The organism is Xanthobacteraceae bacterium (assembly GCA_019454205.1).
Classification (GTDB): domain Bacteria; phylum Pseudomonadota; class Alphaproteobacteria; order Rhizobiales; family Xanthobacteraceae.
Genome location: CP075369.1, coordinates 1,535,186 through 1,756,879, shown reverse-complemented (window position 1 = coordinate 1,756,879; position 221,694 = coordinate 1,535,186). Strand labels below are relative to the sequence as shown.

Annotated in this window: 237 protein-coding genes and 3 tRNA genes (2 of these 240 only partly in view); 144 read left to right on the top strand and 96 right to left on the bottom strand. The window is 61.8% G+C overall.

The window, feature by feature from the left end; genetic code table 11:
* The 8 genes from rpsK to KF794_08695 all read left to right on the top strand — a co-directional run.
* Window positions 1-68 carry the end of a 30S ribosomal protein S11 gene (gene rpsK / locus KF794_08730; GenBank protein QYK43891.1) on the top strand. The gene continues 322 nt to the left of window position 1, outside the view, so only the last 68 of its 390 coding nucleotides appear in the window; the start codon falls outside the window, past its left edge; it ends in the stop codon at window positions 66-68.
* A gap of 97 nt (window positions 69-165) precedes the next feature.
* Complete coding sequence (locus KF794_08725; GenBank protein ID QYK43890.1) at window positions 166-1,191, top strand: DNA-directed RNA polymerase subunit alpha; 1,026 nt, start codon at window positions 166-168, stop codon at window positions 1,189-1,191.
* Window positions 1,192-1,221: 30 nt separating this feature from the next.
* On the top strand, window positions 1,222-1,668 hold the full coding sequence (rplQ, locus tag KF794_08720) for a 50S ribosomal protein L17 (protein ID QYK43889.1): 447 nt from the start codon (window positions 1,222-1,224) through the stop codon (window positions 1,666-1,668).
* A gap of 146 nt (window positions 1,669-1,814) precedes the next feature.
* Window positions 1,815-2,279 (top strand): YidB family protein, encoded by a 465-nt coding sequence (locus KF794_08715; GenBank protein ID QYK43888.1) that lies wholly within the window; start codon window positions 1,815-1,817, stop codon window positions 2,277-2,279.
* Window positions 2,279-2,536 carry a GlsB/YeaQ/YmgE family stress response membrane protein gene (locus KF794_08710; protein QYK43887.1) on the top strand — a complete coding sequence of 86 codons (258 nt, stop codon included), beginning with the start codon at window positions 2,279-2,281 and terminating at the stop codon, window positions 2,534-2,536. Before KF794_08715 ends, KF794_08710 begins: the two co-directional genes overlap by 1 nt.
* Before the next feature lie 138 nt (window positions 2,537-2,674).
* Complete coding sequence (locus tag KF794_08705) at window positions 2,675-3,121, top strand: hypothetical protein (protein ID QYK43886.1); 447 nt, start codon at window positions 2,675-2,677, stop codon at window positions 3,119-3,121.
* Window positions 3,122-3,232: 111 nt separating this feature from the next.
* Entirely contained in the window at window positions 3,233-4,624 is a 1,392-nt protein-coding gene (locus tag KF794_08700; protein ID QYK43885.1) for a Do family serine endopeptidase, read from the top strand.
* A 42-nt stretch (window positions 4,625-4,666) separates the two neighbouring features.
* Window positions 4,667-5,992, top strand: a complete 1,326-nt coding sequence (locus KF794_08695) for a replication-associated recombination protein A (protein QYK43884.1) — start codon at window positions 4,667-4,669, stop codon at window positions 5,990-5,992.
* On the opposite strand, the gene KF794_08690 is transcribed toward KF794_08695, so the two are convergent.
* Together KF794_08690 and KF794_08685 are read right to left on the bottom strand one after the other, a co-directional pair.
* The gene (locus KF794_08690; protein ID QYK43883.1) at window positions 5,993-6,235 is read right to left on the bottom strand and encodes a hypothetical protein; all 243 of its coding nucleotides are present in this window, start codon (window positions 6,233-6,235) and stop codon (window positions 5,993-5,995) included.
* 78 nt (window positions 6,236-6,313) lie between these two features.
* The gene (locus KF794_08685) at window positions 6,314-6,679 is read right to left on the bottom strand and encodes a DUF1236 domain-containing protein (GenBank protein ID QYK43882.1); all 366 of its coding nucleotides are present in this window, start codon (window positions 6,677-6,679) and stop codon (window positions 6,314-6,316) included.
* A gap of 96 nt (window positions 6,680-6,775) precedes the next feature.
* Between KF794_08685 and crcB the strand changes: the two genes are divergently transcribed.
* The 3 genes from crcB to KF794_08670 are packed head-to-tail and all read left to right on the top strand — an operon-like array spanning window position 6,776 to window position 8,962.
* A complete protein-coding gene (gene crcB, locus KF794_08680) occupies window positions 6,776-7,159 on the top strand; it encodes a fluoride efflux transporter CrcB (protein QYK43881.1) in 384 nt (127 codons plus the stop codon).
* A gap of 4 nt (window positions 7,160-7,163) precedes the next feature.
* A complete protein-coding gene (locus KF794_08675) occupies window positions 7,164-8,210 on the top strand; it encodes an RluA family pseudouridine synthase (GenBank protein ID QYK43880.1) in 1,047 nt (348 codons plus the stop codon).
* Window positions 8,207-8,962, top strand: a complete 756-nt coding sequence (locus KF794_08670) for an ATPase (protein QYK43879.1) — start codon at window positions 8,207-8,209, stop codon at window positions 8,960-8,962. Before KF794_08675 ends, KF794_08670 begins: the two co-directional genes overlap by 4 nt.
* A 27-nt stretch (window positions 8,963-8,989) precedes the next feature.
* Here KF794_08670 and KF794_08665 read toward each other — a convergent pair whose 3' ends face one another.
* On the bottom strand, window positions 8,990-9,379 hold the full coding sequence (locus tag KF794_08665; protein QYK43878.1) for a DUF4260 domain-containing protein: 390 nt from the start codon (window positions 9,377-9,379) through the stop codon (window positions 8,990-8,992).
* A gap of 97 nt (window positions 9,380-9,476) precedes the next feature.
* Between KF794_08665 and KF794_08660 the strand changes: the two genes are divergently transcribed.
* Window positions 9,477-10,430, top strand: coding sequence for a hypothetical protein (locus KF794_08660; GenBank protein ID QYK43877.1), 954 nt, complete (start codon window positions 9,477-9,479; stop codon window positions 10,428-10,430).
* A 46-nt stretch (window positions 10,431-10,476) separates the two neighbouring features.
* On the top strand, window positions 10,477-11,283 hold the full coding sequence (blaOXA, locus tag KF794_08655; protein QYK43876.1) for a class D beta-lactamase: 807 nt from the start codon (window positions 10,477-10,479) through the stop codon (window positions 11,281-11,283).
* Between the two features lie 191 nt (window positions 11,284-11,474).
* On the opposite strand, the gene KF794_08650 is transcribed toward blaOXA, so the two are convergent.
* Window positions 11,475-12,134, bottom strand: coding sequence for a YitT family protein (locus tag KF794_08650; GenBank protein ID QYK46650.1), 660 nt, complete (start codon window positions 12,132-12,134; stop codon window positions 11,475-11,477).
* A 175-nt stretch (window positions 12,135-12,309) separates the two neighbouring features.
* Between KF794_08650 and KF794_08645 the strand changes: the two genes are divergently transcribed.
* Both KF794_08645 and KF794_08640 read left to right on the top strand, forming a co-directional pair.
* Entirely contained in the window at window positions 12,310-13,839 is a 1,530-nt protein-coding gene (locus KF794_08645) for an acyl-CoA carboxylase subunit beta (GenBank protein ID QYK43875.1), read from the top strand.
* 28 nt (window positions 13,840-13,867) lie between these two features.
* Window positions 13,868-14,356, top strand: a complete 489-nt coding sequence (locus KF794_08640) for a hypothetical protein (protein QYK43874.1) — start codon at window positions 13,868-13,870, stop codon at window positions 14,354-14,356.
* A gap of 47 nt (window positions 14,357-14,403) precedes the next feature.
* Here KF794_08640 and KF794_08635 read toward each other — a convergent pair whose 3' ends face one another.
* Window positions 14,404-15,309, bottom strand: a complete 906-nt coding sequence (locus KF794_08635; protein ID QYK43873.1) for a pentapeptide repeat-containing protein — start codon at window positions 15,307-15,309, stop codon at window positions 14,404-14,406.
* Between the two features lie 279 nt (window positions 15,310-15,588).
* Between KF794_08635 and KF794_08630 the strand changes: the two genes are divergently transcribed.
* On the top strand, window positions 15,589-16,053 hold the full coding sequence (locus KF794_08630; GenBank protein ID QYK46649.1) for a phosphate-starvation-inducible PsiE family protein: 465 nt from the start codon (window positions 15,589-15,591) through the stop codon (window positions 16,051-16,053).
* Between the two features lie 205 nt (window positions 16,054-16,258).
* Here KF794_08630 and KF794_08625 read toward each other — a convergent pair whose 3' ends face one another.
* A complete protein-coding gene (locus tag KF794_08625) occupies window positions 16,259-17,095 on the bottom strand; it encodes a cyclase family protein (GenBank protein QYK43872.1) in 837 nt (278 codons plus the stop codon).
* Window positions 17,096-17,149: 54 nt separating this feature from the next.
* Between KF794_08625 and KF794_08620 the strand changes: the two genes are divergently transcribed.
* Genes KF794_08620 through KF794_08610 form a run of 3 tightly spaced genes read left to right on the top strand, consistent with a single transcriptional unit; the run spans window position 17,150 to window position 18,273 of the window.
* On the top strand, window positions 17,150-17,533 hold the full coding sequence (locus tag KF794_08620; GenBank protein ID QYK43871.1) for an MAPEG family protein: 384 nt from the start codon (window positions 17,150-17,152) through the stop codon (window positions 17,531-17,533).
* Between the two features lie 47 nt (window positions 17,534-17,580).
* Entirely contained in the window at window positions 17,581-18,027 is a 447-nt protein-coding gene (locus KF794_08615; protein ID QYK43870.1) for a DUF2214 family protein, read from the top strand.
* Window positions 18,028-18,066: 39 nt separating this feature from the next.
* Window positions 18,067-18,273 (top strand): hypothetical protein, encoded by a 207-nt coding sequence (locus KF794_08610; GenBank protein QYK43869.1) that lies wholly within the window; start codon window positions 18,067-18,069, stop codon window positions 18,271-18,273.
* A 4-nt stretch (window positions 18,274-18,277) separates the two neighbouring features.
* Here the strand turns inward: KF794_08610 and KF794_08605 are convergent, their stop codons facing one another.
* Window positions 18,278-18,580: a hypothetical protein gene (locus tag KF794_08605; protein QYK43868.1), complete on the bottom strand. Its 303-nt coding sequence runs from the start codon at window positions 18,578-18,580 to the stop codon at window positions 18,278-18,280.
* A complete protein-coding gene (locus tag KF794_08600; protein ID QYK43867.1) occupies window positions 18,577-19,209 on the bottom strand; it encodes a glutathione S-transferase N-terminal domain-containing protein in 633 nt (210 codons plus the stop codon). The genes KF794_08605 and KF794_08600 overlap by 4 nt, the downstream gene beginning before the upstream one ends.
* Before the next feature lie 82 nt (window positions 19,210-19,291).
* Here KF794_08600 and KF794_08595 point away from each other — a divergent pair, with 82 nt between their 5' ends.
* Entirely contained in the window at window positions 19,292-19,558 is a 267-nt protein-coding gene (locus KF794_08595; GenBank protein QYK43866.1) for a hypothetical protein, read from the top strand.
* Between the two features lie 29 nt (window positions 19,559-19,587).
* Here KF794_08595 and KF794_08590 read toward each other — a convergent pair whose 3' ends face one another.
* Window positions 19,588-19,983, bottom strand: a complete 396-nt coding sequence (locus tag KF794_08590; protein ID QYK43865.1) for a PilZ domain-containing protein — start codon at window positions 19,981-19,983, stop codon at window positions 19,588-19,590.
* Between the two features lie 156 nt (window positions 19,984-20,139).
* Here KF794_08590 and KF794_08585 point away from each other — a divergent pair, with 156 nt between their 5' ends.
* The 3 genes from KF794_08585 (at window position 20,140) to KF794_08575 (ending at window position 22,912) form a co-directional block, all read left to right on the top strand.
* Window positions 20,140-20,484 carry a hypothetical protein gene (locus tag KF794_08585; GenBank protein QYK43864.1) on the top strand — a complete coding sequence of 115 codons (345 nt, stop codon included), beginning with the start codon at window positions 20,140-20,142 and terminating at the stop codon, window positions 20,482-20,484.
* On the top strand, window positions 20,481-21,941 hold the full coding sequence (locus KF794_08580; protein QYK43863.1) for a hypothetical protein: 1,461 nt from the start codon (window positions 20,481-20,483) through the stop codon (window positions 21,939-21,941). The genes KF794_08585 and KF794_08580 overlap by 4 nt, the downstream gene beginning before the upstream one ends.
* A 74-nt stretch (window positions 21,942-22,015) precedes the next feature.
* Entirely contained in the window at window positions 22,016-22,912 is an 897-nt protein-coding gene (locus KF794_08575; GenBank protein ID QYK43862.1) for a DMT family transporter, read from the top strand.
* 18 nt (window positions 22,913-22,930) lie between these two features.
* On the opposite strand, the gene KF794_08570 is transcribed toward KF794_08575, so the two are convergent.
* Window positions 22,931-24,058 carry an S-(hydroxymethyl)glutathione dehydrogenase/class III alcohol dehydrogenase gene (locus tag KF794_08570; GenBank protein QYK43861.1) on the bottom strand — a complete coding sequence of 376 codons (1,128 nt, stop codon included), beginning with the start codon at window positions 24,056-24,058 and terminating at the stop codon, window positions 22,931-22,933.
* A gap of 360 nt (window positions 24,059-24,418) precedes the next feature.
* Between KF794_08570 and KF794_08565 the strand changes: the two genes are divergently transcribed.
* Window positions 24,419-25,609, top strand: a complete 1,191-nt coding sequence (locus KF794_08565) for a GNAT family N-acetyltransferase (protein ID QYK43860.1) — start codon at window positions 24,419-24,421, stop codon at window positions 25,607-25,609.
* Window positions 25,606-26,562 carry a cupin-like domain-containing protein gene (locus KF794_08560; protein QYK43859.1) on the top strand — a complete coding sequence of 319 codons (957 nt, stop codon included), beginning with the start codon at window positions 25,606-25,608 and terminating at the stop codon, window positions 26,560-26,562. The genes KF794_08565 and KF794_08560 overlap by 4 nt, the downstream gene beginning before the upstream one ends.
* A gap of 75 nt (window positions 26,563-26,637) precedes the next feature.
* Here the strand turns inward: KF794_08560 and KF794_08555 are convergent, their stop codons facing one another.
* On the bottom strand, window positions 26,638-27,297 hold the full coding sequence (locus KF794_08555; GenBank protein ID QYK43858.1) for a peroxiredoxin: 660 nt from the start codon (window positions 27,295-27,297) through the stop codon (window positions 26,638-26,640).
* Between the two features lie 204 nt (window positions 27,298-27,501).
* On the opposite strand from KF794_08555, the gene KF794_08550 reads away from it, so the two are divergent.
* The 3 genes from KF794_08550 to KF794_08540 all read left to right on the top strand — a co-directional run bounded on the left by KF794_08550 (window position 27,502) and on the right by KF794_08540 (window position 29,854).
* Window positions 27,502-27,954 carry an Rrf2 family transcriptional regulator gene (locus KF794_08550; GenBank protein QYK43857.1) on the top strand — a complete coding sequence of 151 codons (453 nt, stop codon included), beginning with the start codon at window positions 27,502-27,504 and terminating at the stop codon, window positions 27,952-27,954.
* Window positions 27,908-28,648, top strand: coding sequence for a class I SAM-dependent methyltransferase (locus KF794_08545; protein ID QYK43856.1), 741 nt, complete (start codon window positions 27,908-27,910; stop codon window positions 28,646-28,648). The genes KF794_08550 and KF794_08545 overlap by 47 nt, the downstream gene beginning before the upstream one ends.
* A gap of 123 nt (window positions 28,649-28,771) precedes the next feature.
* Window positions 28,772-29,854 carry an ionic transporter y4hA gene (locus KF794_08540; GenBank protein QYK43855.1) on the top strand — a complete coding sequence of 361 codons (1,083 nt, stop codon included), beginning with the start codon at window positions 28,772-28,774 and terminating at the stop codon, window positions 29,852-29,854.
* Between the two features lie 34 nt (window positions 29,855-29,888).
* Here KF794_08540 and KF794_08535 read toward each other — a convergent pair whose 3' ends face one another.
* Complete coding sequence (locus KF794_08535; protein ID QYK43854.1) at window positions 29,889-30,788, bottom strand: AraC family transcriptional regulator; 900 nt, start codon at window positions 30,786-30,788, stop codon at window positions 29,889-29,891.
* A gap of 100 nt (window positions 30,789-30,888) precedes the next feature.
* Between KF794_08535 and KF794_08530 the strand changes: the two genes are divergently transcribed.
* Window positions 30,889-31,641, top strand: a complete 753-nt coding sequence (locus KF794_08530; protein ID QYK43853.1) for an SDR family oxidoreductase — start codon at window positions 30,889-30,891, stop codon at window positions 31,639-31,641.
* A 45-nt stretch (window positions 31,642-31,686) separates the two neighbouring features.
* On the opposite strand, the gene KF794_08525 is transcribed toward KF794_08530, so the two are convergent.
* Window positions 31,687-32,628 (bottom strand): ring-cleaving dioxygenase, encoded by a 942-nt coding sequence (locus KF794_08525; GenBank protein QYK43852.1) that lies wholly within the window; start codon window positions 32,626-32,628, stop codon window positions 31,687-31,689.
* A gap of 228 nt (window positions 32,629-32,856) precedes the next feature.
* Between KF794_08525 and KF794_08520 the strand changes: the two genes are divergently transcribed.
* The 6 genes from KF794_08520 (at window position 32,857) to KF794_08495 (ending at window position 37,430) form a co-directional block, all read left to right on the top strand.
* Window positions 32,857-33,690, top strand: coding sequence for a hypothetical protein (locus tag KF794_08520; protein ID QYK43851.1), 834 nt, complete (start codon window positions 32,857-32,859; stop codon window positions 33,688-33,690).
* A 168-nt stretch (window positions 33,691-33,858) separates the two neighbouring features.
* Window positions 33,859-35,871, top strand: coding sequence for an acetyl/propionyl/methylcrotonyl-CoA carboxylase subunit alpha (locus KF794_08515; GenBank protein ID QYK43850.1), 2,013 nt, complete (start codon window positions 33,859-33,861; stop codon window positions 35,869-35,871).
* Window positions 35,872-35,875: 4 nt separating this feature from the next.
* On the top strand, window positions 35,876-36,433 hold the full coding sequence (locus KF794_08510; GenBank protein ID QYK43849.1) for a hypothetical protein: 558 nt from the start codon (window positions 35,876-35,878) through the stop codon (window positions 36,431-36,433).
* Between the two features lies 1 nt (window position 36,434).
* Window positions 36,435-36,875: a gamma-glutamylcyclotransferase gene (locus KF794_08505; GenBank protein QYK43848.1), complete on the top strand. Its 441-nt coding sequence runs from the start codon at window positions 36,435-36,437 to the stop codon at window positions 36,873-36,875.
* Window positions 36,872-37,165: an acylphosphatase gene (locus KF794_08500; protein QYK43847.1), complete on the top strand. Its 294-nt coding sequence runs from the start codon at window positions 36,872-36,874 to the stop codon at window positions 37,163-37,165. The genes KF794_08505 and KF794_08500 overlap by 4 nt, the downstream gene beginning before the upstream one ends.
* A gap of 19 nt (window positions 37,166-37,184) precedes the next feature.
* Window positions 37,185-37,430, top strand: a complete 246-nt coding sequence (locus tag KF794_08495) for a hypothetical protein (GenBank protein QYK43846.1) — start codon at window positions 37,185-37,187, stop codon at window positions 37,428-37,430.
* Here the strand turns inward: KF794_08495 and lipB are convergent.
* Window positions 37,427-38,110: a lipoyl(octanoyl) transferase LipB gene (gene lipB, locus KF794_08490; GenBank protein QYK43845.1), complete on the bottom strand. Its 684-nt coding sequence runs from the start codon at window positions 38,108-38,110 to the stop codon at window positions 37,427-37,429. The genes KF794_08495 and lipB overlap by 4 nt on opposite strands.
* Window positions 38,111-38,165: 55 nt before the next feature.
* On the opposite strand from lipB, the gene fliN reads away from it, so the two are divergent.
* The 4 genes from fliN to KF794_08470 all read left to right on the top strand — a co-directional run bounded on the left by fliN (window position 38,166) and on the right by KF794_08470 (window position 42,418).
* Window positions 38,166-38,408 (top strand): flagellar motor switch protein FliN, encoded by a 243-nt coding sequence (gene fliN / locus KF794_08485; GenBank protein QYK43844.1) that lies wholly within the window; start codon window positions 38,166-38,168, stop codon window positions 38,406-38,408.
* Between the two features lie 72 nt (window positions 38,409-38,480).
* Window positions 38,481-38,565 (top strand) — tRNA-Leu (locus tag KF794_08480).
* Window positions 38,566-38,689: 124 nt separating this feature from the next.
* The gene (gene mgtE / locus KF794_08475; protein ID QYK43843.1) at window positions 38,690-40,105 is read left to right on the top strand and encodes a magnesium transporter; all 1,416 of its coding nucleotides are present in this window, start codon (window positions 38,690-38,692) and stop codon (window positions 40,103-40,105) included.
* Window positions 40,106-40,201: 96 nt separating this feature from the next.
* On the top strand, window positions 40,202-42,418 hold the full coding sequence (locus KF794_08470) for an EAL domain-containing protein (protein ID QYK43842.1): 2,217 nt from the start codon (window positions 40,202-40,204) through the stop codon (window positions 42,416-42,418).
* On the opposite strand, the gene KF794_08465 is transcribed toward KF794_08470, so the two are convergent.
* Window positions 42,415-42,972, bottom strand: coding sequence for a TetR/AcrR family transcriptional regulator (locus KF794_08465; GenBank protein ID QYK43841.1), 558 nt, complete (start codon window positions 42,970-42,972; stop codon window positions 42,415-42,417). The two genes, KF794_08470 and KF794_08465, sit on opposite strands and share 4 nt — an antisense overlap.
* Before the next feature lie 95 nt (window positions 42,973-43,067).
* On the opposite strand from KF794_08465, the gene KF794_08460 reads away from it, so the two are divergent.
* The 10 genes from KF794_08460 to KF794_08415 all read left to right on the top strand — a co-directional run bounded on the left by KF794_08460 (window position 43,068) and on the right by KF794_08415 (window position 50,622).
* A complete protein-coding gene (locus KF794_08460) occupies window positions 43,068-43,559 on the top strand; it encodes a PaaI family thioesterase (GenBank protein QYK43840.1) in 492 nt (163 codons plus the stop codon).
* A complete protein-coding gene (locus KF794_08455; protein ID QYK43839.1) occupies window positions 43,556-43,984 on the top strand; it encodes an acyl-CoA thioesterase in 429 nt (142 codons plus the stop codon). The genes KF794_08460 and KF794_08455 overlap by 4 nt, the downstream gene beginning before the upstream one ends.
* Before the next feature lie 2 nt (window positions 43,985-43,986).
* Window positions 43,987-45,159: an isovaleryl-CoA dehydrogenase gene (locus KF794_08450; protein QYK43838.1), complete on the top strand. Its 1,173-nt coding sequence runs from the start codon at window positions 43,987-43,989 to the stop codon at window positions 45,157-45,159.
* Between the two features lie 60 nt (window positions 45,160-45,219).
* The gene (gene queC / locus KF794_08445; protein ID QYK43837.1) at window positions 45,220-45,939 is read left to right on the top strand and encodes a 7-cyano-7-deazaguanine synthase QueC; all 720 of its coding nucleotides are present in this window, start codon (window positions 45,220-45,222) and stop codon (window positions 45,937-45,939) included.
* Window positions 45,936-46,406, top strand: a complete 471-nt coding sequence (locus KF794_08440; GenBank protein ID QYK43836.1) for a DUF1311 domain-containing protein — start codon at window positions 45,936-45,938, stop codon at window positions 46,404-46,406. Before queC ends, KF794_08440 begins: the two co-directional genes overlap by 4 nt.
* 9 nt (window positions 46,407-46,415) lie before the next feature.
* Window positions 46,416-46,877: a DUF1311 domain-containing protein gene (locus KF794_08435; GenBank protein QYK43835.1), complete on the top strand. Its 462-nt coding sequence runs from the start codon at window positions 46,416-46,418 to the stop codon at window positions 46,875-46,877.
* Between the two features lie 11 nt (window positions 46,878-46,888).
* The gene (locus tag KF794_08430) at window positions 46,889-47,590 is read left to right on the top strand and encodes a ribonuclease activity regulator RraA (protein QYK43834.1); all 702 of its coding nucleotides are present in this window, start codon (window positions 46,889-46,891) and stop codon (window positions 47,588-47,590) included.
* A gap of 8 nt (window positions 47,591-47,598) precedes the next feature.
* Window positions 47,599-48,429 (top strand): aldo/keto reductase, encoded by an 831-nt coding sequence (locus KF794_08425; protein QYK43833.1) that lies wholly within the window; start codon window positions 47,599-47,601, stop codon window positions 48,427-48,429.
* Window positions 48,430-49,036: 607 nt separating this feature from the next.
* The gene (locus tag KF794_08420; protein QYK43832.1) at window positions 49,037-49,717 is read left to right on the top strand and encodes a TetR/AcrR family transcriptional regulator; all 681 of its coding nucleotides are present in this window, start codon (window positions 49,037-49,039) and stop codon (window positions 49,715-49,717) included.
* A 2-nt stretch (window positions 49,718-49,719) separates the two neighbouring features.
* Window positions 49,720-50,622, top strand: a complete 903-nt coding sequence (locus tag KF794_08415; protein ID QYK43831.1) for an alpha/beta fold hydrolase — start codon at window positions 49,720-49,722, stop codon at window positions 50,620-50,622.
* A gap of 3 nt (window positions 50,623-50,625) precedes the next feature.
* Here KF794_08415 and KF794_08410 read toward each other — a convergent pair whose 3' ends face one another.
* Window positions 50,626-51,309, bottom strand: coding sequence for a DUF599 family protein (locus KF794_08410; protein QYK46648.1), 684 nt, complete (start codon window positions 51,307-51,309; stop codon window positions 50,626-50,628).
* Between the two features lie 104 nt (window positions 51,310-51,413).
* On the opposite strand from KF794_08410, the gene KF794_08405 reads away from it, so the two are divergent.
* The 6 genes from KF794_08405 to KF794_08380 all read left to right on the top strand — a co-directional run bounded on the left by KF794_08405 (window position 51,414) and on the right by KF794_08380 (window position 56,838).
* Window positions 51,414-51,827: a rhodanese-like domain-containing protein gene (locus KF794_08405; protein QYK43830.1), complete on the top strand. Its 414-nt coding sequence runs from the start codon at window positions 51,414-51,416 to the stop codon at window positions 51,825-51,827.
* 245 nt (window positions 51,828-52,072) lie between these two features.
* Window positions 52,073-52,474, top strand: coding sequence for a DoxX family protein (locus KF794_08400; protein QYK43829.1), 402 nt, complete (start codon window positions 52,073-52,075; stop codon window positions 52,472-52,474).
* A 68-nt stretch (window positions 52,475-52,542) separates the two neighbouring features.
* Window positions 52,543-53,202 carry a glutathione S-transferase family protein gene (locus tag KF794_08395; GenBank protein ID QYK46647.1) on the top strand — a complete coding sequence of 220 codons (660 nt, stop codon included), beginning with the start codon at window positions 52,543-52,545 and terminating at the stop codon, window positions 53,200-53,202.
* A gap of 127 nt (window positions 53,203-53,329) precedes the next feature.
* Window positions 53,330-54,874, top strand: coding sequence for a methylcrotonoyl-CoA carboxylase (locus KF794_08390; GenBank protein ID QYK46646.1), 1,545 nt, complete (start codon window positions 53,330-53,332; stop codon window positions 54,872-54,874).
* A 2-nt stretch (window positions 54,875-54,876) separates the two neighbouring features.
* Window positions 54,877-56,043 carry an acyl-CoA dehydrogenase family protein gene (locus KF794_08385; GenBank protein ID QYK43828.1) on the top strand — a complete coding sequence of 389 codons (1,167 nt, stop codon included), beginning with the start codon at window positions 54,877-54,879 and terminating at the stop codon, window positions 56,041-56,043.
* 33 nt (window positions 56,044-56,076) lie between these two features.
* Complete coding sequence (locus tag KF794_08380; protein QYK43827.1) at window positions 56,077-56,838, top strand: alpha/beta hydrolase; 762 nt, start codon at window positions 56,077-56,079, stop codon at window positions 56,836-56,838.
* Here KF794_08380 and KF794_08375 read toward each other — a convergent pair.
* Together KF794_08375 and KF794_08370 are read right to left on the bottom strand one after the other, a co-directional pair.
* Window positions 56,835-57,398, bottom strand: a complete 564-nt coding sequence (locus tag KF794_08375) for a hypothetical protein (GenBank protein ID QYK43826.1) — start codon at window positions 57,396-57,398, stop codon at window positions 56,835-56,837. The two genes, KF794_08380 and KF794_08375, sit on opposite strands and share 4 nt — an antisense overlap.
* Window positions 57,395-58,009 carry a hypothetical protein gene (locus tag KF794_08370; protein QYK43825.1) on the bottom strand — a complete coding sequence of 205 codons (615 nt, stop codon included), beginning with the start codon at window positions 58,007-58,009 and terminating at the stop codon, window positions 57,395-57,397. Before KF794_08370 ends, KF794_08375 begins: the two co-directional genes overlap by 4 nt.
* Before the next feature lie 188 nt (window positions 58,010-58,197).
* On the opposite strand from KF794_08370, the gene KF794_08365 reads away from it, so the two are divergent.
* Window positions 58,198-58,617 (top strand): cupin domain-containing protein, encoded by a 420-nt coding sequence (locus KF794_08365; GenBank protein QYK43824.1) that lies wholly within the window; start codon window positions 58,198-58,200, stop codon window positions 58,615-58,617.
* 1 nt (window position 58,618) lies between these two features.
* Here KF794_08365 and KF794_08360 read toward each other — a convergent pair whose 3' ends face one another.
* Window positions 58,619-58,840 (bottom strand): hypothetical protein, encoded by a 222-nt coding sequence (locus KF794_08360; protein QYK43823.1) that lies wholly within the window; start codon window positions 58,838-58,840, stop codon window positions 58,619-58,621.
* On the opposite strand from KF794_08360, the gene KF794_08355 reads away from it, so the two are divergent.
* Window positions 58,840-58,986, top strand: a complete 147-nt coding sequence (locus tag KF794_08355) for a hypothetical protein (GenBank protein ID QYK43822.1) — start codon at window positions 58,840-58,842, stop codon at window positions 58,984-58,986. The two genes, KF794_08360 and KF794_08355, sit on opposite strands and share 1 nt — an antisense overlap.
* 191 nt (window positions 58,987-59,177) lie before the next feature.
* On the opposite strand, the gene KF794_08350 is transcribed toward KF794_08355, so the two are convergent.
* On the bottom strand, window positions 59,178-59,525 hold the full coding sequence (locus tag KF794_08350) for a DUF3597 domain-containing protein (protein ID QYK43821.1): 348 nt from the start codon (window positions 59,523-59,525) through the stop codon (window positions 59,178-59,180).
* A 199-nt stretch (window positions 59,526-59,724) separates the two neighbouring features.
* Window positions 59,725-59,919 carry a hypothetical protein gene (locus tag KF794_08345; GenBank protein QYK43820.1) on the bottom strand — a complete coding sequence of 65 codons (195 nt, stop codon included), beginning with the start codon at window positions 59,917-59,919 and terminating at the stop codon, window positions 59,725-59,727.
* 200 nt (window positions 59,920-60,119) lie between these two features.
* Between KF794_08345 and KF794_08340 the strand changes: the two genes are divergently transcribed.
* The 5 genes from KF794_08340 to KF794_08320 all read left to right on the top strand — a co-directional run bounded on the left by KF794_08340 (window position 60,120) and on the right by KF794_08320 (window position 66,047).
* Window positions 60,120-62,048, top strand: coding sequence for a potassium transporter Kup (locus KF794_08340; protein ID QYK43819.1), 1,929 nt, complete (start codon window positions 60,120-60,122; stop codon window positions 62,046-62,048).
* A gap of 137 nt (window positions 62,049-62,185) precedes the next feature.
* A complete protein-coding gene (locus KF794_08335; protein QYK43818.1) occupies window positions 62,186-63,313 on the top strand; it encodes a hypothetical protein in 1,128 nt (375 codons plus the stop codon).
* 62 nt (window positions 63,314-63,375) lie between these two features.
* Window positions 63,376-65,340, top strand: coding sequence for a carbamoyl-phosphate synthase subunit L (locus KF794_08330; protein QYK43817.1), 1,965 nt, complete (start codon window positions 63,376-63,378; stop codon window positions 65,338-65,340).
* A 4-nt stretch (window positions 65,341-65,344) separates the two neighbouring features.
* Window positions 65,345-65,782, top strand: coding sequence for a DUF1489 domain-containing protein (locus KF794_08325; GenBank protein ID QYK43816.1), 438 nt, complete (start codon window positions 65,345-65,347; stop codon window positions 65,780-65,782).
* Between the two features lie 55 nt (window positions 65,783-65,837).
* Window positions 65,838-66,047: a hypothetical protein gene (locus KF794_08320; GenBank protein ID QYK43815.1), complete on the top strand. Its 210-nt coding sequence runs from the start codon at window positions 65,838-65,840 to the stop codon at window positions 66,045-66,047.
* Here the strand turns inward: KF794_08320 and panC are convergent, their stop codons facing one another.
* Complete coding sequence (panC, locus tag KF794_08315; protein QYK43814.1) at window positions 66,048-66,914, bottom strand: pantoate--beta-alanine ligase; 867 nt, start codon at window positions 66,912-66,914, stop codon at window positions 66,048-66,050. It lies immediately after the preceding gene.
* A gap of 192 nt (window positions 66,915-67,106) precedes the next feature.
* Between panC and KF794_08310 the strand changes: the two genes are divergently transcribed.
* From KF794_08310 to KF794_08300, 3 genes are all read left to right on the top strand, one after another.
* Window positions 67,107-68,054 carry an AAA family ATPase gene (locus KF794_08310; protein QYK43813.1) on the top strand — a complete coding sequence of 316 codons (948 nt, stop codon included), beginning with the start codon at window positions 67,107-67,109 and terminating at the stop codon, window positions 68,052-68,054.
* Window positions 68,055-68,141: 87 nt separating this feature from the next.
* Window positions 68,142-68,870, top strand: a complete 729-nt coding sequence (locus KF794_08305; protein QYK43812.1) for a VWA domain-containing protein — start codon at window positions 68,142-68,144, stop codon at window positions 68,868-68,870.
* Window positions 68,870-69,577, top strand: a complete 708-nt coding sequence (locus KF794_08300; protein QYK43811.1) for a DnaJ domain-containing protein — start codon at window positions 68,870-68,872, stop codon at window positions 69,575-69,577. Before KF794_08305 ends, KF794_08300 begins: the two co-directional genes overlap by 1 nt.
* 61 nt (window positions 69,578-69,638) lie before the next feature.
* Here the strand turns inward: KF794_08300 and KF794_08295 are convergent, their stop codons facing one another.
* Window positions 69,639-71,315 (bottom strand): SPOR domain-containing protein, encoded by a 1,677-nt coding sequence (locus KF794_08295; GenBank protein QYK43810.1) that lies wholly within the window; start codon window positions 71,313-71,315, stop codon window positions 69,639-69,641.
* 372 nt (window positions 71,316-71,687) lie between these two features.
* On the opposite strand from KF794_08295, the gene KF794_08290 reads away from it, so the two are divergent.
* Complete coding sequence (locus KF794_08290) at window positions 71,688-72,023, top strand: phasin family protein (protein QYK46645.1); 336 nt, start codon at window positions 71,688-71,690, stop codon at window positions 72,021-72,023.
* A 65-nt stretch (window positions 72,024-72,088) separates the two neighbouring features.
* Here KF794_08290 and KF794_08285 read toward each other — a convergent pair whose 3' ends face one another.
* Both KF794_08285 and KF794_08280 read right to left on the bottom strand, forming a co-directional pair.
* Window positions 72,089-73,342: a VWA domain-containing protein gene (locus KF794_08285; GenBank protein QYK43809.1), complete on the bottom strand. Its 1,254-nt coding sequence runs from the start codon at window positions 73,340-73,342 to the stop codon at window positions 72,089-72,091.
* 192 nt (window positions 73,343-73,534) lie between these two features.
* A complete protein-coding gene (locus KF794_08280) occupies window positions 73,535-74,803 on the bottom strand; it encodes a VWA domain-containing protein (protein ID QYK43808.1) in 1,269 nt (422 codons plus the stop codon).
* Window positions 74,804-75,091: 288 nt separating this feature from the next.
* Between KF794_08280 and clpS the strand changes: the two genes are divergently transcribed.
* The 4 genes from clpS (at window position 75,092) to KF794_08260 (ending at window position 79,194) form a co-directional block, all read left to right on the top strand.
* Window positions 75,092-75,454 (top strand): ATP-dependent Clp protease adapter ClpS, encoded by a 363-nt coding sequence (clpS, locus tag KF794_08275; GenBank protein QYK43807.1) that lies wholly within the window; start codon window positions 75,092-75,094, stop codon window positions 75,452-75,454.
* A gap of 154 nt (window positions 75,455-75,608) precedes the next feature.
* Window positions 75,609-78,005, top strand: a complete 2,397-nt coding sequence (gene clpA, locus KF794_08270) for an ATP-dependent Clp protease ATP-binding subunit ClpA (GenBank protein ID QYK43806.1) — start codon at window positions 75,609-75,611, stop codon at window positions 78,003-78,005.
* 92 nt (window positions 78,006-78,097) lie between these two features.
* Window positions 78,098-78,853, top strand: a complete 756-nt coding sequence (locus KF794_08265; protein ID QYK43805.1) for an AzlC family ABC transporter permease — start codon at window positions 78,098-78,100, stop codon at window positions 78,851-78,853.
* 14 nt (window positions 78,854-78,867) lie between these two features.
* A complete protein-coding gene (locus tag KF794_08260) occupies window positions 78,868-79,194 on the top strand; it encodes an AzlD domain-containing protein (GenBank protein ID QYK46644.1) in 327 nt (108 codons plus the stop codon).
* Here KF794_08260 and KF794_08255 read toward each other — a convergent pair whose 3' ends face one another.
* Genes KF794_08255 through KF794_08240 form a run of 4 tightly spaced genes read right to left on the bottom strand, consistent with a single transcriptional unit; the run spans window position 79,195 to window position 82,217 of the window.
* The gene (locus KF794_08255; protein ID QYK43804.1) at window positions 79,195-79,623 is read right to left on the bottom strand and encodes an HIT family protein; all 429 of its coding nucleotides are present in this window, start codon (window positions 79,621-79,623) and stop codon (window positions 79,195-79,197) included. It lies immediately after the preceding gene.
* A 53-nt stretch (window positions 79,624-79,676) separates the two neighbouring features.
* A complete protein-coding gene (locus tag KF794_08250) occupies window positions 79,677-80,951 on the bottom strand; it encodes an N-acetyltransferase (protein QYK46643.1) in 1,275 nt (424 codons plus the stop codon).
* Window positions 80,952-81,002: 51 nt separating this feature from the next.
* Window positions 81,003-81,746, bottom strand: a complete 744-nt coding sequence (locus KF794_08245) for a glycerophosphodiester phosphodiesterase (protein ID QYK43803.1) — start codon at window positions 81,744-81,746, stop codon at window positions 81,003-81,005.
* A 6-nt stretch (window positions 81,747-81,752) separates the two neighbouring features.
* Window positions 81,753-82,217 (bottom strand): RidA family protein, encoded by a 465-nt coding sequence (locus tag KF794_08240; protein QYK43802.1) that lies wholly within the window; start codon window positions 82,215-82,217, stop codon window positions 81,753-81,755.
* A gap of 78 nt (window positions 82,218-82,295) precedes the next feature.
* Between KF794_08240 and KF794_08235 the strand changes: the two genes are divergently transcribed.
* Window positions 82,296-83,114: a cell envelope integrity EipB family protein gene (locus KF794_08235; GenBank protein ID QYK43801.1), complete on the top strand. Its 819-nt coding sequence runs from the start codon at window positions 82,296-82,298 to the stop codon at window positions 83,112-83,114.
* Here the strand turns inward: KF794_08235 and KF794_08230 are convergent, their stop codons facing one another.
* Window positions 83,115-83,414, bottom strand: coding sequence for a DUF3572 domain-containing protein (locus KF794_08230; protein ID QYK43800.1), 300 nt, complete (start codon window positions 83,412-83,414; stop codon window positions 83,115-83,117).
* A 218-nt stretch (window positions 83,415-83,632) separates the two neighbouring features.
* Here KF794_08230 and KF794_08225 point away from each other — a divergent pair, with 218 nt between their 5' ends.
* Together KF794_08225 and KF794_08220 are read left to right on the top strand one after the other, a co-directional pair.
* The gene (locus KF794_08225) at window positions 83,633-84,001 is read left to right on the top strand and encodes a response regulator (GenBank protein QYK43799.1); all 369 of its coding nucleotides are present in this window, start codon (window positions 83,633-83,635) and stop codon (window positions 83,999-84,001) included.
* 6 nt (window positions 84,002-84,007) lie between these two features.
* Window positions 84,008-85,381, top strand: a complete 1,374-nt coding sequence (locus KF794_08220; protein QYK43798.1) for a PleD family two-component system response regulator — start codon at window positions 84,008-84,010, stop codon at window positions 85,379-85,381.
* 343 nt (window positions 85,382-85,724) lie between these two features.
* Here KF794_08220 and rpmG read toward each other — a convergent pair whose 3' ends face one another.
* The 5 genes from rpmG to topA form a co-directional block, all read right to left on the bottom strand.
* Complete coding sequence (gene rpmG / locus KF794_08215) at window positions 85,725-85,892, bottom strand: 50S ribosomal protein L33 (protein ID QYK43797.1); 168 nt, start codon at window positions 85,890-85,892, stop codon at window positions 85,725-85,727.
* Window positions 85,893-85,971: 79 nt separating this feature from the next.
* The gene (locus KF794_08210; GenBank protein QYK43796.1) at window positions 85,972-86,721 is read right to left on the bottom strand and encodes an NUDIX hydrolase; all 750 of its coding nucleotides are present in this window, start codon (window positions 86,719-86,721) and stop codon (window positions 85,972-85,974) included.
* Window positions 86,718-87,122, bottom strand: coding sequence for a DUF983 domain-containing protein (locus KF794_08205; GenBank protein QYK43795.1), 405 nt, complete (start codon window positions 87,120-87,122; stop codon window positions 86,718-86,720). Before KF794_08205 ends, KF794_08210 begins: the two co-directional genes overlap by 4 nt.
* Entirely contained in the window at window positions 87,119-89,545 is a 2,427-nt protein-coding gene (gene rnr, locus KF794_08200) for a ribonuclease R (GenBank protein ID QYK43794.1), read from the bottom strand. Before rnr ends, KF794_08205 begins: the two co-directional genes overlap by 4 nt.
* Window positions 89,546-89,565: 20 nt before the next feature.
* The gene (gene topA, locus KF794_08195; GenBank protein ID QYK43793.1) at window positions 89,566-92,283 is read right to left on the bottom strand and encodes a type I DNA topoisomerase; all 2,718 of its coding nucleotides are present in this window, start codon (window positions 92,281-92,283) and stop codon (window positions 89,566-89,568) included.
* A 206-nt stretch (window positions 92,284-92,489) separates the two neighbouring features.
* On the opposite strand from topA, the gene KF794_08190 reads away from it, so the two are divergent.
* Window positions 92,490-92,687 carry a hypothetical protein gene (locus tag KF794_08190; protein ID QYK43792.1) on the top strand — a complete coding sequence of 66 codons (198 nt, stop codon included), beginning with the start codon at window positions 92,490-92,492 and terminating at the stop codon, window positions 92,685-92,687.
* 5 nt (window positions 92,688-92,692) lie between these two features.
* Here the strand turns inward: KF794_08190 and dprA are convergent, their stop codons facing one another.
* The 4 genes from dprA to KF794_08170 all read right to left on the bottom strand — a co-directional run bounded on the left by dprA (window position 92,693) and on the right by KF794_08170 (window position 96,764).
* A complete protein-coding gene (dprA, locus tag KF794_08185) occupies window positions 92,693-93,805 on the bottom strand; it encodes a DNA-processing protein DprA (protein QYK43791.1) in 1,113 nt (370 codons plus the stop codon).
* Between the two features lie 74 nt (window positions 93,806-93,879).
* Complete coding sequence (plsY, locus tag KF794_08180; protein ID QYK43790.1) at window positions 93,880-94,503, bottom strand: glycerol-3-phosphate 1-O-acyltransferase PlsY; 624 nt, start codon at window positions 94,501-94,503, stop codon at window positions 93,880-93,882.
* 3 nt (window positions 94,504-94,506) lie between these two features.
* The gene (locus KF794_08175) at window positions 94,507-95,814 is read right to left on the bottom strand and encodes a dihydroorotase (protein ID QYK43789.1); all 1,308 of its coding nucleotides are present in this window, start codon (window positions 95,812-95,814) and stop codon (window positions 94,507-94,509) included.
* Complete coding sequence (locus tag KF794_08170) at window positions 95,811-96,764, bottom strand: aspartate carbamoyltransferase catalytic subunit (GenBank protein ID QYK43788.1); 954 nt, start codon at window positions 96,762-96,764, stop codon at window positions 95,811-95,813. Before KF794_08170 ends, KF794_08175 begins: the two co-directional genes overlap by 4 nt.
* Window positions 96,765-96,851: 87 nt before the next feature.
* On the opposite strand from KF794_08170, the gene KF794_08165 reads away from it, so the two are divergent.
* Together KF794_08165 and KF794_08160 are read left to right on the top strand one after the other, a co-directional pair.
* Window positions 96,852-98,504, top strand: coding sequence for an acyl-CoA dehydrogenase family protein (locus KF794_08165; GenBank protein ID QYK43787.1), 1,653 nt, complete (start codon window positions 96,852-96,854; stop codon window positions 98,502-98,504).
* 184 nt (window positions 98,505-98,688) lie between these two features.
* Window positions 98,689-99,051, top strand: coding sequence for a hypothetical protein (locus KF794_08160; protein QYK43786.1), 363 nt, complete (start codon window positions 98,689-98,691; stop codon window positions 99,049-99,051).
* A gap of 107 nt (window positions 99,052-99,158) precedes the next feature.
* On the opposite strand, the gene KF794_08155 is transcribed toward KF794_08160, so the two are convergent.
* Together KF794_08155 and ruvX are read right to left on the bottom strand one after the other, a co-directional pair.
* Complete coding sequence (locus tag KF794_08155; protein QYK43785.1) at window positions 99,159-100,097, bottom strand: AEC family transporter; 939 nt, start codon at window positions 100,095-100,097, stop codon at window positions 99,159-99,161.
* Complete coding sequence (ruvX, locus tag KF794_08150; protein ID QYK46642.1) at window positions 100,094-100,573, bottom strand: Holliday junction resolvase RuvX; 480 nt, start codon at window positions 100,571-100,573, stop codon at window positions 100,094-100,096. The genes KF794_08155 and ruvX overlap by 4 nt, the downstream gene beginning before the upstream one ends.
* 88 nt (window positions 100,574-100,661) lie before the next feature.
* Between ruvX and KF794_08145 the strand changes: the two genes are divergently transcribed.
* Entirely contained in the window at window positions 100,662-101,363 is a 702-nt protein-coding gene (locus KF794_08145) for a metal-dependent hydrolase (GenBank protein ID QYK43784.1), read from the top strand.
* Window positions 101,364-101,399: 36 nt separating this feature from the next.
* On the opposite strand, the gene KF794_08140 is transcribed toward KF794_08145, so the two are convergent.
* Window positions 101,400-101,930 carry a DNA starvation/stationary phase protection protein gene (locus tag KF794_08140; protein ID QYK43783.1) on the bottom strand — a complete coding sequence of 177 codons (531 nt, stop codon included), beginning with the start codon at window positions 101,928-101,930 and terminating at the stop codon, window positions 101,400-101,402.
* Between the two features lie 171 nt (window positions 101,931-102,101).
* Between KF794_08140 and gatC the strand changes: the two genes are divergently transcribed.
* A complete protein-coding gene (gene gatC, locus KF794_08135) occupies window positions 102,102-102,389 on the top strand; it encodes an Asp-tRNA(Asn)/Glu-tRNA(Gln) amidotransferase subunit GatC (protein QYK43782.1) in 288 nt (95 codons plus the stop codon).
* Window positions 102,390-102,392: 3 nt separating this feature from the next.
* Entirely contained in the window at window positions 102,393-103,874 is a 1,482-nt protein-coding gene (gatA, locus tag KF794_08130) for an Asp-tRNA(Asn)/Glu-tRNA(Gln) amidotransferase subunit GatA (GenBank protein QYK43781.1), read from the top strand.
* A 75-nt stretch (window positions 103,875-103,949) separates the two neighbouring features.
* On the opposite strand, the gene KF794_08125 is transcribed toward gatA, so the two are convergent.
* Entirely contained in the window at window positions 103,950-104,222 is a 273-nt protein-coding gene (locus tag KF794_08125) for a hypothetical protein (GenBank protein QYK43780.1), read from the bottom strand.
* A gap of 72 nt (window positions 104,223-104,294) precedes the next feature.
* On the opposite strand from KF794_08125, the gene KF794_08120 reads away from it, so the two are divergent.
* Window positions 104,295-105,761 carry a patatin-like phospholipase family protein gene (locus KF794_08120; GenBank protein QYK43779.1) on the top strand — a complete coding sequence of 489 codons (1,467 nt, stop codon included), beginning with the start codon at window positions 104,295-104,297 and terminating at the stop codon, window positions 105,759-105,761.
* Between the two features lie 48 nt (window positions 105,762-105,809).
* Here KF794_08120 and KF794_08115 read toward each other — a convergent pair whose 3' ends face one another.
* From KF794_08115 to KF794_08105, 3 genes are all read right to left on the bottom strand, one after another.
* Entirely contained in the window at window positions 105,810-106,118 is a 309-nt protein-coding gene (locus KF794_08115; protein QYK43778.1) for a hypothetical protein, read from the bottom strand.
* A 97-nt stretch (window positions 106,119-106,215) separates the two neighbouring features.
* Complete coding sequence (locus KF794_08110) at window positions 106,216-106,521, bottom strand: hypothetical protein (GenBank protein ID QYK43777.1); 306 nt, start codon at window positions 106,519-106,521, stop codon at window positions 106,216-106,218.
* A gap of 74 nt (window positions 106,522-106,595) precedes the next feature.
* Complete coding sequence (locus tag KF794_08105; GenBank protein ID QYK43776.1) at window positions 106,596-106,859, bottom strand: hypothetical protein; 264 nt, start codon at window positions 106,857-106,859, stop codon at window positions 106,596-106,598.
* 107 nt (window positions 106,860-106,966) lie between these two features.
* Between KF794_08105 and KF794_08100 the strand changes: the two genes are divergently transcribed.
* The 5 genes from KF794_08100 to KF794_08080 all read left to right on the top strand — a co-directional run bounded on the left by KF794_08100 (window position 106,967) and on the right by KF794_08080 (window position 111,479).
* Window positions 106,967-107,341, top strand: a complete 375-nt coding sequence (locus KF794_08100; GenBank protein ID QYK43775.1) for a CidA/LrgA family protein — start codon at window positions 106,967-106,969, stop codon at window positions 107,339-107,341.
* A complete protein-coding gene (locus tag KF794_08095; protein ID QYK43774.1) occupies window positions 107,338-108,057 on the top strand; it encodes an LrgB family protein in 720 nt (239 codons plus the stop codon). Before KF794_08100 ends, KF794_08095 begins: the two co-directional genes overlap by 4 nt.
* 31 nt (window positions 108,058-108,088) lie before the next feature.
* The gene (gene gatB / locus KF794_08090) at window positions 108,089-109,558 is read left to right on the top strand and encodes an Asp-tRNA(Asn)/Glu-tRNA(Gln) amidotransferase subunit GatB (protein QYK43773.1); all 1,470 of its coding nucleotides are present in this window, start codon (window positions 108,089-108,091) and stop codon (window positions 109,556-109,558) included.
* A gap of 35 nt (window positions 109,559-109,593) precedes the next feature.
* The gene (locus KF794_08085) at window positions 109,594-110,766 is read left to right on the top strand and encodes a YbfB/YjiJ family MFS transporter (protein ID QYK43772.1); all 1,173 of its coding nucleotides are present in this window, start codon (window positions 109,594-109,596) and stop codon (window positions 110,764-110,766) included.
* Window positions 110,767-110,852: 86 nt separating this feature from the next.
* On the top strand, window positions 110,853-111,479 hold the full coding sequence (locus KF794_08080) for a glutathione S-transferase family protein (GenBank protein QYK43771.1): 627 nt from the start codon (window positions 110,853-110,855) through the stop codon (window positions 111,477-111,479).
* 316 nt (window positions 111,480-111,795) lie between these two features.
* Here KF794_08080 and KF794_08075 read toward each other — a convergent pair whose 3' ends face one another.
* Window positions 111,796-112,080, bottom strand: a complete 285-nt coding sequence (locus KF794_08075; GenBank protein QYK43770.1) for a hypothetical protein — start codon at window positions 112,078-112,080, stop codon at window positions 111,796-111,798.
* A 148-nt stretch (window positions 112,081-112,228) separates the two neighbouring features.
* Between KF794_08075 and KF794_08070 the strand changes: the two genes are divergently transcribed.
* Window positions 112,229-112,990 carry a glutathione S-transferase N-terminal domain-containing protein gene (locus KF794_08070; GenBank protein ID QYK43769.1) on the top strand — a complete coding sequence of 254 codons (762 nt, stop codon included), beginning with the start codon at window positions 112,229-112,231 and terminating at the stop codon, window positions 112,988-112,990.
* Between the two features lie 4 nt (window positions 112,991-112,994).
* Here the strand turns inward: KF794_08070 and KF794_08065 are convergent, their stop codons facing one another.
* The 3 genes from KF794_08065 to KF794_08055 all read right to left on the bottom strand — a co-directional run bounded on the left by KF794_08065 (window position 112,995) and on the right by KF794_08055 (window position 114,250).
* Entirely contained in the window at window positions 112,995-113,312 is a 318-nt protein-coding gene (locus tag KF794_08065) for a hypothetical protein (GenBank protein QYK43768.1), read from the bottom strand.
* A complete protein-coding gene (locus KF794_08060; GenBank protein ID QYK43767.1) occupies window positions 113,312-113,719 on the bottom strand; it encodes a DUF2147 domain-containing protein in 408 nt (135 codons plus the stop codon). Before KF794_08060 ends, KF794_08065 begins: the two co-directional genes overlap by 1 nt.
* 114 nt (window positions 113,720-113,833) lie before the next feature.
* Complete coding sequence (locus KF794_08055) at window positions 113,834-114,250, bottom strand: DUF2147 domain-containing protein (GenBank protein ID QYK43766.1); 417 nt, start codon at window positions 114,248-114,250, stop codon at window positions 113,834-113,836.
* Between the two features lie 400 nt (window positions 114,251-114,650).
* On the opposite strand from KF794_08055, the gene KF794_08050 reads away from it, so the two are divergent.
* From KF794_08050 to KF794_08040, 3 genes are all read left to right on the top strand, one after another.
* A complete protein-coding gene (locus tag KF794_08050) occupies window positions 114,651-114,914 on the top strand; it encodes an SEL1-like repeat protein (protein ID QYK43765.1) in 264 nt (87 codons plus the stop codon).
* Between the two features lie 240 nt (window positions 114,915-115,154).
* On the top strand, window positions 115,155-116,432 hold the full coding sequence (locus KF794_08045; protein ID QYK43764.1) for a porin family protein: 1,278 nt from the start codon (window positions 115,155-115,157) through the stop codon (window positions 116,430-116,432).
* 267 nt (window positions 116,433-116,699) lie between these two features.
* Window positions 116,700-117,977: a porin family protein gene (locus KF794_08040; protein ID QYK43763.1), complete on the top strand. Its 1,278-nt coding sequence runs from the start codon at window positions 116,700-116,702 to the stop codon at window positions 117,975-117,977.
* Window positions 117,978-118,025: 48 nt separating this feature from the next.
* On the opposite strand, the gene KF794_08035 is transcribed toward KF794_08040, so the two are convergent.
* Window positions 118,026-119,816 (bottom strand): N-acetylglutaminylglutamine amidotransferase, encoded by a 1,791-nt coding sequence (locus KF794_08035; GenBank protein ID QYK43762.1) that lies wholly within the window; start codon window positions 119,814-119,816, stop codon window positions 118,026-118,028.
* 227 nt (window positions 119,817-120,043) lie between these two features.
* Between KF794_08035 and KF794_08030 the strand changes: the two genes are divergently transcribed.
* Window positions 120,044-120,136 (top strand) — tRNA-Ser (locus KF794_08030).
* Here KF794_08030 and KF794_08025 read toward each other — a convergent pair.
* The 5 genes from KF794_08025 to KF794_08005 form a co-directional block, all read right to left on the bottom strand.
* Window positions 120,095-121,726: a recombinase family protein gene (locus tag KF794_08025; protein ID QYK43761.1), complete on the bottom strand. Its 1,632-nt coding sequence runs from the start codon at window positions 121,724-121,726 to the stop codon at window positions 120,095-120,097. The two genes, KF794_08030 and KF794_08025, sit on opposite strands and share 42 nt — an antisense overlap.
* Window positions 121,727-121,783: 57 nt before the next feature.
* The gene (locus KF794_08020; protein ID QYK43760.1) at window positions 121,784-122,092 is read right to left on the bottom strand and encodes a HigA family addiction module antidote protein; all 309 of its coding nucleotides are present in this window, start codon (window positions 122,090-122,092) and stop codon (window positions 121,784-121,786) included.
* A 13-nt stretch (window positions 122,093-122,105) separates the two neighbouring features.
* Complete coding sequence (locus KF794_08015; GenBank protein ID QYK43759.1) at window positions 122,106-122,402, bottom strand: type II toxin-antitoxin system RelE/ParE family toxin; 297 nt, start codon at window positions 122,400-122,402, stop codon at window positions 122,106-122,108.
* A gap of 62 nt (window positions 122,403-122,464) precedes the next feature.
* Entirely contained in the window at window positions 122,465-122,722 is a 258-nt protein-coding gene (locus KF794_08010; protein ID QYK43758.1) for a hypothetical protein, read from the bottom strand.
* A complete protein-coding gene (locus KF794_08005) occupies window positions 122,712-122,939 on the bottom strand; it encodes an AlpA family phage regulatory protein (GenBank protein QYK43757.1) in 228 nt (75 codons plus the stop codon). Before KF794_08005 ends, KF794_08010 begins: the two co-directional genes overlap by 11 nt.
* Window positions 122,940-123,359: 420 nt before the next feature.
* Between KF794_08005 and KF794_08000 the strand changes: the two genes are divergently transcribed.
* Complete coding sequence (locus KF794_08000; protein ID QYK46641.1) at window positions 123,360-124,130, top strand: OST-HTH/LOTUS domain-containing protein; 771 nt, start codon at window positions 123,360-123,362, stop codon at window positions 124,128-124,130.
* Between the two features lie 80 nt (window positions 124,131-124,210).
* Here the strand turns inward: KF794_08000 and traA are convergent, their stop codons facing one another.
* Entirely contained in the window at window positions 124,211-127,180 is a 2,970-nt protein-coding gene (traA, locus tag KF794_07995) for a Ti-type conjugative transfer relaxase TraA (GenBank protein ID QYK43756.1), read from the bottom strand.
* 181 nt (window positions 127,181-127,361) lie between these two features.
* Between traA and KF794_07990 the strand changes: the two genes are divergently transcribed.
* Window positions 127,362-127,688 (top strand): conjugal transfer protein TraD, encoded by a 327-nt coding sequence (locus tag KF794_07990; protein QYK43755.1) that lies wholly within the window; start codon window positions 127,362-127,364, stop codon window positions 127,686-127,688.
* 1 nt (window position 127,689) lies between these two features.
* Entirely contained in the window at window positions 127,690-127,956 is a 267-nt protein-coding gene (locus KF794_07985; protein QYK43754.1) for a conjugal transfer protein TraD, read from the top strand.
* Window positions 127,957-128,084: 128 nt separating this feature from the next.
* Here KF794_07985 and KF794_07980 read toward each other — a convergent pair whose 3' ends face one another.
* From KF794_07980 to KF794_07945, 8 genes are all read right to left on the bottom strand, one after another.
* Complete coding sequence (locus KF794_07980; protein QYK43753.1) at window positions 128,085-130,925, bottom strand: ATP-binding protein; 2,841 nt, start codon at window positions 130,923-130,925, stop codon at window positions 128,085-128,087.
* Between the two features lie 14 nt (window positions 130,926-130,939).
* A complete protein-coding gene (locus tag KF794_07975; GenBank protein QYK43752.1) occupies window positions 130,940-133,840 on the bottom strand; it encodes a DUF1156 domain-containing protein in 2,901 nt (966 codons plus the stop codon).
* A 2-nt stretch (window positions 133,841-133,842) separates the two neighbouring features.
* Window positions 133,843-134,484 carry a TIGR02646 family protein gene (locus tag KF794_07970; GenBank protein ID QYK43751.1) on the bottom strand — a complete coding sequence of 214 codons (642 nt, stop codon included), beginning with the start codon at window positions 134,482-134,484 and terminating at the stop codon, window positions 133,843-133,845.
* Window position 134,485: 1 nt separating this feature from the next.
* A complete protein-coding gene (locus tag KF794_07965) occupies window positions 134,486-135,817 on the bottom strand; it encodes an AAA family ATPase (protein ID QYK43750.1) in 1,332 nt (443 codons plus the stop codon).
* The gene (locus KF794_07960; protein QYK43749.1) at window positions 135,814-139,326 is read right to left on the bottom strand and encodes a DUF3883 domain-containing protein; all 3,513 of its coding nucleotides are present in this window, start codon (window positions 139,324-139,326) and stop codon (window positions 135,814-135,816) included. Before KF794_07960 ends, KF794_07965 begins: the two co-directional genes overlap by 4 nt.
* A gap of 64 nt (window positions 139,327-139,390) precedes the next feature.
* On the bottom strand, window positions 139,391-139,711 hold the full coding sequence (locus tag KF794_07955; GenBank protein QYK43748.1) for a HigA family addiction module antidote protein: 321 nt from the start codon (window positions 139,709-139,711) through the stop codon (window positions 139,391-139,393).
* On the bottom strand, window positions 139,708-140,019 hold the full coding sequence (locus KF794_07950; GenBank protein QYK43747.1) for a plasmid maintenance system killer: 312 nt from the start codon (window positions 140,017-140,019) through the stop codon (window positions 139,708-139,710). The genes KF794_07955 and KF794_07950 overlap by 4 nt, the downstream gene beginning before the upstream one ends.
* Window positions 140,020-140,183: 164 nt before the next feature.
* A complete protein-coding gene (locus KF794_07945) occupies window positions 140,184-140,432 on the bottom strand; it encodes a hypothetical protein (protein ID QYK43746.1) in 249 nt (82 codons plus the stop codon).
* Window positions 140,433-140,705: 273 nt separating this feature from the next.
* Here KF794_07945 and KF794_07940 point away from each other — a divergent pair, with 273 nt between their 5' ends.
* The 3 genes from KF794_07940 to KF794_07930 are packed head-to-tail and all read left to right on the top strand — an operon-like array spanning window position 140,706 to window position 145,838.
* Window positions 140,706-142,331, top strand: a complete 1,626-nt coding sequence (locus KF794_07940) for an efflux RND transporter periplasmic adaptor subunit (protein QYK43745.1) — start codon at window positions 140,706-140,708, stop codon at window positions 142,329-142,331.
* A 4-nt stretch (window positions 142,332-142,335) separates the two neighbouring features.
* On the top strand, window positions 142,336-145,452 hold the full coding sequence (locus KF794_07935) for an efflux RND transporter permease subunit (GenBank protein QYK43744.1): 3,117 nt from the start codon (window positions 142,336-142,338) through the stop codon (window positions 145,450-145,452).
* A gap of 14 nt (window positions 145,453-145,466) precedes the next feature.
* The gene (locus KF794_07930; protein ID QYK43743.1) at window positions 145,467-145,838 is read left to right on the top strand and encodes a hypothetical protein; all 372 of its coding nucleotides are present in this window, start codon (window positions 145,467-145,469) and stop codon (window positions 145,836-145,838) included.
* 16 nt (window positions 145,839-145,854) lie between these two features.
* On the opposite strand, the gene KF794_07925 is transcribed toward KF794_07930, so the two are convergent.
* The gene (locus tag KF794_07925) at window positions 145,855-147,699 is read right to left on the bottom strand and encodes a CHASE3 domain-containing protein (protein QYK43742.1); all 1,845 of its coding nucleotides are present in this window, start codon (window positions 147,697-147,699) and stop codon (window positions 145,855-145,857) included.
* A gap of 106 nt (window positions 147,700-147,805) precedes the next feature.
* Between KF794_07925 and KF794_07920 the strand changes: the two genes are divergently transcribed.
* From KF794_07920 to KF794_07905, 4 genes are all read left to right on the top strand, one after another.
* Complete coding sequence (locus KF794_07920) at window positions 147,806-148,993, top strand: lytic murein transglycosylase (protein ID QYK43741.1); 1,188 nt, start codon at window positions 147,806-147,808, stop codon at window positions 148,991-148,993.
* 89 nt (window positions 148,994-149,082) lie between these two features.
* Window positions 149,083-150,468 (top strand): hypothetical protein, encoded by a 1,386-nt coding sequence (locus tag KF794_07915; protein ID QYK43740.1) that lies wholly within the window; start codon window positions 149,083-149,085, stop codon window positions 150,466-150,468.
* Window positions 150,469-150,953: 485 nt separating this feature from the next.
* Entirely contained in the window at window positions 150,954-152,342 is a 1,389-nt protein-coding gene (locus KF794_07910) for a porin (protein QYK43739.1), read from the top strand.
* A gap of 173 nt (window positions 152,343-152,515) precedes the next feature.
* The gene (locus KF794_07905) at window positions 152,516-153,307 is read left to right on the top strand and encodes a class I SAM-dependent methyltransferase (GenBank protein ID QYK43738.1); all 792 of its coding nucleotides are present in this window, start codon (window positions 152,516-152,518) and stop codon (window positions 153,305-153,307) included.
* Window positions 153,308-153,872: 565 nt separating this feature from the next.
* On the opposite strand, the gene KF794_07900 is transcribed toward KF794_07905, so the two are convergent.
* Together KF794_07900 and KF794_07895 are read right to left on the bottom strand one after the other, a co-directional pair.
* Complete coding sequence (locus tag KF794_07900) at window positions 153,873-154,772, bottom strand: alpha/beta hydrolase (protein ID QYK43737.1); 900 nt, start codon at window positions 154,770-154,772, stop codon at window positions 153,873-153,875.
* A 49-nt stretch (window positions 154,773-154,821) separates the two neighbouring features.
* A complete protein-coding gene (locus KF794_07895; protein QYK43736.1) occupies window positions 154,822-156,813 on the bottom strand; it encodes a lytic transglycosylase domain-containing protein in 1,992 nt (663 codons plus the stop codon).
* A gap of 39 nt (window positions 156,814-156,852) precedes the next feature.
* Between KF794_07895 and dapA the strand changes: the two genes are divergently transcribed.
* Window positions 156,853-157,863: a 4-hydroxy-tetrahydrodipicolinate synthase gene (gene dapA, locus KF794_07890; GenBank protein QYK43735.1), complete on the top strand. Its 1,011-nt coding sequence runs from the start codon at window positions 156,853-156,855 to the stop codon at window positions 157,861-157,863.
* Window positions 157,864-157,871: 8 nt separating this feature from the next.
* A complete protein-coding gene (gene smpB, locus KF794_07885; GenBank protein QYK43734.1) occupies window positions 157,872-158,345 on the top strand; it encodes an SsrA-binding protein SmpB in 474 nt (157 codons plus the stop codon).
* A gap of 16 nt (window positions 158,346-158,361) precedes the next feature.
* Here smpB and KF794_07880 read toward each other — a convergent pair whose 3' ends face one another.
* Window positions 158,362-159,018, bottom strand: coding sequence for a uracil-DNA glycosylase (locus KF794_07880; GenBank protein QYK43733.1), 657 nt, complete (start codon window positions 159,016-159,018; stop codon window positions 158,362-158,364).
* Window positions 159,015-159,629, bottom strand: coding sequence for an NYN domain-containing protein (locus KF794_07875; GenBank protein ID QYK46640.1), 615 nt, complete (start codon window positions 159,627-159,629; stop codon window positions 159,015-159,017). The genes KF794_07880 and KF794_07875 overlap by 4 nt, the downstream gene beginning before the upstream one ends.
* Window positions 159,630-159,870: 241 nt before the next feature.
* On the opposite strand from KF794_07875, the gene rpoZ reads away from it, so the two are divergent.
* From rpoZ to parC, 10 genes are all read left to right on the top strand, one after another.
* The gene (gene rpoZ, locus KF794_07870; GenBank protein ID QYK43732.1) at window positions 159,871-160,248 is read left to right on the top strand and encodes a DNA-directed RNA polymerase subunit omega; all 378 of its coding nucleotides are present in this window, start codon (window positions 159,871-159,873) and stop codon (window positions 160,246-160,248) included.
* Between the two features lie 114 nt (window positions 160,249-160,362).
* Window positions 160,363-162,570, top strand: a complete 2,208-nt coding sequence (locus KF794_07865; GenBank protein ID QYK43731.1) for a bifunctional (p)ppGpp synthetase/guanosine-3',5'-bis(diphosphate) 3'-pyrophosphohydrolase — start codon at window positions 160,363-160,365, stop codon at window positions 162,568-162,570.
* Entirely contained in the window at window positions 162,563-163,324 is a 762-nt protein-coding gene (locus KF794_07860; protein ID QYK43730.1) for a pyridoxine 5'-phosphate synthase, read from the top strand. The genes KF794_07865 and KF794_07860 overlap by 8 nt, the downstream gene beginning before the upstream one ends.
* Window positions 163,321-163,728, top strand: a complete 408-nt coding sequence (acpS, locus tag KF794_07855; protein ID QYK43729.1) for a holo-ACP synthase — start codon at window positions 163,321-163,323, stop codon at window positions 163,726-163,728. Before KF794_07860 ends, acpS begins: the two co-directional genes overlap by 4 nt.
* A gap of 72 nt (window positions 163,729-163,800) precedes the next feature.
* Window positions 163,801-164,547 carry a signal peptidase I gene (gene lepB, locus KF794_07850; GenBank protein ID QYK43728.1) on the top strand — a complete coding sequence of 249 codons (747 nt, stop codon included), beginning with the start codon at window positions 163,801-163,803 and terminating at the stop codon, window positions 164,545-164,547.
* On the top strand, window positions 164,544-165,251 hold the full coding sequence (gene rnc / locus KF794_07845) for a ribonuclease III (protein ID QYK46639.1): 708 nt from the start codon (window positions 164,544-164,546) through the stop codon (window positions 165,249-165,251). Before lepB ends, rnc begins: the two co-directional genes overlap by 4 nt.
* Window positions 165,244-166,146 (top strand): GTPase Era, encoded by a 903-nt coding sequence (gene era, locus KF794_07840; GenBank protein QYK43727.1) that lies wholly within the window; start codon window positions 165,244-165,246, stop codon window positions 166,144-166,146. The genes rnc and era overlap by 8 nt, the downstream gene beginning before the upstream one ends.
* Window positions 166,143-166,595 (top strand): HIT family protein, encoded by a 453-nt coding sequence (locus tag KF794_07835; protein QYK43726.1) that lies wholly within the window; start codon window positions 166,143-166,145, stop codon window positions 166,593-166,595. The genes era and KF794_07835 overlap by 4 nt, the downstream gene beginning before the upstream one ends.
* Window position 166,596: 1 nt before the next feature.
* On the top strand, window positions 166,597-167,322 hold the full coding sequence (gene recO / locus KF794_07830; GenBank protein ID QYK43725.1) for a DNA repair protein RecO: 726 nt from the start codon (window positions 166,597-166,599) through the stop codon (window positions 167,320-167,322).
* A gap of 38 nt (window positions 167,323-167,360) precedes the next feature.
* The gene (gene parC / locus KF794_07825) at window positions 167,361-169,622 is read left to right on the top strand and encodes a DNA topoisomerase IV subunit A (protein QYK43724.1); all 2,262 of its coding nucleotides are present in this window, start codon (window positions 167,361-167,363) and stop codon (window positions 169,620-169,622) included.
* Here the strand turns inward: parC and KF794_07820 are convergent.
* The 7 genes from KF794_07820 to KF794_07790 all read right to left on the bottom strand — a co-directional run bounded on the left by KF794_07820 (window position 169,619) and on the right by KF794_07790 (window position 177,050).
* The gene (locus KF794_07820) at window positions 169,619-170,533 is read right to left on the bottom strand and encodes a metal ABC transporter permease (protein QYK43723.1); all 915 of its coding nucleotides are present in this window, start codon (window positions 170,531-170,533) and stop codon (window positions 169,619-169,621) included. The two genes, parC and KF794_07820, sit on opposite strands and share 4 nt — an antisense overlap.
* The gene (locus KF794_07815) at window positions 170,530-171,462 is read right to left on the bottom strand and encodes a metal ABC transporter permease (GenBank protein QYK43722.1); all 933 of its coding nucleotides are present in this window, start codon (window positions 171,460-171,462) and stop codon (window positions 170,530-170,532) included. Before KF794_07815 ends, KF794_07820 begins: the two co-directional genes overlap by 4 nt.
* Window positions 171,455-172,231, bottom strand: a complete 777-nt coding sequence (locus tag KF794_07810; protein ID QYK43721.1) for a metal ABC transporter ATP-binding protein — start codon at window positions 172,229-172,231, stop codon at window positions 171,455-171,457. The genes KF794_07815 and KF794_07810 overlap by 8 nt, the downstream gene beginning before the upstream one ends.
* 3 nt (window positions 172,232-172,234) lie before the next feature.
* The gene (locus KF794_07805; protein ID QYK43720.1) at window positions 172,235-173,206 is read right to left on the bottom strand and encodes a zinc ABC transporter substrate-binding protein; all 972 of its coding nucleotides are present in this window, start codon (window positions 173,204-173,206) and stop codon (window positions 172,235-172,237) included.
* Window positions 173,207-173,368: 162 nt separating this feature from the next.
* Window positions 173,369-173,986 carry a redoxin domain-containing protein gene (locus KF794_07800; GenBank protein ID QYK43719.1) on the bottom strand — a complete coding sequence of 206 codons (618 nt, stop codon included), beginning with the start codon at window positions 173,984-173,986 and terminating at the stop codon, window positions 173,369-173,371.
* On the bottom strand, window positions 173,983-176,130 hold the full coding sequence (locus KF794_07795; protein QYK43718.1) for a thioredoxin family protein: 2,148 nt from the start codon (window positions 176,128-176,130) through the stop codon (window positions 173,983-173,985). The genes KF794_07800 and KF794_07795 overlap by 4 nt, the downstream gene beginning before the upstream one ends.
* Before the next feature lie 161 nt (window positions 176,131-176,291).
* Window positions 176,292-177,050 (bottom strand): arginyltransferase, encoded by a 759-nt coding sequence (locus tag KF794_07790; GenBank protein ID QYK43717.1) that lies wholly within the window; start codon window positions 177,048-177,050, stop codon window positions 176,292-176,294.
* A gap of 188 nt (window positions 177,051-177,238) precedes the next feature.
* Between KF794_07790 and KF794_07785 the strand changes: the two genes are divergently transcribed.
* From KF794_07785 to KF794_07770, 4 genes are all read left to right on the top strand, one after another.
* The gene (locus KF794_07785) at window positions 177,239-177,460 is read left to right on the top strand and encodes an amphi-Trp domain-containing protein (protein ID QYK43716.1); all 222 of its coding nucleotides are present in this window, start codon (window positions 177,239-177,241) and stop codon (window positions 177,458-177,460) included.
* 83 nt (window positions 177,461-177,543) lie between these two features.
* A complete protein-coding gene (locus KF794_07780; protein QYK43715.1) occupies window positions 177,544-177,780 on the top strand; it encodes a hypothetical protein in 237 nt (78 codons plus the stop codon).
* A 120-nt stretch (window positions 177,781-177,900) separates the two neighbouring features.
* Window positions 177,901-178,098 (top strand): hypothetical protein, encoded by a 198-nt coding sequence (locus tag KF794_07775; GenBank protein ID QYK43714.1) that lies wholly within the window; start codon window positions 177,901-177,903, stop codon window positions 178,096-178,098.
* Window positions 178,099-178,169: 71 nt separating this feature from the next.
* The gene (locus KF794_07770; protein ID QYK43713.1) at window positions 178,170-179,132 is read left to right on the top strand and encodes an MliC family protein; all 963 of its coding nucleotides are present in this window, start codon (window positions 178,170-178,172) and stop codon (window positions 179,130-179,132) included.
* A 6-nt stretch (window positions 179,133-179,138) separates the two neighbouring features.
* Here KF794_07770 and KF794_07765 read toward each other — a convergent pair whose 3' ends face one another.
* From KF794_07765 to KF794_07750, 4 genes are all read right to left on the bottom strand, one after another.
* Window positions 179,139-179,591 (bottom strand): hypothetical protein, encoded by a 453-nt coding sequence (locus KF794_07765; protein QYK46638.1) that lies wholly within the window; start codon window positions 179,589-179,591, stop codon window positions 179,139-179,141.
* A 62-nt stretch (window positions 179,592-179,653) separates the two neighbouring features.
* Window positions 179,654-179,797, bottom strand: a complete 144-nt coding sequence (locus KF794_07760) for a hypothetical protein (protein QYK43712.1) — start codon at window positions 179,795-179,797, stop codon at window positions 179,654-179,656.
* A 199-nt stretch (window positions 179,798-179,996) separates the two neighbouring features.
* Window positions 179,997-180,146, bottom strand: a complete 150-nt coding sequence (locus KF794_07755; GenBank protein QYK43711.1) for a hypothetical protein — start codon at window positions 180,144-180,146, stop codon at window positions 179,997-179,999.
* Between the two features lie 44 nt (window positions 180,147-180,190).
* Complete coding sequence (locus tag KF794_07750) at window positions 180,191-181,090, bottom strand: glycine reductase (GenBank protein QYK43710.1); 900 nt, start codon at window positions 181,088-181,090, stop codon at window positions 180,191-180,193.
* Window positions 181,091-181,408: 318 nt separating this feature from the next.
* Here KF794_07750 and KF794_07745 point away from each other — a divergent pair, with 318 nt between their 5' ends.
* Window positions 181,409-182,509: a hypothetical protein gene (locus KF794_07745; GenBank protein ID QYK43709.1), complete on the top strand. Its 1,101-nt coding sequence runs from the start codon at window positions 181,409-181,411 to the stop codon at window positions 182,507-182,509.
* Between the two features lie 11 nt (window positions 182,510-182,520).
* Here the strand turns inward: KF794_07745 and hemB are convergent, their stop codons facing one another.
* The gene (gene hemB / locus KF794_07740) at window positions 182,521-183,579 is read right to left on the bottom strand and encodes a porphobilinogen synthase (GenBank protein ID QYK43708.1); all 1,059 of its coding nucleotides are present in this window, start codon (window positions 183,577-183,579) and stop codon (window positions 182,521-182,523) included.
* 141 nt (window positions 183,580-183,720) lie between these two features.
* Here hemB and KF794_07735 point away from each other — a divergent pair, with 141 nt between their 5' ends.
* The 7 genes from KF794_07735 (at window position 183,721) to KF794_07705 (ending at window position 189,192) form a co-directional block, all read left to right on the top strand.
* Window positions 183,721-184,860, top strand: a complete 1,140-nt coding sequence (locus tag KF794_07735) for an acyl-CoA dehydrogenase family protein (protein ID QYK43707.1) — start codon at window positions 183,721-183,723, stop codon at window positions 184,858-184,860.
* Window positions 184,861-185,904 (top strand): enoyl-CoA hydratase/isomerase family protein, encoded by a 1,044-nt coding sequence (locus KF794_07730; GenBank protein QYK43706.1) that lies wholly within the window; start codon window positions 184,861-184,863, stop codon window positions 185,902-185,904.
* Entirely contained in the window at window positions 185,901-186,329 is a 429-nt protein-coding gene (locus KF794_07725; protein ID QYK43705.1) for a hypothetical protein, read from the top strand. Before KF794_07730 ends, KF794_07725 begins: the two co-directional genes overlap by 4 nt.
* Window positions 186,330-186,350: 21 nt before the next feature.
* Window positions 186,351-187,238: a 3-hydroxyisobutyrate dehydrogenase gene (mmsB, locus tag KF794_07720; protein ID QYK43704.1), complete on the top strand. Its 888-nt coding sequence runs from the start codon at window positions 186,351-186,353 to the stop codon at window positions 187,236-187,238.
* Between the two features lie 6 nt (window positions 187,239-187,244).
* Window positions 187,245-188,168, top strand: coding sequence for a cation transporter (locus KF794_07715; GenBank protein ID QYK43703.1), 924 nt, complete (start codon window positions 187,245-187,247; stop codon window positions 188,166-188,168).
* Window positions 188,169-188,326: 158 nt separating this feature from the next.
* Window positions 188,327-188,839: a MarR family transcriptional regulator gene (locus KF794_07710; GenBank protein QYK43702.1), complete on the top strand. Its 513-nt coding sequence runs from the start codon at window positions 188,327-188,329 to the stop codon at window positions 188,837-188,839.
* A 137-nt stretch (window positions 188,840-188,976) separates the two neighbouring features.
* Entirely contained in the window at window positions 188,977-189,192 is a 216-nt protein-coding gene (locus KF794_07705; protein QYK43701.1) for a hypothetical protein, read from the top strand.
* Window positions 189,193-189,206: 14 nt separating this feature from the next.
* Here the strand turns inward: KF794_07705 and KF794_07700 are convergent, their stop codons facing one another.
* Entirely contained in the window at window positions 189,207-191,537 is a 2,331-nt protein-coding gene (locus tag KF794_07700; GenBank protein ID QYK43700.1) for a transporter substrate-binding protein, read from the bottom strand.
* A 206-nt stretch (window positions 191,538-191,743) separates the two neighbouring features.
* Between KF794_07700 and KF794_07695 the strand changes: the two genes are divergently transcribed.
* From KF794_07695 to KF794_07655, 9 genes are all read left to right on the top strand, one after another.
* Window positions 191,744-191,902 (top strand): serine hydroxymethyltransferase, encoded by a 159-nt coding sequence (locus KF794_07695; protein ID QYK46637.1) that lies wholly within the window; start codon window positions 191,744-191,746, stop codon window positions 191,900-191,902.
* A 122-nt stretch (window positions 191,903-192,024) separates the two neighbouring features.
* Window positions 192,025-193,314: a serine hydroxymethyltransferase gene (locus tag KF794_07690; GenBank protein QYK46636.1), complete on the top strand. Its 1,290-nt coding sequence runs from the start codon at window positions 192,025-192,027 to the stop codon at window positions 193,312-193,314.
* 30 nt (window positions 193,315-193,344) lie between these two features.
* A complete protein-coding gene (nrdR, locus tag KF794_07685; protein QYK43699.1) occupies window positions 193,345-193,827 on the top strand; it encodes a transcriptional regulator NrdR in 483 nt (160 codons plus the stop codon).
* Window positions 193,828-193,889: 62 nt separating this feature from the next.
* Window positions 193,890-194,984 carry a bifunctional diaminohydroxyphosphoribosylaminopyrimidine deaminase/5-amino-6-(5-phosphoribosylamino)uracil reductase RibD gene (gene ribD, locus KF794_07680; protein QYK46635.1) on the top strand — a complete coding sequence of 365 codons (1,095 nt, stop codon included), beginning with the start codon at window positions 193,890-193,892 and terminating at the stop codon, window positions 194,982-194,984.
* A 3-nt stretch (window positions 194,985-194,987) separates the two neighbouring features.
* The gene (locus KF794_07675; GenBank protein QYK43698.1) at window positions 194,988-195,596 is read left to right on the top strand and encodes a riboflavin synthase; all 609 of its coding nucleotides are present in this window, start codon (window positions 194,988-194,990) and stop codon (window positions 195,594-195,596) included.
* A gap of 36 nt (window positions 195,597-195,632) precedes the next feature.
* Complete coding sequence (gene ribH / locus KF794_07670; GenBank protein ID QYK43697.1) at window positions 195,633-196,103, top strand: 6,7-dimethyl-8-ribityllumazine synthase; 471 nt, start codon at window positions 195,633-195,635, stop codon at window positions 196,101-196,103.
* Between the two features lies 1 nt (window position 196,104).
* Window positions 196,105-196,575, top strand: coding sequence for a transcription antitermination factor NusB (nusB, locus tag KF794_07665; GenBank protein ID QYK43696.1), 471 nt, complete (start codon window positions 196,105-196,107; stop codon window positions 196,573-196,575).
* A gap of 35 nt (window positions 196,576-196,610) precedes the next feature.
* A complete protein-coding gene (gene thiL, locus KF794_07660) occupies window positions 196,611-197,597 on the top strand; it encodes a thiamine-phosphate kinase (protein ID QYK46634.1) in 987 nt (328 codons plus the stop codon).
* 180 nt (window positions 197,598-197,777) lie between these two features.
* The gene (locus KF794_07655) at window positions 197,778-199,913 is read left to right on the top strand and encodes a sodium-translocating pyrophosphatase (protein QYK43695.1); all 2,136 of its coding nucleotides are present in this window, start codon (window positions 197,778-197,780) and stop codon (window positions 199,911-199,913) included.
* A gap of 91 nt (window positions 199,914-200,004) precedes the next feature.
* Here KF794_07655 and KF794_07650 read toward each other — a convergent pair whose 3' ends face one another.
* Window positions 200,005-200,490, bottom strand: a complete 486-nt coding sequence (locus KF794_07650) for an outer membrane protein assembly factor BamE (GenBank protein QYK43694.1) — start codon at window positions 200,488-200,490, stop codon at window positions 200,005-200,007.
* Window positions 200,491-200,665: 175 nt separating this feature from the next.
* On the opposite strand from KF794_07650, the gene KF794_07645 reads away from it, so the two are divergent.
* The 6 genes from KF794_07645 (at window position 200,666) to KF794_07620 (ending at window position 205,063) form a co-directional block, all read left to right on the top strand.
* A complete protein-coding gene (locus tag KF794_07645; protein ID QYK43693.1) occupies window positions 200,666-201,130 on the top strand; it encodes a ubiquinol-cytochrome C chaperone in 465 nt (154 codons plus the stop codon).
* Complete coding sequence (locus tag KF794_07640) at window positions 201,127-201,678, top strand: DUF177 domain-containing protein (protein QYK43692.1); 552 nt, start codon at window positions 201,127-201,129, stop codon at window positions 201,676-201,678. Before KF794_07645 ends, KF794_07640 begins: the two co-directional genes overlap by 4 nt.
* A 136-nt stretch (window positions 201,679-201,814) precedes the next feature.
* Window positions 201,815-202,864 carry a phosphate acyltransferase PlsX gene (gene plsX / locus KF794_07635; protein ID QYK43691.1) on the top strand — a complete coding sequence of 350 codons (1,050 nt, stop codon included), beginning with the start codon at window positions 201,815-201,817 and terminating at the stop codon, window positions 202,862-202,864.
* Window positions 202,861-203,838 carry a ketoacyl-ACP synthase III gene (locus tag KF794_07630; protein ID QYK43690.1) on the top strand — a complete coding sequence of 326 codons (978 nt, stop codon included), beginning with the start codon at window positions 202,861-202,863 and terminating at the stop codon, window positions 203,836-203,838. The genes plsX and KF794_07630 overlap by 4 nt, the downstream gene beginning before the upstream one ends.
* A gap of 101 nt (window positions 203,839-203,939) precedes the next feature.
* Window positions 203,940-204,254 (top strand): integration host factor subunit alpha, encoded by a 315-nt coding sequence (locus KF794_07625; protein ID QYK43689.1) that lies wholly within the window; start codon window positions 203,940-203,942, stop codon window positions 204,252-204,254.
* 26 nt (window positions 204,255-204,280) lie between these two features.
* Window positions 204,281-205,063: a MerR family transcriptional regulator gene (locus KF794_07620; GenBank protein QYK43688.1), complete on the top strand. Its 783-nt coding sequence runs from the start codon at window positions 204,281-204,283 to the stop codon at window positions 205,061-205,063.
* Here the strand turns inward: KF794_07620 and KF794_07615 are convergent.
* A complete protein-coding gene (locus KF794_07615) occupies window positions 205,060-205,305 on the bottom strand; it encodes a hypothetical protein (protein QYK43687.1) in 246 nt (81 codons plus the stop codon). The genes KF794_07620 and KF794_07615 overlap by 4 nt on opposite strands.
* Before the next feature lie 124 nt (window positions 205,306-205,429).
* Between KF794_07615 and KF794_07610 the strand changes: the two genes are divergently transcribed.
* The gene (locus KF794_07610; protein ID QYK43686.1) at window positions 205,430-206,623 is read left to right on the top strand and encodes an alpha/beta fold hydrolase; all 1,194 of its coding nucleotides are present in this window, start codon (window positions 205,430-205,432) and stop codon (window positions 206,621-206,623) included.
* Between the two features lie 7 nt (window positions 206,624-206,630).
* Here the strand turns inward: KF794_07610 and KF794_07605 are convergent, their stop codons facing one another.
* The 8 genes from KF794_07605 to KF794_07570 form a co-directional block, all read right to left on the bottom strand.
* Complete coding sequence (locus KF794_07605) at window positions 206,631-207,101, bottom strand: hypothetical protein (protein ID QYK43685.1); 471 nt, start codon at window positions 207,099-207,101, stop codon at window positions 206,631-206,633.
* 75 nt (window positions 207,102-207,176) lie between these two features.
* Entirely contained in the window at window positions 207,177-207,686 is a 510-nt protein-coding gene (locus KF794_07600; GenBank protein ID QYK43684.1) for a hypothetical protein, read from the bottom strand.
* A gap of 146 nt (window positions 207,687-207,832) precedes the next feature.
* Window positions 207,833-207,910: transfer RNA gene (locus KF794_07595), tRNA-Pro, on the bottom strand.
* Between the two features lie 46 nt (window positions 207,911-207,956).
* Entirely contained in the window at window positions 207,957-208,124 is a 168-nt protein-coding gene (locus KF794_07590) for a hypothetical protein (GenBank protein QYK43683.1), read from the bottom strand.
* 62 nt (window positions 208,125-208,186) lie between these two features.
* Complete coding sequence (locus tag KF794_07585; GenBank protein QYK43682.1) at window positions 208,187-209,509, bottom strand: O-antigen ligase family protein; 1,323 nt, start codon at window positions 209,507-209,509, stop codon at window positions 208,187-208,189.
* Entirely contained in the window at window positions 209,509-211,059 is a 1,551-nt protein-coding gene (locus KF794_07580; GenBank protein QYK43681.1) for an undecaprenyl-phosphate glucose phosphotransferase, read from the bottom strand. Before KF794_07580 ends, KF794_07585 begins: the two co-directional genes overlap by 1 nt.
* A gap of 99 nt (window positions 211,060-211,158) precedes the next feature.
* Window positions 211,159-212,289, bottom strand: a complete 1,131-nt coding sequence (locus tag KF794_07575; protein ID QYK46633.1) for a glycosyltransferase — start codon at window positions 212,287-212,289, stop codon at window positions 211,159-211,161.
* Entirely contained in the window at window positions 212,286-212,843 is a 558-nt protein-coding gene (locus tag KF794_07570; protein QYK46517.1) for a polysaccharide export protein, read from the bottom strand. The genes KF794_07575 and KF794_07570 overlap by 4 nt, the downstream gene beginning before the upstream one ends.
* A gap of 146 nt (window positions 212,844-212,989) precedes the next feature.
* On the opposite strand from KF794_07570, the gene KF794_07565 reads away from it, so the two are divergent.
* The gene (locus KF794_07565) at window positions 212,990-215,086 is read left to right on the top strand and encodes a lipopolysaccharide biosynthesis protein (GenBank protein QYK46516.1); all 2,097 of its coding nucleotides are present in this window, start codon (window positions 212,990-212,992) and stop codon (window positions 215,084-215,086) included.
* On the opposite strand, the gene KF794_07560 is transcribed toward KF794_07565, so the two are convergent.
* The gene (locus KF794_07560; GenBank protein QYK46515.1) at window positions 215,083-216,225 is read right to left on the bottom strand and encodes a GNAT family N-acetyltransferase; all 1,143 of its coding nucleotides are present in this window, start codon (window positions 216,223-216,225) and stop codon (window positions 215,083-215,085) included. The genes KF794_07565 and KF794_07560 overlap by 4 nt on opposite strands.
* A 161-nt stretch (window positions 216,226-216,386) precedes the next feature.
* On the opposite strand from KF794_07560, the gene KF794_07555 reads away from it, so the two are divergent.
* Window positions 216,387-217,442 carry a polysaccharide deacetylase family protein gene (locus tag KF794_07555; GenBank protein ID QYK46514.1) on the top strand — a complete coding sequence of 352 codons (1,056 nt, stop codon included), beginning with the start codon at window positions 216,387-216,389 and terminating at the stop codon, window positions 217,440-217,442.
* Here KF794_07555 and KF794_07550 read toward each other — a convergent pair whose 3' ends face one another.
* Window positions 217,443-217,652, bottom strand: coding sequence for a DUF2842 domain-containing protein (locus KF794_07550; GenBank protein ID QYK46513.1), 210 nt, complete (start codon window positions 217,650-217,652; stop codon window positions 217,443-217,445).
* An 85-nt stretch (window positions 217,653-217,737) separates the two neighbouring features.
* Between KF794_07550 and KF794_07545 the strand changes: the two genes are divergently transcribed.
* A complete protein-coding gene (locus tag KF794_07545) occupies window positions 217,738-218,766 on the top strand; it encodes a COX15/CtaA family protein (GenBank protein QYK46512.1) in 1,029 nt (342 codons plus the stop codon).
* Here the strand turns inward: KF794_07545 and KF794_07540 are convergent.
* Window positions 218,763-220,043 carry an O-acetylhomoserine aminocarboxypropyltransferase gene (locus KF794_07540; GenBank protein QYK46511.1) on the bottom strand — a complete coding sequence of 427 codons (1,281 nt, stop codon included), beginning with the start codon at window positions 220,041-220,043 and terminating at the stop codon, window positions 218,763-218,765. The genes KF794_07545 and KF794_07540 overlap by 4 nt on opposite strands.
* A gap of 141 nt (window positions 220,044-220,184) precedes the next feature.
* On the opposite strand from KF794_07540, the gene KF794_07535 reads away from it, so the two are divergent.
* Window positions 220,185-221,694, top strand: partial view of a DNA methyltransferase gene (locus KF794_07535; protein ID QYK46510.1) — the 5' portion only. It continues 1,664 nt past the right edge of the window; only the first 1,510 of its 3,174 coding nucleotides appear in the window; it begins with the start codon at window positions 220,185-220,187; its stop codon lies beyond the right edge, outside the window.

Genomic DNA, 221,694 nt, shown 5'->3' with positions numbered 1-221,694 from the left:
CGTCGATCCGCGACGTGACGCCGATTCCGCATAACGGTTGCCGTCCGCGCAAGCGCCGGCGCGTCTGATTTTGTATTCGCTCCGGCTCCGGCCGGTTGAGATTGTTTCGCGCTGGTTAGCGCGGCCTATGCAGGGCGGCGGCCTTGCGGCGAGAGGACACGAAGAATGACGACCGTGATCCAGAAGAACTGGCAAGAGCTGATCAAGCCCGAGAAGCTCAATGTGCAGGGCGGCACCGATCCGAAGCGCTTCGCGACCGTGGTCGCGGAACCGCTGGAGCGCGGTTTCGGCCTGACACTCGGCAACGCACTGCGCCGGATTCTTCTCTCCTCTTTGCAGGGCGCGGCCGTGACCTCGGTGCAGATCGACGGCGTGCTGCACGAGTTCTCCTCGATCCCCGGCGTGCGCGAAGACGTCACCGACGTCGTCCTCAACATCAAGGACATCGCGATCAAGATGCAGGGCGAAGGCCCGAAGCGTATGGTCGTGAAGAAGACCGGTCCCGGCGTCGTTACCGCCGGCGACATCCAGACCGTCGGCGACGTGCAGGTGCTGAACCCCGATCTGCCGCTCTGCACCCTCGACGAGGGCGCGGAAATCCGCATGGAGTTCACGGTCAACACCGGCAAGGGTTACGTCGCTTCCGACCGCAACCGCACGGAAGATAGTCCGATCGGCCTGATCCCGGTGGACAGCCTCTATTCGCCGGTGCGCAAGGTTTCGTACCGCGTCGAGAACACCCGCGAGGGCCAGATCCTCGACTACGACAAGCTGACCATGACGATCGAGACCAACGGTTCGATCTCGCCGGAAGACGCGCTCGCTTACTCGGCGCGCATCCTGCAAGACCAGCTCAACATCTTCGTCAACTTCGAAGAGCCGCGCCGCGAAGTCGAAGCCGCGCCGATGCAGGAACTGCCGTTCCCGCCCGCCATGCTCAAGAAGGTGGACGAACTCGAACTTTCGGTTCGCTCGGCGAACTGTTTGAAGAACGACAACATCGTCTACATCGGCGACCTGATCCAGAAGTCGGAAGCGGAAATGCTCCGCACCCCGAACTTCGGCCGCAAGTCGCTGAACGAAATCAAGGAAGTGCTCGCGACGATGGGCCTCCATCTCGGCATGGAAGTGCAGGGCTGGCCGCCGGAGAACATCGAAGAACTCGCGAAGCGTTTCGAGGACCATTACTGAGGCGCAAAAAGCGCTTCGGAGGAAAAGAACATGCGTCACGGCAAGGCACACCGCCGCTTCAACCGCCGCCCGGAACACCGGAAGGCGATGCTCGCCAACATGGCGGCCTCGCTCATCACCCATGAGCAGATCGTCACCACGCTTCCCAAAGCGAAGGACATCCGTCCGATCGTCGAGAAGCTGGTCACGCTCGGCAAGAAGGGCAGCCTGCACGCGCGCCGTCAGGCCATCTCCGAAATGCGCGACCGCGACGCGGTGAAGAAACTGTTCGAGACCATCGCGCCGCGCTACAGGGAGCGCAACGGCGGGTATCTGCGCATCATCAAGGCCGGCTACCGCCACGGCGACATGGCGCCGGTCGCGGTGATCGAATTCGTGGACCGCGACGAGAGCGCCAAGGGCAAGGCCGATCTCGCCCGCCACTCCGAGTGGCTGAAGACCCAGCCGAAGGAAGAGCCGCAGAACGTTCCCGCGTAACGGTTCTGCTACTCGATGAATTCAAAACCCCGGCCATCGCGCCGGGGTTTTATTTTTCCTGCCGTATTGAAATATGGTCCTGTAGGCTTAGGTGGAACTTTCCGCAGGGGAAGTGGTTCAGAAGCTGCGGTACGGGAGAAATTCATATGAAGCGCGGACTACCTTCCATGACGGCCTTGCTCGCGATGCTGGCCATCGCGGGCTATCAGAACCGGGACAAGATCTCGGAAGTTCTGGGCAAGCTGAATACGCCCGGTCCTGACGGCAAAGGGCCGCTCGGCGGTCTCCTCGAAAAGCTTGGCGTAGACACCAAGGGTACTTCGTCCGGCAGCATCCTCGGCGGCGGCCTCGGCGAATTGCTGGACCGCTTCAAGAATGCGGGACAGGGCGAAACCGCCGACTCGTGGGTGAAGACGGGCGACAACAAGTCGTGCTCGCCGGCGCAGCTCGAACAGGCGCTCGGTCCCGACGTGCTCGAAACGCTGACCCAGCAGACCGGTCTCAGCCGCGAAGAGTTGCTCTCGCGCCTCTGCCGCGAACTGCCCGCGGCCGTCGACAAGTACACGCCGGATGGAAAGGTGCCGCAGGCTGAAGCGGAAGGAAGAGCATAATGGGAATCCTCTGGACCATCGTCATCGGCTTCGTCGCGGGCATCCTCGCGAAGTTCATCATGCCGGGCGATAACGAGCCGAAGGGCTTCGTGCTGACCACGATCCTCGGCATTGTCGGCGCATTCGTCGCGACCTGGCTTGGACAGGCTCTCGGCTGGTACAGCGCAGGGCAGGGTGCAGGCTTCATCGGCGCAACCGTCGGTGCCGTCATCCTGCTGGCCCTCTGGGGCGTGGTCTCGAAGCAGCGCAGCGCGTAAGCGCGGATACGCTGCCGTAACGGAAAAGACCCCGGCTTCAACGGCCGGGGTCTTAACCTTTTAGGCGTAGCCGTTCCCCGTTTTCGCCCCGATTGCCCATAGTATGGCCGCGGGGAGCGATGCCGGCCGGGGGACTGTGTGTTTCAGCGTTGGGTTAGGTCTGCGGTTTTTGCCTTCGCGCTGACTTGCGCGGGCTGCACGACGTTCAACATCGAGCGCGACGACCTCGTTACCTTCGTTTTCGCCCAGCCCACGACCGAGTGCGACATCTATCTCGGAAATACCCATGTCGGCCGCGTCTCGGTCGCGAATGCGGCGCTCGGCGTTCCCAAGGGGGACGAGCCGCTGCGGCTGGCCTGCGTCGCAAATGCCTTCGCCCCGGTTTCGGCAGAGGTCACCACCGTCCGCACCCGAGACCAGACGGTAGGCGTTCTCGGCGTGAACGTGCCGACACCACGCGCCCTCGGCGCCCGCGTGGTGGAGCCGATCACGGGCGCGCCGCGCACCGGCTATCCGCCGCGTATCATCATCGATCTTGCGCAGCGCACCGTAACGGTCCCGGACGGCTGGCAGGCGCGGATGTAACGCCCATCACGCTCGCGAGAGGCGGGGGTGCGGGCGATGGTGCGCGAAAAGCGGCGTGATATAACCTGACCCTCTGCCGCCGCCGGGCGGTTTTTCGTATCGGGGTCTCCAATGTTTCGACTGTTTGCGTTCGCTGCGCTCGCCGTCTCTCTCTCGCTGTCCGGCGCAAACGCCCAGCCCGCACCGAAAAGCCGCCAGGAATTGGCGTTCAGCTTTTCCGGCACGGTGAAAAAGGCGAAGCCCTCGGTCGTGAACGTTTATGCGCTGAAGCGCACGCGGGTGAACAACCCGCTCATGAACGACGAATTCTTCCGCCGCTTCTTCGAGGGCATGCCGCGGGGCATGCCGCAGGAGCGGGTGCAGCGTTCGCTCGGCTCCGGCGTCATCATTTCCGAAGACGGGCTGGTGATCACCAACTTCCATGTCATCGACGGCGCGGACGACGTGAGGCTCGCGCTTTCCGACCGGCGCGAATTCGAGGCCGATGTCGTGCTGCGCGATCCGCGCACCGATCTCGCCGTGCTGCGTATCCGCGATGCGAAAGAAAAGTTTGTTCCGATCGAGTTCGTCAATTCCGACGACATCGAAGTCGGCGATCTGGTGCTGGCAATCGGCGATCCGTTCGGCGTCGGCCAAACGGTGACGCAGGGCATCATCTCCGCCACTTCGCGCACCCGCGTCGGCGTCGCCGATTATCAGTTCTTCATCCAGACCGACGCCGCTATCAATCCCGGCAATTCCGGCGGCGCGCTCGTCGACATTCAGGGCAGGCTGGTTGGTATCAATACCGCGATCTTCTCGCGCTCCGGCGGTTCGCACGGCATCGGCTTCGCCATCCCGTCGAACATGGTGCGTGTGGTGCTCGCTTCCGCGCAGGCCGGCAACATGACGGTGCGGCGTCCGTTCTTCGGCGCGCAATTGCAGCAGGTCACCGCCGAGATCGCGCAGGCAATGCGTCTCAAGCGGCCTGCGGGCGCGCTGGTCGCGAGCGTGGTGCCGGAAAGCCCGGCAGCGCGCGCAGGTCTGCGCGCGGGCGATGTGATCGTCGCGGTCGACGGGCAGAACGTGGACGATCCGAATGCGGTGAACTACCGCCTCGCGCTCCGCCCGATCGGGCAGACCGCGCAGCTCAGCGTGGAACGCGGCGGACGGGCCATCAACGTCACGCTCAATCTCGAAGCGGCGCCGGAAAAGATGGCAGACGAGGTCGAGATCCAGGTGCCGTCGCCATTTGAAGGCGTGCGCATTTCCAACTTCACGCCCGAACTCGCGATGCAGCTTCGTACCGATGCGGACGCACAAGGCGTCGTGGTGATCGAGGTGCTGAACAACTCGACCGCGCAACGGCTTGGCTTCCGTTCCGGCGACATCATCATCAATGTCAACGGCGCGAGAATCGAGACCACGCGCGACCTAGACCGCGCGTCGCGGCAGAATACCCGTGAATGGCGCGTGACGTTGTCGCGGAACGGCCAGCAGCGGCAGATCATGCTCCGCAACTAGGCGGGGTTGCGCGGGCGCGCGCCAAAGCCCATTTTCGGTGACATGGCGAAGCGCCCGCAAACCGCAGACAACCTGTTCGCAGCCGCCGGCTTCGCGGACGATGCACCGCGTCCGCTGGCCGACAAGTTGCGTCCGGCAAAGCTCTCCGAAGTGGTGGGGCAGGAACAGCTAACCGGCGCGGACGGTGCACTGACGCGGATGCTGGAAGCGCGCTCGCTCGGCTCATTGATCTTCTGGGGACCGCCGGGGACCGGCAAGACCACAGTCGCGCGGCTGCTCGCCAACGAAACTGATTTGCATTTCGAACAGGTGTCGGCGGTGTTCTCCGGCGTCGCGGACCTGAAGAAAGTGTTCGACGCGGCGCGTGCGCGGCGCGAAACCGGCACGGGCACGTTGTTGTTCGTCGACGAAATCCATCGCTTCAACCGCGCGCAACAGGATTCGTTTCTGCCTGTCATGGAAGACGGCACCGTCACGCTGGTCGGGGCGACAACGGAAAATCCTTCTTTCGAACTGAACGCCGCGCTGCTTTCCCGCGCACGGGTACTGGTATTCAAGTCGCTGGACGAAGAAGCGTTGTTGCGCCTGCTTTCACGCGCTGAGGAGGCGGAAGGGAAAAAACTCCCGTTGGACGAGGAAGCGCGCCTTACGCTCGCGCGCATGGCCGATGGCGATGGCCGCGCCGTGCTGACGCTGAGCGAGGAAGTATGGCGCGCCGCGCGCAAAGGCGAAGTGTTCAATTCCGCGCAGTTGCAGGAGATCGTGCAGCGCCGCGCGCCGATCTACGACAAGTCGCAGGACGGCCACTACAACCTGATCTCCGCGTTGCATAAGAGCGTGCGCGGCTCCGACGCCGACGCCGCGCTCTATTATCTCGCGCGGATGCTGGATGCGGGCGAGAATCCGCTCTATATCGCGCGGCGCGTGGTGCGCATGGCGGTGGAAGATATCGGCATGGCCGATCCGAATGCGCTGGTCATCACCAATGCGGCGAAAGATGCCTACGACTTCCTCGGCACGCCGGAAGGCGAACTCGCGCTGGCGCAGGCCGTGATCTATGTCGCGACCGCGCCTAAATCGAACGCCGCCTATGTCGCCTACAAGCGCGCGGTGAAAGTCGCGAAAGAGGCGGGGTCGCTGATGCCACCCAAGCACATCCTGAATGCGCCGACGAAGCTGATGGAAGAAGAGGGCTATTCGTCCGGTTACGAATACGACCACGACGCGGAGGGCGCTTTCTCCGGGCAGGACTATTTCCCGGAGAAACTCGGACGGCAGGAGTTTTATCAGCCGGTCGAGCGCGGGTTCGAGCGCGAAGTAAAAAAGCGGCTCGACTACTGGGCGAAGCTGCGCGCGGAGAAGAAGTAGCTAGCGCTTCTGCGGCGGTAACGGGGTTTCCATGAAGCCGCGATTATTGCGGTACGGATTCTGGGAAGTGTTGGTTTGCGGAATCGGTGCGGGCTGCGTCTGCACCGGGGGCGAAACCGGCTGCTGCGGCGGATTCACCTTGATGGTGCCGGGGTCCATCTGCTTCGGCTGCTGCGCCATAGAGGCGCCCATGCCGAAGGTGAAGACGGCAAGCACGGTGAAAGTGAGCAAGGTAAGCCGCATGAGAGTTCCTGCCGCCTGAGGCGTCCACCTCATAGAACGACGTTGTTAAAGAGTGGTTCCGGATTGCGGCGTTTTTCGTCAGGCCGGAATTATGGCGACGATGCGATACTTTAACGGATCGATCACCACGATTTTCTCCTCCGCTACCACATAGAAGTAGTTGCTGAATTCGGGGACCGCCTCGGCCACTTCCTTCGGCAGTGGATAGAAATGCAGGTTGCGCGGGACCTCCGCGCCGAGCCGAAGATCGAAGCGAACCTTGGCCGCATGATCCACCTTGGCGTTGCGGACCAGTTCGCGAATCCGGTCCTGCTGCTCCGCGCGAATCATGGGCTTGTTTTCGGCCGGGGCCGTGGGCGGCGTAACGGGGGTAGTCTGCTGTGCCATCGCCGAGGCGGCGAACCCGGCAGAGATCGCCAGAAGAAATGCAAATCGCCGCCGCATGGCTCGTCCTCCGCTCGTAGGGTGGGGTTCAGCGTTGCTAACGCTGCAAGGGCGGACTAGGTTCCGGGCTTCTCCATTCCTCGCTGGAACAGCCGCATGTATGCGCTCTTTCTTGTCATTCTCGGCGGCGGCATCGGCTCCGGGCTACGTCACGGCGTGAACGTCGCGTCGGCGCAGTGGTTCGGCACCTCGTTCCCGTGGGGCACGTTCACGGTGAACATCGTCGGCTCGTTCCTGATCGGCGCATTGGCCGCTTGGTTTGCATTCCGCGGCGACGGCGCGACGACGCAATCGCTGCGTCTTTTTCTCGTCACCGGAATTCTCGGCGGGTTTACGACCTTCTCGGCGTTCTCGCTCGACTTCGCACTGCTGTTCGAGCGCGGCGAGGTATTTCTTGGCGCGGTTTATGTGATTGCATCGGTCGTGCTTTCCATCGCGGCGATGTTCGCTGCTATGTGGCTCGTGCGTAGCGTGGCGTAACGCGATGCCGGTTCAGACACGCAAGGTAAAAGACGGCGAAGACGGGATGCGCCTGGACCGTTGGTTCAAGGCGAACTTCCCCGATCTTTCGTTCGGTCATTTGCAGAAACTGCTCCGCACCGGACAAGTGCGCGTGGACGGCGCGCGCGCGAAAACCAGCACGCGCCTTGAGCCGGGCATGGCGGTGCGCGTGCCGCCGCTCTCGAAGGAAAAGAATGGAAAGCAGGAGGGCGGCGAGAGCGGTGCAGATGATGCTCACGCGAAGTCCCCCACGAAAGCGCCCTCGAAAATGGGCGACGCGAAGGCCGATGCAGCGTTCATTAAGTCCATCACGCTCTACGAAGATCGCGAAGTGATGGTGCTAAACAAGCCGTTCGGTCTTGCGGTGCAGGGCGGCTCCGGCACCACGCGCCACATCGACGGCATGCTGGAAGCGTTGCGCGGCCGCGACGGACAGAAGCCGCGGCTGGTGCATCGTATCGACAAGGACACGGCAGGCATTCTGCTGATTGCGAAAACGCGGATCGCCGCCGCGACCTTGGCAAAAACATTCCGCTCGCGCTCCGCGCGGAAGATTTACTGGGCGCTGGTTGCCGGCGTGCCAAAGCCGCGGCAGGGACGCATCTCGACCTATCTGGCGAAAGGCGCGGGCGAGGGCGGCGAACTCATGCGCGTTGCAAAACACGGCGAGGACGAAGCCAGCCACGCCGTCACGTATTACGCGGTGATCGAGCAGGCGGCGCAGAAGGTGTCGTGGATTTCGCTGAAGCCCGTCACCGGACGCACGCACCAGCTTCGCGCGCATACCGCGCATATCCGTCATCCCATCGTCGGCGACCCGAAATATTTCGATATCGAGAACTGGGAATTGCCGGGCGGCATGCAGAACCGGCTGCACCTGCTTGCGCGCCGTCTCGTTATTCCGCATCCGAAGGGCGAGGGCATGATCGACGTGTCCGCGCCGTTGCCGCCGCACATGCAGCAGACGTGGAACCTGCTCTCGTTCGACGCGAAGGCCTACGATCCCATCGTGGAAGCGCCGGAAGAATGAGCGAAGAAGAAAATCCGATGCGCCGTGCGCAGGCTGCAATGCGCGCGCAGTTACCGAAGCGCTTCTATAAGGAAGCGGCTGCCGGCGAAGCGCCGGGTGGTTTCGCAATTCTGTTGGACGGGCGGCCGGCGAAAACGCCTGCGAAAAAATCCCTGTTGCTGCCGAACAGGAAACTCGCGGATGCGGTCGCGGCGGAGTGGGCTGCCATCGAGGATGTGGTCGATCCGGTCAAACTGCCGCTGACGCGGCTCGCCAATCTCGCAATCGACGCGATTGCCCTCGCGCCGCAGCCGGTCATCGACGAGATCGTGCAATATGCCGGGACCGACCTGGTTTTTTACCGCGCGGAGGAACCCGAAGGCCTGGTCGCGGCGCAGGCGGAGCAATGGGACCGCATCGTTGGATGGGCGGAGCAGGCGTTCGGTGCGCGTTTGGTGCTTGCTGCCGGTATCGTGCACGCGAAGCAGAGCGAGCAGGCGCTCGGTGGCGTGCGAAGAATTGCGGAGACGTTGTCGCGACCGTTCGGTCTCGCGGCGGCGGCAAGCGCGACCAATCTTTCCGGTTCGGCATTGATTGCGCTGGCACTCGCAGAAGGCGCGCTTGGCGCGGACGAAGCGTGGAATGCTACGCACGTGGACGAACAATGGAACATCAGCCAGTGGGGCGAGGACGCGGAAGCGCAGCGGCGGCTTGCCGCGCGTCACCGGGAGTTCACGGCAGCGGCGACGATGCTGGCGCTGTTGAGGAAGTAACTTCCTCTCAAAACGGGCTGCCGTTCGCTAGCTTTCTTTCCCGATCCGCCCCAGATGCGTGTCGGCAAAATCGGTTTCGTATTTGAGGCCGAAGCCGAGCATGCGGTCCATGCCGATATGCGCGACCCATACCAGCGCGATTGCGACGGCAAGCGGCTCCGCCCACGCATATCCCCATGCCCCGATGGCGATGGGCACCGCCGTAATGTGAAACGCGTTGTAGAGCTGCGCGCCGGTCTTCGCGTTGCGGAGATAGCCGATCATGCCGACATCCGGCGCGAAAATCAGCACGCCGAACAGCCACCACGAATAGCCGAGCTTCGAGTAGGCGAAGATGCAGAATGCAAACAGGGCGAAGCCTTCGCACATCAGAATCATGCGCGGGTGACCGGCGACAGCAGGGGCTTCGGGGTTCATTCGCTTTTCTCCTGACGGCACGAACATGTGATGCGGGACGATACCGCGCCATCGGCCGCCATGCTATGAACCCGCCGGATATTGAAGGGGGATTGCCATGAAAGTCGTACTCGACCTTGCCCAGTTGCTCGAAAGCGGCGAAATCAACCAGGCCGAATATGACAAGTTCAGGCGCCTGTCGGTGCGCTCCACGGGTTCGCTCGCCTTCAATATCCTGATCGGCTTCGGCGTGATCGCAGTCGCGGCCGGCGCCATTGCACTGGTGCCGAACGCACTGACCGGCATCGTTCTCGGTGCAATCATTATCGCAGCCGGATTTCTCATCCTGCACAATGGCGGCAAGGAATGGGATGTCCTTGCCAATATCTGCATCATCCTTGGCGCGCTCGGCATCGGCGGCGGGGTGGTCTACATGACCGAAGGCTCGATCTGGGCATTCCTCGGTTGTGTGATCGGCTTCGCGGTAGCGGGCTTCATCGCGAAAAGCGGACTGCTGATTGCGCTCTCGGTGCTCTCGCTTTCGTCGGTGATCGGCGCGCGCACAGGCTACAGCCACGCCAGCTACTTTCTTGCGATCTACGAGCCGACCATGACCATCATCGTGTTCTCGCTGATCACGCTGGCGGCCTATGTTTTCTCGCTCCAACTCAGCGCGGTGAATGCGCGCCTCGCGCTGATGGCGGCGCGCGTCTCGATCCTGCTCGTCAACTTCGGTTTCTGGATCGGTTCGCTCTGGGGCGACCGGCTGAGCTTCTTCACCAAACTTTCCGGCAACGTACCCGGCGGCGTGCAAATCCCGCGCATCGCATTCGTGATCGGCTGGGCGGCGGCGCTGATCGCTTTCGCGGTATGGGCGATGAAGAACGACCGGCGCTGGGTGGTGAATGTCTGCGCTGTATTCGGCGCAATCCATTTTTATACGCAGTTTTTCGAGCGGCTGGGACCGAACCCGGTTGCGATCCTGCTCGGCGGGCTTTCCGCGCTCGGAATCGCCATCGCGTTCTGGCAATATAACAAGAAGGTGGTCGGCAAGCCGTCACAACCTGCGTGAAACCGGCAGCCCGATTTTCGCCACCTGCAGCGTGTTGATCGTGGTCATGAAAAAATTCATTGCTGCATTGTTCCTGCTTTCGCTCGCGTTGCCCGCCCACGCGCAAACGGAGCGCAAGACTATCGTCCGAAACGATCTGGAAAAGCATTTCAAGGAAATCGGGACGAACGGCACCTTCGTCCTGCTGGATATGAAGAAGAACGTGGTGACGGTCGTGAATGGCGACCGTCACACCAAGGGATTTCTCCCGGCTTCCACCTTCAAGATCGCGAATGCGCTGATCGCGCTGGAGACGAAGGTGGTGAAGGATGCCGACGAGCGCGTGTTCAAATGGGACGGCAAGAAGCGCGACTTCGAGGCGTGGAACAAGGACCACACCTTGCGTTCCGCCTTCAAGGCGTCGGCGGTCTGGGTGTTTCAGGAAATCGCGCGCGAGATCGGCGAGCAGCGGATGCGCGTCTATGTCACGCAGTTCGGCTACGGCAACCGCGAACCCGGCGGCGAGATCGATACGTTCTGGCTGGAAGGCAAGCTGCGCATCTCGGCGTTGCAGCAGGTCGAGTTTCTCGAACGGCTCCTGATCGGGAAGCTGCCGGTCAGTCCGCGCAACGCCGACATCGTGAAGGACATCGCGTTCATCGAGCAGGTCGGCGACGCGACGCTGCGCGGCAAGACCGGCTGGATTCCGAACGGGGATAACAAGATCGGCTGGTTCGTCGGCTGGGTCGAGCGGGGAGGCGATACGTATGTCTTTGCGCTCAACCTCGATCCGAACGAGGAGAAGCACGTCGCGGCGCGCCAGACTATCGCGAAGGCGCTGCTGACGGCGCTCGGCGCGATGCCCCGGCAATAACCCTTCAAGAAAAAAGCCCTGAAAAGCGAAACCCGCCGAAGCATCTCTGCTTGGGCGGGCCAATCGTCCTTCGCGTCGTCGCTTTAGGCCGCCTCCCAGTACATCCGTGGTGAGGGGTTAGGCTCTTCGAAGTTCGATGAAAGCTATATAGGCGCGGTTTGTGACGGTTCAATGACCATGGAAAAGATTTTTCAGGCCGCCGACCAGGCGACATAGCGGTCCCGGCGGTGGTTGACCCAGATCATCGCATTCATGGCGACCGAGCCGATCACGGAGGCGAGCACCAGCCGCCACTCCACGACGAACAGGGCGGCGGCCAGAACCGCGAGATCGACCCCCATCTGCACCTTGCCGGCGCGCAGCCCGTACTTGTCCTGCAGATAGAGCGCAAGGATGTTGAGGCCGCCAAGGCTCGCCTGATGGCGAAACAGCACGATGAAGCCCATGCCGAGCAACAGCCCGCCGATGATCGCGGCATAGAACGGCTCCAGCCGAGCGACCTCGATGAAATATGCGTGCGTCTCGGACAGCACCGAGACCAGCGCCACCGCGCAGAAGGTTTTCAGCGTGAACAGCCAGCCCACGCGCATCACCGCAAGCACATAGAACGGCAGGTTGATGACGAAAAAGCCGAGGCCGAACGGCACGCCCGCGAAGTAAAGGCCGAGGAAGGCGATGCCGGAGGTCCCGCCGGTGAGCAGCCCGGCTTTCTTGAACAGCACGACGGCAAAGGAAATGAATAGCGTGCCGACGAGGATGGCGAAGATGTCCTCGATCAGGGAATGTCTTGGGGCGGGGGATTCGGTGCCGGTCACGCGGCGGAGGATAGCGAAGCCCCGGTTCGGCACCATGCGGCGAACGGTGCCACCTGTCATTCAGGGCCACGGGCTAACCCGGAGTTCGGAGCCAAAAACGAAGGCTTTCCCGTTGTCCGTGGATTCCGGATCGTCGTGTCGCACCACCCGGAATGACGGGGAGAGAATCCCTATGCTACCTTCCGGCCCGGAAAACGAGGGGCCTGGTGCAATGAAGGAAATTCTCGAAGCGCTCGAAAACCGCCGCGCGGAGGCCAAGCTCGGCGGCGGGCAGGCGCGCATCGAAGCGCAGCACAAGCGCGGCAAGCTGACCGCCCGCGAGCGCATCGAGCTGCTGCTGGACCGCGGCTCGTTCGAGGAATTCGACACCTTCGTGCAGCACCGCGCCACCGACTTCGGCATGGAGAAGACCAAGGTGCCGGGCGACGGCGTGGTCACCGGCTGGGGAACGGTGAACGGGCGGCAGGTTTTCGTCTTCGCCAAGGACTTCACCGTGTTCGGTGGTTCGCTCTCCGAAGCGCACGCGCAGAAGATCACCAAGATTCAGGACCTCGCGCTGAAAACCCGCGCGCCGATCATCGGCTTGTTCGATGCGGGCGGCGCGCGCATTCAGGAAGGCGTCGCCGCACTCGGCGGCTACGGCGAGGTGTTCAAGCGCAACGTGATTGCGTCGGGTGTCATTCCGCAGATTTCCGTCATCATGGGGCCGTGCGCGGGCGGCGACGTCTACTCGCCCGCGATGACCGACTTCATCTTCATGGTGAAGGACACCAGCTACATGTTCGTGACCGGCCCGGAAGTGGTGAAGACGGTGACGAACGAAACCGTGACGGCGGAAGAACTCGGCGGCGCGCGCGTGCACACGACGCGCTCCTCGGTCGCCGACGGCGCGTTCGAGAACGATGTCGAGTGCCTGCTCCAGATGCGCAGGCTGATCGACTTCCTGCCTTCGTCGTATGAAGCGGGCGTGCCGGAATGGCCGAGCTATGACGACGCAGAGCGCATCGAGCCTTCGCTCGACTCCCTCGTTCCGGAAAATCCGAACAAGCCCTACGACATCAAGGAACTGATCCTGAAGCTCGCCGACGAGGGCGACTTCTTCGAGATTCAAGAGTCGTTCGCGAAGAACATCGTCACCGGCTTCGGCCGCGTGGAGGGCAGGACGGTCGGCTTCGTCGCGAACCAGCCGATGGTGTTGGCCGGCGTTCTCGATAGCGACGCATCGCGCAAGGCCGCCCGCTTCGTGCGCTTCTGCGACGCCTTCAACATTCCGATCGTGACGCTGGTGGACGTGCCGGGCTTCCTGCCGGGCACGGCGCAGGAATATGGCGGCCTCATCAAGCATGGCGCAAAACTTCTGTTCGCCTATTCGCAGGCGACCGTGCCGCTGGTGACGCTGATCACGCGCAAGGCGTTCGGCGGCGCCTACGACGTGATGGCGTCGAAGCACATCGGCGGCGACGTGAATTATGCATGGCCGACGGCGCAGATCGCGGTGATGGGCGCGAAGGGCGCGGTCGAGATCATCTTCCGCGCGGACAAGGACCCCTCCGTGATCGCCGAGCGCACCAAGGAATACGAACAGCGGTTTCTATCGCCGTTCGTCGCGGCCGAGCGCGGCTATATCGACGAGGTGATCGAGCCGCATGAAACCCGCCGCCGCATCGCCCGCGCGCTCGCGATGCTTCGCACCAAGCAGGTCGAGCAGCCGCGCAAGAAGCACGACAATCTGCCGGTGTGAGATTCTATTTTGAGTAGAGAGTTATTGAATGCCGCGAACTCATAATGTTGGGAAGGCAGGCCAATTCGCAGTGATGGCCGAGTTAGCTTACCGCGGTTACAACGTTGCCATCCCCGAAATTGATATCGGAGACGACGTTTTCGTATTGAATGATTCAACAGGTCAGTTGTCTCGAATACAGGTAAAGACTGCGACCGGCAAAAAACTCGAGAACAATGACCGCGCCTATCGATGTCAGTTTTCTGTGCGCGAAAGTCATGTGAGCAGCACTGTTACACAAGGCGTGCATTACGTATTTGCGTGTAGGTGTAATCGATCATGGCGATTTTTGGTAATTGAACGCGGTGTTCTCAATCATCTAATCGGTACTGGTTGGGGCAGCAAAACTGCGAACGGCACTGTAACTTTATGGGCCGTCTTCTTGAGTCGAACAGAAGTGAAGTCTTCCAACAAGAAAAACGCATTGGACTTATCTAAGTATGCTTCGAAATGGGATGCATGGCCTGAAATTCAGTAAATAGCGCTAAACGAACTAACGATTTTTTTTTTGAAATGAAAGGCGATTTATTTCTTCTTGAATTTCTCGCAATCTGCTTCATGGGGCGACGTTTGCAGCCCGTTGCGCAAAATGTATTGCTGATCGGTTATCCATTTCGTGTTTGTACAAGCTGACTTAAGTATCAGCCCTTTCGGAAGTATAGTTTTCGCGTCCGCACATGCTTGGTCTAGCTGAGGTTGTGAAAGATTAGAGTAGGCTAAATCTGCTCCTCGAAGATCTGCTCCATGGAACTGGGCTCCGGTAAAGTCAGTTAGAGTTGGCTTGGCTCCCTCAGTAGCGAGCCATCTTCCAAAGAAAACTCTAGCGCGAAACTCATCAATATTTTGGTTAGGGCCGACTTCTAGAGGTTTGTCAGCATTCGGCGTTCCAACAGTAGAAACTTCTAACGTTTTGGAGTTTCGCAAGTCTACAAGCCGGAGATCGGCGTGTGTGAATACCCCAGCCAAGATTCTCGCGCCGTTTAAATTGGCGCCCACAAGTGTTGCGCGCGCAGCCTTTAAATCAATAAGTGTTGCAAAACTCAGGTCGGCCCCAACGAGAGATGCTCCAGTCCAGTCCGCCGAAATTCCGGACCGTCTGAAAAGCGTTCGATCAAAGGTGCTTTTTGGCGCATACAGAAGATAAATTCCAGCGTCACAGAATGCACTCTCATGTAGCTTGAGGCGGCTGCCATCCAGTCGTTTTCTAAAATTCAATCCAGCGAGAATTGTGCCGTTAAGCGAAACATTCCCATCGAGCAAATCCAGTTCAGCTAAGTATTCAAGCGCTGATGTCTGTCCAACATCTCTTTCATAGCCTGCTGCGTCTCTAATTGCGTTCCACGCCAATGCAATTGCGTTCTGGCGACGATGGAAAACCTCTTCATTGTATTGGCGGTACTGCAGCCAAACACCTGCAGCAGCGATTACCACGCCGATCGCGCCGACAATGGCGCTTAGTTCGACTGCGCGTGTCCAAAGTGTGGTATTTCGCTGAGGCTTCGCTTTCCTAGCTTTTCGCATTCGCAGATACCGAATCAGATCACATTGTATCGAAGGATAGGCCGTAACGCGCGCTATGCTGGGTGCGCGCGTATCTGTGAAGGCGGAGCGGACGCCGCATCGCAGAATGACGGTGCGTCAAGGCCGTTTTAAAATCACGGGCTAGAGATTCAATGTGAAGGGGCCACCATGGCAAAGAAACCAGCACACATGACCGAGCGGCAGGCCGAGGCCAGCGTGCGGCGCTTCGTGAACCATTCCGGCAACCTGCTGGTCGAAGGCTTCCATCTCCTCGGCCTGTTCGCCATCGGCGCGTCCACCGTCTGGGCCGCGGCCGCGACGTTCTGGGCCATGGTCGGGCGAGGGCAGGCCTCGATCGAGGATCTGTTGCTCCTATTCATCTATCTCGAGATCGGCGCGATGGTCGGCATCTATTTCAAGACCAACCGCATGCCGGTGCGCTTTCTGATCTATGTCGCCATCACCGCCGTCACGCGCCATGTCGTCGTGGTCGTCACCACGCACAAGACGCCGGAGATGGAAACGCTGCTCACGGCGGCTGCGATCCTGATCCTTGCGCTCGCGGTCGTGGCGCTCCGCTTCGGGTCTTATTATCTGCCGTCGGCGTCGAGCGGTAAGCCGTACTTCCACTCGGATATCGGCGGGAAGACGTAACGTTTTTTATTTGCGCGAATGGGGCAAGCCCCAAGCGCGCCCTCATGGTGAGGAGCGAAGCGCAGATTCGCGTCTCGAACCATGGGCGTGCACTTCATCTTTCGAGGCGCGCTCGCTTTCGCAAGTCGGATTTATCCGACTTGCGCGTATTAGTTCGGAAGTCGGGTGAACCCGACTTCCGCTCGCGCTCCTCAGGATGAGGTTGTTACACCAGCGCCACCGGCCGCAGCGGCGAGCCGGTTGCGCCCTTGATGCGCAACGGAAGCGTCACGAACGCGAAATCCGCGCGCCCGCAGGCGGCGAGTTCCTCGAGGTCTAGGTTTTCGATGATGTGAATCCCGTGCTGCGCGATCAGGATGCGGTGCGCGTCCATCGTGATATTCGTCTGCACGATCTGCTCGAATGCCGCGGTATCGTTGCCGACCGCGAAAGGTTTCTTCGCCGCCAGCCATTCCGCTCCCTCAGCCGCGACGCCAGGCGTGCCCGCGCTGTCGAGGCCGAGATATTTGCGCGAATCCGACCAGTGTTTTGTCCAGCCGGTGCGCAGCAGGATGACGTCGCCGGGATTGATCGAAATGTTCGCGGCCTTGAATGCAGCTTCGAGATTGGCCGCGGTAATTTCCTCCGCCGGGCCGAGCGCTTCGACGTTCTTCACGCGCGCAACATCGAGCAGCGCGCCACGCCGGAAGATGGGGGCAATGGTCTCGACGCCATGTTCCCTGAACAGTTCGGTGCCTTGCTGGGCTTTTGCTGCATCGACGCCGCCATGCAGCATACCGTTCTCGGAAACGTGCGAGAGCGCGTCGATGTGCGTCGAGGTATGCGTGCTGGTGATGATGAGTTCGTTGGAGGATGAAAACCCGCAACCGCGGTGAATGTCGCCGTGCCGGTTGTTTAGCGTGATGTGAAAGGGTGGGTGGGTCGGATAGATCGGGATGCCTTTCTGCAGCGGATGATCGAGCGCGATCATTCGTGCGCCGTTGGTCAGCGACAGCCAGACGTCCACGTCGAGCTTGTTGCCGCTACGTTTTCTTTCGTCCATTTGACGTTCTCCCGAAACGGCGGTGAAGCTAGCACGGGAATTGGGAGGGGCAGAATGACGACATTACCGGTAACATCCGTTTTCGCGGGCCTGGCTGCATTGGCGCTGGCCTTTCTCGGGCTGCGTGTGGCGTACTATCGGATGCGCGCCCGTATCGCATACGGCGATCAGGACGACCGCGAATTGCGGCGGCGTATCCGCGCGCACGGCAACTTTATCGAATACGTTCCGCTCGCTTTGATCGCGCTCGGACTGATCGAGATCAACGGCGCGCCGAAATGGCAGGTATGGGCGCTTGGTGCCGCGCTCGCGGTTGCTCGCATCGCGCATGCGGCGGGGCTGCTCTCCGGCGTCATGGGTTTGCGTGCGCCGGGAGCAACGCTGACATTTATCGTGCTCGCCGTGTCAGGCCTTATGCTGTTGTGGCAGGCGTTTTGACGATAGAAATGCGAAGCGTCAGAGTGCGCGTAAAGGGAGTTCCGTGAATGACGATTGTCTTCGCTTTTCTGCATCATCTCGCATTCGTCGCGATTTTCGTCGCGTTGTCCATCGAAATGATCCTCCTTCGGCAAACGCTTACGCTGGAGAACGCGCGCCGTCTTCAACTATATGATGCGGTCTATGGTGCCGCGGCGGGTGCGGTACTCATCATCGGCGCGGTGCGCGTGATCTTCTTCGAGAAGGGGTGGTATTATTATCTCAGCAGCCACGCTTTTCTCACCAAGATAGCGTTGTTCTTTATCGTCGGTGCAATCTCCATCATTCCAACGGTTGAGTTTCTGCGCTGGCGCGCGGCTACACGCGCCGGGAAAATTCCGCTGGTGGATGACGCTAAATTGCAGCGCATCCGCAAGATCGTGCACTGGGAACTGGTCGGCCTGATGCTCATGCTGTTTTTCGCGGCATGGATGGCGCGCGGCGCGTTCCGCTAGGGCGCATGAAGGCATGCGGGCGTTGACGGAGCGCTTGCCTTGACGAACAGTAGCAAGTGGTGGGTTCAAATCATGGGCGCCGCGAAGTGGATACGCTTCGCGGTACTTGTCTCGTTCGCGGGTCTGTTCGTTTGGCTCGCGTATGTGCGCGGGCAGTTGTTCTGGCTTTTGCCGGGCGCGGTATTCCTGTTCTTCGCGCTGGTTCTTCTGTTTCGCGCGTCGAAGAAACAGCGCAAGTCTGACTAAGCGGCTAGATCACTAGCATCAGCGCGAACCAGACCAACACGGCTACTTTTGCAAAAGCGGCAAGCGGAGATTCCCGTTCGCGGACGGCGGCGCGCCATGTCGCGACCGTCATCAGGATATTGTAGGGCAGGGGCGCGATGTGAAATAGCAATGCGATCCATGCAGGACCACGATTGAGAAAGATCGCAAGCGCCACGCCAGCGGTTGCGAGATTGAGCAGCGTGCCCCACGCAATCGCGTATTCCCAGAACACGCGGGAAAGCGGCGCATCGCCGCGCCATAACGCTGCGATGCGCGTCGCAATCATTTCGGGAGCGGAATCGGGCCGGTGTCTTTCGGCACCTGATAGCCCTTCTGCACGCCCGGCCGGGCGGCGATGGCAAGATACCAGCGCTTGACGTTCGGATATTCGTCCATGCCGATGCCCTGCCATTCGTAGCGGGAAACCCACGGCCAGATCGCGATGTCGGCGATGGAGTAGTCGCCCGCGACGAAGTCGCGGCCTTCGAGCTGCGTGTTGAGCACTCTGTAGAGACGCTTTGCTTCCGTGGCGTAGCGTTCCTCGGCGTAGGGCGCCTTGCCTTTATTGAAGTGCAGAAAGTGATGGGCTTGTCCGAGCATCGGGCCGAGGCCGCCCATCTGCCACATGAGCCACTCAACCACGCGATAGCGCGACGGGACGTCCTTGGGCATCAGCTTGCCGGACTTTTCGGCGAGATACATGAGAATCGCCCCCGATTCGAACAGGGAATAATTCGTTTCGCGGTCGACGATGGCCGGGATGCGGTTGTTCGGACTGATCTTGAGGAAGTCGGGCGCGAACTGCTCGTTCTTGCCGATGTCGATGGAGTGGACCGTGTAGGGCAGGCCCATTTCTTCCAGAGCAATGGAAACTTTCCGTCCGTTCGGCGTTGTCCAGGTGTAAAGGTCGATCATTCCGGTTCCTTCGTTCGCGACAGGGGCCGCTTTTGTATGCGTCCCTTATATACGCTTCAATGTCCAAGGCAGGAGGGCTGTCATGAACACAATGTATGCCGCGCGGTTCTGGATCGAGATCATTGCCGCGCTTACGATCCCCATCGCCATCGCCGCAGTTATGTATCAGCGGCATCGGGATGGCGGTGTGATCGGGGTCCGTACCATCCAGATCCTCGCGATCGCGGTGCTCGCGCCGCTGATCCTGATTCTGGGGCTGGAGAAGGTGCTGGAGCCGAGCGCGGTAGGCGCCCTGATCGGCGCGCTGCTCGGTTATCTGCTGTCCGGTATCGGAAACGAAAAGGCGTAAGGCAGCGCCGCTGCCGCTCGCCGGTTTCGCTAGCCGTTCTTGGCTTCGAGATCGGCGATCCGGCGGCGCAGGGACGCCAGTTCGCGTTCCAGTTTCTCGATGCGCTCCATCGCGGTGCCATGCGTGCCGGGCGATGCAGCGGGCGCGAGAGCCGGTACGATATTCGGCGCTTCCGCGTTGGGGGCGAATTTTACGCCGACCTCGTTGCCGTGGTTCCAGACAATCTCGACACGGATAGTCTGGTCGCGGTTCGGGATGTTGAGTTCGAAGGTATGGGGTAGCGGGGCGCTGCCGGAGAAAACCAGCCGCGCGCCTTCCTCGGTCAGTTCGCGAATGATGCAGTCAATGCTAGACCGGCCGCCGTTGTAGAGAACGCGGCCCTGAAGAAATGTTCTGTGACGCAGAACTTGTCTTTGTTCGAGCATTTTGGAAGCTGCCTGCATATTCCCGGTACTTTGTTCTTTAGAAATTAAGACCTCGTTAAGCCCCGATGCGGACGGACCGAAAATGGAACTCGCAACCGCTCGTTAACCCTACGGGTGGTAACCGGTGATGGGTTTGGTGCCGGTAAGTCCGCTGTCGTGAACAAAATACTGAAAAACGGCTTGGCCGATTTTACCGCAATTTTCTCGGTTGCCGCCTTCACGCTTATCTGGGTCGCGGGGATGTCACTCTCGCCACGCGAACCGGGACAAGCCGTGGCAGTGATCTTTCCGCCCTGGACCGACGCCAAGGCGGCGTTCGAGCGGGCCACGGAAGCCGGGGGACGTTTCGTGCGTTATGGCGCATGGCCGTTCGTCGCCGTCGTCGCTCCAGAAACTCAAAATTATTCCGGTAACGTTCGCGCTAATGGCGCGTGGTTTGTTGCCGATCCGCAAAAACTCGCGGCTTGTCTGAGGCCGTTCCAATCCAATGGTGCAGAATGAACAGGCTGGAGCAGTTTCAGCGAACCGTTGCCATCGCGCTTATCTCGCTTTCCGCGCTGCATGTGCCCGTGATCGCACTCATCGCCTGGGCTACTGGAAAAGAAGCATCGGCCATCGTTTCGGTTGCTTTCGCGATGGCCGGGCTGCCCACGGTGCTGTTTCTGCTCAACCGGCCTATGCCGGTAATTGCCTATGCGCTTGCGGTTGCGCTGGTAGGCCAGACTTCGCTCGCGGTGTTTTTGCTGAGCGGTCATGCGTGGCAGATCGAAGCGCACTTCTATTATTTCGCGGTGCTCGCAATGCTTTCCGGCTTTTGCGACTGGAGGCCTATTCTGCTCGCTGCAGGCCTGACAGCGGTTCATCATCTTACACTCAATTTCCTGTTACCGGGCGCGCTCTATCCGGGCGGTAGCGATTTCATACGGGTTATGGTTCACGCCGTCGTGGTCGTCGTTGAAACCGTGATGCTGGTCGGTATCAGCATCGTCATTCGCCGGACGTTCGAAGAAGCCTTCGAGGAGCGGGCGAGGTCTGATCGCTCCGCGCTTGAACTGAAACAACTGGCCGTGAGCCGTAGCGAAGACCTGAAGCTCTCCACGTCTCACGCAAAAGAGTTGCAGCAACTGCTTGATCGCTTCGAGCGCGAGATGGCGGAGTCGGTCGAGATTCTCCACGGTGCCGCGCGCAATCTGCAGGGGAACGCGCAAGGTTTGAATGACGCTGCCGATAATGCCAGTTCGGAGTCGGTAAAAGTCGCAGCAATCACGGAAGAAACTTCGATACAGGTGAAAACCGTCGCGGAAGCGGGCGAGTCGCTGGCGCAAACCATCGCCGAAGTCGGTGCATCCGTGTCCGAGTCGTCGCGCCTTGCAGGCGACGCGGTTTCGCAGGCGGCGGTGACTACTGGCACCATCGACGAAATGGCGAAAGTGGCGGAAGAAATCGGCAGCGTGACCAGCCTGATTTCGGCCATCGCGGGACAAACCAATCTGCTCGCGCTGAACGCAACCATCGAAGCCGCGCGCGCGGGCGAAACGGGCAGGGGTTTCGCCGTAGTGGCGCAGGAAGTGAAAGCGCTTGCCGCGCAAACCGCCAAAGCCACGCAGGACATCGCTTCGCGCATCGAGGCGATGCAGCAGGCGACCGGGAAATCGGTGACTGCGATTCAGGAAATTTCTGGCACCATTTCGCAACTCGACGCATTCTCGTCCCGCATTGCAAATGCGGTCGAAGAACAGGTCGCTTCAGCACGCGAGATTGCGGGCAACGTCAGCTCGGTGGCGGGCGGCATCGGGGAGGTTTCGGCTTCTCTCGGCCAGATCGAGGCGGTTGCGGAAAAGGCAAGCCGCTCCTCGGCCGATCTCAGCGAGGCTGCGAATGCGGTCGCCGACCAGACCAGCCGCATCCGCGCGCGCGTTCGCTCGTTCGCGGACGACATGGCGCGGCTCCGGGCATAGCGGCATTGCACGCGGGCGGTTTGTAAGCCGCCCCGAAGGCTGGCAGAAGGGCTGGCCAATTTTCGTAGCCCGCGATGTCAACCAATTCCCGCAACCTCGACGCCTTGGTCAAGGCAGCGCCCGCGCTGTTCGTGCTGCTGTGGAGCACCGGCTTCATCGCGAACAAATATGCGCTTGCGCATGCCGATGCGATGACCTTCGTAGCGATCCGGCTCGGCCTTGCAGCGGTGGTGATGGCGCTGCTTGCAACGGTCTTGCGCGCCGGGATGCCGCGCGGGATCGAGTTCCTGCACAACGCGGTCAGCGGCTTTCTGGTCCACGGCGCGTATCTCTGCGGCGTTGCGGTTGCGATGGCGACCGGCATGCCGGCCGGGATTGCCGCGCTCATGGTCGGACTGCAACCGATCCTCACGTCCACGCTTGCGAACCGGCTACTCGGCGAGCGTGTGCAGTTGCTGCAATGGATGGGTCTCGCGCTTGGGCTGGTCGGCGTGTGGCTCGTCGTGCGCGGGAAGGCGGCGGGCGATACCACGCTTTACGGCTGGGCGGGCATCGTAATCGCACTTCTCGGCATCACGCTCGGCACGATCTACCAGAAGCGTTTCGGCGGTGGCACCGATTTTATCGCAGCGATGCCGGTGCAATACGCGGCTGCCGCACTGCTGGCAGGCGCGGGCGCGTTTCTGTTCGAGGACATGCGCGTCGAGCACGTTGCGGCGTTCTGGGTGCCGGTGGCGTGGAATGTGTTCGTACTCTCATGCGGCGCGATCGTGCTGCTTTACATGCTGATCCGCCGCGCAGCGGCGACTAGGGTGGTCTCGCTATTCTACCTCACGCCGCCGACGACCGCGGTGATGTCCTATGCATTGTTCGGCGAGCAGCTTGGTTTGTGGGCGTTGATCGGTATGGCGCTGTGCGTTGCGGGCGTACTGCTCGTGAACTGGAAAGCCGCGCCGTCCGCGGCAACCTGAGGCGGCGCGGCTTATCTCCTAGAACAACACGACGCTGCGGATCGACTTGCCTTCGTGCATGAGGTCGAAGCCCTTGTTGATGTCTTCGAGCGGCATGGTGTGGGTGATCATGGGGTCGATCTGGATTTTGCCTTCCATGTACCAGTCCACGATCTTCGGGACATCGGTGCGGCCCCTCGCGCCGCCGAATGCGGTGCCTTTCCAGACGCGGCCGGTGACGAGCTGGAACGGACGCGTAGAGATTTCCGCGCCGGCGGGCGCTACGCCGATCACGATGCTTTCGCCCCAGCCGCGGTGACACGCTTCGAGCGCCTGCCGCATCACGGTGACATTGCCGGTGCAGTCGAAGGTGTAGTCGGCGCCGCCGATCTGGTCTGCGGGAGTTTTCGTCATGTTGACGAGATGGGGGACAAGGTCTTTCCCGGCTTCCTTCGCGTTGACGAAATGCGTCATGCCGAATTTTTCGCCCCATGCCTTGCGGTCCGGGTTGAGGTCGACGCCGATGATCATGTCGGCGCCCGCGAGCCGCAGACCCTGAATGACGTTGAGGCCGATGCCGCCGAGTCCGAACACCACCGCTTTCGCGCCGGGCGTGACCTTCGCCGTGTTCAGCACCGCGCCGACGCCGGTGGTGACGCCGCAGCCGATGTAGCAAATCTTGTCGAAGGGCGCGTCCTCGCGGACCTTCGCGACGGCGATCTCGGGCAGCACCGTATAATTCGCGAAGGTGGAAGTGCCCATGTAGTGATGCAGCTTCTTGCCGCCGATGGAGAAGCGCGAGGTGCCGTCCGGCATCAGGCCCAGTCCCTGCGTCGCACGGATCGCGGTGCAGAGATTGGTTTTGCGCGACAGGCAGGAAGGGCACTGGCGGCATTCCGGTGTGTAGAGCGGAATGACGTGATCGCCTTTCTTCACGCTGGCAACGCCGGGACCGACATCGACCACGATGCCCGCACCTTCGTGGCCAAGAATGGCGGGAAAGATTCCCTCCGGGTCCGCGCCGGAGAGCGTGAACTCGTCGGTGTGGCAGATGCCGGTCGCCTTGATTTCGACCAGCACTTCGCCGGCCTTCGGCCCTTCGAGCTGAACGGTGGTGACTTCGAGCGGTTTTCCGGCAGCTACGGCGACGGCGGCACGCACATCCATCTGGATTCTCCTTCTTCTTTCTTGCAGCAAGTGTAGCCGTGCGCGGGCGCAACCGCAAAAATTGTAGCAATCCCTTTCACAAAAGATTCACCACGGTGGCGTGCGGCATCGTTGTCTTAAGCGGCTTTATGCTCTCCGCCGAACGGTTCCTTAAGCGCGGCGCGCTAGTTTGCGCGCAACAAAAAGAAGAGGGATGCGGCGGACGGGCGGCGGTTCTCGCGCAGAGAACACGGCAGCCAATTTGCAGCTTCCCGAAACAGGTTCACTAGGGACTCGCGCATTTCCCGCGTTTTCCGTCTCAAGCAGCCGCAAGCTGTGCCGGGGCGGGACGGGGAACGCGGCTCCGGGAAGCGACTGTCCTTGAGCGATACACAGGCGGCACTCGGTTTTCTGCCAGCGGCAGCGCATGAACGCGCGGGCGTGACGGCGCGCGCCTCTGAACTGGTCGCGCTCGATGCGGTTCCGGTCGCTGCGTGGAGCATGCTGTTCGCGCGCGCGGCCGAACCCAATCCGTTTTATTCGCCCGAATGGGCGCTGGCTGTGCATGAACATGCGCGCGGCCATCGCGGTGCGCAGGCGCTGCTCGCATGGGATTCTCCTGCGAAGAACCGCCTGATCGGCATGTTGCCGGTGGTCTCCGCGTGGCGTGCATTGAAGTTGCCGCTCCCGGTCCTCGTTGCGTGGCAGGGGTATGTGCCGCTTTCGGTGCCGCTGCTGGACTGCGACGAGGCCTTGCGCGCGGCGCAGGGACTGCTCGCCGCCGCAAGGCAGGCGGGTGCGAAGGCGCTGCTGCTGCCGTATCTCACCGGCGAAGGCGCGGCAGCCCGCGCATTCCGCGATGCTCTGGCATCGCAGAAGCGCTCTCCCGTTACGCTGCATACGGAAGAACGGGCGCTGCTCGACGCGACCGCCGATCCGGAAGCGATGCTGCAAGAAGCGCTCGGCTCGAAAAAACTCAAGGAGCTGCGCCGGCAGCGCAATCGCCTGAACGACGACGGCGAGGTTCAGTTCTCCGTAAACCAGCCCGCCGAACTGACGGATGCGCTGAACGATTTCCTTGCGCTCGAAGCCGCAGGTTGGAAGGGCAAGCGCGGCACCGCGCTCGGCGCGCATGAAGGCGACAGGGAGTTTATCGAGAGCGCGGCGGCGAAGCTTTCGGCACAGGATCGTTTCTTCGTCGCGCGGCTTATGCGCGGCAAGGAAGTCCTCGCGGCGGGCCTCGCCTTGCGCCACGGTGCGCGCGCCTACTTCTATAAAGTGACGCATGACGAGCGGCTGGCGAAGTGTTCGCCCGGCGTGCAGCTCACGCTGGAACTGACCCGGCACTTCTGCGCCGACAATGCGGTTACGGAAGTCGATTCCACCGCGTCCGCCGATCATCCGATGATCAATCACATCTGGAAGAAGCGGCTGGTGCTGACCGAGACGCTGCTGCCGCTTTCCGGCGGCACCATTCCGATCCGTCTTTCCATTCTTTTGCGGCGAACCTTGCGCGAAGGAGCGCGCCGCATTGTGCATCGCTATCGCGCCTTCAGGGAGAAGTCGTCATGAGCATGGTTCAGCCCGCTGACCCGAAAGCCTTCGCGGAATTTCCGAACCTTCCGTTCCGCATCAAGCACGAACTGGTCGGCAATCCGCTGCTCACGTTGCCGGAAATCGTAAAGCTGGTGCGTGAATTGCCGCGCGACCAGATCGAATACAGCTCCGGCAAGGCCGAGATCGGACAGGACCCGAAGAAGGTGCAGGCCATCGACCTGCCGCCGGAAGAGGTCGTGAAGAGCATCGAGACGGCCGGCGCGTGGATGGTGCTGAAGCGCGTGGACGTGCATCCCGCGTATCGCAACATTCTGGAACAGGCGCTGCTCTCGGTCGCGAAGGCGAGGGGTTTCGCTTCGCTGGATGAAGCCGGCTTCGAGGACATCGAGGGCTTCCTGTTCGTGTCGTCGCCGAATTCCACCACGCCGTTCCATACCGACGCGGAAGACAATTTCTTCGTGCAGATCCACGGCGAGAAATTCTTCCACGTCTACGACAACCGCGATCATTCGATTGCGACGGTGGAGGAACTGGAATCCTCGGCTACCAAGCATCGCAACATCAAGTACGATCCGAGGTTCGACGCGAAGGGCGTCGCGCACCAGCTTTTCCCCGGCGACGGCGTATTCGTACCGTACCAGTGGCCGCACTGGGTGCGCACTGCGAACAATCACTCGATCTCGCTGGCGATTACATGGAAGACCAAGGCCGTTCGCCGCCGCAACGACCTTTACGTCTTCAACTCGTTCCTGCGCGGCATGGGCCTGCCGCAGGCTGCGCCAGACGCGCACCCTGCGATTGATGCGCTCAAACTCGCCGCCATGCGAACCGTGCAGGCAGTGGTGTCGCCGCTTCGCAAGAGCGAGGGCATGCGCCGCGTGCTGCGCCGCCTCGTGCTCGGCAAGGATGCGAACTACTATTACAACGACAACAAGAAGCAGGCGGACAAGGCTAAAGAAGCGGCGTAATCCTTCGTAGGGATCGCCGTAAGAGAAAGGGCGCAGCAGAAGCTGCGCCCTTTTTGTTTCGCGATTGCGCGTGCGTTATTTCGGCTGCGGCACGATGCGGATATACGGCTTCGGCGATTTCCAGCCGTTCGGATAGGTCTTCTTCGCGTCGTCGTCGGTGACCGAGCCGGCAATGATGACGTCGTCGCCGTGCTTCCAGTCCACCGGCGTCGCGACCTTGTGCTTCGCGGTGAGCTGGAGCGAGTCCAGCACGCGCAGCACCTCGTCGAAGTTGCGGCCCGTGGTCATGGGGTAGGCGATCATCAGCTTGATCTGCTTGTCGGGGCCGATGATGTAGACGTTGCGCACGGTCTGGTTGGTCGCAGCGGTGCGGCCTTCCGAAGTGTCGCCCGCGTTGCCGGGCAGCATGCCCCATGCCTTCGAGATCGAGAGGTCGGTGTCGCCGATCATCGGGAAGTTCGGCTTCACGCCTTGGGTTTCCTCGATGTCCTTCGCCCAGTCGGCGTGGCGGTCGACTGGATCGACCGAGAGGCCGATGATCTTGGTGTTGCGCTTGTCGAATTCGGGTTTCAGCTTCGCCATGCGGCCAAGCTCGGTGGTGCAGACCGGCGTGAAGTCCTTGGGGTGCGAGAACAGCACGGCCCATTTGTCGCCGATCCAGTCGTGGAATTTGATTTTGCCTTCGGTGGTCTGGGCCTCGAAATCCGGCGCCTTGTCGCCAATGGTAACGGCCATGACTGGTCTCCTTTGTCAGCTTTCTGAAATCCGGTCCCTCGGGGCGTAAAGCCGGGCGCACGGGAGGGGTTCCCGGCATATAGGGAGATTTACAGAAGATTGCTACATATGGCTTTATTAAACAGTATTATTATGTGTATTTGGGTTGAGTGTTGCAGGAATGAAAGGTTGTGGTACGCATAATCACGTAATATATGAAGTTACATGATACGAGATAGCCGCCTGTCCGGAATTCTTCACGTCCTGCTCCACATGGCCGAGAGCCGCGGGCCGGTTACTTCCGAAACCCTTGCCCGCGCCATGCAGACCAATCCCGTCGTCGTTCGCCGCGTGATGGGCAGCTTGCGCGAGCAGGGATACGTGCGGTCGGAGAAAGGGCATGGCGGTGGCTGGTCGCTGCAATGCGATTTCTCGCGGGTGACGCTGCGCGACATCCATGAAGCTTTAGGCGGATCTTCGCTGCTCGCGATCGGCAACCGCAACGAGAAGCCGCAATGCCTGGTCGAGCTGGCGGTGAACGCTGCGCTCGACGATGCTTTTCGCGATGCGGAGGCCCTGCTGCTGGCGCGTTTCGGCGAAGTCACCTTGCAGGCATTGAGCAACGACTTCCATGTACGGCTCGCGCGCCATCCGGAGAAGCAGCATGACCATGCGTGAGCAAGCGCCCGACGGCGCGCAGTATTTCCTAGATCACTTTTCCGATGCGAATGCCGTAGCCAACTACGCGCAAGGGCCGCGCCGCTTCGTGCCGGGCTTCGATGCGCTTCACACCATGACATCCGTGCTGCTGGCTGAACGCGCGCCGGTTGATGCGCGCGTGCTGGTGTTAGGAGCGGGTGGCGGACTGGAACTGAAAGCGCTGGCTTCCGATCATCCGCGGTGGACCTTTACCGGCATCGATCCCGCCAAGCCCATGCTCGATCTTGCTGCGAAAGCGCTTGGCCCGATGATGGATCGCGTTGAACTGATCGAAGGCTATATCGGCGACGCGCCGGAAGGGCCGTTCGACGCAGCGGTGTGTCTGCTCACGTTGCATTTTCTCAATGCAGAGGATCGCAGGCGTACCGCGGAAGCAATCCATCGGCGCTTGAAACCGGGCGCTCCATTCGTGGCGGCGCATTCCAGCTTCCCGCAAGATGCGAAGAACGAATGGCTGGCGCGCTACGCCGCTTACGCCATCACGCGCGGCGCCGATCCCGAACAGGCGGCCAGTGCGCGCTCGGCCGTTGCGGCCAGCCTGAACCTATTCGATCCCGCGCAGGACGAAGAAATTCTGCGCAACGCCGGTTTTTCGGACGCAGCCTTGTTCTTCGCCGCATTCACATGGCGGGGATGGATCGCGCATGCATAGCGCGTTTGGGAACCGGGTTTAGGCGCTCCTGAAAAGTTCCATGTTTGCGATAAGAGGTACGGCTAGGCATAACAGCGGACATACTTACAAGAGAAGGAGGATGGCGCGCGTCCGCCGCAAGGAATGCTTCGAGATCATATTCCGCCAACGACATGGGTTGCGCCGCTCATCGGCTGGCTGCTGCTCGCTGCATCCTTTCTTTTCACGCATTCGTTTTTTCTGGTTTTGCTCTCCATCGGACTGGTCGCGTGCGTGCTGGCTGCCGTGCATCACGCCGAAGTCGTGGCGCATCGCGTTGGCGAGCCGTTCGGCACGCTTGTGCTCGCGCTTGCGGTTACGGTGATCGAGGCTTCCCTCATCGTCTCGTTGATGATCGTGGGCGGACCTGAGGCGGCGGCGCTGGCGCGGGACACCATCTTTGCCGCGATCATGATCATCCTCAACGGCATGGTCGGCTTATTTCTGCTGAGCGGAGGCTCGCGGCACGGCGAACAGGCATTCGGCCGCTATGGCGTGAACGCAGCGCTCGCCACGCTTGCGACCATGGCCGTGTTGACGCTGATCCTGCCGAACACGACCACGACGACTACCGGGCCGGTCTACTCGGCAAGCCAGCTCATCCTCGTGGCGATCACGCTGCTTGTGCTCTATGGCAGCTTCGTCCTCGTCCAGACCGTGCGGCACAGGGACTATTTCCTGCCGGTAGGAGATGCCGCGAGTGACGAAGATGCGCACGCGGCGCCACCGAGCACGACGACGGCAATTATCAGTTCGCTTCTCCTGCTCGCGTGTCTCATCGCGGTAGTGCTGCTCGCAAAGGCATTGTCGCCGGCCATCGAGGCGACGGTCGCAGCGGCGGGTGCGCCCAAAGCGGTGGTCGGTATCATTATTGCGGCCATCGTATTGTTGCCGGAGAGCCTCGCTGCGTTGAAGGCAGCCAGACTCAACAGGTTGCAGACGAGCATGAACCTTGCGCTCGGTTCGGCGCTGGCGACCATCGGGCTTACGATCCCGGTCGTGGTGCTGGTCGCGCTTTCGAGCGGCATGACGCTGGTGCTGGGTCTCGACCAAAAGGGCATGGTGCTGCTGGCGCTGACGCTTCTGGTCGCAACGCTGTCGCTCGGCACAGGGCGTACCACGGTGCTACAGGGCGTCGTCCACCTTGTGATCTTCGCGGTCTATCTCTTTACGACCATCGTCCCTTGAGCCGCGAACGCTGCTGCGGCTTCGTGCCTATCGTTTACGCCGCTGCGCGTGCGTAACGTCCCGGCGGCGTGCCGACATGCTTGCTGAAGGCAGTGCTGAAGGTGCTCGCCGAGCCGTAACCGACGCGCTCGGCGACTTCGGCCAGCGAGATGTCTTCGTTGCGCAGAAGATCTTTCGCGAGCGCCATGCGCCAGCCCAGCAGATATTCCATCGGCGGCACGCCGACCTGTTTCGAGAAACGGTCGAAAAAACCGGAGCGGGAGAGGGCGGCCTTGCCGGCCAGTTCCTCCACGCTCCACCCATGCGAAGGATCGCGATGCATTTCGCGGATCGCTTCCGCAAGCCGCGCATCTCTGAGACCACGAAGCAGGCCTGGTGGCGCGCTGGTATCTTGTGTCGAGCGCAGCGCTTCGATCAGCAGCACCTCGACCAGACGCGCGAGCGCAAGATCGCGTCCAGCTTCCTGCCGGTACGCTTCATCGGCAACGAGTTTCACCAGCAGCGAAAGCCGCTCCGCGCCGCGCACATGAATCTGCCGCGGGAGCAGCGAGACCAGCAACCCGGTATCCATCGCCTCGAACATGAAGTAGCCGCCGAGCAGGCGCGCATTCGGCGGGCCATCCTGTTTGCCGTGACGGACTTCTCCCGCGGTTGCCATTGCCGCATTCGGATCGATGAAGACAGGCTTGCCCGGTTCGAGGCTCGACATGGTGAAGCCCGGCGTCTTCGGCAGCAGCACGAAGTCGCCGGCTGCAAGCGTGACCGGCTCTTCGCCATCGACGGCGAGGCGGCAGTTTCCCTCGATCACCGTGCAGAAGCCCGGATGGCCGAACTCCGCATAACGCACGGCCCAGCGGCCTGCGCCGCTGATGCCTTTCGTAAAGACGGCGCGCGGCTTCAGGAGGGAAATGACTTCCGAGAGAGGGTCGGCCATTTCTGTACTATTTCAAATCAAATATGGATTATTGATCGTAGATAGTCCGATTTTTGGCCGGTATCAAGGCGGCAAGTCAACCCCGACAAGGAGATTTGCCATGAAAACCATCCTGATTACCGGCTGCTCGTCCGGCTACGGCCTTGAGACCGCCCGTCACTTCCACGCGCAGGGCTGGAACGTGATCGCCACCATGCGCACGCCCCGCGAGGGGCTGCTGCCGAAGTCGGAACGGCTTCGTGTGCTGCCGCTCGACATCACGAAGGCCGAAAGCATCGAGGCCGTGCTCGCGGCGAGCGGCCCCATCGACGCCCTCGTCAACAATGCCGGCATCGGCTTCGTCGGCGCGCTGGAAGCGACGTCGATGGAGAAGGCGCGGGAGATCTTCGAGACCAACACCTTCGGCACGATTGCGATGACGCAGGCCGTCATCCCGCAGATGCGGGCGCGCAAATCCGGCGTCATCGTCAACGTGACGTCGAGCGTGACGCTGACCGCGATGCCGCTCGCCTCCGTTTACACCGCCAGCAAGCAGGCGATCGAGGGTTTCACAGGCTCGTTGGCGCTGGAGCTGCAAGCCTTCAATGTACGGGCGAAGCTGGTCGAGCCGGGCTACGGCCCAACGACGAGATTCACGCAGAATGCCGGTTTCAACATCGAGGACGTCATTCCCGCGCCGTACAAGCCGTTCGCCGATCCGGTTCTCGCAGCCTTCGCGCGGCCCGCGATGGTGACGAGGGAGTCGGATGTTGCGGAAGCGGTCTGGCGTGCAGCGAACGACAGCAGCATGCAGCTTCATTTCCCTGCGGGCGCGGATGCCGTCGCGCTGGCGAAACTGAACAAGGCTGCGTGAAAACAAAAAATCCGCCCGTAGCGCGTGGCTACGGGCGGAAGTTCGTTATTCCAGCGGCGGCAGTGCCGCCGCGATCCGCTCGCGGTCTTTCTCGAACCAGGGCGGCAGTTTCAGCGAAGAGCCGAGACTTTCCTTCGGCTCGTCCCAGGTGAAGCCGGGCTTGTCGGTCGCGATCTCGAACAGGATCCCGCCCGGTTCGCGGAAATAAACCGAGTGGAAATACATCCGGTTGATCTGCTCGGTGGTGTTGATGCCGAGCGTCTGGCGGATGCGGTTCGCGATCTCGATCTCCTCGTCGTCGTCCTTCGCGCGGAAAGCGACATGGTGCAGCGTACCCGCGCCCTGCGAACCGCGCGGCTGGTCCTTGTCGATGACGATGTCGATATGGGCGCCGATGTCGGCGTCGCCGAGGAAACGCTGGCGGTCGCCATTCTTCTCGCGTTCCTTGCCGCCATCGGCATAGCCGAAGCCCTTGGTCAGCACTTCAGCCGTGCGCGCGCCGCCATGCGGGCGAAGCGTGATGCCCGAAAATCCGCGCACCGCATGTTCGAGCGGCACCGAACCTTCGCCCCATGCAGGCGCGTTCGCGGCCGTCGCGGTTTCGACGATCTCGATCTTCATGCCTTCGAGGTCTTGCAGGAAAAGCACCTTGTCGCCGAAGCGCTCGGTCTCGCTCGACGCGATGCCCTCGGTGTCCAGGCGTTTTTTCCAGAAACCCAGCGAGCCTTTCGGCACCGCGTAGCCGACCTCGACCGCTTCGCCCATGCCCTGCTGGCCGCGCGGCATGTTCTGCCAGAGGAAGAAGGTGAGGGCCGAGCCGGGCGCGCCGGTCTCATTGCCGTAATAGAGATGCCATGCGCTCGGATCGTCGAAATTGACCGTGCGCTTCACGAAACGAAGGCCCAACGTCTTCGTGTAGAAGCCGTAGTTCTTCTTCGCGTCGCCGGTGATACCGGTAATGTGATGGATTCCTGCGCTCTTGTTCATGGCGCGAACACCTGTCTGAAGGGTGAGGGGAAGACTGGTCCGCATATAGCTTTGAAGCCATCCGCCGAAAGTCCTGCAAGCGCAGGATTGCGATGGCGCATTTTCGCAACAGGACGCCGCTATTCGGCTTTTGACGCAAGTTTGAGCGGCCGGAAGCGCGTTTCATTAAACTCTTGGAAACCATAAAAGCCCGAGACTTGCCCCGTATTCGTAGCGTCCGGGGTCGTCATGGAGCAGTTGCGTCAGGTTGCGAAGCGTATCGACGCTTCCGATGTGGTTTCCCTTCTCAGCGAAGTTTATCCGGAAGGCGTGCGCGGCCGGAACGAGGCCGAGGCGTTGATCGCCTTCGACCGCGAATTCTCCGATCCCGCGCCGGAATGGCGAGGCTTCATGGCCGAGGCCATCGCCGATCATCTGGTCAACCGTTCGGAGCCGCGCGGCATCATCACGCTTGATGAGGCCGCCTGGCTCACGAAGACGCTGGCTCCCGAAGGAAGGCTCACCACGCAGGGCGCGGTTGAGGCGCTGGTTCGCACCATCGAGGCCGCTTCCGAAGTGCCCTCGACGCTGGTCGCTTTTGCCATCCGCGAGTTGTGGGCGGAAGTCATTGCGGGCGAGGGGCCGGCGGTCGGTGGACGCGCGCATTTTTCGCGCGAACTGGATGCACAGGACGTTTCGCTTCTGCGCCGCGTGCTGATCGCGGGTGGCGGGCGCAACGGCAGAGCGGTGAGCGCTGAGGAAGCGGAAGCGCTGTTCGACCTGCACGACGCAGTTGCGGGCGGCGACAACGATGCCGGTTTCTACGATCTCTTTTTCCGCGCCATTGCGAACTACCTGCTGGGCGCTTCCGCGTGCGACATGCCCGCCCGTCGCGACGCATTGATCCGCGAGCCGCGCCGCGATGCAGGGCGCAATATCGCCGCCGAGCATTGCGCATGGCTTTCCGTCCGCATCATGCGCGACGGCCGCCCGACCGATGCGGAGCGCGCGCTGTTGGCGCTGGTCGCGAACGGCACCGAGCCGGACCCCTCGCTCAGAAGTTCTTTCGACCGCGCCGCCTGATCCTGCTTCGCCGGTCCCATAAGCCCGGCGGCGGGATGCGGCTTGTCCTCGATTTGCCCGCGGGAGGGCAGGAAATCCCGGCCCGGAAAGCCGGATGACGCGTGCCTGATTGACAAAGGTAATATTGCGCCGCAAACCCAAGGGACTTGCGTCTAGTCCGGGCCGGGCATGTTCAAGAAAATACTGATCGCCAACCGCGGCGAGATCGCGTGCCGGGTCATCAAGACCGCGAAACGCATGGGCATCAAAACGGTCGCGGTCTATTCCGACGCCGACAAGGATGCGCTGCACGTCGAGATGGCCGACGAGGCCGTCCATATCGGTCCGCCGCCCGCGGCGCAGTCCTATCTCCTGATCGACAAGATCATCGACGCCTGCAAGCAGACCGGCGCCGAGGCCGTGCATCCGGGTTACGGCTTCCTGTCCGAGCGCGCGGCCTTCGCCGAGGCGCTGAAGAAGGCGAACATCACCTTCATCGGTCCGAACGTGCGCGCCATCGAGGCGATGGGCGACAAGATCGAATCCAAGAAGGCGGCTGCCGCGGCCAAGGTTTCGACCGTGCCGGGTTTCCTCGGCGTGATCGAGGACGCCAAGCACGCGACCAAGATCGCCGACGAGATCGGCTACCCGGTCATGATCAAGGCTTCCGCCGGCGGCGGCGGCAAGGGCATGCGCATTGCGCATTCGCAGGCGGAAGTGGCGGACGGCTTCGAGCGTGCGAAGTCGGAAGCGAAATCCTCCTTCGGCGACGACCGCGTCTTCATCGAGAAGTTCATCGTCAATCCGCGCCACATCGAAATCCAGGTGCTCGGCGACAAGCACGGCAACGTCATCTATCTCGGCGAGCGCGAATGTTCGATCCAGCGCCGCAACCAGAAGGTCATCGAGGAGGCGCCGTCGCCGCTGCTCGATGAGGCGACCCGCAAGAAGATGGGCGAGCAGGCGGTCGCGCTGGCAAAGGCGGTGGACTACGACACCGCGGGCACGGTCGAGTTCGTCGCGGGGCAGGACCGCTCTTTCTACTTCCTCGAAATGAATACGCGCCTGCAGGTCGAGCATCCGGTGACGGAGATGATCACCGGCATCGACCTTGTCGAGCAGATGATCCGCGTCGCTTACGGCGAGAAGCTTACGATCAAGCAGAGCGACGTGAAGCTGAACGGCTGGGCGGTGGAAAGCCGCATCTATGCCGAAGATCCGTATCGCGGTTTCCTGCCGTCCATTGGCCGCCTCTCGCGCTACCGCCCGCCTGCCGAAGGCAACGTGGGCGAGGCGACGGTGCGCAACGATACCGGCGTCTACGAGGGCGGCGAGATTTCGCTGTTCTACGATCCGATGATCGCGAAGCTGGTCACGCATGCGCCGACGCGCATTGCCGCCATCGACGCGCAGGCAAAGGCGCTCGATGCGTTCGTGGTCGATGGCGTCGGCCACAACATCCCGTTCCTTGCCGCGCTCATGCAACACGAACGCTGGCGCAAGGGTGCGCTTTCGACCGGATTCATCGCGGAAGAATATCCGGAAGGTTTCAAGGGCGTTGCGCCGGTCGGCGATGTCGCCACCGTGATCGCGTCGGTTGCGGCCGCCATCGACCTCGTGCTCGGCGAGCGCAAGCGCCGTATCTCCGGGCAGATGATGGGCCGCATCGTGCAGCGCGACCGCCGCCGCGCGGTCTGGCTGAACGCCGCTGAATATCCGCTCGATGTCGTACGCAACGGCGACGGCATTCAGGTCAACTTCCTCGCCGACGGCGAGACCACGCATTTCGTGAAGCTGAAGTCCGCGTGGAAGCCGGGCGACGCCGTCTGGAACGGTACGGTCGACGGCGAAGAAGTCGCGGTGCAGGTGCGCCCGGTCGCGAACGGATTCAAGCTCTCGTTCCGCGGCGCGCAAACCGTGGCCTATGTCTTTACGGCGACGGAAGCCGCCGCCGCGAAGCTGATGCCGGTGAAACAGGCCGGGGACAGCGGCAAGATCGTAAAATGCCCGATGCCGGGTCTTGTCGTTTCGATCGCGGTCAAGGAAGGCCAGCAGGTGCAGGCCGGCGACCAGCTTGCCATCGTCGAAGCGATGAAGATGGAAAACGTCATCCGCGCCGAGCGCGACGCGACCGTGAAGTCCGTCGCGGTGAAGGCAGGCGATAGCCTCGCGGTCGACGCAGTTATTCTCGAATTCGCGTGATGTGATGAACTGGGCCGCGCTGTTTTTCTCCAGGAGCGGCACGGTCAAGCCCGGACCATTCGGCCTCGCCATCGCCGCGGTCTACGTTCTTTCCTTCGTTTCGTTCGCTCTGCCGACAACCTCTCGTCCAGCAATTCTGACGCTGTTACTGTTCCAGCTCTTGATGACGTGGTGCTGGTACGTGCTGCATGCCAAGCGACTGGCGGATGCGGGCCGTGGGATGACCGTCGCGCTGATCCTTGCCGTGCTGTACGTATTTTTCGCCTCAGCCGCGCTCTACATCGCGTATGAAGCGATTCCACAGATGCCCGCACAACAAACCACGCCCGGCGCGACGCCGGTCGATACGCCGCCGCCGAATTCGATTGCTGCGATCATCGTGATCTTGTTGTTTGCGTACATGTTCAATACCGGCAATTTCGGCATCGTCATCTGGTTGCTGGCTCTGCTTTTGCTGGTCCCGCTCGTCATCGGGGTTCTGATCATCATCTATTCCATCGTCGTCGGCGTGCGGCCCAGCATCACACCGGACAGGGCCGCTCCGGAATTCCCGGCGCAATAAGTTGCGGCTCTACTTCGCCTACGGCTCGAACATGGACCGCGCGCACATGGCGCGGCTTTGCCCGCAGGCGGAAGCCTATGGTCCGGCATCGCTGCGCAGCTACAAATATGTGCTGGCTTCCTCCGGCTACGCGACCGTGATCCCGTGGCCGGGTTCGTTCGTGCATGGCGTGTTGTGGAAGGTCGGCCCGAAGGATGTCGCCGCGCTCGACCGCTACGAGGATGTCGCGAGCGGGCTGTATCGCTCCGCGCATCTGCCGGTGAAATACAAAGACCGGCTGCTGCGCGCGCTGATTTATCTCGCGACCGGCGACAAGACGGGCGCAACGCCGCCGGGCTATCAGGAAGGCATCGTTGCCGCCGCGAAGGACTGGAACCTTCCCGTGGATTACGTCGCTATGCTGGAGAAGATTGTTCCGGTGAGCACGAGACGCTTGCGATGAAAGTCATCCATCTTTCGGTCACGGGCCGCGTGCAGGGCGTCGGCTATCGCGCGTTCGTCGAGCGCGAAGCGAAAGCGCGTGGACTGGAAGGGTGGGTGCGCAACCGCCGCGACGGCTCGGTCGAGGCGGTTGTCGCCGGGGAAGCCGACAAAATAGATGCGCTCATCGCGGCCTGCCGCAACGGACCACCTGCATCGCAGGTGGAGAACATCGAACAGAAAGATGCAGGCCACGGCGAACTGGATTCGCGGAATGCGGGAGAGCGGTTTTCCGTGCTTCCGACCACGTAATGGAACTTCGAGCCAGCGCGTGCGTTCAAACCGCATGTCAGGTCCGAAGAACCCAGCCGCCGGTCCCTCCGGCGAAACTACGCCGCAACGCAAATCGAACGACTCCGGCGGCCGCAAGACGGCGGCAGACCATCTCATCCATCGCGAAGCGGAAAACGATGCCCGTATCGGCGAACGCCGCCCCGAATCCGATGCGCGTGAAACGTCCGATGGTTCGCTAAGGAAAGATCGCGATACGGGCTACCGGAATTCGGACGAGGTTTAGGTAAAAACTTCCGCGAACTTCGCGCGCAGCACGCCGTCAACGTCCGCCATGCCTGCTTTCACGCCGAAATCCGCCAGCGACGTCACGCCGTAGCGCTGTTCGGAAATCCCGCACGGCATGATGGCCGCGAAGTGCGAGAGGTCGGGCGCGACGTTCAGGCTGATGCCGTGAAACGTCACCCCGCGCCGGACGCGGATGCCGAGCGCGGCGATCTTGTCCTCGAAGCCTTCGCCCTTGTCCGGGCGCCGCACCCAGACGCCGATGCGGCCCTCGCGGCGCTCGCCGGTGACGCCGAACGCCGCGAGCGTACGGATCAGCCACTCTTCGAGGTCGTGGACGAATTTGCGCACGTCGCCGCCGCGCGCTTTCAGGTCCAGCATCACGTAAGCCACGCGCTGTCCCGGCCCATGATAGGTGTAGCGCCCGCCGCGTCCGGTTCTGAATACGGGGAAGCGGTCCGAGACGAGCAGTTCGCTTTCGCCCGCGCTGGTCCCGGCCGTAATCAGGGGCGGGTGCTCCAGCAGCCAGACAGCCTCCGGGGCTTCGCCTGCCGCGATCCGCGCCGCCAGCGCTTCCATATCGGAGAGTGTAGCTTCGTAGGGGGCAAGCCCTTCCAGAAGCCGCCACTCCGGGCCGCCATTGGCGGTGAGGGCCTTTGCCTGCCTTGCCGCGTTAATCATTCGCTAACCATAAAAGGGCAGATTCCACAGGGATTTCCGCTGGGGGAGGCGGTACTTGGCCAGAATAGACGACGTTCATTGCGATATTTCCGTGGTCCTCGGCTCGGCGGCGGTGCCGATCCATCAGCTCCTGCGCATGGGCCGCGGCGCCATCATCGAACTCGGCGCCACCCAGGACGACGAGGTGACGATTCTCGCCAATAACCTGCCCGTGGCCAAGGGTACGGTCGTAGTCGATGGCCGCGCCATCGGCGTCTCCATCACCCGCCTGTTGCCCAGCCCGGAAGCGCTCCGCTGAGGCGTTTCGCCGGAGGTTCCGGGCTTGAGGGGCCGGGGCCGATTTGTTAAGCCCCTCGCGGCTTGGTTCGCTGCGGTCGTGGCGGAATTGGTAGACGCACTACCTTGAGGTGGTAGCGGGTAACACCGTGAAGGTTCGAGTCCTTTCGACCGCACCAAGTCTCTGGAACGATCAGACGGCCCGCAGCGTGAAAAGCGCAGGCGGGCCGTTTGCGTTCGCGGAGGCCTCTGCCTAGAACGCAAGGCATCCAGCAGGTTCGTGCAAGAAGGAGATTCGCCGACATGGCCGAGGCCGAAAGCCCCGCCGGCACGCGCGACGCCGATCTCCTGCTGCCGCTTCGCAATGAAGACGGCGAGATTTCCGCTGCATTTCTCGAAGCAATCTCGCGCGCAGTCGAAACCGCCGATGTGCCGCAGGTGCGCGCGCTCGCGGGCGACCTGCACGAGGCCGATCTCGGCGACCTGATCGAGGCGCTCGAAACCGAACAACGGCCGCGCCTTGTCGAACTGCTCGGTTCGGACTTCGACTTCGCCGCGCTCACCGAAGTCGACGATACGGTGCGCGAGGAAATCCTCGAAGAACTGCCGAACGAGATCGTCGCGGAAGGCGTGCGCGACCTCGAATCCGACGACGCGGTCCGCATTCTCGAAGACCTGCCGGAAGAAGACAAAACCGAAATTCTCGAGAAGTTGCCGCAAGACGAGCGCGAAGAACTCGCGCGCGGCCTCGAATATCCGGAAGAATCCGCCGGCCGCCGCATGCAGACGGATTTCGTCGCAGTGCCGCCGGACTGGACCGTGGGTCAGACCATCGACTACGCGCGCGAAGACAGCGATCTGCCGGATTCGTTCTATGCGATTTTCGTAGCCGACGAGGACGGGCGCTTTGTCGCCGCGGTCCCGCTCGACAAATTGCTGCGCTCGCAGCGGCCCGTGAAAATCTCCGACATCATGGTCCACGACTGGCACGTCGTGCAGGCGAAAGCCGACCAGGAAGACGCGGCGCGCATGTTCGAACGCTACAATCTCGTTTCCGCGCCGGTGGTTGACGACGACGGCAAGCTGGTCGGCGTGCTGACGGTGGACGATGTCGTCGACGTCATCGAGGAAGAAGCCGCTGAAGACATCAAGGCGCTCGGCGGCGTCAACCGTAATGAAGAAATCTCGGACTCGGTTGCCTACACCGCGCGCTCGCGTCTGCCATGGCTCGTGATCAACATGGTGATGGCGTTCGCGGCCGCCGCGATCATTGGGTTATTTTCGCATTCGATCGAGCAGATGGTCGCGCTCGCGGTGCTGATGCCGATTGTGGCCTCGATGGGCGGCAATGCAGGTACGCAGGCGATGACAGTCACGGTGCGCGCACTTGCAACCCGCGAACTCGGCGAGCACAACGAGCGCCGCATCATCCTGCGCGAAGTGATGGTCGGCCTCATCAATGGAATCGTGGTTGCGACCCTGCTCGGTACGCTTGCCGCACTCTGGTTCCAGCAGCACCAGCTTGGCCTCGTGATCGCCTTTGCGCTGGTGGTGAACCTTTGCGCGGCAGGGCTTGCAGGTATCCTGATCCCGCTCGCGCTTGATCGGCTGCGTTCGGATCCCGCGGTTGCGAGCGCGGTGTTCGTAACAACGGTCACGGATGTGATCGGATTCTTCTCGTTTCTCGGCTTCGCAACATGGTGGTTCCGGCTCGGTTAAGCCTTTCTTCACCACTGCATCGGATCGCGGGCCGCTGATGACCCCGAATTAAGGCGCTTCCTCCTAGGTTTGCCAGATTAACAGGCAGCAGGAGTCATGGGGGAACTGCTCAAGAAACGCTGGCTCGGCGATCATCTGATCGCTGCAGTAGGACTGCTCGTGGCGGGAGCCATGGCGGCCTTGCTGTTTGCTGTCGTTCTTGTCGCTGACTATGTCGATCGCCGCGCCATCGCGCGCGAACACGACCTCATGTACGCCGCAGTCGACGGGATGAAGCTGCGTCTGCGTAACGACCTCGCCAGTTTCGCGCTGCCTGAAATGAATCACGGCGTAGATCCGCATCTGCAGGCGCGCTGGCTGCATCGTCATTTCGGCGGACGTCTGTACGCCGCAGGTCTTTACGATCGCGGCTATATCTTTGACCGCAACGACCGCCCGTTCTACGCTTCGGCGGACGGCATGTTGCTGCCCAAGCCCGCGGTGGTCGAAACCGACAACAACGTGCTCGAACTGGTCAAGACCGTGCGTGCGACGTTCCAGAACGCGATGATAATGGAACGCCTGATGGCTGATGACGCAGGGGAAACCGCGCCGCCGCCCGCATCCGTATTCCGTGCCGTCTTTGCGCGCATAGAGAATAAACCTGCAATCGCCGCTGCCATTTCCACGGCGCCGGTTTTTGCGCGAAGCGACAGCCGGCTTTCGGTGCCGCCGGTGATCGCGGTGGTCGCATTCTTCGACAAGCATATGCTTGGCATCATCGAGACCGAACTCTCGATTAAAGGTCTACGCATCGCGGAAAGCGCTGCCCATAAGAATGAGGAAACAGGGGTCTATATCCCCAGCGATCATGGCCAGGGCTATTGGCTGTTCTGGACGGCGAACCGTCCGGGCGCCGCCATTCTCGCGCGCATCGCGCCCGCCCTTGGCCTGATCACGTTGTTCTTTGGTTTCGTTACCATCCTTGTGTTGCGGACCATGCGCCGCGCCAACAATGAACTCGCGATCAGCGAGCGCCGCGCGGTCGAAATGGCGTATCGCGATCCGCTCACAGGTCTCGCCAACCGTCTGCGGTTGGTGGAGCAACTGAAAGCGCGCATTCCCGCGCTGGAGAAAGGACAGAAGCTCGGCCTGTTCTTCCTCGATCTCGACGGTTTCAAGGATATCAACGACACGCTGGGTCATCCGGTCGGTGACGAATTGCTCGCGGTCGTCGGTGAGCGCCTCGAGGGCATTCTCGGTTCCAAGGGCATGACGGTGCGTTTTGGCGGCGATGAATTCGCGGTGCTCGCGCCGATTGCGGACGAAGCGGACATTGAACGCATCGCCGAGCGCATCAAGGAAACGGTGCGCCAGCCCGCCACGGCTGGCGAACACATGCTGCAGGTCGGCGTCACCATCGGCATTTCGCTTGCGCCCGATCACGGAAGTGAACCGGAAGAGCTACTACGCCGTGCGGACATCGCGCTCTATAAGGCGAAGGCGGAAGGGCGCGGAGCCTACCGCATGTTCGAGCCTTCCGACGAGAATGTATTGCAGACGCGGCGTGCGCTGGAACGCGACATCGAACGCGCGATCTGGCACGACGAATTCTTCCCGCTGTTCCAGCCGATCATGAGCGTGGACGGCGAGCGCATGGAGGGCGTGGAAACGCTGGTGCGCTGGCAGCATCCGGAGCGCGGGCTGGTTTCGCCGGCCGATTTCATCCATGTCGCGGAAAAATCCGGGCTGATCGTGCGCCTCGACGAGTGGGTGTTGCGCAAAGCCTGCGAACACGGTCTGGCCTGGCCGGGAATGATGGTCGCGGTGAACATGTCACCGTCGAACTTCCGCCAGAGCAACCTCGCAGAGCGCGTCAAGCGCGTGATCGAGGAAACCGGCTTCGATCCGCGCCGTCTGGAAATCGAAATCACCGAAGGCATGTTGCTCAACGCGAACGAGGACGTGCTGTTCGATCTCGCGGAGTTGCGCGAATACGGCATCCGCTTCGCCATCGACGATTTCGGCACGGGTTATTCCTCGCTCGGCTATCTCGGCAGTTTCCCGGTCGATAAAATCAAGATCGACCAGTCGTTCGTACAGAACCTCGGCATCAAGGAAGATGCGGCGGCTATCGTCGAATGCGTCGCGCGTCTCGGCCGTGCGCTCGGCATGATCGTTACAGCGGAAGGTGTCGAAACAGCATCGCAGCATCGCTTCGTCCGCGCGGCGGGCTGTCAGCAGGTGCAGGGCTATCTGTTCTCGAAACCGGTACGCCCCGGCGAGGTGAGCGAACTGCTCGCCAAGTCAATCGGAAAACTGAAGCGCGCCTAATCCACGATCAGGGCGGAAGCGGCGGCGCGTAGCGAAGCATCGCGGCGGCCGGCAATCAGGCTTTGGCCGAACACAAAAGCGTAGAAGAGAAACGCGCGCGCTTCCGCTTCGCTCTTGTTGCCGAGTTTCGCGAACAGGGCTGACACGCGAACAAGGCGTTCGCCATCGACCGCGGCCACCGCTTCCGCGGCGCGGCTGTCGGCACGCGCGGCGCTGCGGATCGCAAGCTCGATGGCAAGGCCGTGGGTATTCGGTCCGCGCGCATAAAGGTCGATCAGACGATAGAGCAGGGCGCGTGGGTCGGCGTCGTCCTGCGTTTCGTTGCGGATTGCGCGCACGCGGCCCTCCGACCAGCGCACGAACATTGCCGCGATCAGTGCGTCGCGGTCGGCGAAGTGCCAGTAAAAGCTGCCTTTGGTGACGCCGAGCGTCGCCGCGATCGGTTCCACGCGCACACCGTCCCAGCCATGCGCCGCCAGTTCTCCGAACGCGGCGGCCATCCAGGCGCGGCGGTCGAGGCGGACGACTTTCTTCTGACGGGGATTCTGGCGCATTGCGTTCCGTGTAGCCGGTTGACGCTCAAAATACCATACGCTACCGTATGGAAAGAATAACGATAAAAACCGTACGTTCGCGAGGAGGAATGCCGATGGCGGGTGCAAGCCCGCACGGCGGCGTTGCGCGCTTTACGCCGCGCAATCCGGCGTGGGAATCGAAGTCGCGCGAAATTTTCGAGCGTCAAAGTTTCATGCGCACTATCGGCGCGCGTATTCTTTCGCTCGCGCCGGGTGCGTGCGATCTCGAATTGCCGTTCCGCGAAGACCTCTGCCAGCAGAACGTCTATCTGCACGGCGGCGTCATCACGTCCATTGCCGACACTTCCTGCGGGATCGCGTCGTCCACGCTGCTTCCCCCCGGCGCGGGCATCCTCACGGTCGAATTCAAATACAACCTGATGGGTCCGGCGGCGGGCGAGCGCTTCATCGCGCGCAGCCGCGTGATCCGCTCCGGGCGTACGCTCACGGTCGTCGAGAGTGCGGTGTCGGCGGTGAAAGACGGCGCCGAGAACGAAATCGGCCGCATGCTGGCGACCATGATGTTTCTCGAAGGCAAGAGCGAGATGCAGGGAGCCGCTGCATGAGCGCGCAGACAACATATTTTGGGACGGTCTATCCCGGCGAAACCGATCACATGGGGCACCTGAACGTCGCCTATTACGTTCAGAAGTTCGACGCCGCGACCTGGAATTTCTTTTTCAATATCGGCATCACGCCTTCGATGCTGCGCGAGACCTCGGTCGGGCTTGCCGCGGTCGAGCAGGTGCTGAACTACAAAAAAGAACTGATGCCGGGCGATGTCCTTGAAATCCGCACCAGAATTCTCGACGTGTCCGAGAAGAAGGTGCGCTTCCGCCATGAAATGATTCAGCGCGAAACCGGGCAGATCGCGGCGACTTGCGAACTGCTCGGCGTGTGCTTCGACCGCGAGGCGCACAAGTCGCGGAGTTTTCCACCCGAAGTATTGAAAAAAGCGCACGCGGCGCTCGAAACCGCGCAGGGAGCGTAACGATGATTCCGAACCGCGCCATGGGCCTCGACTTCTCGCTCGGCGAAACCGCCGACATGCTGCGTCAGACCACACTTTCCTTTGCGCAAAAGGAAATCGCGCCGCGTGCTGCCGAGATCGACGCCACCAATAAGTTTCCGCGCGATCTCTGGCCAAAGCTCGGCGATCTCGGTTTGCTCGGCATCACGGTGGAAGAAGAATACGGCGGCTCCGGCCTCGGCTATCTCGAACATTGCGTGGCGATGGAAGAGATCAGCCGCGCGTCGGCTTCGGTCGGCCTTTCCTACGGTGCGCATTCGAACCTTTGCGTGAACCAGATCCGCCGCAACGCCAACGACAACCAGAAGAAAAAATATCTCCCCAAGCTGATTTCGGGCGAGCATGTCGGCGCGCTTGCGATGTCGGAACCGGGTGCCGGTTCGGACGTGGTCGGCATGCGGACGCGCGCCGAGAAGAAAGGCGACCGCTTCGTCCTTAACGGCAGCAAGATGTGGATCACCAACGGACCGGAAGCGGACACGCTGATCGTGTACGCGAAGACCGAGCCGTCCGCGGGTCCGCGCGGCATCACTGCCTTCTTCATCGAGAAGGGAATGAATGGTTTCTCGACCGCGCAGAAGCTCGACAAGCTCGGCATGCGCGGGTCGGACACCTGCGAACTGGTGTTTCAGGATTGCGAGGTGCCGGAGGAGAACGTCGTCGGCAAGGTGAACGACGGCGTGCGCGTGCTGATGTCGGGTCTCGATTACGAGCGCGCGGTGCTGGCCGCCGGTTCGACCGGCATCATGCAGGCGTGCCTGGATGCGGTGATCCCGTATCTCCATGAGCGCAAACAGTTCGGCCAGCCCATCGGCACATTCCAGATCATGCAGGCGAAGCTCGCCGACATGTACGTGACCATGAACGCGGCCAAGGCCTACGTATATTCGGTGGCGAGAGCCTGCGACCGCGGCGAGACCACCCGCGAGGACGCGGCGGGGGCGATCCTGTTCGCGGCGGAGAACGCCACCAAGGTCGCGCTGGACGCCATCCAGTGCCTTGGCGGGAACGGCTACATCAACGAATTCCCGACCGGACGGCTGCTGCGCGATGCCAAGCTCTACGAGATCGGGGCGGGGACTTCCGAAATCCGCCGCATGCTGATCGGGCGGGAGCTGTTCGAGAAGACCAAATAACAGGCGTGACTAAAAGCCGGGCTTTGCGGTCGGGCGGGACGTGCTAATCCTCCCGCCCGCATGGCTCCGAACGAATCCACCGACGCTGCGCTGGTGCTTTTTTCCGGCGGGCAGGACTCCACCGTTTGTCTCGCGTGGGCGCTGACGCGCTTCCGGCGCGTGGAAACCATCGGCTTCGAATACGGCCAGCGCCACGGCATCGAGATGACGGTGCGCCCGCGCATCCGCGACAAGCTTGCCGCGCTCGATCCGCGCTGGAAGGAGCGGCTCGGCGAAGATCATGTCGTGAACCTCGACTCGCTCGGCCAGATTTCGGAAACCGCGCTGACGCGCAACGCCCAGATCGAAATGACGGCAAGCGGATTGCCCTCGACCTTCGTGCCGGGACGGAACCTCATCTTCTTTTCGTTCGCGGGGGCGGTCGCCTATCGCCGGGGCGTCAAGCATCTGATCGCCGGCATGTGCGAGACGGACTACTCCGGCTACCCGGATTGCCGCGACGACACCATCAAGGCGATGCAGCTTGCGCTCGGCCTCGGCATGGACCGCCGCTTCGTGCTGCACACGCCGCTCATGTGGATCGACAAGGCCGCGACCTTCGAACTGGCGGAGCGCATCGGCGGCAAGCCGCTCGGCGATCTCGTGATCGAGGAGACCCATAGCTGCTACATGGGCGACCGCGCGCATCGCCACGAATGGGGCTATGGTTGCGACGATTGCCCGGCCTGCAAGCTGCGCAAGGCCGGGTACGCCAAATACAAGTTGCAGGCGTCGAAATGAAAAAGATCGCGATTGTATTTTTCGTGCTGTTCGCCGGGTGCCTTTCCGCGACGGCGCAGGAGAAGCTCAGCGCGGAAGACAGCCGCGCGATTCAGGATTGCATCAAGCAGAAGACCGGCTCGAACAACGGAAGCGCGGAAAGCTGCATCGGCATCGTCGCCAATCCCTGCCTCGACACGCCCGACGGGCAGTCCACGCTCGGGCAATCGGAATGTTACCGCCGCGAGCAACTGGTCTGGGACGACATTCTGAACGAAACCTATCGTCGCTTGCAGGGCCAGCTTGAGGGCAAACTCAAGATGGGACTGCGCGACGTGCAGCGCGCATGGATCGAGTCGCGCAAGCTGCAATGCGGATTCTATCGCGACGTCATTCAGGGCACGATGGCGATCCCCATCGGTGCCAGTTGCTACAATACCGAAACCGCGCGCCGTGCGCTTTATCTTTTAAGTCTCCTCGAACTTTGAGGCGGCCTCATGAGACTGTTCGCCATTCTTGTCGCGTTGTTTGTGTCCTCCGGAACGGCAGACGCGCAGCAGAAACTGCGCGCGGACGACAGCCGCGCGATTCAGGATTGCCTGAAAGAGCAACTCAACAGCGAAGATCGTTGCATCGGCACGCTGGCCAGAAAATGCGCGGAAACAGCAGATCCCCGCAACTTCGAACAGTCGCAGTGCTGGGAACGCGAGCAGCTGGTCTGGGACGATATCCTGAACGAAAGCTATCGCCGTCTGCAAAAGCAACTCGACGAGAAGAAGCGCACTGCGCTGCGCGACGTGCAGCGCACATGGATTGAGAACCGCAAGCAGACCTGCGGTTACTATCGCACGCTCTATGAAGGCGGGCCGCTCGCCATCGTCGTGACCGCCATGTGCCATAATCAGGAAACCGCGCGGCGCGCGCTCTACATGCTCGCGCTCATCGACATCGCACCGTAACGGAACAGGAAATGCCGCTCTCCAGCGAATTGAAGAAAACCCTCGAAAAGATTTCCACCGCGACGCTGACGACCGTCCTTTTGAAGAAAGGCGTACGTTCGAGCTTCATGCGCGGGCCGAAGCCGCTGGTGCAGGGCACGCCGCGCATCGTCGGCGAAGCGTTTACGTTGCGCTTCGTGCCCGCGCGCGAAGACCTTGCGACGCCGGAAAGCTGGGCCAGCCCGCGCTCCACGCGCGGCGCAATCGAAGACATGCCGGAAGGGGTGATCGCGGTCGCGGATGCGATGGGCATTACGACCGCTGGCATCTTCGGTGACATCCTGGTCGCGCGCATGAAAGTCAGGAAGGTGACCGGCCTCGTCACCGACGGCGCGGTGCGCGACGGCGACGGCGTGAAAGCGGTCGGGCTGCCGTTCTGGTGCGCGGACGTCGCCGCGCCGCCTTCGGTCGCGGGGCTGACCTTCGTGAACTGGCAGGAGCCAATCGGCTGCGGCGGGGTCGCGGTGTTTCCGGGCGATGTGATCGTCGCCGACAACGATGGCGCGGTCTGCGTGCCGCAGAAACTCGTCGAAGCGGTCGCGAAGGAAGCGGTCGAGCAGGAAGCGTTCGAAGCGTGGGCGGCAGAAGAAGTGCTCAAGGGCGCGAAGCTGCCCGGCCTTTATCCGCCGAACGATGAAACCAAAGCGCGCTACGAGGCTTCTAGGAGGAAATAGGTTTCCGCATGGCTTTCACCCAGACCGCACCCGCGAACGGCGCCAACATTCCGCTGCTTGGCCTCGGCACCTGGCAGCTTCGCGACAAGGTGTGTTCGCGCATCGTCGAACAGGCGTTGCGGCTCGGTTATCGCCACATCGATACCGCGCAGGCCTACGAGAACGAGCGCGAAGTAGGCGAGGGCGTGCGAAACTCCGGGCTGCCGCGCAACGAAATCTTCGTCACCACGAAGGTCTGGTACACGAACCTCGCGCCAGCGGATGTGCTGCGTTCCGCCCGCGAAAGCCTTGCGCGCCTCAAGCTCGATTACGTCGACCTGCTGCTCATTCACTGGCCGAACGCCTCGGTGCCGCTCGACCAGACGTTGAGCGCACTTTGCAAGGCGAAACGCGACGGCATCACCCGCAACATCGGCATCTCCAATTTCCCGGTCGCGCTGGTGCAACAGGCGGTGCAGATGGCGACCGAGCCGATCGCAGCGAACCAGATCGAGATGCACGTCTATCTCGACCAGTCGAAGGTGAAGGCGGCGTGCGAGCGCGAAGGCATCGCGGTCACGGCCTATTCGCCGATTGCGAAAGGTTCGGGCAGCGGCGATCCCATGCTCGCGAAGATCGGCCGCGCGCACGGAAAGTCGGAGGCGCAAATCTGCCTGCGCTATCTCGTGCAGCAGGGCGTGGTCGTGATCCCGCGCACCTCGAAGCTGGAGCGCTTGAGCGAGAACGCCGGGATCTTCGATTTCGAGCTGAGCGAAGCCGAGATGACCGAGCTGCGCGGTCTCGCAAGGCCGAATGGACGGATGATCAGCCCGTCCTGGGCGCCTGAGTGGGACAGCTAGCATAAAGCCCGCCGGCAATGCCGACGGGCTTTAAGGGAAATTAGTACCCTCGGTCGTTAAGCCACTTGCCACAGGTAGGCATATTCTTTCCTGCCCAACTTTTTGAAACTTCGTTGACGAAGAGTCTGTCATTCGAGTCAAGGCAGGGCAGAAGCTGATCCCTCAACTGTGCTTCGGTCCCTTCGTACTGGACGAACCAGACTGATCCTTGCGCGTGGCAGTTCGGCAGTGCTTTCAGTTTCCCAGTAATGCATTCATAGTTTTGTCCGACGACATTCAAATCGTATGCGACGATATGGATACCCATCGGCAGCTACTTCTTTGAGGGCTTGCCGACCGATACTCGTTCTCTTTCAGTGGTTCGCGGATGACTTTCCGCGTACTTTTTCGTTGTGAATTGTCCGTCTTCCGAGTCGCGATAGACAGTTTTCTTTTCTTTAGCCATTTCCGTTCCTTCTCTGACAGTTCAACCCTTCCTTCCCGAAGGGCGTACCAGACGTAAGACGGAAATCGGACATTTCAAGAACATCGATCTTTATTTGTTCTCTTTTTCCACAGGTCTTCATGAAGTATTGAATAAAACGAACGGTCGTGCTATTAATTAAGCATGATCGTCAAGGCGCTCAAAAAGGGCCGGACCCTCAAGACCGACGATGGCCGCGAGCTGGCCAGCCCGGACGCAGCCGCAGGGGCCGACGCCTCCAAGGGGGAGCGGACCCGCGTCCGCATCCTCGACGAGGCTGCGGCGCTCGCCAGCGAGAGCGGCATCGGCGCGGTGACCCTTGGCCCGCTGGCCGACCGCCTTGGGATGTCCAAGAGCGGGCTGTTCGCCCATTTCAAGTCGAAGGAAGCGCTCCAGGTCGAGGTCCTGCTGCGGGCGGCGGAGCGTTTCACCGAGGTCGTGATTGCCCCCATCCGCGAGGAGAAAGACAAGCCGAAACGCCTCGCGCTGTTCTTTAGCAACTGGCTCGACTGGATCGAACATCCCAGCCTCGGCTCAGGCCGTGGCGGCTGCCCGATCCTCGCGGCGTATTTTGAGTACGATGACGTGCCGGGTCCGGTGCGCGAGCAGGCCGCAAAGCACAATGCCGAGTTTTACGACGTGGTTCGGCGTCTCGTCGCCGTCGCGCTTCCCAAAGCGGACGCGAGTGCGATGGTCGCGGCGATCGACGGTCTCGGACTTTCGCACCTTCTGCGTGTGCGCCTGATGCGCGATGACAATGCGCGCAGGGACACGCTCGCCGCGTTCGACGCTCTCATGAAGCATCCACCGTTGAAAGGAGCCTGACGATGGCCCGCTCCAGCATTCCGAACCTGAGTGCAGCGCTTACGATGTCCCTGCTGCGCACCTACGGAAAGATCGCGCCGAAGCGTTTTCAACGGCGTTTTGTGCAGAGGTTTCTGACGCCGGGCCGGCCGCTGCTGATTGCGCGCGAGCGGCCCGATCTTCCTCCACCGGATGAATCTATGCGCATTCCTGTCGGCGGAAACATCGGCCTCGTGTCTGATACGTGGGTACAGGCCTGGCGCTGGGGGCAGGGGCCAGCGGTGCTTTTGGTGCACGGCTGGGAGGACGATCATCATTGCTTCGATGCGATCATCGCCGCACTGGTGAAGCGCGGTCACGCGGTCGTTGCTTTCGATCTGCCGGCGCACGGTAAATCCGGCGGTACGCAGTCCACTATTCCACTTGCCGCGCAGGCGGTGGAAGGCGTCGCGCAGGCGTTCGGTCCGGTACGCGCAGTGGCGGGACATTCGCTCGGCGGCGCTGCGATGACGTTTGCAATCACGGAAGGCTGGCTGAATGTCGAGCGCGTAGCGGTGATCGCCGCTCCGACCGGACCGACATACATGCTGAACGCCATCGCAAAGCGTTTCGGGATGGATGACGCGCGCAAGGAAGCGTTGTTCGAGGAACTGAAGCGCGTCGTCGGTTATCGTCCGGAAGAAATTGAATTGATGCCGCGTGTTGCGAAACTCGATCTTCCCGCGCTGATCGTGCATTCCAGAGACGACCAGATGGTGCGCTTCGTCACCGGTGAAAAGTGGGCAGTGAACTGGCCCGGTGCGCAATTGCACGCGGTGGAAAAGCTCGGCCATCGCAAGCTGCTGTTCGATCCTGCTACTGCGGGAACGATCGCGGATTTTCTCGTGCAGCGCTCCTGTGCGAAACCGGAGACGAAGGTAGCCTAGACGCTACTTCTCGCCGAACAGCCAGCGCGCGGTCGAGCCGAACTGGCGCATCAGGATCACGAACAGTACCGCGGCGGTCGTAAACGCGAGCACGTAACCGCTCACGAACCAGCCGAGATAGGCCAGCGCGAAAAAGATCGCGCGCTGACCGCGGTTGAAATGACGTCCCGCAATCGTGATCATCCGCGCGATGCGCTCCACATGGTCGCGCGCAGCCTTCGATTTAGCGCTGCTGGCGGGTGGAGTCGCGCCGATCTGGATCGCGACATAGTTGAACAAACGGTACGACCACGCGAATTTGAAAAACGCATAGACGAAGATCACCAGCAGCCCGACGACCTTCACCTCGAATACCGTGCGGGAAGACTGCATGGCGAAGGGCAGGGCGCGGAAAATGTCCATCACCTCGCCGGAAGAACGTAGCAGCGCCAGCGCGCCGCCGATCGCAAACAGTGAGGTCGATGCGAAGAATGCCGTGCCCTGATGCAGGGATGCCATGATCTGCGTATCGACGATGCGCACGTCACGGGACAGCATCCGCAACATCCATTCATGCCGCGCCAGATCCATGCGGTAGTTCAGGCTGCGCAGCCGCCATTCCGAGCGCTCGACGATCACGGCATGGATCGTCCATGCGAGCAGGAACCAGCCGAGCGCGCCGATATCCACGGGAGAGAGGCCGAACATGGCGTGCGATTCCGTTTCGCGGCCGATGGTGCCACCGGCCACCGGCACGGGCAACTTGACCCGATGCGTCGCCCGTCTAGTTTGTCGGCAAGGAGCAATACGAAATGACCCAGAAAATTACCCTTGGCCACAAGCAGATGGTCGACGAGGCCATGAAGGAAATCGAGACGATTCCCACGCGGGAGGCGTTCGATCTGGTCGGCCGCGATGACGTGGTGCTGGTCGACATCCGCGACATTCGCGAAATCCGCCGCGACGGCCGCGTACCCGGCGCATTCCATTGCACGCGCGGAATGCTCGAATTCTGGATCGACCCCGACAGCCCGTATCACAAGCCGGTCTTTGCCGAGGACAAGAAGTTCGTATTCTTCTGTGCGGGTGCAATGCGATCTGCGCTCGCAGCACAGACCGCGCAACGCATGGGTCTGAAGCCGGTCGCGCATATCGAGGGCGGCTTTTCGAAGTGGAAGAAAGAGGGCGGCCCCTTCGAAATGGACGAGCGCGAAGTCAAGAAGTGATCGCCGCTGCGCGTGTTATTACGGTGCGACGCGGGGGAGTTGGTTACTTCAAACTGCCTTGGCTAATTGTTGATTTTCCAAGAAACGATTGCAGGCGGACCGGCAATCAGTCGTCGTTTGTTCTTCTCGATTGCCGCGGCGCAAGTTCCGAAAAAATAATATGCGCGGATGCTGTCGTGCGCATATTGACCGAAGGCCCGTGCCGGAGGACTTAACCGGTCTCGCGTTCTTTGGAGATTCCCAAGATGGAAAACTTTCTTGCGCCTTGGCGGCAGCAAATCCTCAGTATCTTTCGCATTATGGTCGGTCTGGTCATTTTGCAATTCGGTCTCGCCAAGATTTTCAAATTCCCGGCCGTAGGGATGTTCGCAAAAGTGACGCCTTTGTCCTGGCCCGACGGTTACGCTGGCCTGATTGAGCTGGTGTTCGGTACGCTGCTGGTCATCGGCCTGTTCTCGCGCGTCGCGGCTTTCATTCTTTCCGGCCTGATGGCATTCGCCTATTTCCTCGGCCACGCAGGCGGTGGTTTCTTCCCGATCCTGAATGGCGGCAACCTCGCCGTAGTGCTGTGCTTCGCGTTCCTCTACCTAGCCGCGGCGGGTCCGGGACCGCTGAGCGTCGACGCGATCGTCCGCGATAAAGAATAAACGTAATACCGTTCACCGGTTTGACGCGCGGGGTGACAAACACCCCGCGCGTTTTCTATTCTCCCGGCATGTCCCTGAAACTCATCCTCGGCAATAAAAACTATTCCTCCTGGTCGCTGCGTCCCTGGCTCGCGCTGGCGGAACACGACATCGCGTTCGAGGAGGAGATCATCAACATCTACGACCCGGCGTCGAAGGCGAAGATTCTGGAATATTCGCCGGCCGGGAAAATGCCGATCCTGCTCGACGGCGAGAATACGATCTGGGATTCGATCGCAATTCTAGAAACGCTGGCCGACAAATTCCCGCAGCTCGATCTCTGGCCGAAAGATCCGGCCGCCCGCGCGCTGGCGCGTTCGGTTTCCGCCGAGATGCATTCCGGCTTCGTGCCGCTGCGCAAGGCGATGCCGATGAACCTCAAGCGAGCGCCTGCGCCACCGAAGGCAGGGATTGCCAGCGACGTGCAGGCGGACATCAAGCGCATCTGCGACATCTTCCGCGATGCCCGCACGCGCTTCGGGGCGAGGGGCGACTTCCTGTTCGGGGCGTTCACGGCAGCCGATTGCATGTTCGCGCCCGTGGCAACACGGCTGCGCACCTATGCGGTCAGGCTGGACGAGCCTTGCGAGGAGTATGTGGGGGCGATTCACGGCCTCTCGTCGTTCCGCCGTTGGAAGGAAGCGGCGCTGAAGGAGACGTGGGCGCAGGCGGATTACGATGCGCTCTAGCCTGTCGCGCAGGCTGTTGCGTTAGTCCTCCGGGCACGGCAGTTTCGGGCTTCGAGGAACGCCCGTGACAAAAATACAATCCAGACTCGACGCCCATTCCGCCGATTTCCGTACAAATAGCGAAGCGATGCGCGCGCTTTGTGCCACGCTGGACGCGCGCCGTTCCGAAGCCGCGCTCGGCGGCAACGAAAAGTCCCGTGCCCGCCATACAGCCCGCGGCAAGCTGCTGCCGCGCGAGCGCGTTATGCGGCTGCTCGATCTCGGTTCGCCGTTTCTCGAACTCTCGCCGCTCGCCGCGCACGGGATGTATGGCGAGCCGATCCATGCCGCCGGGGTGATCACCGGCATCGGCCGGGTGTCGGGCAGGGAAGTGGTGATTGTCGCGAACGACTCCACCATCAAGGGCGGCACCTATTACCCGATGACGGTGAAGAAGCATCTGCGCGCGCAGGAAGTTGCACGCGAGAACCGCCTGCCGTGCATTTATCTGGTCGACAGCGGCGGCGCGAACCTGCCGCAGTGGCCGGACGTGTTTCCGGACCGCGAACATTTCGGCCGCATCTTCTACAATCAGGCGACGTTGTCGTCGCTTGGGATTCCCCAGATCGCGAGTGTGATGGGTTCATGCACTGCGGGCGGCGCTTACGTTCCCGCAATGTCTGACGAAACGGTGATCGTGCGCAATCAGGGTACGATCTTTCTCGGTGGTCCACCGCTGGTGAAAGCTGCGACCGGTGAAGTCGTTACCGCAGAAGACCTCGGGGGCGGCGACGTGCATGCGCGCAAATCCGGCGTGGCCGATCATCTCGCGGCCGACGACGAGCACGCGCTGCAAATCGTCCGCAACATCGTTGCGACGTTCCCCCGCGAGTCGGGTGCAGGCCTTGGTCTGCGCAAGCCGGAAGAACCGCTGTTCGCGAGCCACGAACTCGACGGCGTGATCCCCGCCGACAAGCGCAAGCCCTTCGACGTGCACGAGATCATCGCGCGCATCGTGGACGGCTCGCACTTCGAGGAATTCAAGGCGCTCTACGGTTCGACGCTGGTGACGGGCTTCGCGCATCTCTCCGGCATGCCCGTCGGCATCGTCGCGAACAACGGCATCCTTTATTCGGAAAGCTCGCAGAAGGGCGCGCATTTCGTCGAACTATGCTGCCAGCGGAAGATCCCGCTCCTGTTCCTGCAAAACATCACCGGCTTCATGGTAGGCCGCGAATACGAAGGGCGAGGGATCGCGAAAGACGGCGCGAAACTCGTCACTGCCGTTTCCTGCGCGCAGGTGCCGAAGCTGACGCTCATCATCGGCGGCTCCTATGGTGCGGGTAACTACGGCATGTGCGGGCGTGCGTTCGGTCCGCGCTTCCTGTTCACATGGCCGAATGCGCGCGTCTCGATCATGGGCGCTGAGCAGGCGGCTTCCGTGCTCGCGACCGTGCGCCGCGACAATATCGAAGCCGAAGGCAAGCAGTGGAGCGCGGAAGAAGAAGCCGCGTTCAAGGCGCCGATCATCCAGCAGTACGAGGAGCAGGGCGATCCGTACTTCGCGACCGCGCGGCTGTGGGACGACGGCATCATCCAGCCCGCCGACACGCGCCGCGTGCTGTCGCTCGCGCTCGCGGCCACGCTCAACGCGCCGATACCGGACACGAAGTTCGGCGTCTTCCGGATGTAACCATGCTCGACAAAGCCTCCGCACCCACGCGCTCGATTTACTTCTCCGAGGAGCATGAGCAGTTGCGCGCGCAGGTGCGCCGCTTCGTCGAGCAGGAAGTGAAACCGCACGGCCTCAAGTGGGAGGAGCAGGGCTACGTTCCGCGCGACGTCCTGCAAAAGATGGGCGCGCTCGGCTTCCTCGGCATCCGCTATCCTTCCCAGTACGGCGGCTCGGAAATGGATACGCTCGGCACCGTGGTGCTGGCGGAAGAACTCGGACGCTCGACCTTCGGCGGCTTTGCGATCACCGTGCTGGTGCATACCGACATGGCGTCGGTCCATATCTTCAACGCCGGTTCGCAGGCCATCAAGGACAGGTTCATGCCGGACGTGGTAGCCGGCAAGAATATCGTCGCGGTCTGCGTCACCGAGCCGTTCGCCGGTTCGGATGTGAAGGGTATTCGCACCACCGCGCGCCGTGAGGGTGACGAATACATCATCAACGGGTCGAAAACTTTCATCACCAACGGCGTGCACGCGGACCTTTACTGCGTGGCGGCGAAAAGCGATCCGAAAGCGCAGCCGTCGCAGAGCGTGTCGATGATTCTGGTTGAGAAGGGCACGAAGGGATTTTCCGTCGCGCGTCCGCTGGACAAGCATGGCTGGCGCTCGTCCGACACTGCCGAATTGCATTTCGAGGAATGCCGCGTGCCGGTCACGAACATCCTTGGCGAAGAAGGCCGCGGCTTCTACGCCATCATGAAGAACTTCCAGAACGAGCGCACCACCATCGGCGCCATGTGCATCGGCGAATGTTCCGCCGCGCTTGAGCTGACCTTGGAATGGGTGCAGCAGCGGCAGGCCTTCGGCGCGCCGTTATGGTCGAAGCAGGCCATCCGTCAGCGCCTCGCCGACCTTGCGGGAAAGGTCGAGGCGGGGCGGCAGCTCGTCTATCACGCCGCATGGCTCGATGCGCAGGGATATGACGCGACCAAGGAGGTCTCGATGGTGAAGGCTTACTGCGGCGAACTGGTCAACGAAGTGATGTACGATTGCGTGCAATTTCACGGCGGACTTGGCTTCATGCGCGAAAGCGCGATCGAGCGCATGTCGCGCGACGCGCGCGTGCAGGCGATCGGCGGCGGCGCCACGGAAGTGATGTTGGAGGAAGTTGCCAGGAGAATGTAACAAGAGAATGTAAGCGGCGGCTTGGGGAGCCTGATGTTTTATAAGCGCGAAGACGCGAATTTATTCGTTAGCGATTTCGGTTCCGGTTCGAAGACGATAGTAGCGCACGGCGGCTGGGTCGGCAGCGGTGAACTCTGGCATTCGCCCTTCGAAATTCTGAGCCGCCACTGGCGCACGGTGACGTACGATCACCGTGGCACTGGCGCCAGCACGCACACACCGCCGCGCATCACCTTCGAGCATCTCGTTGACGACCTGTTCTGGGTGCTCGACGCGCTCAAGATCGATCGTTGCGTGCTGGCGGCCGAGTCGGCGGGTTCGATGGTGGGGCTCGAAGCCGTGCTGCGCGCGCCCGATCGTTTTGAAGGATTGTGTCTTGTCGGCGGGCGGTGGGAGACTTCACCGCCCGGTTCGCTGGACGACCGCATCGCGGCCTGCCGCAAGAACTACAAGCCGTTCATCGATCAGTTCGTCGATTATTGCGTGCCGGAGCAGGACGGCGCGCACTGGCGGCAATGGGGCAAGAAGATCGTGTACCGCGCCGATCCCGAACACGCCGCGCAACTGATGGAATTGCTGTACGGCGTCAGCGTCGAGGAGAGGGTGGCAAGCATCAAGCTGCCGACGCTGCTGATCCACGGCGAGAGGGACGTAATCAACCCGCTGGCCTCGGCAAAGAAGCTGAATGGACTGATCGCGGGTAGCACGTTGGAAGTGCTGGAGGGTGCGGGACACGTGCCGACGGTGACGAGGCCACGCGAAATAGCGGAATTGATTAGCAGTTTTTTTATCTAAGCTTGTGACTTAAAGAACTTCCACCGTTCCTCCACTTGTCTCCTTACTTCCGCCGCCGTCGCGGGCAGGATTTCATGATGCAGCGCTAGTTGCATCTTGTCGCCCTCGGGAATGAAATGCGCGTCCCAGCCGGGGCCGCGCATGATCATCCAGCCTTCGTGGATCACGCGGTCGTAGAATAATTTCGAGACGAGAACGACCGTCACGCCGGGATAGATTTCCTCACGCCCGCGAAATTCCGCATGAACGTCGATGGTATTGACGCCGTGGATTTCATTCCACGGCACGATGAAGTCCTCGTTCGTCGTACGAAAGATGATGCCCGCCGGCAGCAATTCGATCAGGGCGGCGTTCTCCAGCGTGCGAAAGAGATCATAGACGGCGAAGCCGAGGAAGACGGCGGCGGCAACACCAAGGGCAAAGCGTTGCAAATCCTTTTCCACGATGAACGCGCCCGTGATGGCGGCGGCAGTGCCCAGTACGAAGACTGTCATTCGCATCCGGTGCAGCTTGCCGCGGCTCCAGACCAGCCGCTCATGCACGTTAACGGGAGCCGTCATTTCTTCTTTGCGGCTTTCCGCGGAGCGGGGGCGTCGCCGGGCTTGCTTCCGCGGAATGCCTTCCAGCGCGTATCGACTGCCGTGAAGATTTCTTCGGCGCTTGCCGGCAACACCGCATGGTTCAGCGCGACCTGCACCGTGTCGCCGTTGTCGATGAAATTATGTGCCCAGCCCGGACCGCGCAGGATTAGGTTATCGACGTGGATCTCGCGGTCGTAGAATGACTTCGCAACCACGACCGCTGTCACATCATGGTAGGTTTTGTGCCAGCCTTTGGTCGGCACGCGGACGTCGATCTTCTCGATGTTCTTCACCTTGTGCCACGGGATGAGGAAGGTCTTCACCCACTCGATGTCGAGTTCGATGCCTTCGGGGGAGAGCACCGCGATGGGCTTGCCGGGATTGAAGGTCTTGTGCATGGCGTAGAGACAAAGCGCCAAGCCGATAAAGAAGCACAGATAGGCGACCGGCTTGATATTGGATGTGTTGTCATAGGAGACGCCGAAAATCCCGAAGGCGAGGGCGATCAGTCCGATGACGAGAAAGCCGCGCAGCACTTTCTCGCGGCCGAATTTCAACACACGGTTCGGATCGGTGAATTTGGAGTCCAAGTCCGCCTCCCGCCAAGGTCTCTCCCGGTTTCGCGTATCCGCATCGTAAAGGATTCCGCCTGCTTCAGAAGCGGGCAGCGATGACAATTTCGTGGGGGCTGGTCTTGCCGCGGCGCGTTAATGACGCCGCGCGTGGCTCGCGCCATACTTTTCCTTACCGCGCCGCCAATGGCGCAGGGAGGAAGTCTATGAAAATGAGAATCGCTTTTGCCGCTTTCGCGCTAGCCGTTGCGTTCGGGGTCACGCACTCCATCGCGCAGCAGGCACCGGCGCCCGCCGGTATCGCCGCCAAGAACGTGCTCCGTGACGATCTCAAGGGACTCGATGGTCAGGAAACCATCATGCAATTTCTTGAGATCAATCCGGGCGCGGTGGTGCCGTGGCACACGCACCCGGACGGTCATGAGATTTCCTATGTCGTCGAAGGCGAATTGACGTTGCAGGAAGAAGGCAAGGATAGCCGCAAGCTGAAGGCAGGCGAGGGCTTCCACATCCAGCCGGGCACACCGCATTCGGCGGTGAACAGCGGAAGCACGAACGCCAAAATCGTCGTGGTTCGCGTCAACGCGAAAGGCAAGCCGATCGCTGTGCCGTACACAAAGAAGTAGTTCAGTTCTTGCGGAACGCCCGTTTCAACACGCGCTCGTCGAGTTTCTTGACGCCGCGCGTGTTGTGCGCGGGCGGGTCGCTCGCCGGGAAAGACTCGTCGATTATCTCGTCGAGCTTGTCCCATTCGGCAGGCGGGTCGCGCATCGCGTCCTTGCCTGCCGGACGCACCGGATGACGCGCCTGGTCGGCGCGGGCATTCTTGAATGCGGCAGCGCGGGTCATTGGAGATCATCCGGAACGACGGTTCTCCGGTCGCGGGACGAAACCGCGATCATTGCGGAATCTGGCGTGTCCATCGCCACCTCGTCACCGACGAGATGCAGCATGTGTTCGCGTTCGGCACGCCGCAGCGCCCGCTGTGCCCGTAAAATTCGATCGACTCGCTTGAGGCCACCCATAACGTCCTCCTGTTGGGAGAGAACTTGGGTGTTAACGCGCGCGGCTGCGGCTGGTTCCCCGGAGGGCGACAGGCGGGCGCGCGGCGCGGAAGGGGCGGAAAAGGAAACGGCGGAATGCGATTTCCCGCATCCCGCCGTTCCGGTCTTGAATGAAAAGGGGCTTACGCTTTGAGATCGGCGGGGATCTTGCCGCCGGCGTCCGCGATCTTGGTCATGACCTGCTTGTGCAGCCAGATGTTCATCGGCGCGGTGTCATTGACGTTGCCGGTATAACCCAATTCTTTCGCCAGATCCTGACGAGCCTTAAGGCTGGCATCGAGCTTCAGCAGCGTCATCAGGTCGACAATCGAGACGCGCCAGTTGGACGGCTTGCCGCTCTCCTTGGCGAGCTTCTCCATCATCGCCTCGACGTCCACCATCGGCAGCGCACCGGAGCTGACCGGCGTTCCGTCGGCTTTGACTTCCTTCGAGCCGAAGATCGCGCTCATGATTTTACCGAAAATGCTCATTGGGGGCCTTCTCCCTGTAGTTGTTCGGATACCGACTTTGCCCATCCGGCAGTCGGGAAGCAATATCGTCTTCTACTTACAAAACGCACAAAAAAAGAAGCCCGGCGGGCAATCACCGGGCTTCCTGATTTCCGGAAAGCGCGAGGGGGGACGCCTCTCCGGTTGGGGGACTTCACATGTGGTAGGGGTTTCCGAGATTTCAACCTGCTAGCTTGCGCCACTCACCCCGTACCCGCTCCGAAAAGCGCTGCCAGTTTGCCGAGACGACATCCCAGTTAACCATCTGGCGCTCCACGGTTACGGTCGTGCCAGTGATGGCGCCGCGGTTGTCGACCATGTAGGCGGTGAGGATAGTGAGGGCGCAGCCCGCGATAATTCCGAGCAGAAAACGCATTGAAATCTCCAGCCTTGCTGGCGTAATAACCCCGCTGCGCAATGAAGGTTCCCGGTCGTTAAATTATTGCCGGCCTTGGAAACTTTGGCCTTGTTAAAGCATTGCATAAGCCCCGGCGGCCGAGGGCATGGACGCCGCGAAGGGCCGGGTGTAGAAGCCCGCCCCATTTCCGCTATTGCAGCGCGAAAGCGATTTTTCCGATGGCCATGAACGATCCTGACGCGGTGCCCGCCGCGACTTCGCCGCAGGCAAACGGCCATGCCGGGACCGTGACGAAGGCCGGTTATCTGGGGCTGGTCATAGGCTCCGTTGGTATCGTTTACGGGGATATCGGCACCAGTCCGCTCTACGCCTTCCGCGTGGCTGTAACCGCGGCCGCAGGTGGCGGCATGGTGGGCCGGCCAGCCGTGATCGGCCTGTTGTCGCTGATCATCTGGGCGCTCCTGCTGGTCGTAACCGTGAAGTACGTCGTGCTGCTTCTGCGCGCGGACAATAATGGAGAGGGCGGCACGCTGGCCTTGATGGCGCTGGCGCAGCGCTCGCTGGGGCGGTCCAGCAAAGTGATCCTACTTTTCGGGTTGATCGGAGCCGCGCTGTTCTATGGCGACGCGATGATCACGCCAGCCTTGTCGGTGTTATCGGCCGTCGAAGGTTTGAAGATTGCTACGCCGGCGCTCGAGCCTTTCGTGGTGCCGATTGCGCTCGTCATCCTCATCGGGCTTTTTGCCGTACAATCGTATGGTACCGCGCGTGTGTCCGCGTGGTTCGGTCCGATCACGCTGCTCTGGTTTCTTGCGCTTGCGGCGGGTGGCGCGATTCATTTGTTCGACGATCCCGGCGTGCTGGCAGCTTTCAATCCTTATTACGGTGCGCAGTTCATTGCGAACAACGGATGGATTGCCCTGTTCACGTTGGGTGCAGTGGTGCTGGTGGTCACGGGTGCAGAGTCACTCTACGCCGACCTCGGTCACTTCGGGCGCAAGCCGATCCGTGACGCATGGTTCTGGCTGGTATTGCCTTCGCTCCTCCTGAACTATCTCGGGCAGGGCGCGCTCGTGCTCTCGGACCCGGTAGCGATCAACAATCCATTTTACTTCCTGTATCCGGAATGGGCGCTGTTGCCGATGATCGTGCTGGCGACCTGCGCGACGGTTGTCGCGAGTCAGGCCGTTATCACGGGAGCTTATTCGCTCGCCCAGCAAGCGATCCAGTTGGGGCTGCTTCCACGGCTCGAAGTTCGTCACACCTCGGCGACTCATTACGGGCAAATCTACGTCGCGCGCGTGAACTGGTTCCTACTTCTAGGCGTCGTTTTGCTTGTCGGCATCTTTCATACGTCGAGTGCGCTTGCCACGGCCTATGGCATCGCGGTGACGGGAACGATGTTCATGACTACGCTGATGGCGGGAGTCGTGGTGCGGCGCGTATGGAAATGGAACTGGTTCGCGATTATCGCGCTGCTCATTCCGCTCGGTGCGATCGACCTGATTTTCCTCGGTACCAATTTGTTCAAATTCTACGATGGCGGCTGGGCGCCAATCGGAATCGCCGCGCTGATTATGCTCATCACCCTGACGTGGCGGCGAGGCGCGCGGCAGCTATTCGATAAGACCCGCCGTCAGGAAGTGCCGCTCGAGCCGCTGGTGAAGAATCTCGAGAAGAAGCAGATTCATCGCGTGCCGGGTACGGCTGTATTTCTGACCAGCGATCCGGAGAACGCGCCGACGGCGTTGCTGCACAGCCTCAAGCACTACAAGGTGCTGCACGAGCACAACGTTATTCTCACGGTAGTCACCGCCAACCTGCCGCGCGTGCCGCAGGAGGAGCGGGTGGAACTCGAAGCGGTGAGCCAGACCTTCTCGCGGGTGAAGCTCAACTACGGTTTCATGGAAAGCCCGAACATACCGAAGGCGCTCGCGATTGCGCGGAAACTCGGCTGGACCTTCGACATCATGTCCACGTCGTTCTTCCTGTCGCGGCGGACGCTGCGCCCGGCGAAGAACTCGCTGATGCCTCGCTGGCAGGACAAGCTGTTCATCGCGCTGGTGCATTCGTCGGACGACGCCACCAACTTCTTCCAGATCCCGTCGGAGCGGGTGGTGGAGGTTGGAACTCAGGTCGCGATCTGAGCGATTTCGGGCAAATTGTGCCGCTCCGGCACAGTTTCGCCGTTAACGAAAAATAGCTTGGCCCTAGGGGAATTCCCTATATTTTGCAGGCCTTCGCGCCCCTTCGGGCGGCGCGTCAGATGCGGTAGTATTTCGGCATGGATGTGAACAGCTTGTTCGCCGGCGTGACGTTGCCGGGATGGGCGGTCGCCATTGGCGCCGTCTCCGTTCTCCTCGCGCTTGTCCTTCTGCTTCGCCCTCGCAGCGGGGAAGGTGCCCGCGTGGCGGCGCTGGGAAATCTTGCGCTGGTGGCCGTGGTCGCTGGCGGCGCTTACTTCGGTCTGAAACATTTCGAGGAAGGCAATACCAGCGGTGAGCGCCGCGCGCTGGAAGAGCGCGCCAACAATCTGCTTGGTCAGGCGAACCAGCAGGGTTCGGTTCTTGGTTGCCTCAATTCCTCTGCCAACCCGGTGCTGGATGAAGCCTGCGAGAAGGCGATCTTCGCAGAGCCGCAGCGGCTCGCGACCGCGGTGGGCAATGTCACCGAGCGGTTGAAACTTCTCAATGATGTTGCTGCCTTCGCGCAGCGCGAACCGGATTTCGCCGACCGCTTCGAGGTGCTGCGCCGCTCGCTCGAAACCGATACCTACGGTCTGGTCGCGCATGTGCTCGCGACCGAGAATAAGTGCATTCCGGATTCCTGCGCACGCTTCCGTCTCCTGAAGGATACGGAGAAGGTCAAGGCCAACCTGACCTCGCGTAGGTTCGATACGCTGCTCGCGAAGTATTCGCCGGGCTGGACCGCGACCAAGCCGGAATTCAACATCTCCGACATGCAGGCATCGCCGCCGGTTTACACCATCGGCGGGCGCGCCAACGAAAACGAACTGCCGACCGCGAATACTGCGATCCCGCTGCCGCAACCGAACGGGCAGACCAGCACCACACCGATCATCGTGCCGCCGGTGCCAGGGCAGCAGCAACCACCTGTCGCCAACCAGCAGCCGCCTGTTAGCGCGCCGCAACAGCCGCCGGCGAGCAATGCCGCTACTCCGCCACCCTCCAATCAGCCGGCTGCCCCGACTGCCGAGAAGAAAAAGGCCACCAAGTCGGCCCAGCCGAAGGGCGAGAAGAAACAGCAGCAACAGGTGAAGCGTAAAGAGCGTCCGGAGCCTGTAGGCGGTCTTCCGCGAGTCACCGCGCGCGGCTCCGATCCGCCTGCGGCGGACGACGACGAGGGCGATTCCGACAGCCCACCACCGCCGCCGCGTCCCCAGCGCCGCTGATCTTTCCGGATTGTCGTGTCAAGGCTGGCGCAGGGCGCGGGCGTGGCTAGTATTGCGCCAAAATGAACGCCAGCCGTCCGCTCAAATCCGTACTTGTCGCAAATCGCGGTGAAATCGCGTGTCGCGTCATGCGCACCGCGAAAGCGATGGGCATGCGCACTATCGCGGTCTATTCCGACGCGGACCGCAATGCTCCGCATGTACGGCTCGCCGACGAAGCGGTGCATATCGGACCCGCGCCCGCGCGAGAGAGCTATCTCGTCATCGATAAGATCATCGCTGCGGCGAAGCAGACCGGAGCCGAGTGCATCCACCCCGGCTATGGCTTTCTCTCGGAACGCGCGGAGTTTGCGGAAGCCTGCGCAGCCGCGAATATCGTATTCGTCGGACCGCCGCCCGCTGCGATCCGCGCGATGGGCCTCAAGGGCGAAGCAAAAGCGCTGATGACCAAGGCCGGGGTCCCTGTGCTGCCCGGCTATCACGGCGAGCGGCAGGAACCGGACTTCCTCAAGCGCAAGGCTTACGAGACCGGGTACCCGGTGCTGATCAAGGCGGCTGCGGGCGGCGGCGGCAAAGGCATGCGCCGCGTCGACAAGCAGATCGACTTCGAAGCGGCGCTGGACGCTGCGAAACGCGAAGCGGAAGCCGCGTTCGGCAATCCCGATGTGCTGATCGAGAAATATGTCGCCAGCCCGCGCCATATCGAAGTGCAGGTGTTCGGCGATGATCATGGCAACTACGTCCACTTCTACGAGCGCGACTGCTCGGCGCAGCGCCGCCACCAGAAAGTGATCGAGGAAGCGCCTGCACCCGGCATGAGCGCGGAAGTGCGCGAGCATGTCACGAAGGCCGCGATCGAGGCGGCGCGTGCAGTGAATTACAGCGGGGCGGGGACGGTCGAGTTTCTCGCGGACGGGTCGCAAGGACTTCGCGCGGACGCAATCTGGTTTCTGGAGATGAACACGCGGTTGCAGGTCGAGCATCCGGTGAGCGAACTCATCACCAACATCGACCTGGTGCAGTGGCAGTTTCTGGTCGCAGCGGGAGAAAAGCTGCCGCTGCCGCAGGAAAAAATCCGACTCTACGGTCACGCGGTGGAAGCGCGCATCTATGCGGAAGACGCCTCGCGCGGCTTCCTGCCATCGACCGGCAAGCTGACCGCGCTGCGTTTCCCCACCGGCAACGGCATTCGCGTCGACAGCGGTGTTGCGGAAGACGGCGAAGTCACGCCGTATTACGATCCGATGATCGCGAAACTGATCGCGCATGCACCGACGCGCGACGAGGCGTTCGACCGGCTGGTGGCGGCGCTCGGCAACACCATCGTTTCCGGGCCGCGAACCAATATCGAGTTCCTGCGCGCGCTCGGTAATTCGGAAGCGATGCGCGCGGGTACGACCGACACCGGCTATATCGAGCGCAATCTGGATGCATTGACGAAGACCGCCGAGCCGGATTTCGCAGCGGCCGCTTTCGCGCTGGAAGAATGGATGCAGCGCGAGCGCGCGCGTCAGCATGAGCGGTTCAGGGACAATTCGCCCTGGTCGGTAGCGGACAGTTTCGGTGCGCCGGGCGAGATTCCGGTGCCGGTGATCGTCAACGGCGTGCGGCAGAAGGCGAGCGTGCGCTTCACGCAAGTCGGTGTGGACGCGAAGGTGAATGGTCATGTCGCCGCGCCGAGCGAACTGGTGGAAGCGGGCGGGGCGCTGATCGCACTTCGCAATGGACAACAGACTTCGGTTCGTCTCGCGGACGAGCGCGACATTTCCTTTGCGAAGAGTGCCGGCGACGGCACCATCACCGCGCCGATGCACGGGAAAGTGCTGCTGGTTTCGGTCGCGAAAGGCGATACGGTCGAGGCTGGCCAGCGCCTCATGGTGCTGGAAGCGATGAAGATGGAACATGCGCTGACCGCGCCGTTTGCAGGAAAAGTCGCCGAACTCGCGGTCGCGGCCGGCGATCAGGTCAGCGAGAATGCGACGCTGGTCGTGATCGCGCCCGCGACGGCGAAACAGCCCGCGAAGTAAGCGCGTGGCGCTGCATCTCATCAAGCTATGCGTGGGCGTCGATTCCATTCGCGAACTCGACGAATGGATCGCGGAGCGCATGGCGCAAAAGAAAAAGAAGAAAGAAGCGCTCGAACACATCCACGTCACGCGCATGATGCCTTCGCGTGGCGAGGACGTGCTGGACGGTGGTTCGCTGTATTGGGTCATCAAGGGCATGGTGTCGTGCCGCCAGCGCATCCTCGATTTGCGCACGACGACCGATAAGGAAGGCACCAAGCGCTGCCGGATCGTGATGGAACCGAAGCTGATCCCGGTGATGCCGCGTCCGCATCGCCCGTTTCAGGGCTGGCGCTATCTCAAGGACGAGGAAGCACCGGCTGATTTGAAAAAAGGCCAGAAGGGCGCCGCCGAACTGCCCGAGGAAATGCGCCGTCAGTTGCGCGAACTCGGCCTGCTCTAGACGAAACCAAGCTGACAGTTGCGTGTTGTCGTGACGGACAGGAATGGAGTTCGACATGGCTCAACGTGCAAGCGCCGACTACGAAGACCCCGGCAAGAATGTCGCCGATATGCCCGATCCGGTTACGCTACCGACCAACAAGGCACGGGCGGCGGAGAACAAGGGCAACATGGGCACGGTGCTGGTCGTAGGCATCGCGCTGGTCGTGATCGCATTCGCCGCGATCTATCTCGGCTTCTTCAGCGCGGGGACACCAACGCAGTAATCAGACGCCGACGTTGTCGATCAGCCGCGTCTTGCCGAGCTTCCCTGCGACCAGCAGGCGGAGCTTGGTTTTTTGTCCGGGCTGGGGCGGAAGTAGCGTGGCTGCATCGCGCGCCTCGAAATAATCGAGCTTGAAACCTGCGGCGGCGATTTTCGTGCGCGCTTTACTGAGCACGGGTTCGAGCATTTCGCCACGTGAGATCGCACGCGCGGCTTCTTTCAGGGTTTGATGCAGAATAGGCGCGGCTGCGCGCTCCGAGGGTGAGAGATAGACATTCCGCGAGGAGAGGGCGAGGCCGTCCTTCTCGCGCACGATCGCGCCTCCGATGATTTTGACCGGCAAGCCGAGGTCGCGCACCAGCGCCTTGATGACCTGCAACTGCTGGTAATCCTTCTCGCCGAAGATCGCGACATCCGGCCCGCAGACGATGAGCAACTTCGCAACGACAGTGGCGACACCCTCGAAATGGCCGGGGCGGAATTTGTCGTCGAGACCGACCGAAGCCGCGCCTTCCGGCGCGAGTTTGGTCGAGAAGCCTTCCGGGTACATTTCCTTCACGTCCGGCGCGAAGACGATGTCCGCGCCTGCTTCACCCAGCTTGTCGAGATCGGCATCGAAGGTACGGGGATAGCGCGTGTAGTCCTCATTCGGGCCGAACTGGGTAGGGTTCACGAAAATCGAGGCGACGATCTTCTTCGCGTGCTTCTTCGCCGTATCGACCAGCGAAATATGACCGCTGTGCAACGCGCCCATGGTCGGCACCATCGCGACGGCCGCACGGCGCTTGCGCCACTCCGCCACTACCTCCCGCAGGGCTTTCACGGTCTTCACCACGCGGGGACGCTTGCTGCGGACGCTCTTGGCCATTCGTACAACTCTGGGACGGGACGGTGCGTACAAGGCTAGCAAAATGCCTGTCCGCGCGCCACGCGCGGGCGGCAGCGGGGCCACATCCGGAAAACATTTGCGTTATCGGCCATGCTCTCCCTTGACCCTGCGCGTTCCCGTTTCGCAAACTGCAAACGGATGCGGTCGTACGCTGACGGGGCAGCGCGGCCTATGCGTATCGAGAGTCCGATATTCGGGGCGATGGGCGCCACGCCGGGAGCGGCGAAGACGGCGCACGTCATCGTGCTTGCCAACGAAAAGGGCGGCTCCGGCAAGACCACGACCGCGATGCACGTCGTCGTCGCGCTGCTCAAGGCGGGCCAGAAGGTCGCCGCCATCGACATCGACAGCCGCCAGCAGAGTTTGAGCCGCTATATTTCGAACCGCCGCCAGTGGGCGCGCAGGTGCGGCCTTGTTCTCGAACTGCCTGAAGTCCATTCGGTGGCGCGCGCGGACGGGCGCAGCGTGGACGACAACGAAGCCGCCGAGTTCGCCGCGTTCGCGCATGCGATCAACGCGGTCGAACCGGCGCACGATTTCATCGTGATCGATACGCCCGGCTCCGACAGTTATCTCATGCGCCTTGCACATGCGATGGCGGACACGCTGATTACGCCGCTCAACGACTCTTTCGTCGATTTCGATGTGCTCGGCCGCATCGACCCGGAAAGTTACGAAGTCACCGGCACCAGTCATTACGGTTCGCTGGTGCGCGAGGCGCGCAGGCAGCGGCGGCTGGTGGAAGAAGGCGAGAGCGACTGGATCGTGATGCGCAACCGTGTCGGCCAACTCGACACGCGTAACAGCCGCAACTTCGTCGAAGGCATCGGCGATCTTTCCAAGCGTCTCAATTTCCGGGTCGCGGAGGGCCTAAGCGAGCGCGTGGTGTATCGCGAGTTGTTTCCGCGCGGCCTCACCGCGCTCGATACGCTGGACGAGCAGACGCTGGGTGCGAAACCGAACATGTCCCATCTGGCGGCGCGCCATGAAGTCCGCGCGTTGCTGGAAATGCTGAAGCTGCCGATCGACGAGCGCGGCCGCCGCCGCACGAATGCGCGCGCCGAGTGGTTCCGCGCGGCAAAAGAGCCGCTCGACGGGGCGGACCTGTTCTGGGAATAGTGCGTCCGTACGCGGGTTGCGCTCGCGGCCAAAAACCACAATCTAGGAGCGGAAGGGCCGCGCGAAGCAGCGCGGAAACAGCCGCTTATGGCCAATACGCGCGACAAGACCCCCGCTACGCGCGCGGGAGAATCGCTGCAAACCTCGCAGAAAGGCGAGATCGACGCCTTTCTGGCGAAGGCGCGGACGCTTGGACCGCGTAGCGACGGCAAGCGCGGGCGGCTCGCCTTTGCGCTGGACGCCACCATGAGCCGGCAGCCGACCTGGGACCTCGCCTGCAAGCTGCAAGCGGAGATGTTCGAGGAGGCCGGGGCCGCCGGGGGCCTCGACGTACAACTGATCTATTTTCGCGGGCTTCGCGAATGCCGCGCCTCGCGCTGGACCTCGGACGCAAAGCGTCTCGGCGAAGTCATGGCGAGCATTTCCTGTCAGGGCGGCCATACCCAGATCGGCCGCGTGCTGGAGCATGTGCGCGCGGAAAGCAAAACCGCGAAAGTCGATGCGTTAGTTTATGTTGGTGATGCGATGGAGGAGGCCGTAGACGATCTCTGCGCGGCGGCTGGAGAACTCGGCCTACTCGGCATCCCGGCTTTCATGTTTCAGGAAGGCGGCGATCCGGTTGCGGAGAACGCATTTCGTGAAATCGCGCGGCTTACCAAAGGCGCGTGGTGCCCGTTCGATGCGGGTGCGGCATCGCAACTGAAAGAACTGCTGCGCGCAGCGGCAGCCTACGCCGCGGGCGGGCACAGGGCGCTCAGCGATCTTTCGAAACGTGGCGGGCGCGGCGCGGTCAGACTGATCGAGCAGATGCGCTGATGGGAATCCCCGCGCTACTCATCGGTCTTGCTGCGTTTTTTGCGTTCCTGTTCGGTGCGCGGATGCTGGCGGCGAGCGACCCAAAGAAACTCGCAAAGGTTTTCCGCACCGGCGGCGGCATCGGCGCGCTACTACTCGCGGCGTTCTTCGCCGTCACCGGCCGTTTTTACCTCGCGGTGCCGCTCGGATTTTTTGCGGCGTCGCTCCTCAACTGGTTGCCATCGCCGGCAAGCTGGACCGCACGCACGCAACGCACGACAGGGCAGGTGTCGCGCGTGCGCGCCGCCTTCGTCGAAATGGAGTTGGATCACGACAGCGGCGAGATGCACGGCCGCGTGTTGAAAGGTCAATTCGAGGGCGTGCCGCTGGACGCCCTCGATCCGGCCGCGCTCTTGAAGCTGCGCGACGAGTTCGACGCGGAAAGCCGCGCGCTACTCGAAGCTTATCTCGACCGCAGGACGCCCCTTTGGCGTGAAAACGTCGAGGAAGATGCGGGTGCGGGGACTGCCGAGCCGCCGCGCCATGGACCGATGACCGAAGAAGAGGCGCATCAGATCCTGGGGCTTGAACCGGGAGCCGACGCTGCGCAAATCCGCAGGGCGCACCGCACGCTCATGAAGAAACTCCACCCCGATCAAGGGGGGTCTACGTACCTCGCGGCCCGTGTGAACGAGGCCAAGGATGTTCTGCTTCGCCGCCATCACTAAAACTCCACGCAACACTTACGCTTTGTTCGAGTGACGCCTCCTTCAGCCGGATTTTTCCGGTCTAGTTTTTGACCGCGATGCAGTCGAACTGACTGCGTTGCAGTTTCCGGCATGCATTGCGCGCCAGATATTCGTTCGTAAATCCCGCGAACCGCGCGCGGTAAAGATGCGCGGAACCTCTTGAAACTTTCTCAACGTAAGGGCTGGCCTTGGCGAGCAGGGCGGTCGCTTTCGACTTCGCTTCGTCGAGGCGTTCTTTCGCCTGATCGTTGTCCGGGTAAGCGCCGATCTGGATCGACCAGCCGGTGCGTGCCGCAGCCGGAATTGCACTCGGCTCGTCGTCATTTGCCGCTGCGTTCGCGTTCGCAGAGGCGACTTTCACCTTCTTGCCGGGTTTATCGGCAGGCGCAGGCGCGGCCTGCGGCTTGTTCTGCTCAAGTGCTTTTAGCGCCTTGGCTTCCAGTTCGAGTTCAGCGGTGTCGTTGTCTCCAGTATCGCCTTCGCCGTCATTTTCAGCGGCGGCGGGAACGTTGTTCTGGGCAACCGCGACCTGTGTCTTCGGTTGGTTGATGCTGCCAGCGACTTCCGGATTCTCAGGCGTGCTCGGCGTGATTTTCATCGGCATCGCCAGCGACGGGCTGAAGTTCGAGAACGGCAGCGAGGGCAGAATACCCGCCTGCACCACGTCTTGCGGCTTCTTCGGTTCGCCGTTGGCATCGAATTGCTGGGTTTTCACGCGAACCGGACGGATCGGATCGTTCGAACCGGCGACTACAGTGTTTTGCTGCGGCTGCTGGGGACGCTGCGCAGTGCGCTGCGGCTGTTGCGGCTGCTGTTGTTGCTTGCGCTGCGCGACCTGCACCGGCTTCGGTTCCGGTGCCTCCACGACGAGCGGCGCGGTGCGCTTTCCGGGAGAGGCGTCGTCGAGATAATCGACGATCAGTTCGCGCATGTGCTGGTCGCGCTGCGCGCCGGTCCGGCCGCCGAGGACCACCGCGACGACGTGACGGTTCTTCGTGCGCACGCTGGTGACAAGATTAAATCCGGAAGCGTTGGTGTAGCCGGTCTTGATGCCGTCCACGCCCTGCACGCGCCCGAGCAGGCGGTTGTGATTCATGATCACGCGCCCGCGCCAGACGAAACTGGTGGTCGAAAAGAAGTGGTAATAGCGCGGGAAGCGGTCGTGCAACGCGCGGCCGAGGGTGGCCATGTCGCGCGCGCTGGTCACTTGCTCGCGATGGGGCAGGCCCGACGCATTCATGAAGGTGGTCTTGGTCATGCCGAGCGCGCGCGCTTTCTTGGTCATCAGCGCGGCGAAGGCTTCTTCGTCTTCGGCAATCGCTTCTGCAATAACAACAGCAACGTCGTTCGCGGAACGGGTCACCAGCGCCTTGATCGCGCTTTCGACGTCGATGGTGTCGCCTTCCTGCACGTTCAGTTTGGACGGCGGCTGATCGGAAGCGTGTTCGGAAACTTTCAGGCGCGAGCGGAGCGTCAGCTTGCCCTGTTCGAGACGCTCGAACAGCATGTAGAGCGTCATCATCTTGGTGAGCGAGGCAGGGTGGCGCAGTTCGTCGGCGTCTTCCTCGTCCAGCACCTTGCCGGTCTTGGCATCTACCACGATCGAGGCGAAGCCGGCCTGCCAGCCGCCGGCCGTACGCAGCCGTTTACGCGTGCGCGCATCCGCATCGAAGGTCGCGAAGAGGAATGTCGTCAGCGCCACTACGGCGACTGCCAAGGCGGCCCGCTTCCCCTGCGAGGTGCGCCAGTACGCAAAACTCATACGCCCGTCCCGTGCCTTCATTTTGCGCCAGCGGTAGCCCCGCTGCTGCGCCATACCGGCGGGCCGAAAGGACCAGCCGGAAAGGCCAAAACTACGGGGAGGGCCTTAGAAAAGGGTAAAACCAGGCCTTCTGACCCTGAGAATGGGCCGTTTTTCAGGCCTGCTCACGGCAATCTGATTGATTTGTCTCGTTATTTTGCAATGCAAAAAAGTCGTTGACTTTATTGTGCAGTGCACTAAATAGCCAATTAGCGAACGCGCGAATGCATCGCTTTCAGCAGTCTAGGAAACGGATGCGCCCAGCGGCGCGGGATGAGGATTACCATGATCGAGAAGTTCGAAGAGTTTCAGAAGCTCGGCAAAGACAACGCCGAAATCGCCATGAAGAGCTTTGCCGCCGCGCAGAAGAGCGCGCAGGCGATTGCGGTCGAAGTGGCTGACTATTCCAAGAAGTCGTTCGAGGAAGGCTCGGCCGCCCTCGAGAAGCTGTTCGGTGCCAAGTCGCTCGACAAGGCGATCGAAGTGCAGACTGCTTATTTCAAGAACGCCTATGAAGGTTTCGTCGCGAACGCGACCAAGATCGGCGAACTCTACAGCGACTTCGCCAAGGAAGCCTACAAGCCGTACGAAGGCGTCTTCACGAAGGTCCCGACCTTCAAGTAAGCGTTGCGTACCGCGTAAACGAAAAGCCCGGCCGTGAGGCCGGGCTTTTTGCTTTGCGGCTTGCCTTACTGCGAGAGGTGGAGGCTCGCGAGCTGGCCGCCGATCGCATTGAACACCGCGTTCAGGTCGGAGGCGCTCTGCACGTCGAAGTACATCGAGGGATCGCTCGCACAGTTGCGAAGGAGGGTGGCGTTCCCATTGATCACGCGGATCGCGTAGATCTTGATGCCCGCCGCTTTCACGTTGGCACAGGCCAAAGCCGTGCGGTTGTCGATCGAGTTCTGGCTCGTGCTCCAGCGGTTCTGCGTATTGTCGCCGTCGGTCAGCAGGATGATGAAGCGGCTGAGATCGGGCGTGTTATTCGGCAGGGCCTCCGTATACGGCTCGGTCGGCGTCAGCAGATGCCATGCCCAGGCCAGCCCGATGGTTACGTTCGTGTTTCCATCCGGCACCATCGCGTCGATGCGGTTGTGAAGGTTGGTCCAGTTGTTGGTGAGCGGCATGATTTCCGCAAGCTGCCAGCCGCACTGGATCGCGGGGAAGCGCGTGGTGTTGTTGGTCGGAGCGGTATCGAGCGTGTCGTGACTCTGGTCACGGTCCTCGATGCAGCCGGTCCATTGGTTGTGGTTCTTCGGCGTGCAGACGCGGTTCCAACTGGAGCCGGTGCAGGTCTGGTTTTCGGCGTCCCAGTCCGTCCACTTGATCCAGGTGGCGTTGACGTTCGCCGTGCCGACTTTTACCTGCACATGGAACGGAACGATCGCGACCTTCACGTCGTCCGGGTTCCGCGCGGCCTGTTGCAACGTGTTCAGAAGATTATGCGAAGCCGTCTTCAACTCCGTCATTTTGTTGTTGGACAGCATCGAACCGGTGTTATCGAGCGCCAGTGCAATCTCGAGCTTCTTGATGCCCCAGGTGACTTCCGCTTGCGCGCCGACGGGGAAATTGTTGATCCCGATAACGCCGGCGACTACCGGCTGGTACTGGCCGCTGACATTCAGCACCAGCCTGCCGATTGCAGGGGTCGTGATCTGGAGGTCGGACTGACTGACCGCGACCTTCACGTTGCCCAGGCTGGCCTGAAAGATTTGCCAGCCCTTGGTGTTGAGGTCGGCCTGGCTCAGCGGCATCAGCTTCGCGAGCGCGAGCGCCGTGGCATCCAGTGCCTTCTGCATCGAGGTGCGGCTGGAATTCGCCATCGAATAATCGAGCGCCGCGCCGGTCGCGCCGATGATCGGGATCAGCGACAACGCGAACACGATGGCGGTATTGCCTTTGCGGCCTTCCTCGCCAGACCAAAAACGGCGAAACAGTCCCATGACGGGCCTCCGGGTTTCGCCGGAGAAATTGCGCCTAGTTTTTTAACCGAACCTTGCGGCTGTCTTCTAAAGCCGGGGGTAGTGGCCACGTGACGTTGCCGGGGCGTAGTTTCGCGGCGAGAGGGTTACGGAAAGAAAAACGGGATCGCTAAAGTTTTAGCAATCCCGCATCCTTCCGCTTTACCGGCGATTTTACTGCGAGAGATGCAGCGCTGCGAGCGTTGCGCCGATGGAGTTGAATACGCTGGTCAGTTGCGCAGCGTTTTGCACGTCGAAATACATCGAAGGGTCGCTCGCGCAATTTCGCAGCAAGTTCGCGTCGCCGTCGATCACGCGGATCGTATAGATGCGGATGCCGGCGGCCTTGATTGCCGTGCAGGTCGCGGCGGTGCGGTTGTCGATGCTATTCGTGTTCGTGGTCCAGCGGTTCTGCGTGTTCTCGCCGTCCGTCATCAGGATAATGTACTTGCTGAGGTCGGTCGAGGGTGCAGCAGCCTGCGTAAACGGCTCTCCGGTGGTTAGCGAATGCCAGGCCCAGGCGAGGCCGATGGAGACGTTGGTATTGCCGTCGGGTTGCATCGAGTCGATCTTGTTCGCGAGTGCCGTCCAGTCATAGGTCAGCGGCAACATGGTCGCGAGCGAATAGCTGCATTGCTTCGCGGGGAACCGCGTCGCATTGGAAGTGGGATTGGCGTCGGATGCGTCGTTCGTCTGGTCGCGATCCATGATGCAGCCGTCCCAGGTCGTGCGCAGCTTGGGTACGCAAACCTGATTCCACCAGGTGCCGGTGCAGGTCTGGTTTTTATTGTCCCAATCGTCCCACTTCAGCCAGAGCGTGAGCGGGGAGAAGATGGTGGTATCGACGCGGACTTCCTTGTGGAACGGAATGATCGAAACCTTCACGTCGCCCGGCTGCAGTACGGACTGCTGAAGAATGTTCAGAAGGTTCTTCGCGGCCTTCTTCAATTCGGTCATCTTGTTGCTTGACGACATCGAGCCGGTGTTATCGAGCGCAAGCGCCAGTTCCAGCTTCTTCATGCCCCATTGCACTTCGGTCTGCGCCGAGACCGGGAAAGTGTTGATCCCGATGAAGCCGGAGATCTGCGGCGTGTATTGGCCGGTGGCGCTCAATTTAATCTTGCCGATAATCGGAGTCGTAATCACGAGTCCGCTCTGCTGCATGTTCACTTTGAGGTTGCCGATATTGGCCGAGAAGAGTTGCCAGCCCTTGGCATTGAGATCGGCCTGACTGAGCGGCATCAACTTGGCCAGCGCGAGCGCGGTGGCATCGAGTGCCTTTTGCATCGACGTGCGGTTCGAATTCGCCATCGAGTAGTCGACGGCCGCGCCGATCCCGCCGATGACGGGTACGCAGGCCAGTGAAAAGGTAATCGCCACATTGCCGGCAAGGGCACGTTTGCCGGCCCAGAAACTATTCAACGCCCGGAAAATGGAACGCATAGCGTTAATCCCCATGTTGGCGGGGACAATCGGCTTTTTTTGCTAATTCGCATTAAACCGGGCGGCTTGGGGGCCGGTGGCAGACCCGAATTTCAGGTCCTTGGTTAGGAAATGCTTCAAATGCGCCGTTGGCATGCCCCAAAGGCGGCCTATATGATGATCTTGCCGCCCGGCAGACCTCCGATTCACCGCGTCCGATGCGCCGAACGGCGGCCTCCGGCTTGTTCAGGATTTTAAACTTTGCTGCCGCCGCTTGACCCTGCCGAATGCTTAGGACTGCCCACCTCTTTGGCGGAGCAGACCCGTCTTGCGCGCAAGGACGACGGCAAGCGGGGAGACGGCGGGGGCGACGACGGCCTCGGTACGTCGGTCATCACCCGTACCAAGCCGCAAACCAAGCGGCCGAACCTTTACCGCGTGCTGCTCCTCAATGACGACTACACGCCGATGGAATTCGTCGTGCATGTTTTAGAACGCTTCTTCAATAAAGGGCGCGAGGACGCGACGCGCATTATGTTGCACGTTCACCAGAACGGTGTCGGCGAGTGCGGCATTTTTACTTACGAAGTCGCGGAAACAAAGGTGACGCAGGTGATGGATTTCGCCCGCAAGCACCAGCATCCGCTCCAATGCGTGATGGAAAAGAAGTAGACGCCCTCAATTCCGACATTTTACGCGAGGCCGGGCGCCTTGCTCTGCGGCCATTGTAACCCTGTTGCCGCCCCCTACATAGTGGACATCCCGCTTTGGCACCGGCAGACTCCGCCGGACCGCCGTTGAATCGCCCCGGAACTCCAAGGAACCGATGCCGACTTTCTCGCGCAGTCTCGAAAACTCCCTGCATCGCGCGCTGGCGCTCGCGAACGAGCGCCGCCACGAATATGCAACGCTCGAACACCTGCTGATGGCGCTGATCGAAGATCAGGACGCCGCGGCAGTCATGCGCGCGTGCAACGTCGATCTCGAAAAGCTCAAGCGCAATCTCGCCGACTACATTGACGGCGAACTCGAAAACCTCGTCATTGAAGCAGGCGACGACTCGAAGCCGACTGCCGGCTTCCAGCGCGTGATCCAGCGCGCCGTCATTCACGTGCAGTCGTCGGGCAGGGAAGAGGTTACCGGCGCGAACGTGCTGGTTGCGATCTTCGCCGAGCGCGAAAGCCATGCCGCTTATTTCCTGCAAGAGCAGGAGATGACGCGCTACGACGCGGTGAATTACATCAGCCACGGCATCGCCAAGCGGCCCGGCGTAACCGACGCGCGCCCTGTGCGCGGCGCGGAAGAAGAGGGCGAAGCGAAGACCGGTGACGATCCGAAGAAGAAACAGGACGCGCTCGAAGCCTATTGCGTCAACCTCAACAAGAAGGCGAAGGAAGGCAAGATCGATCCGCTGATCGGCCGCGCCAGCGAAATCGCGCGCACGATTCAGGTGCTCTGCCGCCGCCAGAAGAACAACCCGCTCTATGTCGGCGATCCCGGCGTGGGCAAGACCGCTATCGCGGAAGGTCTCGCGCGGCGCATAGTCGAGGGCGATGTGCCGGACGTGCTGAAAGGCGCGACCGTTTTCTCGCTCGACATGGGTTCACTGCTCGCGGGCACGCGCTATCGCGGCGACTTCGAGGAGCGCCTCAAGCAGGTGATCAAGGAACTCGAAGCGCATCCGAACGCGATCGTGTTCATCGACGAAATCCATACCGTGATCGGTGCCGGTGCTACTTCCGGCGGTGCGATGGATGCGTCGAACCTGCTCAAGCCCGCGCTCGCTTCGGGAACGCTGCGCTGCATCGGCTCGACCACCTACAAGGAATACCGCCAGCACTTCGAGAAGGACCGCGCGCTGGTGCGCCGCTTCCAGAAGATCGACGTCAACGAGCCGACGCCGGAAGACGCGGTGGAAATCCTGAAGGGCCTGAAGCCGTATTTCGAGGACTTCCACAAGCTCCGCTACACCAACGACGCGATCAAGGCGGCGGTCGATCTTTCCGTGCGCTACATCCATGATCGCAAGCTGCCGGACAAGGCGATCGACATCATCGACGAGTCCGGCGCGGCGCAGATGTTGCTCGCGGATTCGAAGCGCAAGAAGACCATCGGCATCAAGGAAATCGAGGCGACGGTCGCGACAATGGCGCGCGTCCCGCCAAAGACGGTTTCCAAGGACGACGCCGAGGTGCTCGCCAATCTCGAAACCGGCCTGAAGAACGTGGTGTTCGGGCAGGACAAGGCGATCACCGCCTTGTCGGCCGCGATCAAGCTCGCACGCGCGGGCCTGCGCGAACCGGAAAAGCCGATCGGCTCGTATCTGTTCTCCGGGCCGACCGGTGTTGGCAAGACGGAAGTTGCGAAGCAGCTTGCGCAGTCGCTTGGCGTGCAACTGCTGCGCTTCGACATGTCGGAATACATGGAGCGGCACACGGTTTCGCGCCTGATCGGCGCGCCTCCGGGGTATGTCGGCTTCGACCAGGGCGGCCTGCTCACCGACGGCGTGGACCAGAACCCGTATTGCGTTGTGCTGCTCGACGAAATCGAGAAGGCGCATCCGGACCTGTTCAACGTGCTCTTGCAGGTCATGGACCATGGCAAGCTGACCGACCACAACGGCAAGTCGGTGAACTTCCGGAACGTCATTCTGGTCATGACCACGAATGCCGGTGCCGCCGACATGGCGCGCGCGGCCTACGGCTTCACGCGCTCGAAGCGGGAAGGCGACGACGCGGAAGCGATCAACCGGCTGTTCTCGCCGGAGTTCCGCAACCGTCTCGACGCGATCATTCCTTTCGCGCATCTCTCGACCGAGATCATCGGTCAGGTGGTCGAGAAGTTCGTACTGCAACTCGAGGCGCAGCTCGCCGACCGCGGCGTGACCATCGAACTTTCCGACGAAGCGAAGAAATGGCTGATTGAACGCGGCTACGACGAACTGATGGGCGCGCGGCCGATGGCCCGTGTGATCCAGGAGAACGTCAAGAAGCCGCTCGCCGACGAGGTGCTGTTCGGCAAGCTGAAAGACGGTGGCCATGTGCGCGTGATCATCCGCGAGGAAGAGGGCCAGCCCGTGCTCGCCTTCGACTATCCGGAAGGTCCGGTTACGCCGAAGCCCGAAAAGATCGCGGGCGAGGCCAAGCGGCCGCGCAAGCCTTCGCCGAAGAAGGATGACGATGACACCGGCGGTTCGGGTCCGAAACCGCTGGTCAACGTCTGATCCGCTCCACATTCCAGCCTTGCAACGCCCGCGCTTGTCGCGGGCGTTTTGCCGTGTAAGGTCGCGGCTCTTTCACGCCCCCGATTTTCCCCGTGACCGCTCCCGAAAATAACGGCGCCACGCCGCAACAAGCCGCGCCGGACGACGACTGGCGGCACTGGTTCTGGCGCGGCGTAGTGGCGGCGCTGCGCTCCGTGCAGGGCATTGTGCTGTTCGCGGGCTTTATCGGTTTCGGCGGCCTGATCCGCGACATCGGGTTTCCGCTCGGCGCGGCGTTGCTTTCGACCGTGCTGGTCTGGGCCTTGCCCGCGCAGCTTTTGATCGTCGGCGGATTCACGGCGGGCAGTCCCGCGGCGGTGATCGCGCTTGCGGTCGGGCTTTCGTCGGTGCGTTTCTTTCCCATTGTTGCGTCGCTAATGCCGACGATCCGGGGCAGGAGCGGTCTGGGCACGCAACTGCTCGCTTCGCACCTGATCGCGGTCAGTGCGTGGGTGGAAAGCATCCGGCTGATGCCTGCGATCCCGGTGAACGCGCGGATGGCGTTCTTCATGGGACTGTCGAACGTGTTCCTGTGGGGCAGCGTGCTGGCGACCGTCGCAGGCTATCTGCTTGCGGGAACGCTGCCGCAGTCGCTCGCGAACGGTCTCGTATTTCTCACGCCGATTTCGTTTCTGTTGCAGTTGATCCGCAATGCGCGCGACCTCGTGGACAAGTCCGCACTGGTATTCGGCCTCGCGCTGACGCCGGTGTTCGCGCAGTTCGGCGGCTCGCTCGATCTGTTGTGGATCGGTGCAATTGGCGGTGGCGCGGCCTATCTGATCGGCCGCTGGCGGAGGGCGAGGGCGTGAGCTTGAACGACCCGATGCTCTACGCCTATCTGCTTGTCATCCTCGCGGGCTTCCTGCCGACCGATGTATTCCGCTTTGCCGCCGTCCTGTTTTCGCGACGGCTGGACGAAGACAGCGAAGTGCTGGTGCTGGTGCGCGCGGTTGCGACCGCGCTACTCGCAGGCGTGATCGCGCGGCTCGTTCTGTTCCCGACCGGCGACCTCGCGAACGTGCCGCTTTATCTACGGGTCGGCGCGATTGCGGCGGGGGTGATCGGCTATTTCGCGATCCGGAAATCGGTGCTGGCAGGGGTCATCGTCGCCGAGATCGTGATCATTGCCGGTGGCGCGTTCGTACGCTGACTACATTCCCGCGAGCGCGTCCTTCAGTAGCTTCGCGTGTTCGGCCAGCACTTCCGGTTTTTCCATCTGGCTTGCGGCCGGTTTCATCGCAACGTCCTTGTGCCGCGGAATGATGTGGACGTGCAGGTGAAACACGACCTGGCCGCCTGCGGCTTCGTTGAACTGCTGCAGAGTGATGCCGTCGGCATTGAATGCCTTCTTTCCGGCAATTGCGATTTTCTTTGCGGTCTTGATGACGTGCGCGAGCGACTCCGGTTCGATGTCGAGCAGGTTGCGTGCGGGCTTCTTCGGGATGATGAGCGTATGGCCGGGCGCGCGCGGCATGATGTCGAGGAAGGCCAGCGTGTGCTCGTCCTCGTAAACCTTGTGCGCCGGCAGTTCGCCGCGCAGGATTTTCGCGAAGATGTTGTTGTTGTCGTATTCGGCCATGAGCTTTTCTTCCCGATGATTTGCGTTGGAATTTGCAGCCGCTTCGATGATCGTCAAGAGCCGCTGGCGCGGCGATAGGGGGCGGCCTCTGCAAGATGCTCGATCTCGGCCTCGGTATATTGCCGCTCGCGGTCGAGATAATCCGCGACCGCGCGACGGAACGATGGATTGGCGATGTAGTGCGCGGAATAGGTCGGCACCGGCACATAGCCGCGCAGCAGCTTGTGCTCGCCTTGCGCCCCCGCCTCGACGGAGCGCAGCCCATGTTCGATCGCGTATTCGATGGCCTGATAGTAGCAGACCTCGAAATGCAGAAAGTTCTGGTGCTCCACTGCGCCCCAGTAGCGGCCGTAGACGGTGCTGTCGCCGAGAAAATTGAGCGCGCCCGCGATGTATTCGGCGCCGCGTTTCGCCATGATCAGCAGGATGCGGTCCGGCATTTTCGCCGCGACCAGCGAAAAGAACTCGCGCGTGAGGTAGGGCGTTCCCCATTTGCGCGAGCCGGTGTCCATGTAGAAATCGAAGAAACGATCCCAGATCTCTTCCGTAAGATCGGAGCCGGTGAGGCGGACGATTTCGACGCCGCTGGCTAGCGCCTCGCGCCGTTCTCGACGGATGGTTTTGCGCTTGTTCGAGGAGAGCGCGGATAGAAAGTCCTCGAACGTCCTGTAACCGCGATTGTGCCAGTGAAATTGCCGGTCGGTACGCGCAAGCATTCCGGCATCGGTCATCGCGTCGAAGTCGGTGCGTTCGGCGAAGGTGACGTGAATGGACGAAGCCTTGCGCAGCTTCGCCAGTTCGACCATGCCGCCGATGAGCGCCGCGCGCCCGCTCTCGACATTCACGCCGGGGCCAACCAGCAGGCGAGGGCCGGTGACCGGCGTGAACGGCACTGCGACTTGCAACTTCGGATAATAATTTCCGCCTGCGCGCTCGAAGGCGTCGGCCCAGCCGTGATCGAAGACGTATTCGCCGCGGCTATGGTTTTTCAGGTAGCAGGGCGCGACCGCGAGCACGCGCTTTTCTTCGTCTTCAAGAACGAGGTGCTGCGGCAGCCAGCCTGTTTTCACGGAGGCGGAGCCGGATTCCTCCAGCGAGGCCAGAAAAGCGTGCTGCACGAAAGGGTTATAGGGGTCGCTGAATCCTTCTTCATGTTTTGATTCAAGCGCTTCAGATTTTGATTCCAGGCCTTCGTGTGTTGATTCTGTTACCTGAGATTTCGATTCCGGAATTGCGCGCAGCGCATTGGCGCAGGAATCCCAATCGCCCGCCGCGATGTTGCGGATCGCGTTCTCGACACGGATCTGGAATGTGGGGCTGGCGGTCATTTCGTCCATTCTGGCCGATCCATGCGGCCACTCAAGGGCGCGGGGAAGCGCTCACGGACGAATATGCTCGAAGATGATCTGGTCTACCCATTTCGCAACCCGCGCGCGGTCCTTCTCGGTGCGGATGGTCCATGTCAGCAGCGGCATGCCGAGGATGTAGCGTGCGATCAACGGCGCGGCCGCAGGCAGATCGAAGCTCGCATAGGCGACGAAGTGCGGTTTGGTGCGCAGAACGTGCAACAGCAATCCGAGATAATGCTTTCGTCCGCGTGGGAGAAAATCCCAATCCTTGTAGCCATACCAGCGTTCGGCGACGATGCCGCGCGGCAGGCCCGGCGCATGTTTGCGTAACGCTGAAACCATATCGGGATCGAACGACATGGCGGCGACGGGGCCGCCGTAACCAGCCAGCATGTCTGCGACGACTTTGGCGAGCCGCGTATCGCCGTCCCACAAACTTTTCAGTTCCAGCACCAGTGGCGTTTGTCCGGCGGTGGTTCGCAAGAGATCGGAGAGCAGCGGGATGGTTTCGCCGCTTCCTTTCAACGTGATCTTGGCAAGATCGGAAGCATTGCGTTCCGAAACCGGACCGCTCTCGTTCGTGAGGCGGTCCAGTTGTTCGTCGTGAAACACGACCGCTTCGCCGTCCTTCGATAATTGCAGATCGACTTCGATGGCGTAATTCGCGGCGATGGCGGCTTTCGCCGCGCCGAGCGAATTTTCGATGTGGCCCGTGCCGTTGCCGTGCAGGCCGCGATGCGCCACCGGGCGCGCGGTTAGCCAGTCGATCGCCATGGAGGGTTACGCGACCTCGAACATGGCTTCGACTTCGACCGGCGCATCGAGCGGAAGCTGTGCAACGCCGACGGCGTAGCGCGCGTGCTTGCCCGCATCGCCGAGCACTTCGACCATCAGGTCGGAAGCGCCGTTCACGATCTGCGGAATGGTCTGATAGTCGGGGACGGCATTGACGAACCCGCCGAGGCGGATGCAACGCCTGATGCGGCCGAGATCGCCAAGCGCCGCCTTTGCCTGTGCGAGAATGTTGATCGCGCAGAGGCGCGCGGCTTCTTTCGCCTGCGTTTCCGTGACGCTCGCGCCGACCTTGCCCTTGTGCGCGATGCCGTTTGTGCCGATGGGTAACTGGCCGGACACGACCAGCAGGTTGCCCGCGACCACGGCGCCGACATAATTCGCGACCGGCGCGGCCGGTTGCGGCAACACGATGCCGAGTTTTTGCAATCGCTGCTCGATTTCGCTAGCCATGCGCGACGTTCCCCTGAGGCCGTTTCCCCGCCATAGTCTTGGCGGAACGCTATTCCGGGCGCAAGGAGACAATACCCGATGCGGAAAATGCTGTTCGCGGCTTTGCTGCTGTTGCCGGTTACGGCCGCGCATGGCGGGGCGCTCGCGCCGCACCGCGCGATCTACGATCTGGTGCGCGATCCTTCCGCGCCCGGCACGCAGGTCGATCGCGCGCAGGGGCGGATCGCGTTCCAGCTCACCGGCAACGAGTGTGATGGCTATGCCGTCATGCTGCGTCAGGTGACGTCGCTCGATACCGGCGAAGGGCAGGTGACGGTCAGCGACCTGCGCAGCGAAAGCTGGGAGAATGCGCTCGCCACCTCGTACCGGTTCAAGACGCAGAATTTCGTCAACGAGCAGATCCGCGAGAACGTGAACGGCACCGCGATGCGCCAGCGCAACGGCGCGCTGACCGTTCGCGTATTGCAGCCGAAACCCGCGAGCTTCGCGCTCGACGGGCCGCTGGTGCTGCCGACCGAACACACGCGCAAGATGCTTGCTGCCGCCGAACGCGGTGAGAAGACGCTGAGCGTTCGCGTGTTCGACGGCTCGCCGGACGGAAAGAAAATCTATTCGACGCTCACCGTGATCGGCGAGCCGGTCGCGCCGGGTGTAGGTACGCCGCCGCCTTCGCCTGCGCTTGCCGATTTCAAGCGCTATCCGGTCGTCATCAGCTACTTCGAGATGGGTACGGGCGAGCGCACGCCGGCCTATACGTTGGCGTTCGATCTCTACGAAAACGGTATCAGCGGCGCGCTGCGGCTCAACTACGGGAACTTCGCGCTGAAAGGCGTGCTGTCCAGTGTCGAACTGCTTCCGCAGAAACCCTGCAAGGCGCCGCCCGCTAAATCGAAGTAGTCAGTGCGGAACCGCCGGGGGTGCCAGTACGTCGCGCGCCATCCGGATGCGGGCAGGGTCGAGGTTCATCTCGGTAGCGAAGGCGACCAGGTCGGTTTCGTTCGCGAGCATGTAGTCGAGCAGCGCAGGGTAGAAGCTCTTGTCGCGCGCCGCCGCGCGCAGGTTCTCCGGGCCGAGGCCGGTGACCGCGAGAAAGCGGCCGATGCGCTCCGGTTCCTGCGCGAGATGGCTCAATACCGCGACCGCGATCAGCTTCGCTTCATCTTTCGTTAAAGAAGTTTTTCCGCGCGTTTGTTGCATTTTCACTTCCGTAACGATTTTGCCGGTACTTTGGAACCCAGGATGCCGGAAGAAGCATCCGTATGTCGAACGGCTTGCAGAACCTGAGTTCCCTGCATCCCGCGCGGCGTAATTCGGGTTTGCGGGCGGTTTGGGCGATCATCAGAACGTCAGCAAGCGATTCGGGGACTTAAGTTCGGGTGCGCCAGAATGGCGCCTCGTGGACGGGGTGGTGCAGGATGGCGAAGACTGTCCTGATCGTGGAAGACAACGAGCTGAACATGAAGCTCTTCCATGATCTCCTTGAAGCGCACGGCTATCAGACCATCGAAACCCGCAACGGGATCGAGGCGCTGGACCTTGCGCGCAAGCACAAGCCCGACCTGATCATCATGGACATCCAGCTTCCCGAAGTCTCCGGGCTGGAAGTGACCAAGTGGCTGAAAGAAGACGAGGAACTGCGCTCGATCCCGGTTGTCGCGGTGACCGCTTTCGCCATGAAGGGCGACGAGGAACGCATCCGCGAGGGCGGCTGCGAAGCGTATCTGTCGAAGCCCATTTCCGTTTCCAAGTTTCTCGAAACCGTGCGCCATTTCGCGAAGGACTAGAGTGCAATGAGTGCGCGCGTTTTGATTGTCGACGACGTCCGGGCCAACCTGAAGCTGCTCGAAGTGCGGCTGTCGGCCGAGTATTTCGAGGTCGTGACCGCGACTTCGGGGCCGGAGGCCATCGACATCGCCCAGCGCGGCCTTTGCGACATCATCCTTCTCGACGTGATGATGCCAGGCATGGACGGTTTCGAGGTCGCACGGCGGCTGAAATCCTCCGAAGCGACGCTGCATATTCCCATCGTCATGGTGACGGCGCTCGACCAGCCGTCCGACCGCGTGCGCGGCCTTGAGGCCGGCGCCGACGATTTCCTGACCAAACCCGTGAACGACCTTGCGCTGATCACGCGGGTGCGCTCGCTCTCCCGCCTGAAAATGGTCGTCGACGAATTGCGGATGCGCGCCGTCACCTCGCACGAGATCGGCGTGGCCGCCGATCCCGCGCAGGCCATCAACGATACCGGCGAGGGCGGCAAGATCCTGATTGTCGACGATCGCCCGTCGTCCATCGACCGGCTGCATACCGCGCTCGCGGGTTCGCAGACCGTGGATGTGGAAAGCAATCCGCAGGAAGCACTGTTCCGGCTGGCCGAAGGCAATTACGACCTGCTGCTGCTCAGCCTCGAACTCAGCGACTTCGACGCGCTGCGTCTGTGCGGGCAGGTGCGCTCGCTGGAGCGCACGCGGCATCTGCCGATCCTTCTCGTCACCGAACCCGGAGATCAGGCGCGGTTGCTGCGCGGCCTCGATCTCGGCGCCAACGACTACATCGTCCGTCCCATCGACCGGAACGAACTGGTGGCGCGCGTGCGCAGTCAGGTTCGCCGGAAGCGGTACGCCGAGCGGCTGCGCGACAGCGTCCAGACCTCGATGGAACTGGCGGTCACCGATCCGCTGACCGGCCTCTACAACCGGCGCTACATGGAAGGCCATGTCGGCACGCTGGTTGACCGCTCCGCCGCGCGCGGGAAATCACTCTCGGTGCTGTTGCTCGACATCGACTACTTCAAGTCGATCAACGACGGCTACGGGCACGACGCGGGCGACGACGTGTTGCGCGATTTCTCGGATCGCCTGCGTGCCTGCATCCGCGGCATCGACCTGGCCTGCCGCTACGGCGGCGAGGAATTCGTGGTGGTGATGCCCGATACCGACATCGGCGTCGCGACCATGGTGGCCGAACGCATCCGCCGCCGGGTGGCAGGCGACATGTTCCCGATCCATCGCGGGGCCAAGTCCATCGAAGTCACGATCTCGATTGGGATTGCGGCGCGCGCCACGACGGAGGACACCGCCGCCATGATCCTGAAGCGCGCCGACGAGGCGCTCTATCGCGCCAAGCGGGACGGGCGGAACCGGGTCGTCGCCGACGCCGCGTAAGGCGAGGGCAGGAACGCCATGCTTAACGGCGCCGCCCGGTAAGGTTATCCTTTTACTAAGGAACCCGATTCGGGCTGTTAAGCCTTTGAATCGTATTGAATTATACCGCGTATCCGATAGCTTTCATGGCACGCATTCATTGCGAGCTAACCCTACGGAGTGCCTAGGTCCGCCGCATCTCCTGGGTCCGTGGGGTTCGGCCGGCGAGTGAGTAACGAGAGGCCTCCTCCGATATTCCTCGCCGGCCACCTAATTCTTCTGCAAGGCTCCAAAACTGAAAAAGGCGCCCCAACAGGGCGCCTCTTTTCGTTCGGCTCGGAAGGAGCGGAATTGCCTGATCTTGTTACTTGATCTTGGCTTCCTTGAACTCGACGTGCTTCTTCGCGACCGGATCGTACTTCTTCTTGACCATCTTCTCGGTCATCGTGCGCGAGTTCTTCTTCGTCACGTAATAGAAGCCGGTGTCCGCCGTCGAGACGAGCTTGATCTTGAGGGTGACTGCCTTGGCCATGGGATTGTCCTGAAAAGGGGCCTGCGGCCCGAATTTGGCGGCAACCTAGCGGCCAATGCCGCCAAGTCAAGGAAGGAGTTCAGTCGAGTTCTTTCCGCCAGAAATTGCCATTCCGGAAGCAGAAAAACGAGGCCGGACGCAGCAATTCGCCGGATTTCACCCGGTCCGCAACCTCCCGGATCACCACTTTGGTGATGTTGGGTAGCTCGGTATCGAGGGCGTCTTCAAAGGTCAGCCAGTCGAGGGAGACCAGCTCGGTATCCGGCCCGACGATTCCCGAAATCTCGCCGCCGACGCTGGTGCGGTCCGCGAGGAAGAAGCGCGAATCGAAGCGGCGGGGACGCTTCGGCGGGGTGATGGCGCGCGCGACGAAGGTCAGCGCCGAAAGCGAGGGGCGGATTTGTTTGCTCACGAACGGCGACCAAGCATCGCCTTTTGAGGTGACACCATTCGGGTCGGGTTTGCCGAACAGGAGGCCGGTTTCTTCTGCCGTCTCGCGGATCGCCGCCAGCGCCAGTGCGCGGCCGCGGCTGGGCGTCCATTTCACAACGTTCATGCCGAGACGGCGGGCGCAGATTTCGCCGAGTTCGTCGAAGGGTTTCATCTGCCGGTCGGCAGCGTCAAGGCGGCCGCCGGGAAATACATATTTCCCCGGCATGAAGGCCTGCTTCTCGTTGCGCTTGCCAAGCAGCACGCGAGGCGTCTTGCCGGAACGGTCGATGATGATGAGCGTCGCCGAGTCCTTCGGCTGCACTGAGATGCCAGATTTTGGTCCGAGCGGAACCGGCTCCGGCGGATTCCAGCGTTCGCCGCGGTCGGGCGCGCTCATCTGGCGTCTTTCATCATTTCGATTTCGTCCCGGTGTTCGGGATCGAAGCCGTGCATCCGCTGTGCCCATTGCCAACCAACCACGATGCCCTTGATTGGTTGCAGCAACGCGAGCGACAGGATGAGCGTCAGCGGGATCCAGATCGAAAAAGCAACCCAGTGCGGCGGCTGGTAGAGCTTCTCAAGCAGCAGGGCGAGCGGCACGATGATATGGCCGACAATCAGGATCACGAGATAGGCGGGGGCGTCGTCCGCGCGCTGATGGCGCAATTCTTCGTGGCAGACCGCGCATTCGTCGGTGACTTTAAGGAACTTGCGAAACAGCTTTCCCTCGCCGCAGTTGGGACAGCGTCCGAGAAGTCCGCGCTTTACCGCTTGGCCGAGGTTGCGCTTTTCGCTCATCGCCGTTTCCCTTTTCCCTTGCCGGGCTTGCTGCCTGCCTTGCCACCCTTATGTGACACCGGCCGCCCGTATTTGCCACGCTTCGGGGCATTTTGCCGCCCGGAAGGCGCATGACTGCCGCGATGGCCACGCGGGCCATTGCTACGAGATTTCCGTGTCGCCTTCAGGTCGTAACGGCCTTCGGAGAGCAACTCAAAGCGAAGCGCACCGGCAACCGGAACCGCTTCCACCAGCTTCACTTCGACGCGGTCGCCAAGGCGATACGCTTCGCCGGAGCGGTCGCCGATCAAGGCTTGCAACGCTTCGTGATAGGCGAAGAACTCGTTGCCGATGGTGCGGGCAGGGATGAAGCCGTCCGCGCCGATTTCGTCCAGCTTCACGAACAGGCCGGAGCGCGTGACGCCCGCGACCACGCCGCGGAACGATGCACCGATCTTGTCGGCCATGTAGTGCGCGATCAGCCGGTCGACCGTTTCGCGCTCCGCCGCCATTGCGCGGCGCTCCGCGGCGGAAATGCGCGCGGCAACTTCTTCCAGCGCTTCCGGCGTGGTGTCGGGCAAGCCGTCGTTGCCGAGACCGAGCGCGCGGATGAGCGCGCGATGCACGATCAGGTCCGCGTAACGGCGGATGGGCGACGTGAAATGCGCATAGCGGCGCAGCGTCAGGCCGAAGTGGCCGTAATTGTTCGACGAATATTCCGCCTGCGCCTGTGAGCGCAGCACGACTTCGTTCACGAGGCGCTCGTATTCGGTGTCCTTCACGCGCGCGAGCACGTTGTTGAACAGGGCGGGGCGCAGCGTATCGGTTTTCGGCAACGTGATGCCGATGGTTCGCAGGAAGTCGCGCAGCGCGGCGGCTTTCTCCAGCGAAGGGCTGTCGTGCACGCGATAGATCAGCGGCGTGCGTTTCGCTTCCGCCGTCTCGGCCGCTGCGACGTTCGCGAGGATCATGAACTCCTCGATCAAACGGTGCGCGTCGAGCCGCTCCGGCGTGGTGACGCGGTTCAGCGTGCCGTCCGCATTGAGCACCAGTTTGCGTTCAGGAATGTCGAGGGCCAGCGGCTCTCTCGCGTCGCGTGCTTTCGCCAGCGCGCGGTAAGCAGCCCAAAGTGGTTGCAGGATCGGCGCAACCAGCGAGCGCGTCATCGGATCGGGATTTCCGTCGATGGCGGCCTGCGCCTGCTGGTAGGAAAGTTTGGCGCGCGAGCGCATCAGGATGCGGTGGAACGAGTGGCGCAGCTTGCGGCCATTCGCGTCGATCACCATGCGCACCGCCATTGCCGCGCGATCCTCGCCAGCACGCAGCGAACAGAGATCGTTCGAGATGCGTTCGGGCAGCATCGGCACGACGCGGTCGGGGAAATAGACCGAGTTGCCGCGCAACTGTGCCTCGCGGTCCATCGCGGAATCGGGCGTGACGTAATGTGCGACGTCGGCAATCGCGACGGTGAGTATGAAGCCGCCCGCGTTTTCGTTGCTCTCGTCAGGTGCCGCGTGAATGGCGTCGTCATGATCCTTCGCGTCCACCGGGTCGATGGTGACGAGGGGAAGGGGGCGCCAGTCCTCGCGGCCGATCACAGCGGGCGGGCGGGCGGCTTCCGCTTCGGCGATCACTGCGTTCGGGAAATTGTTCGGGATGGCGTGCGCATGAATAGCGATCAGGCTGACGGCTTTCTCGGATTTGATCGAGCCGAGACGCTCGCGCACTTTAGCGGTGGCAAGGCCGAACGCGCGCTGCGGCATCGGATCGGCGGTGACGAGGTCACCGTCCTGCGCTTCGTTCTCCATGCCGGAGGGAATGGCGATCTCGCGGCCAAGCGATTTCTTGTCCACCGGCACGAGACGTCCGCCGCCTTGCGGCATCCTGCGATAGATGCCGAGCAGTTGCTGGCGCGCTTTCTCGAGCAGTTTGATGACGCGGCCGGCATAGGGCGCATCGTCTTCGTCTTCCGTTCGCTGCGTGCGCAACAGTACGCGGTCGCCGATGCCGGGAGCGGGGATGCCGGTGGGCTGGCGGCCGAATACGAGGCGAATGCGCGGCGCTGCGCCGAAGTCGGCCTCGTCCCAATCTAACGGTTCCGCGAGCAGGTCGCCTTCCGCGTCACGCGCAACGACACTCGCCATCACGGTTGCGGCGACGTGGCCGGCCGCGGTCATCTTGCGGTGGCGGCCTTTGACTTCGCCTTCGTCTTTCAGGTCGCGCAGCAGCGTTTTCAGTTCGGCCTTGCCCGCGCCGTCGAGGCGGAAAGCGCGGATGATGTCGCGCTTCGAAACGTCGCCGCCTCGTTCGGTGATGAAGGCGAGCAGTTCTTCCCGCGACGGCAGCGCGCCGTGAGGCTTGGGGTCTTTGAATTTCTTTTTGGGTCTTTTGGACAATCTGGTTCTCGTCGTGACGCCGTGAATGGCCCGGGCAAGCCCGGCCATGCCGCAGACGAGAAGCTAGACTACTCTTCCGTCTTCGCGGTTTCGGCGTCGGGGGTTTTCTTTTTCTTCGGAGCGGCTTTCTTCTTTGCCGCGGCTTTCTTTTTCGGTTTCGCGGCGGCTTCCTCGCCGGAGCCGTTCGGCTCTTTCGCCTTCTTTTCTTTTTTCGGCTTCGCCGCTTTCTTGCTCGCGCCTTTGCCGGCACGCGCGTCGATCAGCGCGACGGCTTCTTCCAGCGTGATGGTGGCCGGATCGGTCGCGGCAGGAATGGTCGCATTGACCTTGTTATGCGAGACGTAAGGGCCGTATTTGCCTTCGTGCTGCGTGACCGGCCCGCCGAGCGTCGGGTGGTCGCCGAGGGGACGGCCTTGCGGCTTGCGACGCCCGCGGCCGGGACCGCGCGCCAGCTTCTCCGCGATCAGCGTCACCGCGCGGTTGAGGCCGATGGTCAGCACTTCGTCGCCGGATTCAAGGCTGGCGTAGGTGTCCTGATGTTTCACGTAGGGACCGAAGCGGCCGATGCCGGCGACGATCGGCTCGCCCGACTCCGGATGCTTGCCGACTTCGCGGGGCAGTTGGAGCAGGCCAAGCGCGGTATCGAAATCGAGTTCGTGCGGATCGAAGTTCTTCGGAATGCTCGCGCGCTTCGGCTTGGTGAGAACGGGCTTGCCGCCCTTGGTCTTCTCGCCGGTGTCTTCGGCTTCGCCGAGCTGGATGTAGGGACCGAAACGGCCGGAGCGCACCGTCACCATTTTGCCGGTCGCAGGGTCTTCGCCGAGGTCTTTCGTGGCCGCCAGTTCGCCTTCGCCCGGCGCGGTAAGGGCGCGGGTGAAACGGCAATCGGGATAGTTCGAGCAACCAATAAACGCGCCGAACTTGCCGACCTTGAGGCCGAGGCGGCCAGTGCCGCATTGCGGGCACAGGCGCGGATCGGAGCCGTCGGCTTTCGGCGGGAAGTTGTGTTCGTTGAGCAGCGCATCGAGAACGTCGATGACTTCCTTGATGCGCAGGTCTTTCGTCTCCGCGACCGCGCCGGTGAAGCCGGTCCAGAAATCGCGCAGGACTTTCTTCCAGTCGAGTTCGTGGTTCGCGATCTCGTCGAGCTTGCCTTCGAGGTCGGCGGTGAAATCGTATTCCACGTAGCGCGGAAAATAGGATTCGAGGAAGGCCACGACGATGCGGCCCTTGTCTTCGGGAATGATGCGTTTCTTGTCGAGGCGCGTGTAGCCGCGGTCGCGCAATACCTGAAGAATGGAAGCATAGGTGGAAGGACGGCCGATGCCGAGTTCTTCCATGCGCTTGACGAGCGACGCTTCCGAGAAGCGCGGCGGCGGCTCGGTGAAGTGCTGCTCGATCTTCAGTTCGCTCTTCGTGAGCGCTTCGCCTTCGCTCATCGCGGGCAGGCGGCGGGCGTCTTCGTCCTCGAAGTCGTCGTCGCGGCTCTCGTTGTAGAGCGTGAGGAAGCCGTCGAACTTCACGACCGTACCTGTCGCGCGCAGGTTGACGAGTTTGTACGGTCCGCCGCTCACATTCGCGTCGATCTCGACGGTGGTGCGCTCCAACTCGGCGGATTCCATCTGGCAGGCCAGCGTCCGCGTCCAGATCAGTTCATAGAGTTTCGACTGATCGGCATCGACCTTGCGGGCGATTTCCTTTGGATGGCGGCGCAGATCGGTGGGACGGATCGCTTCGTGCGCTTCCTGCGCGTTCTTGGACTTGTTCTTGTAGATGCGCGGACTATCGGGAAGGTACTTCTTGCCGTAGTCGCTGGAGATGACATCGCGCGCCTGCGCGATCGCTTCCGGCGCGAGGTCGATGCCGTCGGTGCGCATATAGGTGATGAGGCCGGTGGTCTCGCCGTCGAGTTCGATGCCTTCGTAGAGACGTTGCGCGAGGCGCATGGTGTGCGAGGGCGCGAAGCCGAGCTTACGGCTTGCTTCTTGCTGCAGCGTTGAAGTGGTGAACGGCGGATAGGGATTGCGCTTCGCGGGCTTGGCTTCGATGGAAGCGACCCTGAAGTTCGCCGCGTTCAGCGCCTTCTCGAAGTCGCGCGCTTCTTTCTCGCTGCCGACATCGAGGCGCTGGATCTTCTTGCCGTCCGCGCCGACGAGGCGTGCTTCAAAAGCATCGCCGCGCGGCGTCGCCAGCGTTGCCGCGACCGACCAGTATTCCTGCGGCTTGAAGGCTTCGATCTCGCGTTCGCGGTCGCAGACGAGGCGGAGCGCAACTGACTGCACGCGGCCGGCCGAACGCGCGCCCGGCAGCTTGCGCCACAAAACGGGTGAGAGGGTAAAGCCGACGAGATAGTCGAGTGCGCGGCGCGCGAGGTAGGCATCCACCAGCGAGTGGTCGATCTCGCGCGGATGCTGCATGGCCTCCTGCACGGCGGCCTTGGTGATCGCGTTGAACACCACGCGATCGACTTTCTGATCCTTGAGGGCGCGCTTCTCTTTGAGCACTTCGAGGACGTGCCAGGAGATTGCTTCACCTTCGCGATCGGGGTCGGTGGCGAGGATGAGGCGGTCCGCGCCTTTCACGGCATTGGCGATCTCCGCCAGGCGCTTCTGTGCCTTGCCATCCACTTCCCAGATCATCTTGAAGTCGTCGTCCGGGGCTACCGAGCCGTCTTTCGACGGGAGGTCGCGGACATGGCCATAGGACGCGAGCACCTCGAAGCCGGGTCCGAGGTACTTGTTGATCGTCTTCGCCTTGGCAGGCGACTCCACAATGACGACGTTCATGAGCGTCCGAGAGTTAGCGCGAACGGGAAAGCGGGTCCGCGGCCCCGCGCGGCGGCGGGAACATGGTGAGATCGGCTGGCATAGTCAAATCGCCCGCCTAAAGCGGAACTATTAAGGCTATCCTATTACCGCACCAAATACGGGAATATTGATAGAATACAACCTATAGGTTAGTGTCAGCCTCACAGGTCTTATGCAGGCGGACCATGACGGAAAATGGCTCAGATGGCCGGGAAACCGGTCCTGAAGATGTCGCCGCATACATTTCGGTCATGACTGCCGAGATGGTGCGGATGGCCCGCGCGCACAAGCTGGGGGCGCTCGCATACCTGCTGGAACTCGCAAGGCTGGAGGCCGTGGATCGCTCACAGCCTGCCGGGGAGCAATCCAAGCGAATCGCCTGACCACTTTAGGCCAGCGAAACCAACCCGCCGCCGTGGCGGGCGACCTTACCCGCCAGTTCCAGTTCAAGGAGCGCGATCTGCACCGCGCTTGCATCTGCCTGCGATTGGCGGATCAGTTCGTCCAGCGCGACCGGCGTCGGGCTTAGCAGGCCGGCAACACGATCGCGCACCGCTTCGGGGGGAAGCTCGGCGCGAGAGGGAGAAACAGTTTCCGGCTCGCGCGCGGGAAGCGGTCTGTGCGGGAGCGTCGGGCCGATCGCCTCGATCACATCGGCTGCGGACGTCACGATGGAAGCGCCTTCCTTGATCAAGCGGTTGGTGCCGCCCGCGCGTGGATCTGACGGCGAGCCGGGAACGGCGAACACATCGCGGCCCTGTTCGCCCGCAAAGCGCGCGGTGATCAGCGAACCGGAGCGTTCTGCCGCCTCGACAATCACCACTGCGTTCGCGAGTCCCGAGATCAGGCGATTTCGCCGCGGAAAATCGCGCGCACGCGGTTCCCACGCATGCGGCATTTCGCTGACGGCCACGCCTGACTCCACGATTGCGGTCAGCAGTTCGCCGTGTTCCGGCGGATAGGGGCGCGCATGACCGCCAGCGAGCACGGCTATCGTGCCCTGCTGCAACGATGCGCGGTGCGCCGCTACGTCGATGCCGCGCGCCAGTCCAGACACCACGATGAAGCCCGCATCGGCGAAATCGCGCGCAAGCTGTGCGGCGTAACGCATTCCGGCGGCGGAAGCATTGCGCGCGCCAACAATAGCGATGGCGGGCTTGTTCAGCTTGAGCGTTTCACCGCGAACCGCGAGCAAGGGCGGAGGATCGTCGATCTCGCGTAGCAGCTTCGGATAATCCGGCTCGCCCCATGCGATGTAGGCGACGCCGAGCTTGGCGGCCGTAGCCAATTCGGCTTCGGCTTCATCGCGCGACGGAACGTTGATGCGTGCGCGTCCGCCCCGGCGGGAGAGTTCGGGCAGCATCCGCACCGCGGGACCTGCGCCGCCGAACTGGTTGATGAGTGCTTTGAAGGTGCGCGGGCCGACGTTGTCCGTGCGGATCAGGCGCAGCCAGTCGATCCGCTGGTCTTCCGTGAGACGAAAAACGTCGCCGCTTTTCATGGGCCGTGACGATCCGCGATTTCGTCACGGATGACAACGGCGAACGCTCGCTCCTTGGGATGAGGCTGGAGCGCTCAGGTCTTCTTCTTCGATCCGATTTTGGACTCGTTACCCGCGAGCAGACGCGAAATGTTTTCGCTGTGCTTCCACCATACGAATACCGCCATCACGAGAAAAAGCGCCGCAACCGGCGGGTAGCCGAGAAAATACAGGATGACCGGGCTGGCCGCGGTGGCAACCAGCGCGGCGAGTGAGGAATAGCGCGACGCGAAGGCGACCGCGAGCCAGACCAGCGCCGCGCCGAGTGCCGCTTGCCACGCGATGCCGAGCAGGACGCCGAGAAAGGTGGCAACGCCTTTACCGCCCTTGAAGCCGAGCCACACCGGGTACATGTGGCCGATGATGGCGCCAATACCGGCCAGCACCGAACCGAGGCCGGTGGTCAGCGGCCATTCGTGGCCTACGAAACGTGCCGCGATCAGCACGGCCACGGTGCCCTTCAGCATGTCGCAGAGAAGCGTTGCCGCGGCGAGCGCCTTGTTGCCGGTGCGCAGCACGTTGGTTGCGCCGATGTTGCCGGAGCCGATTTTGCGCACGTCGCCGAGACCGGCGTATTTCGTCAGCAACAATCCGAACGGGATCGAGCCGAGCACATAGCCGAGCAGGAAGTCGACGATCAGGACTGTGGTGGAGTTCATCGCTCAAACGTATTCGTAGACGGTGCGCCCGGCAACGATGGTGCGGGTGGCGCGGCCCTGCAATCTCGCCTCGTCGAAGGCGGTGTTCGTGCAGCGCGATTTCAGCGTGTCGCGGTCGAGCACCCAGGGCACATCCGGATCGAATACGACGAGATCGGCGGGCGCGCCCGCGCGCAGGGTGCCGCCGGGCAGGCCGAGCAATTCTGCGGGCCGCGTGGACATCGCACGCAACAGCGCCGGCAGTTGCAGCGAGCCGTCATGCACGAGGCGAAGGCCGACGGGGAGCATCGTCTCCAGTCCGATTGCGCCAAATGCGGCTTCGGCGAAGGGCAGACGCTTTACTTCCACGTCCTGCGGATCGTGATCGGACATGATGACGTCGATCAGGCCTTCCGCTGCTGCGGCTACCAGCGCCGCGCGGTCGGCTTCCGCGCGCAGCGGCGGACTAACTTTCAGGAAGGTGCGGTACGACCCGACATCGTTTTCGTTCAGTGCGAGGTGATTGATCGACGCGGAGGCGGTGACGGGCAGGCCGCGATCCTTCGCGCGGCGGAGCACGTCGAGCGACTCCGCGCAGGTCAGCGATGCTGCGTGGTAGCGCCCGCCGGTCAGTTCGACGAGGCGGAGGTCGCGTTCGAGCATGATGGTCTCGGCGGCTTTCGGCACGCCGGAAAGGCCGAGGCGGGTCGCGAACTCGCCCGCGTTCATCACGCCTTCGCCGGTGAGGTTCTTTTCCTCGGTGTGATGGACAATCAGCGCATCGAAGTCGCGGCCATAGGCGAGTGCGCGGCGGAACACCTGCGCGTTCATCACGCTTTTCGCGCCTTCGGTGAAAGCGACGGCACCCGCCGCTTTCAGGAGGCCGATCTCCGTGATCTCGACGCCTTCGAGCGCCTTGGTGATGGCAGCCATCGGATGGATGTGGACGACCGCGTTATCGCGCGCGCGGCGCTGCACGAAATCGACGGTTGCGGGATCGTCGATCGGCGGATCGGTTTCCGGCTGGCAGATGATGGTGGTGACGCCACCCGCGGCTGCCGCGAAGCTTGCGGTCGCCAGCGTCTCGCGATGCTCCGCACCCGGTTCGCCGATGAAGGCGCGCATATCGACAAGGCCCGGCGCGATCACCTGTCCGTTCACGTCGATGATCTCGGTGCCTTCCGGCGCACCGGAAGCGCGGATGTTCTTCCCGGCTTCGCGGATGACGCCATCGGCGATCAGCACGTCGCCGCGCTGGTCCATGTCGCGCGACGGATCGATGACGCGCGCGTTCGCGAGCAGGAGCGGGCGGTTTTCGTTGCGGGCGATCATGCGTTCGGAAGATTTCTGGCCAGGGCTTCCAGCACGGCCATGCGCACCGCCACACCCATCTCGACCTGTTCGCGGATTAGCGACTGCGCGCCGTCGGCGACCGAGCTTTCGATCTCGACGCCGCGATTCATCGGGCCGGGATGCATGACGAGTGCGTCGGGCTTGGCGAATTTCAACTTCGCCGGATCGAGGCCGTAGTAGTGGAAATATTCGCGCGACGAGGGAATCAGCGAGCCGGTCATGCGCTCGCGCTGGAGCCGCAGCATCATCACGATGTCGGCGTCGCGCAGCCCTTCGCGCATGTCGCGGTGAACCTCGACGCCCATGCGTTCGATGCCCGCGGGCAGGAGGGTGGAGGGTGCGACTACGCGCACCCGTGCGCCCATCGTGTTCAGGAGAATGATGTTCGAGCGCGCGACGCGCGAGTGGGCGATGTCGCCGCAGATCGCGACGGTCAGGCGTTCGATGTTGCCCTTGTTGCGGCGGATGGTGAGGGCGTCGAGCAGCGCCTGGGTCGGATGCTCATGCGCGCCGTCGCCTGCGTTGATGACGGAACATTCCACCTTCTGCGACAGCAGTTCGACCGCGCCGGAAGCGGCGTGGCGCACCACGATCATGTCCGGGTGCATGGCGTTCAGCGTCAGCGCGGTATCGAGCAGCGTCTCGCCCTTGCGGATGGAAGACGAGGCGATCGACATATTCATGACGTCCGCGCCGAGGCGCTTCCCGGCCAGTTCGAACGAGCTTTGGGTGCGGGTGGAGGCCTCGAAGAACAGGTTGATCTGCGTGCGGCCGCTCAGCGTGGTGCGCCGTTTCTGGACCTGACGGTTCAGATCGACGAATTCCTCGGCGAGATCGAGCAGGCCGGTGATGTCGGAAGCGGAAAGCCCTTCGATACCCAGCAAATGCCGTTGCGCGAGCGCAAAACTGGAAAGGCTGCGAGATGTCATTAAAGGTCACCGCATAGACCTATCGCTCCCGCATCGCAAGCGGCGAATGCCATGTTAGATTAACGCTCCACTATGGAAATTGGCTCCATGTCCGTAACGTCACCTTTTGCCACGCATGAAGTGTTCAACCAGTCGCCCCCGGTTGGCGACATCGACCTTTATTCGAGTGACGGCGCGCTGACCGGGGCGGTCGCCGCGTTCGGTGCGGAAAAATCGGGCACTTCGCTACGCGAGTTTGGTACCCGCTGGGGCCGGATGGAAATGACCGAACTGGCGCGGCTGGCGAACGAATACACGCCGAAATTGCGCACGCACGACCGGCAGGGTCGCCGCGCCGACGTGGTGGAGTTTCACCCCGCCTATCACCGCTTCATGGAAGAAAGCATCAAGGCGGGGGTTCATGCCTCGGTCTGGGAGGAGGACGGCACGCTGGTGCCGGGCGAGCATGTTGCGCGCTCCACGCGGCATTATCTCGCCAGCGAAGTCGAGCAGGGGCATCTCTGCCCGATCACGATGACCCATGCCGCTACCGGCGCGCTCGGCGCGGAGCCGAAGCTGCTTCGGGAATGGCTGCCGCGCATCCGCTCGCGCGAATACGATCCGCGCTTCCTGCCACCGGGCGAAAAGCGTGGCGTTACCTTCGGCATGGGCATGACCGAGAAACAGGGCGGCACGGATGTGCGCCAGAACACCACGCAGGCGATCTCCGACGGGGATTCCTATCGCATCGTCGGCCACAAATGGTTTTTCTCCGCGCCGATGTGCGACGCTTTCCTCGTACTCGCGCAGGCGAAAGGTGGGCTGACTTGTTTCCTCGTCCCGCGTCACAAGCCGGACGGCACGCCCAACGCGCTCCGCCTGATGCGGTTGAAAGAAAAACTCGGCAACCGCTCCAACGCTTCCAGCGAAGTCGAATTCGAGAGCGCCTATGCGCTGCGCTGCGGGCCGGAAGGCGACGGCGTGAAGACGATCATCGGCATGGTGCAACTCACGCGTCTCGATTGCGTGACCGGCTCGCTAGGCATCATGCAGGGCGCGTTGCGTTACGCCGTGCATCACACGCGCCATCGCACCGTCTTCCAGAAGAAGCTCATACAGCAGCCGCTGATGCGCAATGTGCTCGGCGATCTCGCGCTGGAGCGGGAAGGCGCGCTGGCGCTGGCGCTACGTCTCGCGTCCGCTTTTGACAAGTCGGCGCGCGATGCGAACGAAGCGGCCTATGCGCGCCTGATCACACCGGTCGCGAAGATGTGGGTGTGCAAGGCGACGCCCGGTTTCGTCTACGAGGCGATGGAGTGTCTTGGCGGGAACGGTTACGTCGAGGAGGCGCCGCTGGCGCGCTTCTATCGCGAGAGTCCGCTGAACGCGATCTGGGAAGGCTCCGGCAACGTCATGGCGCTGGACCTTCTGCGCGGCGTGGCGCGCGAGCCGGAAGCCGCGATGCGCGTGCTCGCCGGGCTGGCGGAGGCGGCGCACGGCTTGCCGCACGCGGCGCAGGCGGTTGCCGCCATCGAGGAGGGGCTGCGCAGCCCGGACCGCGAAGGCCTTGCACGGCGTACCGGCGAAACGCTGGCAATTCTCGCCGCCGCCGCTGCGCTGGCGCAATCCGCCCCGCAGAATATCGCGGAAGCCTTTGCCGAACGGCGGCTGGGCGGGCTGGCGATGCGCAGCTTCGGGAACGCTATGCCGGGCAAAAGCGTTGAGCACCTGCTGGAGAGGGTATTTAGCGAGGCAGCATAAGCGCGGCTAACGGGATCGTGATTTGGGGCATTAACCCCGCCATCGTAAATTCCGCCGCTGCGCCAAGGTTTTGAGTAAAAATCGCCACAGCGCTGCCCCACTTTATTCAGGCGGGGTTCATACGCTGGGCGCGAAATTCAACCCCACGCGCGGCTAAGGCGCGTAACAACGAGGCTCATCCCCCATGAAGAAGTTCAAGCTCTATCAGTTCGTGCTGGCGCTCGCCGCCGCCGTTCTTCTCTCGGCCGCTGCCAGTGCGATTTCGACCGCCAATGCAGCGCCGGCCGCTTCCGCCACGCACCTGCAGGGCGTGACCCAGGACAACCAGATTGACGCCCAGTGGCGCCGCCGCCGTAACCGCTGGGTAGGCCCGGCCATCGCGCTCGGCGTCTTCGGCGCTGCTGCTGCCGCTGCCGCCAACCAAGGCTACTACAACAACAACGGCTACTACTACGACGAGCCGTACGGCTACTATCAGCCGCGCCGCCAGCGTTGCTTCGTCCAGACCGATCCGGTTTACAACCGCGGTTACTGGACCTGGTGCTAATCGCTTCGCGATTTGATTTCGGAAACGGCGGGCTTCAGGCCCGCCGTTTTCTTTTTTGGCCGCATGATCTGATCCGAAAGCCGCGAGCCGCTTTTCGGGATCGTGCATCAGGGCGCCAGATAGGCCGCCGCCGCCAGCGCCGCCGGGATCGAGAACAACGCAAACACGATCTGCGCGGTGAGAATGCGTGCGAGCAGCGGTGCGTCGCCGCCCATCTGCCGCGCCAGCATGTAACCGTTCGGCGCGGAAGGCACGCTCGATGCGATGGCGACAACCACGAGGGCGGGGCCGCTGACGCCTGAGAGCCAACCAGTCAGGATTGCTAACATGGGAAGCAGGATCAATTTTCCGATCGTTGCGACAATCACGGCGGAATCGATCTTCACTGCCTTCCGCAGTTCCAGCCCCGCGCCGACGATCAGCAGGCCGAGCGCAAGCGAAGCCTGACCAAGAATGTTGCTGAAATTGACCAGCACTTTGGGAAGCGGCACGCCGCTTACGTTGACGAGCACGCCAAGAGCGCAGGCCCAGATGAACGGGTTGCGCACGAGGTGAAAAAGCGTGACGCGCAGGTTCGCCGGCTGATGCGAGGCGTACCGCGCGAGCACCACGACCGAAATCACATTGATCAGCGGGATCATGCTCGCCAGCGCGACGGCGGCCAGCGCGAGACCCTGTTCGCCGAGCAAAGAAGAAGCGACCGCTACCGCGATGTACGTGTTCCAGCGCACCGCGCCCTGAAACACCGAAGTATAAGCGGGGCCGCTCCAGCCGAATGCACGCTGCAACGGCTTGCGAGAGAGCAGGAGCAGGAGCGCGACGGTCACGATCGCGCTCACCAGCGCCGCGCAAATTCCCCAGATCGGCACCTTGGAAAGATCAGCCGTTGCGGTGGCGACGAACAACAGCGCAGGAAACAGGACGTAATAGGTGAGGTCTTCGAGCGAGTCCCACGCGTTCTCGCTTTTCAGCAGCGTGCGCTTGAGAAAGATGCCGAGCACGACCAGCAGGAAAACCGGGATCAAGGCGTTCGCGACCGCAATCATGTCCGCGCCCCGTAACCCAGACGGTCGAGCGCGCCTTGCAGGATGTAGGCGGCGGCGACCTTGTCCACGACCTCGTCACGGCGGCGGCGCGAGGCATCGGCTTCGATCAGCGTGCGCTCGACCGCGGCCGTCGAAAGGCGCTCGTCCCAGAACACGATGACGAGATCGGTGAGCGGAGAAAGGTTACGTACGAAAGCGCGCGCCGATTGCGCGCTCGGCCCTTCCGAACCGTCCATGTTTCTGGGCAAGCCTATGACAAGGCCGCCGACACCGAACTTCATGGCGAGCGCGAGCAGCTTTTCCGCATCCGCCTTGAATTTCCCGCGCGGCAACGTTTCGAGCGGGCTGGCAATGGTGCGGTTCACGTCGGACAGCGCGAGGCCGATGGTCTTTTCGCCAAGATCGACGCCGATCAGCCGCGCGTTGGGCGCGAGCAGGCCGGCGAGTTCGTCGATTTCGCAGAGGCGGGCGGGCATGTCGGGGCGAGGCGGTAGCATGGGCCGCGTTGCTGCGCCATGCATCGGCCTTCATACTCGCCCCAACGAAAAATCATCGGAGGAAGCGATGCGCGTTACCTGGTTTGGCCACTCCGCGTTCCGGCTCGATTTCGGCGGCAAGGCGGTCCTGATCGACCCGTTCTTTACCGGAAACCCCGCCTTCGTCAGCGACAGGAAAGAGGCGGTGAAGGGGGTCACGCATATCCTGCTGACTCACGGCCATTCCGACCATATCGGCGATAGCGCGGACATCGCCAAGGAACTCGACATCCCGGTGGTCAGCCACTTCGAGGTCTGCATGTGGTTGAACGGAAAAGGCGTGAAGAAGATCGACCCCATGAATATCGGCGGGACGACCGATCAGGGCGGCTTCACCGTCACCATCGTGCGCGCGGACCATTCCTCGACCATGATCGAGGATGGGCAGTTCGCCGTGATGGGCAATCCGGGCGGGCTGATCGTGAAGGCGCAGGGCGAGCCGACGGTCTACCACATCGGCGATACCGACATTTTCTCCGACATGGCGCTCATCAACGAGATCCATCAGCCGCAGGTGGCAATGGTGCCGGTGGGTGATCGCTTCACGATGGGCGGCAAGGTGGCCGGAATGGCGATGAAGCGCTTCTTCAAGGGCGTGAAGACCGCGATCCCGTGCCACTACGGCTCGTTTCCGATCATCGACCAGACGCCGGACAAGTTCGTCGCCGAGATGAAGGGTAGCGATATGAAGGTGGCGGTGCCGGAGAAGGGTAAAGCCTTCGATGTCTGAAAACGAAAAAGGCCGGGAATCTCCCGGCCTTTTCTTTCAGCGCTCGCCGTTGTTTCCGGTGCGCGTGGTTTCGAACAGGAACCAGACGCGCCGTTCGGTTTCATCGATCCAGTTCTCTAACAGGCTCGCGGTGGCGACATCGTTGTGTTCGTCGCAAAGGTCGTGCGTCTCGCGCAGATAGGAGACGAGTTCCTTGTTGTCGTCGCGCAGTTCGGAGAGCATGTCGAGCGGCGTTACATAATCGGCGTCGTTGTCTTTCAGCCGTTGCAGGCGGCCGATGTGGCCGGTCGAGCGTATCGTAGTGCCGCCAATCTTGCGCGCACGCTCGGCGATTTCGTCGGTCATCGCGAACAGTTGCGCGGCCTGTTCGTCCAGCATCAGGTGGTAGTCCCGGAAATTCGGGCCGGAAACGTGCCAGTGGAAATTCTTGGTCTTGACGTAAAGGGCAAAAACGTCGGCGAGCAGGGTGGTCAGGCTCGCGGAAATGTCCTTGATCGCATTCGTGGAAAGATCGGTAGGGGTCTGGAGGCGGGCAGTACGCCGCGCCTCGGCCTTGGCGGTAGACATGGGGGGTCTCCTTTGCCGGCCCCGAACGGGGCCTGTAGCCTTGAACTGCAAACCTAGGGTTTGGTTCGCGGCGAGACCATGACACCGGTCAAACGGGGCAGGTCTGCGCGGGTTGCAGCCCCAAAACCCCCTCTGCTATAGCCCGGACAACGATTTCCCACGGAGTCTCCCATGTCCGTCGATGCCGCGACCGTGCGGCGGATCGCGCATTTGGCGCGGATCGCCGTTGCCGACAACGAGATTGAGCACCTTCGCGGCGAGATCAACAACATGCTCGCCTTCGTCGGGCAGTTGAATGAAGTGAACGTGGACGGCGTCGAGCCGACCGCGAGCGTCGAAGACATGAAACTGAAAATGCGCGACGACGTCGTCAGCGACGGCAATTACGCGAAGCGCGTGCTTGCCAATGCGCCCGCTTCCGACGACGGCTTCTTTCAAGTCCCTAAAGTCGTGGAGTAAGCCGTGAGCGAACTTACGTCCCTGACGCTTGCGGAAGCGCGCGACCTGCTTCGTGCAAAGAAAATCTCCGCCAAGGAACTGACCGGCGCGCATCTCGCCGCTATGGAGAAGGCGCGTATCCTGAACGCATACGTTCTGGAGACGCCCGATCACGCGCGTAAGATGGCGGAAGCCTCCGACGCGAAGCTCGCGAAGGGCGAGGGCGGGCCGCTCGAAGGCATTCCGCTCGGCATCAAGGATCTGTTCGCAACCGAAGGCGTGCGCACGACCGCGTGTTCGAAGATCCTCGAAAACTTCGTGCCGCAATACGAATCTACCGTGACCTCGCAGCTCTGGCGCGACGGCGCGGTGATGCTCGGCAAGCTGAACAACGACGAGTTCGCGATGGGTTCGTCGAACGAAACTTCCGCGCTCGGTCCCGTAATTTCGCCATGGCGCCGCAAGGGAGACAATAAACCGCTGGTGCCCGGCGGTTCGTCGGGCGGTTCGGCGGCGGCGGTTGCTGCTCACCTTTGCCTTGGCGCGACCGGCACCGATACCGGCGGTTCGATCCGTCAGCCCGCGGCATTCACCGGCATCGCCGGCATCAAGCCGACTTACGGACGCTGCTCGCGCTGGGGCATCGTCGCGTTCGCATCGTCGCTCGATCAGGCGGGACCGTTCGCGCGCACAGTACGCGACTGCGCGATCCTGCTGCGCTCGATGGCGGGACACGACCCGAAGGATTCCACCTGCTCGGACAAGCCGGTGCCCGACTACGAGAAAGCAATCGGCAAGAGCGTGAAAGGCATGAAGATCGGTATTCCGAAGGAGTACCGCGTCGAGGGTATGCCGGCGGAAATCGACGAACCGTGGGAGAAGGGCCGCGAATGGCTGAAAGCGGCTGGTGCGGAGATTGTCGATATTTCGCTTCCGCATACGAAATACGCGCTGCCGGCTTATTACATCGTCGCGCCAGCGGAGGCTTCGTCCAATCTCGCGCGCTATGACGGCGTGCGTTACGGCCTGCGCGTTCCGGGCAAAGACATTGTCGACATGTATGAGCAGACGCGCGCCGCGGGTTTCGGCAAAGAAGTGCGCCGCCGCATCATGATCGGCACTTACGTGCTCTCCGCCGGTTACTACGACGCTTATTATCTACGCGCGCAGAAAGTACGCACGCTCATCAAGCGCGACTTCGACGAAGCGTGGAAGCAGGGGGTCGATGCGATCCTGACGCCCGCGACCCCTTCCGGCGCGTTCGGCATCGGAGAGAAGGGCAGCGCCGATCCGGTCGAGATGTACCTAAACGACATCTTCACCGTGACAGTGAACATGGCGGGTCTACCGGGTATTTCCGTTCCTGCGGGGCGCGATCACAACGGGCTGCCGCTCGGATTGCAACTCATCGGCAAGCCGTTCGGCGAGGAAGACCTGTTCGCGCTCGGCCATGTGATCGAGCAGGCGGCGGGGCCGCGCATGATCCCGGAAACGTGGTGGGGCTAGTCCGCCCTTGCTTCGTTGAAAATAAAACCACGCGCCTTTGAAGGCGCGTGGTTTTTCTTTCTGCAGTCTCGATGGTTACGAACGTCCGCTTGCTTCCTCGCCACTGAAGAATGGTATCGAGTTCGGCAGGTTCACGGATTCCAGGTTGATGCTATCAACCATGCCGGCGACGGTGCTTCGCGCATCTTCATTCAGATAGACGAACGCCGCAGCGCCAACGATCAACGCGAAGCCAAACAAGCCGGCCCCGACCGCCCAGTAGCTACCCCGCTGCTCGACCGCTGCCGGTTTGCGCCGGGCAATGCGGCGGACCGGTTTGGCCTTTGTTTTCCTTGTCTTACTGGCCATGACAATCTCCCTTGTTTTGCCAAGATAATTCGCCACCAAGCGACTGGTTCCGGTTGCGGTTAACCCTTTGCCATGGGGGGTGTGATACGGGACCGCGAGCCAAGAGGCGGGGGCGTTTGCGTCGTGTACGGCGGGAGTAACCGGATATTGCGCGGAAGATTTCGCCTTGCAGCGCCGCTGGTGCTGCTTCTCGCCACCGGCTGCTCGGTTCACAACGTTCCGGTCAACATTCCGACGAATGAACCGAATGCCGGTCTCACGCAGCCTGAACTGAACGCGAGCTATAGCGACGAGTTTTTGATCGCGCTCGCATTCTCTGGCGGCGGTACGCGCGCCGCCGCGTATTCGTTCGGCGTATTGCGCGGTATCGAGAAGTTCCAGTTGCCGGGCCGCGAAGGCCCGGTCTCGCTGATCGACCGCATCGATTTCGTGAGCGGCGTCTCAGGTGGTTCGGTTACGGCGGCGTATTTCGGCCTGAAGAAGCGCAATGCGCTCTACGATTTCCGCGAGCGGTTCCTGCTGAAGAACGCCGAAGAAAATCTTTCGACCAGCCTGTCGCCCGGAACGCTGGTACGCGGTCTTTCCGGTGGTGCGAACGACGCGACGCATCTGCCGCGCTGGCTGAACGAGAACCTGTTCGAAGGTGCGACCTTTTCCGCGTTCCGGGAAAGCGCCCGTCCACGCATCTGGATCAATGCATCCGACATTTATAATCGCACACCGTTCATCTTCGGGCGCACGGCTTTCGCCGCGATGTGCAGCGATCTCAATTCCTATCCGATTGCGGACGCGGTCGCGGCCTCCGCCGCGGTGCCGGTAGTATTCGCGCCGATCGTGATCGAAAGCTATCCCGACCGTTGCAACTCGCCGCTGCCGGACTGGATCGTCAGCGCACGCGCCAATCCGAACGCGCCGCCACTCCTGAAATCCTATGCTAATGCAATCGGCAGCTACCGCGACGGGACGGTGAAATACGCGAAGCTGCTCGACGGCGGGCTGGTCGATAACTACGGGCTGTCAGGTTTCACGATCGCGCGACTTTCGGCGCGGTATCCCTACGAGCCGTTGCATCCGGCGCAGGCGGTGAAACTGAAACGCGCGCTATTTCTCGTCGTCGATGCGGGCCGCGCGCCGAAGCAGGCGAGCTGGACGACCAAGCTGGAAGGACCAGCCGGTGCGGATCTGATCTCGGCCGCGGCCGACACCGCCATCGACGCCAGCGTGCGGGCATCGTTCTCCGCGTTCGAACAAACCATGGAAGACTGGCGTCAACAGCTCGTGCGCTGGCGCTGCGGTCTTTCCGCTGCGCAGCGCAAGCAGTACGGCGCGCCGGAGCGCTGGAACTGCCGCGACGTGCGCTTCTTCATTGCGCGTCTCGGTTTCGACCAGCTTGGACAGGCGCGGTCAGACCGGCTGAATGGAATTGTCACGCGCTTGCAGTTGCCGCAAGGAGAGGTCGATGAACTGATTCAGGCTGGTGAAGATACGCTTATCAGCAATCAGGTATTCCAGTCTTTCCTCAATAGCACGCGACGCTAACGCAAAACGGCCCGCACTATGGCGGACCGTTTCCTTTTTTATCGCTCGCTAGTTTGAGTTCTGCGAGTCCACGCGCGGATCGGTATCTTTCGGCGTGACCGCAGCGGGCGGCGGTTTCTGCTCCGATTCCGGTTTCACATCGTTGGCTGCAGGATTTTTAGTCTGCGGAACCACCTGTGGCGTCGTCGTCGTGGGGTTCGTCGTCGACTGGTTCTGCGCCTGATTGACTTCGCGATTGGAGCCAGTGCCGAAGGTGAGATACCCGACAATGATAGCCGCCACCAAGGCGATCGGAATCCAGATTCCGATCGTGCTTGCGGAAGTTGGTTCTTGGTCCTTGGGTTCACGGGTTGCCATGTTTTCTCCTTGTGGAGTGTAAACACCGAAGAAGGCTCTGCGTTCCCTCAAACGAAACGGCCCGCATTGCTGCGGGCCGTTCACGTAAAAACTTCGCTTAGTTGTCCGCCGGCGGCGCTGCGGGGGCCGGCGCAGGTGCCGGAGTATTGGCCGGCGGGGCAGGCGGCGTCGTGTTGGTCGGCGGCAACGTCTGCCGTTCCTGTGTCACAGGCGGCGTGTTCATGCCGACCTGTGTCGCATCCGGTTCGGTCCGGAACATCAGAAATGCGATCAACGCACCCAGCACCACGATCGCGCCGATGATCAGCGTGCTGAACCCGGCCGGTGCCGGATCCACCGTTCGCTGGCTGAACTGATCGTATTCGAAATTACGATTACGAGGATCGTTCGGATCATAAGCCATAAGCATCCTCCTCTGGGTCAGAGCGGGGTTAACGCTTGCGAAAGCGGTGGGTTCCAGCTCGCATTTCAGACCCGCTATTTCGCGTCGTTCGCATCCGATTCGGGTTCCGGATTCAGTTCGGGTTCCTTTTTGATTTCCGTTGGACTCGGCTTGATGTCGTTCGCCGGCGTAGTGACGCGTTCACTTTGCGAAGGCGGATTGGCGTTCATGCTCACAGTGGTTTGCGAGGTATCGTTCTGAAAGAGAAATACGCCGCCGATTGCGCCTGCGATCAGGAGCGCGCCGAGGATCAGGACGCCCGCGCCTGTGCTGGTTTGCTGTTCAGGCGATTTCTGCATGGGTTCCTCCTCTCGTAGCGGTAACAGGGGAACAACGCGAAGAGAGGCATAAAGTTCCATTTACCAGCGGTTTCGCGCGAAAATGCTCCATCGCTGGAGATGATTCGATGCTGCACGCATTCGCGGTTCTGCTCTGTCTGCAACTCGCGGGCGAAGCGCTGGTTCGCGCGATCGACTCGCCACTCCCAGGCCCAGTGATCGGACTGGCGCTGCTATTCGTCTGGCTGTTTGCGAAATTGCCACTGCCACAAGCGACCCACGAAACTGCCGATGCAATTCTGAAGCATCTTTCGCTGCTGTTCATTCCGGCGGGCGTTGGCGTCGTTCAGCAATTGCCGCTGCTGGGCAGCGAGGGATGGAAGCTGCTGCTCATCATTCTCGTTTCCATCGCGCTTTCGCTTACGGCAACGGCGGTTACATTCGCAGCGCTCGCGAAGTTGATGCGGATTGAAAACGACACGCCAGAGGAGGGGAAGCGATGATCAACCTCGTCGATCTCTGGGTCTATCTTTCCGGTAGTCAGCTGCTGTGGCTGACCGTGACGCTGGTCGCGTACCTGGCGGCGGACGCAATCTCTGCCGCATGTGGAAGGCATCCACTCGCAAACCCTGTGCTGATCTCGGTGGTTTTCATTTCACTGGTACTGATTGTTTCGAAGACCGCGTTCCCGTCCTATTTTGCGGGCGCGCAGTTCATTCACTTCCTGCTTGGTCCCGCGACGGTGGCGCTTGCGGTGCCGCTGTTCCGGCATTTGCCGGAAGTGAAGCGGATGTTCGTGCCGATGATCGTGGCGCTGATCGTGGGCTCAGTCGTTTCCATTTCTTCCGCCGTGCTGCTCGCGAAATGGCTGGGCCTGAGCAAGCTCGCCACGCTTGCGCTCGCACCGAAGTCCGCGACGGCGGCGATTGCGATGGGTGTCGCGGAGAAAACGCAGGGCGATCCGGCATTAACGGCCGTCATGGTGATCATGACAGGCATTTCCGGCGCGATCATCGTGACGCCGTTGATGAACCTGTTGCGGCTGAAGAACTATGCGGCGAGGGGCTTCGCGGCCGGCCTTGTTTCGCACGGGATCGGCACCGCGCGGGCGTTTCAGGTGAACCCGCTGGCAGGTACGTTTGCGGGGATCGCGCTGGGTCTGAACGGCATTCTGACGGCAATTCTGGTGCCGCTTTTGCTGCCCTGGCTGCTGGGTTGAGCCGTCCCGGCAATTTGGTAGAAGGGCGCCCATGAACGCACCCACCCGCAATCCCAAACTTCTCAAGGGCGACAGGCACGATTGGGAAGTCGTCATCGGCATGGAAATCCATGCGCAGGTGACCTCGAACGCAAAGTTGTTCTCCGGCGCTTCGACCGAATTCGGTGGCGAGCCGAATTCGCATGTCTCGCTGGTCGATGCCGCGATGCCGGGCATGCTGCCGGTCATCAACAAAAAGTGCGTCGAACAGGCGGTGAAGACCGGACTCGGACTGAAGGCGAAGATCAACAAGAAGTCGGTATTCGACCGCAAAAACTATTTCTATCCCGACCTGCCGCAGGGCTATCAGATCAGCCAGTTCAAGCATCCGGTGGTCGGCGAGGGCGTCGTCACCGTGGACATGCAGGACGGCTCGTCGTTCGAGGTCGGCATCGAACGGCTGCATCTCGAACAGGATGCTGGCAAGTCGCTGCACGATCAGCACCCGTCGATGTCCTACGTCGATCTGAACCGTTCCGGCGTCGCGCTGATGGAAATCGTGTCGAAGCCCGACATGCGTTCGTCCGACGAAGCCAAAGCCTACGTCACCAAGCTGCGCACGATCCTGCGTTACTTAGGCACCTGCGACGGCGACATGGAGAAGGGCAATCTTCGCGCCGACGTGAACGTCTCGGTGCGCAAACCCGGTGACGCGCTCGGTACGCGCTGCGAGATCAAGAACGTGAACTCGATCCGCTTCATCGGACAGGCCATCGAATACGAGGCGCGCCGCCAGATCGATATTCTGGAGGACGGTGGCAAGATCGACCAGGAAACGCGATTGTTCGACAACGCCAAGGGCGAGACGCGCTCGATGCGCTCCAAGGAAGAAGCGCACGACTATCGTTATTTCCCTGATCCGGATTTGCTGCCGCTCGAGTTCGACGATGCCTTCGTCGAAAAGCTGAAATCCGGTCTGCCGGAATTGCCTGACGAAAAGAAAGCGCGCTTCGTGAAAGACTTCGGTCTTTCGCCCTACGATGCCGGCGTGCTGATTGCGGAGCGCGAGACGGCGGCGTTCTTCGAAGAAGTCGCGAAGGGCCGCGACCCGAAAGCGGCGGCGAACTTCACGATCAACGAGTTCTTCGGCCGCCTGAACAAGGAAGGCAAGACCATCGAGGAAAGTCCGATCTCGGCTGCGCAGCTCGGCGCCATCGTCGACCTGATTGCGGACGGCACCATCTCCGGCAAGATTGCGAAAGACCTCTTTGAGATCGTCTGGGAGGAGGGCGGCGATCCGCGCGAAGTGGTCGAGAAGCGCGGCATGAAGCAGGTCACCGACACAGGCGCTATCGAGAAGGTCGTCGACGACATCATCGCCAAGAACCCGGACAAGGTAGAGCAGGTGAAGGCGAAGCCCACCATGCTCGGTTGGTTCGTCGGTCAGGTGATCAAGGCGTCCGGCGGCAAGGCGAATCCGCAGGCCGTAAACGACATTCTCAAGAAGAAGCTCGGCATCTGAACGACAAGATCAAAACCGGCACGCCGTTTCCCTACTTGTTGATTTTGTGGGCGGCGGTCGGCATTGCGCTCAATGTCGGCATTGCACGCTTCACCTATGGCGTGATGCTGCCTTCGCTCCGGCGCGACCTCGGTCTCGATTACCTCGCCAGCGGCAGCCTCAACGCCATTCATCTGGCTGGCTACCTGATCGGCACGCTGATCGGTCCCTCGCTCGGCAAGCGCATGGCGGCATGGAGGATGTCGCGCAATGCGCATCTCCTGATCGTTGCAGGCGCGCTGGCCTGCGCGTTCGCACCGGTCAACCTTTCGGGCTTCTACGTTCTCGCCGCGGGCCGGCTTGCCACCGGCATCGGTGCGGGCGTCGGGATTCTTGCGACATTTGTCATCGTCTATGAAGCGGTGAGCGCGACGCAGCGCCCGCTCGTCAGTGCATTGGTCTGGGGCGGCATGAATGTTGCCATCGTGGGCAGCGGCTTGTGCGTGGGCTATCTGCTCGAAACCAGCATTGGCTGGCGCGTTTCGTTCCTGTTCGCGGCGGTGGTGGCGTTTGCGGTGGCATTTGCGTTTCCCCCCGCGCACATGCGCCATGAAAAAGGTGGCGTGGTTTTGCCGGGAGAGAACGCCGCGGCCACGCCGGAAAGAATGCTTTCTCCGCGCTGGTTGTTTCTCACGCTTGCCTATTTCTTTTTCGGCATCGGTTATCTCGCATACTCGACCTTCGCGGGCGTGCGGCTGAGCGCAATCGGCGCGTCCGCGTTCACCACGGGCGCAACATGGACCGTGCTTGGCACTGCATCCATGATCGGGTCGTTCGCGACCATCGCTTTGCTGAGTTCGGAGCGGGTGAAACGGCTAGCGCTGGTGGCAGCGCTTGTGTTCGGCGCGGCCGGTTCGCTGGTGGCATCGGGAAATTCTTCCACTGCCGCGCTCGCGGGCGCGCTGCTGGTTGGCTTCGGACTTGCCGCAACGCCGACCATCGTGGTCGCTTATGTTCGCGACCGCACCAACGCCATCACCTATCCGCGCGCTTTCAGCATCGCTTCGGCGTTACTGGCAATCGGGCAAATGATCGGTCCTATCGGGGGCGGGGCGGTCGGTGACTGGACTGGTAACGCGGCGATTCCGCTATTCGCCGCGGCGGCTTACGCGATTGGAGCCTTGCTTGCTGTGGCGGATGCTTTCGCAGCGCGCAAGGTACAAGGCTGAAGGACTCGACAAGCGGTCCACATCAGATAATTTTTTGTTCTGTGCGATCCAAAAAATAAAAATCTTTATGAGGAATTGATACGCCAATGCCGAAGCTCACATTCTACGGCCATCCGCGTTCAGCTCCGACCTATCGTGTCGGCCTTGCACTCGCGCTGATGCAGGAGCCGTTCGCTTTCGAGATCGTCGATCTGCCGAACGGCGGAGGGCAGAACCCGGCGTACAAGGCAAAAAGCCGCTTCGGCCAGGTGCCGTGCATTCAGGACGGCAGCGACACGATCATTCAATCCAGCGCGATCCTCGAATATCTGGCGGAGAAGACCGGCAAGTTCGGCGGCAAGACCGCGCTCGAACGCGCACACATCAATGAATGGATGTTCTGGGATTTCGACCGGCTATGTCCCGGCCTGTTCCGGTCGCGGGCTTACGCGCTCGGATTCCGCAAAGGCGAACCTGCGGTGGTCGAAGCCTTCAAGCAGGAGGGCGAGGCGGGCTTGGCGGCGCTGGAAAGCTATATCAAGGACAGACAATGGCTTGCGCTCGGCAAGCCCACGATTGCCGACATCTCGGTGTATTCCGGCATCTTCTATGCCGCGGACGGCGGGTTCGATCTTTCGAAATATCCGGGCATCTCGGCATGGAAAGGCCGCGTCGAAGCGCTTCCCGGTTACGGCAAGCCAGTGGATGTCATTCCTTCTACTTCACGAAACTAACGAGGATTTTTCCATGAGGATTATTCTCAGTTCGTTTTTTATCGTTTCTCTTTTCGCCTTTTCCAATCCCGCACCGGCAGAAATCAATTTTCAGCAATCGTTTCAGGTTGCCACCGAAGCGTGCCGCCCTTGTTCGCTGCGCCCGACGCTGGATGCTTGCATTGCGTGTTCGCAGAAGGCGGGGTTCTCCGAACGCGATGCAACCCGCTACTGCGGCCGCTGGCAACCGGTTTGCGGGAAAAGGAAGAACTGAGAACACAATAAAAAATCATCCGGCAGCTTGCGCAGGCCGGATGCTTTTGCGAGCGGATAAGACTCAGGTGTTCTTCTTCAAGCAGGTCTTCATGTAGGCGTTATACGCCTTGCGGCCTTTTTCGCCGGTCGTCTTCTTGTGATCGCCCCAGGACTTGGCGCAATCCGAAAACTTCTTCCGCGCAGCCTTCTGTTTTTCAGACGGCTCTTTCTTCTTCGTCGTCTTCGTCTTTTTTGTCTTGGTGTCGTCCTTGGTCGTGGTGGTCGTCTGCGCGATGGTCGCGCTCGGCAACGAGACCGATGCCATGAACGCCGTGGCGATGGCAGCGGCGATGATCTTCTTCAGCATGAGGTTCCTCCTCGGCAATTAGAACGCGCGTGAAGCATATACCCGTTTTCCGTTGCGCGAGTAGCGGGAAACAGCGTTGCGCTTCGCGCGCTTGCCGGGTGCAATGCGGCGGTGTCAGGTAAGTGAACAATTTTTCAGGAATGCCACCATGAAGCGCTCCCGTAAGAAGAAAACCCCGGTCCGCTCCGCCAAGCGCAAGCCCGCCGCAAGGCAGAAGCCTATCGAGCTGTATTATTGGGCAACGCCGAACGGCTGGAAGATTTCAATCATGCTGGAGGAATGCGGCCTTCCGTATGAGGTCAAGTTCGTGAACATCGGGAAGGGCGATCAGTTCAAGCCGGAGTTTCTCAAGATCGCACCGAACAACCGCATGCCCGCCATCGTCGATCCGAACGGTCCCGGCGGTAAACCGATCTCCGTGTTCGAGTCCGGCGCGATCCTGCAATATCTCGGACGCAAGACCGGCAAGTTCTATCCGCAGGAGGAGCGCAAGCGGGTGGAAGTTGAGGAGTGGCTGTTCTGGCAGATGGCGGGTTTAGGCCCGATGGCGGGGCAGGCGCATCACTTCCGGCTCTATGCGCCGGAGAAAGTGCCTTACGCAATCGACCGCTACACCGGCGAAGTGCGCCGTCTCTACGGCGTGATGGAGAGGCGGCTGGAAGGCAGAAAGTTTCTCTGCGGCCAGTATTCGATTGCCGACATGGCTTGCGTCGGCTGGACCCGGCCGTGGGAGCGGCAGGGTCAGGACCCGAACGAGTTTCCAAATGTGAAGGCGTGGCTTGAGCGCGTAATGGCGCGGCCCGCCGTCCAGCGCGGCATGGCGATCAAGCCGGACCCGGAGACGGTGATCGACGCGACCAAGGACAAGGCCGCGTTCGATCTTCTGTTCCGTCAGGGAATGAAACGCTGAGGCGCTACAGCGGCTTTCCGTTGCGGTAGGTTTGCAGCACGCTGCGGTCGCGCGTGAAGCTCACCGTATCGGTGCCGACCGTGCAGGAAACGTCCGCGACGATTTCCTGCTTCTGCTTGTCGTCCGCGCCTGCCCAGAATTTCTCGGTGACTTCCACAGCGAAGCCTTCAGAGATGCGCGTCGGGCGCTGCATGTTGCCGGTCGCGACCACCTTCGAGATGCGCTCGGCGGACACCTGCTTGTCGCAGGCGAACGCAGGAGAGCAGAGAGCGGCAAGCCCCAGCGCGATCGCCAGGGCCTGCTTCACAAGTACGGATTTCATCAGTTCACGCGCGACCAGGTTTGCGAGCGGCAGAAGATGCCCGCGACGCAACCGGATAGGGACAACGCGTTCGGACCGCTCTGCGTCAGCGTGCCGGAATAGGTTTTGCCGTCCTGCGGGTTGTAGAGGGTGCCGGACCATTTCTTGTCGCCGGCAGGCTTCATGGTGATCATGTTGATGCCGACGAGGTTGCGGCCCTTCAGGTTGGCGTTGGGATTGTGCTCGTCCTTCGCGCCGGTGTTCTTGGTCCAGACGATGGTGCCGCAAATGTTCGCGCCGCAGGGCGCGATGCGCACGCGGGTTTCACCGGATTGCGTTAGCCAGGTGCCGTTCACTTCCTGTGCGGCGGCAGGATTTGCGAAAGCAGCGGCGAAAGCCAATGCGGCGAGGGCGAGTTTCAGTTTCATCGTTTCCTCTCTGGGTTTTTGTAGTTGGCGGCCATCGTAATCAGGGGGGCGCGCAAACAAAAGCGGGGCCGTGAGGCCCCGCAAAAAACAATGAGGTTGACGTAACGTCAGCGCTTACTGGACCTTCCGCCATGTACGCGTCTGGCAGATGATGCCTCCCATCACGCAGCCGCCGATCTGGAGAGAAGCCGCGCCTGCCAGCTTCACCTTGCCGGAATAGGTCTTGCCGTCTTCGTAGTTGTAGATCGAGCCGGTCCATTCGTCCGGAGCGGTCTGCTTCATGCCGGAGACGAGTTGCAGGCCGACAATCGGACGATCGCGCTTCGCGGGATCCGGATTGTGGACGTCCTTGCCCGGATTTTTCTGCCACACGACCACGCCGCAGAGCGCGTTGCCACACTGGCTGACGCGGACGCGGGTGATGCCGCTTTCGCTCTGCCAAACGCCGGTGGCGTTGGTGGCATCCTGCGCTGCGGCGGGAAAGACGAGCGCGCAGAGCGCAACGGCAAAAGCGAGGCGGGCGATTTTCATGGTCGCTGGGTTCTCTCTCAAATCGGAGGGTGGATACGGGACTCTTAGATAAAATCCCATGTGACAGTTCTGTGGCGACAACCGTTTCCCCCGCATAACGCTGCGCGCGATGCGATCACCTTCTGTTGCGCTCCGTGACAGGCAGTTCTTTGGTGAGCGGAATCGCAACCGGCATGCTTTCCGGAACCTTGCCGGGTTGTTCGAGGCGCAAGCATTTCCGCAATTTGCTTGCTTAACGATTCCCGATACCCCCGCAACGGGCTGATTTCATTCAGATTTCGTTGAGCCTGATACTTAGGATGCGATTCAAATCTTCGCGCCATGCTCTCCCCATCACGGACGGGGTGTCCGTACAGGGGAAGCGGCATAGCAAGCCGCGAGTGAAGGATGGAGACGGGACATGGCGCGGCTGCTCGAACTCGAATGCGCAGCGATCGGTCAGGCGAATTTGGCCGGGGACATCTTCTATCAACTGGGTCTGGCCTACGCCTATGGCAGCGATGTCGAGGCGGATCGCGTGTCGGCCCACAAGTGGTTCAACCTCGCCGCAGCGCGCGGCAACCGCGACGCCGTGCAGTGCCGGCAGGAGATCGCCGCGGAAATGAGCGCGGACGAGATCGCGAGTGCACAGCGCGCCGCCCGCGAGTGGATGACCACGCACTAAGCGAAATCACATAGCGGCTTCCGTTGGGGTTTTGGGGCGGGGGCTGTTCGTGGAAGGGGACCGGCGACGTCAGAAGCGCCGGCCCCTTCTTCATTTCAGGGGTATAGGCCTGCCTCACAAGGCGCCCTGTGTCGAAAAGGCAACATAGCGGGGAAGTCCGCCCGTTTGTCCGCGATCCTATTGACCGTGTGGTGATCCTGCCGCCCAATAAGAAAAAACAAGGCTCCGGGGCGTTCAGACGTGAAATCGAATAAGTTTTTGCTGGCTTTCGCCGGTTCATTTCTTTTTGGAACGGCTGCTTTCGCGGCCGACGTGCCCATCAAGGGGCCGGTTTATACCAAGGCTCCCGCGGCGTTTAGCTGGAATGGCGTCTATGCCGGCGTTCACGGCGGTTACGTCTGGGCCGACAATGACATCGCGACATTCGGCGCGGCCGCGACCTTCACGCCTTCGAGCGGAATCTTCGGCGTGCAGTTCGGTTACAACCGCCACATCGCGCCGAACTGGGTGCTCGGTTACGAAGTCGATTTTTCGTGGGTCGATCTTTCCGCTACCGGACCCGTTCCCGGATTTCTGGGTGGTGCGGTGGACACCAATTTCTTCGGTACTGCGCGGACCCGTCTCGGCTATGCGAGCGGTCCATGGCTGATCTACGGCACCGCCGGTGTTGCTTGGGCGACCAGCACCTTTGCGCTTAACCCCGCGATCATGAACTTCGACCGCGCGCAGATCGGCTATGCCGTCGGCGCGGGCGTCGAGTATGCGCTCAACCGCAACTGGTCGGCGAAGATCGAGTACCTGTTCGCGGATCTGGACGGCGGCAATTCCACACTTGCCGCCAACGCAGCCAATTCCGACCTCACGCTGAGCACGGTGCGCGTCGGCCTGAACTACCGCTTTGCGGATGCCTACGTGCCGGCCGCGGCATTTCCGGTGAAGGCGCCGGTTCGCGTGGATGGCTGGAGCGGTTCGTATATCGGCGTGCATGTCGGATACGGCACCGGCTCGTTCGACTCCGTCCGCGGCGCGGCGAGCACCAGCCTCGATCCCGACGGCGGCATCGCCGGTTTCCAGGCGGGCTACAACTGGCGGATTTCGCCGAACATGATTGCCGGTATCGAGTCCGACACTTCGTGGGGTTCGCTGAAAGTCAACGACGCGCTTTCGAGCATCGACGTCGATGCGATGGGCACGGTGCGTGCGCGCCTCGGCGTCACGTCCGACCGCTGGATGCTGTACGCGACGGGCGGTCTCGCCTGGGCGCATGCGGACTCCGTTGCAGCGCCCGGTCTGGTGTCGATCTATGATCGCTATTACCTCGGCTGGACCGGCGGTGTGGGTATCGAATATGCGTTCGCGCCGCGCTGGACTGCCAAGCTCGAATATCTCTACACCGACTTCGGTACGCGCTCCGACTTCTTCGCGGCCACTTCGTTCGACGACAGCCTGACAGCAAGCACGGTGAGGGTGGGCATCAACTATCGCTCCTCGCTACTGGAACTTCTGACCGGGCGCTAAGTGCAGGTCATCCAGAAACGAAAACCCCGGCCTTCGCGCCGGGGTTTTTCATTGGGGAACTTGCTTGCGGCCGGTTTGAGTCTCTAACCGTTCAGCGAGCAAATCCGCCGCTCCGGACTGCCGTCGGATTTGCCTGCGAGGTCAATATTTTAACCGGCCTGTTGCTGCAGGGTTACGCCGACTGCTTATCCAGCGGGGTAGCGCTTCGTCCATTGACCGGCTTCTCATAAAAAGGCCCCATGCCTCCATTGGACATAGGGGCGATTCATGGCCGCGACTAAGCGCGTTTTGTTGTGTGGGTTGGCTGCTTTTGCACTGACGGGCGCAGCTTCCGCTGCCGACCTGAAAGGCCCGGTCTACACCAAGGCACCCCCGTCCGCCTTCTCATGGGAAGGCCAATACATCGGTATTCACGGCGGCTATGCGTGGGCCACGAATGAGACGGCGCTCGGAGCGATTGGGCCGGGAGACATCTCGCTGACGGGCGCCTACGGCGGCGTGCAGGTCGGTTACAACTATCATCTCTCCCGGAACTGGGTGCTCGGTTACGAAGTCGATTTCTCCTTCGGCGACATCAACGGATCTGCCGTCATCGGCGGCTTGCCGGTTCCGAGCCAGACGGATTACTTCGGCACTGCGCGCACGCGGCTTGGTTACGCAAACGGTCCGTGGCTTATTTACGGTACGGCCGGTCTCGCATGGGCAAACAACGATATGCCGGTCGCCCCGGGCGTCATCAATTTCGACCGCTGGCATGTCGGCTACGCCGTGGGTGCAGGCGTTGAGTATGCTCTTGCGCCGAACTGGTCCCTGAAGCTGGAATATTTGTTCGCAGACTTCGGTGACAGCAGAGTTTCCAACGGCGTCTTCAATTTTGACTCCGATCTTTCGTTCAGCACGGTTCGTGTCGGCCTGAACTATCGCTTTGCGAACTGGAAGGTGCCCAGCGCGCCGACCTACTTCACGAAAGCGCCTGTCGTGAATGCGGGATGGACCGGTCCTTATGTGGGCGCGCATGTCGGCTACGGCTGGGGTTCGTTCGACAACGAAATCCCGGGCCTCGCTTCCGCGCCGCTCAACCTGCGCGGCGTCTTCGGCGGCGTCCAGACCGGTTATAACTGGCAGGTGTCGCGCAACTGGGTCGTGGGTATCGAAGCCGACAGCTCCTGGGGTTCGATCGAGCGCACGATTGGCGGTGAAACTGCCGATGTCGATGCAATGGGCACAGTTCGCGCCCGCCTCGGTTACACGATGAATAATGTGATGCTGTACGGCACGGGCGGTCTTGCCTGGGCGCACATCGATTCAGCCTCGGTGGCAACGACCGCCAGCCGCGATCAGTTCGCTGTCGGTTGGGTTGCCGGTGCGGGTATCGAGTATCTCATCGCGCCGCGGTGGTCGGCGAAGATCGAGTATCTCTATTCGGACTACGGCTCGCTCTACGATCACCCCGCTTTTGCGTTTAATGCCGCATTGGATTCGCATACGGTCAAGATCGGCCTGAATTATCGCGCGTCGCTTTTCGGACTGTTGTTCGATCGCTGAAGCCACAAGAAACCTTGAAAACCCCGGCCATCGCGCCGGGGTTTTTGTTTATACGGCTTTCGACGAAGCCTGCGGTGACGCCTGAAGTTGCAACCAGTATTCCAGCAGCGCCGCCTGCCAGAGCTTGGAATTGCCCTTGGCGGTCAACTCGCGCTCCGGATTGTTCAGCAGCCGGTCAATGTATTCGCGCTTGAAAATACCGCGGGTGCGGGCGGCAGGCTGGCTGAGCACATCGCGAACGAAAGCGAGCATGGGGCCGCGCAGAAACTTCAACGCGGGGACGGGGAAGTAGCCTTTCTTGCGGTCGATGATTTCGTCCGGCACGAGGCCGCGCGAAGCCTGTTTCAGAATGTGCTTGCCGCCGTTGCGGATTTTCATTTCGGCGGGGATCTGCGCGGCAAGCTCCACCAGTTCGTGATCGAGTAGGGGCGTACGCGCTTCGAGGCCGAAGGCCATCGTCATATTGTCTACGCGCTTCACAGGATCGTCGATCCTCATGATGCGCTGGTCGATCTCCAGCGCCTTGTCGATGGGGCGGTCGCTTTCCGCGCGTCCGAAACTCTGTTCGACCAGCGCGCGGCTATAGTCATCGCCGGACAGGGAAGGCTCGATGGCGTCGGCAATTTCGTCGTGACTGTGTTCGCAATATACCCGCATGTAATCGCTGACCGGGTCGTTAGAGCGCAGCATGTGCGGATACCAGTGATAGCCGCCGAAGACTTCGTCCGCGCCCTGACCGCATTGCACGACTTTCACATGCTGCGAGACTTCCTGCGAAAGCAGGTAGAAGCCGATGGCGTCGTGGCTGACCTGCGGCTCTGACATCTGCAAGACCGCACCTTCCATCGCGGGAATTGCGCGGTGCGTTGCAATCGGAATGCGATGATGCCGTGTGCCGAATTTCTTCGCTACGATGTCGGAGTAGGCGAACTCGTCACCTTCGAGGCCGTTGACGCTCTCGAAACCGATGGAGAAGGTTTCCAGGTTGCTCTGCCCGCATTCCGCGAGCAGCGCGACAAGAAGGGACGAGTCGAGGCCGCCGGAGAGAAGAACGCCGAGCGGCACGTCGGCAACGCGGCGGTGCTCGACCGCAGCTCGCAAATGCTCCCGGACCGATTCCGTCCATTCGTCTTCCGTCAGCACGCGGTCCTGCGAATGGACGGAAACGCGCCAGTAGATTTCCTCGCGCTTTGTGCCGTCCGGCTCGATGGTGAGCAGGGTGGCGGGCGCAAGTTTCTTTACGCCGCGAAAGATGGTGCGCGGGGCGGGTACGGCGCCGTGGAAGCTCAAAAAGTTATGTAGCGCGACTGGATCAATGTGGGTGTCCACATCTCCCGCCGCGAGCAGCGCAGGCAGGGTGGAGGCGAAGCGGAAGCGCTTGCCGTTGTCCGTGTAATAGAGCGGCTTGATGCCAAGCCGGTCACGCGCCAGTACGACGCGGCCGCTTTCTCGCTCCATGATTGCAAAAGCGAACATGCCTTTGAAGCGCTCGACGCATCGCGGACCGAAAGCGTGGTAGCTTTTCAGGATGACTTCCGTGTCGCCGTCCGTGAAGAAGCGATAGCCTTTCGCTTCGAGTTCGCGGCGCAGTTCGCGGAAATTGTAGATGCAGCCATTGAACGCGATGGCGAGGCCAAGTCCAGCATCGACCATTGGCTGATCGGCGGACGCGCTGAGATCGAGAATGGCAAGGCGACGGTGGCCGAGCGCGACATTCCGGCTCGCATACACGCCGCCCGCGTCAGGACCACGATGTTTGAGATTGTCTGCAATCGCCTCGGTGACAGCCGCGCTTGCAGCATCACCGCGGCTTCGTATTTCGCCGCAAATTCCACACATGATTTGATGGACAGCTGGATACTTTCGTAATGGGGCGCGGGCATGACGAACAGCAAAAAAGCCCTGCGCCGGGCTGTCGAAACGCTCCTTTCATGCTCGAACAACCGGCGAACAGCGCCATCGTTCGGCGGAACTTCGCGCGAATGGTCGCATGCGAATCGCAGGAAAATGGGCCGGAATGCGGCCTTCTTGCAAAGCGTGGGGCGCTCCGGCATAGGACGAACCACGGAGACGTGGCCGAGTGGCTGAAGGCGGCGGTTTGCTAAACCGTTATACGGTCAAAAGCCGTATCGAGGGTTCGAATCCCTCCGTCTCCGCCACTTCAGTCCCTGAGTGGGCACTGAGTTTACGCCACTTCCCGCCACAAGCGTCTGTAGCAGCCGGGACTTCGATCCCATGATGCGAACCTCGCCCTCCGCGACCTCGACACGCTGGGCGAGTGCGCGCAGGTGGTCGCGGCGATAGCCGCCGCTTTCCAACCGGATACGCTCGCGGGCGGTCGTGGCGAACTTTCGCAGCATTTGCGGCGTGACGGCTTTCTGCCCCGAGTTTTGAAGCATGGCCTGCGCCCGGTCTGCATCGGTCTTGGCCTGATCGCGAATAGCCTTAAGGCCGTCGATGCGATCTTTCAGCGCTGGATCGTCCAGATCGGCAATGCCCGACTCGATAGCGTCATAGAGCCGCTTGAGGCGCAATTCCGACTCGGCTGAGCGCTTGTTCAACTCGGCGATATGCTCGCGGCGGCGCTCGGCGTGTTCTTCCCTGCGATCCAGAGCGGCGGCAAGAACAGTCTCCAGCCGCTCGGGCTGAAGTAGCTGTTTCTCAAGGTGATTGACGACAAGATCGTCCAGCTTCTCCATCGGCACAGCCATGCCCTCGCAGGCGGTCGGACCCTGCCGCGCCTTCATTGAGCAGGCATAATAACGATAACGCCCGCCCTTGCCGGTGCGGATGGTCATGGCCCCGCCGCACTTGGCGCAATGGATCAGGCCGGTCAGCATGGTTGGGCCGCTAATGACGCGGGCGGGCATGACCTTCGGATTTCGGGCTTTGAGCAGCTTCTGAACCGCCTCGAAGGTCTCGCGGTCGATGATCGGCGGCACGGGAACGGTGACGATCTCGCTCGTCGGCTTCAATTCCTTGGTCTTGCTGCGCTTGTTGAACTCATGCTCACCCATATAGGTGCGGCGGGTCAGGATGCGGTGAACCTGCCCGATACCCCAGCGCCCGCCGTCACGGGTGAAGATGCGGCGGCTGTTGAGATAGGAAACGATGTTCTTGACGCCCATCTGGCCGGTGGTGCCGTCGCCTTCCAAGGCAAGGCGATAGATCAGCCGCACAGTGTCGGCGTGAAGCGGATCGATCTCGATCTTCTTCTTGACCTTCGCGCCGCGCTGCTCGGCGGCGACGGTGCGATAGCCGATAGGAGGAAGCGAGCCGTTCCAGAAGCCTTGCCGCGCGTTCTCCTTCAAGGCCCGCATGACGTGCTTGGCGTTCTCCTTCGACTGGTATTCATCGAACAGCGCCATGATCTGCCGCATCATGACGTGCATGGGGTCATCCCCCATCTCTTGTGTGATCGAAACCAGCTTCACGCCGTTCTTGGCGAGCTTGCGAACATAGAACTCAAGCTCGAAGTGATCGCGGAAGAAGCGGCTGAACGAATGGACCACAACCACATCGAAGGGCGCGGGCTTCGACGTGCCCGCCTCGATCATGCGCTGGAATTCGGGTCGGCGGTCGTTGGTCGCCGATGCGCCGGGTTCGATGAAGGTTTCGACCAGTTGCAGGTTGCGCGCCTCGCAATAGGCTTCGCCCTGACGCTTCTGGTCGGGAATGGAAACATCATGCTCGGCCTGCCGCGCCGTCGAAACGCGCAGGTAAAGGGCGGCGCGCAGCGGTATGGTCATGGCAATGTCTCCTTCTCAATTGTGGCTCGGCCCAAACTGGTGGACCGTTGGCCGCGCTCAGGCGGCGTTCTGTAACGGGCGCGCGCGCTCAACCCGCTCGCGCTCCTTGGGCGTGTTCATCACTTCCCAAAGATCGCTGCGCCGCTGGACGTTGAGCCAGAAGTCCGGGCTGGTGCCGAACACGCGGGCGAGGATCAGCGCCGTCGCCGCCGTCACGTTCCTGCGATTGCCGCATAGTTCGTTGACGTGCTTGCGCTGGACGCCCATCGCTTCGGCGAGCGCGCCCTGCGTCAGCCCCATCGGCTGCATGAACTCTTCGGTCAATATCTCGCCGACAGTCGCCGGCTTGCGCTTGGTGGTCAGCATGGTCGCCTCGCTTTCATCGGTAGCTGTGATCGTCCAGATAAATCCCGCCCGCCTCGCCGCGCTCGCCATCCCAGCGGAAGATCAACCGCCATTGCTGGTTGACGCGGATCGAATGGAAACCCGCCAGATTGCCGCGCAGCTTCTCAAAGTGATTGCTGGGCGGCACGCGTAAGTCCTGATCGGTCACGGCGTCGTCGATCATCTGGAGCTTGCGGAACAAACGGGCCTCAAGATCGGGCGGGATGTTTCGAGAACGAACATCGTCCACAAAGAAGGCCCGAAGCCATTCGTCCCGAAAGCCTATGATCACGGGTTCACTCCAACGATGGGCATATGTACCACACTATAACTCACTTCGCAACGAGAAAAGGCTCAACTGTCCGGGCCAAAGAGTTCATCGAACAGATCGCCGAACCATCGCTCGAACACCTCGATTTCAGCTTCCGTGACCGGAACGGGATCGGGCCAGTCATCGGTGACGGTCCATGTGCTGAGGTCGTGCTTGGGCGGCCTGCCGGGGAATGGCCACGGATAGCCCAGCAATTCCTCAAGCTGCTCCGACGCCGTGGGCGGTCGTTTGGCGTGCCGGGTTGTCTTCGGCTTGTCGTCGTCCCTGCGGTCAATAGTCATCGAGGAAGTCGAACTCGTTGCGCGAGCGTTGCCGCCACCCGGCGGGATCGGCAATCCAGCGGTTGATGTCGGATTCTCGCCATCCAGCGCCGTTGGTGCTGATCTTCAGTTGGGCCGGGAACGTGCCTTCGGCGATCTTGCGATAGATGGTGGACCGCGACAGACCCGTGCGAGCGCGGACGGTGTTAAAGCGGATGATACGGTCTGGTTGACGCATAATTGCGCTGCCTCCTGCTGGCTGTTTTTGACGATTGCAGAGACCAGACAGAGCAACGGATTGTCATTGCGCAACAGATATTTACCGTTCGTAGTGCTGTAGCGTAGAAACGGCGGTAAAAAGGAAAACCATACAGGCTGAAACCTCGGCCTCTGCCAAGGTCAATGCCGCGTGTGCCGGAGAGTCTGCGGCCAAGACTGCGGCCTGATTCGAGACTGATGCCGAGTTCGCACCTACGCGGTCTTTGCAGCTTTGCGCCCAGCAGATACTGGCGCTGTATGTGGATGGGTGAGGCGCGTAAAGCAGAGGGCGAGCGGCGCGATGACAACATTATCGGACGATGCGCTGCAAACGATTCAGCGTGAAATACAGAGATTGCTGGGTCGATGCCTACTGCGACTGCAACAGTACGAACGCCTTATCAAGGCAATCGTGGCACATCACGAAATATCGGGACCGCCTCACGCGCTGGAGGCGATCCGAGCGGCGCGCGTAACGGAGACCGCGCGCAAGACACTCGGCACACTGATCGGCGATCTCCTCGGATCGTATGTTGTCGTCAACGGCGATCAGACCGCACCCAAGGACACGATCAATTCATCTGAGGATACGGCTTCGTTCAGTTTTCGGATGCAGTTGGGCCTATCCGACACAGATTTTGCTCGAACAGAAAATGAACTTAGAGAATTGGTGCTGCTGCGGAACAGCTTGGTTCACCACTTCATCGAAGAGCACGACCTCTGGAGCTTGGAGGGATGCCGTGGCGCTCACGAGGCGTTGCTCGCTGCCTACAGTCGCATCGACCAACACTTTGAACAGCTTCGCGGGTGGGCAGAACATATGGAACAAAGTCGGCGTCTGGCCGATGCCTTTGTCCGTTCGAATGAGTTTCGGGATTTGGTCATCAATGGCAATGCCCCGGACGGCAAGGTGGATTGGTCTGCCGCAGGCATCGTACGCGCCTTGCGGGAAGCTGCTAAGGAATTGGCTGTCGATGGGTGGGCATCTATCACGGAGGCGGGCAAGTGGATTGCCGAGCGGTTCCCAGAACAGCTACCTGCCAAATATGGATGCGGCAGTTGGCGCCAGGTCGTGCATGAATCGCGCGCTTTCGAGATTCGTTACCTTGATATGAATGGTAAGCGCGCTGCGCGGTATCGGGAAAAAGAGAAGCCCGCGACCTCGCGCTGAAATACGTTGGCGCTGCGCGCGAAGGGGACAAAATTGGCAATCGCGCCCTCGGTGTCGAGTGGCACTATTCTTGGCGCACTCTACAATCCGATGCCCCGTCCCCTGCCGAGACCGTGACTGAGGGCGAGTTGCCGCCCGAGCCTCATCCCTGAGTCGAAATCCATGCTGACGCCGAGTTGCTTCTTGCGGCCTTCGAGCAGGGATTCCATCTGCGGATCGCGTTCCAGACTCATCGCCATGTTGCCCATCTCTGCCCGCGCTGCCCTGTAGCCGGAATAGTTGCCCGCCGCATATTGCCGTTCGCCGGTCTGTTTGAGGTCCCGGAACCGTTCCACGAAACGATCCGCGCGGCGCTCCGGGCTGGTGCGGATTTCGGTTTCGAGTTGCAGGGCGCGGATGGCGCGAGTGACCTTGCCCGATCCCGCCTCATGGGCAAGGCTCTCATCCTTGGCATAGGCGGCTTCCGCATCCTGCCAGCCATAGGGACGCACCGCATCGAATGCCTTGCGGGCATCGACCAGTTCATCCCATTGCGCGGGGCTGGCCTTGCCCCCGGCATCCTCGGCGTCGAAGACCTGGCCAACGGCATGGGCATGGCGGATGAGCGTTATTCTGCGGGCGTGACGCAAGGCATCCTCCGAATCTATTCCGGCGTCCTGCGCCACCGCCTCGATCTCCTGCCTGATCCCCCTGCCGGTCGTCTCCCTTTCCGGCCCTTCTGCGCCGCCACGAGGTTCGCGCACGCTGAAGATGATGTCGCCGATCCGGTCAACGGCATTGTTCAAGACGTGAACCTGTTCAACGGCAGCATCATGGGCATGGGGGGCAATACCGCGCCGCTCGGCGTAGCCGTGCGCCGGGTCGTAATCCGTCGCCATATCCTTTGCCCGGTCGCGCGACAGGGTGTTGATGAGCTTGTCCTGGCTGGCGAAGTCGTCGCGGCCATAGTGCAGGTCCATGCCGTCGCGGTGCCGCGACAGGGCGACATAGCTGCCGTGCGTGTCCATGCCCGGCGTTGCCAGCACATGCGTCCGATCCACCGTCATGCCCTGCGCCTTGTGGATGGTCGCGGCATAGCCGTGGTCGATGCGGTCGTAGTCCTTCATGTCGAAAGCGATGGAACGGCCATCGTCGGTCTGCACGGTCATGCTCTGCGTGCTGACCTGTTCGATAGTCCCGAGCGTTCCGTTCTTCACGCCAAGGCCGCGCTCGTTTTGCAGGAACATGACGCGATCCCCGGCGGCGAAGCTGCGCTCGCCGCGCTCGACGGTAACACGCACGTCATCGCCAAGATCGCCCGCCTCCCGCATCCTATCGCGGGCGGCTTCGTTGAGTTCCCGCACCTCGGCATTGGTATGGGTGAGAATGATACGGCTGCTGTCCGGTGCGCTCTGCCGCTCGCGGTCCCATCTGTCGATCAGATCGCCGCGCGCCTGTTCGCGGGTTTCGGCGGAATGCACCATGTCATGCGCGTCATAGGCATGGATTGCATCGCCAGTTCTCCCGGTCGCCAGATCGCGGGTAGCGTCGCGTTGCCAGCCCTCGCGCTGGCGGCGCACTTCATGGATTTCGACGCCGCCGTGACGTTCGTGGATGGATCGGAAGGCTGCGCCCGCCTCGATGGATTGAAGCTGCTGTGGATCGCCGACCAGTACCACCTTTGCGCCGACTTCTGCTGCGTGGGACAGGACGCGCTCCAATTGCCGCGTGCCGACCATGCCTGCCTCGTCGATGACAAGCACGTCGCGGCTGGTGAGCATGTCGCGGCCCTGTCCCCAGCCATGTTCCATGCTGGCGATGGTGCGGGACGCAATGCCCGACCCGCTTTCCAGATTTTCCGCCGCGATGCCGGACAGGGCAACGCCGCGAACCTCGTAGCCTGACGCCTCCCAAGCCTCGCGGGCAACGCCAAGCATGGCGCTCTTTCCCGTTCCGGCATAGCCGACGACTACGCCAAGATCGCGCCCGTCCGTGACATGCGCCAGCGCATCGACCTGCTCGCCGGACAGGACAAGGCCACGCTGCTCGGCGCGGGCCAAAGCGGCTTCCCGGTCCCTGTCATTCACCTCATGTCGCTCGCGTTCCGCCATCATCTCTGCGGCGCGGTGCAGCCGCTGTTCCGCCTCGATCATGTCGCGGGTGGTGAACCGATCCTCACCGCGTCCGTCTTGGCCCAATTCGACCAGATCGGGCGAGCCGCGCATCGCACCCATCACCTCGTTGAACTGCTCGATCCCGTCGCTGTGCCGGTGCGCAAACATCGCCATGTCGCGCCGTGTGAAGGTCGATTGCTGATGTGTGATCGCGTCCAGCGCCACCGATGGATCGGCGATGATCCGCGCGCCGTTGTTGCGGGCGATCTCGCGGTGCATGTCGGCGCGGTCTGCGGCTTCGATCCCTTCGCCCTCGATCCGCTGCGCCGGTGCGCCGATCTGGCTTTGCGGCTCAAGCCCGATGCCCTGCGCCTCAAGGCTGCGATGGTCGATGCGCGCGTCAATGTCGAGTTCTGCCAGCCGCTCGTTGACATGCTCCGCCCAGCGTTCCCGCCACCGCTCCACCATCTCCGTGCGGTTCCAGTCGCGGACCTTGTTGCCGAAGCCGTCTTCATCGACTTCGCGCATGGTGAGCATGACATGGGCATGGGGCTTCGGCATCCCGTCTTCGGCTATGTCCCAATGCACATTCAGATCGGCGATCATGCCCTGATCGACAAATTCGGACTGCACGAAGTCACGGGCCAGTTCGATCCCCTGCGCCTGCGTCATCTCGCGCGGAATGGCGAATTCCACTTCGCGGGCAAGCTGGGCGTCCTTCCTGACCTCGAAGGCCTCGACATCATTCCATAGCCGTTCGCGGTCGCCGAGATGTTCGGGCGCGGCCTCCGGCAGCATGATCTCGGAATGGACGACGCCGCGCTTGTTGGAAAAGTCCTGCACGCGGTCGATGCGCTCGTCACGCAGGCGCGAGCCCGAGCGGTAGGCGGCGGACGCCACCGCGCTGCTTCCGGCCTTGCGGCCAATGACCTTGACGTGAAGATGATAGATCGCCATCGCGATCAAGCATTGGCACGGTCAGGCGCACGTCGGAACGACGTATAAGCGCGCCCTCCCTCGAAAAAATCTCGGGCGGGACCGGGCCGTGCCAGACCGTCCCGGCAACAATACTGCGTTCTGTCGTCCGCGCAACTATCCTTACCGCATCAACCACTTGCGACCGGGAAAGGATACGATCATGCGCAAACTACGGGACTATGACGCGGAGCTGAAGGCGCTGGAAGACAAGGCGCGGGAACTGAAAGCCCGCAAGGTGGAGCAGCTTGGCGAATTGGTGATCGCCACCGGAGCGGACAGCCTCACCGCCGACGAACTGGCCGGGGCGTTGGTCGCGCTGGTGGAAACCACCGATACCGGAAAGCGGGAGACATGGGCCAAGCGTGGCGCGGCGTTCTTTCGCAGCAAATCGCGGCGAACTGCATCAGCGCCTGACCGCGACACTGGCGGCGCTCAAGCGCAATCGGGCGGCGCGCAACCGGCATCAGGCGCAACGGGCGCGGCATGACATGCGAAGCTGGCAGATCGAGCGCCGGAAGCGCACGCGGCACCTGATCGAACTCGGCGGCCTCGTCGTTAAAGCGGGTATCGTGGACCTGACCAGCGACGACCGCGCCATGATCTACGGCGCGATGATCTGGATGGCGAAAAAGCTCAACAGCGAGGACGGCGAACGTGCGCGCGGTACATGGACGAAACTCGGAAAGATGGCCTTCGAGATGGAGCGTCCGGCAAACCCGAACGACAGAGTGCAGCCGCAGCCGGATCGGGCGTGACCGATGGCGGGCGGCGCGGAGACCCCACATATCGCAGCGCCGCCCGCCATCGCGCGGCAACGCCGCGCAAATCCTCTATCGGTAGCCGTAGCCACTATTGGAAGTGGGCACACAATAGCCCGTAGCCATCATTCCCAATCGGCCGATTTCAGGCCAAGGCTGCGGGCGTTCTCCGAAACCGCGCGCCTCACGCCATCGCCGGCCCCGTCGGGAAACTCGGCCGAGATTTCCACCACAAGGCGGACGGTTGCGTTCGGGTCGGATGTCAACACTGACACGATTTCCTCGGCAATCTGCACAAGACGCATCTTTGCGGTAGCGGGCGGAACCTCGGCCGAACCGTAGAAGGTTTTCGGCTTCGCAGCGGCCGGTGTAGGCGCGGTCGTCACTGGCCCCGGCGACATGCCCTCGCCATTGGGAACATAGACACTCGGCCCCTCGGCTACGCCGCTCGCGGTCGGGGTCGTGGCGGCAGCCTGAGCAGCGGGAGACGGTGCTGACCGGTTTGCATCCTCATAGGCTTGAGCTGATTGAGGCTCGATCAGAAGCAAGGTGTCGTCGAAGACGACATTGCCGCCACCAAAGGAGAAGCCCTCGAACTTGCCATCGACCTCGCCGTAGGCTGTGCCGAAAAAGTCCTTGCTGGCAGCGCCAGCACGGATCGCCTGCGCCAGAACATCCTGCGTTTTGAGGCGCGGCAGGTAAAGATAGCGCAGGGTGTCTTCGAAAAAGCCCGCTGCGCTCGCAGCGTTCTGTCCGCCCTTCCAATAAAGCTCCTTGAGCTTGGCCCGGAGGTGGATTGGCGACCAGGTGGTGATGACCAGCTCGTTGTCGGTGCAAACCCGCTCGATCTCGCCGCCGATAGAGCCGCCGGTCGTGTTCAGGGCGAACGCCTCGATGCCGGGCTTCGGATCGGCCGGCGCGTCCTGCATCGGGCAGAGCAGCCATTTGTAGCACTCGCGGACCACGCGCGGCAGCGCGTCCTCGGCGCTCTTCAGCTCCTTCTCGGCCTGATTTTTCTGCAACAGGTCGATGTTCAGGCGACCTTCCTTCACGTCCTCGACAATCGAACCCCATGCGAGCGCGACGCGCGTTGCGTCGTTGAGACGGGAAAGCGCGCCGTGATCGGGAGCAAGGAAGAGCAGTCGGTTGCTGCGATAGCGCGGCTTCGAGCCATTCTTGCCAATGATCTCCAGCACCGCTTCAAAGGCGAGTCGATTTTCCTCGCGGGCATACCAAGTCTCCGGCGGCAGAACGAGCAAGCGCAGGGCGGTATCGTCGGGTACATCGCCATGCGGCGTGAAGATATGTACGCCGTCGAAGGACGTGGCATTGCCGACCGTCTTCTTCAACGCCTCGGCAATCTTGCCGCGTACTTCCGTCCGGTCATCAAACCGGCGCTTCCGATCCTCCATCTCCCGCCGCAGATTGGCGCGGGTGTCGAACCAGAAGCGGGTTGCGTCCTGACTCTTGTCACCGGAAGAATTGAGGTAGTGCAGCCTGTCGGCGAGCCGGCCGAGCGCATCAGCATAGACGGATGCTGCCTGTCCGGGCTGGAGGCATCCGAGAACAATATGCGCGCGGTCGAGGCCGCGCGTAGCCACCTTGGACGCGACCGAAGACGGGGCGCTGCCGAGGAAGACCGTGCGAGCAATACGACGGGCCGCGCCCAACTGACCGAAGCGCGGCTCCTTGTTCTCCAAAGCGGTCGTCTCTGCGCGGTCGCCGTCGATGTCGCGCTCGATCACAGCATCCCAGCCTGCGGGCAGGTAGTAGGTCAGCTCGTTGCGGCTGCTTCCGTCATGGAGCGGCAGGCTGCCGGGCATGATGAGCAGGTCTTTGTTGTCGTCCTTCCATAGCCGGTAGATGACCTTCGCCATGAGTTTCAGGACGCCGCGCGTGCGCTGAAACCCGTCGATGGTCGTCCAGTCCTCATAGAGACGGTCGAACACCTCCGGGTGGATCGGATAGGCGTGCAACAGCCGCTCGTAGTAGCGCCGTTCCTGCGTGTCGGCCGGCAGCTTCACGCCCTCGGCGATATAGGCGTCGGCGAAGGCACGGCATACGGCCTCTCTGGCCTTCTCATCGCGCACTGGCTCGAACAGCCGGCGGCGTACGATCTCGAAGGCTTCCTCGGTCGCCACCGGCTTCCAAAGCGCCTGCACGCGCCCGAAGGTCTTTTCGAGGGCGCGCAACGCCGTGACGCCGCGCTGACTGCCCGCCTCAAGATCGGACTCCGGCAAGGACGCGAGCACGATGGCGCGCGGCACCAGCTTCACGGCTTCGGTGAGGGCCTGCACGAAGGACAGGTTGGAATCGTAGCTGCCGCCGCTGATAGCCTGCGACTCCGGGAATTGCCGTATATAGGCGACCAGCTCGTCGATCAGCACGACGCAAGGCGCATGGCGCTCCAGAAGCTCGCGCAGCACGTCCTTTCCGGGGGATGTGCCGGTCGCATCCGCCTCGGCGACGAGCGCAAAGGCGTCAGCACCGCCGAACTGCCATGCGATCTCGCCCCAAAGGGTCTTGACCGTCTGGCTCCCCCGCTTCCACGGCTGGCCCGGCGCGTGCGCGGTGCCGTCCAGCACCGCGACGCGGGCCTGCGGCACGTCCATCAAGCCCGCCCGATCGACAAGCGCGGGGATGCCGGCGAGGTCGGACAGGGCGCATTTGCGGGTGGCAAGGTGATAAACGGCGAGCATGGTATGCGTCTTGCCGCCACCGAAGGCGGTCTGAAGCTGCACGACCGGCTCACCGCCCCGACCAGCGAGGCGCTGCGCAACCTGCGTCAGCAGGAGCGCCATTCCTTCCGTGATGAAGGTACGGTCGAAGAACGCGCCGGCATCCTGATATTCGCGGCTGGCCTTGCCGGTGTTGACCGCTGTGATGTCGGCCGCAAACTCCGATTGCTGGAACGTGCCTTCAAGCACGTCCTGATGGGGTACAGCCACTTCTCTCCAAGGTTTCATCGCTGGCTCCCCCTTCAGCCAAACAGCTCGCCTTGATGCGCCTTCGGTGCCGCTGCGGCGGCGGACTCGATGGCGCTCCAGCTCGTTATGATCTCGTTATAGGCGCGGGCATCCTCCGCCCAGCCCGCCCGCTCGCAAAGCGTATAGAGGCGATAGGAAAGCTGCCGCGTCGCCTCGGCTTTAGCCGCGACGGCCGCAAGCACCTTGCCCGCGCCGCTCTCACCTTCGGCTTTGAAGATGCGGATCAGGTGATGCAGGGCCTCCCATACCGGCAGGCGCTCGTCGCCGAGCGGATTCCAGTCGGTCGGGTATTCCGCCCATTTCAGCAGCCGGACAACGCCGCCGGCAGCAAAGAGAACGCCCGACTGCTTCACACCGTCAACGCTCGTCCCCTTGGCGCGGGCAAGGGTGTCGGCCTCGCCGAAGCGGCCTTCCTTCCAGCCGTACTGCTCAAACCAGTGCAGGCAGAATTGGGAGTCGTGATCGAAATCATCCTCGGCGAGGAAGCGGTTGATAAGCCGCAACGCGGTTTGCACCGTCATTGGCGTGCCGTCCGCCTCCAGCACGGCGGCGTATTTCGAGAATACCGCCATGCCGGGGCCGATGATGGCCTGTGAAAGATCAACGGGCGCGACGGGTGAACGGTCGTCGCCGGAGCCGCGCGTCATCTCGTCAAGCGCCTCTGGCAGCACCTGATTCAGTTCGCGCAGGAAAGCTCGGCGGGAAACGGTTTCCGCTGCTGCCGGGCGCGCACGACAAACCAAGACAATGCTGGATGCAAGGGCATTTGTTCCCGATCCAATCATCCGATTCTCAAGCTCTGTTCGCATAGGCCATGTGCCGGTGAGGGCAAAGCCGGACCGGATTACGGCATCCAAGAAGGTTTCCCATCCGGTGCTGGAAGTGCCTTCGGCGGTTTCCGTCTCAGATTGTTTGAAAGCATAATAGATGGTGACAGGTGATGAAGGATGCGCCTGCTCGCAAAGCTGCTGCATCGCTTGCGTCATGCCGTTGAGGAAAAACGTCTCAGCCCGCTCTTTGCTGCCATGCCGGTAGGGAGTAGCTACAAGCTCTTCGGCCTTGGGGACCGCAAGCGTGGCAAAAAGTTCGGGGAAAACCTGCCGCAACGACCGACGAAGCCAAATATAGAAGAAATCCGAAAGATCGGCATAGCCAATGTTGTCGTAGTATGGCGGATCGGTGGATATAATCTTTCTCAGACTAATGCTCTGACGTTGGGCATCTGCCTGTGTCGCATGACCATCTGGTTTTGCAGGGAAATTTACTATTGCTTTTTGCGCCCATTCAATGCCGCTCGATACGTTTCCCGTTGAGTCTGAGAAGACGTTCGTTTCGACATAATCCCACGTTATAGGGATAGCTTGTCTGCCAAAGGTGTTGCGGATCAGCTCCTTGCTAGAATGCCATGTGCAGATCGTTGACCAATAGTCAGCAGATTTATCAATCGAGAAAGCCAAATAGACAGCTACGGACTCCGCGTAAGCACGCGCTCCTGCCCCCCCGACATCGAGTCCTACCCCGTCGTCATTCAATCCTGCAGCATGTGCATCCTCTATGATCTTGTTTCTGCTGGCGACAACGAGATCACCGAAGGTCGTCAGCGCGACAAGCTGGCGTGATGTGAAAAGTTCGCCGAAGGTACTAAGGCCATAATTCGGCGTCTTGAAATCGCGGGGGTTGTCGGGAAGAGGCATATCGGGCCTCCATTCCGGCTGAGCTTTTGCGGCCGCGATTTCGTGCTGAGGCGATGGGGAGAGATAGACGCGGCCTCGTGCGCCTTCGGCCACGATAGCCATCAAGCGCGTACCCATGCGACCCGCCTTACCTTCTGAGCGGATGTGGTTGTAGTCCACAGGGACACCGGACATCAGGCAGCGAAATGCTGCTCGTTTTCCAGCGGTGGTGCCTTCCTTTGCGCCGGCCGGCGGCCTACCGACCTTTACGGCAAAATGGTATTTGTCACCGTCAATGATCGGTTGAACGTAGGATTGTTTTCCTTCTTTGCTCGAAAGAACGAAAGTCGAAGCAAGTGGTACATCCACATGCCGGAAGGCGGGATTGGGACTCTTGACCGTTCGCGCCCATATCCACGCAATGACGGTAAGTTTCTGGCCAATCAGCGGCTTCAGGTCGGGTCGCTCCTTTGCCATATCCGATGTGATCTCGACCGGCGGATAGAGATGGCCGATGTGCTTCTGTGCTTGCTCGCGCATCCACTGACCGTAATAGCGCACGTCCTCCGCGAGACCCTGTGCGCCCTCCCATTGCTTGCTCCAAGCATCACGGCTGGCGCGTGCTTCCGGGTTCACCGGCGGCCGTCCGGCGAATTTCGGGGGAATCTCGATCATCGCCTTATTGATGAGGACGGCGACCGGATTGAGGTCGGAAGCATAGGATTCAAGCCCAAGGCGCTGCGCCTCAAGCGGCAGCGCCCCGCCACCTGCGAACGGATCGTGGAAGGCTGGCAGCTTTTCGGGGTCAAACAGCTCCGCCGCTTGCGGATGGGCCTTGTTGAGTTCGCAGGTCTCGCGCCAGGACTTGCGAATCTCCGCCCGCGCCTTTTGCAGCACGGCCTCGTTGGTGGTGTTCTCCCACTTCACCAAATCCTTGATGATGGCGAAGAGCCGATTCCGGCTCGCGGCCCAGCTCGCCTTAATGTTGTTCGGCGGAATCTCGCCCGGGTGCTCAAGCTCCCATTTCCACGACGGATCGTTGACCATCTGCGCGAAGATCACGGCGCGCGCCGCGGCAAGCGGCCGCCGCGCCCACCACAGATGCAGGGTACTCGGATGCCCGTGCCGGATCGACTTCTCGCGTGCGGCAGACTCGTTGATCGCATCCAACGGCAGCGCGACTTCGATCAGCTTCTTCGGGGGTTTCACGGTTACGGTCATTCTTATTGTCTTTCCGTCAGCACATGCCGGATGGCCGTGTAAAATGGCAGGTCATGGGCAGCCTGAAGCTCCTGCGCGAAATAGGCGCGAATATCAGCAGGCGTCAGGCCAGCATCGAAAGCGTCATTGGCGCTATCGACATAGCCAGAGACGGCGGCTTGGCGCATATTCCTCAAGCGGCCCCATTGGGGATTCAATGAAAAGACGCGCAACGTCTCTCGCGCCCGATGTTCGTCCTGCGCCGACAAGCCGTTCCGCACGCTGATCGTGCCGTCGGCCCGGAAGACGAAGAAGGCATCGGGGTCATCAAGGCAAGGGTCGATGAGGTCCACCACATTATAGGGGCCAGCGCCGCGATCCTTGAAATGGCCGCAGGAGTCCGTCTGGTCGCAGGACCAGAAGAGATTGTTCCAATCGAACGTCAGGGCTGGATGGAGACTCTTGCGACGGAAGTGCTCGATATGTTGGCCGAGGCTGTCGATGCTACCCTCGCAATATGCGCAACGACGGCCTTGCATAGCTTCAAGCTGCGTTCTGATTTCTCCCTTTTCGGCGGATGACACGTTGTCCCATTTGTGAACGCCGTGGGTGTAGCTGCCAAGGCAGGCCGGTGCCGGGCAGATCGCGCGATCAAGTTTCCTCATGTCAGGCTCCGTCCGTCCGGTTCTTGGCAAGCCGGAACCGCTGGAAGCGGAGGAGCCGGTCGGACTCCAATATCAACGGATGCGTCGCCCCAAAATGCGCGACCAGGCGTTCCCGCAGAGACGTTGCTTCCGGCGTGTCTGCCTTGCCGTCCTCAATGAGGGCGCGGTAGGCGTTCAAGTCGCTCGACTCTTCCGTCTGCGGGACCGGGTCCACGCCCATGACCGAGGCCAGCACATCGGCGCTCTCAACGCCCCGTGTCTGGATCAGGGGGGTTTCGATGCGCGTATCGTCGCCGTCGATATGGAAGACGCGGATCGACGACTTATCGACGGTCGAAAGGACATGCGGGCTGTGCGTGCTGACGATGATCTGTAGGGCCGGGAACGCGCTTTGCAGCAAGCCGAGCACCTGCTGCTGCCAGCGGGGATGCAGGTGCATGTCCACTTCATCGACGATGAGAACGCCGGGGGTCTTGATGGCGGCCCGATCACTCAGTTGCGGATTGAGGCTGGCGCAGCGACGCGCAACATCGGCGACAAGCGCAAGCATGGTGCGCACGCCGTCGCTCAGCATGGACAGCGGCAGCTCGCCCCGCGTCTCGTGCTTGGCGGTCAGCGTATGAAGCTCGTCATCCCAGCGGAGACTTGACCAGCCGGTCGGCTGAAGAACCGTGTCTGTGGCAGTCTTCACGCCTTCGATCATCGCGAGATTGGCTTGCAGACTCTCCCGGAATGACGGCGATGCCGTCTGCCTGAAACGGTGCTCGAACCATGCCGAAATGCCCTTGAAGGACGAAGACGACGTGAGGCAATCGGCATAGCCAGCGACGCGCTCTCCGACATTGGTGACGGAGGAACGGCGATATTCGGTCTGCCGTTGCTCGTTCCAGAGGCGACCCGTTCCGTAATAGGCAATGAGCGGAAGAACAGCCGTATCGGATAGGAATGGCTGCGCAGCCGCTTTCATTGGGCCAAGGTGCCGGAAGCCAGGACGCACTTTGTCACCGTAGGTTCTAACGGCGCTCTTCCATGTCACGGCCGTACCCTGAACGGTTGCCTGCGCTTCGTATTCGGTCGGAAGGCATGGGGACATCCTGCGCTCCTGACCGGGGATCAGGCGCACGTCGCTCCGCTCGATTCGCCGCAGCTTTTCCGGCGAATAGATCGCGTTGACGAATACCGACAGCGCAGCTCCGGCGGCGTCGAGCACGGCAGTTTTACCGCTGCCGTTCTCCGCGACCAGAACAGTCAGGTTGGGGTGGAACGCGACCTCGCAATGGGCGAAGCAGCGGAAATTCGTCAGCGATAGCGTGTCGAGACGTAGCGCGGTCATCGAGCCTCTGCTTTGGCGAGCAGATCGCCCAAACTGAAATTGATGGACGCGACGCCCCAGCCGGGTTCCCGGTCGAACGGGCTGGGAATATAGTGCGGGCCGTCGATGGCATCGTCCTCGCCGACGATGGCGACCGCCAACACGAACTTGTCACCCTGATTGAAGGCGTAGAGCATTTCGTTGCGGGTGATCGTGATGGTGCTCGCGCCCTTCACCCGGCCCTTCACCTCTATGTGCTTGGGATCGGGCTGCCTGCCGTCCACGGCTGGCGGGTATGAAGTCAAATCCCAGCCGCATTTTGCGGCGGAAACATCGACGACGCGGCAACCGCGCGCTTCCTCGGCCTGCCGGACGGCCGACATGGCAAGATGCTCGATGCGCGAGCGGGCCGCCGCGTCGGCCGCGAAGGTCGCCGCCACCGGGTCGGCCGGCTCGTCGCCGCGCAGCTTGTTCATCAAGCCTGCCGGCACGATCAGCGCCGCGCCCAGCACGACCGGCGTGCCGTTCACGACATGGCGCATGGCCTGAAGCTCTTTCTTCCGATTGTCCAAACGGCCCTGAAGGTCGCCAAGCGTGCGCTCGACATTCTGAAGGTTGAGCCGCACGTCCTTTCCGACTTCGGCGTCGTCCTTCAGTTTCATCCAACGATCCTGCCAGAAGGCGATTTCCTTGCTCAGCCGCTCATGGACGGCGTTCAGGGTCTTTTCCACATGGTCGATGCGCCGCTGCGCGACCTCGCCATAGTGCTCCGGCACCAGCGTCGTCGCGGCAAGGGACAAGGCACGCGCCTCCTGACCGGAGGACAGCCAAGGCGCGTCGAGCACGTCCTTGAGCAAGGGGCGCTCGGCCTCCGGCAAAGGCTCAAGGTCGAGATGAGGCGCCCATCCGGCGAAGCTCGCCTGCCCATCCGGGGCAACCCGCACGAATTGCAGGCGCTTGGATAGCACGGTGTTGTCGCCGGACTTGATCTCATGCGTCAGCAGGATCAGCAGCGCCGGGTCGAGTCCTTCATCGGACGGGTCAACAAGGATCGAACCCTGCCGGAGAAGGTTGGTGTGCTGCTCCAGGATCATATCCGACATGGCGAGCATGAGCGGATGGCCGGGGTGCATGAGAACGGCGCGCTCCAGTCCCGCCTTGTCGAGCGGTTGGATGGCCTGACGTTCAAAGCAAATGCGGCTGTAGCGCCGCAAGACCGGCTCATGGTCGCGGCGGTTCCGGCCGGTCAGGCGGCGGTCACGCTCGCGGATCACCGAAGGAACATGGCTGATCTCATAACGGCCGGCCTCGCGCGGATGCGCTGTGCCGCCGAGCGCGTCGAGGGCCTTGGAGAAGAAGGCACGGACGAAGTAGGGCTGAAGCCGTCGGGCCTCCGCCTTCTCCATTTCCTCCTTCACGGCGAACAGTCGATCCGCGCTCATCGTCTCCTGGGCGAGCGCGTTGCGATTCAAGAGGGATTTTAGGTGATCGTGGTCGAGCGCCTTGTCGATCTTCTGCGTCAGGCGGGCGCGGACTTCGGGCCGGTCGCCGTAGCGGATCGCCTCGACCAGCAAATCCTTTAGGCTGGTCTCCTCGAAGACCTCGCCAAGAATGTCGAATACGCGCCCGTGCAGGGCTTGGCTCTCGACCTCCAGCTTCAGAAGCAGGCGGTGATAGACATCGCCTTCGCGGGTCTCCTTGGCGACCAGATTCCACAGGTGGCAAACCTCGGTCTGCCCGATGCGGTGGATACGGCCAAACCGCTGTTCCAGCCGGTTCGGGTTCCACGGCAGGTCATAGTTGACCATGAGGTTCGCGTTCTGAAGATTGACGCCTTCGCCTGCGGCGTCGGTCGCCACCAGCACCCGGACATCGGGATCGGAGCGAAAGAGCGCCTGAAGGCGACGGCGCTCGTCCCGATGGGTGCCGCCGTGGATGGCCACGATGGCGTCGGGATTGCCAAGCACGCCGGCAATCCGCGCCTGAAGGTAATTCAGCGTGTCGCGGTGTTCGGAGAAGATGATGATCTTGCGCTGCCGACCGGCGGCGTCGCGGGTTTCAGGGTGATTCTGAAGGATTCTTGACAACTCATCCCATTTGCGATCCTGCCCGGAGGCGACGACGGCCTTGGCCTGCTCCTCCAGCCCCTTCAGGATGACGATCTCGGCCTCAAGCTCGACAACGGTCTTGGCCGCCGTGGCGTCGTCGATCAGGTTTTCCTCAAGGGTCTCCTGCTCCTCCGCGCTCAGGTCGTCATCGTCCTCCGGCGCGCCGGCATAGGTCTCGGCGAGGGCGTGCCGCCCCTTGATGCCGAGCTTTTCGTCGCGCAGCCGGTTCTCAAGCCGCTCGCGGCGGCGCTTCAGCGATTGGAAGATCGCTTCGGGACTTGAAGCGAGACGCCGTTGCAGCGCGGTAAGGGCAAAGCCGACCGATCCCTTGCGCGCGCCTTCGAGTTGGTCAGCCTTGCCCATTTCGGTCTGCACATAGTTGGTCACGGCCTCATACAAGGCCGCTTCGATCTGCGAGAGTTCGTAGTTGACGGTGTACGCCTTGCGCTCTGGGAAGAGCGGCGTGCCGTCGAACTTGACCAGTTCCTCCTTGACCATGCGGCGCATGAGGTCGGAGGCGTCGACCTTGTGAACGCCGTCGCGGAACTTGCCGTAGAAGCGGTCGGAATCGAGCAATGAAAGGAAAAGCTGGTAGTCCTCTTCCTTGCCGTTGTGCGGCGTCGCCGTCATCAACAAAAGGTGCCGGACATGCGCGCCCAGCTTCTCGGCGAAGCGGAAACGGCCCGTCTTTTCCAGCTTGGAACCGAAATAGTGCGCGGAGAGTTTGTGCGCTTCGTCGAAGACGGCCAAATCCCAGCCCGGCGCGCAAAGCTTGTCCTGAAGCTCCTCGTTGCGGGAGAGCTGATCGAGCCGGACGATAAGGCGGGGATAGTCGTCGAACGGGTTTCCGCTCGGCGAGGTCTGCTCCAGAAGCGGCGAATAGACGTGAAACTCCAGACCGAATTTCTCGTAAAGCTCGTCTCGCCATTGCTCGACAAGGCTACCGGGCGCGACGATCAGGATACGGTGTGAATCCGCGCGCATGATGAGTTCGCGGATATAGAGGCCCGCCATGATCGTCTTGCCGGCACCGGGATCGTCCGCGAGGACGAACCGCAAGGGCTGCCGGGGCAGAAGCGACTCATAGACGGCGGTGATCTGGTGAGGCAGCGGTTCCACATTCGAGCTGTGGACGGCCATCATCGGATCAAAGAGGAAGGCGAGGTCGATCCGCTTCGCCTCGCAAGCAAGCTGGAAAGCCGCGCCGTCACCGTCGAAGGAGAAGGGACGCTCGGCCGTGGCGACATCGACCGAAGGCTCGTCGCCCCTGTTGAGAAGCCGTTCCTTCATCGCGCCGTCCGGCGTCCGGTAGATGAGCTGGACAGAGCCTTCCCCAAGGGGCACGACAGCAACGACCGTCACGACTTGGGACGGTTCGATCCCGGATAGACTCAGGCCAGACTTGATTTCTTCGAGCTTCATGTGGTGGACGGCTTTCTTTTGGGTGCGCGAGCCTCTGCCCCGAAGTTTGCTGAGATTGAACGGGTCATGACGGGAGATTTCGCTGCGGCGGCTTGCCGGAATAGGGGGCGACGTTGACCGCCTCCGCCTTCTTCCGTGCCTCGGCGATGTCGAAGCTGTTCTGCATCCGCATGAGGGTTTCCATCGAAACGCCGAACGCCTTCTCGATGCGGATCGCCATTTCCGGCGAAAGATCGGCCCGCTCATTGAGCAGGGCTGACAAGGCCGCACGGGTGATGCCCAGAACCCCGGCGGCGGCCGTGACCGACAGGCCGAGAGGTTCGATCACCTCGGTCTTCACGAAGCCGCCGGGATGGGCGGGGGCCTTCATTCGGATGCTGGTCATTGCGCTTGCGCCCACGTTTCAGCCGTTCCCTCATAGTCAAGGTCAGCGATCTCGCCGCCCGGTGCGTCGATTTTGAACGTGAGCGCGCCGACCGGTGCGGCCCGTAGCTCCCATTTTCCCCGTCCGGCACCGGACGGCGGTTGAACCGTCCAGCCGGCGACGCAGCGAAGCTCCGATGCCCCGGCCATGTCCTGAAGGAAAGACAGGATGCGCCGCAACCTCGAAACGTCGATGCTTCGCGGGCCGGCCGGTTCGTCCTCTGCGATGAGAGAGCGCAAGCCCGGATGGACCACGTTCCGAATCTTCATGCCGCACACTATTTGGAAGACTGGATAGCGTCAAGCGACGCTTTACGGCTCGCTCCGAGCGGAGATGATATTGATTTTGAGGGCTATAGCGTAAACGTAGTGATCATCACTATCGGTCGCGGCCCGCCAGCTTCTCATCACATCATTGCGAGTTTGGTGCGCTGTTAGGGATACAAGATAGCAGCGGCAACTTCGCCCTGTTCAGAATCCCCGGCGCGGTGTATGCGCTCCTCATGCGTAAGCTGATCGTGCTCACGATGTTTGCGGTTGTTCTCGCGCTCGGCGGGACGGTGGCGAATGCGCATGAGCGGCATCAGCACAATGCAGCCGCGGCCGTTTCTGCCGACACGCAAGCGGATGTAGGCGCTACGCAGTTGGAAGCGAAAGAAACTATCGTCACTGCCGTCGAACACGCGCAGTCCGGCGTCTGCGCGATTTGCGGCGGAACGTGCTGCGCTTGTGGCGCAGGTTGCGTGAGCGCAGCGATTTCCGCTTCGACCGTTATTTCTTTTCCTCCTCTGGTTCGCGCGTCTATCGCGCCCGGCATTGCCGTAAGCGATCAGCCATCGCTTGCCTCGGATATTTCCGGCCCTCCAAAAACCTTCGCCTGATCGAGCGGTAACCCCGCTTTCGCGCGTGCGCTCTCGGGGCGCGCGCAGGACTCGTTCCGGCAAAGGATTTCCCCCATGCGCGTATCGTTCGCGCTCAGCCTGCTCCTGATCGGCTTCGTTGCCGTATCCACTCCCGCTGCCAACGCGCACGAGGGGCACGACCACAATACGTCCGCGCCCGTGTCGCAAAGCCTTACGCCGCGCGGCGAGGCAGAATCGGATGCGTTCCAGCTTGTCGCGGTGTTGCGCGACGGCGCGCTCACGCTTTATCTCGACCGCTTCGCGACCAACGAGCCGGTGAATGGAGCGACGGTGGAAGTCGAAACGCCATCTGGTCCGCAAGCTGCGGAAGCCGTGGGTGAGGGCATCTATCGAATTGCAGCACCGTGGGCGAAAGGCGCCGACCATTACGATCTTATTTTCACGGTGACGGCCGGCGACAAGGTTGATGTTCTCACGTTGACCATCCTCGATACGCCGCGCGAGGCGAACGCAGCGCCTGCGCGTTCATTGTGGTGGGTTATTCTCGCTGCGCTTATTGCCGCTACGGTTTTCCTGTCCGGCGTAATGTTCGCTCGGCATTTCCCGCGTGCATTGCGGATTGGCGGTGCATCCGTGCTCGCTTTCATGCTGGCGGCGTTCGCGACTGACAGCGCGCGTGCGCATGAAGGCCACGACGACAACAAACGCACGCAGGCCAGTCGCGACGCCTCGCAACGTCTACCGGACGGCACGATTTTCGTGCCGAAGCCGGTGCAGCGGCTGCTCACCATTCGCACGCTGGTCGTGAAAGAAGGGCAGCACGCAAAGTCCCTGGAGCTTCCGGGCCGCATCATTCCCGACCCGAATGCGAGCGGCTACGTGCAATCGACTCTCGCAGGAAGATTGCTGCCGCCGCCGGCCGGGTTTCCCGTGCTTGGTTCGCGCGTCGAAAAGGGTCAGGTACTCGCCTATGTCTCGCCGCCGGTGCAGACCATCGACATCTCGGACATGCGCCAGAAGGAAGGCGAGCTGCTCCAGCAGATTTCAATTCTTGAGCGCCGCGTGGCGCGATACGAAAAACTCGCGGAGACCAACACGATCTCGCGCACGCAGCTCGATGAAGCGCGGCTGGAATTGCAGGGCTTGCGTGACCGGAAGATCGCGCTCGACAAGACGCGCGCCGAACCGGAGGCGCTGATTGCGCCGGTTTCGGGCGTTATCGCCGAAACGAACACCATCGCGGGCCAGCTTGCGCAGCCGAATACGGTCGTGTTTCAGATCGTCGATCCGTCGCGGCTCTGGGTTGAGGCGCTCAGCTTCGAGGCCTTGCCGGACCTCAAGGCCGCAAGCGCGCGCAACCATAACGGTCACAGCGTCAGCCTTGCGTTCCGTGGCAGCGGTGCGGCACTGCGCAATCAGGCAATCCCGATTCACTTCGCTATCGATGGCGAGACTAATGGGGTCTGGGCAGGGCAGTTCGTGTCGGTGTTCGTCAAACTGCCGGATGAACGCAAAGGGATCGCCTTGCCGCGCACAGCGGTGGTGCGTGCGGCGAACGGCCTGCATGTCGTGTTCGAGCAGGTAAGCGCGGAGCGGTTCCAGCCGCGTGAAGTCAAGATCGAGGCGCTGGACGCGGAGAACGTGCTGGTGACGGCCGGCATCGAGAACGGCAAGCGGATCGTCGTGCAGGGCACCGAACTGATCGAACAGGTGCGGTGACGCGATGTTCACATTCCTCGTCAGCAATTCTCTCAAGAACCGGGTTCTCGTTCTCGCGTTCTCATTCGCGCTGATGGTCTATGGCGGCTTCGCCTTGACCCAGTTGCCGGTCGACGTGCTGCCTGATCTCAACCGCCCGACCGTCACCATCATGACGGAAGCGGAAGGATATTCGCCGCAGGAAGTGGAGCAACTCGTCACCTTTCCAATCGAGTCGCAGATGAACGGCCTGCCGGGTGTGGTACGCGTGCGTTCGGTTTCCGGTGTCGGGCTTTCGATCATTTATGTCGAGTTCGGATGGGACGCGGAAATCTTCCGCAGCCGCCAGCAGGTGAACGAACGCATCGCGCTGGTGCGCGAGCAGTTGCCGCCCAGCATTACGCCGCAACTCGGTCCGGTCAGTTCGCTGATGGGGCAGGTGCTGATGGTGGCGGTGACGAATCCGAAGCTGACGCCAATGGCGTTGCGTGAGCTTGCCGATTTCACCATCCGTCCGCGGTTGCTCACCATTCCCGGCGTTGCGCAGGTGATTCCGATGGGCGGAGAGGTGAAACAGTTCCGCATTTCTATCAATCCGGTCGCGCTGCGGGCGTTCAACGTCTCGCACGAGCAGATCGAGCGCGCGTTGACGTCGTTCGGCGCCAATCTTGGCGGCGGCTTTACCGATCAAAGCTCGCGCGAATATCTGATCCGCGGCATCGCGCGCTCCACCAGCCTCGACGATCTTCGCAATCTCGTGGTCGCAACCGATGCTTCCGGCTCGATTTATCTGCGCCAGCTTGGCGAAATCGAATACGGCGCCCGCATGAAGCGCGGTGACGCCGGTTACATGGGAAATCCGGCCGTCATCGTTTCTGTCGAAAAACAGCCGAATGTCGATACGGTGAGCCTGACACGCAAACTGGAAGACGCGCTGAAACAACTCGCAACCGTGCTGCCCGAAGGTACCAAGCTCGATCAGCCGGTTTTCAGGCAGGCCGATTTCATCTCGGCTTCGGTCGGGAACGTGGAGACGGTGCTGGCCGAGGCAATCGTCGTGGTCGCGGTCATTCTATTCCTGTTCCTGCAAAACTGGCGGACGACTGCGATTTCGCTGACTGCAATCCCGGTCTCGATCCTGATTACCGCCTTGATATTTCATTATGCGGGGTTGTCGATCAACACCATGACTCTCGGCGGCATTGCCATTGCCATCGGCGAACTGGTCGACGACGCCGTGGTGGACGTCGAAAACATTTTCCGGCGGCTTCGCGAGAACGCAGCGGCGGGGAATCCGCGCAGCGTGTTCGAGGTGGTGGTGACCGCGAGTCAGGAAGTGCGCTCCGGCATCGTTTACGCCACGCTGGTGATCATTCTGGTTTTCATTCCGCTGTTCGCATTGTCTGGCATCGAAGGGCGGCTGTTCGTGCCGCTGGGGCAGGCGTACATCGTCGCGATTCTCGCGAGCCTGTTCGTGTCCATCACGCTGACGCCGGTGATGGCCTATTACATGCTCCCCGGCATGAAATCGCTGCACGAGCGCGAGAGCAGGGTGGTGACGTGGCTCAAGAATAAGAACCGCGCGCTGCTGGACTTTGCATTGGCCAGGCAACGCATGGTGATGACGCTGGCGGGCGTGCTCGTCGTCTCGGCGGTGATCGGCGCATTCCTGCTTCCCCGTTCGTTCCTGCCACCCTTCAACGAAGGCACGTTCACTGTGAACATGTCCTTCAATCCGGGCATCTCGCTGGCTGAGTCCAGCCGCATCGGCGCGGTGGCCGAACGGCTCATTCTCGAAATACCGGGCGTGAAAACGGTCGGGCGGCGTACCGGCCGCGCCGAACTCGACGAACATGCGGAAGGCGTCCACGTCTCCGATATCGAAGTCGAAATGACGCGCGATGCGTCGAAGCCGAAGATTGCCGAAGAAATCCGGTCGCGGCTTTCGCTCTTGCCGGTCGCGGTGAACATCGGCCAGCCGATCTCGCACCGGCTCGACCACATGCTTTCCGGCGTGCGCGCCGAAATCGCGGTAAAAATCTTTGGCGACGATCTCGACGGCCTGCGCCGCGAAGCGGCCGCTTTGCGCGCGAAACTGGAATCCGTGCCGGGGTTGCGTGATCTGCAAATCGAACGACAGGCTTTAATCCCGCATCTGGAAATCCGCGTCGATCACAAGAAAGCGGCCCTCTATGGCGTGCAGCCTGCGGCCATCGTCGAGCAGATCAGCCGCCTCTCCAGCGGGCGGGTAGTTTCACGCGTGGTCGATGGCTATCGCCGCTACGATGTCGTGATCCGGCTGCCCGAACGCATTCGCACGACGCAGGGGCTAAGCGAGTACCTGATCCAGACGCCGAGCGGATGGATTCCTGCGAAGCAGATCGCGGAAATCCGCGAGACCGACGGTCCGAACCAGATTCAGCGTGAAAACGGGGAACGCCGGATTGCGGTCTTCGCGAATACCGACGGTTCCGACATCGCATCCATCGCGGCGGCAATCCAGCGCGAGATCGACGGCACGAAATTGCCGCAAGGGTTCTATGCGGTGCTCGAAGGAAACTATCAGGCGCAGCGCAGCGCAACGCGAACCATCGCGGCGCTCTCCTGCATCTCGTTGCTGCTGATCCTCGCGCTGCTCTATAGCCGTTATCGTTCGCCGGTGCTGACCTTCATCATCCTCGGCAGCGTACCGTTCGCGCTGGTCGGCAGCGTCGTTGCGTTATGGCTCACCGGCCTGTCGCTGTCGGTCGCCTCGATGATCGGTTTCGTGACGTTGACCGGAATCGCTACCCGCAACGGCATTCTCAAGATCAGCCACTACATCAACCTTTCCTTGCGGGAAGGGATGGCGTTCGGACCTGCGCTGGTGGTGCGGGGTTCGCTGGAGAGGATGACGCCGGTGCTGATGACGGCGCTCGCCGCCGGTGTCGCGCTCGTGCCTTTGCTGATCGACGCAAGCTCGCCGGGGAAGGAAATCCTGCACCCGGTGGCGGTCACGATCTTCGGTGGTCTCATCAGCGCCACGCTGCTCGATGCCGTTCTCACGCCCGTTCTGTTCCTGCGCTACGGCGAGAAGCCGCTGGAGCGGATTCGCCACGAAGTGCAGGCAACCAATCAAACCCGTTCAGTTGAAGCCTTCTAACCATGGAGAAAACGATGACGAAGAAACTTGCAGCACTCGCTTTCGTGGCACTGCTTTCGCTCGGCGCGGGCGCGCTCGCACATGCGCCGGAGAAAGGAAAGCACGGCGGCCAGCAGACCGACGCAGGGAATTATCATGTCGAAGCCGTCGCGCGCGGCAATACGCTGGAGGTGTTCGTTACCGATCACGGTGAAAAACCCGTCAGCACGAAGGGGTTCAAGGGTACTGCGGTGCTGGTCGTCAATGGCAAGGCGCAGCGCATTTCGCTCGCGCCAAAGGGCGACAACGTGCTGATCGGTACTTCGCCCGTCGAGCTGAAGGCACCGCTTCGCGGGGCCGTGCAGATCACCAACGATAGCAACGAGACGGTTCAGGCCAAGTTTTAAACGAAGGTCTGTCAGGTCAGCTTCGACGGCTTTCGCCGGCAAGCACTTCGCGTACTTTGAGGGCGAGCTGATCGATGGTGTAAGGCTTCACGATCAGTTGCGCATCGGAATCCACAACGCCGTTATGCACGACGGCGTTGTGGGTATAGCCCGTGGTATAGAGAATCCTCATGCCCGGATTGAGTTTTTCCGCTTCGGTAGCGAGCGCGCGGCCGTTCATCCCCGGCATCACGATATCGGTGAACAGCAGATTCACGCCGGGATTTTTCTTCAGGACTTCCAGCGCGGAAGGACCGGAGTCCGCGTGCAGCACGGTGTAGCCGAGTTCGCGCAGGGCGGCGACGCTGACAAGACGCACGCGGTCCTCATCTTCGACCACGAGAATAATGACCGTGGGATCCCCGGTTGGCAGAGCGGGTTTCGGCTGTGTGGACACGATGTCTTCCGCACGCTGCGTGCGCGGCAAGTAGATCTTGATGGTCGTGCCGTGATCGACCTCAGAATAGATCTTCACATGGCCACCGGTCTGTTTCACGAAGCCATAGACTTGTGAAAGACCGAGGCCGGTGCCTTTGCCGGTGGGCTTGGTCGTGAAGAAGGGATCGAAGGCGCGGTTCGCGATGTCCGTGGACATTCCGCTTCCGGTGTCCGATACCGCAATCAGTACATATTGTCCCGCGGGCACGCCGGGATGTTCGGAAGAATACGCTTCGTCGAGATAACAATTCGCGGTTTCGATGGTTAGCTTGCCGCCGCCGGGCATCGCATCGCGGGCGTTTACGCAAAGATTAAGAATTGCATTCTCGACTTCGCCCGGATCGGCGTGAGTGCGCCACAAGCCGCCGGCAAGCACCGTTTCCATTTGCACGTTTTCACCGATGGTGCGGCGGAGTAGTTCCGACATGCCTGCGACCAGCTTGTTAAGGTCGAGCGTCGCGGGCTGTAGCGGCTGCTGACGAGAGAACGCGAGCAAGCGGCTGGTGAGGGTGGCCGCGCGTTGCGCGCCTTCCATCGCTGCGTCCGAATACTTGGATACGTCGGTATCGCCGCGGGCGAGACGTTTCTGCATCAGGCTCAGAGAGCCGATGACGATGGCGAGCATGTTGTTGAAGTCGTGCGCGATGCCGCCGGTGAGTTGTCCGACCGCTTCCATCTTCTGCATCTGGCGGATACGGGTTTCGGCGCTGGCGCGTTTTGCCGTCTCGGAGACAAGTTCGCGGATGTAGCGGGACATGATGGTGAAGACGGCGAAAATCATGACCAGCACGAGCAAGACCGAGGCAAGTACGCCCCACCAAAGTTTCCGTGTGGTTTCGTCGGTTTCCGCGAGACGTTCTTTAAGAATCCTGTCGTCGAACGCGTGCATCTGGTTGATCATCTCGCGGACGTCATCCATGAGGCGCTTGCCAAGATCGGTCTGCACCAGCGCCAACGCCGCTTCGCGCTCGCCTTTTTTAAAAAGATCGATGGTGGTCTGCAGTTCGGAGAATTTTTTTTCGGCAAGTGACCGGATGCCGGCAAGCTGTACGGCCCGTTCTTGGCGCTTAATCAGCTTGGCGATAAGGGTTAGCTCCTCATCGAACGCAGCGGCCGTGCCTTCGTATGGCTTTAGATAATCGGGATTACCTGTGAGCAGGTAACCGCGCTGGCCGGTTTCGGCATCTTGCAGGAGCGATAATGCTTTCGTGAACCTTGCCTGCATTTCGAGGACGCGCCGCACGTCGGCATTGTCGTCGGCCTGCTGTTTCGCAAGCCATGCGAACGCACCGACCACCAGAACCAGAAGCGCAAAACCCAGCCCAAGCAATACGGACTGGATACCACGGCGCGGCGCGGGAAGGTTCAGGGATTTGTAGGGCATCGGTTTCCGGGGCTGGCAGGCATTGTCTCTTACAATATTCCTACAACATTCCTTGCGAACAAACACAGGCCTCTGCGTAAGAAGAAGAGGCGTGCTATGCAATGCGATGCTTGCGAATTCACGACTCGTCTCTGTCTTGTTCCTGACCGTAATCCTTGGTGCTGGCGGCGCTTTCGCCCAGGAAAAAAGTTCCGGAACTTTTCGCTCGTTCCTCTCGGCGTTGTGGCCGGATGCGCGCAAGCTGGGCGTATCGCGCGAAACCTTCGATGCCGCGGTTGCCGGATTGACCCCCGATGCGGAAATCCTTCCCCTCACGAAGCGCCAGCCTGAATACAATAAGCCAATCGGGGAATATCTCCGCGGCCGTGTCACCGGTGGATTGGTGGCGGGTGGCAGAAAGAACGCGGAGAAGTGGGCGGATACGCTGGCCGCGATCGAAAAACAGTATGGCGTCGACCGCCATGTCATCGTTGCGATCTGGGGACTGGAGACGGGCTACGGCTCGTTCACGGGCGGCAAGGACGTGATCCGCTCGCTGGCGACCCTCGCGCATGCGCGCTATCGCGACGACTTCTTCCGCAATGAAATGCTCGCGGCGCTCCAGATTCTGGAACAGGAACATATTACCCGCGAGAAGATGCGCGGTTCATGGGCCGGGGCGATGGGACAGGCACAATTCATCCCCACCAGTTTCTTGAAGTTCGCGGTCGATCAGTCCGGCGATGGCAGGCGCGATATCTGGACCAACGTGCCCGACGTGCTTGGCTCCATTGCCAATTATCTCCGCAAGAACGGTTGGGAGCGCGGATTACCATGGGGTTTCGAGGTAACGGTGCCGCAGGGCTTCGATTACCGCGTCAGCCGCAACTCCTTCCGCGAATGGAATGCGCTCGGCGTGAAACGCGCTGACGGCGGCAAGCTGCCAGCGGAAGGCAACGCGATTCTGTTTTTTCCGAGCGGGGCGAACGGACCGGGCTTTCTGATCACGAAGAACTACGAAGCCATCAAGACCTATAATATCTCGGACGCCTATTCGCTCGCAGTTGCGAATACCGCAGACCGTTTGCGCGGACGCGGAGCGTTCGCCGGGACATGGCCGAACGATCCGCCGCTGCCGCGAGAGCGGCGGATCTGGCTGCAAAAGCGGATGCAGGCACTCAGCATTCCTGTGAACAATACGGTCGGCCAGATCGACTTCGATCTCCGCGACCGCATCCGCGAATTACAGGTTAAATTCGGAATGGTGCCGGATGGCAATCCCACCGAGGTCCTGTTGCAGCGTCTAGAGAAGTAAGTATTCCGCCTGGCGGTTATAAACAGGATTAACGCTATATAAAGCGCGCGCCGGCCATACTTCGCCGCTTTTCGATCGGGGGCTGGCGCGTGGCAATTCCGTCTGCATTTCAGGTGCGGTTGGGGCTTTATGGCTTCGCCAGCGAGCGCGAGTCGCAGCGTCTGCAGCGCCGCCATATCTGGGACTTGGTCGAAACGCACCTTGCCGGCGCAGTCGGCGGCGTTATCGACTATTCGGCAGAATATGCGCCGGCTTATGCCCGCACGCTCGACAAGAACCGCGAGGAAATCACCCGCGTGGTCGTGGAGTCTACGAAAGGACTCTGCCTGCATCCGTTCGATGAGGCATGGGTAGCGGCGGCATATGATCGGGCGAAATTCGAAATCCGCCTCACGCTCGATATGCGCGCCCGGGCGACGTTCAGCCGTCCGCTGCTAAGCGGCATCTTCCGGCGTCTCGGCAAAACCTACTGGTCGGGAGCGAAGGTCGCAGAGCTTGCCGATGTGGCAACGCGGTTGTTCCTGCTGGACAATGCAAATGCCGTTGCTTGTCACAACGAACTGGCTGTCAGCGAGAGCAAGGTACGTGGCGACAAGCTTGGCGAGGCGATCGGAAAATTCGGCATCGTAATAGAGCAGGTACGCAAATCCATCGCAGGCGCGGCGGGTCAATTGAGCGAGTCGTCGGCACGGCTGTCGTCGCTGGCGCAAAGCTCGAATAGTCACGCCAATCTCGCCGCGGGCATCGCGGAAACTTCCGCAAAAGATGCAAACCGGATGGCCAGCGCGGCCGAGGAGTTGTCTTCCGCCATTGCAGACATTCGCGGCCGTTCCACGCAAAGCGCGCGGATGTCGCTGGAAGCGGTTGATCTCGCTCGGCGCGCGAACGACATCGTCGCTTCGCTGTCTGAGTCCGTCGATCGGGTCGGCTCGGTGGTCGGATTGATTTCGCAGATTGCCTCGCAAACCAATCTGCTTGCGCTGAATGCGACTATCGAGGCGGCACGCGCGGGAGAAGCGGGCAGGGGCTTTGCTGTCGTCGCCAGCGAAGTAAAGTCGCTCTCGACGCAAACTTCGCGCGCGACCGACGAGATTTCAGAGCAGATTTCGAAAATCCAGGAAGCGACGCGGCAATCCGTCGGCGAGATCGCCTCCTGCGGCCGTGCAATCGGCGAAGTTGCGGCAACGGTTGAAGCGCTATCGGGTTCGGTCGACCAGCAGGCGGATGCCACCAGCAGCATTGCCCAAAGTACGAGCCGCACCTCCGGCTACGCGAATGAAGTCGCCGATGCGATGCAGAAGGCCGCGCATTCCATCTCGCAGACTGATGCGGAGGCGAATGCCGCCCGCGATCTTGCATTCGATCTCGGCAAGTGTCTGTCCGAACTAGACCATGCGGTTGAAGCGTTGCTGGCGGTTGCGCGTACGGAGGGGGAAGGGCCGAAACCCTTCGCGGACGTAGCCAGACGGGCCTGAGCGCGATTTTCTGTGATTCCGTAGGGATCGGCCGATTCGGGTATTTAGATACCTATTTCCACGACTTGTATACAGTAAGGCCTGCCCACAACCCCCGGTGCACAACCGTGGCGAAGACTTCCTAACCCATTGATATTGTTTGTGTTCCGAAAACATAACCGTGGCGTTTCTGCAACACAAATGGGGAATCGAGGTTCCCTATGCCCCCAAAAGCATCATTCACATTGAACGGTAAGGTGCCTTGGCTAAGGTGACCCTGCGACAGAGGGGGGAGCTCCAATCGGGGGGAACCTTGCGTCGCACCCGTCCGGTTTCGACGGCTTCTGTCAGGGTTTTGTACGAACTCTCAAAAGTTCGAGGCAGGCACGAAGTCGGATCGGGTGGTTCGCGGGGAATTTGGGGATTTTTCCAAAGGGCGTCAGCCCTCCGGAGTAAGACCCGCTCCCTCAGGCATTTTTGAGAGAGAAGACTCTTTGGAGGTCACGATGAAGATGGTGAAAAGCCTCATCCTCGGCACCGCTGCAGCTTTCGCAGCGACCGCCGCGGCGCAGGCAGCGGACCTTCCCGTAAAGGCCAAGCCGGTCGGTTACGTGAAGATTTGTCCGCAGTATGGTCCGGGCTTCTACTACATCCCGGGCACGGATATCTGCATTAAGGTTGGCGGTCTCGCCACGATGGAATTCGGCATTCGCAACGGTAACCAGACGACCGAAGCGCCGATCTCCTCGTCGGGCAACGGCACCAACCTCGTTATCAACCGTGAAGATAACGACTACATGGCCCGTTCGCGTATCTACCTGATCCTCGACACGCGCCAGGCCACCCCGTACGGCGTTCTGCGCACCTACGTGCGTCAGCCGTTCGGCGTTTCGACCTCGGGCAACGGTGGTACCACCGCTCCGGGTCTCGCCACTGCGACCGCCGGCGCCGAACTCGCGTTCCTCCAGTTCGCGGGCTTCACCGTTGGTCAGACCGACTCGTTCTTCACGTTCGGTAACAACTACAACGGCATCGGCATGGCTTCGGTCCACTGGACCTGGACCCAGGTCATTGCCTACACCGCGAACTTCGGTGGCGGTCTCTCGGCGACGGTCTCGCTCGAAGATCCGTCCTCGACCCGTTACGGCATTGCCAACACGATCTATCAGGCTGCTACTCCGGGTGGTGCTGCTGCTCCGCTGGGTATCGGTGATGCGTCGGCTGGCTTCCGCATGCCGAACATCGTTGGCAACATCCGCATCGATCAGGCGTGGGGTTCTGCGCAGATCATGGGTGCTGTCACGGAACTGGAAGTCAACGGCAACACTTTTGCCGGTGGTCTGCTTCCGGCTGGTGTGTACCCGAACTCGAATGGTTACGCGATCGGTGCTGGCATCGTCGTGAACCTGCCGTTCATTGCTCCGGGTGACACGATCAGCATCCAGGGCGTGTACTCCGAAGGCGCGGTGGAATACACCGGTCTCGGCGGCAACCCGCTCCGCAACGGTCCGGGCTTCGGCTTCCGTCAGGCGGCTGGTGCTGTTGGCGGTCCGGCCTTCACTGCGGTTGACGCAGTCGCTACTGCGACTGGCCTTGAGCGCACGGAAGCCTGGTCGATCAACGGTCAGTTCCGTCACTTCTTCTCGCCGTCTCTGCGCGTTGCAGTGTTCGCGGGCTACACCGAAGTTAACTTCGGCCCGATCGCGACCGCTCAGGGCTATCCGAGCGCCGAGATCACCCAGATCGGTGGTAACATCGCCTGGTCGCCGGTTAAGGACCTGAACATCCAGCTGGACGTTCTGTGGACGGACATGTCGACCTCCGCAACTGCTCTGCAGGCTGCCGGTTCGGATGACATCCTCGCGTTCCGCGTGAACGTCAACCGTCCGTTCTGATCTAACGATCGGATAAGACTAGGAAACCCCGGCGGGAAACCGCCGGGGTTTTCGTTTGTGTATCGATGATCGGTCCGATTGCGCATGTTAATCACTTGGCCGATTAGACTTGCACTACAGCTTGTTTTGCCTGACGCTCACCTCAATATTTGGGGACTTGCTGGAAACTGGGGATGCAACGCTCGGCGAGTGGCTTGCAAGGTCATGGCTCTGCCTCGCTAAAAGCCACGAACGATTTTGTCCTGGCGAAATTACGCGAGGGCGGCAAGATAAATGGCGCCTTACTCGATCTGGGAGCTGGCACCGGTTACTTCACGAGGCTGCTTTCTTCTGAACGGGAAAAGAGCGGCTTGAAGCCCGGTCAATCGCTTTTCGCTTGCGATATTGCTGGCGGAGCATTTCAGGCCGAAGGGGCCACGTTCCACGAGTTCGATGCTAACAACGGAATGCCTTACGAGAGCGGCACATTCGATGGAGTTGCTGCAATTGAGGTATTCGAGCATACGCGCGCACCATACGATGTAATCGCTGACGTTTATCGCATTCTGAAACCGGGCGGGGTGCTGATTTTTTCGGTCCCCAACCCCGGTCACGCGCTTTCGCGAGTGAAGTTTCTTTTCTCCGGCCACTTTCACATGTTTCCGTCGCCTAGCATTCTCCCGGAGAACGGTGGCCGCATCTCCGGTCACATCGCTGCGCTACCTTATCAGTATTGGAATTATGGCCTGCGCCGCGCCGGATTTCGCAATATTGAACTCTACAGTGATCGCTCAAAGCGAAGTGCATCGATTATCGCGACGATGCTCTGGCCATTTACACGCTTAGCGACCCGGAAGCACGTCAATCGGATCGCGCGTAAAGAGCCAAAGCTGTACGAAGAGACTCACGATGTTGCCAGAACGGCAAACTCGTGGAACGCGCTAACGTCCCGTAGTCTCATCATCGTTGCATCGAAACCCCAATGAAAAAATCTACTTGGCTAGATATTGCTAGATTACTGACGCTTGGCGTGGCGTACACTGGCTGTTATCTGCTCTATCTGCTTGTGCAATCATACACCGGGCAACTCGTGGCCATGGTGATAGCTACCGGTATCGGATTTGTCGTTGGTCACACTGTCATTCATGATGCGACCATTGCGACAAATCAAATGAGACGAAGGAAGCAATCGACGTGAGCCGGGGCTACCTTACCGCTATTAAGATGGCGATGTGGGCCTACATCATCTCGGCTACAATCGTTAGCGGCTTGTTGTTTTCGCATAGAAAGAATGTTGGAGATTTTTTGCTATGCGCCTTGCTAATTGTCTGCGTTATTGTCGTGTTTATTTTCCAACGCCGAATTAAGTTAACCGAATAGGACTCTTATGGGCTTTTTCGATTTAGCAGATTGGACATTTTTTACGATCTTCGCAGTTTCTTTCGGCCTGCTGTGCGCGATAGTTGCCATCGGCGTGCAGCTTCATCGTGAGGCAAAAGTGGAAGACGAGTACGAGCGACAAAGAATCCAGCAAGATTAGTTGCTGGCACCTTACGACGAGAATTTGCTTTCTTCGGTATCGGCGCGAATTGCAAGCTTGCGAATGGGGCCGATCATGCGTTCGTCGGCGAGCGTGGGCGGATGGCCGACGCCCGGTATCTCGATCGCGGCCATATCCGGATGCCGCGCTTTCATCTCCGTCACCGTCTCGCGCGAAAGCAGATTCGAGTGCTCGCCGCGGAAGACCAGCAGCGGCGCGTTCTTCAGTCCGTCGAACAACGGCCACATGGGTGGTGCGGGCACATCCGCACGGATGTCTTTCAGGTTGAACGCGATGGCCGGATCGGAGCGGCCGATTAGGGCGTTCTCATCTTCAATCCAAGAAATCCGTGCGTAGCGATTCCAGTCGTGTGCGGTGAACGCTGGGAACTCGTGTTCCATCGTCGTTTTTAGAATCCGCACGGCATCGTTCCAATCTTTCGGCTGGGGTAGCTTGCCGACATAGGACTGGATACGCAGCAGGCCCGGCATTTCCAGCACTGGCCCGATATCGTTCAGCACCGCGCCCGCGATGACGGATGGCTTTGCCGCCGTCAGCGCCATGGTGAGAATACCGCCGCGTGATGTGCCGATGAACACCGCGCGCTCGATGTTGAGCGCGTTCAGCACGGTGAGGAGATCGTTCAGTTCGACCGGCACCGCGTAGTTGGCCGGATTCGGATCGCGGTCCGACAGCCCGCGTCCGCGCGAGGAAAGCGCCAATACGCGGCGAGGTGCGTCCGCATCGAAAGCGAGCGCCTCGATCAGTTCGCGGAAATCTTCGTTGGTGCGCGTTAGCCCGGGAAGGCAAATCATGGGCAGCCGGCGAACATCCCGCGGTCCTGCGTCGAGCAGGTGCAGCTTCAGGCCGTCCGTACTAGTAATATATAAATCATTGATTTTGTTGGTCATTTTTGGTCAGAAAGCTGTAACGGCGGCGAGGGCCTGTGGTCTGCCTAGCCTAGCCGTCGTTGCCGCCGCGGGCGAGGTCGGACTCGATGCTATGCGTGCGCTTGTTGGTGAGCAGCGCGCGGTAGACCTGCAGGTTTTCCAGCACGCGAAGAATATAGAGCCGCGTTTCGGTGATCGGAATGCGTTCGATCCAGTCGATGATTGCTTCCGTTTGCGCGCCGCGCGGATCGCCGCGCAGGTTCATCCATTGGCGCGCGCGTCCCGGTCCGGCGTTGTAGCCGATGAAGGTCAGCACGTAGGAGCCGTTGAACGTCTGCACCAGATGGCCGAGTTCGGCGGAACCGAACGTGACGTTATAAGCCGGGTCGCGTTGCAGCTTGTTGAAGTCGAACGGGACCCCGATGCGCCGCGCGATGCCGACGCCGGTCGGACGGATCACCTGCATCAGGCCATAGGCATTCGCGGGCGAGACGGCGTAAGGATTGAACTCGCTTTCCTGCCGCGCAATTGCATAGACCACGCCTTTCTCGATCGGCGGTCCCAGATGTTTGTAATCGGGGATGCCGGTAAGAGGGAACGCGATAGCATCGACCGGCAGGCCACGATCCAGACCTTGCTTGCCGATGATGACCAGCGCGCGGTTGTCGCCGTTGGCGCGCGCGATTTCCGCGAGCAGCACCGCGGTTGCGGTGGTCGGCGAGCGGTCGATGATGTCGATGGCGAAAGGGATCACCAGATCGGTGGCGCCGGCTGCGTAAAGCAGCCGGAATGCGCGCGTCGCCTCGTTGTTGTTGAACTGGGTCCGGTCCGCATCGCTGACCTGTGGGGTAGCGCGAAACGGGAGGTCGCCGCGCTTCAGCTTTGCGCGGGCGAGTTGGCCATAGAACGCAAGATGATGGCGCGCGGCCAGCTCATAGGCCGAGCGCGCGCCGATTGCGTCGTTCAATGCTTCCGCGGCGCGGCCCTGCCAGTAAAGCGCGCGCGCGATGTAGAACGGTTGCGGCGTGGGTATCGCCTGCGAGAAATGCCGCTTTGCTGTCGCCGGGTCCTTCAGGTAGCGCAGCGCTACCCAGCCTGCGGTGAAATGGACATCGGCCTGCAGAATATCGTTGTCGGGCGTCACCGCGGTATTCGCCACGCGATACGCCAGTTGTGGATTCTTGTCGTCGAGCAGCGCGCGGATGACGAGGCGGCGCTCGCGCCACCAGTCGTCGGCGTCGGGCGAGTTGGCGGGGATTTTCGGCGCCTGCAACATGAATTCGGCGGCCGCCTTGGCGTCGTTGCCGCGGCGCGCGAGATAGGCGCGCGCATAGAGATAGCTGGCATCCTTGCGCAGATGCGCGGGCACGGCATCGAGCAGCGATTTTGCGTTTCCGGCGCGCTGTAGCGCGGCATTGCGTGCCTTGCTGAGCAACGCGACGTCCTTGCTCGCGCGCTCGGCTGCGCGCTGCGCTGCTTCGAATTTCTCAAGGTAGAACAGCCGGTCGGCGCGCGCCTTGTGGTCGGCGCTGGTCAGCAGGCTGCCGTGCGCGCTCAGGATTTCCTGCTCAAGCGACCCGGTGAGTTCTTCCTCGCGCCATGCACGGCGTAACCAGCCGAGCGCATGGGCCTGGTGGTTGGACGCAATCAGCGCACGGGCGAGGGCGATCATGCCATCGCCGGAAACCGGCTGCGCGTTGCCGAAATAGCCGAGGACCGTTTTCGGGTCGCGCTTCTCGCTGAGTAACAGGCTTTCGGCGCGGCGGCGGATCAGGGTGGGGCTGGGCCAGTGCGGGTTCTGGCGGATGAAAGCCTGGATCCGGTCGAAGCCGATGTCTTTGGGGGTCAGGCGGATCGCGAGCCAGGTAACGAGGTTGCGCGCTGCCGGGTCGCTCATCTTCGCGCCGAGAGCGTCTGCTTCCCGGAACTCGCCGTCTTTCAGGTGCTCAAGGGCTTTCTTGAGATTTGCGGCATCAGGAGGGGTTTGCGCGGCCGCCGGTATGGCGAAGGCTGCGGCAATCAATAACAGCGCGGCAATGACGCGGCCGAATGGCGGTCGCATCCGTCTCCCTCTGGTCCCTGACCCCCGAAATGGACTGATATGTATGAATCGGTGGTTACTGTAGCGATATGGCGGGGCAAGGGCAGCAAAAAAGCCCGGTTTCCCTTCCGCCGGACCGCTTTCCACGCTATTTCAGGCGCTTCGTTTTCAGCCCAGCCACAGGAGACTGTCGTGCAGTTCCGAGGATCGTTCACCGCGCTCGTTACCCCGTTCAAGAACGGCGGACTGGACGAGAAAGCGTTTCGCGACCTCGTGGAATGGCAGATCACCGAAGGCACGCAGGGTCTGGTTCCGGTCGGCACCACGGGCGAAAGCCCGACGCTGTCCCATGAAGAGCATCACAAGGTGGTCGAGTGGTGCGTTGATCAGGCGAAGGGGCGGGTGCCGGTGATTGCAGGCGCCGGGTCCAACAACACGCTCGAGGCCGTCTCGCTGGCGCGGCACGCCGAGAAGGCGGGCGCGGAAGCGGTGCTGGTGGTCACGCCGTATTACAACAAGCCGACGCAGGAAGGCATGTACGTTCACTTCAAGGCGGTGAACGATGCGATCGGCATTCCGATCATCATCTACAACATCCCGCCGCGCTCGGTGGTCGACATGTCGGTCGATACCATGAAGCGGCTGTATGAGCTGAAGAACATCGCCGGCGTGAAGGACGCGACCGCGAATATCGGCCGCGTCTCGCAGCAGCGCCACGCGCTCGGCCCGGATTTCATCCAGCTTTCCGGCGAGGACATGACCGCGCTCGCCTATAACGCGGCGGGCGGGCACGGCTGCATTTCGGTGACGTCGAATGTCGCGCCGGCGCTGTGCGCGCAGATGCAGAACGCTTCGCTGTCCGGCGATTATGCTGGAGCACTGAAGATTCAGGACCGCCTGACGCCGCTGCACGATGCGATCTTCTTCGAGCCGGGCGTGGCTGGCGCAAAAGCCGGTTTGCAGATGCTTGGCCGTTGCGAGGAGATCGTGCGCTCGCCGCTTCTTCCCGCTTCCGCGAAGACCAAGGAAGCCATCAAGAGCGCCATGGTCTACGCCGGGCTGTTGAACTAGGTCCGGCAATGGCCAAGAAGGCCGAGCCGAAAAACAAGGTCGCCGCCGACAACCGCAAGGCTCGCTTCAACTACGCCATCGGCGAAAGTTTCGAGGCGGGCATTGCGCTGACCGGAACGGAAGTGAAGTCGCTGCGCAACGGCAAAGCGACCATTGCGGAGTCCTATGCCGATGCAAAGGACGGCGAGATCTGGCTCGTCAACGCCAACATTCCCGAATACTTGCAGGCAAACCGCAACAACCATGCACCGAAAAGGCCGCGCAAGCTGTTGCTGCATAAGCGGCAGATCAACAAGCTGATCGGCGCGGTGGAGCGCGAAGGCATGACCATCGTGCCGCTCAAGCTCTATTTCAATCCGCGCGGACGGGCGAAAATCGAGATCGCGCTCGCGAAGGGCAAGAAGCTGCACGACAAGCGCGAGACCGAAAAGAAACGCGACTGGTCACGCGAGCGTGGCCGCCTGCTGCGCGATAAAGGCTGACTTCTGCGCTGGTAAGCTAAGCAATCGCGCCGAAGCTCGCGCGCACGTTGGAAAAAACTTCGCGAAACATGTCGGGCGTCAGCACGCCGGTATTCGTGTTGTAGCGCGAGCAGTGATAGCTATCGAACAGTCGCACATTCTCGAAGTCGTGGATCATGCCGTGGCCGAACTTGTGCCGCGCCATTTTCGAGCCGAGCGCGACCACTACAGAGTCGTGCGCAATCTTGCCGAGCGCGACGATGCGCTTAAGATTCGGCATCTCGTTCAGTGCGGTGGTGAGGAAAACGCGGCAGGTGCGGATTTCATCGACGGTTGGCTTGTTTTCCGGGGGCACGCAACGCACCGCATTCGTGATGCGGGTATCGATGAGTTGCAGCGTGTCGTCGGCGCGCTGTTCGTAATTGCCCTTGGCAAAGCCGAATTCTTTCAGCGTGCCGTAGAGCAGGTCACCGGCATAATCGCCGGTGAAGGGACGGCCGGTCTGGTTCGCGCCGTGAAGACCGGGAGCCAGTCCGACGATCAGCAGCCGCGCGCCGGCAGGTCCGAAAGAGGGGACCGGCGCGTTGAAATAGGCGGGGAATTGCTTGCGGTTCGCCTTGCGAAAGGCGGTCAGCCGCGGACAGAGCGGGCAGTCGCGGCCCGGTTCGGCAAGCTCGGCGGTCGCTTCGCTCAAGCGTCCTCGGTTTCGTCGAAGCTGGACGGGCCGGTCTGCCGCTGCAAGAAATTGGGAGCGTTCTGCATGCGCTGCGAGCGCTCGCCCGGATCGCGGCCGATCTTCTGCGCCAGTTCCGAGATGTCGAGGAATACGTCAGCCTGTCGGCGCAGATCGTCGGCGATCATGGGCGGCTGGGTGGTGATGGTGGAGACGACGGTCACGCGCACACCGCGGCGTTGCACTGACTCGACTACGGGGCGGAAGTCGCCGTCGCCGGAGAAAAGCACCACATGGTCGAGGTGCTCGGCCAGCTCCATCACATCGACCGCGAGTTCGAGATCCATGTTGCCCTTGACCTTGCGGCGGCCGGTGGAGTCCGTGAATTCCTTGGCGGGTTTGGTGACGACCGTATAGCCGTTGTAATCGAGCCAATCGAGCAGGGGTCGGATCGAGGAATATTCCTGATCTTCGATCAGGGCGGTGTAATAGAAAGCGCGCAGAAGATTGCCGCGGCTTTGAAATTCCTTGAGCAGACGCTTGTAGTCGATGTCGAAGCCGAGGCTTTTCGTGGTGGCGTAGAGATTGGCGCCATCAATAAAGAGAGCAGTTTTTTCGGCCGTTTGCGACATCATGGGTTCCTGAACGAATACAGCGTGAATAGGGTCACGCCCGGAACTGCCAATATCAGCGAAAGCAATATTCTCGCCGAGCGTTCTGTTAGGTAGCAGGGCATTGCGGCGGGAAGAAAGCGCTACCTCCGGGCTATATCGCCGCGCCCCATGCATTTGACGCAATGCTTGCACCCCGAGCGCAACTCGGGGTATAGGAGCCTCGATTCAGGACACCCTCTAGCTTGTGGAGCCGACGCCGATGGCGCGCGTAACCGTCGAAGATTGCATCGACAAGGTCGAAAACCGCTTCGATCTCGTATTGCTGGCAGGCCATCGCGCCCGCACGATCTCGTCCGGCTCCGCCATCACCGTCGATCGCGACAACGACAAGAACCCGGTCGTGGCGCTCCGCGAGATTGCCGACGAGACCATCTCGCCGGGCGACCTGAAGGAAGAGCTGATCCACTCGCTTCAGAAGTTCACCGAAGTGGACGAGCCGGAGCCGGAAGCGGTGCCGATGATCGCCGGGGGCACTGGCGAGGACGCCGTGGTCATGGACCGCATGAGCGAGGAAGAGCTGCTGGCCGGCCTGCAGGGCCTCGTCCCGCCGGAGCAGACCGAGGAAGAAGAGGGCTAACCGCTTAACGCCGTTAGCTATTTTCCAGAGACTATTCGCCGGGGCGCAGCTCCGATGCTATTTTAGGGCATTCACCCCGGGACGACTCGTCGTGGGTCCGGAGCCTGTTGCCCAATGATGCGCCAGTACGAACTCGTTGACCGGGTTCGTCGCTACAATCCTGCGACCAACGAGGACCTGCTCAACGGGGCCTACGTCTATGCCATGAAGGCGCATGGTACGCAGAAACGCGCCTCCGGCGATCCCTATTTCTCGCATCCGCTCGAAGTCGCCGCGATCCTCACCGAACTGAAGCTGGACGATGCGACCATCGCCGCGGCGCTACTGCACGACACCATCGAAGATACCAAGGCGACGCGTGACGAGATCACCAAGCTGTTCGGGAAGGACATCGGCACGCTGGTCGAAGGCCTCACCAAGATCCGCCGTCTCGACCTGGTGTCGCGGCAGGCGGCGCAGGCTGAAAATCTCCGCAAGCTGCTACTCGCCATTGCCGAAGACGTCCGCGTACTGCTGGTGAAGCTGGCTGACCGCCTCCACAACATGCGCACGCTGAAGTTCGTGCCGGAAGAGAAGCGCAACCGCATCGCGGAGGAGACGCTCGAAATCTATGCCCCGCTTGCCGGGCGCATGGGCATGCACGACATGCGCGAGGAACTGGAGGATCTTTCGTTCCGCCAGTTGCAGCCTGACGTCTATCGCACCATCGAGACGCGGCTGACCGAATTACGCGAACGCAACGCAGGACTCATCAAGGGTATTGAAGAAGAACTGAGCGGCGAACTGAACCGCGCAGGCATCCAGTCGAAAGTGCGCGGACGCGAGAAGCGGCCGTATTCGACCTGGAAGAAAATGGAGCGCAAAGCGGTTGGCTTCGAGCAGCTTTCCGATCTCTACGGCTTTCGCGTCGTCGTCGATACGATACCGGGTTGTTACCAAGCCGTCGGCATCATTCATACGAAGTGGCCGTTCGTTCCGGGCCGCTTCAAGGATTATATCTCGACGCCGAAGCAGAACGATTATCGTTCACTGCACACCACCGTGGTCGGGCCGGGACGCCAGCGCGTCGAACTGCAAATCCGCACGCAGCAGATGGACCGTATCGCGGAATACGGCATCGCCGCGCACGCGCTTTATAAAGACGGAAGCTCTGCGCTCGAAACGCTGGAGCGCGACTCCGGCGCTTATGCGTGGTTGCGGCGAACCGTCGAGATGCTTGCCGAAGGTTCAAGCCCGGAAGAATTCCTTGAGCACACCAAGCTCGAACTTTTCCACGACCAGGTGTTCTGCTTCACGCCGAAGGGCAGGCTGATTTCGCTGCCGCGCAAGGCGACGCCGATCGACTTCGCTTATGCTGTGCATACAGATGTCGGCAACAGCGCCATCGGGTGCAAGATCAACGGTCAGATCGCGCCGCTGGTTTCCGAATTGCAGACCGGCGACGAAGTCGAGATCATCCGGGGCGACGCGAAGACGCCGCCGGCGGCGTGGGATGCCATCGTGATTACCGGTAAGGCACGCGCTGCGATCCGCCGTGCGACGCGCTCGGCAGTACGCGCGCAGTATACCGGCCTCGGCCGCAAGATGGTGGAGCGCGCGTTTGCGCGCATCGAGAAGCCTTTTTCCGACGAGAAGTTGCAGGTTTCGCTTTCGCGTCTGGCGCGTCATTCGGTCGACGATGTGTTCTCGTCGGTCGGGCGCGGCGAGATCAGGCCGGAAGACGTAGTGCGCGCAGTCGAGCCGGAATGGAAAGGCGAGCGTATCAGCGGTGCGAAAACCGCGAAGAACGAGGGCGGCTGGTTTGGATTGCGCCGCGCCAGTTCGCTGAAGTTTCGCATTCCGGGACGCGCCGTCGAAGAAGACAAGCCAGCGGCTATTCCCATTCGCGGCATCAATGGCGAATTGCCGGTGCGCTTCGCGCCGAACGGCGGCGCGGTGCCGGGCGACCGCATCGTCGGCATCCTCAATCCGGGTGAGGGGATCACGATCTACCCGATCCATTCGCCTGCGCTGAAAGAGTTCGACGACCAGCCGGAACGCTGGCTCGACGTGCGCTGGGACGTGGAAAGCGACGAACCGCACCGCTTCCCGTCGCAGATTGTAGTGAAGGCGCCGAACACGCCCGGCACGCTGGCGCAGATCGCGACCGTGATCGGCGAGCACGGCGGCAACATTGACAACGTGCGCATCTTCCGCCGCTCCGGCGACTTCAGTGAACTCACCATCGACGTCGAGGTATTCGACCTGAAACATCTCAATTCCATTCTGACGCAGCTTCGTGCAAAGAAGGTGGTTTCCAGCGCGGAGCGCGCGAATGGCTGACAATCCGATCCGTCTCGGCGTGAACGTCGATCACGTTGCAACGCTTCGCAACGCGCGGGGCGGTTATCTGCCCGATCCGGTGCGGGCCGCGCGCGCGGCGATTTCGGCGGGAGCGCATGGCATCACCGTACATTTGCGCGAGGATCGCCGTCATATCCGCGACGGCGATGTCGAACGCATGATGCGCGAGGTTCATGCGCCGCTGAATCTGGAGATGGCCGCGACCGAGGAAATGATCGGCATTGCGCTGAAGCTGAAGCCACATGCGGTTTGCCTCGTCCCTGAAAAGCGCAGCGAACGCACCACCGAAGGCGGGCTGGATGTAGTCGCAGGCGGTACGGCGCTGGCGCGGGCGGTCGAGCGGCTTGCCGCTTCAAGCCGCGTCTCGCTGTTCGTCGCGCCCGATGCGGACCAGATCAAGACATCGAAGAATATCGGCGCAGCAGTCGTTGAGTTGCATACGGGTACATGGTGCGAAGCCATCGCTGCGAAGGAAGAACCGGAAGCGCGTGCGGAATTGCAAAAACTCGCTTCGGGCGCGCGGCTTGCCGCTTCGCTCGGACTGGAAGTGCATGCAGGCCACGGTCTCGATTTTGAAACGGCGGAAGCAATCGCCGCCTTTCCGGAAATCGCCGAACTCAATATCGGTCACTACATGATCGGCGAGGCATTGTTCTCCGGGCTGGATGCCGTGATCCGCAACATGCTTGCTGCAATGGCACGCGGGCGTGCACACGCTGGACGGGCGGCATGATTATCGGCGTCGGCATCGATCTTTGCGATGCGCGCCGGATCGCGCGCAGCATCGAGCGTTTCGGCGACAGGTTTCTTGACAGGATTTATACGGCTGAAGAACGCCACCGCTCGGACAAGCGAAAGCTGCGCGCGGAATCCTATGCCAAGCGCTTCGCTGCGAAGGAAGCCTGCGCCAAGGCGCTCGGCACCGGCTTCCGGCGTGGCGTGTTCTTCCGCGACCTGGGGGTCGTAAACCTGCCGTCGGGCAAACCGACGATGGCGCTGACTGGCGGTGCCCTGAAGCGGCTGGAAGCCCTGATTCCGCCGGGATTTACGGTGCAGATCGACCTTGCGCTAACCGACGAAGGGCCGTTGGCGCAGGCCATCGTCGTGATTTCCGCGGTCCCACAGGCGGCGGCCTAGCCGCATTGCCACCCCCAAGCCCCGCGTCTATACGGGCGCACGCCGCCGGAATCCCCGGAGAAATTCTTTCCCATGAATGCAACGACCGAAAAGAAAAAAAGCGAACTCGGTGAAATCGTCAGCATCGGTTTCCAGGCGCTCGTCATTGCGCTGGTGATCCGGACGCTGCTGTTTCAGCCCTTCAACATTCCTTCCGGTTCGATGAAGGCGACGTTGCTGGTTGGCGACTATATCTTCGTGTCGAAGTATTCGTACGGCTACACGAAATATTCGGTGCCGTTCGCGCTGATCCCGTTTTCGGGACGCATCTGGGCGGGGATGCCAGAGCGCGGTGATGTCGCGGTGTTCCGCAATCCGAAAGAAGAGTCGAACGATTACATCAAGCGCGTGATCGGACTACCCGGCGACAAGATTCAGATGAAGAACGGCGTCGTGCACATCAACGGCCAGCCGGTGAAACGCGAGAAGATCGAAGACTGGATTTCCGATGAGCCGGGCGACTCTGGCCGGCGCATCACGCGCTACCGCGAGACGCTGCCGAACGGCCGCACTTACGAGACGCTCGATCTCGGCGAAACATTCTACGACAACACGCGCGAATACGAAGTGCCGCCCGGCCATTATTTCATGATGGGCGATAACCGCGACAATTCGCAGGACAGCCGTGTCGAAAGCGCGGTCGGTTTCGTGCCGTTCGAGAACTTCATCGGACGCGCGGAACTAATCTTCTTCTCGCTCTCGGAGGGCACCTCGATCTGGCAGCTCTGGCTGTGGCCGACCGAAGTGCGCTGGGGCCGGATTTTCTCGCGGGTGCGATGAGTCGCAACGCGCCCGATCTCGCTTCGCTGCAAGAGCGGCTAGGCTACCGCTTCAAGAACACTACGCTGCTCGAACAGGCGCTGACGCACGTCACTGCCGTTAACGGCAAACGCCGCGAGGATTACCAGCGGCTCGAATTCCTCGGCGATCGCGTCTTGTCTCTTGCCGTCGCCGAAATGCTTTATCTCGCGTTTCCGAAAGAGGATGAGGGCAATCTCGCGCGCCGTCACTCGGCGATGGTGCGCAACGAAGCGTGGGTCGAGATTGCGATGCTGCTCGATCTCGGCGCGCACCTGCGGCTGGGATCGAGCGAGTCCGGTTCGGGCGGGCGGCACAAGGAATCCATTCTCGGCGACGCTTGCGAGGCGCTGTTCGGCGCGGTGTTTCTCGATTCCGATTATCCCACCGTGCGCGCGATCATCGACCGCCTGTGGCGGCCGCTGATGACGCGCGCCCGGGCCGAGGCGCCGCGCGATGCGAAATCCATGTTGCAGGAATGGGCGCTCGCGCATGGCATGCCGCTTCCACATTACCGTGAAATTGAACGCAGCGGGCCGGACCACAAGCCGGTATTCCGCGTTGCCGCCGAATTGCCGGGCCGTGCGCCGGCGGAAGGTGTTGGTGCTTCCAAGCGCGAGGCGGAACGCGCCGCGGCTTCGGAGATGCTGACGCGGGAAGGATTGTTGACGGACCCCAATGGCTGAAGAAACCCGCGCAGGCTTCGTCGCGCTGATCGGCGCGCCGAATGCCGGAAAATCTACGCTGCTGAACGCGCTGGTCGGCGCGAAAGTTTCCATCGTCACGCACAAGGTGCAGACCACGCGTACGCTGGTGCGCGGGATTGCGATGGCCGGCAAATCGCAGATCGTGTTCGTCGACACGCCGGGCATCTTCGCACCGAAGCGCAGACTCGACCGCGCGATGGTCGGCTCGGCGTGGCAGGGCGCGGCGGACGCCGATCTGGTCGCGCTCCTGATCGACGCGCAGCGCGGTCTGTACGACGGGGCGAAGGAAATTCTCGGCAAGCTCGGTGAAGTGCCGCAACCGAAAATCCTGATCCTCAACAAGATCGATCTGGTCGAGCGCGAGAAACTGCTTGCCTTAACCGCGCAGGCCAACGAACTCGCTCGTTTCGAGCGGACCTTCATGATTTCCGCCGCGAACGGCGATGGCGTCGCGGACGTCCGCGAATATTTCGCGGACGCGATGCCGAAAGGTCCGTGGCTCTACCCGGAAGACGAAATCTCCGACGTGCCGATGCGCCTGATGGCGGCGGAAATCACCCGCGAGAAGCTCTTTCTCCGGCTGCACGAGGAGTTACCCTATCAGTCCACGGTCGAAACTGATTCGTGGAAGGAAATGAAAGATGGCTCGGTGCGCATCGAGCAGACGGTTTACGTCGAGCGCGACGGCCAGAAGAAGATCGTGCTGGGGCAGGCGGGCAAGATGATCAAGTCGATCTCGATGGACGCTCGCAAGGAAATCTCCGCAGAGATCGAAAAACGCGTGCATCTGTTCCTGCACGTCAAGGTTCGCGAGAACTGGGGTAACGACCCGGAGCGCTATCGCAACATCGGGCTGGAGTATCCAAAGGAATGAGCGCGGGGACCGCACAGCCGGGGTGTCTGTTCTGTCGCATCGCGCGCGGCGAGATTCCCGTGGTGCGGGTTCACGAGAACGATGAAATCATCGCCTTTCTCGATATTCGTCCCATTCGGGAAGGCCATCTTCTGATCGTGCCCAAGGGCCATTACGATTATTTCGAGGATATTCCGGCAGACATTGCGGGCAAGATTGTCGCCCTGGCGCAACGTTTTGCCCGTGTCGCGAAGCAGACTTACAATGTGGCGCGCGTCGGATTCATGTTCACCGGCGTTCATATCGCGCATGCGCACGCACATGTCGTGCCGATGGTAGAAGATACCGACATCACCTCGCGTCGCTATATCGTGGAAGAGGCAGTGACTTTCCGGGACCCTGACGTGATGTCTCCGGACAGGCTTGAGAAGGTCGCTGCAAAATTGAAGACAGCGCTCGCAGAGACCTGAGATGGAGTGGACCGACGACGGCATCATCCTCGGCCTGCGCCGCCATGGCGAGGGGCACGCCGTCGCCGAATTGATGACGTTGCATCACGGGCGCCATCTCGGCCTCGTCTATGGCGGCAGCTCGCGGAAGAAGATGCCTTCGCTCCAGCCCGGAAATACGGTGCGCGCGGTATGGCGCGCGCGGCTCGACGAGCAACTCGGCAACTACACGCTCGAAATCACGCGCTCGCGCGCCGACCGGCTGATGGTGTCGGCCTGCGCCAGCTTCGGCCTGCAGACGCTTGCCGCACTGTTGCGCCTGCTGCCGGAGCGCGATCCTCATGCCGAACTGTTCGCGATGCTGGACTTCATCGCGGATCGGCTCGACTCCGCGGACGCGGGGCCGCTGCTGGCGCGCTTTGAACTCTTGCTGCTTGCGGAACTTGGCTTCGGTCTCGATCTCGGTTCCTGCGCGGCAACCGGCGCGACGGAAGACCTGCTTTATGTCTCGCCCAAGACCGGACGCGCGGTCAGCCGCGAGGCGGGCGAGCCATGGCACGACCGGCTATTGCCGTTGCCATCTTTTCTCCACGGGGAGGCGGTCACGGTTTCGGCCGGCGACCTGAACGCCGCCTTCGCGCTCACCGGGCACTTCCTGCGGGTGCATGTGCTGGAACCGCGCGGAATGGCTCTCCCCGAAGCCCGGGAAGCCTTCCTCGCGGCGGCGGGGCGCGACCGGGCCGCGTGAAAGTTGAACCTCACCCCGTGACTGGGTACCGCTAGATCATGACCAAGCGAATCACTCCGCCCGCATCGGGTGGCGGCGGCGGCAATATCGAGCCGGTCGAACTCAAGGAAGCGCTCGAAGAGCGCTATCTCGCCTACGCGCTCTCGACCATCATGGGCCGCGCGCTGCCGGACGCCCGGGACGGGCTGAAGCCGGTTCACCGCCGCATCCTGCATGCGATGCGGCAACTGCGGCTCGATCCCGGCACCGCGTTCAAGAAATCCGCCCGTGTGGTCGGCGACGTCATCGGCAAATTCCATCCGCATGGCGACCAGTCGGTCTATGACGCGCTGGTGCGGCTCGCGCAGGATTTCGCGCAGCGCTATCCGCTGGTGGACGGGCAGGGCAACTTCGGCAACGTGGACGGCGATAACGCGGCCGCGATGCGCTACACCGAAGCGCGCATGACCGATGTCGCGAGGCTTCTGCTGGAAGGCCTCGACGAAGACGCGGTCGACATGCGCCTCACCTACGATGGAGAGGAAGAAGAGCCGATCGTGCTTCCGGGCGCGTTCCCGAACCTGCTCGCGAACGGTTCGACCGGCATCGCGGTCGGCATGGCGACTTCCATTCCGCCGCACAACGCCGCCGAGCTTTGCGACGCTGCGCTGTTCCTGATCGAGAAGCCGAAGTGCCAGCCGCGCGAACTTCTCAAGTTCGTCAAGGGGCCGGATTTCCCGACCGGTGGTATCATCGTCGACGACAAGGCGACGATCCGCGAGGCCTACAACACCGGCCGCGGTTCGTTCCGCGTGCGGGCGCGTTGGACGCAGGAAAATACCGGAAGCGGCACCTGGGTCGTGGTCGTGACCGAAATTCCGTACTCGGTCCCCAAATCGCGGCTGATCGAGAAGATCGCCGAACTGCTCACCGACAAGAAGCTGCCGCTGCTCGCGGACGTTCGCGACGAGTCTACCGAAGACGTGCGCATCGTGCTTGAGCCGCGTTCGCGCAACGTCGATCCGGTCTTGATGATGGAGCAGCTTTTCAAGCTTACCGAGCTGGAGAGCCGCTTTCCGTTGAACATGAACGTGCTGATGGGCGGCCTCACGCCGCGGGTCGTAAACTTGCAGGAGGCGCTGCACGAGTGGCTCGATCATCGCCGCGAGGTGCTGATCCGCCGCTCGAAGAACCGGCTAGGTATCATCGAACACCGCCTCGAAGTGCTCGGCGGCTACCTGATCGCTTATCTGAACCTCGACGAGGTGATCCGCATTATCCGCACCGAGGATGAGCCGAAGCCGGTGCTGATGAAGCGCTTCAAGCTCACCGACGTGCAAGCCGACGCGATTCTGAACATGCGGCTGCGCAACTTGCGCAAGCTCGAGGAAATGGAAATCCGCGGCGAGCATGCGGACCTGAAGAAAGAGAAAGCCGAACTCGAGAAGCTGCTGAAGTCTCCGGCGGGGCAGTGGAAGAAGATTTCCGACCAGGTGAAGGAAGTGCGCGACCTGTTCGGTCCCAAGACCGAACTCGGCAAGCGCCGTACCGATTTCGAGGCGGCGGCGGAGATCGACGAAGCGGCGGTCGCGGAGTCGATGGTGACGCGCGAGCCGATCACGGTCGTGGTTTCAGAGAAGGGCTGGATCCGCGCGCTACGCGGCCATACCGACAAGGTGGCCGACCTCGAATTCAAGGGCGACGACAAGCTGAAATTCTCGTTCTACGCCGAGACGACATCGAAGCTGATGGTGTTCGCCACCAACGGACGCTTCTACACGCTCGATGCAGGCAAATTGCCGGGCGGCCGCGGTCACGGCGAACCGATCCGCCTCATGGTCGAGATCGAGGCGGGGCACGAGATCGTGGTCGTGTTCCCGTATGCCGAAGGCCAGAAATTCCTGGTCGCGTCGCACGCGGGCAAGGGTTTCGTCGTGAAGGTCGAGGATGCGCTCGGCACCACGCGCAAGGGCAAGCAGGTGCTGAACGTGAAGGCACCCGACAAGGCGGTGGCGATTGCGCCGGCCGGCGGCGATCATGTCGCCGCCATCGGTGACAACCGGAAGATGCTCGTGTTCCCGGCGAAGGACTTGCCGGAGATGGGGCGTGGTTCGGGCGTGAAGCTGCAACGTTACAAGGACGGCGGACTTTCCGACGCCAAGACCTTCAACCTCGACGATGGGTTGGTCTGGACCGACAGCGCCAACCGTCAGCACACGCTCACCAAAGGCGAGTTGCGCGATTGGCGCGGCAATCGTGCGGATGCGGGCCGTCTCGCGCCGAAGGGTTTTCCGAAGTCGAACCGCTTCCGCGACGTCTAGGCGACGCGCGGACTGCCGCGCTTCGCGCCGAACAGCATCGCGCATAGCTGGATCAGTCCGGCGACGACCGCAATGGTGCCCGCCGCGCCTAGCGATATATCCTGCCCGAACAGTTGCGGGAGCAACACGGCTGCCGCGTAGCCGGAGATCCCGCTGAGCAGGGCGAATACGACGGAGAGAAGAACCTGCGTGCGCAGGTCGTCGGTCAGCATCCGCGCGGCGGCGGGGGGACAGACCATCATCGCGACCAGCAGGATCACGCCGACCGAGGACAGCGACAGCACGGCGGCCAGCGCGGAAAGCGAAACGACGATTGCGCCGAACACGCGCGGCGAGACGCCGATGGTGGAGGCGAATACCGGATCGAAGCTGGTGAGGCGCAGTTCCTTGAACAGAATCCCGATCACCAGCGCGATCACGATGAGGCCGCCGGCAAGGCGGAATACTTCCGGCGGCAGCTCGCGCAATGCCGCCACGTCGAACAGGCTTTGAAAGCCCGTCGCGGCGGGCCAGATCGCGGCTTCGATATTGCCGAACAGGATATGATGCACGTCGAAGGATGTGCGCGCGATTCCGGTCTGTTCGAGCAGCAATACGCCAAGCGCGAACATCGCGGTAAAGACCGCGCCAAGCGCGGCGGATGGATCGACGCCCGCGATACGGCGCAGAAATTCCACCAGCATCGCCGAGACCAGCGCGGCCGCGAATGCGCCGCCCAGCATCACCCAGGTCGCGGTCGTGCCCGCAATCACGAAAGCAATCACGATCCCGGGCAGCACGACATGACCCATTGCATCGCCCAGCATGCTCTGCCGCGTCAGCACCAGAAAGTTTCCGATCAGCGCGCAGGTGACGGCGGCAAGCGTGCCGGTCAGCAGCGCAGGGAAGTCGATCTGGAAGAAGGTCATCATGGCGCGGCACCGCGTTCCGCGCGCGCGCCGAGCGCGCGAATGGCAAGGCCTCGGGCGCTTCCAAAGAATACGCTGATGAGCAACAGCGCGAAGGCGACCAGTACGATGATGGCGCCAGTCGGCGTGTCCGGTTTGATCGCGGAGACGGCCGCGCCGAAATAGGCGGAGGCAGCGCCGATCAACGCGGCGAGCAGCGTCATGCCGCCCGCGTGGTTGGTCCAGAAGCGCGCGGCGGCGGGCGGGATCACGATGAGCGCGACGATCAGCACCAGCCCGACGATGCGCAAACCGATGACGACGACCGCCAGCACCAGCGCGAGCACGGCGAAGTCGAGGAGGCGCACCGGAAAGCCGTGGGCGCGGGCGAACTCGCTGTCAAAAGAAATCAGCGTCAGTTCCTTGAAAAGCAGCGCAATCGCGGCGGCGACGAGCAGCGAAAAGACCGCGAGCGTGATCGCTTCCTCACGCAACATGCCCGCCGTCGCGCCCAGCAAGTAAATGTCGAGGCCAGCCTGTCCGCCGGTCTTCAGGGTCTGGATGACGGTCAGCAGCACGATGCCGAAGGCGAAGAAACTGGCGAGTACGCTCGCAATCGCGGTGTCTTCGGGCAGGCGCGTGCGGCTTGCGATCCACTGGATCGAGAGCGCGGCGGCGATAGCGCTCAGCGCTGCGCCGGTCAGCAGAAACGGTAGCGAGCGTCCGGGCAGGCCGAGCGAAACTGCCAGCAGGAATCCGAGTGCGACGCCGGGCAGGGTGGCATGCGCCACCGCGTCGGCAACCAGCGCGCGCCGCCGCAGCATCGCGAATACGCCGATGGCTCCCGCGGAAGCGCCGAGCGCCGCTGCGCCGAGCATGACGACAACGGTGTTGTAGCCCGCGCGCAGCATCAGCACGGACAGGAGTTCGCTTATCGTGCCGGTCTCAGCCATTGCTTTCGAGCGAGAGCGGAACGCCGTAGGCGCGTGCGACCGTTTCCGGCGTGAAGGCGCTTGCGACCGGGCCGCTCGCGATCACCTCACGGTTGAGCAGCAGCACATGATCGAAGATCTGCGGCACGTTGCCGAGATCGTGATGTACGCAGACGACCAGCGCACCGCGCTCGCGTAGTTTACGGAATACGTCCGTCATCACGCCCTCGGTCACGGCGTCGACGCCGGCGAAGGGTTCGTCCAGCAGAAAGAGTTTCGCGTCCTGCGCCATTGCGCGGGCGAGGAACACGCGCTGCTGTTGTCCGCCCGATAGCGCGCCGATCTGGCGACCGGCGTATTCGCCGAGCCGCACCGTTTCGAGATGCTCGCGCGCTTTCGCGCGATGCTTCGCTCGAACAGGCATGAGCCAGCCAATGCGGCGATAAAGACCCATTGCAACCACGTCGGCGGCAGTCGCGGGGAAATCCCAGTCCACGCTCGCGCGTTGCGGCACATAGGCGATGTTGCCGCGCTGCGCCTCGACCGGCTGGCCGAAGAAAGCGGCGGAGCCTTGCGCCTTCGGCACAAGGCCGAGGACCGCTTTCAGCAAAGTCGATTTGCCTGCGCCGTTCGGGCCGACGATCGCGACCAGCCCGCTTTGCGGTGCGTCCCATGAAACATTTTTCAACGCGGCGCGTCCGCCGTAATTGACGGAGAGATCGCGCACGGAAACCGGGGGAATCGCCATTCCCGCCGACGATACGCCGCCGGATTGCACACGCGCCAGCATGGTTCAGCTTCCGGTTTTCAGCTTGCCGTTCATGCCGCGCGGCGGCACTGCGCCGCCGAGAGCGCGCGCGATCAACGTGACGTTGTGGTCGAGCATGCCGATCAGCGTGCCCTCATAGGTGCCGGGCGCGCCTAGCGCATCGGAATAGAGTTCGCCGCCGACCTCGACCTTGTGGCCGCGCGCATGTGCGCCTTCGACAAGGGCACGCACGTTGCGCTCCGGCACCGAGCTTTCGACGAACACCGCGCGGATCTTGCGGGAAGCGAGCAGGGCGACCAGCGCCTCGATGCGCTTTAGGCCTGCTTCGCTCTCGGTCGAAAGACCCTGGATACCCTCGACCTCGAACCCATACGCGCTGCCGAAGTAGCCGAAGGCATCATGCGCGGTGACGAGGACACGCGCTTCTTTCGGCACCGTGGCGAGGATCTTGCGCGCGTAATCGTCGAGCCTGTTCAGTTCGGCGATATAGTTTTTAGCGCCCGCTTCGTAGACGGCGCGGCCGGAGGGATCGCGCTCGACCAGCTTGTCGCGGATCGCTTCCACCACGCGGACCCAGAGCTTCGGGTCCATCCAGACGTGCGGGTCCTTCCGCTCCTTATATTCCTGATCGGAGTGAAGCAGGGTTTCGGGGATTGCTTCGGCCGCGAACAGGAGCGGGCGGCTGCGCTGCAACGTCTTCAGCGTAGGGTCGAGTTGCGCCTCCAGATGAAGTCCGTTGGCAATTACGAGATCGGCAGAGGAGAGGCGGGCGATGTCCGCGCGCGTCGGGCGATAAGTGTGCGGGTCGACGCCTTCGCCGAGCAGGCTGGTGACCTCGACACGGGCGCCGCCAACGGCGCGAACGGCGTCCGCCAGCATGGAAACCGTGGCCACCACCCTGAGCGGCTTCTGCTGGGCCTCTGACGGGCCGGCAATCGCTGTCAGGGCAGCAAGAACGCCTGCGAACAGCCCGAAAGCCTTGAAAATCGAGCGCATAAGCCAACCTCTGCAATTGCGAACTATTCGCAAATATGCGCTTGCAGCAGCCTCCCGTCAAGGTTTTTGCGATTCATTCGCAAAAAGGATTTCCGGGTGTCAGCCAAAGCAAAAGGCCGGTGCGCGGGCACCGGCCTTCTAACTTCCTGGCTCAGGTTGCGGTTACGAGCCGTAGTGGATCGTGCAGCCGTAGGCGCGGGTGCTGGGGTTCGGCACCGGCTTGTTGGCGGCGATGGCTTGCAGGGACTCGCGAACGTAGTTCACGGCTTTCGGCAGGCTATCGGGGCGCGAAGAGGGAATGCTGTCGATGCCGCCCTTGTAAACGAGCTTTCCTTCCGCATCGATGATGTACATGTGCGGCGTAGTCTGCGCGCCGTAGAGCTGTCCGAGTTTGCCCTGCGGATCGAGGATGGTGTTGGCAGGAACGGCCTTGCGCTCCGTATTCACTTTGATCGCCGATGCGCCATCGAGATAGCCCTGCTTGCCGGGCTGCGACGAGATCACCTGCAACCACACGATCTGCGGCTGGCCTGCGGTCTTTGCTTCACGTTGCAGCGTCTGCATGTTGTCTGCATTGTAGTGCATCCGCACATACGGACATTCATGGTTGGTCCACTCCAGCACGACGATCTTGCCGCGGAGCGACTTGAGATCGATCGTCTTGCCGTCGGCGGTGATCGCGGTGAATTCCGGCGCGGCTTTGTTGACGTCGGGTGACGCCAGCGCCGGGCTGGCGGTGAAGGCGAGCGCGATGGCTGCACCTGCAATCCATTTTTTCATCGGCGTTCTCCCAATGTTGGTTGGTTTGTCGAGGCTTGATTGATCCGGCTTCCGATTTCACGCAGTACGATGTCGGTCGTAAGGATTTGCGGCAGGACGACAGGAGTGGAATTCGCTCCCGCCGGATAGAAAACGTAAAGCGGCACGCCGCTCCGGCCGAACTTCGTAAGCAGTTCGGTGATCGCGGGATCGCGGTGCGTCCAGTCGCCTTTCAGATAGGCGATGTTGTTGTTCTCGAATGCGGTCATTACTTCCGCGCGGTCGAGTGCGATGCGCTCGTTGACGATGCAGGTCAGGCACCATGCCGCGGTGAGGTTGACGAAGACCGGGCGGCCGCTTGCGCGCAACTCGTCGAGCTTCGCCGGGGTGAAGGCCTGATAGCGTGCGTTCGGATTGTTCGCCTGCTGTACAGGCTGCGGATCCATCGCGGCCATGGCGCCGATGCCGACGGCGAAGACGATTGCGATAGCTGCAAGCGAAGCATTCACGCGCCGCCAGAACTTCAGGCGCGTATGCGAGGAAAGCAGCCACGCGCCGAAGGCGATCAGCACCATGCCGCCGAGCGCGGCAGCCACCGCGTTCGCGCCGGCCTGTTGCGCCAGTACCCAGACCAGCCAGACCGCGACCGCATACATCGGGAAGGCGAGGAACTGCTTGAAACGCTCCATCCAGACGCCGGGCTTCGGGAGGAAGCGCAGCAGTGCGGGCCAATAGCAGAGCACGAGGTAAGGGAGCGCCAGACCGAAGCCGAGCGCGAGGAAGATCGAGAGCAGGATCGGCGCGGGCTGCGCGACTGCGAAGCCAAGCGCGGCACCCATGAACGGTGCGGTGCAGGGTGTTGCGACCACGGCCGCAAGCGCACCGGTCAGGAAGCTTTCCGCATAGCCGCCCTTCGTGCCTGCGAAGCCGAGCCTTGTCAGTGACGTGCCGAAGGTGAGCAGACCGGATTGAGTCAGGCCCACGGCGAACATGACGTAGGCGAGCAACAGCACGAACAGCGGCGACTGAAACTGGAAACCCCAGCCGAGTTGCGCGCCGCCCGCCTTGAACGCGAGCACGATCGCGGCGAATGCACCGAAACAGGCGAGTACGCCTGCCGTATAGCTCCAGCCTTGCAAGCGGCGCTGGTGCGCGCTCGCGCGCGAGTGGTTCACCAGCCAGAGGATTTTCAGCGAGAGCACCGGGAAGACGCAGGGCATCAGGTTGAGAATGATGCCGCCGAGCAATGCGAATAGAAGCGCGGTGAAGAAGCCGATCTCCGACATGGTCATCATGCCGAGCGGCGTGGTCGGCGCGATTGCTCCGTCGATCCCGGTATTCACGTTAACGGCGCGCAATAGCGGCGTCCCGGCGGAGCGATCTTCGAATACCAGCACGCCGCGCAGTTGCGGCGGCAGCTTGGTCTGTGACGGCTTGATCGCCATCGTCAGTTTGCCGTTCTCCACGCTGACCGGTTGCGGCGCTGCGTGTTCGGACACGCCCCATTCGGATGCGAAGAAGAACGGATTGTTGATCTGTTCCGGCGCGATTCCCTGCGGCGTGAAGGCGAACAACAGCTTGCCGTTCGCAGCCTTCGCCTCGAAAGTCCACGACACATCTTCGGGAAGGCTGTTACGCGCCGCCTCGATGCTGCGCTCGCTGATGCCCGCCGACATGCCGCGCGCGACTACAGGCAGGTTCAGCTCCAGCGTCACCTGTTCGGGAATGCAGATTTCCTCGCAGACCAGCCAGTCGACCACCGCCTTCACGGGGAAGGTGCCGCCGGCACGGACATTCTCCGGCACGGTGATTTTGGTCAGCAGCGTGACTTCGTTCTCGTAGCCATAGTTGGCGAGGTGCGCGATGTTGATTTTCTTCGGCGCGGGCCATTCGATTTCGCCCACCTTCGCGCCTTCCGGCAGCGTCCATGCGATCGAAGTTGCGAGGCCGGAGTCGCCCGGATTGATCCAGTAGGTATGCCAGCGCGGAATAATCTTCTGGTTGATGCCGATGGTGAAGGTGCCGCCCGGCTCGACCGCGCGCACATCGGCGACGATCCGCGCCGTGACATGTTTGGTGGTGACCGTCTCGGTGGCATGGGACGGACCAGCGGCGGCCGCAAACATCGCAACGGCCAGAAGAAAGGTCAGGCGGGAAGATTTCATGCGTTCGCGCAGAAGGATTCCGTTTGCAGGATATTTACACGGCTAGCGTGGCAATGGGGCGAAAGAAGCGCCGGGCAGATATGCAACCGGCGTCAGGAATGACGCACAAGACACGGAAAAATAAAGGATATCGGCTTTCGCTCACGAAAACGTGAGGGACTTCATGCCGGTTCCGCGTAGCGTTTCCAGCCGTCCTGCATGAGCCGTTCCTGCGGCAGGAAGCGCTTCTTGTAGTCCATCTTCTTCGCGCCATCGACCCAGTAGCCCAGATAGACGTAGGGCAGGCCCATGCGCCGGGCACGCTCGATGTGGTTGAGGATCAGGAAGGTGCCGAGCGAGCGCTCGCGGGCGAATTCCGGATCGTAAAAGGAATACACCATCGAAAGACCGTCGGAGAGGATGTCGGTCAGTGCGACTGCGATCAGCGGGCCTTCGCCGCGGCCGGTGATGAAGCTGTCTGGCCCGCGCGGGCGATATTCGATCAGCCGCGAGCGAACGTGGCTGTCTTCCACCATCATGGCGTAGTCCAGCACGGTCATATCGACCATGCCGCCGTCGGCGTGGCGCGCATCGAGATACTGGCGGAACAGGGAATACTGCTCGGCGGAGGGCACTGTATCGCGCACCTGGCCCAACAGATCGGTATTGATTTTCAGGGCGCGCTTGAAGGTGCGGGACGGCTCGAATTCGTTGACCAGTACGCGCACGGAAATACACGCGCGGCACGCTTCGCAGGCGGGCCGATAGGCGATGGATTGCGAGCGGCGGAAGCCGCCATGCGTCAGCACATCGTTGATCTCGGCGGCGCGGTCGCCCACCAGATGCGTGAAGACTTTCCGCTCCTTCCGGCCCGGCAGGTAGGGACATGCGGAAGGGCTGGTCAGGAAGAATTGCGGAGTATCGCGGGAATGCTTGGTCACGAGGCCGGAATCATCCCTTCGCGCGTTACGCGCTAGTTTCCAAGGATTGCGCTTTCATGGCTCCGCGTCAAAGGCGATTTGAAGGCGGCCATAGAGACTGACAGTCACCATACCCCCGACAATTACGAATTGCGGCTGCGGGTTCTCCTTCCCAGATGCAGGCCACCACTCTTCACTCCGAGGAAAACATGACCGACCGCAAACGCGATATCGAAAAGGATTATCCGCTGGATCAGTTCGTCGAGAAGCTGCGCCGTCTAGCCGACGCGATCGAGGCGGGCGAACGCTTCGAAATCCAGATCGCAGGCGAGCGCATCTATGTGCCGGTACGTGCCACTTTCAATATCGAACATGAGCGCGGTGGCGGCGTAGAGGAAATCGAATTCCAGATCAGGTGGACTGACAAGTAACATGCGTCTGGACAGGGCGGAACGTTTTCGAGCGTTTTGCGTTCTATCAGGGTCGAAGCAACCAAGAGAGAAGGAGGACAACCATGAAAAATATTCTCATGGCTGCCGCGATTTCGCTCGCGGCCATCACGACCACGCTGCCGGCAAAGGCCGGCCCTGACGGTGCCTTCGGTGGTGCGGTTGCGGGCGGCATTACCGGTGCCGTGATTGGCGGACCCGTCGGCCTTGCAGTCGGTGCCGTAACCGGCGCGTTCGTTGGCGATCGTGTCACCGAGCCGCGCTGTTATGTCGACGACCGTGGCCGTCAGCTTTGCCGCTAAGAAAAAGCCCCGCTCCGGCGGGGCTTTTTTATGCTGTCGAAAGCGTGGCCGATGCGCTTTTCGTGTGTCCGCGAATCTCCTAGCAATTGCGAGGTAAGCAATTTGCGTTGGGGCGGCGTAATGTCGAAACAGAAGCGTGTCATCGAAGCGGGCCGGTACTGGCTCCAGATCGACCGGCAAACCAAGTCTTCCTTTGACGATCTCGAAGCGGCACAGGCCGCCGGCGAGCAGATGAAGAAAAAATTCCCGCAGATTCACGTCGCGCTCTACGACAAGCAGTCCGGCCTGCATTCGGTGCTGCGGAATCCTGTGCTCTGAAGGTTTCTCCGGTCAAATTTACTCTCACGCCGTGAAGTGGCATTCTTCGCATCCAGATGCGGGGGATGGCTATGCGGCGTGTTGCGTGGGTAATCATCGGGGCGTGGGCTTTGTCGGTGGGGCCGGCGCTGGCGGAAGCGGACGGGCCGGATTATTTCAAGGTTGTCAACATCCGAAAGGACGACAACCTCAACGTCCGTAACCGCCCGAACGCCGATGCTCGCATCGTCGGCAAGATCCCGAAGGATGCCGACGGGCTGAAGAACCTCGGCTGCCGTGGCGGGTTGAGCGCGAAGCAATTCGAGAAGGCGAGCGAGAAGCGCAAGAAGGCCGCCGAACGCACGCGCTGGTGCCGGATTTCCTACGAGGACATCACCGGCTGGGTGGCTGCGCGCTATCTCGCGGAAGGCACCGGACCTGACGAGAAACCGAAAGCCGAGCCGAAGCAGGAACCGGTAACGCCGCCTCCGCCCGCGCCTCCGCCTGCCGCGAAGATCGAGCCGAGCTTCGACTGCGAGAAGGCGGAAAAGAACGTCGAGAAGCTGATCTGCGGTGACGGCGCGCTTGCCGCGCTTGATCGCGAGATCGCGCGTCTAGACAAGCTCGTCACCGATGCGCTGAACGCGACGCCTGCCTTCGGCGAAGTGCTGGACGCGCGCGACCGCTGGCTGACCCAGCGCTCGACCTGCTTCGACGCAGAATGCGTGGCGGATATTTCCGTGCGGCGGATCCATCGGCTTCGCGAACGGCAGGCCACGCTGCGCAAGGACGAAGGCGAGGGCATCAGCGTTGGCCCGATCGCGGCGCGCTGCGAGGGGCTGGCCACTCCGCTCAGCGTCACCTTCGTCAACGCGGGCGACGGCTATGTCTATGCGGAATGGGACGACGAGCGCCGCGTGCTGAAGCGCACGCCTGCGGCATCCGGCACGCGCTACGAAGCAAACGGCATCGTGTTCTGGGCGAAAGGCGAAATGGCAATGCTGACGCTGCCGGGGCGTGGCGAGGTGAGCTGCAACCTGCGGCCGGGCGGTTAGTCTTCCTCAGACATTGCGCAGCCGCGCGTAGGCCGCCGCCATGATGACGCTGTAGGTGAGCAGCATCGCCAGCGTGAACGCCGCCGGCCAGATGCCGAGGCCGGTGTTCGCAGCGAAGAAGCCAAGGCCGATCACCGGGAAGAAGATCGCGCACATCGCAAGCCATCCGGCGATGCCGAACACGGCGCCTTTCGCGATCGCGCTGTCGCCGGGCAACACACGATAGAGACTGCCGAACAGCGGGCCGAGCAGCATCGCACCGTTCAGCAACGAGAGCAGCCAGGGCACGGCCGGATGCACTTCGCTGCCCGTCAACTGCGAGAGCGAGTGCTGCAATCCGGCATACGGATTGAAGCCCGGCAGGATTCCGCTTTGCGCCTTGAACAGCATCAAAAGCGTGTGGGCGACGGTGCCGCACAGTCCTGCCGCAATGGATTTCCAGACCCAGCCGAAGTTCATGCGCTGGCGCGTATCGTGGCGCGTTTGCGAAGTCCAGCGCGCCACGTTCGGGCAGGCGAAACTTACGCGGCGAGCTTTATGAACAGCAGCGTGGCGCAGGCGATGGTGCCGAAGAAGATCGCGGTCACGAGCACGTCGTTCATCGTGACTGGCGCTGCGGCAACGTTCGTTTGCGCGGCGCGGACTTTTGTCGTGGCGGCTTGCATAGTTTTGAATTCTTTCAAACACAGGTTCTGAATCGCGGCGCGTGCTTAGCGTGCGTGCGCGATGACTGCCTAGTACCAGCCGAAACATTGGAGTGATTTCAAATATCGCGCTGGCGCGCTTTGCGCGTGCGCAACTTTTCGCAAATACTCAGCGGATGTTTTGTCGAGCGAAATCGACGCTGCAAACGGGGTTGCTGCGCTAGCGCGTCAGCCACGCCATGTTGGTGATGAAGGTCAGGATCAGGCACGCCATCGTGCCGAAGAAGAGAACCGCAACCACCACATCGCGCCATGTGGTTTTGGGCGAGATATATTTGACGACCGGTGCTTCGGTGTTTTCTTCGTCCATCGCCTTCAACTTCCCTGCTTCATACGCATAGGACCGCACGGAGTTTAGGCCACCCGGTTCGCGTTTGCAGCTTTCTTCTGTGCGTCAAAATCACGGCGGCGGCGCGCGAGTTCCTCCGGCGAGAGGCGCTCGAAGTTGTTGTAGTCGAGTTTCCACGCAGGGTCCGCGCTCCAGCGCAGCGGCGATTGCACGGTGGTCTGCGGACCCTTTGCTTCTTCCAGCACTTTCAGCGCGAGTTCGATGGTGAACGCTTGCGATGCAACATCGTGCGGCTTTCCGGCGGCGTTGCCGAGCGGGAAATCGCTGAACAGGAAACGCGGCACGGCCGCGTGTTCGACGATGTCTTTCGCGCAGCCCATGATGATGGTCGCGATGCCATTGGCTTCGAGATGCCGCGCGACCAGCGAAACGGTCTGGTGGCAGACGGGACAATTCGGAACCAGCACGGCCGCCTCGACGCCATCGGCCTTCGCGCGCGCGAGAATCTCCGGTGCGTCGGTCTCGATTGTGACGCGATGGCTGCGGTTGGTCGGCGCGCCGAAGAAACGGGGTGCGAGCGATCCGATCCGGCCTTCGCGTGCCAGCCTTCGAAGCTGCGCGAGCGGAAACCATGTGTTGATGTCGGTCGCGCTGGTATGCGCGCGGTCGTAGGCGATGTGGGAGATGCGCAGATCGTGGTCTAGCGCACTATCGCCATCATAGACCGAGAAGAATTTGGCGCTGCCGTTATATGGCGCGCCGGGACCTTGGTCGCCTTTCGAGGGGTCGAAACGTGCCGCGGTCGTAATCAGCGCGACGCGCGATTGCGAGAGCGGCTTCGTCAGCGGCTGGAACGGCGCGCTCGTATTATGCGCCCAGCGATAAGGCGTGTCGTAGCCGATGGCGCGATAATACTCGCGCGTGCGCTGCATGTAGGGGATGGGGGTGCCGGAGGGGGAGGTCATGGTCTCAGATTACCGCCAACCGAACCTGCGACCAACAGCTTAGAAGGCTGTTGCTCTAAGGTTAGAGTCCTTTCGACCGCACCAAGTCTGTATAACGGTTTAGCAAACCGACGCCTTGTCGGTCTTACGGAGCATCTCGTTTACACCGAGAGAGTCGGAAGATAGCGCCATAGTCTGGGGGACTAGGGGTCGTATTAACTGAGCGGTAGAGCACTCCCTTTCACGGGAGGGGTCACCGGTTCAAGGGTCGTTCTACGGGTAGAACTGCGGACTCTGACTCCGTCAATCTGCGCTAAGCTGGCGAAAGGAGGCCCGGGAATGTTCAAAAAGCGGACGCTATTTGTAGTCGGCGCTGGGGCAAGTAAAGAGTTTGATATTCCGCTTGGAGCGGATCTCGCCTCGCTAATCGCAAAGAAAACGAGCGTCAAAGATACAGATTGGGGTCATGACCCCAAGATGGGCGACGAAGATATTCTTTCTCAGCTAGCTTTTCGCGACAGAGAGCGGCTTCACCTCTTCTTGAACGCCGCCAAGATAATTAGCAGCGGCATACAATTTTCTCATTCTATCGATGACTTCTTGGACAATCACTCGGCGAATGAGGATGTACGTATAGTCGGAAAAATCGCTATCGCAAAAACTATTCTAGAGAAGGAGCGTGCGAGTAAACTCTGGTTCAGTAAATCCAATATCCATAATAAAATGGACGTGTCTCGCTTTGAAGATACTTGGCTAATTAAGTTTGTACGGTTGCTTGGTCGCAATATTCAGAAGGAAGCCATAGAAAATATCTTCGACAATGTGGCTTTCATTGTTTTCAATTACGACAGATGTATTGAGCAATGCCTGTATCATGCCCTTCAGCAATTGTATGATATCAAGCCTCGAGATGCGGCCAATCTCGTCTCTAAACTTACAATAATTCATCCTTATGGAAAGGTGGGCGAACTCGAAACTGAGGCCGCACCGAATGGTGTGCCCTTCGGAGGTCGCCACGAGCGACTAAGCGAAGGCTATTCGGAAATTTCTAATGGAATTCAGACTTATACCGAACAGATCAAAGATAAGATTCAGCTAGCAGTGCTCAGAAGCCAAATGGATGAAGCCGAGCAAATAGTATTTCTTGGCTTTGCATTTCATGAGCAAAACTTGAACTTACTGAAATCGAAAGAGAAGTTAGATGCAAAAAAAGTCTACGGCACAGCATTTGGCATGTCTGATAGCGATGTCTCGTTAATTCAGGAGCAGCTTAAAGGATTTTTCTCGTTTGAAGATGATGAAGACGACGATCCGTTTTTGCTGACGCCTAGACCTTTTTTCTCGAAGGAGTTTTCGTTCGAGCAGGAATATTTGGATATTCGTAACGATCTAACGTGTGCAAAATTCTTTGATCAGTATGGTCGCTCGCTAATTGGGTAGTGCTGTTTTGGCTATAGGCGCTGGAAAATCTTCTCCGCCACTCTCGGCGCGAAGTACGTCAGCACGGCATCCGCGCCCGCGCGCTTGAACGCCAACAAAGATTCCATCATCGCCTTGTCGCCGTCGAGCCAGCCGTTGTTCGCAGCCGCCATGATCATCGCGTATTCGCCGCTCACCTGATACGCCATCGTCGGCATGCCGAAGGCTTCCTTCACGCGCCAGAGGATGTCGAGATAGGGCAGGCCCGGCTTCACCATCACCATGTCCGCGCCTTCCTCGATGTCGATGGCGACTTCGCGCAGCGCTTCGTCCGAGTTGCCGGGGTCCATCTGGTAGGTGCGCTTGTCGCCTTTCAGCGTCGCGTTCGAGCCGACGGCATCGCGGAACGGGCCGTAGAACGCGCTCGCGTATTTCGCGGCATAGGCGAGGATCTGCACGTCCTGAAAGTTCGCGGCATCCAGCCCGGCACGGATTGCGCCGATGCGGCCGTCCATCATGTCGGAGGGCGCGACCACGTCCGCACCGCATTGCGCCAGCACGCGCGCCTGCTCGACGAGGAGTGCGACCGACTCGTCGTTCAGAATCACGCCTTCGCTCATCACGCCGTCATGGCCGTGCGAAGTGTAGGGGTCGAGCGCAACGTCCGCGATCAGGCCGATCTCCGGAAACTCTTTCTTGATGGCGCGTAGGGCGCGGCCGACGAGGTTGTCAGGGTTGAGGGACTCCGAGCCGTTCTCGTCGCGCAGTTGCTTCGGCGTGTTCGGGAACAGCGCGAGCGCGGGGATTTTCAGCTTTAGCGCACGTTCGGCCTCGCGCACCGCCTGATCGACCGAGAGGCGCTCGACGCCGGGCATGGAGGCGACCGGCTCGCGCGTGTTCGCGCCCTCGCAAATAAAGAGCGGCCAGATCAGGTCGTCGGTGGTGAGGGTGTTTTCGCGCACCAGCCGGCGCGACCAGTCGGTCCGGCGGTTGCGGCGCATGCGCGTGGTCAGGCCGAGGTCTTTCGCAGGCTTGTTTCCGGCGAGCGGCACGATATCGGCAGGGCGGGCTTTGCCTGTGATCGGCGGCATGGCTGGCTTGCTCCTCGAAGTTGCGGTTTTCGCTACAATATCGCGCCGCGACGGCCGGCCCAAGGGATTGTCACGTCTATCGTTGACGGCGCGGCGAAGGCCCGGATATGCGCTAGATCAAAGGATAAAAAGCAGACGCCAATGGATTTCGAGCTTTCCGGGGAACAGCAGGCTTTCCGCGATGCGGCGCGGGCTTTCGCGCGCGAGGAAATGATGCCGCGGGCGCGGGAGTGGGACGAGAAGTCCATCTTCCCGGTCGAGCAGTTGCGGGCGGCCGCCGCGCTCGGCTTCGGCGGGATTTACGTGAAGGAAGACGTGGGCGGCTCGGCGCTGACGCGCTTGGACGCCGCGATCATCTTCGAGGAGCTGGCGCAGGGCTGCACCTCGACCGCCGCCTATATCTCGATCCACAACATGGCCGCGTGGATGATCGACACGTTCGGGAGCGAGGACGCGCGGCAGCGCTTTCTCCCGAAGCTCACCACGATGGAGCATTTCGCGAGTTATTGCCTGACCGAGCCGGGTGCGGGTTCGGATGCGGCGTCGCTTCGCACAAATGCAAAGCGCGACGGCGACCATTATGTCCTGAACGGCGAGAAGGCGTTCATCTCCGGCGGCGGCGCTTCCGATATATATGTATGCATGGTGCGCACCGGCGAGCCGGGGCCACGCGGCATTTCCTGCATCGTCGTCGAGAAGGGCACGCCGGGGCTAAGCTTCGGCGCGCAGGAACAGAAACTCGGCTGGAAGTCGCAGCCGACTTCCGCCGTGATTTTTCAGAATTGCCGCGTGCCCGTTTCCAATCTGATCGGCAACGAGGGGCAGGGCTTCCGCATCGCGATGGCGGGACTGGACGGCGGACGGCTGAATATCGGCGCGTGCTCGCTCGGCGGCGCGCAGTTCTGCCTCGACCGGACCCTCTCATACATGCGCGAGCGGAAACAATTCGGGACGCGGCTCGCGGATTTTCAGGCGTTGCAGTTTCGCGTGGCCGATTTTGCGACCGAGCTTGAGAGTGCGCGTTTGCTGCTCTGGGCGGCGGCACAAAAGGTCGGCGACAAGGCGCCGAACGCAACGCGCATGGCCGCGATGGCGAAGCGCCGCGCGACCGATGTCGGCTTCGAGGTCGTGAACGGCTGCCTGCAACTGCACGGCGGCTACGGATACCTGCGCGACCATCCCATCGAGCGCGTGCTGCGCGACGTGCGCGTGCATCAGATTCTGGAAGGCACCAACGAAATCATGCGCGTCATCATCGCGCGGGAAATGCTGGCGAACTGAATGAATACCGAACCCGAAATCCTGTTCGAGCGGCGCGGTTGCGCGGGCTTCGTTACGCTGAATCGCCCCTATGCGCTGAACGCCGCCACCGACAACATGGTGCGCCAACTCGCACGCCAACTCGATGTCTGGGAGAATGACAGTGCGATTGCACATGTGGTGGTGAAGGCGGCGGGCGACCGCGCTTTCTGCGCTGGCGGCGACATCCGCGCACTCTACGAACAATACAAGGCGGGGCAGGTGCAGAAGTCCATCGACTTCTGGCGTACCGAATACACGCTCAACCATCGCATCAAGCATTACCCGAAGCCGTATATCGCGCTGATCGACGGCATTGTCATGGGCGGCGGCGTGGGCTTGTCGGTCCACGGCTCGCACCGCGTAGCGGGCGACAGATATTCCTTCGCCTATCCGGAAGTCGGCATCGGATTTTTTCCCGATGTGGGCGCGACCCATGTGCTGCCGCGCCTTCCCGGCAAGATCGGCATGTGGATCGGATTGACCGGCTGGCGCGTGAATGCGGATGATGGCGTTTACTGTGGCCTCGCCACACACCGCGTACCGAGCGCTTCTTTCCCCGAACTGGAGCGCGCGCTCACCACGGACGAAGAACCGGGTGAAATCCTGAAAACTTTTGCGGGCGAGAAGCAAAAAGGAAAGCTCGAAGACGAGCATCCGATGATCGACCGCATCTTCGCGCGGCCGAGCGTCGAGGAAATCGTGAGCGCACTCGACGGTGAGATGAGTGAGTTTGCATCCCAGCTCGCACGCGCAATCCGGCAGAAGTCTCCAACCAGCCTCAAGATCGCCTTCGAGCAGGTGCACCGTGGCGGAAAGCTCGACTTCGCGGAGGCGATGCAGACCGAGTTTCGCATTGTGAACCGCGTGGCGCGCGAGCCGGAGTTCTACGAAGGCATCCGGGCAGTGGTGATCGATAAGGACAACGCGCCGAAATGGAGTCCTTCGGCGCTGGAATCCGTGAGCGAAAGCGACGTTGAAGAATACTTCGCGCCGCTGCCCCCGCAGGAGGAACTGCGCCTGTGAGCATGGCCGAAGACGATCCGATGGACGCCGCGATCGGCCGTGACTCGGTCGAGATCAAGCCGTGGCGGCGCATGCTGATCAACTACCAACGTGCGGCCGGCGGCTTCATGATGTTCAAGGGGCTGATCGGCTGGGCGATCATTTGCGGGATTGGTTTCGGCACGCCGTTCCAGCAGCTTCCGATTGAAGCGAAAGGTGCGACCGTATTCTTCGCGGTGATCGATGTCGTGGCGGGGGTGGCGCTGTGGCTCGGCTCCACATGGGGGGCGACGCTCTGGCTGATCGTCGCCGCGGCGCAGATTTCCGCCGACATCGCGTTTTCCGAAATCGCGGGGCTGCTAGTGCTGTTCACGATTCTGGAAACGCTGCTGATCGCGGGCTACGTGCTGGTCCGCTTCAAGGTCTACGAAGAAGAACACACATAAAGAAAATACGGGAGGCGCATCATGGCGAATATCGGTTTCATCGGTCTCGGCAACATGGGTTTGCCGATGGCGCAAAATCTCATCAAGGCCGGACACAAGGTTATCGGCTTCGACGTGACGCCGGCGGGACCGGGCAAGCTCGCTGAAAGCGGTGGTGCCGTGGCCAAGGAGATTGGCGACGCCGCGGCGAATATGGATTTCGTGGTCACGATGCTGCCCGCGGGCCAACATGTGCGCGACGTCTATCTTGGCAACGGCGGCGTATTCGCGCGCGCGAAGCAAGGCGCGGTGTTCATCGACTGCTCGACCATCGACGTGGAGAGCGCGCGGGCGGTGATCGCGGAAGCGGAGAAGAAAGGTTTCCTCATGCTCGATGCGCCGGTTTCCGGCGGCGTCGGCGGCGCGTCGGGCGGGACGCTCACTTTCATGGTCGGCGGTTCGGATGCGGCATTCGCCAAGGCGAAGCCGGTCCTCGAACAGATGGGCAAGACCATCGTGCATGCAGGCGCGGCGGGTGCCGGGCAGGCGGCGAAGATCTGCAACAACATGATCCTCGGCATCTCGATGATCGCGGTGTCGGAAGCCTTCGTGCTCGCGGAGAAACTCGGCCTCGACAAGCAGAAGCTGTTCGACATTTCCTCGAAGTCTTCCGGCCAATGCTGGTCGATGACGACCTATTGCCCGGTGCCGGGTCCGGTACCGACATCGCCCGCGAACCGCGATTACGCAGCGGGCTTCACCGCGGCGATGATGTTGAAAGACCTCAAGCTGTCGCAGGAAGCGGCAAAGTCGGCGGGCGCCAGCACGCCGCTCGGCGCGGACGCGACCGCGCTCTATCAAAAGTTTGCCGACAGCGGCGAAGCGGGCAGGGACTTCTCCGGCATCATTAATTATCTGCGGAAGTCCTAAGCAGGCATGCACGGCGGTCACGATCACGCGCACGAAGGTCATTCGCATGGACCCGCGCGCTATGATCGTGCCTTCGCAATCGGGATTACACTCAATCTAGGATTTGTCGCGGCGGAGTTCGTATTCGGCTATCTCGCGCAATCGCTCGCGCTGATCGCGGATGCCGGACACAACCTCTCCGACGTAGCCGGTCTGGTGATCGCATGGTTTGCGGCATGGCTTGCGCGCAAGAAGCCGAGCGAGCGGCGTACTTACGGATTTCGCCGTGCTTCCATTCTTGCTGCGCTGGCCAACGCCGGGCTGCTGATCGCCGCGGTGGTCTGGATCGTGGTCGAAGCGGTGCAGCGCTTCTTCGATCCGCAGCCGGTGGCAAGCATGACCGTGATCGTAGTCGCGGCGCTCGGCGTGCTCGTCAACGGCACGACCGCATTTCTGTTCATGCGTGGTCGCGAGCACGACATCAATATCGAAGGCGCATTCCAGCACATGGCAGCCGACGCCGCGGTGTCGGTCGGCGTAGTGCTCGCGGGCTTATTGATCCTGTTCACGGGCTGGCTGTGGTTGGACCCGGCGATCAGCATCCTGATTGGCGGCGTCATTTTGTGGAGCACGTGGCGGCTGGCGCGCGAATCCACTGCGCTGTCGCTCGATATGGTGCCGCCGAAGATCGATCGCATGGCAGTCGAGCGCTTTCTCGAAGCGTTGCCCGGCGTCACAGGCGTACACGATCTGCACATCTGGGCGATCAGCACGACGGAGATCGCGCTCACCGCGCATCTGGTACGTCCCGGCGCGGGACTGGACGACGAATTCCTGCATCGCGCGCACGACGATCTCGAACATCGTTTCGGAATCGTACACGCGACGTTCCAGATTGAGGCAGGGGACGAGCGCTTCCCTTGCAAGCTGGCCAGAAATGACGCGGTTTGAAAGGCTTTTCCGCGCTTCATAAACCAATCGTCAATCCTGTTTCCGAAGGAAGCGTTTAGTCTTCAATTTAAGACTTCCTTTTCGCGTCTTGTGTACAAAGATGCACAACGAGCGGGGCGAACTCCGCCGATAAAAACGAACACACGGGGCGTAGAACAATGAAGAACGTAGCGCGCGCGGCGCATGCCGCCGAACCGCTCGAGCGATATGAGGAGCTGAAAACTCCCTACCTCGAAGCGTTGACGCTGGTGGAACGGCTGCATCGCCGTCTGCTCGACGTCATCAAGGACGAATTCGACCGCCGCGGCCGCTCGGACATCAACAGCGTGCAGGCGCTCTTGCTGTTCAACATCGGTGGCAGCGAGCTTACCGCAGGCGAGCTGCGCACGCGCGGCTATTACCTCGGCTCGAACGTCTCCTATAACCTCAAGAAGCTCGTCGAGATGGGCTATCTGCATCACCAGCGTTCGCGGATCGACCGCCGCTCGGTGCGCATCAGCCTCACCGACAAGGGCAAGGAAGTCCACGAAATCGTCGAGACGCTTTACCAGAAGCACGTGCGCACGCTGGAGCAGGTCGGTGGCATCGGCTCCAACGACCTGACCACGCTGAACAAGGCGTTGCAGCGTCTGGAGCGTTTTTGGACTGACCAGATTTTGTATCGCCTCTAAGGCTTGAAGGTGATCGATATGAACGCCCCGGTGTCAAAGCCGGGGCGTTTTGCTTTGAATCGCTGTGCCGCTCTGTGCGCTAAGCGACACTAGGCCCGTCCGATCGGGTGTATCTTCTCCGGAAGAGGATTCCGGTCATGACCGAAAAAACCAGTGGCGTGCGCATTTCCTATCGGGCGTTCTTCCGCGATCTGCAGGGCAATATCGAGCGCGTCGAAAACATTGAATGCGACGACGATAACGATTGCATCGAACGGGTGCGGGCATTTCGTGCCGACCGGCTGATCGAGCTTTGGCAAAGCTCGCGCCTTGTCGCGCGGCTCGATCGTGGCGGGACGATCTTGCCAGCATAAGCGGCAAGCGTTCGTTATGCGGCCGCTTCGTTGCGCGCGGTCCTGTCTTTCAGCCATTTGCTCCACGGCTCAGGCGCAAGGACGCTATCGCTGACCCAGACCGGTGTGATGCCACCTTCCTTGTCGATGCGGCCGACCATTGCCGGCTTGTGCAGATGCTGGTTATCGCGGTCGACATGGACGCGGAAACCGCTCGGTGCGTCGAGCGAAAGCCCGGAGAGCGCCTGACGCACGAGGCCGGTTTCTATTGACCGGGCTTTCGTCACTGCCGCCGCCCATAAGTTGAATCCGATCCACGTCGCTTCCATCGGATCGTTGGTGATGGCCGCGCCGTTCTTCGAATAATTACGCCAGGAGCCGACGAAGATTTCGTTTTCGCGGCTCTCGATGCGCTGTAGATAATTCCACGAAACGAAATGCCCCGTGGTGATGGCGCGCGGCAGCGCCTTCACTTCCGCCTCGCCGATGGAAAGCGACATCACCGGCATATTCTCTGCCGTTAGTCCGGCGCGCGCGAACTCGCGGTAAAACTCGACATTGGAGTCGCCGCTGATGGTGGAGATAACGGCCGCCTGTCCCTGCGCCGCAAAGCGCTTGATGTCCGCGACTGTCGCGCGCCAGTCCTCGAAGCCGAGCGGGACGAATACTTCCGAGACGTCGCCGCTGCCGATGCCGATATTCAGAAGATAGTTGCGAAGTATGGCGAAGGTCGTGCGCGGATATACATAGTCGGAGCCGACGAGGAAGAAACGCCTGCGGCCCTGCCGGCGCAGATATTCGATCGCGGGCAGCGCCTGCTGCTGCGGCGTGCCGCCCATGTAGAAGACATTCCTCGATTGTTCCTCGCCTTCATACTGGCTCGGATAGAACAGGAGGCCGTTCGCCTGTTCGACGACCGGCAGAACCTGCTTGCGCGAAGCCGAACTCCAGCAGCCGAATATTGCCGCCACCTTTTGCTCGTTCAGCATCTTGCGCGCCTGATCGGCGTAGAGCTGCCATTCGGAGCGCGGGTTCATGATGACGGCCTCGACCGGACGGCCGAGCAGGCCGCCGCGTTCGTTGAGTTGCTCGATCAGCATGACCAGCAAGGATTGCAGCGGCCGTTCGCTCGCGGTCATGGTGCCGGAGAGCGAATGGAGGATGCCGACGCGGATCGCGCCGCTGTCGAGGTTGACGAAATAGCGCTCGACCGCGTCCATCATCCATTGCGAGCGGTCGATCAGGTCGTTCGCGGTGGTGAGCACGGACTCGCCCGCGTCTTCCACCTGCGTCACGGCGGAAGCGATTTCCGGCAGCGCACCACCGACGCCATCGGCCACCAGCGCGGCGCGGTCGCTGATGCGGCGCAGTTCCTCGGATTGATGATCGAGATGCGCCGTCATGCTGCGACTCATGCCGCTCATGGATTCCACGCTCTCCGAAACCGCACGGATGGCGGCGACCGTATCTTCCACGGCTTTCCGGATGCCGCCGATCTGCGTCTCGATGTTGCCGGTCGCTTTCGCGGTCTGCGCGGCCAGCGCCTTCACTTCGCTAGCGACCACCGAGAAGCCCTTGCCGGCTTCGCCCGCGCGTGACGCTTCGATGTGGGCGTTGAGCGCGAGCAGGGAGGTCTTGTCGGCAATCGCCTGAATGGATTTTACCACCTCGTCGATATGATGCGCGGAGGCGGTGAGACTGCGCACGATTTCGTCGGTCCGCGCGAGATCGTGCACGGTGCGTTCGGTCGCGGCCTGCGCCTTCTGGATCTGCACCGCGGACTGATCGAGAAGCTGGAGCAGCTCGTTCGCGGAACCGGCGACGGCTTCGGAGTCCTTTGCGGCGGTCGAGGCGACCGCCGAGGCGTCCGACACCTGCGTCCGCATCTTTGAATTGCGCGCGGCGAGTTCGTTAGCGGTGATGCGGATTTCCTCGCTTGCGGCGGCGAAGGTCGTGAGGATCTCGTCGATGGCGAGACGGAATTTTTTGGTGAAGAATACGCGGCCTGCATGGCGCAGCCGGGCTTCCGCCTCGCGCGAACCCTGATCCGCCGCCAGCGCATCGGCGTCGATCAGGGTACGCCGCATGGCTTCCGCCGCGGAAGCGAGCCGCTCGAAGGTCGCGCCGCGCGCACGCTCCGGCAATTCCGCGAAACGGTCGCCTTCCGAGATGCGGGCGATGGCATCGGTGAGCGAAGCGAACTTGCGTTCGACGATCCACGCGCCCGCGAGCGCCAGCACGATTGCCGCCGCCAGCCCCGGCACGATGCCGAAGTAGAGCGTCGCATAGCCGGTCAGCGCGCAGGCCAGAAAGACGGGAAACGCTACTCGCAGCGCGGGCAGTTTCGTGCCGGGAGAATCCGGCATCGGCGCGTACTCCTCGAATCCGGTGGAATCACTTCTGTCCGATCTGACCGGGCACCGTGGATTCACGGAAGCACATATTTTGTGCGTAACGACAATGGTTTAGGCGGCCCGCGTTGTAATCGGTCCGTCATGGCCCCAGTCTGCCGTATCAGCGACTCGGAGTGACTGCCGTGCCGGGCAAGGGCGAAGGCGAAGTCATTGTCGAAATGCGTCCCGTCGGCTCGGTCGTACGGGTGGCTGCGGTCGACGTTGCGACCGGAACCGAGGTCGTGGTGATGGGGCCGGCCAGCGCCAGCCCGCAAACCCTCGAACAGGTAGCGGTCGCCAAGCTCCGGCGCAGGCTAGCGCAGGACAAGGGCGGCTAGCCGCCGCAACCGATAGGGGCAGCCGCGCCGGGTCCACGCTTCTTTTTGGGGGTGGGCTATGGTAGGCCCGGCTCCGTTCATCCTCTCAGGCCAGGAGGCCAGCAATGCCCGCGACCGATCCGATGGCGGATCGCAACGATGCGAACCGCTTTTTTGCCGCCACGCTCGAACAGAACGACCCCGAAATTTTCGGCGCGGTAAAAGGCGAACTCGGTCGCCAGCGGCATGAGATCGAACTGATCGCTTCCGAGAACATCGTCTCCAAGGCGGTGCTGGAAGCGCAGGGTTCGGTGCTGACCAACAAGTACGCCGAAGGCTATCCCGGCAAGCGCTATTACGGCGGCTGCGAATGGGTAGATCAGGTCGAAACGCTCGCGATCGAGCGTGCGAAGAAATTGTTCGGCGCGGCGTTCGCCAACGTGCAGCCGAACTCCGGCAGCCAGGCCAATCAAGCTGCGTTCATGGCGGTGATGAAGCCGGGCGATACCTTCCTCGGCCTCAATCTTGCGGCGGGCGGTCACCTGACGCACGGCTCGCCGGTGAACATGTCCGGCAAGTGGTTCAACGCGGTGCCGTATGGCGTGCGGAAAGACGATCACCGCATCGACTATGACGAAGTGGAGCGGCTCGCGAAGGAGAACCAGCCGAAGATGATCGTGGCCGGCGGCTCTGCCTATCCGCGCCAGATCGACTTCGCGCGCTTCCGCAAGATCGCGGATGAAGTTGGTGCGGTGTTCATGGTGGACATGGCGCACTTTGCTGGCCTCGTTGCGGGCGGCGCGCATCCTTCTCCGTTCCCGCATGCGCATATCGTCACCGCGACAACGCACAAGACGCTGCGCGGTCCGCGCGGCGGCCTCGTGCTCACGAACGACGAAGCGCTGGCAAAGAAGATCAACTCGGCGGTATTCCCCGGTTTGCAGGGCGGCCCGCTGATGCATGTCATCGCGGGCAAGGCGGTTGCCTTTGGCGAAGCGTTGCAGCCTGCCTACAAGCTCTATGCGAAGAACGTGGTCGAGAATGCGAAGGCGCTGGCCGAAAACCTGCGTGCGCACGGCTTCGACATCGTGTCGGGCGGCACCGACACGCACGTCATGCTGGTCGATCTGCGGCCGAAACGGCTGACCGGCAAAATTTCCGAAAACGCGTTGGGCCGCGCCCACATCACCTGCAACAAGAACGGCATTCCATTCGACCCGGAAAAACCGGCGGTGACGTCGGGCATCCGGCTTGGAAGCCCCGCCTGCACGACGCGCGGTTTCGGCGTGAAGGAATTCCAGCAGGTCGGCGACCACATCGCGGAAGTGCTGAACGTGCTGTCGCAAAAGAACGTCGAGGAAGATTCGATGATCGAAGCCGCGGTGCGCGACAAGGTATCGGCGCTGCTCGCGCGGTTCCCGATCTATCCGTGATGATGAGCATGCGGGCGAGGGCATAACATCATGCGCTGCCCCTTCTGCGGGAACGTAGACACGCAGGTGAAGGACTCGCGGCCGACCGAAGACTCGGCCGCGATCCGCCGCCGCCGCATCTGTCCGCAATGCGGACAACGCTTCACCACGTTCGAGCGCGTGCAGTTGCGTGAACTTACCGTGCTGAAGCGGAGCGGGCGCCGCACGCCGTTCGACCGCGACAAGCTGTTGCGCTCGGTGCAGATCGCGCTGCGCAAGAGGCCGGTAGATCCCGCGCGCATCGACCAGATGGTGTCGGGTATCGTGCGCCGCCTGGAAAGCTCCGGCGATGAGGAAATCAATTCGGAGACCATCGGCGAACTGGTCATGGACGGGCTGAAGCAGCTCGACGATGTGGCCTATGTGCGCTTCGCTTCGGTCTATCGCAATTTCCGCGATCCGAAGGACTTCGAGGACGTGCTCGGCGAGTTGCAGGATAGCGAGCGGCCGAAGGCTCCGGGCAAACCTTCATGACATCTTCCGCGACGGCCGTGCGTGCGGCTTCGCGCTTCGCGCCGCACGACGACGAGCGCTTCATGGAAGCGGCGCTGCAATTCGGCCGCCGCCACATGGGGCTGGCCGCGCCGAATCCTTCGGTCGGTGCAATCATTGTGCGGGAGAACGAGAACGGCGCGATTGTGATCGCGCGCGGCGTAACGGCGCGCGGCGGCCGTCCCCATGCAGAAACCGAGGCGCTAAAAGCGGCGGGTAACGCTGCGAAAGGTGCAACCGTCTACGTGACGCTGGAGCCGTGCGCGCATCAGTCGAAGACACCGCCATGCGCCAGCGAACTGGTGAAGGCACAGGTGGGCCGTGTCGTCATTGCCATCGAAGACCCGAACCCGCTTGTGAGCGGCAACGGCATCCGCATCCTGCGCGACGCTGGCATCGACGCCATTGTCGGCGTCGGGGCGGCGCAGGCGAAGATCGACCATGCCGGGCATTTTCGCCGCGTACGCGATGGCCGCCCGCATATCATCCTGAAAATCGCGGCCTCCGCCGACGGGAAAAGCGGACTTGCCGGGCGAAAGCCCGCGCGCATCTCTGGCCCTGTTTCGATGGCGGAAGCGCATATTCTTCGCGCCACCTCGGATGCGATCATGGTCGGCAGCGGCACGGTGCTGGCTGACAACCCCAAACTCGATTGCCGCCTGCCGGGGATGGAAGACCGTTCGCCGGTGCGCGTGGTGCTCGACGGTTCGCTGCGTATCCCGCTCGACTGCGCGCTGGTGCAGACCGCGAAGGCGCGGAAGCTGATCGTCATTGCCGGCGAAACCGCGGCCGCCGATAAGCAGAAAGCGCTTGAGGACCACGGCGCCGAAATTATCCGCGTTCCGAATACGAAAGACCGCTTCCGCAAGCCGGTGATCGCTGATGCCATGCTTGCGCTCGGCGGCCGCGGAATCACGCGGCTTCTGGTCGAGGGCGGGCCGATGCTGTCGGCCTCGCTGCTGCAAAGCGATCTCGTTGACGAAGCGGTGGTCGTGCGCGCGCCAGTGACGCTCGGCGCGGATGCGATCGACGCGCTGGAAGGCCTGCCGCTCACCGCCTTGCTTGCGTCCCCAAAACTCAGGATCATCGAGGAGCGCCTGCTCGGCGCCGATCAGATGGTCCGCCTGTTCCGGAAATAGAGAATGTTCACGGGAATTGTCACCGATGTCGGCGTGATCCGGTCCGAGACCGGCCGTTTCGATCCTGCTTCGAAGACGAGCCTCAAGCGGCTGCGGATCGGGACGCGCTATGATGCGAAGACCATCGATCTCGGCGCGTCGATCATGGTCAACGGTATCTGCCTGACCGTGGTCGGCCGCGACGAAGACTGGTTCGAGGTCGAAGTCGGTCCTGAAACGCTGAAGATCACGACCGCGGGCGGGTGGAAAACGAATACGAAAGTAAACCTCGAACGCTCGCTGAAAGCCGGCGACGAACTGGGCGGGCATCTCGTCAGCGGGCACGTGGACGGCATTGCGGAAGTGCTCGGCCGCGAGGATCTAGATCAGGTGGCGCGCATCACCATGCGCGCGCCGGAAAACCTCGCGCGCTTCATCGCAGTCAAAGGCTCGGTGGCGCTGGACGGCATTTCGCTGACCGTGAACGAGGTAAAGGGCGCGGAGTTTTCGGTGCTCCTGATCCCGCACACCTTGCAGGTGACCAACTGGAGCGGCCTCAAGGCGGGCGACCGCATTAACCTCGAAGTCGACCAGATCGCGCGCTATGTGGCGCGGCTTGCCGAGTTCAAATAAGCCCGCTATCGCAGGCGGGAAATCCGGTAGCGCGTCATGAGTTACAAGGCAGCAGGCGACAAGAAAGAAGCATCCGTCGAGGGCGCGCGGTTACTCGTCATCGACGCGCGCTTCCACGAAGCCATTGCCGACGAACTGGTCGCCGGTGCGCAGGCGCGCATCGAGGCGGCGAATGCACGGATGGATCGCATCAGCGTGCCGGGCGCGCTGGAAATCCCGATTGCTGCTTCCATTGCCATGGGGTCGGGCCGCTACGATGGCGTGGTGGCGCTTGGCTGCATCATTCGCGGCGAGACCGAGCACTTCGGAATTGTCGCCTACGAGTCGGCGCATGCGCTGATGCGGCTCGGTACCCGCAAGCGCGTGCCGGTCGGCAACGGCATCCTCACGGTCGAGAACGAGGCGCAGGCATGGACCCGCGCGCGCCGCACCGAAGGCGACAAGGGCGGCGAGGCGGCTTCCGCCGCGCTGGCGCTGGTTCGTATCGCGCGGGCGCAAGGACGCTGAAATGTCCCGTGCCGGTTTGCAGGAACGAAGCGCGGCGCGGCTCGCCGCGGTACAGGCGCTCTACCAGATGGACATTGCCGGCACGCCGCTGAACGACGTGCTGAGCGATTTCGAGCGTTTCTGGATCGGACGCGAGATCGAAGGCGAGCGTTACGCCGAGGCCGAAGAAAAACACTTTCGCGATGTAGTGGAAGGCGTGGTGCGCGAGCAGGTCACGCTTGATCCGCTGGTCGACAATACGCTGAACGACGGCTGGCCCCTGAAGCGCATCGAGTCCGTACTGCGCGCGACGTTGCGGGCAGGGGCCTATGAGTTGTTTCACCGGAAGGACATTCCGGTACGCGCGGTGGTGAGCGAATACGTCGATGTCGCGGCTGCCTTCCTCGATGGCAACGATGTCGGCATGGCCAACGCGGTGCTCGACGTGATTGCGCGCAAGGCGCGGCCCGACGACTTCAACGCACGGAGCTGACCGTGATCAGACGCGAACCGAGCCGGGAAGACAGCATCATCGAGCGCTTCTTCCGGCCGCTCGCGAAACATCCCGGCGCACTCGCGCTCGGCGACGATGCGGCGTTGCTGGCACCGCAAGCCGGATTCGATTTCGTCATCACCGCCGACACCACGACCGCGGGCGTACACTTCTTTCCCGACGATCCGGCGGACCTGATCGCGAAGAAGGCGCTTCGCGTAAACCTCTCCGACCTCGCCGCGAAAGGCGCGGAGCCGGTCGGGGCAACGCTCGCGCTTTCGATGTCCGCGGCAACTGGCGAGGTGTGGCTGGAAAAGTTTGCGCGCGGTCTTGGCGAGGACTGCGAGGCGTTCGCCTGTCCGCTGCTGGGCGGCGACACCACGAAAACGCCGGGGCCGCTTTCCATTTCGATTACGGCAATCGGCAAGGTGCCGTCAGGAACGATGATAAAGCGGGCAGGCGCGCGGCCCGGCGATCTCGTTGTCGTCAGCGGTACCATCGGCGATGCGGCGCTTGGCTTGCTCGCATTGAAGCGCGAAGGCTTGGTCGGCGGACTTTCCCGCGAGCAGATACCGGAACTGGTCCGGCGCTATCGCGTGCCGGAGCCGCGATTGGCGCTCGCACCCGTGCTTCGCGAATACGCGAATGCCGCGATGGATATTTCCGACGGGCTGGCCGGCGATCTCGCAAAACTGGCGGCGCAATCGGGCGTTGGCGCTTTCATCGAGACGGCAAGGCTCCCGTTGTCGGGACCGGCCGAGAATGCATTGCGCAACGAGCAATCGATCACCGGGCTGATCGACGACCCGCACATGCTGAGCACCATCCTGACCGGCGGCGACGATTACGAGGTGCTGTGCGCCATCCCGGAAACGGAGTTCCACGCTTTCGCGGAAGCCGCGGGCGCAGCCAGGGTGCCGGTGACGGCTATCGGCAGATTCGAGTCGGGCGGGGAGGTCGAGGTTCTGGGATCGAAAGGGCAGCGTATTACCCTCGACCGGCTGTCATATTCGCATTTCTAGGCGGAAATCCTCAGGAATCCCGCCCAAAATCGTCGCTTTTCGCTGCCTTCTCGCGTTGCACCGGGATGTCATTTTTGGCAATGTCCGCGCGCTTTGGGGGGTAAGCCCCCAGACCACGCGCCCGGCCAAGCTGCCAGAGAGCGCGGGTCAATATCCGACTGAGATTCAGGGGCACATTCTATGAACACTACTCTATGGCTGATCCTGGCCAGTGGCGGTCTCGCCATTCTCTACGGCCTGTGGGCGACGAACTCCGTTTTGTCCGCCGACGCAGGCAACAAGCGCATGCAGGAAATCGCAGGCGCCGTTCGTGAGGGCGCGCAGGCCTATCTGCGCCGTCAGTATTCGACCATCGCCATCGTCGGCGCGGTCATCTTCGTGCTGGTATGGTGGTTGCTCGGCGTATGGGTTGCGGTTGGCTTCGCCATCGGCGCGATCCTTTCCGGCGCGACCGGCTTCATCGGTATGAACATCTCGGTGCGCGCCAACGTGCGCACCGCGCAGGCGGCGACCAAGTCACTGGCCGGCGGCCTGAACCTCGCGTTCAAGGCGGGTGCGATCACCGGCCTGCTCGTTGCAGGTCTCGCGCTGATCGGCGTTGCGGCCTATTACGGCCTGCTCGTCGGCCCGCTCGGCTACAAGCTGAACGAAGGCCGCACCGTGATCGACGCGCTGGTCGCGCTCGGCTTCGGCGCTTCGCTGATCTCGATCTTCGCGCGTCTCGGCGGCGGCATCTTCACCAAGGGTGCGGACGTCGGCGGCGACCTCGTCGGCAAGGTGGAAGCGGGCATCCCGGAGGACGATCCGCGCAACCCGGCGACGATTGCGGACAATGTCGGTGACAACGTCGGCGACTGCGCCGGCATGGCGGCCGACCTGTTCGAAACCTATGCGGTGACCGTGGTCGCCACGATGGTGCTGGCGGCGATCTTCTTCGCCGGCAACGCGAACCTCGCGAACATCATGCTCTATCCGCTCGCGATCTGCGGCGCGTGCATCGTGACCTCGATCATCGGCACGTTCTTCGTCCGTCTCGGCAAGAGCGAGTCGATCATGGGCGCGCTGTACAAAGGCTTCATCGCTTCGGCGGTGCTGTCCGTTCCGGCGATCTGGTTCGTGACCGACCGTCTGCTCGGCTTCAGCACCCAGCTGACCGCGCAGGGCCAGACCTTCACCGGCGCTTCGCTGTTCTGGTGCGCGGTTGCGGGTCTCGTCGTTACCGGCCTGATCGTCTGGATCACGGAGTACTACACCGGCACCAACTTCCGCCCGGTGAAGTCCATCGCCCAGGCGTCGGTGACCGGCCACGGCACCAACATCATCCAGGGCCTCGCGGTCTCGATGGAAGCCACCGCGCTTCCGGCGATCGTGATCATCGCAGGCATCCTCGTGACCTACGCGCTGGCGGGCCTGTTTGGCATTGCAATCGCGGTGACGGCGATGCTGGCGCTGGCCGGCATGGTGGTCGCGCTCGACGCGTTCGGTCCGGTCACGGACAACGCGGGCGGCATCGCGGAAATGGCGGGTCTGCCGAAGAACACCCGCAAGTTCACCGACGCGCTCGACGCGGTCGGCAATACCACGAAGGCCATCACCAAGGGCTACGCGATCGGCTCGGCCGGTCTCGGCGCGCTGGTGCTGTTCGCCGCCTATACGTCGGACCTCAACTACTTCGTCACGAACGCCGCGCAGTACAAATACTTCGCCGGCGTGAAGGTCGATTTCTCGCTCTCGAACCCGTACGTCGTGGTCGGCCTGCTGTTCGGCGGTCTGCTGCCGTACCTGTTCGGCTCGATGGGCATGATGGCGGTCGGCCGCGCGGCCGGTTCCATCGTCGAGGAAGTCCGCCGTCAGTTCCGCACCAACAAGGGCATCATGACCGGCAAGTCGAAGCCGGACTACGGCAAGGCGGTCGACATCCTGACCAAAGCCGCGATCAAGGAAATGATCATTCCGTCGCTGCTGCCGGTGCTTTCGCCGATCGTCGTCTACTTCGCGATCTTCTTCATCGCGGGCGGCGGTGCGGCGGGTAAGGCCGCGGGCTTCGCTGCGCTCGGCGCGATGTTGCTCGGCGTGATCGTCACCGGCCTGTTCGTCGCGGTCTCGATGACCTCGGGCGGCGGCGCGTGGGACAACGCCAAAAAGTACATCGAAGACGGTCACTTCGGCGGCAAAGGTTCCGAGCCGCACAAGGCGTCCGTGACCGGCGACACGGTCGGCGATCCGTACAAGGATACGGCCGGCCCGGCGGTCAACCCGATGATCAAGATCACGAACATCGTGGCACTACTGCTGCTCGCGATTCTCGCGCACTAAACGGCGAGGCGTTCAAGCAAACAGCCCGCGGGGAGCGATCCCTGCGGGCTTTTTATTTTTCGCTTTATGCGTTCGCTGAAATCTGCGCGCGTTACTGGCCGATGGTGGTGGCGCTGCGCAGGATCTGGCCGACGAGGGTGATCTCGGTGCCGCCGGTCGGCGTGGTGCGGCTGATGAAGTCGAATACCTTGCCGTCCTGCAGGCCGTAGTTCGCGATGCGCGTCACGCGGCGGTCCTGGCTGAAGTAGATCACGAGCACGCGCTGGTCGATCACTTCGGGACGGAAGAACGCGGTTCGCTGCGTCTTCTGCGAGATGTAATAGAAGGCTTCGCCGGAAACGGTCGCAACGGTGGAGGGGGTGCCGAGCACCAGCAGCACCTGTTCCTGCGAGGAGCCGACCGGAACCTGTTCCAGCGCTTTCTCGTCGAGGACATAGCCGCGTTGATAGGTACGGGTGAAGCCGCTGAAACCGGGAACCGAGTCGGAAGCGCACGCGCCGAGCGCAAGGGCAAGCGCCAAGCCGGCAAGCGGCGACAAACGGCGCGACTTCGCGGTTATGAAAGGCCGAACGGTCATATGGTTAATGTGCGATTGGACTTGTCACGACCCCGCGCTATGCCGTACCCCGCGCGGAAACGAAACGCAAACGCCGATTTCCCTTCTACCAACCCACCAGGAGCCAGGCATTTTCACGCTCAGACGGCGCAAGAACGAACGGCGCGAGACCATTGAACGCCTGTATGGCGCTATCGTGGCGCAGGCGCGCCTGCCGGTTTTCTATCGTTCTCACGGCGTGCCCGACACGCTGGAAGCCCGCTTCGATATGGTGGTGCTGCATCTCTATCTCGCCAACCGGCGGCTGGCGGCGCTGGGCGAGGAAGGCAAGGCGATCGGGCAGGAACTGCTCGACTTCTTCTTTCTCGATATGGATGCCTCGCTCCGCGAGATCGGCGTCGGCGACCTTTCGGTGCCGAAGAAGATGAAAGGCTTTGCGCAGGCCTATATGGGCCGTGCCGCGGCTTACGAGTCGGCGCTGGATGCGAAGGACGAAGCCGCGCTCGCGGCCGCGCTGGCGCGCAATGTTTTCGGTCGGCCCGTCAGCGATGCTCCCGGCGCGGCGGTAATGGCACGATATGCCGTTGCGGCTGCCGCGAAACATGCGTCCTCGGCCGATGAAGCCGTCGTTTACCCGGAAATTGCGGAGACCCTCCCATGACCGAAGCGGAACACGGCTGGAGCCATGTCATCGAAGTCGCGGCACTGCCGCCTGAAGGGCTGGAAGTAGAACTCGCGCCGGACGCTGCGCTGCGGGAACAACTGACAAAGTATGCGGGCGTCGCCGCGATTCCCGCGCTCGCGGCGCGTTTGCGCGCGATGCCGGAAGAAGGCGGTGGCGTTCATGTCAGCGGCGAACTGACAGGCAGCGTCCGCCAGACTTGCGTGGTGTCGCTGGAGGAGTTCGACAACCCGATCTCTGAGACGGTCGATGTTTTCTTTGCCGAGGATGCCGGAGAAACGAAACCGGCTGACGGTGAGGAGGAAGACGAGGGCGGCGGCGAGGACGAACCGGACCCCATTATCGACGGCAAGATCGATCTTGGTGCGCTGGCGGCCGAGTTTCTGGTGCTGGCGATAGACCCGTATCCGCGCAAGCCGGGAGCAATGTTCCAAAACCCCGCGGGAGAGGAAGAAATGCCCTCCGAGTCCCGTAGCCCCTTTGAAGCCCTTTCCGGCCTGAAAACGGGTCCCAAGAAACCTTCTTAAGCTATTGAAATATAAAATATTTCAAGCCGAAGGTTGAACCGTCTACGCGAACGGCTATTGTCCGGCCGTGCCGGAGCGGGGCCGGGCAGTTTCAATCCATTCGGCTGAGCCCGCCAGCCTATCCCGCAACGAAACCATGTCCAGACCGGTCCGAATAGCGGTTGACGCGATGGGCGGCGATCACGGCCCCTCCGTGACCGTGCCCGGCGCGAGCCTCGCGAACTACCGGCGGCCGGACACCGAATTTCTGCTGTTCGGCAACGAGGGGCAGATCCGTCCGCTGGTTGCGCAGCATGAGCGGCTGAAGAACGCACAGATCGTCCATACCGATGTCGCGATCAGCATGGATGCGAAGCCCAGTCAGGCACTGCGGCAGGGCCGCCGTAATTCCTCGATGTGGCTTGCCATCGACGCAGTGAAGAAGGGGCAGGCGGATGTCGCCGTGTCTGCCGGCAACACCGGCGCATTGATGGCGATGAGCCATTTCTGCCTGAAGCCGTTGCCGGGCATCGACCGTCCCGCTATCGCGGCGTTATGGCCGACGCTGCGCGGCGAAAGCATCGTGCTCGACGTCGGTGCTGCCATCGGTGCGGATGCGAAGCAACTCGTCGACAATGCGATCATGGGCGCGGCGATGGCGCGGATCGTATTCGATCTCGACAAGCCTACGGTCGGCCTGCTGAACGTGGGCGTGGAAGAGATCAAGGGCGTGGAAGAAGTGCGCGAAGCGGGAAAGATTCTGCGCGAGCGCGATTTCCCCGATTTCGACTATCGCGGTTTCGTCGAAGGCGACGACATCTCCAAAGGCACGGTCGATGTGATCGTGACCGAAGGCTTCTCCGGCAACATTGCCTTGAAGACCGCCGAGGGCACTGCGCGCCAGATTGGCGAATATCTGCGCTCCGCCATGAGCCGAACGTTACGCGCCAAAATCGGCTACCTGTTCGCGCGTGGCGCGTTTCAGGTGCTACGCGAAAAAATGGACCCGCGGCGAATGAACGGCGGGCTGTTTCTGGGGTTGAACGGGCTGGTAGTGAAGAGTCACGGCGGCACCGATCATGAGGGGTTCGCCTCCGCTCTCGATCTCGGCTACGACGTCGTCCGCCACAACTTGCTCAGCCGGATTTCCGGCGCGCTGGAAAAGCAAATGCCCGCACCGGAAGCCGCAGGAGCACCGGCATCGTGACAGTATTCCGTTCGGTGGTGCGAGGGGTCGGTTCGTATCTCCCCGCGCGCACACTCACCAATGACGAACTCGCCAAGCAGGTCGATACCTCCGACGAATGGATTGTGCAGCGCACAGGCATTCGCGAGCGGCATGTTGCTGCCAAAGACGAGAAGACTTCAGATCTCGCCATCGGCGCGGCAAAGGCGGCGCTCGCCAACGCGAAGCTGGGAGCCGAAGACATCGACCTTATCGTGCTCGCCACCTCGACACCCGATCTGACCTTTCCCGCGAGCGCGACGACGGTGCAGGCCGCGCTCGGCATCACGCGCGGTGCGGCGTTCGATCTGCAAGCGGTGTGTTCAGGTTTCGTCTTTGCGATGGCGACGGCCGACCAGTATCTGCGTTCGGGCGACTTCAACCGCGCGCTGGTGATCGGCGCGGAAACGTTCTCACGTATTCTGGACTGGACCGACCGCACGACCTGTGTGCTGTTCGGTGACGGCGCGGGCGCGGTGGTATTGGAGCGCACCGAGCAGCCGGGGACGGTGCAGGATCGCGGCATCCTGATCTCCAAGCTGCGCTCGGACGGCTGTCACGGTGCGAAGCTGTATGTCGATGGCGGTCCCGGCTCGACGGGAACGGTCGGTCACTTGCGGATGCAGGGCAAGGAAGTATTCCGGCATGCCGTAGGCATGATTACCGACGTGGTTGAGGATGCGTTTAAGGCCACGGGCTATAATGCAAACGATATCGACTGGTTCGTTCCGCATCAGGCGAATCTGCGCATCATCGACGGCAGCGCACGGAAACTCGGAATTGCCCCCGAAAAGATCGTCGTGACGGTGGACAAGCACGGAAATACGTCGGCGGCGTCGATTCCGCTCGCGTTATCTGCTGCGGCGAGCGATGGCCGCATCAAGACCGGTGATCTTGTTCTGCTCGAAGCGATGGGCGGCGGCTTTACCTGGGGCGCCACACTGTTGCGGTGGTGATACGCCCGTAAAAGTTTTGCGAATTCCCCGATTGACCGGACAGGAAAGCGCAAATAACGTCTGATTTATCAGTACGATAGTTGGACACCGCGGGGGCGGCAATGAGCGGGAAGACGATCACGCGCGCTGACCTGAGTGAAGTGGTCTATCAGAAGGTCGGGTTGTCGCGGACAGAGTCTGCGGCGCTGGTCGAACTGGTTTTGACGGAACTGGCCGATTCGCTGGCACGCGGCGAGAACGTGAAACTCTCGTCGTTCGGCTCCTTCATCGTTCGCAACAAGGGCCAGCGCGTAGGCCGCAATCCCAAGACGGGAGAAGAAGTTCCCATCGAGCCGCGGAGGGTGATGGTTTTCAAGCCATCGAATATCCTTAAGCAGCGAATCAACGGGCGGAACGGCGACGCAAAAAAACGCTGACCGCCCCCACAGGGCTGTCTAGGTAAGTGGAAAAAGGTCCGGACGCATTCCGTACGATCAGCGAGGTCGCAGAAGACCTCGATCTGCCGCAGCATGTGCTCCGGTTTTGGGAAACGCGTTTCACGCAGATCAAGCCCATGAAGCGCGGCGGCGGCCGCCGCTACTATCGTCCCGATGATGTCGATCTGCTGCGTGGCATCCGTCATCTTCTGTACGGCGAGGGCTACACCATTCGCGGCGTACAGCAGATACTGAAAGATCAGGGACTGCGCTATGTGCAGACCGTTGGCCGTTCCGCCGAAACCGATCCGGCGCGCTTGCGCGACGTGAACTTCGACGACGCGGATATGGAAGCGGAAGCCGCAGTCGAGAGCGTTAGCGCCGGCGGCCGTGGCGGCGGTGTCGTGAGTTTTGTCGCGCCTTCGCGTCCGCGCGAGCCGGAATTGCCGCGCGTTGTCGAAGTGCCGAAGCCGCAGCCGCAACAATTCGACGATGACGGCCCGGCTATTCCGTTCCGCAAGTTTGGTCCTGCACCGGAGCGCGAAGAACCCTTGATGCCGCTTCGCCCGCGTGCCGAGGAGCAGCGTCTGCCGCGAGACTTGCCGAGAGAAATGCCGCGGGAGGTTCCGCGCGAAGTGGCGCGTTCCCCGGAGCCGCAGCTTCGCTCCGCCGCGCCGCGCGTGCACGGCAATGAAGCAGGCGGCATTCGTCTTTCTTCGGAAGCGGTGCAATTGCTCAAGGCGACGCTCTACGAACTCGGCGAGTGCCGGCGGATGCTGGATTCCTCGCGCAAGGGCGGCGCGGGTTAGGCGCCGGGTTTCTTAGCGCGCACTGTCGCGGTGCCGAATGCCGGAATATTCCAGAAGGTCAGGAAGCGGATCGCGGCGCGCAACGCAGCTTTCGTGCTGCGTATGAACAATCCGGATTCCTGCACTACGGTCTGAACGCTTTCGGTTTTCGCCATACGGCGCTCGGCGCGGGCCAGACGCACATAGTGGTCGAAGTCGATGACGCCGTTTTCGGTGCGCTTCACGTTCCAGTCGTTGTTCATGGCCGTCTCCATCGGGTTTTGATGGTGACAGGGTGCCGGGAGCGGCATTCTTCCGCTTTCAGATTGCCTTGCCTTTTCCTTCGGATTCGCTTGAATCTTCCAAAGGCGGAAAGGTCTCAATAACGTGCTGTTTTTATTCGATAATTTTGTACTCGATAGCGCGCGCCGCGAGTTGCGGATGGGTGGCGCTGAAGTCGCGGTCGAGCCGCAGGTGTTTGATCTGCTGGAGTTCCTGATCCGCCGCCGCGATCAGGTGGTAAGCCGGGACGACCTGATCGAGCATGTCTGGAAAGGGCGGATCGTTTCCGAGTCCGCGATGGCATCGCGCATCAATGCCGCGCGCAATGCAATCGGCGACAACGGTAGCGACCAGAAGCTGATCAAAACCATCGCGCGCAAGGGTATTCGCTTTGTCGGAGACGTAACGGAAAAGCGGGAAGGTGGTGCAGCGGCGGAGACGTCTCCGAACACACAGCTGAAACAGCAGGACATTACCTTCTGCCGCGCGCCGGATGGCGTGAGCCTCGCCATCGGCCGCTCTGGAAGCGGGCCGGTGCTGCTCAAGACCGCGAACTGGCTCAATCATCTCGAATTCGACTGGCAAAGCCCGATCTGGTCGCCGCTGTTTTCGCGTTTGTCGGAGAGCACAACCCTGATCCGGTACGATGGACGCGGCAGCGGCCTTGCGGACCGTGACGTGGAAGACATTTCGTTCGACGGTTTCTTGCGCGACCTCGACGCGGTGACGGCAACCGTCAGCGAAGAACGTTTCGCGGTGCTGGGTCTTTCACAGGGCGTCGCGGCCGCGATTGCCTATGCCGTACGGCATCCGAAGCGTGTCTCTTGCCTCGTGTTGTATGGCGGCTACGCGCAGGGACGAAACCGCAGCGGAAACGACGCCGACCGTGAGAAGGGCAAGGCGTTGCTCGCGTTGATCCGGCAAGGCTGGGGCGACGAAGGCTCGGCGTTCATGCGTGCGTTCAGTTCAATCTATTTGCCGAACGGCACGCCGGAGCAAATCCGCTGGTTTGCCGAGATGCAGCGCGCGGCCACATCCGGCGAGCTTGCAGCACGCCTGCGCGCAGCATGTGACGACATCGACGTCACCGATTTGCTTTCGCAGGTTCGCGTGCCGACTCTCGTCATCCATGCGCGGCATGACAATGTGGTGCCGTATGCGCAGGGCAGGTTGCTGGCCGCCTCGATACCCGGTGCGAAGTTTGTGACTCTGGAAACGGAAAATCATGTGCCGCTGCCGGGCGATCCGGCATGGGAAAAGCTGCTCGGCGAGATTCAGGCCTTCGCCGCAGCCCATTGATACGGCCTTACGTGCAGCGCCGGATTACCTTGCGAAGCTCCTCGCCGCGCAAATAGATCATGTCCGGTTTCAGGCCGCCTTTCCTGGCGAGCCAGCGCTGGATTTGCGGTGGATACATCGCCATCAAATCGCGGGCGCCGTCCTGGGTCGGAATCCATTTGCCGTCATCGGTCTTTTCGGTCGGCATGTGGAAGCCGAGCTTCGCGCGCGGCGTCACGCAAATGCGCTCCAGCGGAAAGTAGCCGAACAGCATCGTGCAGGCCGACGAACATTCGCCGTCGATCGCAATTTCCTTGTGGCTGCGCGCGAGCCTGCGGTACTTGCGCTCGTAGAGGTGGACGTAGCCGCCGTAGTCGGTTTTGACGACATAGGTTCCTTGCGGCGCCGGATAGATGCCCAGCCCGGCGATCTCATAGACGGCCAAGGACAGGACGCCGAGGATGAGTGCGACTGCGAACAGGCGTTTTAGGGTTTTCATGGAGGCTGCACAGCGAGGTTGCGCGAGAGATGGTCACGCGCAGCCGGATTGCAAGGCGCAAGCTGACGCGACCGATTAATTGGCCGCGTTAGACGACAGGGAGGAGGCTTTTATCACCCCGCAAGGCTTCAGGTACTGCTGCAGTTCCTGACCGGCGAGGAAGATCATGTCTTCCTTCAGGCCGCCGTTCTTCTCGATCCAGGCGCGGATATGCGCGGGATAGACTTCCATCATTTCGCGCGCGCCTTCCTCGGTTGGCACCCAGTTGCCTTCCTTGTCTTCCTCGGTCGGCGAATGGAATCCGAGCCAGGCGCGGTCGGTGACGCAGATTTTTTCGAGTGGGAAGTAGGCGAACAGGATGGTGCAGGACGACGAACACTCGCCGTCGATCCTCACATTGTCATATTGCTTGCTGAGTTTGGTGTAACGGTCTTCGTATTCGTCGACATAGCCGCCGAGATCGTCCTTGATGACGAGGTACTCCGCGCGCTGCATGCGCCAGCCGCTACTCGCTGCGTCGAAATGCGGGAGAATGAAAACCCCGGCAATCGCGGCTGCAATCGCCGCCACCCGAAACCCCTGCATGAACCATGCTCTCCGAGTCTGTTTCAGATTCGAGAGTCATATTGGCAGGAAAATTGTGCAATGCAACATTCATTTCCGGGTAACGGCCATGCATCGCCGAACCGTCCGAAAAAAGAAGGAAATTTGGGTCAAAAAACGAGATGAAATGGTCGGAGCGGCGGGATTTGAACCCACGACCCCTAGTCCCCCAGACTAGTGCGCTAACCGGGCTGCGCCACGCTCCGACAGGGCGCGGACTATAGTGATGAGGGTTGGCCGCCGCAATGCACCCTAGCTGCGCGACAGTTTCACGGCCCGATAGATGCCGAAAGCCAGCAGCAACCCGCCGACAGCCGCGAGCAATGGCCCGCTATTCGTGCCGCGAAGTGCGAGCTGTCCCGACAGCCCGCCCACAACGAAGACCAATCCGATAACGATGTTGATGATTGCGCCGAACATTGCCTCACCCCGCAAAAGAATAATCCCGACGTGGAGAGCCTAGCAGCGGCGTAACCGCAACGTCACTTCACGACAATGCGAAGGATGCCCGTTCGCGCTGGTGCCGGCTCGATGCGGGGTGCAGGCATGGGATTCGGAGCCGGTCTGGCAGCGGCGGTTGCGACAGGCGGATAGTATCGTTGCGCCGCGATGGCGCCGCCCCACAGCACGCCCGCCAGCAGCCAGAAATGCCGCCAGTGGTCTGTGTCGATGATCGCGCCTTCTCCGGCGACCGCGATGAAGGTGGCGAGTGCCGCCAGCATGTAGGGCCGCCACGGCGTTGCGCGCATGGCCGCGCGGAAGCCTGCCGCGAGCGTCGTCAGCACAAGAACGAGATAGCAAAGCCCGCCCAGCCAGCCGCCGGTCATGAAGGCGTTGAGATAAACGTTGTGTGGGTCTTCCGGGAAGATTTTCGCAAACTGGAATGGCCCAAGGCCCCACGGCGTATCCAGCGCAAGCTGGAAGCCGAGGATGTGGCGGCCGAAGCGGCCCAGTTGGCCCATGTCGTAGCTCTGGTCGAGGCTTGCGCGTTCGGTGAACAGCGTCCCGACACCCTTCATCGACAACAGCGCTGCCAATACGAGACCAAGCATCGCGGCTGCGCCGATCGTCGCCGCGACGATGCGCGTGCGCTCGCGCGCGTTGTTGCTGAGAACGAACAGCGCGCCGACAAAAACCATTGCGGAGAAAGCGTAGTGTCCCCATGCACCGCGCGAGAAGGTCAGCAGTACCGCGATGGCGATGATGCCGGTCTGCGCGCCGCCGATGACGATGTCGCGCAGCCGTCCGGACAGCACGCGGTATATCGCCATCAATCCCGGCAGTACCAGAAATGGTCCCAGCACGTTGGGGTCGTTGAACGTGCCTTTCGCGCGGCCATAGAGCAGGAAACTGTCCGCGGAAGGCATGAGGCGGAAGTAGCTCAGGATGGCGATGAGAGAAGCAAGTATCGCCGCCGCCATGTAGCCGCTCATCAGGACGCGCATCCGCTTCGCGGTGTCTTCCGCCATGACACAGGCGAAGAACAGCGTCGTCGCAGCAAGAAACCACGACACCGCGACCCAGAGCGCGGTCTTCGGTTCGCCGACCACAGGGATCACGGCGATGGAAAGGCCGAAGTTATAGAGCAGCAGGATGACGAGCAGCGGCAGATGGCCGGGCCGCAGCGGCAGGCCGCTCGCGAAGAACACGAACATCGCGCCGAGCGCGAAGATTTCGTAGGCCGAAGGCTCGGTGAATACGAGCGCGCCGGAAAACCCGACCAGCCAGAGCATCGCCATTCGCGCCCGCTCGACCGCGCGGGCCGGCGAAAGCGTCATCGGCGCGCTGGCGGCGGCGGCCCTCATCAGTAGGCGTTTTCGCTTTTCAGAAGCGAAATCGGAGTTTTCGCGAGGATGTAGAGGTCGAACAGCACCGACCAGTTCTCGATGTAATAGAGGTCGTGCTCGACGCGGCGCTGGATCTTCTCGGCAGTGTCGGTCTCGCCGCGCCAGCCGTTGACCTGCGCCCAGCCGGTGATGCCGGGCTTCACGCGGTGGCGCGCGAAGTAGCCGTCCACCACTTCGTCATAGAGCCGGTTCTCGGCTTTGGCCTGCACTGCGTGCGGACGCGGCCCAACCAGCGAGAGATTGCCCTTGAATACGACGTTGATGAGCTGCGGCAGTTCGTCGAGCGAAGTCTTGCGGATGAAGCGGCCGACGGGGGTCACGCGCGGGTCGCCCTTGGTGACGAGCTTCGCGGCGTTGGCGTCGCTCATGTCGGTATACATCGAACGGAATTTGAAGACCTCGACCAGCTCGTTGTTGAAGCCGTAGCGGCGCTGCTTGAAGAACACCGGCCCCTTGCTGTCGAGTTTCACCGCGAGCGCGGTCAGCAGCATGACCGGGGACAACGCAATTAGCATCAGCGTGCCGACGATCTTGTCGAACAGCCATTTCAGTACGACGCTCCAGTCGGCGATCGGCTTGTCGTAGACGTCGAGCACCGGCACGTTGCCGATGTAGGAGTATGCGCGCGGACGGAAGCGAAGCTTGCTGGTATGCGCGGCGAGGCGGATGTCCACCGGCAGCACCCATAGCTTGCGCAGCATCTGCAACACGCGAGCTTCCGCCGTGATGGGAAGCGAGACCAGCAACAGGTCGATGCGCGTGCGTCGCGCGAACTCGACAAGGTCGTCCACGGTGCCGAGCTTCTGCTTGCCTGCGATCATCGGCGCGGAGCGGTCGTCGCCGCGGTCGTCGAATACGCCGCGAATGTCGAGGTCGGAGTCCTTCTGCGCTTCGAGCGCCGAAATCAACGCTTCGCCGGGAGCCGCGCCGCCGACGATGACGGTGCGGCGGACAAGACGGCCTTCGCGCGTCCACTGCCGCACCTTTGCCGCGACCGCGATACGCAGCGCAAACAGCGAGATCATACCGATGAAATACCAGCTCGCGGTCCAGACGCGGGAATACTGTCCTTCGAGACGGAAGAAGAACTGCAACGCGAAGGCGAACAGGAAAATTGCGGTCCACGCCAGCGTGAGCCGTGCGAATGACGAGATCGGGCGGCGCAACGCGGCGGTGTCGTAAGCATCTGCGATATGGAATGCGACAATCGCGGCTGCGGTCGCGCCGAACGTCGCGACGACATAGCGCCACAGAAAACCTTCCCCCGGAAAAACATAAAACCCGTAGATCGCCAGACCGACACTGGCGAGCAGCACGAACTCGGCGATCCGCACCACGCCGCCGAGCACGATGGCGGACATCGCGGGCGATACCGGTTCGGAGGCGATCTGTTTCGCGGCTGCGCTTAGCTCGCGTGGTGCCTGCGCCGCGCGCGCGGCAGCGATGGCATTGGTCGCGGCGGAGCGTGCTGAGAGCTTTCCACGCACGTCGTTGTCGGCTTCGATCATTCCCGTCCACCCATGACGAAGCGCGGCTTGGAAAGCCGCGACAAGTCCCGGAAAACTAGAAGAAAGCCGTCACGGAAGACTTAACGATAGCCTTGGTTTTCAAGCACTTTTTCGGGTTAGTGCTTCCGCGTAAGCCGCGAGAATGGCGTCCGTCATGGCGGTTACGGTAAATTTTTCCCGAACGCGATTGCGCAAATTGTCTGTTCTTGCCGCGGCCTTGCCCGCGAGGGTGTCCAGCAAAGCCTTGGCAAGGGCTTTGGCATCGCGCGGTGCGATCAGCGCATTGCGCTCATCCCCGAAGATTTCCGGAATGCCGCCGACGTTGGTGGCGACGACAGGAAGGCCCGCCGCGGCGGCCTCCAGTACGATGTAGGGCAACGACTCCGCATAAGACGGCACGGCGAGTACGCGGCCCAGCGGAAAGGCTTTTCGTGCGGGCATCGCGCCGGGAAAGCGTACGAGTGTTTCAAGGCTGCGCGCCTTGCTCTGCGCCTCGAACGTGGCGCGGTCGGGACCGTCGCCGACAATGACGGCGCGCAATTCATTTCCCTGCGATTTCAGCAGGGCGATTGCATCGAGCAGCGTGCCGATACCTTTGAGGGTGCGTAACTCGCCGACGAACAGGATGTCGGCGGCATCGGGGGCGGGCGTAACTGGATCGAATTCTTCTTCGCGCACGCCGTTATAGGCGACGCGGGAAAGGCCGCGCGGCTTGCCGATTTTCTCCTCGTAGGCGCGCTGCGCAAACTCACTCTCGAACATTGCGAGGTCGGTACGGCGTAATAGCCACGATTCCACCGTGAGGTAGGCGAAGCCGAATGGATTGGCGCGCGAGAAATGCAGGCTACCGCCATGCGGCGTGTAGACGCGAAGCGCATTGCCGTGGGCAAGGCGGGCATAGGCACCGCCTTTCGCGCCGTGACCATGGATCACGTCGGCTTTCGTCGCGCGTAACACGCCCGCGACCTGCTGGACGGCGATGACATCGTTCAATCCGGCGTGGCGGCTCATGGGCATGCGCGTCACGCCCAGTTTGAGAGTCTCCGACAACGCAGCAAGCGTCTTTTCGGCCTGCTCGCCGCCAGTCGTGGAATCCGCGACCAGCCCGACTTCATGCCCGCGTGCGCTCTGTTCGCGCGCAAGATCGGCGACATGGCGAAACAGTCCGCCGACCGGTGCGCGAAAGACGTGGAGGATTTTGAGCGGCTGCACGGGGACGCGCGCCGTCAGAACCAGCGCTCGTGAACGGTGATCGTATCGCCCGGCCGGATGGCGTAGTGGAACGGCACTGTGGCGTGGATGGTGCGTCCGCTGATGTTGCGCGCGACCGTAAAGTTGGCGCGATTGGCGCGTGGCGTAAATCCGCCCGCGATCGCGACAGCCGTTTCGATGGTGAGATTGTTCACGTAGGCATACTGCCCGGCGGCGGTGACTTCGCCGAGGATGAAGAACGGGCGGTAGGTTTCCACTTCCACAGCTACGTGCGGCTCGCGGATGTAGCCGGATTTCAGCTTGCCGGTAATCGTGCCGGCGAGTTGCGCGGTGGTGAGGCCGCGTGCAGGTACCGCGCCGATCAGCGGCATCGAGATATGACCGCTTGCGTCGATGGCATAGGAGTTCGACACACCTTCCTGGCCGAACACGACGACGCGCAGCTTGTCACCGGTATCGAGGGTGTAGGGGGTGTCGAACGCCGGGTCGTTCTGAATCCGCGGCGCCGTCGCGCAGGCCGAAACCGAAAGCGCGGTAGCCAGAAGCAGGGCGAGGCGGAGGACAAAACGCATGAGGGCAGGCCGGTTGTGGTTGCCAATTTCTTACCGCCGTATGGTTAATGAACCCTGACCGGGCGCGAGACCGGGAGGGGTCTTAACCCGATGGCAACCCTAATGATTTCTTATGCGGCAGTGGTTGCGTAAGGGAGCCGTGCGTTATGCGTCGCCAAAGCCCGGAAATGCGTGCCGAAGCCGATTCGGCGGGAGCGGAGCTGGACCTGTCGTCGCTGGGGCGCGCGGTGTGGCGGCGCAAGTTCCTGATCGTATTCGTCGCGCTGGCGACGGCTGTCGCGACCTTCCTCGTCGTGAACATGATTACATCGCGCTACAAGTCGGAAGCGCGCGTCATCATCGAGAACCGCGAGACCGCCTACAATCGTCCGGAAGGCGACCGCAATGCCGAACGCGACCGCACGCTGGTCGATGCGGAAGCGGTGCAGAGCCAGGTGCAGCTTGCGCTCTCGCGCGATCTCGCGCGCAAGATGATTGCCGACCTGAAATTGGCCGAGCGGCCCGAATTCGTTTCGGGTGGCGCTTCGGTTCTCAACAGCTTGCTGTCGCTGATCGGAATGTCGCGGCCTGCCAGTTCGCAGAGTCTCGAAGACCGGATTCTGGAGCGCTACTACGAGCGGCTCAGCGTCTATCAGGTCGATAAATCCCGCGTCATTGCCATCGAATTCCAGTCGGAAGACCCGGTGTTCGCGGCGCGCGCCGCCAATGCCATCGCGGACGGCTATATCCGCTTGCAGCAGCAGGCTAAGCAGGAAACGATCCGGCAGGCGAACCTCTGGCTCTCCGGCGAGATCGACCGGCTTCGCGCGCGCGTAGCGGAAGCGGAATCGAAGGTCGAGGAGTTCCGTTCCAAGTCCAATCTCTATGTCGGCACGAACAATACGCCGCTCAGCGCGCAGCAGCTTGCCGAACTGAACACGCAACTCTCCGCCGCGCGCACGCGCAAGGCGGACGCCGAAACCAAGGCGCGGATCATCCGCGGCATCCTGAACAGCGGCAAGCCGGTGGAAATCAGCGAGGTGCTGAACTCCGAACTGATCCGCCGCCTGAACGAACAGCGCGTGACCTTGCGGGCGCAACTGGCCGAGCAATCCTCGACGCTGCTCGACCAGCATCCGCGCATCAAGGAACTGAAAGCGCAACTCGGCAATCTCGAAGGTCAGCTTCGTCTTGAGGCTGACAAGATCGCCCGCGCATTCGAGAACGACGCCAAGCTCGCGTCCGCGCAGGCGGAGTCTATTCTCATCATTCTCGACCAGCAGAAGAAGCAGGCGACTGCGCTTGGCACCAACGACGTGCAGCTTCGCGCGCTGGAGCGCGATGCAAAATCGCAGCGCGATCTGCTGGAGTCCTACCTTGTCCGCTATCGCGACACTGCCGCCCGCGAGACGCCGGAAGCGGTGCCGGCCGATGCGCGCGTGATCTCGCGCGCGCTGCCTTCCGCCCGGCCGCATTTCCCGAAGAAACTGCCGATCGTCTTCATCGCGACGCTCGGCATGTTGCTGCTCACGATCGCGATGATCGTGACCTCGCAACTGTTGCGTGGCGACGTTTATCGCAACGCGACGCTGGTCCCGGCCGAAGATACCGATATTCCCGAAGCCGAGCCTGAAATGCCGAAACCGGCCGTGCAGCGCGCAGCACCGCAGGTGGTTGCTCCTGTCCAACCTCTAGATGCCGGGCCGCTGGCCGCTCACGTGCGCATGCTGGGGAAGGGCATCGTACTCGTAACTCGCAACGCCAACGAGCCATCGTCGCAACTTGCGCTCGATGTGGCGCGCGATCTCGCGGGCAACGGCGCGAAAGTTGTCTATGCCGATCTCGACGGCGAAAGCGGAGTCGGCGCTGCGCTGGTTCCGGGTTCGGGCGGGCGGGGGCTAAACGACCTGCTCGCCGGTTTCGCCAAATTCGGTGAGGCGATCCACCGCGATCCCTTGTCGCGTGCGCATGTGCTCGGCACCGGACGTTCGGTGCCGTCTTTCGCCTCATTGCTGACGGCGGATCGTCTCGCGATCGTGCTGGGCGCGCTGGCGCAGACCTACGAGCACGTCATTGTCGCCGTGCCGCCGCTTGCGACTACGGTAGGCGCGAACCGCCTGGCGCGATTTACGCGCGGCGTTATGCTGATCGCAGGCGAGAGCGACGAGATCATGGCGACCGCGGCCGCCGATGCGATTACGGCCAAGGGTTTTGCCAATGTCGCGATGGTTACGATCAACGACCGGATGCCGGCGGCGGCCTAACGGCCAAGCACGCCGCGCACCGCTTTCGCCATTCGCCAAAGCGCGGGCGTGGTTTTGACGAAGCGCTTCAACCCCGCCTGTGCGCGCATCAGCGGCACCAGCGCATGTCCTGCGGCTGATAGCGGCAGGTAGCTGTCGAACAGGTCTTCGGTCTGGTCGCAGAATACGAATTTGTATTCGGCTTCGCCGACGCCGAGATCGAGCATCGCATAACCGCGGTCGGCAGTATTCGTGACCATGTGGGCGATGGTGATGATGCCGGGGCTGTTGCGGCCGTTCTCGCTCGCGGTGAACGAACTAATCATGGTCGAAAGCCGTTCGCCGTCGGATACGCCTGCGTACAGCGCGAGGATTTCGCCCGCACCTTCGAGCGCGTGGATTTCCAGCGCGCCGCTGACGGCGGCCTCACGCAGGAACGCCTCGACTTCCGGCTCATCGAATGGATTAGGAATCTTGTGAAGCGCCATGTATTCGCGCTTCTGCGCGAAGAAGGCATCCATCACGCGCTTCGCTTCTTCCGAATTTGACGCGAGGAAGTAGCGGTAACCTTCCAGCTTGGCGAGCTTGCGTTCCTTGCCGCGAATACGGCCGCGATAGCTGGTGGTGAGCTGGCGCGAGAGTACGGCTTCGCCCGGCTCACCGAGTTTCATCCGGTAGCCGACACTGGGTGAGGGCTGATGCGGGAGCGCGAGGAACGGATTGTCGAGGCCATGCCAGTGCAGCGGCTGGTTGTGCAATTCAAGCATCGCGATGTTGGGGCGCTGCGCGGCGATTTCCGCCATCAACTTTCTGATGAAAGCGTCGTCGAAGACGGTGCCTTTGCGCCACAGGCCCAAATTGTAGTTCGCATGCTTGCCGCCGAGAAAGCGCGCAACGCGAAACGGGCCATGCGGGAACGTGCCGAGCGGCAACAGGCAAATAGGCTGACCGGAAGCGTCGTGACCCACCGCAATCAGCGGCTCGACACCTTCCTTGACGCCGATATGTTTCTGCCAGAGACGAAGGAAATCGTAGCGCTGATACGGCGAGAGATACGCATTCCGCTCCAGCACGTGCCAGATGTTCGCTGCGTCCTCGAAATTGTTGAGCAGTTCAACGCGCGCCAGCTTGAGGACGGCGGTGGTATGGCGTTCCGCCACGCTCACATCCGGTTGCGGGACAGCCGTTTCTGCGCGGGCGAGCAAGGTCGGACGCCTTTCGGAAAGGTTCTTGTTGTGGGCGAGAGACTTGCAAAGAATTATCAATATTCCGTTGGCACATTCGGACGAATCCGCTTACCGCCTAAGTCTCTGGGAATTTGATGAATTTTCGAAAAGCCGCGATCCGCGCCGGGTTGGAAGCGCTGTTTTTCTCCGGCGCTTACCGCGCATTCCGGCCGCTTTCGGCCGGGGTTGGGGCGATTTTCACGCTGCATCATGTGCGGCCGGCGCGGGTTGGAGCGTTTCAGCCGAACCGCGGTCTCGAAATCGAACCGCAATTTCTGGAACTTTTCATCGAACTGTTACGCAAGAAGAACGTCGAGATCGTCAGTCTCGACGAAGTGCACCGGCGGCTTGCGAACCACGATTATCCGGGGCCGTTCGCGGCGTTCACCCTTGACGACGGCTATCGCGATAACCTCGAGCACGCTTGGCCGGTCCTGAAGCGCCATGACGCGCCGGCTTCGCTTTTCATTGCCAGCAGCTTTCCGGACAAGCTCGGCGAGCTGTGGTGGGTTTCGCTGGAACGCGTGATCGCGGGCAGTGAGCGGCTGGTAATCGAAGTGAACGGCAAGTCGCGCTTCGTCGATTGCAGCAATGCTTCGGCGAAATGCAAGGCTTTCAATGAAATCTACTGGTGGCTGCGTTCGTTCGCGGACGAAAGCGAGCTTCGCCGCGTCGTCAACGATTTGTGTCAGCGCTATGGCGTCGATCCGCTCGGCGCGTCCAAAGATCTTTGCATGGACTGGAAAGAAATCGCGTCGATAGCGGCCGATCCGCTGATCTCCATCGGCGCGCATAGCGTGAACCACTACATGCTGAAGAAGTGGCCCGCCTCGACGCTTGAAAATGAACTCAAACAGAGCGCGAAAGTGATCGAGGCAGCGCTCGGCAAGAAGCCGCTCGATTTTGCCTATCCGGTCGGCGATCCGACTTCCGCAGGGCCGCGAGAATTCGCGGCGGCGAAAGCGGCAGGCTATCGGCTCGCGGTGACGACGAGGCCCGGCGTGATCTATCCCGAACACCGCGAACACATGCACGCGCTCCCGCGCGTTTCATTGAACGGCGAGTTTCAGGCGTTGCGTTATGTGGAAGTGCTACGTTCCGGCCTGCCGTTCGCGCTGCAAAGCGGATTTAAGCGCGTCAACGCCGCGTAATCACGCGCGGTCCGGTTTTCCCATCCACTTGATCAGAAATCCGGCTGGGATCACCCAGCCGAGGCCGATCGCAAGAAATACGAACAGGCGGTTGAGCGCGGAAAGCTCGGCAACGCGCCCCTGCGCGATCAGCATACCGAATAGCGCCCACACGATGACGAGGGCGAGCAGGGCAAACGTGCCGATCAGTTTTCGCTGGCGCTGGCGCATGGGTGCGGCTTTGCGAACATTGCAGGGAAGGGTGCCGCTCTATAAACCTCGCGCGGCCTCCTGTTAATCCGGATTTGCCGACGCGATGCCGCAGACCGTTGACCCGACGCGCAGCGATCCGTTGCGGAATGTGCGCCGCTGGCTATGGGCGGTCGCGGCGCTCGTCGCCGGGATGGTGATACTGGGCGGAGCGACGCGGCTCACCGGCTCCGGGCTTTCGATTACCGAATGGAATGTCGTGACCGGCGTGTTCCCGCCGCTCTCCGAAGCGGCGTGGCTGGCCGAATTCGAGAAGTACAAGGCCATTCCGCAGTACCAACAGATCAACAAGGGAATGAGTCTCGGCGAATTCCAGTTCATCTATTTCTGGGAATGGGCGCACCGGCTGCTGGGGCGTATCGTTGGTTTCGCTTTCGCGGTGCCGCTCGCCTTCTTCTGGTGGAAGGGGAAGGTCGACCGTGCGCTCGGCTGGAAATTGCTCGTGCTGCTGTTCCTCGGCGGGCTGCAAGGCTTCATCGGCTGGTGGATGGTGGCTTCGGGCCTTTCGGTGCGAACCGATGTCAGCCAGTACCGGCTTGCGGTGCATCTCACGCTGGCCTGCATCATCTTCGTTGCATTGGTATGGGTCGCGACTACGTTGCTGCCGAAGCAGGCGACTGCCGGGCGGCGCGGCAAGATTTTCGCGATTGTCCTGATTGTGCTGTCGCTGGTGCAGGTTTTCCTCGGCGCCATCGTCGCGAAGACGAATGCTGGCCTCACCTTCAACACCTGGCCGCTGATCGACGGCGTGTTCCATCCGAAGCGCGAGCAACTGTTCCTGCTCACGCCGTGGTGGCGCAACTTCTTCGAGAATGTGATGGCTGTGCAGTTCAATCACCGCATGACGGCGTATCTGTTGTGGTTCGCCGTACTCGGTTATGCACTTTGGCAGATGCGGCGCGCAGCGTCGCGTGAGGCGTGGATATTGTTCGCGCTGATTACCGCGCAGGCGGTGCTTGGAATCTTTACGCTGCTCTACGCGGTGCCGCTCGCGCTCGGCCTCGCGCATCAGGCCGGCGCCGTCGTGGTGCTGGCTTACGCCAGCTACCACGCGGCGAAGCTAAGAAGCGCTTAAGCGTTCAGCCCCTTTTCCAGATCGGCGATGATGTCCTCGACATCCTCGATTCCGACCGAGAGACGCACGACCTCCGGACCCGCACCGGCAGCGGTTTTCTGCTCGTCGGTGAGCTGCTTGTGCGTCGTGGATGCGGGGTGAATGATCAGCGAGCGCGTGTCGCCGATATTCGCGAGGTGCGAGAACAGTTCGACGTTCGAGACCAGCTTCACACCCGCGTCAAAGCCGCCCTTCAAACCGAAGGTAAGCACCGCGCCTGCACCCTTTGGAGAGTATTTCTGCTGGAGCGCATGGTATTTGTCGGATTTCAGGCCCGCGTAGCTGACCCAAGCGACCTTCGGATGCTTGCTGAGAAACTCGGCGACCTTCAGCGCATTGTCCGAATGTTTCTGCACGCGAAGCGGCAACGTTTCGATGCCGGTGACGATCAGGAATGCATTGAACGGGGAGAGCGCGGGGCCGAGGTCGCGCAGGCCGAGTACACGGACTGCAATTGCAAATGCGAAGTTGCCGAAGGTTTCCGCGAGGACGATGCCGTTATATTCGGGGCGCGGCGCGGAGAGCAGCGGATAGCGCTTGTTGTTGATCCAGTTGAACTTGCCGCCATCGACGATGACGCCCGCGATCGAATTGCCGTGACCGCCGAGGAACTTCGTCGCCGAATGGATGACGATGTCCGCGCCATGCTTGAACGGCTGGATGAGGTAGGGGGTGGCGAGCGTGTTATCGACGATCAGCGGCACACCGGCTTTCTTCGCGATCTTTGCGATGCCTTCGATGTCGGTGACGATGCCGCCGGGATTCGCGATCGATTCGATGAAGATGGCTTTCGTCTTCGGCGTGATCGCCTTCTCGAAGGTCGTGATGTCGTCGGTGTCGGCCCACACCACGTTCCAACCGAAACTTTTCACCGAATGGCTGAGCTGATTGATCGAGCCGCCGTAGAGGCGTTTCGCGGCGACGATTTCGTCGCCCGGCTCCAGCAGCGCATGGAAGACAAGGATCTGCGCGGCGTGACCGGAAGCGACGCCGAGCGCGCCGGTGCCGCCTTCTAGCGCGGCGACGCGCTCCTCCAGCACGTTGTTCGTGGGGTTGCCGATGCGGGTGTAGATATTGCCGAAGGTCTGCAGGCCGAACAGCGAAGCCGCGTGCTCCACGTCGTCGAACACGAACGAGGTGGTCTGGTAGATCGGCGTGGCGCGCGCGCCGGTAGTGGGGTCGGGCGTCGCGCCTGCGTGGATCGAGAGCGTAGCGAAACCGGGTTCGCGGTCGGACATCGTGCTGCTTCCTTGTTCGGACGATAATACTCACAAATAATGTGAATATAATCGAATATCACAAATCAGGTGTGATTTAGGCAGAAGGCGGGTGGTGGGTCAACTGGGCTAGCATACGGTGAAGAATCGCGGGGGGCGGGAGTGATCGAAGAATTCGTGAGCAAGGTCGCCGAGGTATACCGCACCGGTAACGCGACCGAACACTCCTACCGCCCCGCGCTCCAGAAACTGTTCGATTCGCTGGACCCGGAAGTCTCCGCGCTGAACGAGCCGCGCCGCGTCAAGGTCGGCGCGCCGGATTTCTCGCTGAGCCGCTCTGAAATCGTCATCGGCCACTGCGAGGCGAAGGACCTGTCCGTCGATCTCGAAGCGATGAAGGACGCGAATCTCACGCAGAAGAAACGCTACACCGAGGGCCTTGCCAATCTGCTCTACACCAATTGCCTTGAGTGGCTTTGGTATCGCGACGGCGAACTGAAACATAAGGTTCGCATCGGCGATTTCCTGATGGGCGTGCAGCCCATCCCCGCGAACTACGCCGCGCTTGAAGCGCTGCTCCGCGAATTTATTGCGCAGACGCCGCAGACCATCACCTCGTCTCGCGCGCTCGCCGAGCGCATGGCGGGCAAGGCGGTGCTGATCAAGGACGTGCTCGCGAATTCGCTGATGGAGGACAAGGACGGCTCCTCCGAGCTGATGGATCAATACAATGCTTTCAAGGAGCACCTGATCCACGACATTTCCATCGCGGATTTCGCAGACATCTATGCCGAGACCATCACCTACGGGATGTTCGCCGCGCGCCTGCACGATACCGGGCTAGATACCTTCGACCGGCAGGAAGCGCTCGAACTTCTGCCGAAGTCGAATCCGTTTCTGCGCAATCTGTTCGGCTATATCGCGGGACCCAATCTCGACCCGCGCATCAGCTGGATCATCGACGATCTGGCGCGCCTGTTTCGCGCATCGAATGTTTCGGTGCTCATGGAGAAATATGGCAAGACCACGCAGCGCAACGACCCTTTCCTGCATTTCTATGAAGACTTTTTGAAAGCTTATAATCCGGCGAAGCGCGATGCGCGCGGCGTTTGGTACACGCCTGAGCCTGTGGTGAACTTCATCGTGCGTGCGGTGGATGAAGTACTGAAGAGCGAGTTCGGTTTAGCCGAAGGCCTTGCCGATACTTCGAAAGTGACGATCGACTGGGATACCGGGCAGCGCGGCACGACGAAGGCTGGCAAGCTTACGAAATCAACCAGGACCACGACCGTCAAAAAGGAAGTTCATCGGGTTCAGATTCTCGATCCTGCTACCGGCACCGGCACCTTCCTGGCGGAAGTGATCAAGCAGATCGCGCCTCGGGTAAAGAACAAGGCGCCTGCGTCATGGGCCGGTTACGTCGAGAGGGATCTGATTCCGCGTCTGCACGGCTTCGAGCTTTTGATGGCGTCCTACGCCATGTGCCACCTGAAGCTCGACATGGTGCTGCGTGAATATGGTTATGAGCCAACAGCGAAGCCGCCGCGCGTCAGCGTCTATCTCACCAATTCACTGGAAGAAGGCGCGGCCGCGAACCAGACATTGCCTTTCGCGCAATGGCTCTCGAATGAAGTCAAGGAGGCCAACAAGATCAAACGCGACATGCCGATCA

Excerpts from the sequence above, each read along its gene's own strand:
- KF794_08725 (QYK43890.1), top strand. The coding sequence starts at position 166 with ATGACGACCGTGATCCAGAAGAACTGGCAAGAGCTGATCAAGCCCGAG.
- rplQ (QYK43889.1), top strand. The coding sequence starts at position 1,222 with ATGCGTCACGGCAAGGCACACCGCCGCTTCAACCGCCGCCCGGAACAC.
- KF794_08715 (QYK43888.1), top strand. The coding sequence starts at position 1,815 with ATGAAGCGCGGACTACCTTCCATGACGGCCTTGCTCGCGATGCTGGCC.
- KF794_08710 (QYK43887.1), top strand. The coding sequence starts at position 2,279 with ATGGGAATCCTCTGGACCATCGTCATCGGCTTCGTCGCGGGCATCCTC.
- KF794_08700 (QYK43885.1), top strand. The coding sequence starts at position 3,233 with ATGTTTCGACTGTTTGCGTTCGCTGCGCTCGCCGTCTCTCTCTCGCTG.
- KF794_08695 (QYK43884.1), top strand. The coding sequence starts at position 4,667 with ATGGCGAAGCGCCCGCAAACCGCAGACAACCTGTTCGCAGCCGCCGGC.
- KF794_08690 (QYK43883.1), bottom strand. The coding sequence starts at position 6,235 with ATGCGGCTTACCTTGCTCACTTTCACCGTGCTTGCCGTCTTCACCTTC.
- KF794_08685 (QYK43882.1), bottom strand. The coding sequence starts at position 6,679 with ATGCGGCGGCGATTTGCATTTCTTCTGGCGATCTCTGCCGGGTTCGCC.
- crcB (QYK43881.1), top strand. The coding sequence starts at position 6,776 with ATGTATGCGCTCTTTCTTGTCATTCTCGGCGGCGGCATCGGCTCCGGG.
- KF794_08675 (QYK43880.1), top strand. The coding sequence starts at position 7,164 with ATGCCGGTTCAGACACGCAAGGTAAAAGACGGCGAAGACGGGATGCGC.
- KF794_08670 (QYK43879.1), top strand. The coding sequence starts at position 8,207 with ATGAGCGAAGAAGAAAATCCGATGCGCCGTGCGCAGGCTGCAATGCGC.
- KF794_08665 (QYK43878.1), bottom strand. The coding sequence starts at position 9,379 with ATGAACCCCGAAGCCCCTGCTGTCGCCGGTCACCCGCGCATGATTCTG.
- KF794_08660 (QYK43877.1), top strand. The coding sequence starts at position 9,477 with ATGAAAGTCGTACTCGACCTTGCCCAGTTGCTCGAAAGCGGCGAAATC.
- blaOXA (QYK43876.1), top strand. The coding sequence starts at position 10,477 with ATGAAAAAATTCATTGCTGCATTGTTCCTGCTTTCGCTCGCGTTGCCC.
- KF794_08650 (QYK46650.1), bottom strand. The coding sequence starts at position 12,134 with ATGGTGCCGAACCGGGGCTTCGCTATCCTCCGCCGCGTGACCGGCACC.
- KF794_08645 (QYK43875.1), top strand. The coding sequence starts at position 12,310 with ATGAAGGAAATTCTCGAAGCGCTCGAAAACCGCCGCGCGGAGGCCAAG.
- KF794_08640 (QYK43874.1), top strand. The coding sequence starts at position 13,868 with ATGCCGCGAACTCATAATGTTGGGAAGGCAGGCCAATTCGCAGTGATG.
- KF794_08630 (QYK46649.1), top strand. The coding sequence starts at position 15,589 with ATGACCGAGCGGCAGGCCGAGGCCAGCGTGCGGCGCTTCGTGAACCAT.
- KF794_08625 (QYK43872.1), bottom strand. The coding sequence starts at position 17,095 with ATGGACGAAAGAAAACGTAGCGGCAACAAGCTCGACGTGGACGTCTGG.
- KF794_08620 (QYK43871.1), top strand. The coding sequence starts at position 17,150 with ATGACGACATTACCGGTAACATCCGTTTTCGCGGGCCTGGCTGCATTG.
- KF794_08615 (QYK43870.1), top strand. The coding sequence starts at position 17,581 with ATGACGATTGTCTTCGCTTTTCTGCATCATCTCGCATTCGTCGCGATT.
- KF794_08605 (QYK43868.1), bottom strand. The coding sequence starts at position 18,580 with ATGATTGCGACGCGCATCGCAGCGTTATGGCGCGGCGATGCGCCGCTT.
- KF794_08600 (QYK43867.1), bottom strand. The coding sequence starts at position 19,209 with ATGATCGACCTTTACACCTGGACAACGCCGAACGGACGGAAAGTTTCC.
- KF794_08595 (QYK43866.1), top strand. The coding sequence starts at position 19,292 with ATGAACACAATGTATGCCGCGCGGTTCTGGATCGAGATCATTGCCGCG.
- KF794_08590 (QYK43865.1), bottom strand. The coding sequence starts at position 19,983 with ATGCTCGAACAAAGACAAGTTCTGCGTCACAGAACATTTCTTCAGGGC.
- KF794_08580 (QYK43863.1), top strand. The coding sequence starts at position 20,481 with ATGAACAGGCTGGAGCAGTTTCAGCGAACCGTTGCCATCGCGCTTATC.
- KF794_08575 (QYK43862.1), top strand. The coding sequence starts at position 22,016 with ATGTCAACCAATTCCCGCAACCTCGACGCCTTGGTCAAGGCAGCGCCC.
- KF794_08570 (QYK43861.1), bottom strand. The coding sequence starts at position 24,058 with ATGGATGTGCGTGCCGCCGTCGCCGTAGCTGCCGGAAAACCGCTCGAA.
- KF794_08560 (QYK43859.1), top strand. The coding sequence starts at position 25,606 with ATGAGCATGGTTCAGCCCGCTGACCCGAAAGCCTTCGCGGAATTTCCG.
- KF794_08555 (QYK43858.1), bottom strand. The coding sequence starts at position 27,297 with ATGGCCGTTACCATTGGCGACAAGGCGCCGGATTTCGAGGCCCAGACC.
- KF794_08550 (QYK43857.1), top strand. The coding sequence starts at position 27,502 with ATGATACGAGATAGCCGCCTGTCCGGAATTCTTCACGTCCTGCTCCAC.
- KF794_08545 (QYK43856.1), top strand. The coding sequence starts at position 27,908 with ATGTACGGCTCGCGCGCCATCCGGAGAAGCAGCATGACCATGCGTGAG.
- KF794_08540 (QYK43855.1), top strand. The coding sequence starts at position 28,772 with ATGCTTCGAGATCATATTCCGCCAACGACATGGGTTGCGCCGCTCATC.
- KF794_08535 (QYK43854.1), bottom strand. The coding sequence starts at position 30,788 with ATGGCCGACCCTCTCTCGGAAGTCATTTCCCTCCTGAAGCCGCGCGCC.
- KF794_08530 (QYK43853.1), top strand. The coding sequence starts at position 30,889 with ATGAAAACCATCCTGATTACCGGCTGCTCGTCCGGCTACGGCCTTGAG.
- KF794_08525 (QYK43852.1), bottom strand. The coding sequence starts at position 32,628 with ATGAACAAGAGCGCAGGAATCCATCACATTACCGGTATCACCGGCGAC.
- KF794_08520 (QYK43851.1), top strand. The coding sequence starts at position 32,857 with ATGGAGCAGTTGCGTCAGGTTGCGAAGCGTATCGACGCTTCCGATGTG.
- KF794_08515 (QYK43850.1), top strand. The coding sequence starts at position 33,859 with ATGTTCAAGAAAATACTGATCGCCAACCGCGGCGAGATCGCGTGCCGG.
- KF794_08510 (QYK43849.1), top strand. The coding sequence starts at position 35,876 with ATGAACTGGGCCGCGCTGTTTTTCTCCAGGAGCGGCACGGTCAAGCCC.
- KF794_08500 (QYK43847.1), top strand. The coding sequence starts at position 36,872 with ATGAAAGTCATCCATCTTTCGGTCACGGGCCGCGTGCAGGGCGTCGGC.
- lipB (QYK43845.1), bottom strand. The coding sequence starts at position 38,110 with ATGATTAACGCGGCAAGGCAGGCAAAGGCCCTCACCGCCAATGGCGGC.
- mgtE (QYK43843.1), top strand. The coding sequence starts at position 38,690 with ATGGCCGAGGCCGAAAGCCCCGCCGGCACGCGCGACGCCGATCTCCTG.
- KF794_08470 (QYK43842.1), top strand. The coding sequence starts at position 40,202 with ATGGGGGAACTGCTCAAGAAACGCTGGCTCGGCGATCATCTGATCGCT.
- KF794_08465 (QYK43841.1), bottom strand. The coding sequence starts at position 42,972 with ATGCGCCAGAATCCCCGTCAGAAGAAAGTCGTCCGCCTCGACCGCCGC.
- KF794_08460 (QYK43840.1), top strand. The coding sequence starts at position 43,068 with ATGGCGGGTGCAAGCCCGCACGGCGGCGTTGCGCGCTTTACGCCGCGC.
- KF794_08455 (QYK43839.1), top strand. The coding sequence starts at position 43,556 with ATGAGCGCGCAGACAACATATTTTGGGACGGTCTATCCCGGCGAAACC.
- KF794_08450 (QYK43838.1), top strand. The coding sequence starts at position 43,987 with ATGATTCCGAACCGCGCCATGGGCCTCGACTTCTCGCTCGGCGAAACC.
- queC (QYK43837.1), top strand. The coding sequence starts at position 45,220 with ATGGCTCCGAACGAATCCACCGACGCTGCGCTGGTGCTTTTTTCCGGC.
- KF794_08440 (QYK43836.1), top strand. The coding sequence starts at position 45,936 with ATGAAAAAGATCGCGATTGTATTTTTCGTGCTGTTCGCCGGGTGCCTT.
- KF794_08435 (QYK43835.1), top strand. The coding sequence starts at position 46,416 with ATGAGACTGTTCGCCATTCTTGTCGCGTTGTTTGTGTCCTCCGGAACG.
- KF794_08430 (QYK43834.1), top strand. The coding sequence starts at position 46,889 with ATGCCGCTCTCCAGCGAATTGAAGAAAACCCTCGAAAAGATTTCCACC.
- KF794_08425 (QYK43833.1), top strand. The coding sequence starts at position 47,599 with ATGGCTTTCACCCAGACCGCACCCGCGAACGGCGCCAACATTCCGCTG.
- KF794_08420 (QYK43832.1), top strand. The coding sequence starts at position 49,037 with ATGATCGTCAAGGCGCTCAAAAAGGGCCGGACCCTCAAGACCGACGAT.
- KF794_08415 (QYK43831.1), top strand. The coding sequence starts at position 49,720 with ATGGCCCGCTCCAGCATTCCGAACCTGAGTGCAGCGCTTACGATGTCC.
- KF794_08410 (QYK46648.1), bottom strand. The coding sequence starts at position 51,309 with ATGTTCGGCCTCTCTCCCGTGGATATCGGCGCGCTCGGCTGGTTCCTG.
- KF794_08405 (QYK43830.1), top strand. The coding sequence starts at position 51,414 with ATGACCCAGAAAATTACCCTTGGCCACAAGCAGATGGTCGACGAGGCC.
- KF794_08400 (QYK43829.1), top strand. The coding sequence starts at position 52,073 with ATGGAAAACTTTCTTGCGCCTTGGCGGCAGCAAATCCTCAGTATCTTT.
- KF794_08395 (QYK46647.1), top strand. The coding sequence starts at position 52,543 with ATGTCCCTGAAACTCATCCTCGGCAATAAAAACTATTCCTCCTGGTCG.
- KF794_08390 (QYK46646.1), top strand. The coding sequence starts at position 53,330 with ATGCGCGCGCTTTGTGCCACGCTGGACGCGCGCCGTTCCGAAGCCGCG.
- KF794_08385 (QYK43828.1), top strand. The coding sequence starts at position 54,877 with ATGCTCGACAAAGCCTCCGCACCCACGCGCTCGATTTACTTCTCCGAG.
- KF794_08380 (QYK43827.1), top strand. The coding sequence starts at position 56,077 with ATGTTTTATAAGCGCGAAGACGCGAATTTATTCGTTAGCGATTTCGGT.
- KF794_08375 (QYK43826.1), bottom strand. The coding sequence starts at position 57,398 with ATGACGGCTCCCGTTAACGTGCATGAGCGGCTGGTCTGGAGCCGCGGC.
- KF794_08365 (QYK43824.1), top strand. The coding sequence starts at position 58,198 with ATGAAAATGAGAATCGCTTTTGCCGCTTTCGCGCTAGCCGTTGCGTTC.
- KF794_08360 (QYK43823.1), bottom strand. The coding sequence starts at position 58,840 with ATGACCCGCGCTGCCGCATTCAAGAATGCCCGCGCCGACCAGGCGCGT.
- KF794_08350 (QYK43821.1), bottom strand. The coding sequence starts at position 59,525 with ATGAGCATTTTCGGTAAAATCATGAGCGCGATCTTCGGCTCGAAGGAA.
- KF794_08345 (QYK43820.1), bottom strand. The coding sequence starts at position 59,919 with ATGCGTTTTCTGCTCGGAATTATCGCGGGCTGCGCCCTCACTATCCTC.
- KF794_08340 (QYK43819.1), top strand. The coding sequence starts at position 60,120 with ATGGCCATGAACGATCCTGACGCGGTGCCCGCCGCGACTTCGCCGCAG.
- KF794_08335 (QYK43818.1), top strand. The coding sequence starts at position 62,186 with ATGGATGTGAACAGCTTGTTCGCCGGCGTGACGTTGCCGGGATGGGCG.
- KF794_08330 (QYK43817.1), top strand. The coding sequence starts at position 63,376 with ATGAACGCCAGCCGTCCGCTCAAATCCGTACTTGTCGCAAATCGCGGT.
- KF794_08320 (QYK43815.1), top strand. The coding sequence starts at position 65,838 with ATGGCTCAACGTGCAAGCGCCGACTACGAAGACCCCGGCAAGAATGTC.
- panC (QYK43814.1), bottom strand. The coding sequence starts at position 66,914 with ATGGCCAAGAGCGTCCGCAGCAAGCGTCCCCGCGTGGTGAAGACCGTG.
- KF794_08310 (QYK43813.1), top strand. The coding sequence starts at position 67,107 with ATGCGTATCGAGAGTCCGATATTCGGGGCGATGGGCGCCACGCCGGGA.
- KF794_08305 (QYK43812.1), top strand. The coding sequence starts at position 68,142 with ATGGCCAATACGCGCGACAAGACCCCCGCTACGCGCGCGGGAGAATCG.
- KF794_08300 (QYK43811.1), top strand. The coding sequence starts at position 68,870 with ATGGGAATCCCCGCGCTACTCATCGGTCTTGCTGCGTTTTTTGCGTTC.
- KF794_08285 (QYK43809.1), bottom strand. The coding sequence starts at position 73,342 with ATGGGACTGTTTCGCCGTTTTTGGTCTGGCGAGGAAGGCCGCAAAGGC.
- KF794_08280 (QYK43808.1), bottom strand. The coding sequence starts at position 74,803 with ATGCGTTCCATTTTCCGGGCGTTGAATAGTTTCTGGGCCGGCAAACGT.
- clpA (QYK43806.1), top strand. The coding sequence starts at position 75,609 with ATGCCGACTTTCTCGCGCAGTCTCGAAAACTCCCTGCATCGCGCGCTG.
- KF794_08260 (QYK46644.1), top strand. The coding sequence starts at position 78,868 with ATGCTCTACGCCTATCTGCTTGTCATCCTCGCGGGCTTCCTGCCGACC.
- KF794_08255 (QYK43804.1), bottom strand. The coding sequence starts at position 79,623 with ATGGCCGAATACGACAACAACAACATCTTCGCGAAAATCCTGCGCGGC.
- KF794_08250 (QYK46643.1), bottom strand. The coding sequence starts at position 80,951 with ATGACCGCCAGCCCCACATTCCAGATCCGTGTCGAGAACGCGATCCGC.
- KF794_08245 (QYK43803.1), bottom strand. The coding sequence starts at position 81,746 with ATGGCGATCGACTGGCTAACCGCGCGCCCGGTGGCGCATCGCGGCCTG.
- KF794_08240 (QYK43802.1), bottom strand. The coding sequence starts at position 82,217 with ATGGCTAGCGAAATCGAGCAGCGATTGCAAAAACTCGGCATCGTGTTG.
- KF794_08235 (QYK43801.1), top strand. The coding sequence starts at position 82,296 with ATGCGGAAAATGCTGTTCGCGGCTTTGCTGCTGTTGCCGGTTACGGCC.
- KF794_08230 (QYK43800.1), bottom strand. The coding sequence starts at position 83,414 with ATGCAACAAACGCGCGGAAAAACTTCTTTAACGAAAGATGAAGCGAAG.
- KF794_08225 (QYK43799.1), top strand. The coding sequence starts at position 83,633 with ATGGCGAAGACTGTCCTGATCGTGGAAGACAACGAGCTGAACATGAAG.
- KF794_08220 (QYK43798.1), top strand. The coding sequence starts at position 84,008 with ATGAGTGCGCGCGTTTTGATTGTCGACGACGTCCGGGCCAACCTGAAG.
- rpmG (QYK43797.1), bottom strand. The coding sequence starts at position 85,892 with ATGGCCAAGGCAGTCACCCTCAAGATCAAGCTCGTCTCGACGGCGGAC.
- KF794_08210 (QYK43796.1), bottom strand. The coding sequence starts at position 86,721 with ATGAGCGCGCCCGACCGCGGCGAACGCTGGAATCCGCCGGAGCCGGTT.
- KF794_08205 (QYK43795.1), bottom strand. The coding sequence starts at position 87,122 with ATGAGCGAAAAGCGCAACCTCGGCCAAGCGGTAAAGCGCGGACTTCTC.
- rnr (QYK43794.1), bottom strand. The coding sequence starts at position 89,545 with ATGGCCGGGCTTGCCCGGGCCATTCACGGCGTCACGACGAGAACCAGA.
- topA (QYK43793.1), bottom strand. The coding sequence starts at position 92,283 with ATGAACGTCGTCATTGTGGAGTCGCCTGCCAAGGCGAAGACGATCAAC.
- KF794_08190 (QYK43792.1), top strand. The coding sequence starts at position 92,490 with ATGACGGAAAATGGCTCAGATGGCCGGGAAACCGGTCCTGAAGATGTC.
- dprA (QYK43791.1), bottom strand. The coding sequence starts at position 93,805 with ATGAAAAGCGGCGACGTTTTTCGTCTCACGGAAGACCAGCGGATCGAC.
- plsY (QYK43790.1), bottom strand. The coding sequence starts at position 94,503 with ATGAACTCCACCACAGTCCTGATCGTCGACTTCCTGCTCGGCTATGTG.
- KF794_08175 (QYK43789.1), bottom strand. The coding sequence starts at position 95,814 with ATGATCGCCCGCAACGAAAACCGCCCGCTCCTGCTCGCGAACGCGCGC.
- KF794_08170 (QYK43788.1), bottom strand. The coding sequence starts at position 96,764 with ATGACATCTCGCAGCCTTTCCAGTTTTGCGCTCGCGCAACGGCATTTG.
- KF794_08165 (QYK43787.1), top strand. The coding sequence starts at position 96,852 with ATGTCCGTAACGTCACCTTTTGCCACGCATGAAGTGTTCAACCAGTCG.
- KF794_08160 (QYK43786.1), top strand. The coding sequence starts at position 98,689 with ATGAAGAAGTTCAAGCTCTATCAGTTCGTGCTGGCGCTCGCCGCCGCC.
- KF794_08155 (QYK43785.1), bottom strand. The coding sequence starts at position 100,097 with ATGATTGCGGTCGCGAACGCCTTGATCCCGGTTTTCCTGCTGGTCGTG.
- ruvX (QYK46642.1), bottom strand. The coding sequence starts at position 100,573 with ATGCCCGCCCGCCTCTGCGAAATCGACGAACTCGCCGGCCTGCTCGCG.
- KF794_08145 (QYK43784.1), top strand. The coding sequence starts at position 100,662 with ATGCGCGTTACCTGGTTTGGCCACTCCGCGTTCCGGCTCGATTTCGGC.
- KF794_08140 (QYK43783.1), bottom strand. The coding sequence starts at position 101,930 with ATGTCTACCGCCAAGGCCGAGGCGCGGCGTACTGCCCGCCTCCAGACC.
- gatC (QYK43782.1), top strand. The coding sequence starts at position 102,102 with ATGTCCGTCGATGCCGCGACCGTGCGGCGGATCGCGCATTTGGCGCGG.
- KF794_08125 (QYK43780.1), bottom strand. The coding sequence starts at position 104,222 with ATGGCCAGTAAGACAAGGAAAACAAAGGCCAAACCGGTCCGCCGCATT.
- KF794_08120 (QYK43779.1), top strand. The coding sequence starts at position 104,295 with ATGGGGGGTGTGATACGGGACCGCGAGCCAAGAGGCGGGGGCGTTTGC.
- KF794_08115 (QYK43778.1), bottom strand. The coding sequence starts at position 106,118 with ATGGCAACCCGTGAACCCAAGGACCAAGAACCAACTTCCGCAAGCACG.
- KF794_08110 (QYK43777.1), bottom strand. The coding sequence starts at position 106,521 with ATGGCTTATGATCCGAACGATCCTCGTAATCGTAATTTCGAATACGAT.
- KF794_08105 (QYK43776.1), bottom strand. The coding sequence starts at position 106,859 with ATGCAGAAATCGCCTGAACAGCAAACCAGCACAGGCGCGGGCGTCCTG.
- KF794_08100 (QYK43775.1), top strand. The coding sequence starts at position 106,967 with ATGCTGCACGCATTCGCGGTTCTGCTCTGTCTGCAACTCGCGGGCGAA.
- KF794_08095 (QYK43774.1), top strand. The coding sequence starts at position 107,338 with ATGATCAACCTCGTCGATCTCTGGGTCTATCTTTCCGGTAGTCAGCTG.
- gatB (QYK43773.1), top strand. The coding sequence starts at position 108,089 with ATGAACGCACCCACCCGCAATCCCAAACTTCTCAAGGGCGACAGGCAC.
- KF794_08080 (QYK43771.1), top strand. The coding sequence starts at position 110,853 with ATGCCGAAGCTCACATTCTACGGCCATCCGCGTTCAGCTCCGACCTAT.
- KF794_08075 (QYK43770.1), bottom strand. The coding sequence starts at position 112,080 with ATGCTGAAGAAGATCATCGCCGCTGCCATCGCCACGGCGTTCATGGCA.
- KF794_08070 (QYK43769.1), top strand. The coding sequence starts at position 112,229 with ATGAAGCGCTCCCGTAAGAAGAAAACCCCGGTCCGCTCCGCCAAGCGC.
- KF794_08065 (QYK43768.1), bottom strand. The coding sequence starts at position 113,312 with ATGAAATCCGTACTTGTGAAGCAGGCCCTGGCGATCGCGCTGGGGCTT.
- KF794_08060 (QYK43767.1), bottom strand. The coding sequence starts at position 113,719 with ATGAAACTGAAACTCGCCCTCGCCGCATTGGCTTTCGCCGCTGCTTTC.
- KF794_08055 (QYK43766.1), bottom strand. The coding sequence starts at position 114,250 with ATGAAAATCGCCCGCCTCGCTTTTGCCGTTGCGCTCTGCGCGCTCGTC.
- KF794_08050 (QYK43765.1), top strand. The coding sequence starts at position 114,651 with ATGGCGCGGCTGCTCGAACTCGAATGCGCAGCGATCGGTCAGGCGAAT.
- KF794_08040 (QYK43763.1), top strand. The coding sequence starts at position 116,700 with ATGGCCGCGACTAAGCGCGTTTTGTTGTGTGGGTTGGCTGCTTTTGCA.
- KF794_08035 (QYK43762.1), bottom strand. The coding sequence starts at position 119,816 with ATGTGTGGAATTTGCGGCGAAATACGAAGCCGCGGTGATGCTGCAAGC.
- KF794_08025 (QYK43761.1), bottom strand. The coding sequence starts at position 121,726 with ATGACCATACCGCTGCGCGCCGCCCTTTACCTGCGCGTTTCGACGGCG.
- KF794_08020 (QYK43760.1), bottom strand. The coding sequence starts at position 122,092 with ATGCTGACCACCAAGCGCAAGCCGGCGACTGTCGGCGAGATATTGACC.
- KF794_08010 (QYK43758.1), bottom strand. The coding sequence starts at position 122,722 with ATGACTATTGACCGCAGGGACGACGACAAGCCGAAGACAACCCGGCAC.
- KF794_08005 (QYK43757.1), bottom strand. The coding sequence starts at position 122,939 with ATGCGTCAACCAGACCGTATCATCCGCTTTAACACCGTCCGCGCTCGC.
- traA (QYK43756.1), bottom strand. The coding sequence starts at position 127,180 with ATGGCGATCTATCATCTTCACGTCAAGGTCATTGGCCGCAAGGCCGGA.
- KF794_07990 (QYK43755.1), top strand. The coding sequence starts at position 127,362 with ATGCGCAAACTACGGGACTATGACGCGGAGCTGAAGGCGCTGGAAGAC.
- KF794_07985 (QYK43754.1), top strand. The coding sequence starts at position 127,690 with ATGCGAAGCTGGCAGATCGAGCGCCGGAAGCGCACGCGGCACCTGATC.
- KF794_07980 (QYK43753.1), bottom strand. The coding sequence starts at position 130,925 with ATGAAACCTTGGAGAGAAGTGGCTGTACCCCATCAGGACGTGCTTGAA.
- KF794_07975 (QYK43752.1), bottom strand. The coding sequence starts at position 133,840 with ATGACCGTAACCGTGAAACCCCCGAAGAAGCTGATCGAAGTCGCGCTG.
- KF794_07970 (QYK43751.1), bottom strand. The coding sequence starts at position 134,484 with ATGAGGAAACTTGATCGCGCGATCTGCCCGGCACCGGCCTGCCTTGGC.
- KF794_07965 (QYK43750.1), bottom strand. The coding sequence starts at position 135,817 with ATGACCGCGCTACGTCTCGACACGCTATCGCTGACGAATTTCCGCTGC.
- KF794_07960 (QYK43749.1), bottom strand. The coding sequence starts at position 139,326 with ATGAAGCTCGAAGAAATCAAGTCTGGCCTGAGTCTATCCGGGATCGAA.
- KF794_07955 (QYK43748.1), bottom strand. The coding sequence starts at position 139,711 with ATGACCAGCATCCGAATGAAGGCCCCCGCCCATCCCGGCGGCTTCGTG.
- KF794_07950 (QYK43747.1), bottom strand. The coding sequence starts at position 140,019 with ATGAAGATTCGGAACGTGGTCCATCCGGGCTTGCGCTCTCTCATCGCA.
- KF794_07940 (QYK43745.1), top strand. The coding sequence starts at position 140,706 with ATGCGCGTATCGTTCGCGCTCAGCCTGCTCCTGATCGGCTTCGTTGCC.
- KF794_07935 (QYK43744.1), top strand. The coding sequence starts at position 142,336 with ATGTTCACATTCCTCGTCAGCAATTCTCTCAAGAACCGGGTTCTCGTT.
- KF794_07930 (QYK43743.1), top strand. The coding sequence starts at position 145,467 with ATGACGAAGAAACTTGCAGCACTCGCTTTCGTGGCACTGCTTTCGCTC.
- KF794_07925 (QYK43742.1), bottom strand. The coding sequence starts at position 147,699 with ATGCCCTACAAATCCCTGAACCTTCCCGCGCCGCGCCGTGGTATCCAG.
- KF794_07920 (QYK43741.1), top strand. The coding sequence starts at position 147,806 with ATGCTTGCGAATTCACGACTCGTCTCTGTCTTGTTCCTGACCGTAATC.
- KF794_07910 (QYK43739.1), top strand. The coding sequence starts at position 150,954 with ATGAAGATGGTGAAAAGCCTCATCCTCGGCACCGCTGCAGCTTTCGCA.
- KF794_07905 (QYK43738.1), top strand. The coding sequence starts at position 152,516 with ATGCAACGCTCGGCGAGTGGCTTGCAAGGTCATGGCTCTGCCTCGCTA.
- KF794_07900 (QYK43737.1), bottom strand. The coding sequence starts at position 154,772 with ATGACCAACAAAATCAATGATTTATATATTACTAGTACGGACGGCCTG.
- KF794_07895 (QYK43736.1), bottom strand. The coding sequence starts at position 156,813 with ATGCGACCGCCATTCGGCCGCGTCATTGCCGCGCTGTTATTGATTGCC.
- dapA (QYK43735.1), top strand. The coding sequence starts at position 156,853 with ATGTATGAATCGGTGGTTACTGTAGCGATATGGCGGGGCAAGGGCAGC.
- smpB (QYK43734.1), top strand. The coding sequence starts at position 157,872 with ATGGCCAAGAAGGCCGAGCCGAAAAACAAGGTCGCCGCCGACAACCGC.
- KF794_07875 (QYK46640.1), bottom strand. The coding sequence starts at position 159,629 with ATGTCGCAAACGGCCGAAAAAACTGCTCTCTTTATTGATGGCGCCAAT.
- rpoZ (QYK43732.1), top strand. The coding sequence starts at position 159,871 with ATGGCGCGCGTAACCGTCGAAGATTGCATCGACAAGGTCGAAAACCGC.
- KF794_07865 (QYK43731.1), top strand. The coding sequence starts at position 160,363 with ATGATGCGCCAGTACGAACTCGTTGACCGGGTTCGTCGCTACAATCCT.
- KF794_07860 (QYK43730.1), top strand. The coding sequence starts at position 162,563 with ATGGCTGACAATCCGATCCGTCTCGGCGTGAACGTCGATCACGTTGCA.
- acpS (QYK43729.1), top strand. The coding sequence starts at position 163,321 with ATGATTATCGGCGTCGGCATCGATCTTTGCGATGCGCGCCGGATCGCG.
- lepB (QYK43728.1), top strand. The coding sequence starts at position 163,801 with ATGAATGCAACGACCGAAAAGAAAAAAAGCGAACTCGGTGAAATCGTC.
- rnc (QYK46639.1), top strand. The coding sequence starts at position 164,544 with ATGAGTCGCAACGCGCCCGATCTCGCTTCGCTGCAAGAGCGGCTAGGC.
- era (QYK43727.1), top strand. The coding sequence starts at position 165,244 with ATGGCTGAAGAAACCCGCGCAGGCTTCGTCGCGCTGATCGGCGCGCCG.
- KF794_07835 (QYK43726.1), top strand. The coding sequence starts at position 166,143 with ATGAGCGCGGGGACCGCACAGCCGGGGTGTCTGTTCTGTCGCATCGCG.
- recO (QYK43725.1), top strand. The coding sequence starts at position 166,597 with ATGGAGTGGACCGACGACGGCATCATCCTCGGCCTGCGCCGCCATGGC.
- parC (QYK43724.1), top strand. The coding sequence starts at position 167,361 with ATGACCAAGCGAATCACTCCGCCCGCATCGGGTGGCGGCGGCGGCAAT.
- KF794_07820 (QYK43723.1), bottom strand. The coding sequence starts at position 170,533 with ATGATGACCTTCTTCCAGATCGACTTCCCTGCGCTGCTGACCGGCACG.
- KF794_07815 (QYK43722.1), bottom strand. The coding sequence starts at position 171,462 with ATGGCTGAGACCGGCACGATAAGCGAACTCCTGTCCGTGCTGATGCTG.
- KF794_07810 (QYK43721.1), bottom strand. The coding sequence starts at position 172,231 with ATGCTGGCGCGTGTGCAATCCGGCGGCGTATCGTCGGCGGGAATGGCG.
- KF794_07805 (QYK43720.1), bottom strand. The coding sequence starts at position 173,206 with ATGCGCTCGATTTTCAAGGCTTTCGGGCTGTTCGCAGGCGTTCTTGCT.
- KF794_07800 (QYK43719.1), bottom strand. The coding sequence starts at position 173,986 with ATGAAAAAATGGATTGCAGGTGCAGCCATCGCGCTCGCCTTCACCGCC.
- KF794_07795 (QYK43718.1), bottom strand. The coding sequence starts at position 176,130 with ATGAAATCTTCCCGCCTGACCTTTCTTCTGGCCGTTGCGATGTTTGCG.
- KF794_07785 (QYK43716.1), top strand. The coding sequence starts at position 177,239 with ATGACCGACCGCAAACGCGATATCGAAAAGGATTATCCGCTGGATCAG.
- KF794_07780 (QYK43715.1), top strand. The coding sequence starts at position 177,544 with ATGAAAAATATTCTCATGGCTGCCGCGATTTCGCTCGCGGCCATCACG.
- KF794_07775 (QYK43714.1), top strand. The coding sequence starts at position 177,901 with ATGTCGAAACAGAAGCGTGTCATCGAAGCGGGCCGGTACTGGCTCCAG.
- KF794_07770 (QYK43713.1), top strand. The coding sequence starts at position 178,170 with ATGCGGCGTGTTGCGTGGGTAATCATCGGGGCGTGGGCTTTGTCGGTG.
- KF794_07765 (QYK46638.1), bottom strand. The coding sequence starts at position 179,591 with ATGAACTTCGGCTGGGTCTGGAAATCCATTGCGGCAGGACTGTGCGGC.
- KF794_07760 (QYK43712.1), bottom strand. The coding sequence starts at position 179,797 with ATGCAAGCCGCCACGACAAAAGTCCGCGCCGCGCAAACGAACGTTGCC.
- KF794_07755 (QYK43711.1), bottom strand. The coding sequence starts at position 180,146 with ATGGACGAAGAAAACACCGAAGCACCGGTCGTCAAATATATCTCGCCC.
- KF794_07750 (QYK43710.1), bottom strand. The coding sequence starts at position 181,090 with ATGACCTCCCCCTCCGGCACCCCCATCCCCTACATGCAGCGCACGCGC.
- KF794_07745 (QYK43709.1), top strand. The coding sequence starts at position 181,409 with ATGTTCAAAAAGCGGACGCTATTTGTAGTCGGCGCTGGGGCAAGTAAA.
- hemB (QYK43708.1), bottom strand. The coding sequence starts at position 183,579 with ATGCCGCCGATCACAGGCAAAGCCCGCCCTGCCGATATCGTGCCGCTC.
- KF794_07735 (QYK43707.1), top strand. The coding sequence starts at position 183,721 with ATGGATTTCGAGCTTTCCGGGGAACAGCAGGCTTTCCGCGATGCGGCG.
- KF794_07730 (QYK43706.1), top strand. The coding sequence starts at position 184,861 with ATGAATACCGAACCCGAAATCCTGTTCGAGCGGCGCGGTTGCGCGGGC.
- mmsB (QYK43704.1), top strand. The coding sequence starts at position 186,351 with ATGGCGAATATCGGTTTCATCGGTCTCGGCAACATGGGTTTGCCGATG.
- KF794_07715 (QYK43703.1), top strand. The coding sequence starts at position 187,245 with ATGCACGGCGGTCACGATCACGCGCACGAAGGTCATTCGCATGGACCC.
- KF794_07710 (QYK43702.1), top strand. The coding sequence starts at position 188,327 with ATGAAGAACGTAGCGCGCGCGGCGCATGCCGCCGAACCGCTCGAGCGA.
- KF794_07705 (QYK43701.1), top strand. The coding sequence starts at position 188,977 with ATGACCGAAAAAACCAGTGGCGTGCGCATTTCCTATCGGGCGTTCTTC.
- KF794_07700 (QYK43700.1), bottom strand. The coding sequence starts at position 191,537 with ATGCCGGATTCTCCCGGCACGAAACTGCCCGCGCTGCGAGTAGCGTTT.
- KF794_07695 (QYK46637.1), top strand. The coding sequence starts at position 191,744 with ATGCGTCCCGTCGGCTCGGTCGTACGGGTGGCTGCGGTCGACGTTGCG.
- KF794_07690 (QYK46636.1), top strand. The coding sequence starts at position 192,025 with ATGGCGGATCGCAACGATGCGAACCGCTTTTTTGCCGCCACGCTCGAA.
- nrdR (QYK43699.1), top strand. The coding sequence starts at position 193,345 with ATGCGCTGCCCCTTCTGCGGGAACGTAGACACGCAGGTGAAGGACTCG.
- ribD (QYK46635.1), top strand. The coding sequence starts at position 193,890 with ATGGAAGCGGCGCTGCAATTCGGCCGCCGCCACATGGGGCTGGCCGCG.
- KF794_07675 (QYK43698.1), top strand. The coding sequence starts at position 194,988 with ATGTTCACGGGAATTGTCACCGATGTCGGCGTGATCCGGTCCGAGACC.
- ribH (QYK43697.1), top strand. The coding sequence starts at position 195,633 with ATGAGTTACAAGGCAGCAGGCGACAAGAAAGAAGCATCCGTCGAGGGC.
- nusB (QYK43696.1), top strand. The coding sequence starts at position 196,105 with ATGTCCCGTGCCGGTTTGCAGGAACGAAGCGCGGCGCGGCTCGCCGCG.
- KF794_07655 (QYK43695.1), top strand. The coding sequence starts at position 197,778 with ATGAACACTACTCTATGGCTGATCCTGGCCAGTGGCGGTCTCGCCATT.
- KF794_07650 (QYK43694.1), bottom strand. The coding sequence starts at position 200,490 with ATGACCGTTCGGCCTTTCATAACCGCGAAGTCGCGCCGTTTGTCGCCG.
- KF794_07640 (QYK43692.1), top strand. The coding sequence starts at position 201,127 with ATGACCGAAGCGGAACACGGCTGGAGCCATGTCATCGAAGTCGCGGCA.
- plsX (QYK43691.1), top strand. The coding sequence starts at position 201,815 with ATGTCCAGACCGGTCCGAATAGCGGTTGACGCGATGGGCGGCGATCAC.
- KF794_07625 (QYK43689.1), top strand. The coding sequence starts at position 203,940 with ATGAGCGGGAAGACGATCACGCGCGCTGACCTGAGTGAAGTGGTCTAT.
- KF794_07615 (QYK43687.1), bottom strand. The coding sequence starts at position 205,305 with ATGAACAACGACTGGAACGTGAAGCGCACCGAAAACGGCGTCATCGAC.
- KF794_07605 (QYK43685.1), bottom strand. The coding sequence starts at position 207,101 with ATGAAAACCCTAAAACGCCTGTTCGCAGTCGCACTCATCCTCGGCGTC.
- KF794_07600 (QYK43684.1), bottom strand. The coding sequence starts at position 207,686 with ATGCAGGGGTTTCGGGTGGCGGCGATTGCAGCCGCGATTGCCGGGGTT.
- KF794_07590 (QYK43683.1), bottom strand. The coding sequence starts at position 208,124 with ATGTTCGGCGCAATCATCAACATCGTTATCGGATTGGTCTTCGTTGTG.
- KF794_07585 (QYK43682.1), bottom strand. The coding sequence starts at position 209,509 with ATGAGGGCCGCCGCCGCCAGCGCGCCGATGACGCTTTCGCCGGCCCGC.
- KF794_07580 (QYK43681.1), bottom strand. The coding sequence starts at position 211,059 with ATGATCGAAGCCGACAACGACGTGCGTGGAAAGCTCTCAGCACGCTCC.
- KF794_07570 (QYK46517.1), bottom strand. The coding sequence starts at position 212,843 with ATGCGTTTTGTCCTCCGCCTCGCCCTGCTTCTGGCTACCGCGCTTTCG.
- KF794_07565 (QYK46516.1), top strand. The coding sequence starts at position 212,990 with ATGCGTCGCCAAAGCCCGGAAATGCGTGCCGAAGCCGATTCGGCGGGA.
- KF794_07555 (QYK46514.1), top strand. The coding sequence starts at position 216,387 with ATGAATTTTCGAAAAGCCGCGATCCGCGCCGGGTTGGAAGCGCTGTTT.
- KF794_07550 (QYK46513.1), bottom strand. The coding sequence starts at position 217,652 with ATGCGCCAGCGCCAGCGAAAACTGATCGGCACGTTTGCCCTGCTCGCC.
- KF794_07545 (QYK46512.1), top strand. The coding sequence starts at position 217,738 with ATGCCGCAGACCGTTGACCCGACGCGCAGCGATCCGTTGCGGAATGTG.
- KF794_07540 (QYK46511.1), bottom strand. The coding sequence starts at position 220,043 with ATGTCCGACCGCGAACCCGGTTTCGCTACGCTCTCGATCCACGCAGGC.